The sequence below is a fragment of the Pseudoalteromonas sp. 120-MNA-CIBAN-0494 genome (genome assembly GCF_040308885.1).
GTDB lineage: Bacteria > Pseudomonadota > Gammaproteobacteria > Enterobacterales > Alteromonadaceae > Pseudoalteromonas > Pseudoalteromonas nigrifaciens.
Genome location: NZ_JBEOOE010000005.1, coordinates 1 through 161,503, shown reverse-complemented (window position 1 = coordinate 161,503; position 161,503 = coordinate 1). Strand labels below are relative to the sequence as shown.

General features: G+C 40.5%; 143 protein-coding genes, 4 tRNA genes and 1 pseudogene. 81 read left to right on the top strand and 67 right to left on the bottom strand.

Going from position 1 to position 161,503, the window contains the following annotated elements; all coding sequences use genetic code 11:
* The first annotated feature begins 592 nt into the window (after nucleotides 1-592).
* The 4 genes from AAEY55_RS06060 to cobU all read left to right on the top strand — a co-directional run bounded on the left by AAEY55_RS06060 (nucleotide 593) and on the right by cobU (nucleotide 3,715).
* Entirely contained in the window at nucleotides 593-1,213 is a 621-nt protein-coding gene (locus AAEY55_RS06060) for a histidine phosphatase family protein (RefSeq protein WP_225741021.1), read from the top strand.
* A gap of 90 nt (nucleotides 1,214-1,303) precedes the next feature.
* Nucleotides 1,304-2,365: a nicotinate-nucleotide--dimethylbenzimidazole phosphoribosyltransferase gene (cobT, locus tag AAEY55_RS06055; protein ID WP_011329622.1), complete on the top strand. Its 1,062-nt coding sequence runs from the start codon at nucleotides 1,304-1,306 to the stop codon at nucleotides 2,363-2,365.
* Nucleotide 2,366: 1 nt separating this feature from the next.
* Nucleotides 2,367-3,191, top strand: coding sequence for an adenosylcobinamide-GDP ribazoletransferase (locus AAEY55_RS06050; RefSeq protein WP_182684132.1), 825 nt, complete (start codon nucleotides 2,367-2,369; stop codon nucleotides 3,189-3,191).
* Nucleotides 3,188-3,715 (top strand): bifunctional adenosylcobinamide kinase/adenosylcobinamide-phosphate guanylyltransferase, encoded by a 528-nt coding sequence (cobU, locus tag AAEY55_RS06045; RefSeq protein ID WP_350550506.1) that lies wholly within the window; start codon nucleotides 3,188-3,190, stop codon nucleotides 3,713-3,715. The genes AAEY55_RS06050 and cobU overlap by 4 nt, the downstream gene beginning before the upstream one ends.
* An 87-nt stretch (nucleotides 3,716-3,802) precedes the next feature.
* On the opposite strand, the gene AAEY55_RS06040 is transcribed toward cobU, so the two are convergent.
* The gene (locus AAEY55_RS06040; protein WP_011329619.1) at nucleotides 3,803-4,330 is read right to left on the bottom strand and encodes a sugar O-acetyltransferase; all 528 of its coding nucleotides are present in this window, start codon (nucleotides 4,328-4,330) and stop codon (nucleotides 3,803-3,805) included.
* A 158-nt stretch (nucleotides 4,331-4,488) separates the two neighbouring features.
* Between AAEY55_RS06040 and AAEY55_RS06035 the strand changes: the two genes are divergently transcribed.
* The 3 genes from AAEY55_RS06035 to AAEY55_RS06025 all read left to right on the top strand — a co-directional run bounded on the left by AAEY55_RS06035 (nucleotide 4,489) and on the right by AAEY55_RS06025 (nucleotide 8,588).
* Nucleotides 4,489-5,253: a DeoR/GlpR family DNA-binding transcription regulator gene (locus AAEY55_RS06035; RefSeq protein WP_086993160.1), complete on the top strand. Its 765-nt coding sequence runs from the start codon at nucleotides 4,489-4,491 to the stop codon at nucleotides 5,251-5,253.
* 60 nt (nucleotides 5,254-5,313) lie between these two features.
* Complete coding sequence (gene glmS, locus AAEY55_RS06030; RefSeq protein ID WP_011329617.1) at nucleotides 5,314-7,134, top strand: glutamine--fructose-6-phosphate transaminase (isomerizing); 1,821 nt, start codon at nucleotides 5,314-5,316, stop codon at nucleotides 7,132-7,134.
* Between the two features lie 149 nt (nucleotides 7,135-7,283).
* Complete coding sequence (locus tag AAEY55_RS06025) at nucleotides 7,284-8,588, top strand: DEAD/DEAH box helicase (RefSeq protein ID WP_089368909.1); 1,305 nt, start codon at nucleotides 7,284-7,286, stop codon at nucleotides 8,586-8,588.
* A gap of 83 nt (nucleotides 8,589-8,671) precedes the next feature.
* Here AAEY55_RS06025 and AAEY55_RS06020 read toward each other — a convergent pair whose 3' ends face one another.
* The 5 genes from AAEY55_RS06020 to AAEY55_RS06000 form a co-directional block, all read right to left on the bottom strand.
* Complete coding sequence (locus AAEY55_RS06020; protein ID WP_172459242.1) at nucleotides 8,672-8,917, bottom strand: DUF3297 family protein; 246 nt, start codon at nucleotides 8,915-8,917, stop codon at nucleotides 8,672-8,674.
* Between the two features lie 157 nt (nucleotides 8,918-9,074).
* Entirely contained in the window at nucleotides 9,075-11,324 is a 2,250-nt protein-coding gene (gene rnr, locus AAEY55_RS06015) for a ribonuclease R (RefSeq protein ID WP_089368908.1), read from the bottom strand.
* A 271-nt stretch (nucleotides 11,325-11,595) separates the two neighbouring features.
* Nucleotides 11,596-11,805 carry a cold-shock protein gene (locus AAEY55_RS06010; protein WP_064664818.1) on the bottom strand — a complete coding sequence of 70 codons (210 nt, stop codon included), beginning with the start codon at nucleotides 11,803-11,805 and terminating at the stop codon, nucleotides 11,596-11,598.
* 187 nt (nucleotides 11,806-11,992) lie between these two features.
* Nucleotides 11,993-12,202: a cold-shock protein gene (locus AAEY55_RS06005; RefSeq protein WP_011329604.1), complete on the bottom strand. Its 210-nt coding sequence runs from the start codon at nucleotides 12,200-12,202 to the stop codon at nucleotides 11,993-11,995.
* A gap of 187 nt (nucleotides 12,203-12,389) precedes the next feature.
* On the bottom strand, nucleotides 12,390-12,599 hold the full coding sequence (locus AAEY55_RS06000; RefSeq protein WP_011329603.1) for a cold-shock protein: 210 nt from the start codon (nucleotides 12,597-12,599) through the stop codon (nucleotides 12,390-12,392).
* Between the two features lie 439 nt (nucleotides 12,600-13,038).
* Between AAEY55_RS06000 and AAEY55_RS05995 the strand changes: the two genes are divergently transcribed.
* The 3 genes from AAEY55_RS05995 (at nucleotide 13,039) to AAEY55_RS05985 (ending at nucleotide 17,281) form a co-directional block, all read left to right on the top strand.
* Nucleotides 13,039-14,628 (top strand): alkaline phosphatase, encoded by a 1,590-nt coding sequence (locus tag AAEY55_RS05995; protein WP_350550501.1) that lies wholly within the window; start codon nucleotides 13,039-13,041, stop codon nucleotides 14,626-14,628.
* A gap of 11 nt (nucleotides 14,629-14,639) precedes the next feature.
* Nucleotides 14,640-16,433, top strand: coding sequence for an alkaline phosphatase (locus AAEY55_RS05990; protein ID WP_350550498.1), 1,794 nt, complete (start codon nucleotides 14,640-14,642; stop codon nucleotides 16,431-16,433).
* Nucleotides 16,434-16,567: 134 nt separating this feature from the next.
* A complete protein-coding gene (locus AAEY55_RS05985) occupies nucleotides 16,568-17,281 on the top strand; it encodes a hypothetical protein (protein WP_350550495.1) in 714 nt (237 codons plus the stop codon).
* Here the strand turns inward: AAEY55_RS05985 and AAEY55_RS05980 are convergent.
* The 8 genes from AAEY55_RS05980 to AAEY55_RS05945 all read right to left on the bottom strand — a co-directional run bounded on the left by AAEY55_RS05980 (nucleotide 17,256) and on the right by AAEY55_RS05945 (nucleotide 27,053).
* The gene (locus tag AAEY55_RS05980; RefSeq protein WP_350550492.1) at nucleotides 17,256-19,148 is read right to left on the bottom strand and encodes a monovalent cation:proton antiporter-2 (CPA2) family protein; all 1,893 of its coding nucleotides are present in this window, start codon (nucleotides 19,146-19,148) and stop codon (nucleotides 17,256-17,258) included. The genes AAEY55_RS05985 and AAEY55_RS05980 overlap by 26 nt on opposite strands.
* Before the next feature lie 290 nt (nucleotides 19,149-19,438).
* Nucleotides 19,439-21,970, bottom strand: coding sequence for a TonB-dependent receptor (locus tag AAEY55_RS05975; RefSeq protein WP_350550489.1), 2,532 nt, complete (start codon nucleotides 21,968-21,970; stop codon nucleotides 19,439-19,441).
* A 291-nt stretch (nucleotides 21,971-22,261) separates the two neighbouring features.
* Nucleotides 22,262-23,104 carry a DUF4198 domain-containing protein gene (locus AAEY55_RS05970; protein WP_011329597.1) on the bottom strand — a complete coding sequence of 281 codons (843 nt, stop codon included), beginning with the start codon at nucleotides 23,102-23,104 and terminating at the stop codon, nucleotides 22,262-22,264.
* Between the two features lie 51 nt (nucleotides 23,105-23,155).
* Nucleotides 23,156-23,665 (bottom strand): DUF2271 domain-containing protein, encoded by a 510-nt coding sequence (locus tag AAEY55_RS05965; RefSeq protein WP_089368903.1) that lies wholly within the window; start codon nucleotides 23,663-23,665, stop codon nucleotides 23,156-23,158.
* Nucleotides 23,665-24,297, bottom strand: coding sequence for a PepSY-associated TM helix domain-containing protein (locus AAEY55_RS05960; protein ID WP_011329595.1), 633 nt, complete (start codon nucleotides 24,295-24,297; stop codon nucleotides 23,665-23,667). The genes AAEY55_RS05965 and AAEY55_RS05960 overlap by 1 nt, the downstream gene beginning before the upstream one ends.
* A 127-nt stretch (nucleotides 24,298-24,424) precedes the next feature.
* Nucleotides 24,425-24,820 carry a YbaN family protein gene (locus AAEY55_RS05955; protein ID WP_041454623.1) on the bottom strand — a complete coding sequence of 132 codons (396 nt, stop codon included), beginning with the start codon at nucleotides 24,818-24,820 and terminating at the stop codon, nucleotides 24,425-24,427.
* Nucleotides 24,821-25,191: 371 nt separating this feature from the next.
* Nucleotides 25,192-26,511 (bottom strand): porin, encoded by a 1,320-nt coding sequence (locus AAEY55_RS05950; protein WP_011329593.1) that lies wholly within the window; start codon nucleotides 26,509-26,511, stop codon nucleotides 25,192-25,194.
* A gap of 62 nt (nucleotides 26,512-26,573) precedes the next feature.
* Entirely contained in the window at nucleotides 26,574-27,053 is a 480-nt protein-coding gene (locus AAEY55_RS05945; protein ID WP_011329592.1) for a MarR family winged helix-turn-helix transcriptional regulator, read from the bottom strand.
* Between the two features lie 451 nt (nucleotides 27,054-27,504).
* On the opposite strand from AAEY55_RS05945, the gene AAEY55_RS05940 reads away from it, so the two are divergent.
* The 4 genes from AAEY55_RS05940 (at nucleotide 27,505) to AAEY55_RS05925 (ending at nucleotide 33,415) form a co-directional block, all read left to right on the top strand.
* Nucleotides 27,505-28,359 carry a D-hexose-6-phosphate mutarotase gene (locus AAEY55_RS05940; RefSeq protein WP_011329591.1) on the top strand — a complete coding sequence of 285 codons (855 nt, stop codon included), beginning with the start codon at nucleotides 27,505-27,507 and terminating at the stop codon, nucleotides 28,357-28,359.
* Nucleotides 28,360-28,403: 44 nt separating this feature from the next.
* Complete coding sequence (locus AAEY55_RS05935) at nucleotides 28,404-28,937, top strand: PH domain-containing protein (protein ID WP_086993164.1); 534 nt, start codon at nucleotides 28,404-28,406, stop codon at nucleotides 28,935-28,937.
* Nucleotides 28,930-30,465 (top strand): PH domain-containing protein, encoded by a 1,536-nt coding sequence (locus tag AAEY55_RS05930; RefSeq protein ID WP_089368901.1) that lies wholly within the window; start codon nucleotides 28,930-28,932, stop codon nucleotides 30,463-30,465. The genes AAEY55_RS05935 and AAEY55_RS05930 overlap by 8 nt, the downstream gene beginning before the upstream one ends.
* A gap of 118 nt (nucleotides 30,466-30,583) precedes the next feature.
* Nucleotides 30,584-33,415: a hypothetical protein gene (locus AAEY55_RS05925; protein ID WP_350550486.1), complete on the top strand. Its 2,832-nt coding sequence runs from the start codon at nucleotides 30,584-30,586 to the stop codon at nucleotides 33,413-33,415.
* 74 nt (nucleotides 33,416-33,489) lie between these two features.
* Here AAEY55_RS05925 and AAEY55_RS05920 read toward each other — a convergent pair whose 3' ends face one another.
* Nucleotides 33,490-34,665, bottom strand: coding sequence for a lipopolysaccharide assembly protein LapB (locus tag AAEY55_RS05920; RefSeq protein ID WP_011329587.1), 1,176 nt, complete (start codon nucleotides 34,663-34,665; stop codon nucleotides 33,490-33,492).
* Between the two features lie 86 nt (nucleotides 34,666-34,751).
* Nucleotides 34,752-35,885 (bottom strand): PepSY-associated TM helix domain-containing protein, encoded by a 1,134-nt coding sequence (locus AAEY55_RS05915; protein ID WP_350550483.1) that lies wholly within the window; start codon nucleotides 35,883-35,885, stop codon nucleotides 34,752-34,754.
* Between the two features lie 283 nt (nucleotides 35,886-36,168).
* Here AAEY55_RS05915 and AAEY55_RS05910 point away from each other — a divergent pair, with 283 nt between their 5' ends.
* The 6 genes from AAEY55_RS05910 to AAEY55_RS05885 all read left to right on the top strand — a co-directional run bounded on the left by AAEY55_RS05910 (nucleotide 36,169) and on the right by AAEY55_RS05885 (nucleotide 45,442).
* Nucleotides 36,169-36,783, top strand: a complete 615-nt coding sequence (locus AAEY55_RS05910) for a PQ-loop domain-containing transporter (protein ID WP_011329585.1) — start codon at nucleotides 36,169-36,171, stop codon at nucleotides 36,781-36,783.
* A 73-nt stretch (nucleotides 36,784-36,856) separates the two neighbouring features.
* Complete coding sequence (locus AAEY55_RS05905) at nucleotides 36,857-37,645, top strand: PhzF family phenazine biosynthesis protein (RefSeq protein ID WP_350550480.1); 789 nt, start codon at nucleotides 36,857-36,859, stop codon at nucleotides 37,643-37,645.
* Between the two features lie 346 nt (nucleotides 37,646-37,991).
* On the top strand, nucleotides 37,992-39,176 hold the full coding sequence (locus AAEY55_RS05900) for an efflux RND transporter periplasmic adaptor subunit (protein WP_350550477.1): 1,185 nt from the start codon (nucleotides 37,992-37,994) through the stop codon (nucleotides 39,174-39,176).
* Between the two features lie 11 nt (nucleotides 39,177-39,187).
* Nucleotides 39,188-42,313, top strand: coding sequence for an efflux RND transporter permease subunit (locus AAEY55_RS05895; RefSeq protein ID WP_011329582.1), 3,126 nt, complete (start codon nucleotides 39,188-39,190; stop codon nucleotides 42,311-42,313).
* A gap of 265 nt (nucleotides 42,314-42,578) precedes the next feature.
* Nucleotides 42,579-43,145: a chitin-binding protein gene (locus AAEY55_RS05890; protein ID WP_193038791.1), complete on the top strand. Its 567-nt coding sequence runs from the start codon at nucleotides 42,579-42,581 to the stop codon at nucleotides 43,143-43,145.
* Between the two features lie 218 nt (nucleotides 43,146-43,363).
* On the top strand, nucleotides 43,364-45,442 hold the full coding sequence (locus tag AAEY55_RS05885) for a S9 family peptidase (protein ID WP_350550473.1): 2,079 nt from the start codon (nucleotides 43,364-43,366) through the stop codon (nucleotides 45,440-45,442).
* A 104-nt stretch (nucleotides 45,443-45,546) separates the two neighbouring features.
* On the opposite strand, the gene AAEY55_RS05880 is transcribed toward AAEY55_RS05885, so the two are convergent.
* Entirely contained in the window at nucleotides 45,547-46,020 is a 474-nt protein-coding gene (locus AAEY55_RS05880) for a Dps family protein (protein WP_011329579.1), read from the bottom strand.
* 340 nt (nucleotides 46,021-46,360) lie between these two features.
* On the opposite strand from AAEY55_RS05880, the gene AAEY55_RS05875 reads away from it, so the two are divergent.
* Nucleotides 46,361-46,570, top strand: coding sequence for a hypothetical protein (locus AAEY55_RS05875; protein ID WP_011329578.1), 210 nt, complete (start codon nucleotides 46,361-46,363; stop codon nucleotides 46,568-46,570).
* On the opposite strand, the gene AAEY55_RS05870 is transcribed toward AAEY55_RS05875, so the two are convergent.
* Entirely contained in the window at nucleotides 46,567-47,172 is a 606-nt protein-coding gene (locus tag AAEY55_RS05870) for an alpha/beta hydrolase (protein ID WP_086993140.1), read from the bottom strand. The two genes, AAEY55_RS05875 and AAEY55_RS05870, sit on opposite strands and share 4 nt — an antisense overlap.
* A gap of 21 nt (nucleotides 47,173-47,193) precedes the next feature.
* Complete coding sequence (locus tag AAEY55_RS05865; RefSeq protein WP_058374423.1) at nucleotides 47,194-47,730, bottom strand: YaeQ family protein; 537 nt, start codon at nucleotides 47,728-47,730, stop codon at nucleotides 47,194-47,196.
* A 489-nt stretch (nucleotides 47,731-48,219) separates the two neighbouring features.
* On the opposite strand from AAEY55_RS05865, the gene ylqF reads away from it, so the two are divergent.
* Nucleotides 48,220-49,173: a ribosome biogenesis GTPase YlqF gene (gene ylqF / locus AAEY55_RS05860; RefSeq protein ID WP_011329575.1), complete on the top strand. Its 954-nt coding sequence runs from the start codon at nucleotides 48,220-48,222 to the stop codon at nucleotides 49,171-49,173.
* Nucleotides 49,174-49,622: 449 nt separating this feature from the next.
* Nucleotides 49,623-53,078, top strand: a complete 3,456-nt coding sequence (locus AAEY55_RS05855) for a PAS-domain containing protein (RefSeq protein ID WP_350550470.1) — start codon at nucleotides 49,623-49,625, stop codon at nucleotides 53,076-53,078.
* Nucleotides 53,079-53,100: 22 nt separating this feature from the next.
* Here AAEY55_RS05855 and AAEY55_RS05850 read toward each other — a convergent pair whose 3' ends face one another.
* On the bottom strand, nucleotides 53,101-53,763 hold the full coding sequence (locus tag AAEY55_RS05850) for a response regulator transcription factor (RefSeq protein WP_011329573.1): 663 nt from the start codon (nucleotides 53,761-53,763) through the stop codon (nucleotides 53,101-53,103).
* 101 nt (nucleotides 53,764-53,864) lie between these two features.
* The gene (locus AAEY55_RS05845) at nucleotides 53,865-56,156 is read right to left on the bottom strand and encodes a TonB-dependent receptor (RefSeq protein WP_350550467.1); all 2,292 of its coding nucleotides are present in this window, start codon (nucleotides 56,154-56,156) and stop codon (nucleotides 53,865-53,867) included.
* 358 nt (nucleotides 56,157-56,514) lie between these two features.
* Here AAEY55_RS05845 and AAEY55_RS05840 point away from each other — a divergent pair, with 358 nt between their 5' ends.
* From AAEY55_RS05840 to fusA, 12 genes are all read left to right on the top strand, one after another.
* Nucleotides 56,515-57,816, top strand: a complete 1,302-nt coding sequence (locus AAEY55_RS05840) for a GntP family permease (protein WP_350550464.1) — start codon at nucleotides 56,515-56,517, stop codon at nucleotides 57,814-57,816.
* Between the two features lie 9 nt (nucleotides 57,817-57,825).
* Nucleotides 57,826-59,010, top strand: a complete 1,185-nt coding sequence (locus tag AAEY55_RS05835; RefSeq protein ID WP_350550461.1) for a homoserine O-acetyltransferase — start codon at nucleotides 57,826-57,828, stop codon at nucleotides 59,008-59,010.
* A gap of 9 nt (nucleotides 59,011-59,019) precedes the next feature.
* Nucleotides 59,020-59,781, top strand: coding sequence for a 3-hydroxybutyrate dehydrogenase (locus AAEY55_RS05830; RefSeq protein WP_350550458.1), 762 nt, complete (start codon nucleotides 59,020-59,022; stop codon nucleotides 59,779-59,781).
* A gap of 9 nt (nucleotides 59,782-59,790) precedes the next feature.
* Complete coding sequence (locus AAEY55_RS05825; RefSeq protein WP_011329568.1) at nucleotides 59,791-60,498, top strand: CoA transferase subunit A; 708 nt, start codon at nucleotides 59,791-59,793, stop codon at nucleotides 60,496-60,498.
* 11 nt (nucleotides 60,499-60,509) lie between these two features.
* Complete coding sequence (locus tag AAEY55_RS05820) at nucleotides 60,510-61,166, top strand: 3-oxoacid CoA-transferase subunit B (RefSeq protein WP_024594936.1); 657 nt, start codon at nucleotides 60,510-60,512, stop codon at nucleotides 61,164-61,166.
* 303 nt (nucleotides 61,167-61,469) lie between these two features.
* On the top strand, nucleotides 61,470-62,711 hold the full coding sequence (locus tag AAEY55_RS05815; RefSeq protein WP_089368890.1) for an OprO/OprP family phosphate-selective porin: 1,242 nt from the start codon (nucleotides 61,470-61,472) through the stop codon (nucleotides 62,709-62,711).
* An 11-nt stretch (nucleotides 62,712-62,722) separates the two neighbouring features.
* Nucleotides 62,723-63,703 carry a tripartite tricarboxylate transporter substrate binding protein gene (locus tag AAEY55_RS05810; RefSeq protein WP_089368889.1) on the top strand — a complete coding sequence of 327 codons (981 nt, stop codon included), beginning with the start codon at nucleotides 62,723-62,725 and terminating at the stop codon, nucleotides 63,701-63,703.
* A 12-nt stretch (nucleotides 63,704-63,715) separates the two neighbouring features.
* Nucleotides 63,716-64,183 (top strand): tripartite tricarboxylate transporter TctB family protein, encoded by a 468-nt coding sequence (locus AAEY55_RS05805; RefSeq protein WP_089368888.1) that lies wholly within the window; start codon nucleotides 63,716-63,718, stop codon nucleotides 64,181-64,183.
* A 3-nt stretch (nucleotides 64,184-64,186) separates the two neighbouring features.
* Nucleotides 64,187-65,719: a tripartite tricarboxylate transporter permease gene (locus tag AAEY55_RS05800; RefSeq protein ID WP_089368887.1), complete on the top strand. Its 1,533-nt coding sequence runs from the start codon at nucleotides 64,187-64,189 to the stop codon at nucleotides 65,717-65,719.
* A gap of 12 nt (nucleotides 65,720-65,731) precedes the next feature.
* Complete coding sequence (locus AAEY55_RS05795) at nucleotides 65,732-67,357, top strand: sensor histidine kinase (protein ID WP_350550455.1); 1,626 nt, start codon at nucleotides 65,732-65,734, stop codon at nucleotides 67,355-67,357.
* A 15-nt stretch (nucleotides 67,358-67,372) separates the two neighbouring features.
* Entirely contained in the window at nucleotides 67,373-68,098 is a 726-nt protein-coding gene (locus tag AAEY55_RS05790) for a response regulator (RefSeq protein ID WP_182684150.1), read from the top strand.
* Nucleotides 68,099-68,297: 199 nt separating this feature from the next.
* On the top strand, nucleotides 68,298-70,382 hold the full coding sequence (gene fusA, locus AAEY55_RS05785) for an elongation factor G (RefSeq protein WP_011329565.1): 2,085 nt from the start codon (nucleotides 68,298-68,300) through the stop codon (nucleotides 70,380-70,382).
* 815 nt (nucleotides 70,383-71,197) lie between these two features.
* Here the strand turns inward: fusA and mdoH are convergent.
* The 14 genes from mdoH to AAEY55_RS05715 all read right to left on the bottom strand — a co-directional run bounded on the left by mdoH (nucleotide 71,198) and on the right by AAEY55_RS05715 (nucleotide 87,582).
* Nucleotides 71,198-73,159, bottom strand: coding sequence for a glucans biosynthesis glucosyltransferase MdoH (mdoH, locus tag AAEY55_RS05780; RefSeq protein WP_350550452.1), 1,962 nt, complete (start codon nucleotides 73,157-73,159; stop codon nucleotides 71,198-71,200).
* On the bottom strand, nucleotides 73,131-74,738 hold the full coding sequence (locus tag AAEY55_RS05775; protein ID WP_089368882.1) for a glucan biosynthesis protein G: 1,608 nt from the start codon (nucleotides 74,736-74,738) through the stop codon (nucleotides 73,131-73,133). The genes mdoH and AAEY55_RS05775 overlap by 29 nt, the downstream gene beginning before the upstream one ends.
* A 255-nt stretch (nucleotides 74,739-74,993) precedes the next feature.
* Nucleotides 74,994-77,714 (bottom strand): ExeM/NucH family extracellular endonuclease, encoded by a 2,721-nt coding sequence (locus AAEY55_RS05770; protein ID WP_089368881.1) that lies wholly within the window; start codon nucleotides 77,712-77,714, stop codon nucleotides 74,994-74,996.
* A 128-nt stretch (nucleotides 77,715-77,842) separates the two neighbouring features.
* Nucleotides 77,843-78,853, bottom strand: a complete 1,011-nt coding sequence (gene hemB / locus AAEY55_RS05765; protein WP_011329560.1) for a porphobilinogen synthase — start codon at nucleotides 78,851-78,853, stop codon at nucleotides 77,843-77,845.
* Nucleotides 78,854-78,855: 2 nt separating this feature from the next.
* On the bottom strand, nucleotides 78,856-80,721 hold the full coding sequence (locus tag AAEY55_RS05760; RefSeq protein ID WP_089368880.1) for a diguanylate cyclase: 1,866 nt from the start codon (nucleotides 80,719-80,721) through the stop codon (nucleotides 78,856-78,858).
* A complete protein-coding gene (locus AAEY55_RS05755; protein WP_089368879.1) occupies nucleotides 80,721-81,506 on the bottom strand; it encodes a TatD family hydrolase in 786 nt (261 codons plus the stop codon). Before AAEY55_RS05755 ends, AAEY55_RS05760 begins: the two co-directional genes overlap by 1 nt.
* Complete coding sequence (locus AAEY55_RS05750) at nucleotides 81,506-82,003, bottom strand: hypothetical protein (protein WP_011329557.1); 498 nt, start codon at nucleotides 82,001-82,003, stop codon at nucleotides 81,506-81,508. Before AAEY55_RS05750 ends, AAEY55_RS05755 begins: the two co-directional genes overlap by 1 nt.
* A 1-nt stretch (nucleotide 82,004) precedes the next feature.
* Complete coding sequence (gene tatC, locus AAEY55_RS05745) at nucleotides 82,005-82,745, bottom strand: twin-arginine translocase subunit TatC (protein WP_011329556.1); 741 nt, start codon at nucleotides 82,743-82,745, stop codon at nucleotides 82,005-82,007.
* 48 nt (nucleotides 82,746-82,793) lie between these two features.
* A complete protein-coding gene (tatB, locus tag AAEY55_RS05740; RefSeq protein ID WP_242376063.1) occupies nucleotides 82,794-83,120 on the bottom strand; it encodes a Sec-independent protein translocase protein TatB in 327 nt (108 codons plus the stop codon).
* 11 nt (nucleotides 83,121-83,131) lie between these two features.
* Nucleotides 83,132-83,380, bottom strand: coding sequence for a Sec-independent protein translocase subunit TatA (gene tatA, locus AAEY55_RS05735; protein ID WP_008467382.1), 249 nt, complete (start codon nucleotides 83,378-83,380; stop codon nucleotides 83,132-83,134).
* 80 nt (nucleotides 83,381-83,460) lie between these two features.
* On the bottom strand, nucleotides 83,461-85,062 hold the full coding sequence (ubiB, locus tag AAEY55_RS05730; RefSeq protein ID WP_011329555.1) for a ubiquinone biosynthesis regulatory protein kinase UbiB: 1,602 nt from the start codon (nucleotides 85,060-85,062) through the stop codon (nucleotides 83,461-83,463).
* A 9-nt stretch (nucleotides 85,063-85,071) separates the two neighbouring features.
* Complete coding sequence (locus AAEY55_RS05725; RefSeq protein WP_011329554.1) at nucleotides 85,072-85,749, bottom strand: SCP2 domain-containing protein; 678 nt, start codon at nucleotides 85,747-85,749, stop codon at nucleotides 85,072-85,074.
* 11 nt (nucleotides 85,750-85,760) lie between these two features.
* Nucleotides 85,761-86,516 (bottom strand): bifunctional demethylmenaquinone methyltransferase/2-methoxy-6-polyprenyl-1,4-benzoquinol methylase UbiE, encoded by a 756-nt coding sequence (ubiE, locus tag AAEY55_RS05720; RefSeq protein WP_011329553.1) that lies wholly within the window; start codon nucleotides 86,514-86,516, stop codon nucleotides 85,761-85,763.
* 82 nt (nucleotides 86,517-86,598) lie between these two features.
* The gene (locus tag AAEY55_RS05715; RefSeq protein ID WP_041454617.1) at nucleotides 86,599-87,582 is read right to left on the bottom strand and encodes a GGDEF domain-containing protein; all 984 of its coding nucleotides are present in this window, start codon (nucleotides 87,580-87,582) and stop codon (nucleotides 86,599-86,601) included.
* 354 nt (nucleotides 87,583-87,936) lie between these two features.
* Between AAEY55_RS05715 and AAEY55_RS05710 the strand changes: the two genes are divergently transcribed.
* Complete coding sequence (locus AAEY55_RS05710; protein ID WP_086994415.1) at nucleotides 87,937-89,718, top strand: DUF885 family protein; 1,782 nt, start codon at nucleotides 87,937-87,939, stop codon at nucleotides 89,716-89,718.
* Nucleotides 89,719-89,893: 175 nt separating this feature from the next.
* Entirely contained in the window at nucleotides 89,894-91,375 is a 1,482-nt protein-coding gene (locus AAEY55_RS05705; protein ID WP_182684156.1) for an FMN-binding glutamate synthase family protein, read from the top strand.
* 157 nt (nucleotides 91,376-91,532) lie between these two features.
* On the opposite strand, the gene AAEY55_RS05700 is transcribed toward AAEY55_RS05705, so the two are convergent.
* Complete coding sequence (locus tag AAEY55_RS05700; RefSeq protein WP_350550442.1) at nucleotides 91,533-92,171, bottom strand: methylthioribulose 1-phosphate dehydratase; 639 nt, start codon at nucleotides 92,169-92,171, stop codon at nucleotides 91,533-91,535.
* A gap of 412 nt (nucleotides 92,172-92,583) precedes the next feature.
* On the opposite strand from AAEY55_RS05700, the gene AAEY55_RS05695 reads away from it, so the two are divergent.
* On the top strand, nucleotides 92,584-93,357 hold the full coding sequence (locus AAEY55_RS05695) for an amidohydrolase (protein ID WP_086994424.1): 774 nt from the start codon (nucleotides 92,584-92,586) through the stop codon (nucleotides 93,355-93,357).
* A 69-nt stretch (nucleotides 93,358-93,426) separates the two neighbouring features.
* Nucleotides 93,427-94,854 (top strand): mannose-1-phosphate guanylyltransferase/mannose-6-phosphate isomerase, encoded by a 1,428-nt coding sequence (locus AAEY55_RS05690; RefSeq protein ID WP_086994427.1) that lies wholly within the window; start codon nucleotides 93,427-93,429, stop codon nucleotides 94,852-94,854.
* A 7-nt stretch (nucleotides 94,855-94,861) separates the two neighbouring features.
* On the opposite strand, the gene AAEY55_RS05685 is transcribed toward AAEY55_RS05690, so the two are convergent.
* The 3 genes from AAEY55_RS05685 to AAEY55_RS05675 form a co-directional block, all read right to left on the bottom strand.
* Complete coding sequence (locus AAEY55_RS05685) at nucleotides 94,862-97,018, bottom strand: ATP-binding protein (protein ID WP_011329546.1); 2,157 nt, start codon at nucleotides 97,016-97,018, stop codon at nucleotides 94,862-94,864.
* A gap of 225 nt (nucleotides 97,019-97,243) precedes the next feature.
* The gene (locus AAEY55_RS05680; protein ID WP_086994433.1) at nucleotides 97,244-97,900 is read right to left on the bottom strand and encodes a response regulator transcription factor; all 657 of its coding nucleotides are present in this window, start codon (nucleotides 97,898-97,900) and stop codon (nucleotides 97,244-97,246) included.
* A 213-nt stretch (nucleotides 97,901-98,113) separates the two neighbouring features.
* Nucleotides 98,114-98,485, bottom strand: coding sequence for a histidine triad nucleotide-binding protein (locus AAEY55_RS05675; RefSeq protein ID WP_350550437.1), 372 nt, complete (start codon nucleotides 98,483-98,485; stop codon nucleotides 98,114-98,116).
* Nucleotides 98,486-98,578: 93 nt separating this feature from the next.
* Here AAEY55_RS05675 and AAEY55_RS05670 point away from each other — a divergent pair, with 93 nt between their 5' ends.
* The gene (locus AAEY55_RS05670) at nucleotides 98,579-99,181 is read left to right on the top strand and encodes a DUF2057 family protein (protein WP_192531583.1); all 603 of its coding nucleotides are present in this window, start codon (nucleotides 98,579-98,581) and stop codon (nucleotides 99,179-99,181) included.
* A gap of 85 nt (nucleotides 99,182-99,266) precedes the next feature.
* Here the strand turns inward: AAEY55_RS05670 and AAEY55_RS05665 are convergent, their stop codons facing one another.
* Nucleotides 99,267-101,108, bottom strand: a complete 1,842-nt coding sequence (locus AAEY55_RS05665) for a M1 family metallopeptidase (protein WP_350550434.1) — start codon at nucleotides 101,106-101,108, stop codon at nucleotides 99,267-99,269.
* A gap of 143 nt (nucleotides 101,109-101,251) precedes the next feature.
* Here AAEY55_RS05665 and murB point away from each other — a divergent pair, with 143 nt between their 5' ends.
* From murB to tuf, 8 genes are all read left to right on the top strand, one after another.
* A complete protein-coding gene (gene murB / locus AAEY55_RS05660) occupies nucleotides 101,252-102,262 on the top strand; it encodes a UDP-N-acetylmuramate dehydrogenase (RefSeq protein WP_350550431.1) in 1,011 nt (336 codons plus the stop codon).
* A complete protein-coding gene (gene birA / locus AAEY55_RS05655) occupies nucleotides 102,259-103,251 on the top strand; it encodes a bifunctional biotin--[acetyl-CoA-carboxylase] ligase/biotin operon repressor BirA (protein ID WP_179807643.1) in 993 nt (330 codons plus the stop codon). The genes murB and birA overlap by 4 nt, the downstream gene beginning before the upstream one ends.
* Nucleotides 103,248-103,955: a pantothenate kinase gene (locus tag AAEY55_RS05650; protein WP_179807642.1), complete on the top strand. Its 708-nt coding sequence runs from the start codon at nucleotides 103,248-103,250 to the stop codon at nucleotides 103,953-103,955. The genes birA and AAEY55_RS05650 overlap by 4 nt, the downstream gene beginning before the upstream one ends.
* 117 nt (nucleotides 103,956-104,072) lie before the next feature.
* Nucleotides 104,073-104,148: transfer RNA gene (locus tag AAEY55_RS05645), tRNA-Thr, on the top strand.
* Between the two features lie 41 nt (nucleotides 104,149-104,189).
* A tRNA-Tyr gene (locus tag AAEY55_RS05640) sits at nucleotides 104,190-104,274 on the top strand.
* A 45-nt stretch (nucleotides 104,275-104,319) separates the two neighbouring features.
* A tRNA-Gly gene (locus AAEY55_RS05635) sits at nucleotides 104,320-104,394 on the top strand.
* A 12-nt stretch (nucleotides 104,395-104,406) separates the two neighbouring features.
* Nucleotides 104,407-104,482 (top strand) — tRNA-Thr (locus AAEY55_RS05630).
* Nucleotides 104,483-104,617: 135 nt separating this feature from the next.
* Nucleotides 104,618-105,802 carry an elongation factor Tu gene (gene tuf, locus AAEY55_RS05625; protein ID WP_350550427.1) on the top strand — a complete coding sequence of 395 codons (1,185 nt, stop codon included), beginning with the start codon at nucleotides 104,618-104,620 and terminating at the stop codon, nucleotides 105,800-105,802.
* Nucleotides 105,803-106,286: 484 nt separating this feature from the next.
* Here tuf and AAEY55_RS05620 read toward each other — a convergent pair whose 3' ends face one another.
* The 6 genes from AAEY55_RS05620 to AAEY55_RS05595 all read right to left on the bottom strand — a co-directional run bounded on the left by AAEY55_RS05620 (nucleotide 106,287) and on the right by AAEY55_RS05595 (nucleotide 112,838).
* On the bottom strand, nucleotides 106,287-107,195 hold the full coding sequence (locus AAEY55_RS05620; protein ID WP_350550424.1) for a hypothetical protein: 909 nt from the start codon (nucleotides 107,193-107,195) through the stop codon (nucleotides 106,287-106,289).
* Between the two features lie 174 nt (nucleotides 107,196-107,369).
* The gene (locus AAEY55_RS05615) at nucleotides 107,370-108,563 is read right to left on the bottom strand and encodes a dipeptidase (protein ID WP_350550421.1); all 1,194 of its coding nucleotides are present in this window, start codon (nucleotides 108,561-108,563) and stop codon (nucleotides 107,370-107,372) included.
* 75 nt (nucleotides 108,564-108,638) lie between these two features.
* Nucleotides 108,639-108,893: a YheU family protein gene (locus AAEY55_RS05610; protein WP_011329536.1), complete on the bottom strand. Its 255-nt coding sequence runs from the start codon at nucleotides 108,891-108,893 to the stop codon at nucleotides 108,639-108,641.
* Entirely contained in the window at nucleotides 108,890-109,882 is a 993-nt protein-coding gene (locus AAEY55_RS05605; protein ID WP_011329535.1) for a hydrolase, read from the bottom strand. The genes AAEY55_RS05610 and AAEY55_RS05605 overlap by 4 nt, the downstream gene beginning before the upstream one ends.
* 624 nt (nucleotides 109,883-110,506) lie before the next feature.
* Nucleotides 110,507-110,932, bottom strand: coding sequence for a TIGR02444 family protein (locus AAEY55_RS05600; protein ID WP_179807947.1), 426 nt, complete (start codon nucleotides 110,930-110,932; stop codon nucleotides 110,507-110,509).
* Nucleotides 110,916-112,838: an ATP-binding cassette domain-containing protein gene (locus AAEY55_RS05595; protein ID WP_089368872.1), complete on the bottom strand. Its 1,923-nt coding sequence runs from the start codon at nucleotides 112,836-112,838 to the stop codon at nucleotides 110,916-110,918. The genes AAEY55_RS05600 and AAEY55_RS05595 overlap by 17 nt, the downstream gene beginning before the upstream one ends.
* A 132-nt stretch (nucleotides 112,839-112,970) precedes the next feature.
* Between AAEY55_RS05595 and AAEY55_RS05590 the strand changes: the two genes are divergently transcribed.
* Nucleotides 112,971-113,174, top strand: a complete 204-nt coding sequence (locus AAEY55_RS05590; RefSeq protein WP_041454614.1) for a YheV family putative zinc ribbon protein — start codon at nucleotides 112,971-112,973, stop codon at nucleotides 113,172-113,174.
* A gap of 23 nt (nucleotides 113,175-113,197) precedes the next feature.
* Here the strand turns inward: AAEY55_RS05590 and AAEY55_RS05585 are convergent, their stop codons facing one another.
* Entirely contained in the window at nucleotides 113,198-113,413 is a 216-nt protein-coding gene (locus tag AAEY55_RS05585; RefSeq protein WP_011329530.1) for a SlyX family protein, read from the bottom strand.
* A complete protein-coding gene (locus tag AAEY55_RS05580) occupies nucleotides 113,400-114,398 on the bottom strand; it encodes a WD40 repeat domain-containing protein (RefSeq protein ID WP_011329529.1) in 999 nt (332 codons plus the stop codon). The genes AAEY55_RS05585 and AAEY55_RS05580 overlap by 14 nt, the downstream gene beginning before the upstream one ends.
* Before the next feature lie 214 nt (nucleotides 114,399-114,612).
* Here AAEY55_RS05580 and fkpA point away from each other — a divergent pair, with 214 nt between their 5' ends.
* The gene (gene fkpA / locus AAEY55_RS05575; protein WP_350550416.1) at nucleotides 114,613-115,365 is read left to right on the top strand and encodes an FKBP-type peptidyl-prolyl cis-trans isomerase; all 753 of its coding nucleotides are present in this window, start codon (nucleotides 114,613-114,615) and stop codon (nucleotides 115,363-115,365) included.
* A gap of 88 nt (nucleotides 115,366-115,453) precedes the next feature.
* Here fkpA and AAEY55_RS05570 read toward each other — a convergent pair whose 3' ends face one another.
* Nucleotides 115,454-115,924, bottom strand: a complete 471-nt coding sequence (locus tag AAEY55_RS05570) for an Rsd/AlgQ family anti-sigma factor (protein WP_011329527.1) — start codon at nucleotides 115,922-115,924, stop codon at nucleotides 115,454-115,456.
* A 526-nt stretch (nucleotides 115,925-116,450) separates the two neighbouring features.
* Here AAEY55_RS05570 and hemE point away from each other — a divergent pair.
* Nucleotides 116,451-117,515: a uroporphyrinogen decarboxylase gene (gene hemE, locus AAEY55_RS05565; RefSeq protein ID WP_058374381.1), complete on the top strand. Its 1,065-nt coding sequence runs from the start codon at nucleotides 116,451-116,453 to the stop codon at nucleotides 117,513-117,515.
* A 181-nt stretch (nucleotides 117,516-117,696) separates the two neighbouring features.
* Here the strand turns inward: hemE and sthA are convergent, their stop codons facing one another.
* Nucleotides 117,697-119,127: a Si-specific NAD(P)(+) transhydrogenase gene (gene sthA / locus AAEY55_RS05560; protein WP_172459241.1), complete on the bottom strand. Its 1,431-nt coding sequence runs from the start codon at nucleotides 119,125-119,127 to the stop codon at nucleotides 117,697-117,699.
* A 13-nt stretch (nucleotides 119,128-119,140) separates the two neighbouring features.
* Nucleotides 119,141-120,274: a fatty acid desaturase gene (locus AAEY55_RS05555; protein WP_011329524.1), complete on the bottom strand. Its 1,134-nt coding sequence runs from the start codon at nucleotides 120,272-120,274 to the stop codon at nucleotides 119,141-119,143.
* A 126-nt stretch (nucleotides 120,275-120,400) separates the two neighbouring features.
* Between AAEY55_RS05555 and fabR the strand changes: the two genes are divergently transcribed.
* The 5 genes from fabR to leuD all read left to right on the top strand — a co-directional run bounded on the left by fabR (nucleotide 120,401) and on the right by leuD (nucleotide 126,109).
* Nucleotides 120,401-121,021, top strand: coding sequence for an HTH-type transcriptional repressor FabR (gene fabR / locus AAEY55_RS05550; RefSeq protein ID WP_011329523.1), 621 nt, complete (start codon nucleotides 120,401-120,403; stop codon nucleotides 121,019-121,021).
* A gap of 394 nt (nucleotides 121,022-121,415) precedes the next feature.
* Nucleotides 121,416-122,969, top strand: a complete 1,554-nt coding sequence (gene leuA, locus AAEY55_RS05545; RefSeq protein ID WP_350550412.1) for a 2-isopropylmalate synthase — start codon at nucleotides 121,416-121,418, stop codon at nucleotides 122,967-122,969.
* Nucleotides 122,966-124,042, top strand: a complete 1,077-nt coding sequence (gene leuB / locus AAEY55_RS05540) for a 3-isopropylmalate dehydrogenase (RefSeq protein WP_350550409.1) — start codon at nucleotides 122,966-122,968, stop codon at nucleotides 124,040-124,042. The genes leuA and leuB overlap by 4 nt, the downstream gene beginning before the upstream one ends.
* 67 nt (nucleotides 124,043-124,109) lie before the next feature.
* Entirely contained in the window at nucleotides 124,110-125,510 is a 1,401-nt protein-coding gene (gene leuC / locus AAEY55_RS05535) for a 3-isopropylmalate dehydratase large subunit (protein WP_089368871.1), read from the top strand.
* A complete protein-coding gene (gene leuD / locus AAEY55_RS05530; protein ID WP_086997158.1) occupies nucleotides 125,510-126,109 on the top strand; it encodes a 3-isopropylmalate dehydratase small subunit in 600 nt (199 codons plus the stop codon). Before leuC ends, leuD begins: the two co-directional genes overlap by 1 nt.
* A 92-nt stretch (nucleotides 126,110-126,201) precedes the next feature.
* Here the strand turns inward: leuD and AAEY55_RS05525 are convergent, their stop codons facing one another.
* On the bottom strand, nucleotides 126,202-126,495 hold the full coding sequence (locus AAEY55_RS05525; RefSeq protein ID WP_011329518.1) for a hypothetical protein: 294 nt from the start codon (nucleotides 126,493-126,495) through the stop codon (nucleotides 126,202-126,204).
* A 209-nt stretch (nucleotides 126,496-126,704) separates the two neighbouring features.
* On the opposite strand from AAEY55_RS05525, the gene AAEY55_RS05520 reads away from it, so the two are divergent.
* Nucleotides 126,705-127,298 (top strand): hypothetical protein, encoded by a 594-nt coding sequence (locus tag AAEY55_RS05520; protein WP_011329517.1) that lies wholly within the window; start codon nucleotides 126,705-126,707, stop codon nucleotides 127,296-127,298.
* A 2-nt stretch (nucleotides 127,299-127,300) separates the two neighbouring features.
* On the opposite strand, the gene AAEY55_RS05515 is transcribed toward AAEY55_RS05520, so the two are convergent.
* Complete coding sequence (locus AAEY55_RS05515; RefSeq protein WP_182677780.1) at nucleotides 127,301-127,657, bottom strand: hypothetical protein; 357 nt, start codon at nucleotides 127,655-127,657, stop codon at nucleotides 127,301-127,303.
* A 100-nt stretch (nucleotides 127,658-127,757) separates the two neighbouring features.
* Between AAEY55_RS05515 and AAEY55_RS05510 the strand changes: the two genes are divergently transcribed.
* The gene (locus AAEY55_RS05510) at nucleotides 127,758-128,198 is read left to right on the top strand and encodes a TerB family tellurite resistance protein (RefSeq protein WP_011329515.1); all 441 of its coding nucleotides are present in this window, start codon (nucleotides 127,758-127,760) and stop codon (nucleotides 128,196-128,198) included.
* Nucleotides 128,199-128,210: 12 nt separating this feature from the next.
* Here AAEY55_RS05510 and AAEY55_RS05505 read toward each other — a convergent pair whose 3' ends face one another.
* Nucleotides 128,211-128,777, bottom strand: a complete 567-nt coding sequence (locus AAEY55_RS05505) for an NAD(P)H-dependent oxidoreductase (protein WP_350550404.1) — start codon at nucleotides 128,775-128,777, stop codon at nucleotides 128,211-128,213.
* Nucleotides 128,778-129,131: 354 nt separating this feature from the next.
* Here AAEY55_RS05505 and AAEY55_RS05500 point away from each other — a divergent pair, with 354 nt between their 5' ends.
* Both AAEY55_RS05500 and AAEY55_RS05495 read left to right on the top strand, forming a co-directional pair.
* Nucleotides 129,132-130,028: a LysR family transcriptional regulator gene (locus AAEY55_RS05500; RefSeq protein WP_350550401.1), complete on the top strand. Its 897-nt coding sequence runs from the start codon at nucleotides 129,132-129,134 to the stop codon at nucleotides 130,026-130,028.
* Nucleotides 130,028-130,234 carry a hypothetical protein gene (locus tag AAEY55_RS05495; RefSeq protein ID WP_350550398.1) on the top strand — a complete coding sequence of 69 codons (207 nt, stop codon included), beginning with the start codon at nucleotides 130,028-130,030 and terminating at the stop codon, nucleotides 130,232-130,234. Before AAEY55_RS05500 ends, AAEY55_RS05495 begins: the two co-directional genes overlap by 1 nt.
* 30 nt (nucleotides 130,235-130,264) lie before the next feature.
* Here the strand turns inward: AAEY55_RS05495 and norR are convergent, their stop codons facing one another.
* Entirely contained in the window at nucleotides 130,265-131,851 is a 1,587-nt protein-coding gene (norR, locus tag AAEY55_RS05490; RefSeq protein WP_089368866.1) for a nitric oxide reductase transcriptional regulator NorR, read from the bottom strand.
* A gap of 159 nt (nucleotides 131,852-132,010) precedes the next feature.
* Between norR and AAEY55_RS05485 the strand changes: the two genes are divergently transcribed.
* The 3 genes from AAEY55_RS05485 to hmpA are packed head-to-tail and all read left to right on the top strand — an operon-like array spanning nucleotide 132,011 to nucleotide 134,744.
* Nucleotides 132,011-132,280: a hypothetical protein gene (locus tag AAEY55_RS05485; protein WP_089368865.1), complete on the top strand. Its 270-nt coding sequence runs from the start codon at nucleotides 132,011-132,013 to the stop codon at nucleotides 132,278-132,280.
* Nucleotides 132,280-133,512, top strand: a complete 1,233-nt coding sequence (locus AAEY55_RS05480) for an NnrS family protein (protein WP_089368864.1) — start codon at nucleotides 132,280-132,282, stop codon at nucleotides 133,510-133,512. Before AAEY55_RS05485 ends, AAEY55_RS05480 begins: the two co-directional genes overlap by 1 nt.
* 50 nt (nucleotides 133,513-133,562) lie before the next feature.
* The gene (gene hmpA, locus AAEY55_RS05475; RefSeq protein ID WP_089368863.1) at nucleotides 133,563-134,744 is read left to right on the top strand and encodes an NO-inducible flavohemoprotein; all 1,182 of its coding nucleotides are present in this window, start codon (nucleotides 133,563-133,565) and stop codon (nucleotides 134,742-134,744) included.
* 305 nt (nucleotides 134,745-135,049) lie between these two features.
* Here hmpA and AAEY55_RS05470 read toward each other — a convergent pair whose 3' ends face one another.
* Nucleotides 135,050-135,703, bottom strand: coding sequence for an endonuclease (locus AAEY55_RS05470; RefSeq protein ID WP_011329507.1), 654 nt, complete (start codon nucleotides 135,701-135,703; stop codon nucleotides 135,050-135,052).
* 262 nt (nucleotides 135,704-135,965) lie between these two features.
* On the opposite strand from AAEY55_RS05470, the gene AAEY55_RS05465 reads away from it, so the two are divergent.
* The 3 genes from AAEY55_RS05465 to AAEY55_RS05455 all read left to right on the top strand — a co-directional run bounded on the left by AAEY55_RS05465 (nucleotide 135,966) and on the right by AAEY55_RS05455 (nucleotide 137,884).
* The gene (locus AAEY55_RS05465; RefSeq protein ID WP_089368862.1) at nucleotides 135,966-136,931 is read left to right on the top strand and encodes a DnaJ C-terminal domain-containing protein; all 966 of its coding nucleotides are present in this window, start codon (nucleotides 135,966-135,968) and stop codon (nucleotides 136,929-136,931) included.
* Nucleotides 136,931-137,251 carry a chaperone modulator CbpM gene (locus AAEY55_RS05460; RefSeq protein ID WP_011329505.1) on the top strand — a complete coding sequence of 107 codons (321 nt, stop codon included), beginning with the start codon at nucleotides 136,931-136,933 and terminating at the stop codon, nucleotides 137,249-137,251. The genes AAEY55_RS05465 and AAEY55_RS05460 overlap by 1 nt, the downstream gene beginning before the upstream one ends.
* 252 nt (nucleotides 137,252-137,503) lie before the next feature.
* Nucleotides 137,504-137,884 (top strand): hypothetical protein, encoded by a 381-nt coding sequence (locus tag AAEY55_RS05455; protein ID WP_011329504.1) that lies wholly within the window; start codon nucleotides 137,504-137,506, stop codon nucleotides 137,882-137,884.
* A 2-nt stretch (nucleotides 137,885-137,886) separates the two neighbouring features.
* Here the strand turns inward: AAEY55_RS05455 and AAEY55_RS05450 are convergent, their stop codons facing one another.
* Complete coding sequence (locus AAEY55_RS05450) at nucleotides 137,887-138,330, bottom strand: PaaI family thioesterase (protein WP_011329503.1); 444 nt, start codon at nucleotides 138,328-138,330, stop codon at nucleotides 137,887-137,889.
* A gap of 98 nt (nucleotides 138,331-138,428) precedes the next feature.
* Nucleotides 138,429-138,881: an SRPBCC family protein gene (locus tag AAEY55_RS05445; RefSeq protein WP_011329502.1), complete on the bottom strand. Its 453-nt coding sequence runs from the start codon at nucleotides 138,879-138,881 to the stop codon at nucleotides 138,429-138,431.
* A 279-nt stretch (nucleotides 138,882-139,160) separates the two neighbouring features.
* On the opposite strand from AAEY55_RS05445, the gene lexA reads away from it, so the two are divergent.
* The 5 genes from lexA to AAEY55_RS05420 all read left to right on the top strand — a co-directional run bounded on the left by lexA (nucleotide 139,161) and on the right by AAEY55_RS05420 (nucleotide 144,422).
* On the top strand, nucleotides 139,161-139,778 hold the full coding sequence (gene lexA / locus AAEY55_RS05440; protein ID WP_041454613.1) for a transcriptional repressor LexA: 618 nt from the start codon (nucleotides 139,161-139,163) through the stop codon (nucleotides 139,776-139,778).
* A gap of 473 nt (nucleotides 139,779-140,251) precedes the next feature.
* A complete protein-coding gene (gene coxB, locus AAEY55_RS05435) occupies nucleotides 140,252-141,394 on the top strand; it encodes a cytochrome c oxidase subunit II (protein ID WP_011329500.1) in 1,143 nt (380 codons plus the stop codon).
* Nucleotides 141,394-142,986: a cytochrome c oxidase subunit I gene (gene ctaD, locus AAEY55_RS05430; RefSeq protein WP_011329499.1), complete on the top strand. Its 1,593-nt coding sequence runs from the start codon at nucleotides 141,394-141,396 to the stop codon at nucleotides 142,984-142,986. The genes coxB and ctaD overlap by 1 nt, the downstream gene beginning before the upstream one ends.
* Nucleotides 142,986-143,516, top strand: a complete 531-nt coding sequence (locus AAEY55_RS05425; RefSeq protein ID WP_086997121.1) for a cytochrome c oxidase assembly protein — start codon at nucleotides 142,986-142,988, stop codon at nucleotides 143,514-143,516. The genes ctaD and AAEY55_RS05425 overlap by 1 nt, the downstream gene beginning before the upstream one ends.
* A 30-nt stretch (nucleotides 143,517-143,546) precedes the next feature.
* Nucleotides 143,547-144,422 carry a cytochrome c oxidase subunit 3 gene (locus AAEY55_RS05420; protein WP_011329497.1) on the top strand — a complete coding sequence of 292 codons (876 nt, stop codon included), beginning with the start codon at nucleotides 143,547-143,549 and terminating at the stop codon, nucleotides 144,420-144,422.
* Here AAEY55_RS05420 and AAEY55_RS05415 read toward each other — a convergent pair.
* Nucleotides 144,400-144,630: a DUF2909 family protein gene (locus AAEY55_RS05415; protein ID WP_050754475.1), complete on the bottom strand. Its 231-nt coding sequence runs from the start codon at nucleotides 144,628-144,630 to the stop codon at nucleotides 144,400-144,402. The two genes, AAEY55_RS05420 and AAEY55_RS05415, sit on opposite strands and share 23 nt — an antisense overlap.
* A 17-nt stretch (nucleotides 144,631-144,647) precedes the next feature.
* Between AAEY55_RS05415 and AAEY55_RS05410 the strand changes: the two genes are divergently transcribed.
* From AAEY55_RS05410 to AAEY55_RS05390, 5 genes are read left to right on the top strand one after another with little or no spacing between them, the layout of a single operon-like run.
* Entirely contained in the window at nucleotides 144,648-145,388 is a 741-nt protein-coding gene (locus AAEY55_RS05410; RefSeq protein ID WP_089368860.1) for an SURF1 family protein, read from the top strand.
* The gene (locus AAEY55_RS05405; protein WP_086997112.1) at nucleotides 145,378-145,872 is read left to right on the top strand and encodes a transmembrane cytochrome oxidase associated protein; all 495 of its coding nucleotides are present in this window, start codon (nucleotides 145,378-145,380) and stop codon (nucleotides 145,870-145,872) included. The genes AAEY55_RS05410 and AAEY55_RS05405 overlap by 11 nt, the downstream gene beginning before the upstream one ends.
* Before the next feature lie 13 nt (nucleotides 145,873-145,885).
* Nucleotides 145,886-146,875 carry a heme A synthase gene (locus AAEY55_RS05400; protein ID WP_089368859.1) on the top strand — a complete coding sequence of 330 codons (990 nt, stop codon included), beginning with the start codon at nucleotides 145,886-145,888 and terminating at the stop codon, nucleotides 146,873-146,875.
* A gap of 40 nt (nucleotides 146,876-146,915) precedes the next feature.
* Entirely contained in the window at nucleotides 146,916-147,845 is a 930-nt protein-coding gene (gene cyoE / locus AAEY55_RS05395; RefSeq protein WP_011329493.1) for a heme o synthase, read from the top strand.
* The gene (locus AAEY55_RS05390) at nucleotides 147,842-148,459 is read left to right on the top strand and encodes an SCO family protein (protein WP_089368858.1); all 618 of its coding nucleotides are present in this window, start codon (nucleotides 147,842-147,844) and stop codon (nucleotides 148,457-148,459) included. The genes cyoE and AAEY55_RS05390 overlap by 4 nt, the downstream gene beginning before the upstream one ends.
* 60 nt (nucleotides 148,460-148,519) lie before the next feature.
* Here the strand turns inward: AAEY55_RS05390 and AAEY55_RS05385 are convergent, their stop codons facing one another.
* On the bottom strand, nucleotides 148,520-149,545 hold the full coding sequence (locus tag AAEY55_RS05385) for a polysaccharide deacetylase family protein (RefSeq protein ID WP_011329491.1): 1,026 nt from the start codon (nucleotides 149,543-149,545) through the stop codon (nucleotides 148,520-148,522).
* 42 nt (nucleotides 149,546-149,587) lie between these two features.
* On the opposite strand from AAEY55_RS05385, the gene AAEY55_RS05380 reads away from it, so the two are divergent.
* Entirely contained in the window at nucleotides 149,588-150,859 is a 1,272-nt protein-coding gene (locus AAEY55_RS05380) for an MATE family efflux transporter (RefSeq protein WP_089368991.1), read from the top strand.
* Between the two features lie 14 nt (nucleotides 150,860-150,873).
* Here the strand turns inward: AAEY55_RS05380 and AAEY55_RS05375 are convergent, their stop codons facing one another.
* On the bottom strand, nucleotides 150,874-151,143 hold the full coding sequence (locus tag AAEY55_RS05375) for a hypothetical protein (RefSeq protein WP_011329489.1): 270 nt from the start codon (nucleotides 151,141-151,143) through the stop codon (nucleotides 150,874-150,876).
* Between the two features lie 12 nt (nucleotides 151,144-151,155).
* Nucleotides 151,156-151,731, bottom strand: a complete 576-nt coding sequence (nfuA, locus tag AAEY55_RS05370) for a Fe-S biogenesis protein NfuA (protein ID WP_011329488.1) — start codon at nucleotides 151,729-151,731, stop codon at nucleotides 151,156-151,158.
* A gap of 179 nt (nucleotides 151,732-151,910) precedes the next feature.
* On the opposite strand from nfuA, the gene AAEY55_RS05365 reads away from it, so the two are divergent.
* Nucleotides 151,911-154,442, top strand: coding sequence for a M14 metallopeptidase family protein (locus tag AAEY55_RS05365; protein ID WP_089368990.1), 2,532 nt, complete (start codon nucleotides 151,911-151,913; stop codon nucleotides 154,440-154,442).
* A gap of 11 nt (nucleotides 154,443-154,453) precedes the next feature.
* Here AAEY55_RS05365 and AAEY55_RS05360 read toward each other — a convergent pair whose 3' ends face one another.
* A complete protein-coding gene (locus AAEY55_RS05360; RefSeq protein ID WP_011329486.1) occupies nucleotides 154,454-155,131 on the bottom strand; it encodes a ComF family protein in 678 nt (225 codons plus the stop codon).
* 74 nt (nucleotides 155,132-155,205) lie between these two features.
* Here AAEY55_RS05360 and bioH point away from each other — a divergent pair, with 74 nt between their 5' ends.
* The 3 genes from bioH (at nucleotide 155,206) to AAEY55_RS05345 (ending at nucleotide 157,220) form a co-directional block, all read left to right on the top strand.
* Nucleotides 155,206-155,943: a pimeloyl-ACP methyl ester esterase BioH gene (gene bioH / locus AAEY55_RS05355; RefSeq protein ID WP_011329485.1), complete on the top strand. Its 738-nt coding sequence runs from the start codon at nucleotides 155,206-155,208 to the stop codon at nucleotides 155,941-155,943.
* 90 nt (nucleotides 155,944-156,033) lie between these two features.
* Nucleotides 156,034-156,342, top strand: coding sequence for a hypothetical protein (locus AAEY55_RS05350; protein ID WP_011329484.1), 309 nt, complete (start codon nucleotides 156,034-156,036; stop codon nucleotides 156,340-156,342).
* Between the two features lie 5 nt (nucleotides 156,343-156,347).
* Entirely contained in the window at nucleotides 156,348-157,220 is an 873-nt protein-coding gene (locus AAEY55_RS05345) for a putative metalloprotease CJM1_0395 family protein (RefSeq protein ID WP_089368857.1), read from the top strand.
* Nucleotides 157,221-157,532: 312 nt separating this feature from the next.
* On the opposite strand, the gene AAEY55_RS05340 is transcribed toward AAEY55_RS05345, so the two are convergent.
* From AAEY55_RS05340 to AAEY55_RS05325, 4 genes and pseudogenes are all read right to left on the bottom strand, one after another.
* Nucleotides 157,533-159,857, bottom strand: coding sequence for a Tex family protein (locus tag AAEY55_RS05340; RefSeq protein ID WP_089368856.1), 2,325 nt, complete (start codon nucleotides 159,855-159,857; stop codon nucleotides 157,533-157,535).
* A 169-nt stretch (nucleotides 159,858-160,026) separates the two neighbouring features.
* On the bottom strand, nucleotides 160,027-160,608 hold the full coding sequence (locus AAEY55_RS05335) for a CBS domain-containing protein (protein ID WP_086998923.1): 582 nt from the start codon (nucleotides 160,606-160,608) through the stop codon (nucleotides 160,027-160,029).
* A gap of 50 nt (nucleotides 160,609-160,658) precedes the next feature.
* On the bottom strand, nucleotides 160,659-160,970 hold the full coding sequence (locus AAEY55_RS05330; RefSeq protein WP_011329480.1) for a hypothetical protein: 312 nt from the start codon (nucleotides 160,968-160,970) through the stop codon (nucleotides 160,659-160,661).
* Between the two features lie 118 nt (nucleotides 160,971-161,088).
* Nucleotides 161,089-161,427, bottom strand: a pseudogene (locus AAEY55_RS05325) (GreA/GreB family elongation factor); the annotation flags it as partial.
* Nucleotides 161,428-161,503 lie beyond the last annotated feature (76 nt).

Below are 161,503 nucleotides of genomic sequence, written 5' to 3'. Positions count from 1 at the left end.
GTGCCAGCCTGAGCCCGATATCGACAGCTTGTTACCCTGGAATTTTAAAACATAGGTGTAGTTCGCTAGACGCTCACTAATAAATAGCCAAAAGCCCATGCGAATTCAGTAGTGGCCGCTCCTGCACATCCTGTGCTCTACGGCATTTGTATTCCTTTATATCAAACAAAACAGCTCGAAGGCGAACCACGCGGAAGGCCGCCCCGACACAAAGAGAGTGTGTCGCATTTGCTATGTGACTCTCTACCGCTGTGGGCACTACGACATTACCAGGCTCCAAATTGTAAAAAGTGAAGTGTGGGTGAATAATGTACACAAGTCTCCCGCGTAGGTTGGGCGAGCGTAGCGACACCCGACACTCAAATCATGAAAACATCACCACTAGCCAATGAATGTGGTGCATTTGCACTGTGATTTTCCACCGTTGTGGGCACCACGACATTGCCAGGCTCCAAATCGAGAAAGCCCGATTGAAAATATTCGGGCTTTTTTACGTCTGCAGAAAAGTAAAATTCAAGTCATTAATAAGTAAAACTCAAAGATAAAAAAATACTATGCTGATAAACTCAAAGTACATTTATTTTAGACTTGTATGAGCATGACAGCATTTTCTAGCCGAGTTTATTTACTGCGACATGGTGAGCTTACGACTAAAGATGTTTTAGCGGGGCATACCGATTTTATATTGAGTAAAAAAGGGTTTGAGCAGTTAAATATCGCCTGTGGCAGGTTAGCAAATATTGATTTAGTTACCTCATCGTCTTTAAAGCGCTGTAGTGAGTTTGCTCGGCAATTTTGTGATTTTAATAAAATACCACTGAATATAACCGACGATATTAAAGAGTTTAACTTTGGTGATTGGGATGGCCAAAGCTATGATGAACTGTGGCAGCATACTAAAACACCGACAATTGGTGACTTTTGGCAAAGCCCTTGGCTCGTGACGCCACCTAACGGTGAAAGCATGGCTCATTTTTATCAGCGCATAACAACGTGGTGGCAGCAATTATTAGTTAATACTATTTGCCAAGGTACTCGCTCACAACTTGTAATTACGCATGCAGGAGTAATAAAGCAATTACTCGCTATTATTTGTCAGGTGCCAAAACAGTTAAATTATCAAAATATATTTACTGTGGGTTATGGCAAGGTTATTTGTATCGATATATTTTTTGATGAAAATGGCCAAGCTTGGCCTAAAATTATTTTTTAAAAACGCCTGATCCTCTTTTATCACAACGATATCAGTTGTGGGATTTAGCAGTTATCTTTTTACTTTTTTGAAAACGTGAGTTGCTACACAATGTTTAAAATAGCCCCTTTGAATAATCAATTTGACCACCTTATTCACAATAAAATAAATAATAAAACCAAACCCCTAGGGGCACTAGGTCAGCTTGAACTGATTGCATTACAGTTAGTAAAAATACTATCTCAAACGATAAAGAGTGACGTTGAATTTACTGCATTTAAAGCTGAGATTTGTAACCCTACTTTAGTTGTTTTTGCTGGAGATCATGGGATTGCAGCGCAAGGAGTATCAATTGCACCGAGTGAAGTAACTGCACAAATGGTCGCTAACTTTGTCGCTGGCGGCGCTGCTATAAATATATTTTGTCAGCAACTTGGCTGGCAACTTGAGGTTGTTGATTGCGGTATATTAGAAAAAAGCCCTGCTAGCAAGGTACATGATTGCCGACTTGGTAATATAACCGCCCCGCTTAACTTACACATGGCCATGAGCACTGCGCAAGTAAAGCAAGGGTTTAGTAATGCTAAGTCACTGGTTTTACAGCTTAAACAACAAGGCTGTAATACATTGGCTATGGGGGAGATGGGAATTGGCAATACCACGAGTGCCGCAGCTATTATGGCAGCAATATTAAATTTACCTGTGACGCAATGTGTGGGTAGAGGCACTGGCGTGAGTGACGAATTAATTGCGCGTAAAATCAATGTTGTTGAGCAAGCATTACAACTGCATAAAGCACACTTGGCTGATCCAATAGCGCTGCTTGCTGCAGTGGGTGGCTTTGAAATTGTGCATATTACCGGTGCAATGCTAGCGGCGGCAGAGCAAGGTATGGCCGTTATTGTTGATGGCTTTATTTGTAGTGCTGCGGCTATGGTTGCGATTAAAATTAACCCTATAGTAAAAGAGTATTTAATTTTTGCTCATTGTTCTAATGAACAAGGCCATCAACAAATGTTAAGCAAGCTTGAAGTTAAACCCTTGCTACAATTAGATTTACGCTTAGGTGAAGGCACTGGCGCAGCATTGAGCTTACCTTTGCTACAAGCCGCTCTTGGCTTTTATAACCACATGGCAAGCTTTGCGGATGCCGGTGTTGAGCAGGTTGTATAATATGAGTGACAGTTCACTTTTAGATACCCCAAATAATAAATTACAAACCAAGGTCACGCAGTGGCAGTTAGTATTATTGGCGATTAGCTTTTTAACCCGCATTCCGGTTGCTTTGCGTTTTAATGTTACTAATACTCACCTTAATCAAGCCAGTCGCTATTTTGCATTAGTAGGTTTGTTACTTGGTGGGTTGTTGGCACTTAGTTACTGTGTTTTTCAGCTGTTGTTACCGCCGTCTTTAAGTGTGTTATTAATGATGGCTTTTGGCTTGCTATTAACTGGCGCGTTTCATGAAGATGGCTGGGCTGATGTGTGGGATGGCTTTGGCGGCGGTTGGCAGGTAGAGCAAAAATTAACTATCATGAAAGATAGCCGTTTGGGTACTTATGGAGCTGCGGCATTATTTATAATATTACTGATTAAGTTTCAGAGTCTAGTATTACTTAGTACTTCGCTCACAGCCATTATAACTGCGATATTGCTGGGTCAGTGTTTAAGTCGGGTAATAGCAACCAGTTTAATTGTGAGCATGGATTACGTGAGTGAGGATGCCACCTCAAAAGTTAAGCCTATAGCTATGTATTTGTCGTTTAACAGTTTAGCTATTTTAACGCTCACTGCAGTCATTTTATTACTGAGTTTAATTTTCTTACATATTATTGTATGGCAAACAGCGGTGATTATTATTGCCGTGTTGCTCATTTTACGCAGTGTATTAGTACGCTGGTTTAAGCACCAGCTAGGTGGTTATACTGGAGATTGTTTAGGCGCGGCGCAGCAGTTATCTGAGGTGATTATTTACTTAACCTTAGTGGGCTTATTATGAGCAACAACCATGCACTTATTTTAGGCGGTGCTCGCAGTGGTAAAAGTCGTTTTGCAGAACAGTTAGCGATTAAGAGTAATAAATCGGTGATTTATCTGGCCACTGCAGAGCCTAATGACGATGAAATGCAAGTACGTATTACGCGCCATCAAAAAGACCGCCCAGCAAACTGGCAATTAGTTGAAGAGCCCATAGCGCTTGCCAAACTACTTAAAGCCCATAGTAAAGCTGACAACTGTATATTGGTAGATTGTTTAACGCTATGGCTTACAAACTGTTTATGCCATAGCGACAAGCATTGCTGGCAAACGCAAAAAGCTGAGTTATTAGCTCAACTTAAAAGCTTACCAGGGCAAGTTATTTTTGTAAGTAACGAAGTGGGGCACGGTATAGTTCCGCTTGGCGAATTAAGCCGTACATTTGTAGACGAATCTGGCTGGTTACATCAAGCATTAGCTGCGCAGGTTTCCCAAGTTGAGTTTATTATGGCGGGTTTAGCGCTTACATTAAAAAATAAACAATAAACCCCTCCTTTAGAAACACACTGCTTAGTTATATATTGTACAACCTGCAGAGTAGGCTTTGTAGGTTGTTTTTAACGAATTACTGCTTCAAATATCTTTAACTTTAACCGCAGGATTTCCAACCACCACGGTGTTGGCTGCCACATTTTTTGTTACTATCGAGCCCGCTCCAATAACGGCGTTATCGCCAATAGTTATTCCAGCTAAAATGATTACGCCTGCACCAACCCATACATTATTACCTATACTAATTGGCTGGCTAAAGTTTTCTTTACTTAATCTTTGCTGCGGATCTAGCGCGTGAGATACAGCTAGCAATTGTACATTAGGGCCTATTAAACAGTCGTTACCAATACTAATGGCCGACTCAGGTAGCGGAGAATCTAAAATGGTGCAGTTAATATTTATAAAGGTACGATCACCAATAATAAGTGTACTACCATAATCGCAGTGAAACCCTGCTTCAATAATTACCTCTTCACCGCAATCAAAAAATAAGCTTTTAATACGCTTTAAATTGCCCTTACTGGGGCTTTTATTAAATAAACGGCAGATATCGCCGGCGAGCTTACGCTGAGTTAAATATTCTTTACTGATACTATTAAATAATTGCATATACTTTACTTTATTCGGCTATTACCCCTAGCTTACCGTATTTTAAGTTTTATTATAATTTGATTAAATTGCTTTATTTTTGCTCGTTCACTTGCCATTTAACTAGTTTCGTTTAAAATTACGCATCTTTCGAAACGAAACTTAATTGCATATCACTTATGACCAAACGAAACACCCAGCAACGACGTCACAATATATTGGCTCAGGTTAATGAGCTTGGTGAAGTGGTCGTGGAAAAATTAGCTGAGCAGTTTCAAACCTCAGAAGTGACCATTCGAAAAGATTTAACTGCGCTTGAAAAAAGTGGCCTGTTACTGCGCCGTTATGGTGGAGCTATTGCATTACCAAAAGAGATAGTAAGCGATGAGATTGATTCTAAGCGTAAAGTGGCTATAGCCAAGGCTGCAGCCGCACTGATCAAAGATCATAACCGCATTATTATTGATAGCGGGCGCACTACAGCAGCAATGATCCCAGAGCTTGCAAGTAAACAAGGCCTAGTTGTAATGACGAATGCTATTAAAGTTGCTAATCGCTTGCTAGCGCTCGAAAACGAGCCAACATTATTGATGACCGGTGGGACATGGGATCCGCATTCAGAATCGTTTCAGGGGCAAGTTGCAGAAAGCGTACTATGCTCTTACGACTTTGATCAGCTATTTATTGGTGCCGATGGCATAGACGTAAAGCGCGGTACTACTACCTTTAACGAACTAGTTGGCTTAAGCCAAGTAATGGCAAAAGCAGCACGTGAAGTTATAGTGATGGTTGAATCAGATAAAATTGGCCGAAAAATCCCAAATTTAGAATTACCGTGGCAAATAGTAACCACCTTAATAACCGACAATGGCTTAGCAGACGATAAACGCAAAGCAATTGAGGCATGTGGTGTAAAACTAATTTGTGCAGAGATTATGGAATAGCCCGTTAACTTGAATTCAGGTTATAAGCGGGCAAATATTTAAAAAATTAATGGAGACACTATGTGTGGAATAGTTGGGGCAGTTGCAGAACGTCCAGTAAATAAAATTTTAGTTGAAGGCCTTAAACGCCTTGAGTACCGTGGTTACGATTCAGCAGGCGTAGCACTGCTTGATGGCAACACCCTTAAAACTGTAAAAGCAGTTGGTAAAGTAGTAAACCTAGAATCGGCACTTGAGCAATCAGGTGTTAGCGGCCATACAGGTATTGCACACACTCGCTGGGCTACTCACGGTAGTGTAACTGAAGCCAATGCACATCCACATGTTTCAAGCGGCCAGCTAGCACTAGTACACAATGGCATCATCGAAAATCACGTAAGCTTGCGCGCCGCATTAAAAGGCGACGGTTACGAATTTTTATCAGACACCGACACCGAAGTTATGGTGCACTTAATTCACCAACTTCGTCAGCAACACAAAACCTTACTCGCATCAGTACAAGCTGCCGTTAAGCAATTTGAAGGTGCATTTGGTACAGTTGTATTTGATAAAGACAACAGCAACGAAATTATTGTAGCGCGCTCAGGCAGCCCACTTGTTATAGGTTTAGGGCTTGGCGAAAACTTTATTGCCTCTGATCAATTGGCACTACTACCGGTTACTCGCAGCTTTATATTTTTAGAAGAAGGCGACGTAGCACGTATTACACGTGACACAGTAGAAATTTTTGATGCCGATGGCAACGCTGTAGAGCGTGAAGTGGTTGAATCAAACATCACTCAAGATGCATCAGGCAAAGGCGATTACCGCCATTACATGCTAAAAGAAATTTACGAGCAGCCACTTGCTGTACGTAATACCCTTGAAGGGCGTTTAAACAACGACCGAGTAGCAATTGACGCTTTTGGCGACAGTGCACAACAAATATTTAAAGATGTAAAACACGTACAAATTATTGCCTGTGGTACGTCTTACCATTCGGGTATGGTTGCACGTTACTGGCTTGAGCAATTTGCAGGCGTAAGCTGTAATGTAGAAATTGCCTCAGAATTTCGCTACCGCCAGTCGTTTGTACACGAAAAAAGCCTACTAGTAACTATTTCACAATCAGGCGAAACAGCCGATACACTTGCTGCACTGCGTTTAGCAAAGCAACAAGGTTACATGGCGTCAATGACCATTTGTAACGTACCTGGCTCATCACTTGTACGCGAATCAGACCTTGCCTTTATGACCAAAGCCGGCGCCGAAATTGGCGTAGCATCTACTAAAGCGTTTACTACGCAATTAGTTGGTTTGTTAATGCTTACTGCGTCTATAGCGCAAGAAAAAGGCCTTGATCAAAGCGCAATTGTTAATGCAATTAAAGTACTACCTGCAAAATTAGAAGAAACTTTACAGCTTGCAGATAGCATTGCCGAGTTAGCAGAAGAGTTTGCCGACAAGCAACATTCACTATTTTTAGGTCGTGGTTCGCAATACCCAATTGCAATGGAAGGCGCGCTTAAGCTTAAAGAAATTTCGTACATTCACGCAGAAGCCTACGCTGCAGGCGAGCTTAAACATGGTCCACTAGCACTAATTGACGCCGACATGCCGATTATTGTTGTAGCACCTAATAACGAACTGCTAGAAAAACTTAAATCAAACGTAGAAGAAGTACGTGCTCGTGGTGGTATTATTTACGTATTCGCAGATAAAGATTCTCACTTTGAATCAGACAACACCATGCGTGTTATCAACGTAAATCACACTGACGATATTATTGCGCCAATTGTTTACACCTTACCATTACAGCTACTGTCGTACTACGTAGCGGTAATTAAAGGCACAGACGTTGACCAACCACGTAACTTAGCTAAATCTGTTACTGTTGAATAACAAGAAGTTAGTGTTATAAGATAAAAAAGACGCGAAAGCGTCTTTTTTTTGCCAGTAACTAAATGCGATTTAAATCACTAACCCCTACTTAATAAGCGTTAAATACGCTAAAATTGCAGGCTAATTTTTAGTAATGAGCCCACACCTTTATGACCTCAGCCACAAGCCCTAGCACTTTTAACGAACTTGGCCTTATTCCAGAGCTATTAGCTCGTTTAACCGACTTGGAATATACCCAACCTACTCCAATTCAAGCTAAGGCTATACCTAGTGTGCTTGCAGGCAGTGACTTAATTGCTGGGGCAAATACAGGCTCAGGTAAAACAGCAACGTTTGCGCTGCCAATGCTACAAAAAATGTTCCTTGAACAAGGTAGTAAAAGCGCAGCCAGCAAAGGTAACTTTGTAACGGGGCTTATTTTAGTACCTACTCGTGAGCTTGCTACTCAAGTAGCCGATAGCGTTAAATCGTATTCTGCTAACTTTAATGGCGCAATTAAAACGATTGCTGTGTTTGGTGGTGTATCGGTTAATACACAAATGCAGGCACTTCGTGGTGGCGCTGATATTATAGTGGCAACACCAGGGCGCTTACTCGATTTAATCTCAAGCAATGCTATTAAGCTCGATAAACTAAATACACTCGTGCTTGATGAAGCCGACCGTATGCTAAGCCTTGGCTTTACCGAAGAGCTTGCTGAGTTATTAGCGTTAATGCCTGCTAAAAAACAAACTATGTTATTTTCAGCAACTTTCCCAGAGCAAGTTAAGCTATTAACACAAGATTTATTAAACGACCCTGTTGAAATACAAGTTCAAAGCAAAGACGAAAGCACTTTAGTACAGCGTGTATTTAGCGTTAATAAAGGCGAGAAAACCACTGTTTTAGCGCATTTAATTAAAACCCATAAATGGCGCCAAGCACTGATTTTTGTTAATGCTAAAAAAGATTGTGAACACTTAGCGCAAAAGCTTGAAAAGCGCGGTGTTAATGCACAAGTTTTTCATGGCGATAAAGGCCAAAGTGAACGTACCCGCGTAATAGAAAAGTTTAAAGCAGGCGAAATTGAAGTGCTAATAGCAACTGATATTGCAGCACGTGGTTTAGATATTGAAAAGCTGCCAGTGGTTATTAACTTTAATCTACCACGCAGCCCTGCTGATTATATGCACCGTATTGGCCGCAGCGGCCGTGCAGGTGAAGTGGGTTTAGCGCTTTCATTAGTTGATTATGAAGATTTACATCACTTTAAAATAATTGAGAAGAAAAACAAACTACGTCTTGAGCGCGAGCAAGTGGCAGGCTTTGCAGTGAACCAAGCGAATGTTGATGCCGCACAGGCGCTTAAAAACGAAAAGCCAATGGCAAAACCCGAAGGCACGGGCAAGAAAAAGAACAAAAAAGCAGATCTTGAAGACGATGTTTGGGCTGGTTGGCGAGGTAAATCTAAGTAACCGGAGTTCAAGTTAAGTAATTAGAGTAAACATTGATCTAAAAAGCCGACGTTACGTCGGCTTCTTTGTGCTGCATCAGTATTTTATTTATAAAATACGTCTACAGTACCTTTTACTTTTATAAGTAATGGTTGGCCACGACGATCTAGCGCTTTAGGTGCGGCAACTTTGATCCAGCTTTCGCTGATGCAGTATTCTTCAACGTCAAAACGCTCTTTGCCGTTCAGAGTTACACCAATTTCATGTTCGAATACTTCTTCTACATAAAACTTGCTGCGTGGATTAATCGAAAGTTGGTCTGGTAACTCTGGTTTATTTGTATCAGTCATAATTGTGATCTGCATTGAATAGATAGTGCGCTATTGTAGGCAATACAGGTGTTATGCTCAAGCACGACAAGAATAAATGCTAATAAAGTTAGCTATTAAATTTCACAGTTAAGCGCGGCGGTTTAAATTAATAACTAACAGTGCAGCTTGTCTGCAATTAATGAAACGTTAAACTAGCCAGTGAAAAGCTCATTTTACGTTGGCGTAAGTCAATACTTTTTAAGGTCACATTCACACGCTCACCAATAGTAAATTTTTGTTTGCTGTTGCTCCACTGTTGTTTGGCAGCATTAAATACAAACTCACCTTGGCTGAAGCTACTCACCGCTACTAAACCCTCAACGCCTGTGCAGTCTAGCTCAACAAAAAAGCCAGCGCTTGATACACCACTAATAGTGGCGGTAAATGTATCGCCAAGGTATTTTTCCATATAGCTACATTTTAAGGCGCTTTCTACTTCACGGCTAATATCGTTGGCTTTGCGCGATTGTGCTGAGCAATGCAAGCTTAATGTTTCTATACTTTCAAGGTTATAAGGGTATGCCTTTTTAGCTAACTTGCTAACGCTAGACGCTTTATTAGCAAACACATTTAAGAAGCTTATCGCCCGCTGTAAACCATTTTGCTGCTTAGCCTGAATTTTGGCGCGAATTGCACGATGGGTTACTAAATCTGCATAGCGACGAATTGGCGAGGTAAAGTGAGCGTAAGCATTGTATGCTAGGCCAAAGTGACCTTGGTTATTAGCCGAGTATTCGGCTTGCGATTGTGAGCGCAGTAATAAAGTACGGATCACGCTGGCATCGCTGCGCTGACTAATGTTATTTAGTAGTTTATTGTAATCGGCTGGCGTTGGCTTATCACCGCCGCCAAGCTGCAGTCTTTTTTCGGCCAGTAGCGCCCGTAGCGTTTGTAGCTTTTTCTGTTGTGGCCCTGCATGTACTCTAAATAATCCGGGGATTTGGTGTTTATCTAAAAACTGTGCGGTACACACGTTAGCGCACAGCATAAATTCTTCAATCATGCGGTGTGCGTCATTGCGCTCTATTGGCTCAATACTGGTAATTTTTTGATTTTTATTCAGATTAAGCTTGAGCTCTTGCGTATCAAAGTCAATAGCGCCGCGAAGTTTGCGCGCTGCGCTTAAATCTAAATAAAGATAATGCAAATTTTTAATCAGTGGCGACACATCAGCATTCAATTCGGCTAATTGTTTAGCTGAGCTAGAATGGGGTTTAGCAATGACAGCATGTGCTTGTGTGTAGGTTAGCCTTGCATGTGAGTGGATCAGCCCCTCTGTAAAATTAGCTTGAGTCACTTGACCATCTTGGCTAATGGTCATATCACACACTAATACCAGGCGATCTTCATGTGGGTTTAACGAGCACAGGCCATTTGATAATGCTTCTGGCAGCATAGGAACAACTTGTCCCGGGCAATAAATAGAGGTGGCGCGTTGTTGCGCTTCTATATCTAACACATCATTGGGTTTTACATAATGCGACACATCGGCAATAGCGACCAGTAAACGCCAGTTTCCTTGCTCTGTTCTTTCGCAGTATACGGCGTCGTCAAAATCTTTTGCGTCTTCGCCATCAATAGTAACAAACGGAAACAAGCGGTAATCTACACGCGCTAATTTATCTTGCTCGGTTACTTCATTACCAAGTGAACTTGCTTGTGCTAGTAAATCCTTGCTCCAGCTATCTGCAACACCATGACGACGCAGCGCAAGCTTTGTTTCCATACCTGCAGAGTGAGGCAGACCAAGTACTTCGGTTATTTGCACTTGAGTTGCATGGCGAAAAGTAGGGTACTGGGTAATTTTAGTGTTTACATACTGGCCCACACTGGTGTTTGCTAATTGGCACTGCGCTACTTGCACTTTTTGTGGGCATTTTGTGTTATCGGCTACTAGCACGTAGTCTGTGCCTTGGCGCTTTAATATACCGGCTAAATGGGTGGTTTTATGCTCAATAATTTTTATTAATTTATTGTTTGAGCGTTTATGACTAGCGGCTTCTTGTAGTATTTGTACTATATCGCCTTCAAATACGTGAGCTAACTGGTTCTTAGCGATAAATAAATCTTTTTCGCTGGCGCTATAATTAACGAAACCAAAGCCATCTGCATGTAGGGTAATTACACCACTCACAAGTAAGGCTTGATCAATAACTTGGTAACCTTTGTGTTGGCTAAACATAAGTTGGCCATCGCGTTCCATGGCGCGTAAACGCCTTCTGAGGGCTTCTTTTTGCTCAGCATTTTTTAGCTCTAAGGCATGCGCGATTTGTTCACGGTTAAGGTTTTTTTTCATTTTGCCAAAAAGGCTTAAAATAAATTCACGACCCGGGATCGGGTTGTCATAAATTGGTGATGATAATGGTGCGGTTGGGTTCAAATTCATAAAACTCTCTTAAATTCGCCCAGCGCTTTTACTGTGTATCTACAAACTAGGAATATAAAAGACTTAAGATTGATAAAGATAAGGTGGAATAAAGCATAAGGCGAGACTGACTCGAACAGTGAGTCGAAAATAAATTAAGCTGCATAGTACATACTCAATTTTAAATGTTTAGTAATACCAATTACTTAATGTAAGTGGTAAAAAATTAGCTCACAGACAAATTAATTATATGTGAGCTGTTAATACACTAAAGCGTATTATTTAACAGTGTTTATATACAAACAATGTTTTCGGCTTGTGGGCCTTTTTGACCTTGAGTAACAGTAAACTGTACACGTTGGCCTTCAGCTAAAGTTTTGAAACCGTCGCCAGAGATTGCACTGAAATGTGCAAACACGTCTGCGCCAGATTCTTGCTCGATAAAGCCAAAACCTTTTGCTTCGTTAAACCATTTTACTGAACCAGTAGTTGTAGTAGACATAATATGTATCCTAAAAAATTAATATAAGTGTGCCTGAAAAGAGGCGATTGAGCCGGAAAAAATAGTTAACTTGAGGATAACGCGTAGGATTATTACTAAAACAACTCGGTACTAACAAATAAAACAGAACTTCTTTCAAACTAGTATTCTAAATGGGTTATTGCTAACCCATTAAATTGTTATGCAATTAGATGCAAACAATGTTTTCGGCTTGTGGGCCTTTTTGACCTTGAGTAACAGTAAACTGTACACGTTGGCCTTCAGCTAAAGTTTTGAAACCGTCGCTAACAATAGCACTGAAATGTGCAAACACGTCTGCGCCAGATTCTTGCTCGATAAAGCCAAAACCTTTTGCTTCGTTAAACCATTTTACTGAACCAGTAGTTGTATTAGACATAATGTGTATCCTAAAAAATTAATATAAGTGTGCCTGAAAAGAGGCGATTGAGCCGGAAAAAATAGTTAACTTGAGGATAACGCGTAGGATTATTACTAAAACAACTCGGTACTAACAAATAAAACAGAACTTCTTTCAAACTAGTATTCTAAATGGGTTATTGCTAACCCATTAAATTGTTACGCAATTAGATGCAAACAATGTTTTCGGCTTGTGGGCCTTTTTGACCTTGAGTAACAGTAAACTGTACACGTTGGCCTTCAGCTAAAGTTTTGAAACCGTCGCCTGAAATTGCACTGAAATGTGCAAACACGTCTGCGCCAGATTCTTGCTCGATAAAGCCAAAACCTTTTGCTTCGTTAAAAAATTTTACTGTACCAGTTGTAGTATTAGACATAATAGTATCCTAAGAATTAATAAAAGTGTGCCTTAAAATAGGCAATTTAACAGGGAGAAAACAAGCATATAACTGAGGATAACGCGCAGGATTATTACTAATAACAACGTGGTACTTACAAATAAGCTGGGTTTTCAATCAACCCGATGCAGGCATGTTAGAGTAAGTTAAAACATGTAGCAAGCTTTATATAATTAAAAGTTATATAAAACGGCATGATTATTTTATATCCTTTTGTAAATTAAGGGTTTTATTTTTTAACTTTGTTTTGCATTTTTGATGTGTTTTGATTTTATAGTAGTTACATTCATAAATTTAGTCATTTAACTTTCATAAAAATTACCTTTATTAGTCATATCTATTTTTTATAGTGCAGCGGTTGATCTTTTTGTGGTCACACATTTTTTAAAAAATAATCACTAAATAATGGGAATTATGGATGAAAATTAAAAAAGTTGCTGCGGCAATAGCGCTAACATTTGCGTTTAACGCAGCTAGTTATGCCAATGTATTACCGCAAAGCCAAAAAGACAGCAGTTGGTATAGTGCTGCGCAAACAAAATTAACAACAAAAACTACCCAAGCGCAGAGTGTTAAAGCCACCAAAGCTAAAAACGTAATTTTATTTGTTGGTGATGGTATGGGGGTATCAACGCTAACCGCCGCACGTATTTTACAAGGACAACGCAATAACCAATCGGGGGAGGAGGGTTACTTAAGCTTTGAGGCATTTCCGTATTCCGCACAAGTTAAAACCTATAACGTAGATGCACAAACTCCCGATTCTGCGGGCACTATGACCGCGATGATCTCGGGTGTAAAAACCGATGTTGGCGTAATCGGTGTTGACGAAAATATAGAGCGTGGGGTGTGTTCAACAGTTGCGGGCAACGAGTTACTAACAGCAACAGAGCTGGCAGAAATTAAAGGCCTAGCAACTGGGGTTATTTCAACAGCGCGAATTACCCATGCAACGCCTGCAGCAACGTATGCTAAATCGGCCGATCGTAACTGGGAAGATATTTCAGACATGCCAGAGGATGCAATTGCAGCTGGCTGTGAAGATATTGCCTCGCAACTAATTAACTTTGAAAAAAACCTAGAGGCGCGTTTTGTTGGTACTGATATAGATGGCCTTGATGTTGTTATGGGCGGCGGACGTCGGCACTTTTTACCCAAAAACGTAGCAGCTAATTCAACAGACGCAGTAAGCGCAATAGAAGGGGATCGTACCGATAATCGTAATTTGATTAGTGAATGGCAAGCGCAATACCCTACTGCAACGTATGTTATGGACCAAACCGGCTTTGATAATATTGCCGATGACGCTACTAAAGTATTTGGCTTATTTAACGAATCCCACATGCAATACGAAGCAGACCGCGCAAACGATATTGCTGGCGAGCCTTCACTTACCGATATGACTACTAAAGCAATTGAAGTGCTGGGCAAAAACGACAAAGGCTTTTTCTTAACCGTTGAATCGGGTCGTATTGATCACGCGCACCATGCGGGCAATGCCTATAATGCACTTAACGACACAATAGAGTTGGCCAAAGCGGTACAAGCTGCGGTTGATAACACCAATCCAGAAGAAACCCTCATTTTAGTCACTGCCGATCACAGTCATGTATTTACTATTGCGGGCTATCCCAAACGCGGCAACCCTATTTTAGGTCAAGTTGTGGCCGTGGGCGAAACAGCCCCCAGCCTAGCTGCCGATAACAAGCCCTATACCACAGTTGGTTACGCCAATGGTTTAGGGTTTAGAAACTTAGGCGATGAAACAGATGCCGATGCAAGCTATGCAAGTGCTGCTGTGGCAGGGCGCGTTGAATTACAAGGGATAGATACAACAACCCCTGGTTTTCATCAAGAAACAACAGTGCCATTGGCCTCGGAAACACACGCAGGTGAAGACATTTCATTGCATGCAACAGGCCCCGGTGCTCAGCTTGCACAAGGCGTAATTGAGCAAAATGTAGTGTTTCATATAATTAATCAAGCTCTTGAACTAACTCAGCAATAATGGCGGCTAACATGAAAAAATTAACGGTACTTTCTTTAGCAGTAACTCTTGCACTAACGGGTTGCTCAAGTGACAGCGATAAAAACCAAAATAGTATATTAACTGTCAATAACGTAATTGCTGTCGGGTCTGAGCAATGTGTTAACGGCGGAGTAACAACACAAACAGGCGAAGATACCAACGGTAATGGAATATTAGAAAGCAGTGAGGCTACATCAAGTAACTTAGTATGTAATGCACCAGCTACGTCGCTTAGCAGCGAGCAGTTAGCATCGCTTACTAGTAATGCTTGGTTTAGCGATGCACAAACCAAGTTAGCAACCACAAAAACAGCAAATGCGAGCATAGTGACTGAGTCAGGCAAGGCTAAAAATATTATTTTATTTGTTGGCGATGGTATGGGAATTTCGACAATAACTGCAGCGCGTATTTTAGCCGGGCAGTTAGAAGGTGAAATGGGTGAGGAGCATCAATTAAGCTTTGAAACTATGCCGTATTCAGGTTTTGTAAAAACCTATAACGTAGATGCACAAACGCCCGATTCGGCCGGCACTATGACCGCAATGGCCTCAGGGGTTAAAACCGATGTTGGTGTTATTGGTATTGATGAAGCGGTTGAGCGTGGTAATTGTGTGTCGGGCAAAGGACATGAGCTAGTTACCTCACTAGAGCTTGCTGAAATTGCGGGTAAAGCGACCGGTATTATTTCAACTGCCCGAATTACTCATGCAACACCTGCGGCTATGTACGCAAAATCGGCCGATCGTAACTGGGAAGATATTTCTGATATGCCCGCGAGCGAGTCAGCTAATTGTGAAGATATTGCATCGCAACTGGTTAACTTTGAAGCCAACCTAAAAGCGCGCTTTAATGGTGTTGATGTAGATGGCATTGATGTTGTTATGGGTGGCGGGCGTCGTCATTTTTTACCAAAAGATGCTGCGTTTAATTCAGCCGATGCAGTAAGTGCAGTTGAAGGGGATCGTACTGATAATCGTAATTTAATTAGTGAATGGAAAACGCAATATCCAAATGGTACTTACGTAATGGATCAAACCGGTTTTGATGCAATTAGCGATGATGCTACTAAAGTATTTGGGCTGTTTAACGAATCTCACATGCAGTACGAAGCAGACCGCGCAAATGATATTGCTGGCGAGCCTTCGCTTTCGCAAATGACCGAAAAAGCCATAAATGTACTGGGCAAAAACGACAAAGGGTTTTTCTTAACCGTTGAGTCGGGTCGTATTGATCACGCGCACCATGCGGGTAATGCATATAACGCTTTAAACGACACCATTGAATTGGCAAAAGCAGTACAAGCTGCGGTTGATAACACCAATCCAGAGGAAACGCTTATTGTTGTAACAGCCGATCACAGCCATGTATTTACCATTGCGGGTTACCCTAAACGCGGTAATCCTATTTTAGGTAAAGTGGTGGGCGTAGGCGAAACAACGCCAAGCCTAGCGGCCGATGATATGCCATATACAACGCTAGGTTATACCAATGGTGGTGGTTTTAGAAACCTCGGTAGCGAAACAGATGCTGACGTAGGTTATAACTTTGCACCAGTAACAGGGCGGGTTGATTTAACCAATGTTGATACTACTACCCCTGGTTTTCATCAAGAAGCGCTGGTACCAATGAGCTCAGAAACACACGCAGGTGAAGATGTTGGCGTATATGCTATAGGCCCTGGTGCGCACTTAGTGACAGGCACTAATGAGCAAAGCTTTTTATTTCATGTAATGGACTTTGCCGCAGATTTAGTTAAAACAGCAAACGACAAAGTGGCGCAGTAGTAAGTTTATAATTTGTGTGTGCAAAACAACTCGTACTCTGTGCGGGTTGTTTTTATATTATATTTTGTCATAAAACAGCCATTATTTTTAGCTATGTTAAAAGCATAAATTAGAGCATTTAAAAAGAGTACCCAATGAAAAAAGCATTATTAATGATGACCGTATTATTCAGTAGCAGCGCTTTTTCCCAGCAATGCAATGTTAACCCAGCGCTATTAAAAGCAACTTACACTGTAACCAACAATAAAAATAACGAGCCAACAACTCAAGCGCTAACCCTGTGGCGAAACCAGCAACAAGTAGCGCATCAAAACGAAATAACGACCGAACTGTGGCAGCATTTAACTAATAAGCAAATACGGCCAATTCGTTACTTTAATGCTCAGCAGCGAGGTATTGAATACCAACCGTCAGAAGTGCGCGGGGTACAAAGTTGGAGTGCTAAAAACCAGCTGGTGGATGCGCATTTAATAGCAAAAATGACGCTAGTAAACACCCAAGGCACAGGCTGTGAAGAAGTAAAAAATTATGTGTTAAACGAAGCCGAAACTGAGTATAAACTGGCTTTATTTACACAGTCAAAGTTAGTTAAAACGTTTAGAGTTAGCAATAAAAAAAGCCAAGTAAGCACCTTACTTAGCCTTAATAATGTAAACAGCAATAAAGTCGAAATAACCGCCCAGTTTGCTAAATGGGATAACTTTCAAACTACCGACTATGCCGATATAGGCGACAACGAAAACGATCCCTTTTTAGCTAAAATGATTAACCTTGGTTTTATTGAGCATAGCGCCACTGGCTTTTATAACCAGCAGGGGCAAGCTATCCAAGGTGAGCATTATCATTAGATTTTTTGGGCTTGGCAGCGTCCTCTGTTAAGCCCGCAATATAGTCGTTGTCGTCGCAGGTATTTAAATCTTCTTGTGCTTGTTTGTCTTGTTGTAGTACTTGTTTTAAATCTTCCATACGCTGGCGTACCGCTACACCGTAGCTAATATCGTCGCCCCATAATTTTGCTAACTGTAATACACTGGCGCGGTCGTGATCTCTAAATAGCCTACCAGCTCGCTCGGCATCGGGTTTATTGTTACCTAATAACTCGAGCGCTTTAACCGCAAGGCTAATGGCAGAATCAACAGTTTCACGATTAAAGGCATCTACTTTTAAACTAAGTAATTGATAAGCGTGACGACGGTCGATAGCACGTGCAACAATTTTTAACTGCGGGTAGTTTTTTTGCGCAAGCTTAATGATTTCTAATGTTTTATCGGGGTTATCTATAGCCACTACCAGCATTTGCGCTGTTTTTGCGCCTGCGGCTTCAAGTAACTCCTGACGCCCAGCATCACCATAAAATACCGTTTTACCAAAGCGGCGTAATAATTCAATTTGCGTAGGGCTATGATCAAGTACTGTTATTTCGTAGCCCTGGGCATGCAGTAAACGGCCCATTACTTGGCCAAAGCGACCGTAGCCCGCAATAATGACATGTTTAGCGCTGCTAATATGCTCGGGTTTATCAAATTCAGGCTTTACGCTGCTATCGCGTTTTTGCAGTTGCTCGTAAAACATTAATAATAAAGGGGCTATTAACATAGAAATAGCCACCACTAAGGTTGTTAATGCGGTTTGTTCGGGCGTTAAAATGCTTAGCGTACTAGTTACACTTAATAATACAAAAGCAAATTCGCCTCCTTGTGCCAAAGCCAGTGTAAATAATAGTTGCTGCTTTTTATTTATTTTAAAGGTAAAAGCCAGCGCAAATAAAATACAGGCTTTAATTACTATCAATAAAACAACTAAGCTAATCACAGTGCTAAATTGATTAAAAAACAGTTCAAAGTTAATCGACGCGCCCACAGTAATAAAAAATAGCCCTAATAGCAGACCTTTAAAAGGCTCTATGTCGGCCTCTAACTCGTGCCTAAATTCACTTTCGGCAAGTACTACGCCAGCTAAAAAGGTACCCAGCGCAGGTGATAAGCCAATACTTTGCATAACTAATGCAATAGCAACCACTAAAAAAAGCGCAAAAATGGTAAATATTTCACGTATATGTGTTTGCGCTATATATCTAAAAATGGGGGCCGATATATATTTACCGCAAACAATAATGGCGGCAATAACAGCAATCGATGCACCTACTTGTTGCCAAACCGGCCAGTTGGCAATAATTGAATCACTAATCTCGGCGTTGCCACTCAGTGGTGCAAATGCGAGTAAGGGTAATAACGCTAAAATAGGAATAATAGCGATATCTTGAAATAGCAGTACAGAAAAAGCATTTTGCCCAGCTTCTTGTTTTAGCCAGCCTTTTTCTTCTAGGCTTTGCAATACAATCGCGGTAGAAGAAAGTGCCAGCATTAAACCAATGGCCAATGCGGTTTGCCAATGCATGGCAAACAGCCAATAACAAGATGCAAAAATAACGGCTGCGGTTAACACTACTTGTAAACCACCTAACCCTAAAATTGAGTGGCGTAATGTCCATAAACGTGAAGGTTGCAGCTCTAAACCAACTAAAAATAGCATCATTACTACGCCAAATTCGGCAAAGTGCATTACATCGGTTTGATCGCCAACCATAGCTAAGGCATAAGGGCCAATAAGTATGCCTGCGATTAAATAACCCAGCACCGATCCGAGCCCTACTCGTTTGGCAATAGGCACAGCTACAATTGCTGCCGCTAAGTAAATTAAAGCTATTTCTAACACGTGTTTTTCCTAGGTGAGTTTTTAAACCCAAGTGGTTTGCGTATAAATAGAATGACTGACACGCTTATAAAATACAATAATTTAAGTGGCTAGAAATGCTGTTTTTTTTAAATTTTACAGCCTTCAAAGTATTATTAATGCTGACATACCCTAGCTCTGCTTTAATCATAATGAGATTTTTTTTCAGGATTAACGCGAATGTTACTTATATCAATCGTTAAGCAGCAAAAAAAGGATGCGTAATGCATCCTTTATAACTTATAACTTTCAACTTTTAGCTAGCACTTTTATTAAAAGCGGTAAGTAATATTACCGTATAAAAAGCGGCCATCTAAACTGTATGGCACGTAGGGGGTGTACGGGAATATTTGGCCAAAGTCAGAGTGGCCTATATTATCTACCGTTGCTTGAGGGTACTGATCAAACAGGTTGTTAGCGCCTACGGCAAATTTCCATTCATCGTTAGGGCTATAAGCCACTTCAAGATCGGTTATCCATTTTGCATCTAGGTATTCATCTCGGTCGCTGCTTGTAGAAATATCAGCAACTTCGCCATAGCGCGTGGCACGCAGTGTAGTTTGCCATTCGTTAAAGCTCCAAACAGCCGATAAGTTTAGTTTGCTATCTGGTGTGCCTTCTTCAAAACGGCCCACTTCACGCCGAGCAAATACAACATAGTCATCACCTAACGAATTGAGTTCTTCAGGGTTGTCGTCTATATGGGTGACTTTAGTGTCGTTAAAGTTAACCGCTGCGTTTAAGCGTACGTCGCCTAGGTTATCTAGTTCCAGTAAATAAGTTGCAACTATGTCTACACCTTGCGTACGTGAGTCTATTGCATTGGTAAAGTAGCGTACCCTTTCGGTGTTTAGCTCACCAGCGTTTGCTAAAATTTGCGCAACTGCTGCACCGGCTAGGTTTTCAGAGAGTACAATCCGGTCATCAATATCAATACGATATGCATCAACCGTTAGGCTAAAATTACCTTGAGTGTAGACAAAGCCAGCGGTTAAGTTTACAGATTCTTCTGCGTCAAGCGGCTGCGCACCAAGTGCTTGTGCTGCTGGAGAGTCACTTGGAAATAAACCTACTTCAAACGCTTGGTTGTTTTCAAGTATGGTTGATATTTGACGATACGAGCTTTGTGCTAGCGATGGCGCGCGAAAGCCGGTACTTGCTGCACCACGTAACGATAAGTTATCAGTAATACTGTAACGCGTTGCTATTTTTGAGGTGAATGTGTCGCCAAAGTCGCTGTAATCTTCATAACGGCTGGCTAAAACCACATTCCACTTTTCTGTTAAGTAGGTATCAAATTCAACAAAAAGTGCTACGTTGTGGCGGCTTTCGTCGGTAACACTTTGCGGACCAAAACCAGATAGTACCTGTGCACCACCTGCTGCAATTGGGTTGCCGTTACTATCAAGCGCGGTAATATAAGAAGCTTCTTCGCCTTGTTCTATTTTGTAGCTTTCGTGGCGGTATTCAGCACCTATAGTAAAAAATACGTCATCTGGTAAACCTAAATCAAATGCTGTGCTGGCATCTCCATTAACAATAAATTGGTCATAAACCAATGCGCCGTTATCAAATTCGGTTTGGCTGGTGGCACCTAAAGATGTATTTAAGCTATTTACTACGCCTAATGCAAAGTCGTTGCGGCCGTAGTTGGTACTTACATCCCATGTCCAGTCGCCTGTTTCACCTTGTAAACCAAGAGCGAGAGAGTAATCTTCTACGTCGGTTTCAATTTGCGGCAAAAAGCCATTAGGGTAAACGTCTAAAATGTTATTTTTATCTACAGCTCGGCGATAAAAACCACCTGAATTACCTTCGCGTTTTGAGTAACTACCAAACGAGTATAGGTTTAAGCCATTATCTAAATCGTAACCCATGTTGTAAAACAAAGCGTAGTCTTCAAGGTCGGCTTTACCAAAGCGGTGGTTGTAACGGTCGATAGTAAACTCGCGTGGGTCTAAGCTGCCGTCATCAAGGTGGCTATATTGATCGCGAGGGTCAAAACCAGAGCGCTGGGTAGAGTCGTTATCACGATATTCAATAGACACGTTTACAAAACCGTTATCAGCTAACGAAAAACCAGAATTAGCACTAATAGTACGCGTTGCGCCATCGCTCATTTTACGATCGTCGCCAGTATTAAATGCTAAGTTGCCGTTTGCATCTGCGTACACGCTTTCAAGCTGAGGTACTCCGGCCATTTGAGTATCATATTGTCCGTAAGTTACGCTTACACTGCCGCCCTGCGCTGCATCTTTAAGAATTATATTAATAACCCCTGCAATAGCATCTGAGCCGTATTGCGCTGCGGCACCGTCGCGTAATACTTCTACGCGCTTAATTGCCGATGTTGGGATCATATTTAAATCAACAGCTGTTGAACCACGCCCAACTACGCCAGCTAAGTTTAATAGCGCACCTGAATGACGACGCTTACCATTAATAAGCACTAGGGTGTGATCGGGGGCTAAACCACGCAAAACTGCAGGTTTAGCATGGTCTGTACCATCGCCCATTGTTGCGCTTGGGTAGTTAAAGCTTGGCACTTGGTTTGCAAGTACTTGGCTGATTTCAAGCTGGCCTGTACTGGCCATATCGCGACTGGTAATAATATCAACAGGTACTGAACTTTCAGCAATACTGCGTAAGCTGCGACGAGTACCCGTTACCGAAATTACTTCGATATTTTCTTGTGCTTGACTATCTGGCTCTGCGGCTACAGCTACTGAATAAGGCGTGCTCAATGCAGTAGTAACGGCCAAGCTAAGTGCTAATTTTTTCGCTGAAAAGCGCTGTATGGTCATGTGATCCCCCAAGGGCTGCTATTGTTGAGTCTAAAAGCGCCGCATCTTAAAGAAGCTAATAGGATAGTGCAAAGATCAAAACAAACTAAGTTATGCAAATAGCTAAGGCTGGTGTTTACTTTGCGCTGAACGTACTAATTTAAATAGGTGTGCTTGTGTTGAGTAGTTGCAACCACAGGGTGAATTGAGGTGTTTTTTAATACAATTAATTTAGTAAATGTAAATAAAAAAGGCCAAGTAAATTACTTGGCCTCTTTATTGTTTTTAATGTTTTAATTCAAGAGTTAAGTATTACTCTGGCGCAACGTCTAATGTAGTAAATAACGAGTAACGCACGTTATCTATGCCTTTTTCAGACGACTCTTCGCTCACGCTTGCTTCAATTAAGTATAAACCCGGGTGCTGCCACGTTGTGCTAAAAAAGCCGTTTTTGTCAGTGGTTACTTTAACTTCGCCACGTTCGTTACGGTAGCGTGTATCACCTTTTAATATTGCCAGCTCAACGTTTGCTGCCGGCTTACCAGCTTTGAGCAACTGAAAACGCGCTTGTTCACCAACAAATAAATCGTTAGGGTGAGTTGGGCCGCTAATCTCTAAACCTTTACCAAGTAGTGCAGGCTTAGATGTGCCGTTACGACTTACAAACGTATCAACGGTAGAAAATGCTTTGGTTGTTTTAATATCTGTAGCGTCTGCTGGAATATCTTTACTGTTTTTGCCACCAAAAACACGACGACGCTCACCTTTTGCATCTTTATAAAAGGTCATTAAACGTGGTTCACGTTTCATTGCAATATGGTAAGTCCCTTCGTTGGTTAATTTAACTGCCGCAGAGTTTTTACGCTGTAAAAAGTAAGCGCGAATATTATCGCTAATAGGTTTGCCGTCAGGGCCGATAGCCATCAGTAAATTGTCGTCGTATTGTGCGTCTTTCTCAGTTGGGCGGTATGCTTTGTCGGGAGCAAAAATTTCATTAGAAATACTCGCGTCAATCATTACATAATGCGCTTTATCGCCAGATAAAGAAGTATGCGATGGCACTAACCATTGTGCATGGGCGTTAGCATAGCTTGATGCAAGTGCAGTGACTGTAAGTGCGCCAATTAATGCACTTTTAAGTAAATTGATTTTCATAATCGTTCCTTTTTAAATGGTTTTAGCGGATGCTTTATTTGCTGCTATGTATTACTTGGCAATAATAGTGACGAAGCTTTGTGAAAATTCATTGGTACCATCAATCGTGATTTTACCCTCTTGTGTTAGGTCTATTTCGACACGGCTGTAATCTCGGCCGCCTTCTTCGCGTACCACTTCAATATTAAGTAAGTATTTACCCGGTTTTACTGGGTTACCGTCTAAATCATTGCCCTGCCAATTAATGGTGTAAGATCCAGCTCGTTTGGTTGCGCCGCTTATGCCGTCGAAGTTAAGGTTACTCTTACCGGCTTTACGCCACCATTGGCGTAAGTCTTTAAACCATTCGGCTTTTTGTACCCAAAGTGCCAGCGTAGTAACGTGTTTGCGCTCGCTTGTTTCTAGCCAAACTGCAACATAAGGGCGGTGATACGGTTGTACGTCTAATTCGGGTAGGTTTAATTCAATTTCTAATTGTGCAGTTTGTGCATGCGCAGTCGCTTGAAAAAACGTCGCAACTAGCAGTAATGCTGCGCTTATAAACACTTTAAATTTAATCATTAATACACTCCTTTTAATTGTGGAACCCAACATAAATAAATAACGACAGGCGTTGCTATGCCTAACACCGTTATCCATATTCCTGCTAAGCGTTTTTTTCTGTTTTGAAATAAAATAATCATGCCGGTAATGGCAAATAAGATCATTAATACAGCTGAGATATCTATTACCCAACTCCATGCTTCGCCACTATGTCGGCCTTTATGTAGATCGCCAATTAGGCTTAAAAAACCACCTGTTTGGTAATCAAGGTTTAGTGTGCCACTTATAAAGTCGAGCTCGGCGTAGGCAAACCCCGCGGGTAATGGGTAGTCGAGCATTACCAGTGCGTCCTCTTTTTCCCATTCAATGCTTTTTACGTTAGTGAGCGCATATTGCTTGGCTAAGTAAGCTTCTATTTCGGGGTAGAGTGTAGGTAAGGTACTTAACTGCGCATTTGCTTTGGCAGCCAATGCACTTGGAATTGGAGTTGATATTTGGCCATTATTTTTATCATTTTTAAGCCAGTCAACATGGTTAAGTACTATGCCGCTAACACAAAATAAAATAAGCAAAAAAAATAGCGCTGTAGAAATATAAATGTGTAAAGCCCGGCTGGTGCTATATAAAGCTCGTTTGTTAATAAACGCCATAATAACTGTAAACTAATTAATATTTACCACATGATAATGATTTGTATTAGCTATTACAAATATACTTACTAAACTTTACATTAAGTTTTTATAAACAGCGGGTATTTACGTTGTTAAAGCGGGATATTCAACTTTTTGGTATGGAAGAGGGTCTTAAAATTAAATAAATCATTACAGCCACTTCAATTATGGCAACTAAAAAAATAACCCAAACAGCAGGAGATGAAGCCAGTAAAAATATAAAACCAACCAGCATGCCCAAAGCGGCGCAATATTTGGCTTTAACAGGCACTACTTTATGTGCTTGCCACTGGTGCAGGGTAGTGCCGTATCGTGGATGATTTAAAAGCCAATGCTCAAGTGCAGGCGATGAGCGAGTAAAGCAGGCCAGAGCTAAAATAAAAAAGATGGTGGTGGGCATAACCGGTAGTACTATACCTATAATTCCAAGTACAACTAGCATTAAGCCAAGTACTTTAAACCATACCTTTTTGTAATATATATAGGTTGTTTTTATATTCACTTAGGTTAGTTTTATTAAATTATAGTTAGTTTGATTATAGAGTAATTAATGCCGAAATTTAAGCGCAATTGCAGTTACTTAATACGTGGACATAAAGGAATAAATAAAATTAGCGCAGCAAAAAGGGCAAACAAAGTTGCCCTTTATAACTAACCTGAGCTGCGGATAATAAACTTATCTCAAGCAGCTATTTTCAGCGCTAACTGCGTTGAATTTACTTGCAATAGGCCAGCTATTGACGCGTAAATTCGCCTTGTTTTCACTGAAAACCTCTGGCTAGAGAAAATAAAATCAAATATAACTATGATTCAATACGTTAGTAAATATCTTAACCAGAGTTCAGGTTAACTAGCTAATTAACCTTGCTTGGCTTAAAAGTAATAACCAAGGTTAATATTAAAGCGACGTTCTGTATCGCCTTCACCAATAATTGTTCCGCCAATAAATGGTTGATTACGTGCTTGGATAAAGTCGAAGTAACTAAAGAAACCACCTGCAGCAACACTCATACCCGTTACATTCATCCAAGTATTTGCGCTGTTATCAGACTTGTCGTAAATAATACCGTAATCGTTGTAAAACTGAATGTCGGTCACTGGGCCCCACTCAAGTGAGTAGTTATAAGCTACGTTGAAGTTAGTCATTGTTGCTTTGCTCGAAACAGTATCGTAATAAGCGTAAGCACCTACAGCAAAACGGTTGCTATTATCGTCTAGGTCGTAGTCGTACTCGCCATGTTGAAATTGTACGTTCCAGTTATTAATTTTGCTATCAAGATGCACAGCCCATGCACCGTAGCTTCCAGCACGGTCATTACCGTCATGTAGGCCGCCACTTAATAGCGATACACCCAGATCGGTAATTACGTTTTTACTATGCTCTACTTGATACGTTGCGCGACCTGCAAAGGTATTGTATTCACCAATTTTATTTACAGGTTCTGCGTATGTACCTTCATTTGGTGCACGACTACCTACAATATCGTACGAGTAACGCTTGCTTTTATCGGAACCACCGTCTACTCCGCCTAGTTCATCATTTTTGAAAAAACCAAGGTCTAGCTTCCAGTTGTCTTTAAGTTTACGTTTTACTACCACACCTAAATCAAAATCGTCTTCTAACCCTACGTAATAGTTAGTGCTAAAAAAATAACTGTGTGAGTTGTACGGGCCGTTACCAAAAGGAACAGATGTTATACCTGCTTGGCCTTCCCAACCATCCACAAACTCATAACCAAGGTAAGCGTATTTAATTACAGTCATGTAATCGTAAAAGCGAATTTCACCATTTAGAGAAATATCATTAATTTCACCAGATACATTTAAACGGAAAATATCAAAATCAAAGTCGCCGCCGCGATCTTTATTGTCATCATCGTATGAATTAATGCTGTAATTAGCGCGAATAGCACCGCCAATTTTAATGCCTTCGTCTTTTTTATCTGATTCAGACTCTGCAACAGCAACAATTTTTGTATCCGCTTTTTTACTTATTTGAGCAACTTGTTGTTCGTGTTGCTCATTAATTTGTTGTTGTTTGGTTTTTTCAGCTGCTAATTGCTGCTCTAGCATCTGCATTTGCTGTTTAAGTTGTTTAAGCTGAGTTTGAAGCGTGTCTAGATCTGCGGCGAATACATTGCTCGACGCACCAGCTAGCATGAGGGCAAGTGTTAATTTCGAAAGTTTAGTCATAAATTGCTGCTCAGATTTTGATTGAAAATTTAAGATGTAAAAGCACATCCTGTGTAAATTTATTATTTAGGAGCTTGAGTAAGCGCACCCACTTCTAACAGAGGCGATGCATCAAGTTTATCTGCATCCATCATTGCGGCAATGCGCTGCATTGACGACAGTAATAGGCTCTGCTCCCACTCTGCAAGTGCCGAAAACTTAGCAATAAAATGCTCTTGTAGTGGTTGCGGTGCTTTATCAAGTAACTCCTTTCCTTTATCGGTGAGGTATAAACTCACTCGACGCTTATCCATTTGGCTACGTACCCGAGTTACTAAGTCTCTACCTTCTATCCTATCAAGAATATTAGTAACGGTTGCCGGGCTTAAATTTACATTTTGAGCTATACGGCTTGCTGTTATCCCATCTGTATGGGAAACCTCTTGCATTATAAGCAGTTGTGGCCCAGTTAAGCCTGAAGTTTTATTCAGTTGCTTAGAGTGTAAATCGATCGCACGAATCACTTTACGTAAAGAAACCAATAACTCGTTATGTTTTTGCATTTAGCTAATCTCGTTAAAAGGGCGCAATGGTTTGCCATAATCGCGAAATGTTACACATCAAGTAAATTGAATTCAAATGATATATTGCATTTTAGCCTGCTTTTTGTGGTTTTTATTAGTTTGAGCAGTAATTAAAATTTGTGTTTTTTAATTTTTAATCTATGTCTGTAGTGTTTTATTCGCCAATGGCTGTAGTATACCTTTAAGCCTATAGAGTATAGATAATGAGTTTTTTTTATCAATTTATAAGTATTGCTAATTTACTGAGGGTGACATTTATAAATAAGTATTAGTACAAAGTAATTATTTATAAATACCTCGCAGGTATTACCGAGTGAAAATAAAGCGATCGATATTTAAATTATTTCGCTTATCATGTAGATGATTTATAAGCTTACTTGACTATTTAGGTGCACATTTAACACTACGTGCCAGCATTATAGGAAATAATATGAAGTTATCACCTTCCGTTAGTATTTGTCATACTGACACCGGTTTAGAATTTATTAATATAAATAGCAGCCATTGCGATGCAAAAATATTTTTGCAAGGCGGGCAAATTACCGAGTTTACCCCAAAAGGTAAGCAGCCATTGTTATGGGTATCTCAAGAAGAAACATTCCAAGAAAATGCCAGTATTCGCGGCGGTATCCCAATTTGTTGGCCTTGGTTTGGAGCGCACGATAACAGCGATTTTCCGGCGCATGGTTTTGCTCGAACGAGTTTGTGGCAGGCCGATGAAGTGCATGAAACCGAATACGAAGTTATTGTTAGCCTCAAATTACCCATGAAACTAGTTAATCTTGATTATTGGCCGCATCAATCAAGCTTACGAGTTGAGTTTGTACTAAACGAGCAGTTACAAGTGCGCTTAACAACCACAAATTTAAGCAATACACCGTTTAGCTTTTCGCAAGCGCTGCATACTTATTTTCCAACATCAGATATTAACAATACCAGCGTTGATGGTTTGCAAGGTGCGCAATATACTGAATTTGGCGAAGCTCCAGTAATGCAAAGTGATGTGGTTAGTTTTGCCCGCGAAACCGACATGGTTTATACCCAAGCAGCGCCAGTGCAAACCATTAATACTCCCGAGGGTATAATTAGTGTGGGCCGAGAAAATTCCAGCTCTTGCGTATTGTGGAATCCATGGATAGAAAAATCAAAGCGTTTATCTAACTTTGCTAATACTGAATATAACAACATGCTTTGCCTTGAAGCAGCCAACGTATTAAATGATGCCGTTACGCTCGCGCCAAAACAAAGCCATACCTTAATTACCATCATTAAATGGCTGAGTTGAGCCTTGTATTTATATAAGTAATAGTGAGTTTAAACAATAATATGGTGTTTAATAATCAACAAATAACCAACTTACCACAACATAGTAATATTGAGTTTAAGCCATTGGCGGCTAACGCTTTGCTGCATGTGCAACTTAATTGGCTGGCGTTTTATATCCCTTTAATAACCGGCTTAGTGGTGGCGTGTTACTTAAATGCTGCTTTTGCTAATCTAGCGCAAACGTATTTGTTGATTGGCATGCCAATAATTATCATATTATCAATGTTTTATAATGTAGTGAGTATAAAGCTGCAAGGGGTAGCAATGCGCACCCACGATATCGCGTTTAAAAAGGGAATTATTTGGCAGCAAATAGTTATTTTGCCGCTAGCGCGAGTACAGCATATTGAGGTGCACCGCGGACCAATTGAGCGCAAACTCGGCTTAGCGAGTTTAAAGCTATACAGCGCTGGTGGCATGAGCGCCGACCTGCAAATTAGCGGCTTAACTCACGACGATTGTAAAAATATGCGCCAGTTTGTACAAAACTACCGCAACGACGATAACATCGCACAAGTAACCCCTGCAGATGAGTAACGCTGGTAGCGCAAGTAGTTTACATTGGCAAGCAGTATCGCCTTGGGCGTTAGTGTATTTTGTTGTCCATTTTATGGTGCGAGTTATAAGAGATGGCATATTTAATTTGCTACCTATTACGATTGTGTTTGTAACTCAAGTTGAAAACAAACTATTTTGGGGACAAATTGCCGGAGCCGTCGCGCTTGTTGCTTTGCTTATTTACTCTTTTTTATATTATAAAAGCTTTCGTTTTTGTATTTCTGAAGAACACGAAATTTTACTCAAAAAAGGCGTATTTAAAAAAGAGCGTTTAACCCTTAAATTTGCTCGCGTACAAAACGTAAATATTGCTGAGCCGTTTTATTTTACCCCTATTAACTTAGTAAATTGTATTTTTGATGCCGCAGGTAGCGTAGCGCAAGAAGTGGTACTGCCGGGAATAACCAAAGAACACGCACAACAAATGCGTAAACAAATTTTTGCTTACAAAGCCCAGCAGCAAGATACTGTAACTGACAATGTAGATCACCAAGTAACAGCACAAAGCAGTCTATTTATTAGCAATAAAGAAATTGCTAAGTTTGGTTTAATATCAAATATGGCTATTTTAGCCTTTGCAGCTATTGCGCCATTTATAAATGTTGTTATCGATTTTTTAGAGCAAAAGCTGATTGCTAAAATGGAGGGCTTTTACCAGCAAGAGCTAGGTATAGTGGCCAATGCTGCCATGTTTGCGGTGATCACCTTAATTGTTTTGTTGGTTATTATTGCGGTGTTGTTATCGGTTGGCATGTCGTTGATTCGGTTTTATAACTACGAGCTGTATTTTAAAGGACAAAAGTTTAAACGCATTGCTGGCTTATTAGAGCGCCATCAGTTATCTATGAGCTTAGATAAGGTGCAATCAATTGTTATAAAACAAAACTTAGTTGCCCGACTATTAAAACGCTTTACCGTTGAATGCTTGCAAGCGAGCAGTGGTGGTATGGTAGCAGGCGTTGCTGCTAAAAATAATAAACAAACCTTGCTCTTACCGGTATTAAACGCGGCACAAGTAAACAGTGTTTGCCAATGGATTTATCCTTGGTTTAATAGCAAAAACCTCGCATTTACAGGCGCAGAGCGCGCACTACTATATAAAAACTTAGTTTTTTATGCGCTTTTACCGAGCATATTAGTATTTGTTTTTTGCTTAGTAGCTGAGTTTAATATGTGGCTTAGTTTAGGTGTATTTGTTGCATTTGCTGGTTTAGTTACCTTGTCGTATCAGCGTTATGGCTATTACTTACATGAAGAAAATGGCCGGTATTATATGGTGGTGCGCAAAGGCTTGATTGGCGTACATTATCGGGTGTTTGAACTGTATAAAACACAAAGTGCCCGTAGTATAAGTACCTACTTAATGCGTCGCTCAGGGTTAAAAAGTGTGTATATACAACTCGCCTCAGGTTACGCTTTTATGCCCTATATAAAGCAGCAAGATGCTGACTTTATAATTGATTTTACACTTATGCAGGTTGAATCTGATCCCCGTAGCTGGATGTAGCTCTACTAAAAGCATGTGTAGTTTATAGTTGCACATGTTTTATTACACTTTATTACTGCCAACTAAAAGTAATTAGTAATAACCTAGGTGCAGTTAAGGGATCATCTAAGGGACTATAATGAAAAAAACACTTATCGCAGCGGCTTTATTACTTACCGCGCCGAGCTATGGCAACGACTGGCAAACCATTCATACCGAGCACTTTAATGTGCATTACAGTATTGAGCATACCGACTTTGCCAAATCGACTGCTGTAGAGCTCGAAATAGTACGTACCAAAGTGCTTGAGCAACAAAACCGCGCACTCGATAAAACTGTAGATGTAGTGGTGTTTGATCCCTTAAATGCAGCGAATGGTTTTGCGCTACCTACCTCAAATAACCCGATAATGGCACTTTTTACCACGCCGCCACAATCAGATACTGTTATATCAAATACCTCAGGTTGGCAGCAGTTATTGGTATTGCACGAGTACATTCACTTAGTGCATTTAGCACAGCCAACACGTAATAACTGGCAGCAAAAAATACGCAGTCTATGGGATCTATACGATCTAACTTACAGCAATACCCCTCGTTGGGTTGCCGAAGGTTATGCCACGTTAATTGAATCTAAAATGACCGGTCGTGGGCGCTTATTTGATAACTACTCAGAAGCAATATTAGTAGAGTTTGCCCAGCAAGGAGCGTTGCCCAGCTACTCACAGTTAAATAGTACCGAAGGTGGCTTTATGGCCAGCTCCATGGCGTATTTAATTGGTAGCCGTTTTTTAAATTGGTTAGAGCAAAACTATTCAGAGCAAACGCTCGATAGCGTTTGGACACGCATGCAAGGCGTAAAAGTGCGTGATTTTGATCAAGCATTTAGCGGCGTGTTTGGGCAAAGTGCCGCTAAGCTGTACCGCCGTTTTGTAGCTGAATACACTTACAAAGCTATGGCCAAAGAGCAATTAGAACCTAAGCTTAATAGTGAGCTGTGGCTACAGCTTAGTTTATATGCAAGTAACCCTGCGCTTGCAAAAGATGGCAGTAAGCTGGCAATTGTAGAGCGTGATAAAAACGATAACACTAAGCTTATTGTGTACAGCACAGAGCAAAATACTAAAGCCGAAAATAGCTTTAATAAAGCACAAAAAAAGCTATTAGAAAATGATCCCCTAGATATTGCTGACACTGCACCTGGTGTATTTAAGCGTGAGCAAAAACAAGTGCTTAACCAAATTAACCGAGCAGGCATAGCTAACCCACAATGGATTAATAATACCACGCTTTACTTTAGTGCTTTTAGTACTGAGGAATCGGGGAGTTATAATCGTGTTTCTGATGTTTTTAGCTACAACACTGAAACCGGCAATATAGAGCAGCTTACCGAGCTTGCAGGTATTCGCCGTTTTAGCGTAACCAGCGATGGTGAAACCTTATATGCTGAGCAAGTAAGAGGTGGTTACTCAGAATTAGTGAAAGTAAATTTAACCACTAAAGTCGTCACTGAGTTATTTAATAAAAGTTTAAAAACGGCGTATGACTACCCAATATTAAACCCTGATGAAACTAAATTAGCTTACTTATCAGCATCTTTAAACGAAAATTGGCAATTATATATACAAAATACGGATGGTGAGCACCGTCAATCAGTGGCTATGCCAAACGGGTATCAATATTTAAGCCAACCAAGTTTTAGCCAAAATGGAGAGTCGCTTTACTTTATTGCTGGCTTAAATAGCGCTACCGATATTTATAGTTATCATATTGCAAGCAAAACACTCACTAAACTAACTCAAGGGCAAGAAGCGGTTGCACATCCCGTTGAAATGGCTGATGGCTCATTACTTTATTTCTCGATTAGCGCAGATGGCCCCAATGTAAAACAACTAGCGAAAACACACCAAGGGAATATGGTTAGTGATATTGCAACCACTAAACATGCGCCACTGCTTATGGTTAATCAACACACACTTCCAAAAGCTAACATTTACACTAACCAAGTAGGCACACAAAGTAGCTACAATGCACTTGAGCAACAAGCCACTTTTGCACTAGGCGCGCAGTATTATTCGGCTGCAACCAGTTTGTTGAATTTAGGGGTTAAAAGTAGCGATTTATTAAAACAGCTCGACTTACAGGCAGGGTATAGCGCCGACTTGCACAATGGTGCTTTGCATGGTGGTTTTGTGCAGGCAAAATACAGTGCATTACCAGTAAAATTCAAACTTAGCGTGTTTGATTATAATTTAAATACAGCACGCCAATATAAATCCTTAAATCAAACAAGCTTAAGCGCCGATATTACTGCGCGCGGTGGTTTTGCTGCAATAAGTTACCCTCTTAAATTTGGGCAGTTAAACTTAACGCCAGAGCTTGCTTATAATTACACTGACTACAAACAAAACCATAAAAGCTGGACGCGCTTAGGCGTTACTCAAAGTTGGCAATATGACCGCCAAGACTTTGTTATAGGCCAAAGTACTTATGCGAGCTGGTACGATGGCAGCAGCAAAAGTAATAATTGGCAAGGTTACGATTTAGCCGCCCAAATTTTTGGTAAAGCATTTGGTATTCCTCTTTATGCAAGCCTTGAGCAAAAGCAACGTGATGATGGCAGCCTTGCATTAGGTGGCTTTGGCTCAAACCTGATTAATCAGCAACAAAGTAGCGAATTTGTACTTTCATCTGAGCTGCCTTTTTACAGTGCAACTGCAAAGCGTTATCAAAGTTATGGTGCTGGGTTTAGCTTTAAAGAGGGGTTACCTTGGCTTTATTACAAGCAACACCAACTTGATAGCATGGTATATGCACAAAGTTACGGCTTAAAATATCAAGGTGATATTAGCTTTGGGATGGGGCCTGCAGGTATAAATGATTTAACGTTTAATTTGGGCTTATCGCGCGTAGAAGGCGATAGCTTTGCAGATGAAATGCGCGCGTGGTTAAGTTTTTATTATTCCCTTTAGCGTTTTTAAAAGCAAAGGTAAAAATAATTAATAACGGGGTTTGAGCGGCGATTTAAGTGCCGTAAAACCCACATTTACTTTGTCATACTTAACGACAGTAACTTAGCTTGATACACATTAAGCTTTTGTTTGTCGCGTTCAAGTTCGATGGCTTTTTCAAGTAGGCTTTGTGTTTGTTGAGTTTTACCTTGCTGAAAGCGTATTTTCGCCAGCTCTAAATACAGATCGGCTATATACGGTGCTTTTACTATTGCTTGCTCAACATGTTTGTTAGCGCTATAAATATTTCCTGTTTGTAACTCATTTTTAGCCAGTACTAATAACTCATAAGGATCTTTTTCTATATTTATTAGTTGTAAAGATAACTGCTGCGCAAGCTGAGTATCACCAAGCTTTTGAGCTAATAATTGATAGTTACTAATTAAATTTATGCTCGCATAATTGTTATTTAATGCTGCTTGATAAATATTTTTCGCGCTTTGTAAGTCGCCAGCATGGCGGTGTAATATGCCTGCTAAGTTAAATAGCTCAGGATCTTTAGGGGTGTAGTTATTAGCTTGCAAAATAAGAGAATATGCCATGTTTAATTGTTTGTTTGCTAATGCGCTAGCGGCTAAATTGCTATAAAACTTAGCGAGTAAGTCATTATGGTTAGCACTACCTGAGTAAATACTGTCTCGAGTTGGGAAGTAGTCGATTAACGTACCTGCGCGGGTTGTTATTGTGCTTATTGGATTTATGTTTTTAGCGGTACCTATTTCTTTAGGGGCATAAACCATAGTTCTAAAATGGTTAGCTACATACACTAAGTTACTTTCTTTTGCGTAAACAGGCTCGCTGGTCATTTCTTGAAAACTCGTATCTAAACCAAGAATGCGAGCATAGCTTTGGGTAAGCACCGCTAGGCTAATACAGTTTCCTTGCGCTCGATTAACTGTTTGTGTAGAAGTGAGTGTATCGCCGTGATATGTAAAGTTAGTTAGTTGGTTTTCAAGGTAATTATAAACAACTCTATCGGTACGAATCCCAGATAATAGCTGTTTTTTGGCATACGCTAAAAACTGCTCTGTCTCGACCTCAGACAGCTCAAAAATAGCTTGTTCAGATAAAGTGGGTTGCTGGCTAAATAAAGCATGATTAATTACTTGTGTAAGCGGTATAGTTTGCAGTATTTGCTTTTGATTGTTAGTACTGCTGCAGCCGGTTATTAATGAAAAAATAGTAATTATCACAAGCGTATAAAATTTCATAAACTCACTCCATTGATACAAAAGTAAGTAGCTTAAATAGAGTTAATTACTACTTTACCTAACATTATAATGAGTTTGTTTTTTAATCAAGGGTTTGCTGTGCGGCGTTTATTTAAACGGTTGTGTCGTGACTGCTTTTTGCGTGCACGTCGGGTAAGCCATAAATAAAAGCCAGTACCTGCAAGCCATACAGGGCTTAAGCCAATAACAGCCCACAGCACCTTACTTACAAGCCCTGCAAAGTAGCCAAAGTGGAGCTTTCTAAAGCTATCAATTACTTGCCAGCCAATTCCTACTTCGCGAATATCCCAGTTAGCCATGTGCTCGCCAGTTAGCTTATTGTAAGTAATTGTATTGGCGTATTCACTAGCCAGCGGATTGGTTGTGCTTACTTCACCAAATAAGGTAATGTTTTCGTCTGGCTCTAATGGCAAAACTAAAAAAGTACCGTTAAAAGTAGAGATTTGTTTTTTGCTGTCATCGAGTATTTGCTGCAACGAAATGTCGTGACTGTATAAGGGGTTGGTTAGTACATAATGCTCTTCTTGTGCGTGTTCTATCACTTCGTGATACCACACAGCCCAGTTAAAGTAGCCGCCAGTAATGGCTAAAATAATAGTAATGGGTGAGCCTAACACGCCGGTCATTTTATGAATGTCGCTAAGCACTATTTGTAGTGTTGCACGCCAGCGTACGCTAAATAAGCGTCGCCAAAATTTGCGATAAATAATCAGGCCGCTAATACCCAATACGAGTAAAAACACCGCAAAAAAGAACCCTAATACAGTGCCCGTTTGCCCTGGTAAATTTTTAAAATCGTTAAGTAAAAAGGTGTAATGCAGCTCTAAAAACCAATCGGTGAAATAATGGCTGGTACCCACAGGCTCTGACAAAATATCACCTGTGTATTGGTTTAAATGTAACTTAGCCCATTGCTCTGTACCGCGCTTTATTAAGTAAACCCGATCAGCAGTATCATCGTTAAATATTTCCCAACTAGCTACTATATAATTAGGGTAAGTACGCTCTGTTTTAGCGATTAACTTATCAATAGGTAGTCGCTCAGGTAATGCTTTTACCACAAAGTGGCTATTTGGCATTAGCAGGCCATCTATTTCGCTTTTAAATACTAAAACACTCCCTGTAATGCTAATAACAATAAGGGGGATGATAGCAATAAGGGCAACCCAGCTATGAATTTTAAACAGTGTTTTTCGCATATATAAAGCAAGAAAAGATGATAAGTATTGCGCATGATAACAATTATCAATTGCAATTCAAGTTTTGCAGATAGTTATGCTAAAAACAGCAAAAGCGTGAACTTAAGCTAACGATTTTTGTATAGCTAAGTTGCCAGCTGCTAAAAAAATATTTTCAATTTAGTTGAGTAAAATCTAGTCGCCACTACAATGCCGCTATAATATAAAACCCTTTAAAAACATATGTTTATTATATGTTTCCATTTTAATTCCTATTAACACTTACGTAACGAGCGAGGTTGCTTTGGCACATTTTCTGCCTGTATTGTCTTCATTTATTTTAGTCTTTAGTTTTTTACCACTGCTAAATAAAATTCGTAAAAATCGCAGCGTGTCGGGTTTATCGCTGTTGATGATGACCTTTGGTGTTGCACAAAGTACGTACTTTATTGCCTTTAATCTGTATTTTGAGCGCTTTTATATGGCGCTGCCATTTATAGTAACAGGTATATTAAGTGGTTCTATTTTATACTATTTTGCGCGTTATAATGCTGAACGAAAAGAGCGTGTTCAGTTACTGTGTATGTTGGCTTTTTCGCTTATTCCATTTACGTTATTAGCTAACCCAGTACTCGATACAGCTAAGGTACTAACGTGGTTAACCTTTGTTGGTTTGGTAATGAGCTCGGTGCGTGTAATGCCACAAACGTATAAAACTATTCGCAGTGGTGATATTAGTAATTTAAGTGCACGTTATTTTAGTTTGCAGTTTGTGGCGGGTATTTGTGGTTTATTTGCCGAGTTTGCTATGGCTACGCAAAGTATTGCGCATATTTTAACGTTTGTGATGATTTTACTCACCAACGCTGCGCAGCTTGGTTGCATTCAATATTATAAAATGCGCCCTAATACGGTATAACGTTTAAAATAGTAGTGATAATTTAATTTAACTGTGGCAGGTTTAAGCTATTCGTAATTATAAAGTTTAAACCATGCAATTAACTATTCATCAAATAGATGCGTTTACTAATGAATTATTTAAAGGCAATTATGCCGCAGTGATCCCCCTTGATACGTGGTTAAGCGACGATTTAATGCTAAAAATTGGCGCAGAAAACAACGTGTCCGAAACCGCTTTTACTTGCCAGCAAAGCGATGGCAGCTTTTCTATTCGCTGGTTCTCACCTTTGATGGAAATTGACTTTTGTGGCCATGCCACACTGGCAGCTGCTTATGTGCTTTGTGAGCAGCATAATTTAGCGCAAGTGCGTTTTTATGCTGCTGCCGTGGGCGAGTTAGTCGTTAATAAAAATAGCGATGGTAGCTTTGCCATGACCTTTCCAAAACAAGCACCGGTTGTTGTATTAAATGCCCCTTCTGCACTGCTAAATGGTTTATCAAAAGCACCCACAAAAGTGCTAAAAAACCGCCAAGCTTACTTTGCTATTTACGATAATGAGCAAGATGTAACTCAGCTTAAAACCGATTCGCAGTTACTAAAAACATTATTTCCGCTCGATGTGGTTGCCAGCGCACCTGGAGATGAATACGACTTTGTGTCTCGCTACTTTTGGCCTGCAAGCGGTGGCGATGAAGATTATGTAACAGGCTCTATTCATACCGGCCTTGCCCCTTATTGGGCTCAGCAATTGGGTAAAACTACGTTAAGCGCTTATCAGGCTTCGAGCCGCGGCGGGCAGTTACTATGCGATGTTGGTGATACATATGTAACGATCACAGGGCATGCGGTAAGGTATTTAACCGGCACTATTTTTATTTAGCAAAGCGCTGCATACTTTCTAAATTGTGTATAAATAAACCATGCTATTACTCTTGCGCTGCGAATAAAACGCTTTTATTTAAAAATATAATTTTTGAAAGTTAGCACAGGCGACGCAGCCGCCACTATATACTTATTACTCCAAACCGCGCCTCTATTATTTATTCTTGTTTAAAGTTATTGATTTATAAACTTAAAAATTACAGCTTTAATTTCTCTATAGTATTACTTGTTATTCTTTTTATTAATTGAGAGTTATTTTAGAAATAGTTACTTACAAATGCGTCGTTAATATTTGGTTAAGCTCTGTTATTATGTTGTTAGTGAGTTTTTGAGGTAATTAAGTTATGCAAACAAGAATACTTAAATGGGTTTTTCCTTTTGTTGCACTTGCCATTGGCATAGTGAGCTTTATGGGAATTAACGCTATTGCAGAAGAATCAGCAGAAAGAAAACCAGTAGATACACGCCCTACCGTTAAAGTGGAAAGTGCTTTGGCAAATAATCATCAGGTTATTATTAATAGTTACGGTGAAGTAAAGCCGCTTGAAAATACCCAATTGTCGGCGCAGGTGTCGGGTGAGGTATTAAGTTGGCATCCTAACTTTATTGCCGGTGGTGTAGTTGGCCGTGGCGAAACCCTATTTACTATTGAAAAAGATAATTACCAAGCAGCCGTTTTAATGGCTGAAGCTGAGCTTGCACGCGCACAAGCAGGCTTAATTGAAGAACAAGCACAAGCGCAAGTAGCAGCAGACGAAGCAACACGCTTTCCTGGTAAGGCCCGTACAGATTTATTTTTACGTAAACCACAAGTTTTGAGTGCACAAGCGTCGGTTAAATCGGCGCAAGCTGCCTTAAAACGTGCGCAACGTGACTTAGAAAATTGCGAAATAACTGCGCCATACGATGCGCTCGTTATTAGTCGTAATATTGGTGTGGGTCAGTTTGTATCTATGGGTTCGCAAGTGGCCGAAATTAATAACATAGAAACCGCAGAGGTGATCATTCCTATTGCCGGCTTTGATAGTATTTTTTTACCAGAGCGAATTAAAGGTATTACTGCAACAGTGATTCAAAAAGGACTAAATAGCTTTACTCGTGAAGCAGTAATAGACCGCGATTTAGGTATTGTAGATAGTGCTACCCGCATGAGTAGTTTAGTAGTGCGAATTGACGACCCTTACGGTTTAAAAAGCAAACAACCAGCAATTAAATTTGGCAGCTACGTACAGGTAAGGTTTGCAGGCGCTATGCTCAGTAACATTTACCGTTTACCGCAAGCATTAGTGAATAATCAAACGGTATGGATAGTAAATGAGCAGCAGCAACTTGAGCCGCGCAAAGTAACGGTTATTAGAGAAGAAGGTGAGTTTTTTTATATTAACAGCGGTTTAAATGCAGACGATAAACTCGTTGTTACCTTGCCAGAGTATCCGCAAAAGGGCATGGAAGTAAAAGTGGCTGGTACTAGTACTAACAGCGCAACTGAAAGCTCAGAGACAAGCAACTCTAATACTCAGCAGTTGTAAGGCAGCAAAATATGAATGAACCAATAGAGCAAAAACAAACGGGTATTATTGCCTACTTTGCAAAGAATTCGGTAGCTGCCAATTTAATGATGTTTTTTATCATTGTAATGGGGATTATTAGTTACTTTACTATTCAGCGCCAAATGTTTCCTAATGTAGAAATTAACTACATTAATATTGAAGCTAACTATCCAGGTGCATCGCCACAAGAAATAGAAGAAAGCATTCTCATAAAAATAGAAGAGTCGCTTAAGGATGTAACCGAAATTAAAAAAGGCGTGTATCGTGCGTTTCGTAATGGTGGCCGTGCGAGCTTAGAAATAAATACTGACGTTAAACTTACCGACGTGCTCGATAAAGTAAAACTTCGCGTAGATGGTATAGCCACGTTTCCTGGCGGTATGGAGCCGGTAACAATTAGCCAAGTAGAGTTTAGACAAGACGTAATAGGCATGACCTTAGTAGCCGACCTGCCACTGAGCGAGCTTAAGCCAATTGCAAACCAAATAGAGAGTGAGTTATTGCAGCTTTCTAATGTATCGCTAGTTGTTAACGATGTGCCACTTGATGAAATAGCCATTGAAATTGAACCCGATACGCTGCGCCAATATAACTTAACCTTAAGCGATGTAATGAATGCAGTACGCAGATATTCAGCTAACTTTTCGGCAGGGCAGCTAAAAACTGACTCGGGGGTTATTTCGGTACGCGTAGAAAATCAATTTTATAGCGGCGAAGAGTTTCGAAAAATACCGGTAAAAATTGGCGAGTACGGCGCAAAAGTATTATTGCAAGATATTGCCATAATTAAAGACCAATTTACTGAAGGTGAGCGCTACTTTAAGTTTAATGGGCAAAATGCGGTGTACCTTTCGGTTAAAGCAACCCAAGAGCAAAACATGATCCCGGTTGCCGAGTCGGTTAAAGCATTTATAGAACAAAAAAATAATCAGCTGCCGCCCAGTATACGGTTAGAGCCATTAATGGATATGACTTACTATCTAAATGCTCGCCTTGATATGATGAAAGCTAACTTGTTTCAGGGCGCTATTTTAGTGGCAATTATGTTGTCGTTATTTTTGCGTTTTAAACTGGCGTTGTGGGTAATGCTAGGGCTGCCAGTGTGCTTTTTAGGTGCAATGATGATGATGCCGGTATTTGGTATTAGCATTAATATTATTTCGTTATTTGCGTTTATTATGGTGCTGGGAATAGTGGTGGACGACGCCATAGTCATAGGAGAGAGCGCCTACACCGAAATAGAAAGAAGTGGTGGTGGTGTTGAAAGCGTAGTGCGCGGCGCTAATCGTGTTGCAACGCCTGCGACCTTTGGCGTATTAACCACAATTGCAGTGTTTGCACCATTTACCTTATCGAGCGGCCCAGAAAGCGCGTTTTTTTACGGTATAGCGGTAGTGGTAATGCTGTGCTTAGTATTTAGTTTGGTTGAATCAAAACTAATTTTACCGGCGCATATTGCTCATACGCACTTTGCACCTATTAAAAAAGGCAGTTGGCGCGATCGCTTTAATACTCGTTTTTTTGGCTTTGTAAATGGCCCGTATAAACGTTTTATAGTGCGCTGCGTAGAATGGCGCTGGACGGTGATGTTTGCATTTATAGCAATGCTTATTCTTAGCGTTGGGTTAATTACCTCAAACAAAGTACGTACTGTACCCACCCCTAAAGTACCGCACGACTTTCCACAAATACGCGTAGAAATGAATGATAATGTTTCAGACATACAAACCATTGCAGCTATTCGCGACATTGAAGCTATGGTGCTGCAAGTTGATGAAGCAACCGAGCGTGAATTTGGTAAAAAAATGATCCGCGATATCTTGGTATTTAACCAAGGTAGAACAGAGTCACAGTTATTAGCGCCATTAGTTGATGAAGACTTGCGTCCGTATAACGCCTTTGAGTTATCGCGTCGTTGGCGTGAGGCTATGCCAACCATAGCTGGCGTTAAGTCGTTAACTATTCAAGATGATGCTGGCGGCGGCGGTGCCAACGGTAATGGTGAGTTTGGCTATTTATTGTATGGCTCAGACATAGACACGCTAAATAATGCAGGGCGTCGTTTTATTCAATTACTGCAGCAACAAAAAGGTTTGTTTGATATTAGCTCGACCATTGATCCTGCTAGTAAAGAAGTGCAAATGAGCTTAAAACCGGTTGCTTACGACTTAGGTTTAGATCTTTCGAGTGTTGCCACCCAAGTAGGTGCTAGCTTTTATGGTGGTGAAGCGCAGCGCGTGATCAGAAACGGCGAAGAAGTACGTGTAATGGTTCGTTACCCTAAGCTTACTCGCGAAGCATTTTCATCACTTAAACATGCAGTGATCACCACACCACAAGGGCGTGAGGTATTACTCGGTGATGTAGTTGAGCTAACCGAAACACCAGGCATTAGTTATATTCGCCGTGAAGGAGGCTATCGTACAGTTTATGTATATGGCAGTATCGACGAAGAACAAATAGAGCCAGGTGAAGTAGTTAAACAAGTTAAAGAGAACTTATTACCGCAGCTTAAAGATGAGTTCCCTACAGTTAAATCTGAGCTTGGTGGCGCAATAGAGGAGCAACAAGCGCAAGCAAGTGAGCAAATGATGTTTTTTATTGGTGGCATGATCCTCGTTTATATTTTACTGGCTGTGCCATTAAAAAGTTACTCGCAACCGCTTATTGTTATGTCGGTTATTCCGTTTAGCTTAACGGGGGCTATTTGGGGGCATTATTGGTTTGGTTTAGATATTAGTTTAATGTCGGGCTTTGGTTTAATAGCCGCCGCAGGGGTAGTAATAAACGACTCCCTAGTTATGACCGATTATGTAAACCAAGTGCGCCGTAACGGCGTAAGTATTAAAGATGCCGTTATTGAGGCAGGCTGTGCGCGTTTTAGAGCTATATTACTCACCTCAATTACTACCTTTGCAGGGGTATTACCTATTATGTTTGAAACCAGCCTACAAGCTAAATTTGTTACCCCAATGGCAGTGGCGCTGGGCTTTGCTGTCATGTTTGCTACTTTAATAACACTGATTTTAGTACCGTGTTTATATATTATTTTAACGGATATAGGCGCGTTATTTAAACGCCCGTTTAGTAAAAAAACCACTAAAGCTACAATTTAAAATAGCATTGTTAGTCAGTAGCAAAGTAAAAAGCCAACCGAATTAGGTTGGCTTTTTTGTTTTATATAGAGCTTAAGTATTAGATTTAAATTCTGGTTACATTCTTTTGTTTGATTGTTGCAAGCTTGCGAATTATAATCTTCATCTTATTAATAAACTGAGCTAATATTTAGTTTACATTTGTTTGTTTATTACTCTAAATGTCTTGACTGTGTATTTGTGTATTACCAATGCAAGGTTTGGATTTTAAGGTGTTGCTGTGTTTATGCATACGTCATTGGTCTGTGGAAAATGGACACCAATAGGTTGCTTAAATCAGGATGTCCAATTATCTATTGGCGATTCTGTAGTAGTAACCTTTTATGACATGCAAGGAGAGCTAGTCGATTTATCATTTAGTTATGAAGTGACGGTATCTGAGCAGGGAGGGCCTAATGCGTGGCCGCGCCTAATAGCAGAATATATTAATGTGCATGTTCCCTTAGTTAGCGCAGGGCGCATGACCGATACAGGGCTAGTAGTTGCTTATCGTTATAATCAAATATTTGCACTAGAATCAAGCGGTATTTGTAAAGCGGATGTTAGTTTTAATTGTTTGACTAAACGCAATGTGTCGGTAATAGAAAATAGCGCAGAATACGATAGCGTTTATCCCGCTGGTGGCGATAACTATAATGCGGGCATAAAAGTATTGCAGCCCAAAACAGGGCATATTTATCAGTGTAAAGCATGGCCATTTAGTGAATATTGCCGTGTTAATGGTGAGCAAAGTGCCATGTTTGAACCCGGTGTGGGTAAAAGCTGGGCTATGGCTTGGCAGCAAGTAAAATAAATAGCTTGTATACAGTTTTGAATTGGAATTATTTCTCAAGGTGTTTTTCTTAAGATATTCTTATTGAGGTGCTCTCTTCCCAAGGTATAAAGACAACAATAAAAATTGCAGAAATTTTAGTAATTGTACTTATACCGTTTAGCCCGCTCAGCAATGAGTGGGCTTTTTTATTTTTATGGTAAACTGGCAAATATTGTTATTTTTTAATCGGTTTATTTGTGTCTACTTCTGATTTTTCTTTGGCCTTGCTGCCAAGCTCCCCTATTGCTGAAAAGCAAGCCTATACCCTTAACACACACGATAAAACACGTATCGATAATTACTATTGGATGCGTGATGACGAACGTCAAAATAAAGATGTATTAGCGCATTTACATGCTGAAAACAGCTATTGTGAAGCGCAATTAGCGCCAATGCAGCCATTGCAAAACACTCTTTTTGAAGAGCTAAAGGGCCGTATTGTAAAAGACGACAATACAGTACCGGTTAAAGATGGCAAATACTGGTATCACTCTGAAGTGCGTGGCGATGACGAATATTCTCGTCATTATCGCAGTAGTGATATGAGTACTAGCGATAAGCAAATTTTATTAGATGTAAATAAGCTAGCGGCCGGATTTGAATTTTTTGAGCTAGGCGAAGTAGCACTGAGCCCGTGTGAGCAATTAATGGCGTACTCAGAAGATACTGAAGGGCGTCGTATTTATACCGTGCACTTTAAAAATATAACCACTGACGAAATGCTCACCGATAAGTTAGAAAACACCGAAGGCCAAGTGGTTTGGGCTAACGACAATAAAACAGTTTTTTATGTTAAAAAAGATCTAAAAACATTATTAGGTTACCAAGTATTTAGGCACGTGCTGGGTACAGAGCAAAGCCAAGATGTAATGGTGTACGAAGAGCAAGACAGCAGCTTTTTTATGGGGCTGGGCAAAAGTCGCGACGAAAGCCTTATTATTATTGATTTAGCCAGCACCGAAACTAACGACACTTGGGTACTTGATGCTGACCAGCCAAACGGCGAGTTCAACGCATTAATGCCACGCGAAGAAGGCCATGAATTTGACGTTGATAAGCTTGGCGATACTTTTTACATAGTGACGAATTGGCAAGCCAAAAACTTTCGCTTAATGACCGCAACCAGTCAAACTATTGCCGATAAAACCCAGTGGCAGCAGCACACAGCTCATCGCGATGATGTACTGCTTGAAGGTGTTGAATTATTTAACGACTTTTTAGTATTAAGTGAGCGCGAGCAAGGGCAAGCCCGTTTTGTGGTTGTTAATAAACAAGGTGAACGCATGACATTAGCGTTTGAAGATCCTTGCTACTACGCCGCCATAGCAATGAATCCAGAGCCAGAATCACGCAGTGCCCGTATTTACTACTCAAGCTTAACTACGCCTGGCTCGCTATACGATGTTGATTTAACTACAGGCGAAAAAACCTTACTAAAACAACAGCAAATATTAGGAGACTTTAACGCCGATAATTATCAGTCAGAACGCCTAATGATAACTGCACGCGATGGCGTAAAAGTACCTGTATCTGTTGTTTACCGTAAAGAGAGCTTTAAAAAGGACGGTACTAATCCGTTGTTTCAATATGGCTATGGTGCTTATGGCTATACTATTGATCCTAGTTTTTCGAGTACATCATTAAGCTTACTCGATCGCGGCTTTGTGTACGTTATTGCGCATGTGCGTGGCTCAGAAATGTTAGGCAGGCAGTGGTACGAGCAAGGTAAAAAACAACATAAACAAAACAGCTTTAACGACTTTATAGACGTTACTAAAGCGCTGGTTGAGCAAGGTTACGGCGATAAAAATAAAGTATTTGCATCGGGTGGCAGTGCGGGTGGTTTATTAATGGGAGCCGTGGTAAACCAAGCACCTGAGCTTTATTGTGGCGTTGGTTGTCATGTGCCATTTTTAGATGTGCTAACCACTATGCTAGATGAAAGTATTCCGCTAACCACCAACGAATACGACGAGTGGGGTAACCCTAACGATGCGCAATTTTATGATGTAATTGCAGCCTATTCGCCGTACGATAATATTTGCGCGCAAGAGTATCCGCATATGCTAATAACCACAGGGCTGCACGACTCACAGGTACAATATTGGGAACCGATGAAGTGGGTAGCTAAAATGCGCGAGCTAAAAACCGATAATAATATTTTAGTATTTAAAACCGATATGGATGCCGGACACGGTGGCGCATCTGGGCGTTTTAAAAGCTTAGAAGAAAGAGCGCTCGAAATGGCCTTTTTTATCGCCTTACTAAATAATTAGGCAACAATTAAAAAGTGCACAAATAAAAACATCGCCACTGTAAAGTAGGCGATGTTTTTATTTTATAGCTGCTTAAATACAGCGGTTAATGCATTTAACTTTTATTAATCTAAGTAAGCTTTTAACATCCAAACAAGTTTTTCTTGCTCTGAAATATAATCACTCATTAGCGCGGCTGTACCTTCGTCGTTTGCATCGGCTGCTTGGCTTAAAATTTCGCGCTGCATTTTAATCAACACACTGTAACCTGCAAGTAAGTTCTCTACTGCAGCTACACCGTCGCTAATACCTTTAGCTTCTTTAATTTTACTTACTTCTAGGTAATCTGAAAACGCATGCAGTGGCGCACCATCTAGCGTTAAAATACGCTCAGCAACTTCATCTACTTTTAAAAGCAATAAGTTATAAATTTCTTCAAACTTAATGTGTAGTTCAAAAAAGTTACGGCCTTTAATATTCCAATGAAACCCACGTGCGTTCATGTACTGAATTTGATAGCTGCTCAGTAGCGAGTTTAATGACTTAATAATGTCTTCACTTTTTGCACTGTTTAAACCAATAGCATTTACCTGTGACATAGCTTGTTCCTTAAATAACCGTTAATAACGTTAACTGCTAATGAGTATTGCCTATCATCAGCCGTTAGTAAAATAATTTAAATAGATGGGATTAATAGCTTAAATAAATCGTGTACTTACATTACTTATAAAAATAATAAATAGATCATTAATAGTAATGGGTCGGATTAATTAAAATACCACCCCTGAAGGGAAAATATATCTTCAACACTACAAATCATGATCCAAAACAAGCTTTAAACAAGTTAAGTGCGCCGCTGTCGCATTAATTGATTTAGGTCAAAAATCATTCGACTTGATAACGCATAATAAGGAGGTAGCAATCATTAGGAGAAATAAAGTGAGCACAAAAACAGCTAAACAACATAAAGCTGAATTGATCGTAACGGGTATCGCCGTGGTAGTGTTTTTAATTGGCGTAATAGCGCATTTAGCCAGTGCCAGCTTTGCTAACTTTGATACTTTTGGTTATATAGCCGCACCTATACCACTAGTATTAGGTATTATATTTTTAATTAGTTATAAAATTGCAGCAGCGGCAGAAGATTAATCGTCTTCGTTTAAGCGCTCTAAAATATAATCGAGTACTTGGCGAGAGTAAATCATACTGGTATGGCTTAAATGAAACACTTTATGTTCGGCCATACCTTTGAGCTTGGTTTCATCAAGTAATACAGTGCCATCAGAGCAACTGCCTTTAACAATAAGCGGCATAAGCCCTATGGGTAAATCACCAGCAATACTGTAAAGTTTGGCTTTAAAAGGCCAATTACCGTTTTTAGAAAGTAAAAACTCTACGCTATTTTTTAAAAAAGATTCAAACCCTTTTTGCTGCATTTTTTGCGCAATATGGCTGCCTTTATGTGGGGTGCCTAAAGTAATTACTTTTTCAACATGTTGGCTTGCAGGCGAGTTCGCCTCAAGATACGCACGAGCAACAAGCCCGCCCATAGAATGGCAAACAAAAGCCGAAGGCTGATCGCCTATAAACTCATCTATTTGCGCAAAAATAGCATCGCGATTAGGAGTGAGCGTATTGTAAGTTAGGTTTAACACTTTTACGCCAGAACTTTTTAAGCGAGAGCACAACGGGCGCATCACAAAGCCAGACATATATAAGCCGTGTAAAACAATAACCTGCTTAACCTTCATACGCCCCTCACCTTGGTGTTATCACATTAACTGCTGTGGTTTTATTTCAATATTGGTCGTGTCGGTATTAACCCACATCTCGCCATCTTGAATAGTAATAGCAAGCTTTATATTACGATCAACCAAATTGGCCAAAGCTTGGGTAACACCATAATCTAAACTAAATATACTAAGGTTTTTAAAATCACGTAATTTAGGCTGCTGTTTTTGCCACCAAATAGCTTGGTTGTTTTCGCCATAAGTGTAAAGCACCACTTTTTTAGCTTTATTACAGGCTTTTTTAAGGCGCTTTTCGTCAGGTAAACCCAGCTCTATCCACAGCTCTATTTCTTCACTGTAGTTTTTATGCCACAGCTCGGGCTCATCGTCAGAACTTAACCCTTTGGTAAATTCTAAACCATCACAGCTATTGAGTGCAAAAGCGAGTAAGCGGATCATCAAACGTTGTTCGGTTTCTGAAGGATGCTGGGCCAAGGTTAAATTAAAATCTTGGTAAACGTGACGGTCCATATCGCTAAGCGACAACTGCACTTTCATAATGGTGGATTTAAGAGCCATAACTACTTATTTGAAAAAATTTGCGCCAGTATAGCGCAATTAAATGAATTGCCTGTGAAAATAGCAAGAAATTTACAATAGTGTTTAACTGCTGCCATATCAATTTACTGAGTAAGATTAATAATTGTTAGTTATGTTTTATAGCGGTTGATTGGGTTTTATTCATGGGATTGAATTTTTTGTTTTTAGTTTGTATTGGGCATGAGGTTATTTTATTAGTTGTATACCTTATAGGCTGAAAAATAAAGAAAATTTACTCAATGTAGCCATATACTTTTTATCCGAGCGTAAATAAGATATTTTTCTATCAAAGCTTAAGTGCGATAGCATGATTAAAATTTCAACGGCTAGTTTATTTTAAGAAGAATTAAATCCTCTTTGTGTAGTAAACTTAGCTTTATTACAAAAGTACAAAAGCATAGTTTTACTTTTAGTACCCACATTAGTACCCATAGGCTGCGGCCTTTAATTAAAGGTCATATAAATCAAATGAGTAGAGCAGGAATACAGTGGTTCCCTGGGCACATGAATAAAGCCCGCAACGAAATTAAAGAAATAATGCCGCAAATGGATGTGATTATTGAGGTGCTTGATGCGCGCATTCCTTATAGTAGCGAAAACCCTATGGTGGCGACGCTGCGTGAAGGTAAACCGGTAATTAAAATTTTGAATAAAGCCGATTTAGCTGATCCCAAAATGACTCAAATATGGAAAGATTACTTTGAGCAAGAAAACGGCGTAAAAGCAATTGCTTTTGGTAATGATAAAGCGGCTGAAGTACACCGTATTAATGAGCTGTGTAAAAAGTTAGTGCCTCACAAGGTGGGTGCCGATAAGCAAATTAAAGCCATGATTATGGGTATTCCTAACGTGGGTAAATCTACGTTAATTAATGTGTTAGCTGGGCGTATAGTTGCTAAAACAGGTAACGAGCCTGCGGTAACTAAAGCGCAGCAACGTATTAAGCTTGAAGACGGCATTATGCTTTACGATACGCCGGGTATGCTATGGCCAAAAGTTGAAAATGAAAACTCGGGTTACCGCTTAGGCGCAACTGGCGCAATACGCGATACAGCACTTGAGTATGAAGAAGTGGCGAGCTACACAGCTGAGTATTTAATAAAGGCGTACCCTGAGCTACTAAAAACACGCTACAAAATAGATGAACTACCAGAGAGTGACTGGGAGTTTGTTGAATTAGCGGGTAAAAAGCGTGGTTGTATTCGTGGTGGTAACCAAATAGACACTTACAAAATGTCGGAAATTTTAATTAACGAACTACGCGATGGAATTATTGGCCGCATTACTATGGAAACCCCACAAATGCGTGAGGAGGAAGAGATAATGGTTGCTGGTTTACGTGCGGCTGCGGCGGCTAAAAAGCAAGCCAAAGAAGACGAAAAGTTACAACGCCGAGCGCGAGCGCGTAAAAATCGTCGTTAATAATTAACCTGAATTTAGATAACTGAAAGTAATTTAATAGCTAAATTACAGACATAAAAAAAGCCCGTAAGGGCTTTTTTAGTTTCATATCTACCGTCACCGATATGAGCAATGTAGCAAGTAAAATAGTAGGGCGGTTACTCGTTATCAACATCAAGGGGCGTTGTGTTGAATTTACAAGTAACCATAGCAGTTAACGTGCGCTACACGTTGTTCCAGGGTCGAGAAACAAATCAGTTTATTTCGTAACAAGTTAGGATGTACTCCCTTCTTGTTGATAGTGATTATCAATTAGATTTAGGTGTGTGTCAACACTCAAATGCAAATAGTTCTTATTTATTTTTATCGAGTATGTTTTGAATTGTTAGCACTAAAGTGGGTGCTGCTTTTTTCTGCAAAAACACATATGCTAGTTAAATAATTATAAAAATAATTAAAAGAATAAAACTATGTTTTCTATTTGGTCGATTAGCTTAATTGCCGTGGTGTATTTAGGCATATTGTTTGCTGTTGCAGGGTGGGCCGATAAGCGTAAGGTTTTACCTTTTAAAGGCTTAACTTATGGTTTGTCGTTAGGGGTTTATTGTACCTCGTGGGCTTTTTTTGGCACTACCGCACAGGCTGCAAGTAATGGCTGGTGGCTCGCCCCTACTTATGCGGGCACTATTATATTATTTATTTTTGGTTGGCAGCTATATTGCCGCATTGCGCATATTTGTCGGCAACAAAAACTTACCTCAATGGCCGACTTTATAGCCACTCGGTATGGACAATCATCGAGTTTGTCGGGTTTGGTGTCGCTTATTTCGGTGATTGCAATTGTGCCGTATATTTCTTTGCAGCTCAGTGCTACGGCGCAAAGTATTAACTTGCTTACCGACCGAGCACCCACGCAAAGTAATGCGGTGTGGGCCGACAGTACTTTTTATATCACCTTGCTTTTAGCTTTATTTGCTATTTTATTTGGTGCTAGGCGGTTACGCCCAAGCGAGCATAACCCAGGGCTTATCGCCAGTATTGCGTTTGAGTCGGTGGTAAAGTTACTGGCATTTATTACAGTGGGTTTATATGTTTGCTTTGCACTATTTGATAACCCAGTCGCCTTATACGAAAAAGCCTATGAGCTTAAACTACCCACCCAAGTTACCGCTACGCAAAGCCCTGTTTATGTATATGTTGCGCACACCTTACTAGGGCTTTTAGCTACGTTATGTTTGCCGCGTCAGTTTCATATGAGCTTTATTGAAAACAATAACGACAATGAACTGGCCAAAGCGCGGTGGATATTTCCACTTTATTTACTACTAATAAATTTATTTATTTTACCAATTGCCTACGCTGGGCTGGTTTATTTTAATGGCAACGATATTGGTCACGATTCTTTTGTGTTGGCATTACCAATGGCGGCAAATAATGCCTTTGTAACCTTATTGGCATTTTTAGGTGGGTTTTCGGCTGCAACCAGTATGGTAATTGTATCGTCGATTGTATTATCGGTGATGATCACTAATGATTTTATTAATCAGTTTATTTTACGCCGCTCACAGTTAACCTCAAGTAGCCGCGGGCTAGATAAAAATAACTTATTGCATGCACGAAAAATTGTAATTGTACTGATTTTATTACTTAGTTACTTTACTCACCGAGTGCTTGGCGAAACCACCACTTTAGCCAATGTTGGTTTGATGTCGTTTACCTTAGTGGCGCAGTTTGCACCTGCAATGATTATAGGATTATGGTGGCGACATGCCTCTTGCAGAGGTGCGCAACTGGGGATTTTAACGGGCTTTGTTATTTGGGGTTATACCTTATTATTACCAAACTTGGCCAGCGGCCTGGGTAGCCAAAGTAGTTGGCTAACAGAGGGGCCATGGCAAATAGCTTGGCTGGCGCCTACTGATTTATTGTCGCTTGGTTTGGAGAGTATTAGCCAAGCGTTATTATTATCTTTAGGTGCAAATTGCTTAGTGTATTTATTAATGCCATTTTTTAGTCAAGCCACTCTTGCTGAGCGATTACAAAGTAATAAATTTATTGCACAACCCCATGATTCACGCCTAGACACTACATTGCATCCGTTGAGTTATCATGACTTAGGGGCATTATTACAGCGTTTTGCTGAAAAAGAGGCTAGCCAATCGTTAGTTAATCATTATTTTCCTGATGATAAAAGCCAATGGAAAAGCCCAGCTAAAGCCGAATTAGAGTTATTGGTAGAGCGTGAAATGTCGGCAGTAATAGGCGGGGCATCGGCACGGCTTATTTTAGATGTAGCTAAAAATGAGCAGCGCCAACCATTAGAACAAGTGGCCGAATTTGTAGATGAAGCCAGCCAAGTACTTAAGTTTAACCGCGATCTTTTACAATCTACAATTGAAAATATTCAACAGGGTATAAGTGTGGTCGATAGTGAATTGCGATTAGTGGCGTGGAATCAAGGTTATAAACGTATGTTTACTTACCCAGACGATGCTTTATATATTGGCCGGCCAGTAGCCGATATTATTCGCTTTAATGCCCTACGCGGTTTGTTTAATAGCGACAATATTGCCATTGAGATAGATAAGCGCTTAACATATTTAAAGCAAGGCAGTGCTTATAAGTTTCAGCGTTCGCACAGCGATGGCCGAGTATTCGAAATGCAAGGTAATCCACTGCCCGGTGGTGGCTTTGTAACTACTTATACCGATATTACCGAGTTTGTAAAACAACAAAAAGCACTAACGCAAGCCAATGTAAGCTTAGAGGAAAAAGTAGCAACTCGTACCGCAGCATTAACGCAAGCTAACCAAGAGTTATCGCAGGCAAAACAAGTAGCCGAGCAAGCTACTGTGAGCAAAACCCGCTTTTTTGCGGCGGCCAGCCATGACTTATTGCAGCCATTTAATGCCGCCAGCTTGTTTTGTTCTTTAATGAACGAAAAAGCACAAAGCTCTGAGCTAAAAGCGCTAGCACTCAATATTAAAAACTCATTAGGCAGTGCAGAAGAGCTGCTTAGCAGTATTTTAGAATTAACCAAGTTAGATTCTGGCTCATTTAAAGTGCAGGCCAGCGAGTTTGATGTTAGTAGTTTAATTGAGCCGCTACGCAACGATTATTCGGCATTAGCAGCAGAAAAAGGCCTTAAATTTATTGTAAAGCAATGCGATGTACGCATACATACAGATAAAGCACTGTTGCGGCGGGTATTACGTAATTTACTTAGTAATGCCATACGCTATACCGAGCGCGGCGAGGTGCGCTTAAAAGTGTTGCTTGAAGATGACAGCCATGTGTCGTTTGTTATTGAAGATACCGGTGTGGGGATTGCCGCAAGCGATCAGCAAAGTATTTATCAAGAGTTTAAGCAGCTGGGCGAAAAGCCCAATGCCGAAGGCCTAGGGTTAGGACTGTCGATCACTAAGCGTATTTGCGACTTACTGCAAATACCTTTGGTTATGGGTTCTGAGCTAGGTAAAGGAACGCAATTTACGCTCACGATGGCATGCACAGTAAGTAAAGCGGTACAACCTACTCAGCGGGTAATGCTTAACCCCGATACCGAACTAGGTCGCTTGCGTATTTGGCTGCTTGATAACGATAAAAATGTGCTTGATGCACTTAAGCAACTCCTGCAAAACTGGGGCTGCGAAATAGCCACGGCAACTAATTTAGCTGAGCTTGAGCAATTAAAAGCAAGCGCTGCATTACCACAACTACTTATTATTGATTATCAGCTCGATGATGGTGTAACCGGGCTTGAGGTGCTTAATAAGGCGCAGCTTACTAACTTGCCGGTAATTGTAAATACAGCAAATCATGATGAAAGCATACGTGAGCAAGTGCTTGATGCAGGTTATCCGCTATTGTATAAACCGCTAAAAGCACCGGCATTAAAGCGTATGATTAAGCGACTAACCAAGTAAGTTAACGTGTAGTGTTTGTGGGCTAGTTTACTTCTAACTTACCGACTTGCGATAGCTGGTTAAATAAAATGCCAGCTTGGGTGCGGTTATAAACGTTGAGTTTGCGTAAAATAGCAGAAACATGCTGCTTAATAGTGGTTTCTTGAATCGACATTTCAAAAGCTATTTGCTTATTCAGTAAACCGTCGGCAATCATGGCAAGTACGCGGTATTGTTGCGGGGTAAGCTTTTCGAGATTTAGGGCAAAGCTGCTTTGCTCGTCATTAACAACTACGTCGGTTAAATCAATATCTGCGGGCAGCCAAGTGTCGCCATTGAGTACATGGCCAATAGCTTCGCCTATTATATCGAGCGATGATGATTTAGGAATATAACCTGCGGCACCTAAGCTCATAGCTTGTTTTATAATGCTGGGAGTTTCGTTGGCAGAAACCATAATTACTAAAATGTCGGGGTAATGATTACGTAGTTGCGATAGCGCTTGTAGGCCATTAGCACCGGGAATGGTTAAATCTAAAAATATAAGTTCTATTTCTGGGTGTATTTTGAGTAAGGCAAACAGTCCGTCTATGTCGCTGGTTTCTTGTATATGTTCTTCAGGAACGCAGGTTGCGGCTGCTTGGCGTAATGCACTTCTAAACAACGGGTGGTCGTCGGCAATTATGGTATTCACAGCAAAAGACATTCCAAATATTCTCCAATACATTTAGTTATAAGTGATTTTGCACAGTGAAACAAGGTTTGTCTGTTGGGGATAACACAGGCAAACCTTGCACATAATAAAGACTAGAAGCGGTAGCCAACAGTTAACGACACAGTACGTGGGTCGCCAAAGTAGCCAATTAAGGTATTATCACCACCTAAACCTGGGGTATATTTACCTACATTAGTTGGATCACTCGGATCGGGTGCTACAAACTGGTAACCGCCAATCATGTATTCTTCATTGGTGAGGTTTTTACCATATACACCAGCGGTCCAATGGCCGTCGGCGCTGTACCAAGTAACACCTAGATTAAGCAGGCCGTATGCGTCTTGGGTTAGTAGGCTGTCTTCTTCAAATAAGGCGTAATCACCACGGTGGTAGTAATTACCATTAACTACAAAGTCGCCCATATCTGTGTACATGCGGTACGTAGCACCTAGGTTAACGGTTAAATCGGGCGTGTTTGATACGCTAAAGCGGTCCGATTTATCAAATGCCACGCCTGTTGCAGGGTCAAAATCAATCACGTTATCAAAGCTACTGTCTATATAACCGATTGAGGCATTAAAGCTTAGTGACTCAGTGGCAATGTAGTTAAGCTCTACTTCAATACCGTCTGATGTTGATTCGCCAATGTTACCTAAACGCTGATTTAAATCAGCACCACTATCGCCAGGCAGTACCGAGACGTATTGGCGGTCTTTATGATCAAGTGTAAATACCGTAATGTTTGCGCGTAAGTTGTTGTTCCACTCGCTCTTCATACCAATTTCAAGTGAGTCAACAACTTCGGGCTTAGCTGCTGCCTCGGCTGTTTCTGCCCGGGGGTTAAACGTACCCGACTTAAAGCCTTGGGCATAACTGGCAAAAAACATAATGTCGTTGTTATATTGATACTCAACACCGGCTCTTGGGGTAAAGCGTGACCAATCTTCGCTGTCATCTAGTACTGTAGGTACAAGTTGTCCTTCTGGGCGCACATAACCTGGGATCCAACCTGATTCAGGGTAAACAGTATCAAATATAAGGCCGTTATTTACCAGTGCTTCTTTGCTGTCTTTGGTGTAGCGTGCACCTAAGGTCATTGACCATTTATTATCAAAGTCGTAAGAGCCTTGAATATAAGCGGCTTTACTTTTTGAGTTACTACAACCACTCACTTCACGAGTTAAGCCAGGTGCGGCTAACGTTTTGCCAAACTCTTCTAAAATAGCTTGAAACTGGCCACAAGACTCGCCATCGTAATAATACAAGCCAGATACTAGTTTATAGTTATCGCCTTGATGATTTAGTTGTAATTCATGAGTGGTTTGATCGTCCTCATAAATAGCCGGTACATCAAAAATACGTTTAGAAGTATTATCAAAGTCGATATTCGTTGGCGAGTAACCATCTCGGCTGGCGCCAACATATTTAATGCTAGTACGGTCACTTATATCCCAGCGAGCAGTTAAACTATAGCCTTCAAGCTCTACTTCGTTCCAGGTAGGTAAACTGGTGTAAGAGTCGTATACGCTGTCGGGTACTGGAGCATTCGTTAATATACTAGGTAGTAAGCGATAGCCGCCTTTTGAGTTAGAGGTGTCTTTGGTTTTATCCCAAGCAAGTTTAAAAAATAAATCATCTGTTGGCGTGTACTCTAGAGTAACTCGCGCTGCGGTTACGTCTTTGTTGTAGTTTTCGCGATCTTGATTGCTTAAATCTGAGGTTAAAAACTCGCCAAAACCGTCACGGTTTAAAGTAGCAAAACCAAAGCCAACGTACAGCTGTTCGTCAATAAGTGGTAGTTGCCCGGTAATTTTTAAATCTTTTTGACCGTAACTACCCACTGTACCTTGTACGTTTAATGTTGCATCGCCATCCATTTCTTTGGTGACGTACTTAATGGCGCCACCAATGGTGTTTTTACCGTATAGCGTACCTTGTGGGCCACGTAATACTTCAATTTGTTGTACGTCGAGTAAATCAAGCACTGCGCCTTGTGGTCGGGCTATATATACATCATCAACATAAATACCTACACCCGGTTCATAGCCCCATAGCGGATCTTGTTGGCCTACACCGCGAATAAACGCAGTAATTGTAGAGTTAGTACCGCGGCTAGATTGCAGCGTAGTATTTGGCGAAAACTGTTGTACTTCTGTCATTACACTAATGCCGTTTTCAGCCAGCTCTTGTGCGCCAATAGAAGTGACGGTTACAGGAACCTCTTGTAAGTTTTCTACCGTTTTACGCGCTGTTACTTCAATGCGCTCCAATTCGCCTTTTTTAACTACATTGGTTTGTTGTTCTGCAGCATAACTATTTGCACCGATCAGCGCTAATGAAACAGCAAGCGTTACGGGTGCAACTTTTTTATTGAGCTTTATCATGTTGATTACCTTTTATTGTTGTGATTAATGCCAACGGAATAAAATGTGAGCCATTTATTATCTGCCTCTACTTAAATACCGTTGTATAAGCCTGAGCACCGCTAACTACTAAGATTGCTGCAGACCTTTACTCATTGCTCATGTCACCTGTTAACTACTTTAGAAGATTGTTACAAAAAATGAATTAGTACCATAGTGCTATACCTAGGTTAAACCTATATACAACAGTACCTGCAAGCCTAAATATAACAATGTAGTACCATAGTGCTATGTATTTAATTACAAATAAGCAACAATATAATTAACATTACTGCGATGTCACCTCATCTTTGTAATAACAATAACTTTAGGAAAGCTTATGCTGAGCATGATAGGGCTAGTAGGTGGTTTAATACTGCTGATTATTTTAACTTTGCGCGGGGTAAATTTATTTATAGCCGCACCGCTATGCGCGTTACTTGTAGCACTGAGTAGCGACATGGCAATTTTTCCTGTCACGGCCGATATTAATTTTATTAATGCTTATATGGATGGTTTTGCTAGCTTTTTAAGTGCATGGTTTTTTATGTTCTTGCTGGGATCACTATTTGGTAAGTTTATGGAAGACACCGGCGCTGCAGATAGTGTGGCCAGTTATATAGTTGGCAAATTAGGTATGAAGCATGCTGTTTTAGCAATAGTGATAGCGTGTGCGGTATTAACCTATGGTGGGGTTAGTTTATTTGTGGTGGCTTTTTCGGTATACCCGATGGCGCTTAGCTTATTTAAAGACGCAAACCTACCACGGCGCTTTATTCCGGCTACACTGGCTTTTGGCTCGGTTACTTTTACTATGACCTCGGCAGGTTCGCCCGAAATTCAAAATTGGATCCCAATAAAATATTTAGGCACCTCACCCTATGCCGCATGGGAGGTGAGCCTAGTGGTGGCTATTTTTATGGCGATATTTGGCTATTATTGGCTTAATAAAATGATAAAAAAAGCGCTTGCCAATGGTGAGTGTTTTGAAGAGCGCGATGACGATCCAAGCGTGGTTGATCGTAAAAGGCCACATCCTATTACTGGGCTTATTCCGCTATTAGTGGTGCTGGTATTATCATTTACCTTACATGATACATTACAACAAACTGCGCTTATTATTGCCTTACTAGGTGGCGTGCTGAGTATTATGGTAATTAACTTTAAGTACTTTCATGATCTAGCTGGTGCTGTAAATGTAGGAACAACCGGGGCCTTAGTGGCAATAGGAAATACAGCCGCGGTGGTTGGGTTTGGTGCTGTTGCCAAAGTGTCACCAGCATTTACTGCGGCGGTTGAAGTAATGACCCATATGCCAGGTAATGAACTTGTAGGCGCTGCTGTAGCGGTCAGTGTAATAGCGGGACTAACGGGTTCTGCCTCAGGAGGGCAAGTTATAGCATTACCACTGGTTGCTCCAGGATATATAGATATGGGCGTTAACCCAGAGCAACTACACCGTGTGGTGGCTATTAGTTCAGGTGCGCTAGATACCTTGCCGCACAATGGTTATGTAGTTACTTTGATCCGCGCTATTTGTAAAGAAACACATCAACGGGCTTATTGGTCTATGGCTGCGTTAACAACCGTAGTACCGCTAATTGGAGTTGCATTAGCAATTGGCTTATTTATTTTCTTTTAAGGAATAACGATGAAAACTAAATTTATAATGAGTGTACTGCTGTTAATAGTAAGCACTGTTGCTTATAGCAATGATAAAGCAGCGCCTATGTTGGTTGAAAAACAACATTTTACCACTAAAAATTTTACTACTGTGTCGGGAGTTACGCTTAGCCAAGTAGACGTAGGCTGGGAGAGCTACGGTACTTTAAATAAAGCTAAAGATAATGTGGTACTAATTACGCATTATTTTTCGGGCACGTCGCATGCGGCTGGTAAATATAAAGCCGACGATGCCTTAGCGGGTTATTGGGATGCGTTAATTGGTCCAGGTAAAGCCATCGACACTAATAAATACTTTGTAATTAGCTCAGACACTTTAGTTAATGCTAATTGGCACGATCCTAATGTAATTACTACTGGCCCTGCATCAACTAATCCGGCAACAGGTAAACCGTATGGCCTTGATTTTCCGGTAGTGACAATTACTGATTTTGTTGAAGTGCAAAAACGCTTACTCGATAGTTTAGGCATTAATAAGCTGCACGCCGTAATGGGTGCATCAATGGGATCGTTTCAGGCACTGGAGTGGGCGGTACGTTACCCTGAGCAAGTAGAGCGCTTAGTGCATGTAATTGGCGCAGCAACCATGGATGCATGGACTGTGTCGGCACTAGAAAAATGGGCTATGCCAATTCGTTTAGATAAAAACTGGCAGCAAGGTAATTACTATAATAAAGAACGCCCGCTTGCAGGGCTTACCGCTACGCTACTAAACATTACCCAAGATGCTATGCATCCGCTTATTTATAACGCCAGTTTCCCTAATTTTGAGGTGCTAGATGACGGTGCACTGCAAGATATTCGTACTCTACCAAAAGTAAATCAGATTTTAGAAGCTAGAGCATTAGCTAAAGCTAAGCTACAAGATGCAAATCATGTGTTGTATTTAGTGCGAGCATCGCAGTTATTTACCGCTGGTAGATCAGCCAATTTAACTGATGCCCTAAAAAAGGTGCAGGCAAAAACCTTATTGCTACCTGCCACTAATGATTTATTACTACGTCCCGAAAATGTCCGCAAAATGCACTCAATAATGGATGAGCTAGGTAAAGAGGTCACTATTTCTGAAATTGCGGGTGGTTGGGGCCATTTAGATGGGCTGTTTTCGATTGCGCCTAAAGCGCAGCAAATTAGTGAGTTTTTAGCCAACTAGGAGGCCTGCATGAGCAAAACAATTTTAATAACCGGCGCCGCCAGTGGTATTGGCTTATATATAGCACAGCAATTAGCAGCAGCGGGTCATCATATTATAGTAACCGACCTAAATGCAGCGCACGCAAAAGAAGCGGCGGAGGGTATTGTTACTAATGGCGGAAAAGCCCAAGGTTATGCATTAAATGTGGCCGACAGCGAGGCAATTACCGCTTTTTTTAAGCAGTTACCGCAAGCTGTTGATGTACTTATAAATAATGCTGGCATTCAGCACGTAGCAAAGCTTGAAGAATTTCCGGCTGATAAATGGCAATTTTTGCAGCAAGTAATGCTCGTTGGGCCCGCAATGATGACCCAAGCGGTATTGCCTAAAATGTGGGAACAAAATTTTGGCCGAATTATTAATATTGGCTCTATTCATGCCATGGTGGCCTCTAAATATAAGTCGGCCTATGTGGCCGCCAAACATGGCTTAATTGGCTTTAGTAAAACCATAGCACTTGAAACAGGAGATGCCAATATAACCATTAATACCGTGTGCCCCGCGTATGTGAAAACTCCGCTAGTAGAGCAGCAAATTGCCGCACAAGCCAAAGAGCATGGTTTATCTGAGCAACAAGTTATCGATACTATTATGCTAGCACCCATGCCAAAAAAAGCCTTTATTGGTTTAGATGAAATACATCATACGGTAACCTTTTTAATGGCTGATGCGGCGCGAAACATTACCGCACAAGCTATAGTAATAGATGGCGGCTGGACCGCACAATAGGAGCTAACAATGGCAGGATTCGATAAAGTAGTAAGCAGTTACAGCGAAGCAATGGCAGGGCTTGAGGATGGCATGACAGTGATTGCCGGTGGTTTTGGCTTGTGCGGTATACCGGAGGGACTTATTGGCCAAATTAAACGCCAAGGTATTCGTAACTTAACTGTGGTGTCTAATAACTGTGGCGTAGATGGTTTTGGTTTAGGCGTGTTACTAGAGGATAAACAAATACGCAAAATGGTGGCCTCGTATGTGGGCGAAAATGCCTTATTTGAGCAGCAACTACTTAGTGGTGAGCTAGATGTAGAGCTTACTCCACAAGGTACACTGGCTGAAAAAATGCGCGCTGGTGGTGCAGGTATTCCTGCTTTTTATACCGCCACTGGAGTAGGCACGCCAGTGGCTGAGGGCAAAGAAACGCGCAATATTAATGGTCGAGACTACTTGTTAGAACACAGTATTACCGGTGACTTTGCCATTGTAAAAGCCTGGAAAGCGGATCGCTTTGGTAATTGTATTTATCGCCATACCGCGATGAACTTTAATCCTATGGCCGCCACCGCAGGTAAGATAACTGTACTCGAAGTAGAAGAAATTGTAGAGCCTGGGGAGTTAGAGCCAAGCCAAATACACACTCCCGGTATTTATATCGATCGGGTTATAAAAGGGGTGTTTGAAAAACGCATCGAAAAAGTGACCACCCAAGCAGCAAAGCAATAAGGAGTAAGCTAATGGCATTAACACGTGAACAAATCGCCAAGCGAGTCGCGATGGAATTACAAGATGGCTATTACGTTAATTTAGGCATTGGTATTCCTACCTTAGTAGCTAACTATGTCCCCGATAATATTGCAGTAATGCTGCAATCAGAAAATGGCCTACTGGGTATGGGGCAGTATCCTACTGCCGATGCGCTCGATGCTGATATGATAAACGCCGGTAAAGAAACCGTTACTGCCGCCACTGGCGCAGCAATTTTTAACTCAGCCGAAAGCTTTGCGATGATCCGCGGCGGTCATGTTGACTTAACCGTATTGGGTGCCTTTGAGGTTGACCAAAACGGCAATATTGCTAGCTGGATGATCCCCAATAAGTTAATAAAAGGTATGGGCGGTGCGATGGATTTAGTGGCTGGTGCAAAAAACATTATTTGTACCATGACCCACGCTAATAAGCATGGTGAGTCAAAATTACTCAGTGAGTGCAGCTTACCGCTCACCGGTGTGGGGTGTATTAATAAAGTAATTACCGACTTGGCCTTACTGGAAATTAAAGATGGTGCATTTCATTTATTAGAGCGCGCCCCCGGAGTGAGCGTAGAAGAAATTCAAGCGAAAACACAGGGGCGTTTAATTATCCCTAAAAACACACCCGAAATGACATTTTAATAATAGCTTATTAATTAAGCCCGCATTGTTGCGGGTTTTTTTATAACTTAAAAAGCTACCAATTTATTTATTATAAAACCACTTTAAATATAAAGGCACTATAAATCAAAGAGTAATGCGCGGCTAGTTTTGTCCTTTTTGCGCATGGTTTTTATGCACAAAAAGCGCGTAAAGATCATCAATGCACCTTACCGTCTAAATATTTAGTTAATTTCACGTTAACAATAAGCTGCGCTTTAGATAGCAGTTTGTAGTCGCTTATCTACCTGACAATAAATACACCAACACAGCGTGGAGACAACAATGAAAGCAAGTAACACACAACTCGCTTTGGCAGTAGCTGCCGCATTAGCGAGCACATCAGTTTTAGCCGATAACGATACCGATAAATTACAACAGCAATTAGATGCATTACAAAAAGAAGTCAGTGCATTAAAAAAATCGAGTGGTTTTAATTTAGAGTTTGGTGGACGCGTACAGCTTGACTACAACTATTTTGATGGCGCTTACAATGCAGATAATGGCGGCTCTGGCGGCAGTGATTTTTTTCCGCGACGTATTCGTACTTACGTTGCTAGCGAGCATGGTAATTGGGATCACAAGTTATTACTCGAATTTGGCGAAGGCACAGCTGAAATTGTTATGGCACGTGTACGTTATGCGTTTGATAACGGGCTTAAAATTAAAGCAGGTAAAATTCGCGAAGATATATCGCTTAATGCATTAACCAGCTCAAAACATATCAACACTATTGAGCGTAGTAGTTTAGCAAATACCTTCTCGCCATTTTTTCGTTGGGGTGCATCGGCTTACCAATACTTTAAAGATTCGGGATTTCGCTACGCAGTGGGTGTTTATAAAAATGATGCCTTTGGCGCAACGGGTAATGATGAAAACGACAGGCTAACTTTGGCTGCAACAGGGCGCGTAACGTGGTCAAGTGCTGCACCGGGTGATGTGATTCATTTAGGGGCGTGGCATTCATATCGTGATATGGGCGGCAATGAATTAGGTGCGCGTTTTGCTCGTGGAGAAGTTCGCGAAGCTAATACTAGGCTTGTTGATTATGCCGCTGGTGGCGTAACCGCAGCACTTGATAGCTTATCGCAAAGCGGACTTGAATTTGCTTACCAAGCAGATTCTTTAACCCTTGAAGCTGAATATGCAAGCCGCTCGTTAAACGCAGTTAATAGCGCAGACTTGCTAGATGGCGAGCGCTTTGATGGTTTTCATGTATCGGCAAGTTACTTTTTAGGTGGCGAGCAGCGCCAATACAAAGCAAGTTCAGCATTATTTGTACAACCTAAAAACATTAAAAATGCATGGGAGTTAGTTGCGCGTGTTTCACAAATGGATGCAACTAGCAGCTTACAAGGGACGCAAGCAACTACTTATACATTAGGCACATCTTATTACATCAGTAGCGATATTAAGTTTATGGGCAACCTTATTTACAGTGATGTGACAGGCCCTGGTACTACAGCTTTGGTAGGCGATGAAGACTCTGGTATGGGCTTTAGTGCGCGTATGCAGTATTTATTTTAAGGAATCATACAATGAAATTATTTAAGTCACTTAAATCACTAAAAACCACAGTACTTGCAGCATCGCTGGTACTTAGCAGCCCATTTGTAATGGCCGACATTCACTTTTTAGTACCTGGCGGCCCTGGTGGCGGTTGGGATACAACAGCACGTGGTGTAGGCGAAGGTTTAGTTAAGTCAGGTATTGAAGATAATGCGTCTTTTCAAAATATGTCGGGTGGCGGCGGCGGTCGTGCTATTGCTTACTTAATTGAGTCGGGCACTAAAAAGGGCGATATTTTAATGGTTAACTCAACACCTATCGTATTGCGTGCATTAACTGGTCGCATTCCTTATAGCTACCGCGATTTAACTCCTGTTGCCAGCATGATTGCCGATTATGGCGCATTTGTGGTGCGTAACGATTCGCCATTTAAAACGTGGCAAGATGTTGTTAAATCAATCAAAGAAGATCCAAGCTCAGTAAAGGTAGCGGGCGGTTCTGCGCGTGGCAGTATGGATCATTTAGTTGCAGCGCAAGCAGTTAAAGCGGCGGGTATTGATGGTCGACGTTTACGTTATATTCCTTACGACGCCGGTGGTAAAGCAAAAGCTGGATTACTATCAGGCGAAGTTAACTTACTTTCTACCGGCTTAAGTGAAGCACTAGAAGTAGCTAATGGTGGTCAAGCACGCATTTTAGCGGTTACCTCAGGTGGGCCGTTACCGGATTACCCAGAAATACCTACCCTTAAATCTCTTGGTTACGATATGGAATTTGTAAACTGGCGTGGTTTTTTTGCAGCGCCGAACTTACCTGCTGAAAAATTGGCAGAGTACACCAAAAAACTGCGCAAATTACAAAGTACTCCTGAGTGGGAAGTTGTCCGTGCACGTAACGGTTGGTTAAATTTATTCCAAGAAAAAGAGCAGTTTATTAAGTCATTAGAAGCGCAAGAAGCGCAGCTTAAAGTAGTGATGGAAGAGCTTGGCTTTATCCGTACATTGCAATAATCGAGGTTTAAAATGATGAATCGCGAATTACTAGGGCCAAGTTTATTCTTGGCGCTATTTACCCTGTACGCCGTTGTTGCATGGCAAATTCCACTTTTACCGTTTGAAGAATACGAAACGGTTACTTCTGCAACTCTACCTAAAGTATATGCCGCGTTTGGTATTGTGGTGTGTTTACTTGCTATTGCTACAACATTACTTAAACCAAGCGAAAAAGAAGCTACCGATGAAAACCTCGAAAAATCACATGTACTGCGTACTATTAGCTTATTAGTGCTAATGGTGATTTATAGCGCCATGTTAGAGCCGGTTGGGTTTTTAATTTCGACCAGTACATTTTTGTTAGCAGGCTTTTTTGTAATGGGTGAAAGGCGCAAAGGTATTTTATTATTTGCATCGATTCCGGTTGCTGTGGTGTTTTGGTTTTTAATGACTCAAGTGCTAGGTATTTACTTAGTTCCGGGCGATTTGTGGAGTTAAATTATGTTTGATGGAATTATGCTTGGTTTGTCGACCGTGCTCGACTTTAATAATTTAATGTATGTGATTGCTGGCTGCCTAGTGGGCACTTTTATTGGTATGTTACCGGGGTTAGGGCCAATTACTGCGATTGCATTAATGATCCCGATTACTTATAGCATAGGTGCCGACTCAGGCATGATTTTAATGGCAGGTGTTTATTATGGTGCCATTTTTGGTGGTTCTACTTCATCTATTTTAATTAACGCACCAGGGGTTGCGGGTACGGTGGCATCCTCCTTTGATGGCTACCCACTGGCAAAACAAGGCCATGCAGGTAAAGCATTGGCAATTGCTGCCTACTCCTCCTTTATAGGGGGCACTATCGGCGCTATATTGTTAATGGTTGCCGCACCTTTATTAGCTAAAGTATCGCTGAGTTTTCAATCACCAGATTATGTAGTGCTGATGTTTTTAGGCTTAACCGCAATTGCAGCGTTTTCTAATAAAGGACAATTTTTAAAAGCGATGATGATGACGGTATTTGGGCTAATGCTTGCTACTGTTGGCATCGATCCTTCATCGGGCACCGACCGATTTACTTTTGGCCAAGCGGACTTACTTGATGGTATTAGCTTTTTATTAGTGGCTATGGCAACCTTTGCATTAGCAGAAGCGTTAGTTAACGTAGTAAAACCAGAGAAAAAAGACGCCAAAAATATTAACGATTCAGATACGCCGCAAATAGGTTCAACTAAGTTAACTAAAAGCGAGATTAAAGAAATAGCGCCAGTGATTGGTCGCTCGTCTATTTTGGGCTTTATTGTCGGTGTGTTACCGGGCGCAGGCGCAACTATTGCAAGTTTTATGGCTTATGCAACCGAGCGCAACTTAGCACCGAAAGGCTTAAAAGAAAAATTTGGTAAAGGCTCATTACGTGGTTTAGCTGCACCCGAATCGGCTAATAATGCGGCATGTACTGGCTCATTTGTACCTTTGTTAACGCTAGGTATTCCGGGCTCAGGTACTACGGCTATTATGCTAGGGGCATTAATTGCCTATGGTATACAACCAGGGCCAATGCTTATGCAAGAAAACCCCAGTGTTTTTTGGTCTGTTATTGTTAGTATGTACTTTGGTAATATAGTGCTGCTTATTTTAAACTTACCGCTTATTCCTTACTTTGCAAAAGTATTAGCTATGCCCAAATCGGTACTCACAGTAATGATTTTGTTCTTTAGCTTAATTGGTGTGTATTTGGTGTCTTTTAATACCTTTGACTTATTTATGATGGTGGGATTTGCCTTAGTGGCGTTGGTATTACGATTATTAGCTTTTCCTATGGCACCTTTATTACTCGGTTTTATTTTGGGTGATATGATAGAACGTAATTTCCGTCGCTCTATGATGATTTCTGATGGTTCATTGAGCTTTTTATGGGATCGCCCACTTACATTGAGTATATTTGTTATTTCAATTTTAGTGCTTTTATTTCCGTTAAAAGATTACTTAATGCAGCGCCGTGCAGATAAAGCTGCGCTTCAAGAGCAGGCTTAACAGAGTCATAAAATGAAAAACACCAACCCGCTAAGCCCATTGCAACATATGGTTAAAAAACCTAAACGCCTAGAAACTCGGCTAATTATTTGGGTAACCGGTTTATGTGTATTACAAGCATTGTTGTTTGGCGCGTTGGTGTATCAGCTTACGGCGCAAAGCTTACATAGTCACATTGGCGACAAAGCATTGGCCGTTGCCAGCAGTATAGCCTCACGCGTTGATGTTATAAAAGCACTGCAAAATCCAAAAGATTTATTGGCTATTAACGAGGAAGTAGAAGAAATAAGGCAACTCACTGGAGCCGACTTTATTGTTATTGGCGATGAAAATGCATTGCGTATTGTGCATCCTGATGAAAAGAAAATTGGCAAGCGTATGGTGGGTGGCGATAGCCAAGCTGCATTAAAGGGTGAGCGCTATATTTCGCTTGCCCGTGGCAGTTTAGGAGAGTCAATTCGCGGTAAGGTGCCTGTTTATTCGAATAATAACCAAATAATAGGCTTGGTATCGGTCGGGTTTTTAGTACAGTCAATTGACCCTCTTATACGTTCTCGCAGTATTGAGATTTTAATTTGGGGCTTAGTGGTGGTGGGCTTAAGTATTGTGGTGGCTATTTATATTGGTCAGCGGGTGCGAAATGCTATTTTTGGTTTACAGCCAGATGAGATTGCGCGGTTGTTTTCAGAACAAAATGCTATTTTAAATACGGTGCGTAACGGTATAATTGCGCTCGACCCCGAGGGGAATGTACGTAAGTTGAATCAACGTGCTTGCGAAATTTTAGATAAACCTCTTGCTTATACTCACCAACCCCTCACGCTTGCTGATTTACTTCCTGAGCATGCTGAATTTTTGCTGCGTAACCAGTCACGTGAAATAGTAGGGTTTGAACTATTTGCCGCCGATAAACGAATAATATTATCGCGCTTTGCTTTGCAGGTACAAGGCCAAGCTGATGGCATTTTACTTAGTATGCGCCCCTCTGATGAACTCGAATATTTAAGCCAACAACTTACTAAAGTGCAAGCGTTTGCGGAGCTGTTAAGAGTGCAAACTCATGACTATTCAAATAAGCTCAATTTAATTGGGGCGTTAGTGCAAATGGGCAAAAATGAGCAAGCGATTGAAATTATAGGTCAAGAAAGCCAAGGATCGCAGGCGCAAATACATAACTTGTTAGAGCGAATACAAGATCCTGTGCTTGCAGGTTTGTTAGTTGGTAAATACCATAAAGCAAGAGAGTTAAATGTGGTGTTAACGCTTAACCCTGATAGCTTGCTTGGTGATGAAATAACTCGCAAAGATATTTTAGAGCGGGTGGTATCTATTTTAGGTAACCTAATCGACAACGCGATTGATGCGGCCATTCGAGCATCAGATACTCGTGCTGCTAAAGTGCGGGTAACGGTTGATGAAACCAGCAAAACGCTACTTTTTGATGTAGAAGATAGCGGTTTTGGTTTAGGACCTGATCATAATGTGATATTTACCCCACAATACAGCTCTAAGTCGGGGGCGGAACATGGAATTGGTTTGTATTTAGTTAAAACTAATTTAGATTCGTGCGGTGGGAGTTTAGAAATAGGTGAATCAGATCTACTGGGTGCGCGCCTCAGTGTTTATATCCCCAAATAATAAGAGTAATAAAACATGACGTACTCAGTAGTGATAGTGGAAGATGAAGTAGAGGTTGCGCAGTTATTAGCACAATATTTACTGCTACCCAATGGTGTTGCAGGAAACAACACACCCAAGCAAAGTCTCAGGCAAGGGCAGTATCAGGTAGTGGGCATTGCCGGTAACTTAGCTACGGCAAAGGCTTTGTTGCAGGCAGTTAATCCAGATTTAGTGTTACTTGATATTCATTTGCCCGACGGTAACGGCTTAGACTTATTGAGTGATTTGCGCCGCTTAAACATAAAAAGCGAAGTGATGTTGCTCACAGCGGCAAAAGAAGTGGAAATACTCGAAAAAGCAATGCAGTTAGGCGCCAGTGACTTTTTAGTAAAACCACTCATGTTAAGTAGGTTAGATCAAGCTCTGGCACGTTTTGAAGCTCGCCAACAATGCTTTTCGGCTGCTGTTGAGGTGACGCAGTCTATGGTTGATACCCTATTTGGTTCAAAAGAGCGTGTTAGTACCACAACACGCTTACCCAAAGGAGTCGACTCGCTTACCTTAAAAAAAATAATAACTGCATTTAATGAACATAAAGAAACAGCATTTACAGCTCAGCAAATGGGGGATTTAGTGGGTGTAAGCCGATCTACTGCTCGCCGATATCTAGAATACATGCTTGAAGCGGGGCAGGTTAGAGCTGATCAAAGCTATGGTAGTATTGGTCGTCCAGAGCGTTGCTATAAAATATGCCAATAAAATAAAGAGTACTGAGTAAGGTAAGGCCTCATTAGGTAAATAGATCGCTCGCTCGCACTACAAAAAATAGCTATTTCAAAGGATGGATCATTTTTTTTATATAATTGGCTGCATTTTAAGCGACTTCTATGGTGATGTTCGCTTTAAGTGATGTTATACTCTGGCCGAATAATTTTTCGACTTTATTAAGAGTAAACTAATGGCAGATTTATCGAAGTACAGAAACATTGGTATTTTCGCGCACGTTGATGCGGGTAAAACTACCACCACTGAGCGTATACTAAAGCTTACTGGTCAAATCCACAAAAGTGGTGACACGCACGATGGCACATCAGTTACAGATTTCATGGATCAAGAGTCTGAGCGCGGTATTACTATTCAGTCTGCGGCTGTAAGCTGTTTCTGGAAAGATCACCGTTTTAACGTTATCGATACTCCTGGACACGTTGACTTCACTGTTGAAGTTTACCGTTCACTTAAAGTATTAGATGGCGGCATCGGTGTATTCTGTGGCTCTGGTGGTGTTGAACCACAATCAGAAACTAACTGGCGTTATGCGAATGAGTCAGGTGTAGCACGTGTTATTTTCGTAAACAAATTAGACCGTATGGGTGCTGATTTCTTCCGTGTAACTAATCAAGTACAAAAAGTACTTGGTGCAACTCCATTAATCATGACTTTACCAATCGGTAGAGAAGATGAGTTTGTTGGTGTTGTTGACGTTCTAACCAAGCAAGCATATGTTTGGGATGCGACTGGTCTTCCAGAGAACTACACTATTGAAGACGTTCCTGCAGACATGGTTGACCAAGTTGAGGAATACCATGAGTTACTTATCGAAACTGCTGTTGAGCAAGACGATGAGCTACTAGAAACGTACATGGAAGGTGTAATCCCTTCAATTGAAGATGTGAAGCGTTGTATTCGTAAAGGTACTCGTGACCTTGCTTTCTTCCCAACATACTGTGGCTCAGCATACAAAAACAAAGGTATGCAGCTTATTCTTGACGCAGTTGTTGATTACTTACCATCTCCTACAGAAGTTGATCCTCAACCTCTTATGGATGAAGAAGGTAATGAAAACGGCGAATTCGCTATCGTATCTACAGACCTACCATTTAAAGCGTTAGCATTCAAAATAATGGATGACCGTTTTGGTGCGTTAACATTCGTACGTATTTACTCAGGTAAACTAAACAAGGGTGACACTATCCTTAATGCGTTTACTGGTAAAACTGAGCGTGTTGGCCGTATGGTTGAGATGCAAGCAGATGACCGTAATGAATTAGCTAGCGCACAAGCTGGTGACATCATTGCTATCGTAGGCATGAAAAACGTGCAAACTGGTCACACATTATGTGATCCTAAGCACCCAGTAACACTTGAGCCAATGGTATTCCCAACTCCAGTAATCTCGATTGCTGTACAGCCTAAAGATAAAGGCGGTAATGAGAAAATGGGTGTTGCTATCGGTAAAATGGTTGCAGAAGATCCATCTTTCCAAGTTGAGACTGATGAAGATTCAGGCGAAACTATTCTTAAAGGAATGGGCGAGCTTCACTTAGATATCAAAGTAGATATCCTTAAGCGTACTTACGGTGTAGACCTTATTGTTGGTCAACCACAGGTTGCTTACCGTGAAACTATCACTAAAGAAATTGAAGATAGCTACACGCATAAGAAACAGTCTGGTGGTTCTGGTCAGTTCGGTAAAATTGATTACCGTATTAAGCCAGGCGAAGTTGCTTCTGGTTTCACGTTTAAATCATCTGTTGTTGGTGGTAACGTACCTAAAGAATTCTGGCCTGCAGTTGAGAAAGGCTTTAAGTCAATGATGGGCACTGGTGTTCTAGCTGGCTTCCCAGTACTTGACGTTGAAGTTGAGCTTTTTGATGGTGGCTTCCACGCAGTGGATTCATCAGCAATCGCGTTCGAAATCGCTGCTAAAGGTGCTTTCCGTCAATCTATCCCTAAAGCGGGTGCACAACTTCTTGAGCCAATCATGAAAGTTGACGTGTTCACGCCGGAAGATCATGTAGGTGACGTAATCGGTGACCTTAACCGTCGTCGTGGTATGATGAAAGACCAAGAGCCTGGTTTAACTGGCGTTCGCATTAAAGTAGACGTACCGTTATCAGAAATGTTCGGTTACATCGGTTCATTACGTACAATGACATCAGGTCGTGGTCAGTTCTCTATGGAGTTCTCACATTACGCACCATGTCCTAATAACGTTGCTGAAGCTGTAATCGCTGCAGAAAAAGAGAAAAAAGCTGCTAAGTAATTAGCACCTTAACTCTTTAAAAAAACCCGCACATGTTGCGGGTTTTTTATTGCCCATAATTTATTGCATAAAGCGCACTGTTAATTACCTAATGGTATAAAAGTTACAAATAATTAAAATAAAAAATTAGTAAAACATATTTATAAACAACTAGTTGACATTGTTTTTGTCATTACTAAATAAGTAGTAGTAACAATTGAAATAGGCTCAGTGCTGATGTAGGATTCGCGAGAGCAAGCCTCAACTGAGGATAGATTGCATATGTGGAAGTCTCCAAGTGGGATATTGATTATATTTATTTTTATATAAGACGTTTACGAACATGATTAAGTTAGTGCCTAATTGGTCTCTACAACTGTTTAAATATATTACTGTTATAGGCTTATTTCTTTTAATACCTATATTTTCCACCGTTACTTTTAGAGTGGCGATAATCGTGTTGATACCAACACTACTCACATTTTTTATTGTTAGTAAGATGAACTTACAGCTATTACATTGCTACAAGCCTGGCATATGTTATAAACGAATATTTGGTGAGCGTTATATTAGTAGAGAAGAGATAAAATCTATTTCCTTTAAGTCATTTTTTATTAATACTATTTTTAAAGTATCTCTATTAAATGGTAGAAGTATATATTTTTACAATTGGAGATTAGATGAGAAAACTCGTACTGCCATTTATAAATTATACAGTGATAAAGTAATTGGTTAATTATCTATAATTACGAGCTTGCTTTGTTTTGTAAATATAACCTAATCTAGTAATAAAAAAGGAGCTATTTGTAGCTCCTTTTTTATTTTAAAGTGTGGCGCTAGCTAAGCTTTTTAATTAGCTTTTCTTTTAGCGCTTTCATCTTTGGCGAGCGTGACTTATTAAAGCTTTGTATTGGCATGGTAACCAAGTGCTCTTTTGGCAATGCGGGTATAGTTAAAGGGTATTGCCCTGCGGTGGGTACCGAAACCTCTTTAAGGTGCACTTTAAGTGCCTCTAGCATGGTATCGTTATCTACTTCACTAGGGCAGATAAATATACCTAGCTTTCTGAGTTTAACCCCCAGTTTTATACTGCTTGAATAACGCACTATAGGTGCAGCTAGTACTAAACCTAGTAATATAGGTGATAGCCACCAAAAAAATACCGGCGTGAAGTAATACGCTGTGCTACCCCAAGCAATAGCGACCAAAGTAGAAAATAACGTATAACTAAACGCTTCTTTCCATGGCACCATACGGCCTTCTCGTGGTTGAGCATCCCACTTAACTTTTTTTCCTAAAAACACACAAACAACAAAATAAGCATGAAACACCATCATTAATGGAGCCATGACAATAGCAAAAACTGTTTCTATAATTGCGCCTAACGTAAGCTTAATAGCACCACCGAAGCGGTTTTTTCTGTGCACCAAGGTTACGATTATACCCATTAGTTTTGGTAGCAATAAAATAACAATAGTAAGATAGAGCAGAGCATCAATTAAATCGGTTTTAGCTATTTGCCAAGTAGGGAACAATTGATAAGCGCGGTTAAAATAAACGTCGCTATTTAAAGCACGTGTTACGGCATCAACCGTACTTAACGCGAGCATAAGTAACCATATTAATGACGAAATATAAGCGGTAGCGCCAAGTAAAAAGTGAAATTTGCTCATCAGCTTTAACTTTGGTGACGGGAGTAATCCAATGTGTTGAATATTACCCTGTACCCAACGTCTGTCGCGCACGGCATAATCTAAAATATTACTTGGGACTTCTTCATAGCTGCCTTCAATATCTGCAAGTAGTAATACTTCCCAATTTGCACTGTGTAGTAATGATGCTTCTACAAAGTCATGGCTGAGTATTTCACCACCAAAAGGAGCATTGCCTTTAAGTGTGGGTAAACCACAGCAGTCAATAAATGCGCTTACTCTAATTATGGCATTATGGCCCCAGTAGTTTGCTTTATCGGTTTGCCAAAATGCCGATCCTGTTGCCAGCATAGGGCTATAAAGTACCGAAGCAAACTGTAAAAAACGACCAAAAAAGGTATCTTGGCGTACCGGAATAGGAATGGTTTGAATAAGTCCTACTTGCGGGTTGTTAATCATGCTTGCCGTTAGCTCTAGCATGCATTTACCTGTCATAACGCTGTCGGCATCAAGCACAATCATATGATCGTACTGGCTTCCCCAGCGCTCACAAAAGTCGGTTAAATTACCTACTTTACGGTGTTTATTATCTTCGCGGCGACGATAAAACAACTGCTTTGATGTCTCGCCTAGGCGCTCACACAAAGCATGCCAAGCACTTAGTTCATTTTTAGCTATTGTTGGATCTTGTGTATCACTGAGTAAATAAAAATCAAAGTTGGCTAATTCCCCAGTCTCTTTTAATGACTGTAAGCTCACTTCAAAGCCTGCAATAACGCGGTGTGTATCTTCGTTATAAATAGGCATTACTATGGCAGTTTTTTGCTGAGAAAATGCCTGACTATCAAGCTTTATAGGTTTTATGCGCCTAAGGGTAAGCGGATCAATACGCAGTAACTGCAGTACAAACCCTATAGTACCACTACAAAATGCGGTAACAATCCATGCAAAGGTAATTGAAAATAATGCCAGCAAAGCATATTCAAGTGGTGTCATACCATTTGAGTTTAAAATTTCAAACATAATAGAGATGCCATACGCAGATATACCAATTGCGGCAATGGCAAATAACCAAATACGAAGTGCCTTAAAGGGCATAGATATTTTGGTGGTTTGTTTACTTGATGTCATTTGGATACCAAACATAACTCCATACCTCGCTAATTTCTTTATCATGCAGCTTTAACGATAAGCGCATGTCTACAGGTTTACCGTTTTGTGGAGCTATTTTAAAAGCAACTCGCCAGCCTAATGAATCAGGTAATTTTTGCACAGTTACATCTCTAACCTCACCCGTTGTTAATTGGATGTCGGCATTTAAATTTAACTTTTCTGAAAGCTTATTTATATCAGGCCCAGCAAAATCAACCGTAAATTGGCGATGGCTTTTAGGTGGCGGATTATCTTCACCCGGTAATGCCGCGCTACCAATGCGAGTGCGAACTGCGCGTGCCTTATCATGCTGAGTTAAGTAAGCATTAAAGGTGGTCATTTTATAGCTTAGCTTTAACGAATCGCCTGCTTTAAATGGTTTTTCAGGTACCCAGTAGCTCACTATGTTGTCGTTTGTTTCTGTATCTGTCGGTATTTCTACCAGCTCTACTCGACCATTTCCCCAGTCACCTTCAGGCTCTATCCACAGGCTAGGGCGGTTGTGATAATGCGCTTCAATATCAAAGTAATTATTAAATTCACGATCACGTTGCGCTAAGCCAAATCCCTTAGGGTTCTCGTATGAAAAAGAGGTTACGCTAAGTTGCGACGGATTATTAAGCGGACGCCAAATCCAGTTGTTATCCTGAGATTGGGTTAACAGTCCGTCTGAGTCATGCACTTCTGGGCGGTAATCGTCAAAAAACTTAGTGCTGTTTTCGCCGTGATAAAACATGCTTGTTAGTGGTGCTACGCCTAATTTTTTCACGTCTTTACGGGCAAAAATTTGCATATCTACTTTAACGCTGGTGTTGGTGGTAGGGTCAATACTAAACTTATAAGCGCCGGCAACCGATGGGCTATCAAGCAGTGCAAAAATGATAATGTTAGTTTGTTCTGGCTGTGGTTTTACTAGCCAAAACTCTTTAAACACAGGAAACTCCTCACCAGACGCTTCAGCAGTATCAATTGCTAACCCTCGCGCCGATAGGCCATACACTTGATTAGGCCCAACAACTCTAAAATAAGAAGCACCTTGAAACACCATTACTTCATCTTTGTACTCAGTGGTATTAATTGGGTAATGCAGCCTAAATCCAGCATGGCCTAATTGTTTATTGGCAACACTCTTGGCTATTTCATCTTTTAAAGGTGCTGCAGTACCATCGTACTGATAAAAGTCAGTACTAAACGGCAAACGGCTAAGTTTAGAATCGCTATCAACTGTATTAATTGTTACTGGTGTTTTATATAAAAAGCCGGGGTGAAACAACTGTAGCTCGTAAAGACCTTCACCTTTCCACATTGACTTGTCTTGTTTAAAACGAATAGAGCGATAATCTTGATACTCAATATTATTTAGCGCATCTAGCTCGATGTTTTTAGGGGCAATATACTCCTCACTCGCTAATTTTTGAGCGCGGGCGCTGATCACATCAAATAAACTGTCTTGCGGGATGGCAACGTCAAGCGTGGCGGAAAATGCTTGCTGAGCTGAAAAAACAAGAAACAAGCTAAGTAATGGTACTGAGGCTTTTTTCCATGTTGATATTAGGTGAATTGGTGCTTTCATTTTCGTTCCTTTATAAAAACATGACTTATTTTTACAGTTAAGATTAATATCGATTTATTAATTTGTTTCATTGGTACTTTTAATAATAAACGTATAAAAAGGCTCAAGTATGCTTTGTTGTTTACAGGCTAAATACGAGAGTGAGTAGATTTAGTACGGATAGTACACAAAGTTTACTGAAGCTTGTCTGAATTACATTTGTGTAAAAAGAGAAAAGCCGCAACAGCGGCTTTTTAACAATTATAGTGTTGGCTTTTAGCTTTTAAACCTGCGAAATAAAGTAAGAGGTACCAAAAAAATAGTTAACCAAAATAATGAGCCAGAGTCATCGTCATCATTTTGAGCCTCATCACTATTAACATTTATAGTAACTGTTTGCTCTAATGATATATTGTCAGCACTATCCTGGGCTTGCACAACTAAAGTAATAAGACTTTGTTGTTCATAATCAAGTTCAGCAGTCACCACGATCTGACCCTGGTTGTTAATAGTTACGCTATTGCTACCCGACACAATAAATTTAACAACGGGAGAGTCATTAGCATTTGGATCGCTAAACGCTAACTGGCCAATCACAGTACCAACAGGGCTATTTTCATTAACAATAAATGTCTGGTTAGCTGCTATAACTGGGGTTTGCTCCTCAGGTGTTAAAATAACCTCAGATTTTATATCAACAATTATTGGATCGTGATCTGATGCACGATATGGGCCTGCTGCGTATAAGCTTGATTGTTGAGCATCACTTTTAAACTCGACATTGTAATCGAGTAAAGTGGGCTCATCGGCATTAATATGCCAATCATTCGTTGCAACTATTTTGCTTAATAATGATGGGCTTACTAAGGCATAATCTAAGCTACCCGCACGTCCAGAAAAACTATAAGAGTAGCCAAGGGTATTACCATCAAGCTCTGCAACTGCATTTTTATAGCCATTGTCGGCAAATGCACGAATAGGATCTTCCATGGCATAGGCATTTAAATCACCAATAAGAATAATATCCTCATCATCAATACCGGTTGGCTTGCTATTAAGCCAGCTTGCGTATGCATTAGCGCCGGCAACGCGTGTTTCATTCCAACATGCTTGGCCATCACTTTTATCTTGGTTTGCTCCTGTTGCGCTACTGCAACCACCTTTTGATTTAAGGTGCGCTACTGCAGCGGTAAATACCTCATCTGTTGCTAATACTTTAAAGCTTTGTGCAATTGGTGGGCGGTTTCCAAAGTCAAACGGAGGTTGTGTGGTGATTGCTGCACTACCTACTTCTACTACTCTATTTACACGATAGATTAAGGCTGTGGTAATTGCATCACTACCAATTTTATCAAGGCCAAAATTAACAAATGCATACTGGTTAGCTGTGTCAAAGTCGTTAAGCGCATTTACTAAGCTAGCAATTGCACTAAACTCACCAAAGCCATCGTTTTCTATTTCCATTAAGCCAATAACATCGGCTTGTATTGCACTAATAGCACTAACAATTTTAGCTTCTTGACGAATAAACTCAGCTTCACTATCGGCACCACGACTAGTGGGGAATCCGGCCCCCTGACCATCGCCATTAAAATAATTAAGAACGTTAAAGCTAGCTACCCTTAGATCCGCATCTACGTGAAGTTCGGGAGCATTTTTACGTGCATTGGTAGTGATAAACTGCGGTGTTATGGTAGGGTGAATGCGATAAGTATCAAAGCTATATGCAAGCACCCCAGTTACAGTGTTAACGGTATCGCCAGTGCGTAGCGTATTTTCGGCAGATAAACCCGGTATAGGGTAAATTGGCTCAATATTTTGTAAAGTTGAGCCATCGTCTAAAAGAATTCTTTTAGTTAAGTTATTCGCTTCAAGTGTGTTGGCGGCATCACCGGGCAGGGCAACTTGTGTACCTTGATACAAACGCTCGGTTGCCAGCTCTATTTCACCATAGCGTCCTAAACCAAAGTTATTAGTCACTATTAATGGCTGCTCTAGTGTAATAAGCATGCCTTCAAATGCTTCTAAATCTGTTGTATTTGTAACTGGGAGTGAGATTTTAGTTGCTGATACAGTTAAACCCGAATTGCAAACGGCCACTTGGGTAACGCTACCAATTTGAGTGGCATTGAAATACTCTTCAACACTGCCTTGTACACGCACATGGTCGCCTACACTCACATTTGCTGCTGCAAAATAAACAAAGATGCCTTCAGAGGTTAGTGGGTTAGTATCGTCATCAACAGGTAAAGAGCTAATAAAAAAGCCTTTTAACTGATTGTCACCTTGGAAGTTGGCCGTTACAACCCCTTCTAACTCTACTGTAGTATTAACCAATGGGCTGGCAGCACCAGTACCTTGAATGGCGTTAATGGTTGTTTTATCGTTGCCACATATCAGTGGTTCAAGTGGCTCTGGTTCAGGTTCAGGTGTTGTGCCGATACCAAAAAAACCTAGCCCTGAAAAGTCGTTTTTATCAAATTGTAGCCATTCGTCACTTGGGTTAAAAGTGGAGTCAGGGGTTGCCCGACCAATAAGAATATTTTCCTTACGGCGTAGCGTTTTATCTTTTGTAGTTACGCCCCCGGCAGACCAAATTTCTTTTACCCCACGCTGCCCAAAACTGTCAATAACATTAGAGCCTTGCATTAGTACTAATGCGTCGTCACCATTAAAGTTAACTGCACCACTAAATAGCTGAGCTTTTAATTTAAGCTCATCATTTGCTCTAGAGTCTGAAGTGACAATAACATAGGTACTGTTTGCAGCAAGCAACCCCGTAAGCTCTTCAGTTACACTGGCTGATCCAGAGCCATTTGAATACAAGCTAAGTGAGTAGCCATTTAAAGAAACCTCTGCGGATGATGTGTTATAAATCTCAATAGCTTTATTAAAGCCACTTCCCTCAACATATTCAGAAATTATCAGTTCGGCAGAGGCTGATGCACTAATGCTTGCAATAATAAGCGCTAATGGGGTTATTTTTGTTTTAAACATTGGTCATTATTCCCGTTTATAATTCCAGATAGGATATTAGTTTAGAGAATAAATATTACAAAAATAATATTCAGTGTGAATGATTGTAAATGCAAAGTAAGGCGGGCTTGTTGCCCGCCTTGTAAGGCTTACTTTTTAGCTAAGTATTGTGCAGCTTGCTTAGCAAAATAGGTAAGAATGCCGTCGGCGCCAGCACGTTTAAACGCCAGTAACGACTCCATGATAGTGGCCTCTTCAGCTAACCAGCCGTTATCAATAGCAGCTTTGTGCATAGCGTATTCCCCACTTACTTGATAAGCGAAGGTTGGCACGCCAAACTCATCTTTAACTCGGCGTACAACATCCAAATATGGCATGCCAGGTTTAACCATTACCATGTCGGCGCCTTCTTGCAAATCAAGCGCTACCTCGCGAATGGCTTCGTCAGAATTAGCTGGATCCATTTGATAGGTTTTTTTATCAGCACCCTTTAAGTTACCGGCAGAGCCTACCGCGTCTCTAAATGGGCCATAATAGCTTGAGGCGTATTTAGCTGAGTAAGCCATAATGCGAGTGTGAATGTAGCCATCGGCTTCAAGTGCCTCGCGAATAGCGGCAATTCTGCCATCCATCATGTCCGAAGGGGCAATAACGTCAGCACCTGCTCGGGCGTGCGACAGTGCTTGCTTAACTAGTATGTCAGTTGTGATGTCGTTAATTACATAGCCACTTTCATCAATAATGCCGTCTTGTCCGTGGGTGGTAAACGGGTCTAGCGCGGCATCAGTAATTACACCTAACTCAGGGAATGCTTCTTTTAATGCACGTACTGTACGTTGTGCTAAACCATCATCGCTATACGCTTCTTCAGCATGTAATGACTTTTTGTCGGCCGGTGTTACCGGGAAAATAGCAATGGCGGGCACACCGAGCTCAACCAGTTCTTTGGCTTCTATAAGCAGTAAGTCAATTGATAAGCGCTCGATACCGGGCATTGATTCAATTGCTTCACGACGGTTTTTACCTTCGAGTACAAATACCGGATAAATAAGATCATTAACGCTAAGCTGGTTTTCAGCCATAAGACGGCGTGAAAAATCATCGCGGCGCATTCTGCGCATGCGAGTATATGGGAAAAGATCTAGACCAGATTGGGCCATATTTATACGCTCCTACTTTTGGATTGTGGGATTGGAAAATTAATCACTTGGTTACGACCATGCTGCTTGGCAAAATACAGTGCTTTGTCGGCACGTTCGGTAAAAATTTCAGGATTATTTATATCTTCAGCAACGCTAGTATACACTCCCGCGCTGATTGTAAATGAAATAGTAGTGCCAGCCACATGCACATTATTAGTAGCAATAGCGTGGCGAATTTTTTCAGCAATGGCTATCGCGCCATCATTTTGGGTATTGGGTAATAACACCACAAATTCTTCGCCGCCGTAACGTGCTACTTCATCAAGCGGGCGCTGTAATTGCTTTTTAATAGTATCAGCAGCAGTACGAATAACCTGATCGCCAGTTAGGTGGCCATAGGTATCGTTTATTACCTTAAATTTGTCTATATCAAGCATAATAACACTTAATGGTGTTTGTTCGCGACGCGAGCGGCGCAACTCCATCACTAATTTTTTATCAAAAAAGCGCCGGTTTTTAATACCAGTTAAGGGATCTTCCATGTTTAGCTGTTCAAGCTCACGGTTTTTTTCTTCTAGTTCTCTTAGTGTTACTTGTAACTCAAAAGTACGCTCATCTACTTGTGTTTCGAGCTCTTGACGCACGCTTTCTTGTAAAGATAGCCGCTCATGTAATAAGGCATCTTGGGCAGCACTTTTGGCTATTAAGGTTTGTTGAGTAGTTACTTGTTCATCGCGCTGTAAAATAAAGAGTTTCATCACCGCATATCCAAGGGAGAAAGCGCAGCTAAGAGAGCAAATAAACACAAAAGCCACTCTACTGTTTGTAAATATATAAAGCCCTGAAACAGTAATAATAAAATAAACAATTGCGGCTAAAAAGCTGCATAAAGCTAGCAAAAGTGCTTTTTGGGGTTCTGATGGGTTTTGGCGAATACAAAGTAAGGTTGTTACAACATAGTAGCCTAAAACAATGGGAGTGGTAATAAAGCAAAATAAGGTGACAACAAGTGTGGGAAAAAGCCAAACAAACGCAATAAGCAGTGCATATATAGCTATTATAATTTTTTGCACTTTAAACCATGTAACGGTTTTAGGCTGACATACCTGTTGCTGTAGAGGTAAGAAAAGTACCGTTATCAGCATCACCAACATGGGGATCATAAGTTGTACTGTGCCCGCAGAACGTGTGTGGATGAAACTAAAGCCACAAATAAAATATAATAAGATGCTGAGCATTAATGTTATAGCGCCCGTGTAAGCAAAGTATTGCTTACGCGAAAAAGCATACAAAATAAGACAGCTAATCGCTAAAGAAAAAACAAAGCCAATTAATAATCCGTAAAGCAAATTAAGCTTACTTTTATATGTAAAGAGCGCATCTGCCTGCCATAAGGTTAAAGGCACGCGTAACCCTGAGCTATTGCTCACTTTAACAATAACAGTGGTATTACTGTGGGCAGGAAGCGTTAATTTTACCAGCAAAGGTTCGTTTTTTATTTGTTGTTGTGGCAGTAAAGGAGGGGCATTAATATTTATTGAGGAGGATCGTCGCTTATCGAGTAAGTGATATACCTGTACTTCATTTAATAGCGGATTATCGATAGAGAGTATTGGCGTTACACGCGTATTGAGCGTATTTTTAATTGTAAATTGGATCCAAACAGGGCGTTGTTCAATCCCTAAATTAAGTGGTTTGTTGGTTAACGTTTGCCACTGTTTAAGATCGCTCTGCTGGGCGGTTGCTATGGATGTAGGCGCAAAAGAATAATAAACAGAGTTAATTTTTTCAGATGTAAACTGCTCATCGATCTCTATCGTATTAGCGGCTGCTAAACCAGCAAAAAGGATAGTTAATAAGCTTAATAACACCCCAATAACTTTCATTACTTAGCTTTTAAACCAAAAACATTATAAAAGTTTAGAGTAGTTTGCTGCGCTATTGCCTCAGGAGTAAGGTTGTATAATTGGGCAATTGTTTCGCACACATAAGTTAATAATGCAGGTTCATTACGGCGAGATTTAGGCTTTGGGCTAACGGTGCGCGGAATCAAAAAAGGCGCATCAGTTTCTATTAACAGTTTATTAAGAGGGATACTGGGGATTAATTGTTGTAGTTCTTTTCCACGGCGTTCATCGCAAACCCAGCCGGTAATGCCGATATAAAGCCCTAACGCTAAGTAGCTTTTTAATGCCTGAGCGTTACCTGTAAAGCAATGTAATACGCCGCGTACATTAAATTCTTTTAAAATACTGAGCATGTCTTCGCTGGCATCACGTTCATGCAAATATACAGGTAAGTTTAGCTGTTCAGCTAGGGCAAGCTGGCGTCTAAGTACACTTCGTTGTACATCGCGAGGCGAAAAATCACGGTTATAATCAAGGCCGCACTCCCCAATGGCTATAACTTGTTTATGGCTTGCAAGTTGAGTGAGTTGCGTCTCAAGCTCATCAGTAGCCGATTTAGCATCGTGAGGATGTACGCCTGCTGTAGAAAATTGCTGATGCTCTATAGCCAGCTCAAGCGACTGCTCACTGGCTGCTACATCGCAGCCTATAATCAGCATATGCTTTACTCCCGCAGCATTAGCGCGGGCAATAATATCTTGATGCTGTTTATCAAACTGATGGTTAGTTAAATTAACCCCAGCATCAATTAAGCTGTATGGCATTATTGAGTACGTTTAACGCGTATAGAGCGGTTTTGACCTTCTTTTTTTAATAAAAAAGAATTAAATACACCACGACTAATAACCACGTTGTCATCTTCTTTTAGCGTTATGCCGTCAGATCCAATTTGGCGCCATTGTTGGCCGTTTTCTAGAGTAATAATTAACTCACCATAAGCTGCTTCTTTAATGGCTGATACAGTTGAGCTAATAGAGCTGTCATTTTCTTTCGCAATATTTTTATGCTCTAAACCAAACTCTTCTGCTTGTGTTACCGCTACAGCAACAGGTGCGGTGGCTTCTGTATTTGTTGGTGAGAGTGTTTTATTTACAGTAGGCTTGCTCAGCGGTTTACCGGCAACCGTATTATCGTAACAAAGCAGGCGGTTAAAGTCGTTTTCAATAAAGCTACATGCTTGCAGTGCTTGCTCGTTAATAGCTGTGGCTGCAAAAGTCGGTGCGCTTAACAAAACTAATAGTGAGAGTAGTTTTTTGTTCATGTTATTCCTCAGATTCTTGTTGTGGTTTAGCGGTATAAAATTTAGCTAAAATTAGGCCTAGCTCAAACAAAATAAGCATAGGTAGCGCTAATAAAGTTTGTGACAATACATCGGGCGGTGTTAAAAACATCGCTACTACAAAAACACCCACTACAATATAGGGACGTTTTTCTTTTAAGCTTTGCGTTGTTGTAGCGCCGCTCCAGCACAGCAGCATAATGGCTACTGGAATTTCGAAAGCGACACCAAAGGCAAAAAATAGTTTTAGTACAAACCCTAAGTAGCTACTAATATCCGGTGCTAAGGTGAGCATTGCAGGACCCGCACTGGTAAAAAAGCCTAAAATAATTGGCAGTACTACAAAGTAGCAAAAGGCAATACCACCATAAAACAAAAAGATGCTTGAGGCGAGTATTGGCATTAACATGCGTTTTTCGTGCTTATACAATCCCGGAGCTATAAAACCCCAAACCTGGTGTAATATCCACGGAATAGAGGCAAATAATGCGACAAATAACGTTAGTTTAAAAGGGGCAAAAAATGGCGCTGTGACATCAGTTGCTATCATGGTTGCAGTGCTTGGCAAATGTGAAATTAATGGCGCTGCAACAAATGTATAAATGTCGTTTGCAAAATACACTATTGCAATAAAAATAACTAAAATGCTTAATAGTGATTTAATCAGCCGATCGCGTAATTCAATTAAATGCGCGACAAACCCCGATTTTACTTCCTCAGCCATTATTTTTTATACCATTTAGTAAGTTGACCACAAAGTGAGAAATTAATTTCACTTTGTATCATCAATATTTTGCTTATTAGAGGGATCGATTTGATTTTTTTTATAACTGTGGGTCACAGACTGAGCGGCCTGTTGAAGTTCAGTTAGTGAACTTTGTAGTTCAGGACTTAAATCGGTTAAGTTTTGTTGCTCCGCTTTTTTAAGGTTTTCGTGTAATTCGTGCACACGCAACTCTTCGCTCACTTCAGCTTTCACTGAGTTAGCAAGCGACTTTGCAGTTTTTATCCATCGGCTTACCGTTCTAATTGCTACAGGTAAACGCTCTGGACCAAGCACCACTAAACCAACAATTAAAACAACAATTAGCTCCCACATCCCCATGCTAATTAAACCTTGTTATTGTCTTTATTTTTTTCAGTATGGGCAGAATCAAGCGGTGCACTTTCTTCTGATTTTTGAATCTGCTCTGGCTTTTCTTTATCTGTATTTTTTTCGTCAGACATTGCTTTTTTAAAGCCTTTAACTGCTCCACCTAAATCACCACCAATACCGCGTAATTTTTTAGTGCCAAACAAAAGTACAATAATTGCTAATACAATCAATAACTGCCAAAGACTAATACCGCCAAATCCCATGTTTATCTCCCGTTTTCATAATTATAAAGTGTATATTTTAAATACTAATTATACGCCTAAAAACGTAAATAGCACTTAGTTTATGTGCTACGCCATGCTGCTATAAAACCAATAATAGCGCTACTTATAGCGATACTTGCAGCAATTAAATCGTGCTGTAAATAAAATAATGCAGCAATAACCATAGCCGCACTGCTAAACAAACCTAAAACCAAAGGTTTATGAGATCCCTTCGGAGCCTGTACTTGAATTTGTGGTGGGCGTTTTAAGCTTTGATAAATTAGATCGGGCAGCTCTGGCATTTTTTCGGCCCAAAAGGGTAATTGTGCATACATTTGCTTTATAACCGATAACGGACCAACTTGTTGCTTAACCCAGTCTTCTAAAAAGGGCTTAGCGGTTTTCCATAAATCTAATTGTGGATAAAGCTGGCGGCCTAAACCTTCAACATACAGTAAGGTTTTTTGCAGTAATACCAATTGTGGTTGTACCTGCATATTAAAGCGCCTTGCAGTATTAAATAAATTAACCAATACATGACCAAACGAAATTTCAGCTAAAGGCTTATTAAATATAGGCTCGCAGACAGTGCGAATAGCAAATTCAAACTCTTCAATACTGGTGTCGGGCGGTACCCAACCCGAGTCCACATGCAACTGCGCAACTTGGCGATAATCACGATTAAAAAAGGCTATAAAGTTTTCCGCTAAATAGCGTTTATCTTCTTTGTTTAAGGTGCCCACAATACCGCAATCTATACCAATATATTTAGGGTTTTCGGGGTGCTCACGAGAAACAAAAATATTACCTGGGTGCATGTCAGCATGAAAAAAGCTGTCTCTGAACACTTGGGTAAAAAACACTTCAACGCCACGCTCAGCCAGTAGTTTCATATTGGTGTTTTGCGCTAATAAAGCATCAGTATCTGATACCGCAATACCATAAATACGCTCCATTACTAATATATTATGGCGGCTGTAATCGCTATAAACGGTAGGGATGTAAAGCGAATCTGAGTCTTCAAAGTTACGTTTAAGTTGAATGCCGTTTGCACCTTCGCGCATTAAATCAAGTTCATCAAGTAGAGTCTTTTTGTACTCTTTTACTACTTCCACAGGACGCAGACGTTTTGACTCGTGGTGTACTTTTGCTAACACCTTAGCGAGCTTTTCCATTAAGGCTAAGTCGGCGTTAATTTGTTGATTAATGTTAGGGCGGATTACTTTAATAACTACATCTTGCTCTATACCATTTGTGTCAACTAACGTTGCGGTATGTACTTGTGCTATTGATGCCGACGCCAGTGGTGTTTGTGAAAACTCACTAAAACGCTCGCTTATGTCATTAATTTCGAGAGCTTTTTCTATTATTTTTTGTGCAAGTTCGCCGGGAAAAGGTTCAACCTGATCTTGCAAAAATGCCAGCTCTAATGCAATTTCGTGCGGCAGTAAGTCACGACGCGTAGAAAGCATTTGGCCAAACTTAACCCATACTGGGCCAAGCTGTTGTAGGGCTAAACGTAATCGCAGCCCTGCTGGCTTATCTTTATGCTGATTACGCAGCCAAAATAAACTACCTCGGGCTATTTTCGCAAACCAAGGGATTTTATGTTTTGGTACTAACTCATCTAATCCGTAGCTAAGCAGTGTTTTAGTGATGTAATACAGTCGTGCAGTTGACACAAAAAATCCTTAGCGGGTAGTCAAAGTGGTTAGTAAGGCATTAATGCGTTGTTCTATAGCAGCAACTTGGCCTTTAAGCTCACGGTTTTGTTGTTTAAATTGTTTAAGCTCTAACGGATGAATGGTAATTGCCAATTCATCTTGGCATAAGCTTGTTAGGGTGCGGCTTAACTGCGTTTTTGCTTTATTGCCGTGTTGCTGGAGCGTTTTGAAGTGTAAATATAATTGCTGTGCGGGAGCATCACCAAGGTGCGATGAAAGCTGCTCAGGCCAATCTATATCTAGTGTTGAAAATGCATTGCTATAGGTTTGAGCTATGTTTAAATCGCCTTGTAAATCAAGTTTGTCTTGGCGAATTAGCTGGGTAAGCATGGCTGGGTTTTTTAGCGCAAGCAGGGTGTTAAGGTCGGCGCTAATCATGCAATCTGCGTCTGTATCACTGGTTGCGCTATATAAATGAAGTTGCTTGTCGCTAAACACTAGCAGCAGCTTTAGCTGAGAGCCCCTAACATCAACGACTAAGCGCTGATGCTTAACTGCTGCCAACTTTCCCGATAGGCTTGTATCGAGTTTAAGTGCTTGATTAAGTATTCGCTCCACGAGCGAAAGTACTAAGTTGGGTAACATAAAAAAATCAGTTGAGGGAGCCTCAGTAGAATTTTTTTCGGTTGCTTGCTCAAGCGCCATAATTATTTACCTTAGTATTTAAAGCCGCGATGCAGCGCAACAATACCACCGGTTAAGTTTTGATAAGTGGTTTGCTCAAAGCCTGCATCAGACATCATGCTTTTAAGCGTGTCTTGATCTGGATGCATACGAATCGACTCAGCTAAATACTTGTACGATTCGCTGTCGTTTGCCACTAACTTACCCATAGTTGGTAATAAGTTAAATGAATAAAAGTCGTATGCCTTACTGAGTATTTCATGCTCTGGCTTTGAAAACTCTAATACCAGTAAGCGCCCGCCTGGTTTTAAAATGCGGTACATTGAACGTAATGCTTTGTCTTTGTCGGTTACATTACGTAAACCAAATGCAATAGTGATCAGATCAAAGCTATTATCTGGGAATGGTAAGGCTTCAGCGTTCATTTGCACGTAGTCAATATTGCCAACTAAGCCTAAATTATGGAGTTTTTCACGGCCCACTTTTAACATAGACGAGTTAATATCACCGAGTATAACCTGACCGGTTTCTCCGACTAGTTGGCTAAATTTTGCAGTTAAATCGCCCGTACCACCGGCTAAATCTAAAACATGGTGGCCTTTACGAACGCCAGAGCTGGCTATTGTTTGACGTTTCCATAAACGATGTACCCCAAAAGACATTAAGTCATTCATTACGTCATATTTTGCCGCAACTGAATGAAATACGTCTGCAACCATTGAGGCTTTATCGTTTTCGGCTACCGTTTTATAGCCAAAATGCGTGGTCTTTTGTGGTGTTTCGCTCATCATTAATCTCTATCGTGGTAATAAAGACTAGTGTACTTGATTGTGCCCTGAAGGTGCAATTTGAATATGATTTATCAGCTAATTAATGCTCCGCAGTAAAGCTATTTTGCCCTAAAGAGCGTGCTTTAAATGCCGCATTAGAAGCACTTTTAGTTAATTGCTCAAAGTCAGCTTGTTGTTGCTGTGCAATCCCCAAAGAGAGCTTAATTGCAGGTAATGCCAGCGCGTTTTTTGAGCTGATAAAGCGCAGCTTTGCAACACCAGCGCGTACTTTTTCTGCAATTAAATTGGTTGTTTCACAATCTACGTCGGTAAGTAGTACAGTAAATTGATCTTTTGCAGTACGCCCCGCTAGGCCGCTTTGAAACACATATTTTTGTACTTGTTTAGCCACTTTGCTTAAAATTGCTTCTGCGATTACATCGCCAAAGTTATCAATAAAGTGATCTAAATTGTCTATTTGAATAGCAATAGCACAAACCGGTTTATGTTGATTTGCCCATATTTGCACTTGCTTGGTTAAATAATGACGTTTATACAAGCCAGTTTGACTATCAATAATATGTTGTTTACGCAGGGTGTTAAGCTGCTTTTTAGTTTTTTCGTGGAGTTGTTTAGCATTACTTAATTGTTGTTTAAACTGTTTGTGTTGCGTTAACAGTGTTGCTGTTTGCTGATCTAGCCTTGTAAGTGCGATCCGGCTATTTTTAATGTTATTTTCATCAAGCGAATGCATACACTCGCTAATATGGCCGGCAAAATTAATAAATTGTTTTTCAGTGTGTTGTGCGCTTTTAGACAGCGAGTTAATTACCCCATTAACATTCTCTATCATCGACACTTCAGTGGCATGGCCTTGATTTAAATGCTCAAAATAGAGTTGCTCGGTAAATAAACTGTCAATAAGAGTGTTACTTGCAATAGCGCGCTCAATGGCGCTATTAAGGTCGTTGTTTACTTGGCTAATATAAGTATAAACAACCTGATAATTAAGTGGTGTAGGTGGCAAAACATGGCGCTCTAAAAATACACACACTTTTGTCATTTTATCTTGTGCTACAGCCATAGAGTCATGGAACATCATTTGCAAATACCAACTAAATACATATGCGTATTAATTTATAAACTCATCCAATGAAGCGTTTCGCATCCAAGCACTTGTACCATAATCATTATATCGGTTATTTAAAAGTAAAAACGACAGTTAGTTATCTAAATTGTAACTTTAGCAACATAATGGCTGCTTTTATCATCAATTACTTTTTGTTTTATTCAAAAGCATGTTTTATTACTGGTTATTAAATACCAACCTGCTTATATCAGTCGTATTAGTTTTTGCGTGCTTGGTCGTATTTATCTTGCTATTTATTTAGCCTGCGATAGGTTTACAAAATCTATTTAATTGTGAAGCTATATAATAATGAATCAACTTTTATCTCGACCATTACGCCACTCGCTACTGGGAATTACTTTTTTATGCACCTTAAGTGCATGCCAAACAACCTCACTTAATGCTGATAAGCAATTTACTCAAGTTGCCGAAAACATTGTGCAAAATAGACAAGATGCTAGCCCCTACAGTAATAATCCTCAGGGGGTAGATGGCTACTTACTACCTAACTTAACTGCCGAGTATTTAGCGCAAGAATATAAAAAAAATACCCAGCTACTTGCCGATTTAGATACGGTAAACATTGATAAGTTAAGTGATGAAAATCGGATTAACTTTAGTATTTTGCGTGCTCAAGTGCAAAATAGCGTGGATGAGTATGTATTTAATGCCCACTATATGCCGCTTACATCTGAATATGGGTTTCATTCAAGCTTGTCGTTTATGGTTAAAAGTTCACAATATAAAACGTTACAAGATTATAAAAATTATTTAGCGCGATTAGCTCAGGTACCACGCTTTTTTGAGCAAAATATTTATTGGATGAAACAAGGTTTAGCAATAGGGTTAACGCAGCCTAAAGCTGTACTTAAAGGTTATGAAGATTCAATTAGTGTTTATATTGTTGATGATGTAACACAATCTGAATTTTATCAGCCATTTTTAACGAATACTGCAGGCTTAAGTAGCAGCGAATTTTATGAGCTGCAACTCCAAGCTAAAACAATAATTAAAGAACAAGTAATAGCAGCATATAAAGATTATCTCACCTTTTTTACTGAAGAGTATCAAGCAGGTGCTCGAGACAGTATTGGTATTTCGGCAACGCCTAATGGGGCTGCTTTTTATGCTAATCGCGCCAAGCATTACACCACTACAGATATGACCCCAAAAGAAATTCATGAGTTGGGCCTAAAAGAAGTGGCACGTATTCGTAGCGAAATGGAAGAGGTAATAAAAGAAGTTGGTTTTAAAGGCACGTTCGCTGAATTTATCCACTTTTTACGTACTGATCCGCAGTTCTACGCAACTACTCCAGAGCAGTTACTAAAAGAAGCTGCTTATATTGCTAAAAAAATGGATGCGCAACTGCCTAGATTATTTCATACCTTGCCGCGCAAACCTTATGGCGTAGTGGCTGTTCCCGCCAATATTGCTCCTAAATATACTACAGGGCGTTACTCGGGTTCGAACCGCGACGATCAAGCTGGTTATTACTGGGTAAACACTTATGCGCTAGATAAGCGACCTCTTTACGCGCTAGAGGCGTTAACGCTGCATGAAGCTGTACCAGGGCACCATTTACAAATATCACTTAATGCTGAGCTAGAAAATTTGCCGAGTTATCGTCGTGATGCTTATTTATCAGCATTTGGCGAGGGGTGGGGGCTTTATTCTGAGTACTTAGGAATAGAAGCTGGGTTTTATCAAGACCCATATAGCCGTTTCGGACGTTTAACCTATGAAATGTGGCGCGCTGCACGTTTAGTTGTTGATACGGGAATGCATATGTATGGCTGGAGCCGTGAACGCGCGATGAACTTTATGGGCGATAACACTGCTTTGTCGTTGCACAACGTTAAAACTGAAACAGATCGTTATATTTCATGGCCTGCGCAGGCGTTATCGTATAAAATTGGAGAATTAACTATTAAGCGCTTACGTAAAGAAGCGGAGCAGGCCCTTGGCCAAAAATTTGATGTGCGAGAGTTCCATCATCAAGTGCTACGCCATGGTTCAGTACCGTTATCTGTACTTGAGCAGCAAATTCGTTTGTATATTAAAAACGAACTAGCTAAACAGGATATTTAATTAATCCGCATCAATCGTAATGGCTTATATGAGAGCGTGTTTACCTTTAAGGTTAATATGCTCTAAGGTTATAAATTAATAAAATGCGCATATCATCTATAATAAGTGATATGCGCATTTGTCTATTAAAGCCATTTTATTTTATTGGCGAAAAAGTACTGCAGAGGGGTTTTGAGTGAACAATTTTATAGTTCTAAGTATTAATGTATTTGCGAGCCTTTTTATTGTCGTATTAGGGTTTATAGTTTTATCGGTTATTATTTTTTATTTTAGAGATATAACCCAAACAAAGCATGCAATTAGGCGCAACTATCCGGTAATTGGTCGGTTTCGATATTTTTTTGAGCGCCAAGGCGAATTTTTCCGCCAGTACTTTTTCGCACTTGATAGAGAAGAAATGCCGTTTAATCGTGCTGAACGTAGTTGGGTATATCGCGCTGCAAAAGATGTTGATCATACTGCTGCGTTTGGCTCGACTCAAAGCCTTGAAGTAACCGGTACAGTGATGTTTATGAACTGTGCATTTCCTACTTTAGATGAAGAAGCGCTCGATCCTAGTAATGTGACTTTAGGCCCTTACTGTAAAACACCTTATACCACTAATTCAATATTTAATATTTCAGGTATGAGTTTTGGTGCTTTGTCAAAACCTGCAGTACGTGCTTTATCTAAAGGAGCTAAGCTTGCTGGCTGTTGGTATAATACCGGTGAAGGCGGTTTAAGCCCGTATCATTTAGAAGGCGGGGGAGATATTGTATTTCAAATTGGTACTGCTAAATACGGTGTGCGCGACGATAATGGCAATTTAAGCACTGCTAAATTAAAAGAAATAGCAGCTCACGAACAAGTAAAAATGTTTGAAATAAAGCTAAGCCAAGGCGCTAAACCAGGTAAAGGCGGTATGTTACCTGGGCGAAAAGTTAACGCTGAAATTGCAAAAATACGCGGTATTCCCGAAGGGCAAGATTCAATTAGCCCTAATGGCCATCTTGAAATTAAAAAACCGTCAGATATTCTTGATATGTTGGCAACCGTACGTAACGCAACCGGTAAACCAACCGGCTTTAAAGCGGTAATTGGTGAGTATACTTGGTTAGAAACTCTTTTCGCTGAAATAAATCATCGCGGTGTTGAGTCAGCGCCCGACTTTATTACTATTGATAGTGCAGACGGTGGCACAGGCGCCGCACCACAGTCATTATTAGATTCAGTGGGCTTACCACTGCGAGAAAGCTTGCCATTAGTAATTAACTTGTTAGAAAAACATGGGCTCAGAGAGCGAGTAAAGGTTATTGCCTCAGGTAAGTTAATCGTACCCTCTAAAGTTGCATGGGCATTAGCACTGGGGGCTGATTTTGTTGTATCTGCTCGCGGCCATATGTTTGCACTAGGGTGTATTCAAGCAATGCAATGTAATAAAGACACTTGCCCTACAGGGATCACCACGCACGACAAGCGCCTGCAACGTGGCTTAAATGTGGCAGACAAAGCACAGCGTGTGGCAAACTATAATAAGTATGTGCACTATGGAGCGGGCTTAATCGCGCACTCGTGCGGCGTATCTAGTGCGCGAGAGTTAAAACGTGAACATGTGCGTATAGTTCAAGAAAGTGGTCTTTCAGAGCCATTAGATAAAATTTACGAAAATTATAAATAACACAGTGAGCATTAAATATATGAGTGCTTAAGCGCACTAAACTAAGCTGCTTTTTTATGCACTCAATATTTATTAGGTCATTAATTAAGGCCCATTGTTACGTAATATAACAATGGGCCTTAATTTTATTTATTTATTTATTTATTTATTTATTTATTTATTTATTATTATTATTACTTGCTTGAATGCCGGTAATTTTTAAACGCTCTAATTCACAGCTAAATAAAAATTCCAGCACTTCTAAATGACGACGAACTTCATCAATATTTCGCCCTACAGCATATAAACCATGGCCACGTATAAGCACTCCGTGTTCAATAGGAGTGTGTAAATGATGGTCGCTTACCAATAAACTTAAATGGTCTATGTCTTGGTCGTTATTAAAAATAGGAATGCTTAGGGTTTCTAAATGCGAGGTAAAACCGGTTAAAGCTTTTTGCATTTCGTAGCCAGTTAAATCGAGTTTATGACTTTTTGTTATTTGCGAAAGCACGGTAGCCGCAACAGAATGCGTGTGCAGTACACATTGCGCTTCGGGAATTAGCTGATACAAGCTCAAGTGCAGTTGTGTTTCGGCTGAGCGTTTTTTTGTTCCTGCCAAAGGCTTGCCTTGTAGATCTAGCTGTAAAAAGTGCTCATTGGTCAACTTGCCTTTATCTTGGCCACTAGCTGTTATTACAAAGCCCGACTCAGTTCTTGCTGAAAAATTCCCACCGGTTGCGGGTATCCACTCTTTTTGGCTAACCCACTTCCCAGCTTCAATAAGTTGCGAAATAGCGGTATTGTTGTTTTGCATATATTCCTCACAAACGAGCATCAGTTAATTGTATTTAGACGGCTAAACTTCTATATTAAGTGATGGTAGCACCGCTTTGCGTGCAAAACCACAATTAAGGATATAGAGTGTTAATAACTAAGCTACCAGCATAAGGTATGTTTTATCAAACTCTAATAACAATTAAGTTGGTCATTTATACTTAACCTGATCTCCGGATAATAAACCTATCTCAAGCAGCTATTTTCAGCGCTAACTGCGTTGAATTTACTTGCAATAGGCCAGCTATTAACGCGTAAATTCGCCTTATTTTCACTGAAAATCTTTGGCTAGAGAAAATAAAGTTAAATATAAATATGATTCAATACGTTAGTAAATCTCTTAACCAGAGTTCAGGTTACACTAAAAACTTAAAAGAGGGCGGCACAAAGCTATGTCAACTTTAACACTTACATTATTGCAAAGCTCACTACACTGGCTCGATAAAGACGCTAATTTAGCTATGTTTAATAAGCAGTTAGATGCAGTGACTCAGCAGTCAGACTTGATTTTACTGCCCGAAACCTTTGCCACAGGCTTTGCAATAAACTTAGATTGCGCTGAGCCTGAAAACGGCAAAGTACTTACCTGGTTAAAGGCGCAAGCGCATAAACATAATGCAGTAATTGCAGGCTCAGTATTTGTTACGCAAGGCAGTAAAAAGGCCAACCGGTTTTATTGGGTGCAGCCCAATGGAGAAGTAGACTTTTACGATAAGCGTCATTTGTTTTGTTTAGGCAACGAAGGCGACTTTGTAGTAGCAGGACAAGCGCGCAAAGTGTTTACTATTAATGGCTTTAAGCTATTACCACAAGTGTGCTACGACCTACGCTTTCCGGTATTTCAGCGCAATAACAACGATTACGATGTAATGATTAATATTGCTAATTGGCCCGCAGTGCGACGCCATGTTTGGGATACATTATTAATGGCGCGAGCGATGGAAAATGTATGTTATGTGGTTGGGGTAAATCGCATTGGTGATGATGCCAATGGTGTTGCTCACAATGGTGGCACAGCGGTATATGACTTTAAAGGTGATGCTTTAGTAAAAGCTGCAGATAATAGCCAAGCGCTAATAACCATTACTTTGCACAAAGCACCATTAAATGACTTTAAGGCTAAATTTCCGGCGCATTTAGATGCGGATGCTTTTAACTTAGTATAAAGCAGCTTAAATTAGCCAGCGGCTAATTAAGTGTTAAAATAGCCGCTGATATTTATTGGCGGCAGCACTATGAACAACTCTTTAATCACTCCAGTTATTTTAGCGGGCGGCATTGGCTCTCGTTTGTGGCCGTTGTCGCGCCAAGCAATGCCAAAACAGTTTTTACCCTTACTCGATGCTGAACCTACTGGGCAGTCGTTATTACAAAATACCCTAACACGGGTAACCGGTAGGGTATTCAATCGAGCTATTTTAGTGTGTAACGAACAGCACCGATTTATTGCCGCTGAGCAAGCTGCTAGTGCAAATCCGCGCGCATTACTTTTAGAACCCACAGGTAAAAATACTGCCCCAGCAATTGCTTTAGCTGCGCATTATGCGCTACAAAATGGCATAACAGGGCCACTGTTAGTTATGCCAGCGGATCATCATATAAATAATTTTAACTTACTCACCGAGCAGTTACACGGCGCGACAATATTAGCTGAGCAAGGTAAATTAGTTACCTTTTCTATTACGCCTACCGAGCCACACACAGGTTACGGGTATATAAAACAAGGAAGCGCCATTACCGGTACTGACTGCTTTGAAGTAGCTGAATTTAAAGAAAAACCCAGCTTAACCACCGCAACAAGCTACCTGTTAGATGGAAGTTATAGTTGGAATAGCGGTATGTTTTTGTTTACTGCTGCAGCGTATTTACAAGAGTTGGCTCGCTTTGCACCTAAAATTGCCAATTGTGTGGCTAACGCCGCCAATTTTAGTCAGGACTTAGGCTTTACACGCCCCAGTGCAAAAACGCTCGAAGCTTGCCCGAGTGACTCCATAGATTATGCTATTTTAGAGCGCAGTGATAACGTAGTTGTCATGCCTGTTGCCTTAAACTGGAGTGACGTAGGTGGTTTTTCATCACTTGCTAAGTTGCTAAAAAAAGATCCGCAAGGCAACAATGTAAATGCTAATTATGTAGCGCAAAACAGTAAAAACAATCTAATAATAAGCGAAACCGATCATACTATTGCCACCTTAGGGGTAAGTAATTTAGCTGTTATTCATACCCACGATGCCACACTTATTGCGAATCAAAATGAGCTTGATGCACTGCCGTTATTACTCAAAAAAGTAGCGCTTACGCAAACAGACAAGTTAACCCACCACCAAGTTGTTTATCGGCCGTGGGGAAATTATCGTACCTTGGTAGAAAGCAGTGGATTTAAGGTTAAAAAAATAACCGTAAACAGCGGTGCTAAGCTCTCTACGCAGCGCCATCAATATCGTGCCGAGCATTGGGTAGTTGTATCTGGGGTTGCCGATGTATGCATTGATAAGCAAGCACTAACACTCAGTGCAGATCAGTCTTGTTATATTGCCGCTAAGCAAATTCATAGTTTGGCTAATAATAAAAATGCGCCGTTAATAGTAATTGAGGTACAAACAGGCACTATTTTAGATGAAAGCGACATTGAACGGTTTGATGATAAATATGGCAGAAACTAACAACGCTTTACTGCAGCCCTTTGCGTACACACCTTAAATACTCTTCTAAACTTTGCTGCCAAAGGTCGAGCGCTTCATTGATGGCGTTTTTTAGCGGCTTTTTATCAAGCATACGACGCTCTATTTTTTTCAGCGCTAAACCATAACGGTTAAAGCCCAGCTGTAGTGCGGTATTGGCTTGGCGATGTAATAATTTAATGCATTGCTCGGGCTGTTGTTCTACGAGCGCTTGGCAGTGATTTAGTTTACTGCGGGTAGAGAGCACAAACTCGTTATAAATAGACGACACTTCATCAATACTAAAAGAGCTGGTAAGCGTTTCGCTAGCGCTTGCGTCATATAAAGTATCAACCAAATCTACAGCTACAGTAGCCGTTTTAGTTGACTGTGAATCGCTTAGTGCTTGGCGCAATTTTTGGTGTTTAATAGGTTTACCTACAATGTCTTTTATACCCAGCGCTAAGTACTCTTTTACCTCACTAGGGCTTAAGCTTGCAGTAAAGGCTAGTACGGGAGTGCGCTGGTTTTTATGCTCAATTTTAGCCAATGTTTTAAGTACTTGTTGGCCGGTCAAATCAGGTAGGTTCATATCGAGCAGCACTACATCAAAATGATGCGCTTGCATTAACTCTATTGCAGTTTTACCGTCTTTTGCTAACTTAATTTTATGTTCGTCGTCGGCCATAAATTCTACGGCTATTTTTTGATTTAAATCTAAATCCTCTACTAACAACACCTTTAAACCGGTTAAATAATCTTTACTTTGATGACGTTGCGCTACTAGGCTGAGCTCGCCCAGCGCACACGTAATATCAAAGCTAAACACGCTGCCACTCCCTAGGCTACTGGCTATTTCTAACTTGCTATGCAGTTTTTCGAGTAAGCGGCTGGTTATTGCTAAACCAAGGCCTGTACCGCCTTTTTCTTTTCCGGCGCTACTTTGCACATAGGGTTCGGTTAGGTAGGCTATTTCGTCATTCTCGATGCCGGGGCCTGAGTCTTTTACGCTTATTTTAATAGTGTGTTCAAGTTGTTTTTCAGTGATTAGATCAATTTGAATTTTAACGCTACCTTGGTCGGTAAATTTAATTGCGTTACCCACAAGGTTAATAATAATTTGTCTGAGTTTTTGCTGATCGCAGTAGTAACAGGCTTGATCGGGTATATTGCAAAGTAGCTCAAACTTAAGTTGCTTTTGCTCTGCCAGAGGGCTTAGTAATAAGCATAAATTTTGTATCCAAGTTTTAAACTCAATATCTTCTTCGTAAAGAGCTTCGTCGCTTTGATCAAGGCTGGCGTAGTCGAGTACTTTATCAACCAGTAAATTAAGGGATTCGGCAGAGTTAATAATTGCCTCGCAATAGGCTTTATTGCGAGCATCACTTGTTTGGTTCATAACTAACTGAGCACTGCCTAAAATGCCGTTTAAAGGGGTGCGAATTTCGTGGCTGATAGTTGATAAAAACAACCCACGTATTTCTAGATCTTTACGGGCTTTTTTAGTGAGCTTATTAAGATGCTGCTCCCTGCGCTCATTACACAACAGTGCCATGCCAGCGGCATAAAACATAGGTGCTATAACCCCGTTTAAAAAAAGTAACGAGCTAAACCAAGGGCTTAATAGGGTGTCATGTTGCTCAATTTTTTGCATAAATATCGAGCGGGCAATAAAGCTTACGGCAACTAAAGTTAAAATTATAATATAAACAATGCTGCCGTTGGGATAGGGCTTACGTGCATACTTTATAAATATAAACAGTAAAAATGCAGCTTCAGCTATATGCTGTATATCAGATATAAACAGCCTATCTTGAATAGATGGCGACAAAAAGCTGTAATAACCCAGCATTACGCTGCTAAAAGCAGTAAATGCACAAACAAGTTTAAAGCCAATACCGCGATAATCTAAAAACTGGCTAATAGCAAGACAATGCACAATTGAGGCCGCAAACATCAATATATTGGCAATACTAATGGCGACAAGTTCAGGGACTCGCCCGATCAGAGTAAAGCCAATAATAACGCCGAGCAATAAAACAGGATAAAAAATATAAAGCAGAGTGCCTGGAGTGTGTTTATTGGTGCGCCAGGTTAAAAAATTTAGCAGGGTCATTACAACCATAACGGCGATACTGGCAAAATATAGGGTAAAAGAGTCGAGCATTGAGGCACCAATAGCGTGTTATTAGATTAAAAGTATAACAATAATTACTTAACCGAAAATAGCTCAATATATTGTTTAACACATTGAGCTGTATTGAAATTAAAACGTATACTTTATTCGCTGGGGAGCGACTTATTATTTAAAATTTGAGCTTGCTGATTAAGCTTGCCCAGATACAAAAACAGACACGTATGTGCCTGTTTTGTGTTTAAACTAAAGTTTAAATTAACGTATTTCGTCTGGAATATGCTGCTGTGCCCACGATAGTAGCTCAATACGGTTACGACATTTTGTTTTTCTAAATGCGCTGTATAAATGAGTTTTAACTGTGTGTGGGCTAATGCTTAGCTCTTCAGCAATTTCTTTATTTTTTGAGCCATTACTCATTAATGAAATTATGGCTTTTTCGCGCTTGGTAAGTTTAACTGGCTCAATATCGCCTTCGGTAAGCTTATGCAGTGCATCTTTATTAAACTGCAACATACGATTTAATGCATTACACATTATATCTCTGCGATACCAAAGTTGATCTTCAAGTAGTAAGCGAATACCTTTCATCAATACATCGGCGTTATCTGTGGTGTAAAATACACCACGAATTCCGCTAAGTAAGGCACGATTAGCAAGCTCTGGGTTTTCATCCAAATTAAATAATACGATATCGCATTTAATCCGTAAATTAACCAGTTGCTCTTTTAATTTTCCCCACGCATCTTTGCTCGATGTTTCGATAAACAAAAGTCGTGTTCCTACAGGCACATCTAAAATATTGGTGCCTGTGGTTACGCTAATACCTTGCGTTTTTAACAAAGGTTCTAAAACGTTAATACCAATAGTGTTAATGGGCTCTTCATCTAATAACAAAAAGGCTGAACTGCTCATATTATTTTTACTCTTTTATAAAGCTTATGATTAAGTTTACCACGACCTCCACACCTTTTGTATTAGAAAGTCGCGTTGTAACGCAAAAAGCAAGTACGATATTATGATTATTTAAACATAAAATGTTGCAAATAAGTAATTATTTATTGATTGCGATTACAAAATAAAACAACCTAAAAAGCTTATAACTAATTGTATAAAATAAATAGCTGTTTATAGTGCCACTTTTTTGGTGTTTTGATAAGGAGGCCAGCCCATCTCTTTACCTGCAAGTATATGTAAATGAATATGATATACGGTTTGGCCACCATGTTCATTGCAATTCATGACCACTCGGTAGCCATCGTCGGCAAAGTTTAGTTGCTTGGCTAATTTAGCCGCTACTACATATAAATTACCTACTAAATGCGAGTTTTCAGGCGTTACATCGTTAATAGTAGCAATTGCCTTTTTGGGGATAATAAGTGCGTGAAATGGCGCCTGAGGGTTTATATCTTTAAAGGCGAGAGTATGCTCATCTTCATAAATAATATCAGCTGGGATCTCACGATTAATTATTTTAGTAAAAATAGTCTCTTGGCTCATTATATGGCCCCTAATTAAGTATGATTAAAGTAAGCTCCACTAATGACAAACTTTACAAGCAGTGTCAAACTGAAATCAAATAAAGGAGAAAATATGCGTAAATCAATATTATTAGGTAGTGCCGCAGCGCTATTGTTTAGTGTGTCGAGCATGGCAGAAAATATTCACTTTCCAGAAGAGTTTGTGCCTCTGCAAGTTGGTGAGCGTGTTATTGAAAGCTCGATATTTAGCCGTGTTGATGACATAGAGCTAGCACCGGGTAGTTATAAATTAAAGCTTAAATACACTGACTTGTATGACCTAGGTTACGACGATCACGAAGTGGTAGAGTCTGAACCATTTTGGGTAAATGTAACTATTGAGGCGGGTAAAGATTATATTTTAGAGTTTAATCGTGCCAAAAATGCGGTTGCGGCTAAAGTATTTGCACAGTCGCCACAAGTAAGCTTAAAAGCAAAAGGAAGTGCACTGGCTGCGCCATTAAGTGTAATTTCTAATGCCCAGCTTACAAACACTGTGCCAGTACAGCAAGTTAGTAATACAACGGCAATGGCAACAAGCGCCAGCGAAGTAAGTAAACTCGTTGCACCTATTAATGGTAAGGGCATGCCCAGCGCAGCAGCAATGCTCGACTTTTGGTGGCAACAAGCAACCCCAGCTCAACAACAAGCCTTTTTAGAAAAAGTAACCAAGTAGCTTTTATGCAATTAAAAAGGGCCGAATGTCGGCCCTTTTTGTATTTTAAACACTCGCTTATTAAGCTCGTTATTATTTGAATAATTTATTCAAATAATGCGTCTATAGTGCCATGTGCTAGTGGGTGATAACCCGGGCGTGCTTTTAAGTACACGCTTTGTGCCCAGTCTTTTTTGCCGTTATCAATAAGTGACTTATAAAGCGGGACAATTAGCTTACGACGACCAATACTGGTTAAGTGCTTATCAAGCGCCGGATAAATTGGCTGGTAGCCATTACCTACCGCTAGCATAAACCAAGCAAATGCACTCTCAGCGTTAGTTGATTGCGTTAAGTTATACGCAGTATCAAGCTCGCTCATATGTGTTTGGCTTAAATCGCGCGGTAAGTTATTTAAAAAGTGCAACCATTCATGCACCGACCAATTAGCTGTAGGCAATTGCGCTGCTGTGATATCGCCATTTAACCAAGTAGCTGTTGCTGTATCTACTTTATCAAAAGCATCTGATGTTGGATTAGGTGTATCGCTTGGTAAACCTGGCGCAAAAATCCATTCATTTACTTTATCCATGCTCACAATACCAGGGTACTTATCAATTAAGTTAGCTTTTAGGTAAGTAACAAATTGTGCAGTGGTTAAAGATTTAAAGGCAAATTCGTTAAAGTAAGTTTTTACAAAGGCGTCAAACTTATCGCGGCCATATTTTTCTTCTAGGTAAATTAAGAATAACTGCCCTTTGGTATAAGGTACAGAGCTAAACGCATCATCAGGATCGCGGCCATTAAGCTTTAAGTTAAGGCGCGTGTCTGGTGCATCAAGCGTTTTAATTTGGGCGCGAATACCTGCTGCATCAAGGGCTTGTTCCATTACTGCGCGGTCGCGACCAAATACTTCTTCCATAATGCGGTTTTCAACGTACGAGGTAAAACCTTCGTTTAACCATAAATCTTCCCAGGTTGCATTGGTAACTAAGTTACCAGACCAAGAATGAGCAAGCTCATGTGCAATTAGATTTACTAAGCTTTTGTCGCCTGCAACCACGGTTGGGGTAATAAACGAAAGGCGTGGGTTTTCCATGCCACCAAACGGAAAACTTGGCGGTAGCATAAGTAAGTCGTAACGACCCCATGCATAATCGCCGTAAAGTGCGTTAGTTTTATCGATCATCGCTTGGGTGTCGTTAAATTCGGCAACTGAAGCATCTAAAATAGTTGGCTCAGCAAAAATACCGGTTTGATGCGACATTGCTTTAAATTCTAAATTACCTGCGCCAATAGCAATTAAGTAAGGCGAAATAGCTTGTGGCATATCAAAAATATAGTCGCCATCTTTATAAAGTGCGTCTTTATTGTCGGCACTCATTACCGCACGTATATCTTTAGGGGTATGAATGCGCGCTGAGTACGTTACTCGCATTGCTGGCGTGTCTTGTACTGGGATCCAGCTACGTGCATGAATTGCTTGCGATTGGCTGTACATAAACGGGTGTGTTTTGCTGGCTGTTTGCTCTGGTGTTAACCATTGTAGGCCAGACGCTTCAGGGCGGCTATTATAGTAAATACGTACTTTTGGCGCTTGGCTTTTAAAAGTAATAGTTAATTTTGAGCCTTTAACATCATCGCGTGTTGCTAAACTAAATTTAGCTTTATGCCATGTGCCGTTTTGCGTTTGATACATTACTTTATCAATATCTAAATCGCGAGTATCGAGCACTAGAGTTTTACTGTTGTTATTTTGCCATTCTAGGGTGTGCTCAACAAAACCTTCTAATTGCTTGTCGGCAAAGTCGACATCTAAATCAAGGTTTAAATGCGTAGTAATAACGTCATTAAGATTAGCATACGAGTTTTGATCTATAGCATTGGCCATTGCTTGTGAGCACATACCAGCCATAACTAGGCTTAAAAAAAGAGGTGTGATTTTCATAATTACCCTGAACACAAATAAATAAGTGTTGGTTTTATATCATGATTGGCGAGGCGGGTTGAGCAATTTTTACATTCAGATGCGCTATTTGCGACAATGCGTTAAACTAACGCGATTAGTTACCGGTATATTTAGAGAGCTTTGTGGCGCACTCATTACAAACGTTACATACATTTGCATTAACCAGCCAATGCCAACAATTTGTTAAAATTAATAACCTAGAGCAGCTTAAAACGCAAAGCTTTAAGCCCCCATTTTGCCTATTAGGCGAGGGCAGTAATACGGTATTTTTAAATGATTACACCGGTACTGTTATTAAAATGGCAACTCAAGGTGTACAAATAAAAGAGCGCGCAAACGATTACTTAATTAGCGTGGCCGCTGGCGAAAACTGGCATCAACTAGTCAGCGAGCTGTTGACTAAAAACATTCCCGGGCTTGAAAACCTAGCGCTTATTCCCGGTACTGTGGGTGCTGCGCCGGTGCAAAATATTGGTGCCTACGGAGTTGAATTGGCTAAATTTGTAGAGTCGGTTGAGTATTTTGATATAGCAAACAAAACCTTTAATACCTTAAATAATGCGCAATGTGAATTTGGCTATCGCGATTCTATTTTTAAACACGCGTTAAAAAATAAAGCGGTGATCACTACTGTGCATTTAGCCTTGCCTAAAAAGTGGCAGCCGGTATTGAGTTATGGACCGCTGCAGCAACTTGCAGCCGTTACGCCACAAGCGGTATTTGAGCAAGTAATAGCAACACGTAACAGCAAATTGCCCAATCCTTATACCTTACCTAATGCAGGTAGTTTTTTTAAAAACCCCATTATTACTAATCAATGTTTAGCTACCTTATTAACAACCTTTGCAGATTTACCGCATTATAAACACGGTGCAAAGCACCATAAAGTGGCTGCGGGTTGGCTAATAGAGCAAGCGGGTTTAAAAGGCTACCGCATTGCAGGTATTGAGGTACATAAACAACAAGCCCTAGTGCTAGTAAATTACGGCCAAAGCCAAGGAAGCGATTTAATTGCGATGATTAAACATATTCAACACAGCGTATTTTCTCGTTACAACATTATGTTAGAGCACGAAGTACGCTTAATTAATAACAATAGTGAATGCCATATTACAGCGGAGCCAACGCCATGAAAGCACCCGATGGAAATAAACTCGCCATTTTAAATGCCCTCAATCAAGGTGGTTTTATTTCAGGGCAGGTATTAGGCGAGCAACTGGGTATTAGCCGCGCAGCTATTAGTAAGCATATTAAAAGCTTACAAGAAATGGGCTTAGATATTTTTAAGGTAACTGGTAAAGGTTACAGCTTAAATAGCCAAGTCGGACTGTTAAACCAAGCGCAAATACAACAACACTATCAAGCGTTAGGTGCAACTACCGCCAAAGTAGAAGTACACCCCATAATAGACTCCACTAATAGTGAGCTAATGCGCCGCATACAAGCAAAAACTGAGCTTGAATCGGGTACTGTTATTGTGGCCGAAATGCAGCAGTTGGGGCGTGGGCGTCGGGGCCGGGTTTGGCAGTCGCCATTTGGAGCCAACTTATATTATAGTTACTTTTGGCGCTTAGATGATGGCATACAAGCCGCTATGGGCGTATCTATAGTGGTTGGCTTAGCTGTATATGATGCTATTAAAGCGCTATACAACATAGAAGTAGAGCTAAAATGGCCTAACGATATTTACCTCAATAAACAAAAGCTCGCTGGCGTATTAGTTGAGCTCGACGCGCAACCGCAAGGTCCTTGTCAGTTAGTTATAGGCATAGGTATTAACTTACAAATGCCAGAGAGCTTTAGTCAGCACATTGATCAAGCATGGACTGATTTAAGTCAACATACGCAGCAGCTTAATAAAAATCAGTTGGTTGCCTCGCTTACTTATTATTTAGAGCAGCGTTTAGAGCAGTATAGTGAAAGCGGTTTACAGAGCATGCATCAGCAATGGAATGCTTTAAATGCATTTGCTGGTGAATGTGTAGAGCTAAATACCGGACATCGTAGTTGGCGCGGAATATGTGAGGGAATAGACTCACAAGGCGGAATTCGTATTCGCCAAGATGGTGAAGTAAAAAGCTATTACGGCGGCGAAATTTCGCTCAGAAAGGCGCAACTATGAAATTACTCATAGATGTAGGCAATACTTCACTTAAAGCTAAGCTGTGGCAAAACGAGCAAGTTCAAGCATGTGATTTAAATAATTTACCTTGGCATGCAATTACACACGTTATTTATGCTTGCGTAGGGCGCAGTGAGCTACTTAATGCTATTTTAGCGCAAGCCGCCTTTAATAGTATTAGCTGCTTTGAAGCTAAAGTAACTAAAACGCTAGGCGGGCTCACCTGTGCTTACGAGCACTTTAATAATTTAGGCATAGATAGATGGCTGGCACTTATTGCAAGCTTTACCTTGTATCCAAATAAGGCCTGCATAGTTGTTGATGCCGGTACGGCTACCACAATTGATGTACTCAATAGTGACGGGCAGCACTTAGGTGGCTGGATTTTACCTGGCCTTGATTTAATGACCTGCTCGTTAACACAAAATACCCAGCGCGTTTTTGATGATGAAAATACGCCATTTACTAATCAGCTGGGAAAAAACACCCCAAACGGTTTAAAAAATGGTGCCTTGGTTGCCACCATAGGGGCAATTAACCAAGCTAAACCTTATTTAAATGATAAAAATACGCAAATTATTTTTGCCGGTGGTTATGGGGCGTTATTACAACAGCAATTCAAAGAGAGTATTTTTGATCCAATGTTGGTTATTAAAGGCTTAAATTATTGGTATGAATTAGATGAAAATAGCAATAAATTATAAAAAAGCCGGTTTTTGCCTGAATTGTGAGCATTTAGACAATAAATTCTCATTTATTTTAATTTTATAGTTGCATCCCAATAAAGCTTACTCTAATATCTCGCCCCGTACTAAAGCAGTGCCGACTTAGCTCAGCTGGTAGAGCAACTGACTTGTAATCAGTAGGTCAACCGTTCGACTCGGTTAGTCGGCACCACTTTCCTTTTTACCGAAAGTGCATTAGTAAAGAATTATCGTGGAGGGGTTCCCGAGCGGCCAAAGGGATCAGACTGTAAATCTGACGGCTCAGCCTTCGCTGGTTCGAATCCAGCTCCCTCCACCACTTTATTCTTGACGGTTAGAGGTATTTTAAGAACAGGTTCCTAACGCGGGCATCGTATAATGGCTATTACCTCAGCCTTCCAAGCTGATGATGCGGGTTCGATTCCCGCTGCCCGCTCCAGTTTATGGTGATGCTGATATAGCTCAGTTGGTAGAGCGCACCCTTGGTAAGGGTGAGGTCGGCAGTTCGACTCTGCCTATCAGCACCAGTTTTAAGAACCTCCTTAAGCGCTTCCTTTATCTGTCAGAAAAAACTATTTGAAATTTGAAAAAATCAACTTAATCTACCTATGGTGGATTATTTTCATATGTAATATAGATACACAAAACTGATAGGTTCCGTCATGGCAAAAGCAAAGTTTGAACGCGTAAAACCGCATGTTAACGTAGGTACAATTGGCCACGTTGACCACGGTAAAACTACATTAACTGCAGCAATCACTAACGTACTTGCAAAAGTATACGGCGGTGTTGCTAAAGATTTCGCATCAATCGACAACGCTCCAGAAGAGCGCGAGCGCGGTATCACAATTTCAACGTCTCACGTTGAATACGATACGCCTACTCGTCACTACGCACACGTAGATTGTCCTGGTCACGCCGATTATGTTAAAAACATGATCACTGGTGCTGCTCAAATGGACGGTGCTATTTTAGTAGTAGCTGCGACTGATGGTCCTATGCCACAAACACGTGAGCACATCCTACTTTCTCGCCAAGTTGGCGTTCCTTACATCATCGTGTTCATGAACAAATGTGACATGGTTGATGACGAAGAGCTACTTGAGCTAGTAGAAATGGAAGTTCGTGAACTTCTTTCAGAATACGATTTCCCAGGTGATGACTTACCACTAATTCAAGGTTCAGCACTTAAAGCGCTTGAAGGCGAGAAAGAGTGGGAAGATAAGATTGTTGAGCTTGCAAACGCACTTGATTCTTACATTCCAGAGCCAGAGCGTGACATCGATAAAGCATTCATCATGCCTATCGAAGACGTTTTCTCAATCCAAGGCCGTGGTACTGTTGTAACTGGTCGTGTTGAAGCAGGTATTATCCGCATCAACGACGAGATTGAAATTGTTGGTATCCGTGATACAACTAAGTCAATCTGTACTGGTGTTGAAATGTTCCGTAAACTGCTTGACGAAGGTCGTGCTGGTGAGAACATTGGTGCACTTTTACGTGGTACTAAGCGTGAAGACGTTGAACGTGGTCAAGTACTAGCTAAGCCTGGTTCAATCAAGCCACACACTACTTTTGAATCAGAAGTATACGTACTTTCAAAAGATGAAGGTGGTCGTCATACTCCATTCTTCAAAGGTTACCGTCCACAGTTCTACTTCCGTACAACAGACGTAACTGGTGACGTACAGTTACCAGAAGGCGTAGAAATGGTAATGCCTGGTGATAACGTTAAGATGACTGTAACGCTAATCGCGCCAATCGCGATGGACGAAGGTCTTCGTTTCGCTATCCGTGAAGGTGGCCGTACTGTAGGTGCTGGTGTTGTAGCAACTATCGTAGAGTAATAGTTAGCCTAGCTAATTAATACTAAAAAAACCCGAGCTTAGCCTCGGGTTTTTTAATGTCTGCAATTTACTTCATGTGAAGGTGGCGCTCTTACCTTAGGGGTAGGTGCTTTGTAGCAACGTTCAACGAGTAATAATTAGCCTAGCTAATTAATACGAAAAAAACCGAGCTTAGCGTCGGGCTTTTTAATGTCTCAAGAAAAATACAGGTTTCAGGTATTAGGTGCGAGGCTTCAGGCAGAGCAAAGCGGTATTAATTTGATCATCGTAGCATGGGTTGAGTTTTATCGAACTCAGAGGATAAAGCATGAAGGTAGCGCACTTACTTAGGCATCGGTGCTTTGTAGCAACTATCGTAGAGTAATCATTAGTTGTAATGCATTAAGCATTAATAAAACCCGAGCTCAGTCTCGGTTTTTTTATGCCTGAGGTAAAGTGTAATTATTAATGTTATCGCTGTAACAAAGTAGGAGTATGAACTTAGTTAGTAACCAGCATTCTTACGTAATTCATCAAGCATGTCTTGGTTACCCATCATTTCGTCAAGCGTTGCCCTGACTGCATTGTCAGAGGTATTGTCATAAACTGAAAGTAGATGTTGCGCCATTTGCTTTGTATAGCCATCTTGTTTATTTTGAGCTTGGTAGTATTGCGCCATCAACCCTTGTGCAGCTAAGCGACGGATATAATCATTCGTGTCTTGCTCTAACAAGTTTGTAAATTGCTCTGCAAGGCGGTAATCAAGTACCGGTGTTTGAGTTGATAGCTCAACAGCTTGAATTTTAAATTTTTCGTTACTACTGTTGTTCGCTAAATTTAAAATGTTACCTACTACTTCATAGTCATACTCGGGCATAGTAGATTTATTTAGAATATACATATTCATTTGCAGTTGGCTCAGTGCAGCTAACCTATTTAAATCAGAGATGCTTGGATCTAAAGTTTGCTCTCTTAATTGAGAGTTTATTTGTTTAGCATAATCAGGTTCTGATTTGATCCTTAAATCATAGTCTTCTGGTAAGTCTGCATAAAAGCTATAAAGAGGATTTTGCTCACGTCGTTTTTCATCTTCTTGCTGCTGTTTTTCCTCTAGTACGCCAAGAACAAGTTCCTTAAATTCGTCGGTATCTTGTTCTTGATAAGAGCCATTAGCGTGCAGTGTTAAGTTTGCTACTTTGCGTTGTAGCGAACTTACTTTCTTGCTTAGTTCGTCAATTAAGGCTTCATTTGATTGCTGATATTCTGCAGGAGTACTATTAGAAACTGTGGGGCTTAGCTGTTGCTTGGGTTTATTAAGTGAACTGGGCTGATCTTTAAAAAATGTTCCGTAGCATGAAATTACCAAGGCAAGTGTTGCTATAGTAATCGCAATAGTTCCTTTGTTTATAGTCATAAAATAATCTGCCTCTAAAATGGGTAATTCATCTGTTTTCGAAATATAAGTCTGTTAAAAAATGTGTTAAACGAGGATGAAATATACGGGTTAATTAAGAAGGCGGGGCGTGAGTGGCAAAATACGGTGTTTAAATTGGCTATAAGCGCTAGACCTAAGCCTAGCGCGTAAAGCTTAATGCGATTTTGCGTATTGCTCAGCTTGCTTCCACACTCTTAGTGTATTACCGCTTAAAATCTTTTTAATATCGGTGTCGCTGTAACCTCTGTCCATCAAACCTTGAACTAGGTTAGGGTAGCTAGACACATCTTTTAAGCCGATAGGCAGTGAGTCACCTACACCGTCGTAATCAGAGCCAATACCAACATGCTCGATACCAATTAACTTCACAACGTGATCAATATGATCAAGCACTTGCTCTAAGCTTGCAAATGGGTAGGGGTTTTTAGCGCGATATGCAGCATCAAAATCATTACTTAATTTGGTGCCTTCTTTTTTTGCAGACTCTTTTGTACTTTTTAGCTGCTTGCCCCAACTACCTGCTTTAGCAGTAACAAAGCTTGAGCCAAAGTTAATTTGAATAACCCCGCCATTCTTTTTCAGCACCAGTAGCATGTCGTCATTCATATTACGCTCAAAACCGGGTGTGTATTTGCGTAGCGATGAATGCGAAGCTATAACGGGTGTTTTAGAGAGTTCTATTACCTGATAAAACGCATCATCAGAAATGTGCGAAACGTCGATTAACATGCCAATGTTGTTCATTTCAGTAACTAGCTTTTTACCAAAAGGGCTTAAGCCTTTCCATTTACGGCGAATGTCGTATGACGAGTCAGAAATATGATTGCTTTGCGAATGAGCAAGGGTAATATAACGCACACCACGGTCGAAAAAGTGTTGTAGATTTTTCATATCACCTTCAATAGGTGAGCCATTTTCCATGCCCATAGCAATCGAAAGCTTACCTTGCTTAAACTGCTCTTCTATATCGGCAGTTGAGCTGGCAATTGCAAATTTGTCGGGTGCACGTTGTGCGATTGCTTCCATACTATCAATAAGTAAATTAGCAAGTTGATAGCTTTTACCTTTGCCTTCAAATTCTAAGTGAGCAGGAATGTAAATCGACATAAATGGGGCATTTAAACCGCCTTGTATAGCACGAGGGTAGTCAAAGTCACCATCGTCGGTGGCTTTGGTAACGTCGGCCCATTTGTCGTGTAGACGGTAAGGTACATCAATATGGGTATCAATTAAAATTGTGTCTTTTGCCAGCTTAATTGCTTTATCTGATGCGGTTATTGTTGTTGCATTGGCTTGACTACTTAATGCTAGTGATATGGCTACCACTAGAGTGCTGAGTTTTATCATTTTATGGCTCTTTGGGTAAAAAGCCATTGTGTACTTTCAATACAAAAGTTACAAGTGCTACAAAGTTAACTGTATCTAATCAAACGATTGTGCCTGATGCTCTTCACTTTGCAGCGCTTTAAATTCACCTTTGGAAATGATAGTTACCGACTCATGTAGTTCTGAGAAAAATACCATAGCTTCACCACTTTTAAGCTGCAGCTTTACTTGGTTTACTTTCGATTCAATACTGGCTTCTACTTCGCCATAATCAGTGCCTTCGCGCAGTACATAGCTTTCTATTAGGTTGTATAAGGTGTCTTTATCAAGTTGCTCGTAAGGAATGATCATACTGACTCTTTGTTGGTTTTATTTAATACATATTGGCCAAAATAACTTGGCACCGCTTGCTCTAACCAAAATACCGGCTTAAATGGATTTTTACCGCTAATAAAGCCCACATGCCCGCCTTTTTCAGAGATGCGCAGCGTAACATGCTCACTCACATCTTGCCTACTTGGTACGGCCTTTATAGAGAGCATAGGATCGTCTTTGGCATGAATAATTAATGTTGGCACCGCTATATGTTTTAAATATGGCATAGCACTGGCTTGGCGGTAATAATCATGTGCATTTTCAAAGCCGTGTAAAGGCGCGGTAAGTTGATTATCAAACTCTAACAAGTCGTCAATTTCCATTAATTGATCGGTAGTTATCGATATTTGCTGCTTAATTTGTGGCAATTTACGCTGCATTGATTTTTTCATGCGATCGAGTAAATATTTTTGATAAATTTTACCTAAACTTTTTCGAATAACATCCGATGATGCCGATAAATCATAAGGTGCAGATACCAGTGCTGCTGCACTTAGCGGGCATTGTTGCTGTTGCTCGCCTAAATACTTAGCTAATACATTACCACCTAGCGAAAAGCCTACCGCAACTAAAGGTCGGTTTGGATATAGCTGCTTTAAGTGGTTTATAAAAAAGCTTAAGTCGGCTGTATCACCACTGTGATAAGCACGTGGTAAGCGATTTACTTCGGTGGAGCAGTTTCTAAAATGCATAAGCACCACTGCAAAACCTTGCTTTTTTAAGGCTTTCATCATGCCTTTGGCATAAAAGCTATTTATATTGCCTTCAAGTCCATGTAGTACCACAGCAAGAGGAGCCGTTTCGTTATGCGGTAGCGACCAAGCAAGCTCGATAAAGTCACCATCGGGAGTATCAAGTTGCTCCAATTGGTAGCGAGTATGATGAAATGGGCGGAAAAAACGCGGCATTATGGTCTGAACGTGACGATTGGTCATCCACCATGCGGGTTTGAACTTATGGATCATGTTTGTACTACACACTTTGCAATAAACGAGGCGCTAGTGTAGCAAATTTTTCGGCTAGGAAAATAAAAAGCGCCTAATCAGTAAACTGATAGGCGCTTTGTGCGTCGTGCTTAATTTTGGTCAGGAATTTCTGCTTCTTGTACTTTCTTAATAAAGTAGTATACAAAGAAAAGGCACAAGCTAATAACGATCCCCAGAAAACCAAACGATAAGAACAGTACTGGGTCGGTAAAAAAATCTCTGAAGAATACGTCCATAACTTGCCTCCTAATGTCTATGGGTTAATCATAAGCTGGGTTTAGGGATACAGTTATGATCAAGATCAAGTTATTTACCTAAGTGAAATAATGAGCGATATGAAGTTGATTTGGATCATGTTTTGAGAAGAAGGTATTAGGTTTAACAGATGGGTAAAGGGAGCAGGTGAAAACAGCTTTGACCACTGAGAATATAAGGATTAAAGAGGTTTTAATTTTTCCCTATAAAAGCGCAGCGCCTTTTAACCTGTTTGTGTATAAGTCACTTAAAGATCTTTTGCACAAAGAGAAAAGAATGAGCAGTAAAAGAGGGTAGGACTCATAAGTATTGAAATATGCGCGAGCTGTTTTTTCTGGCGCTTTGTACCTAAAAGCTGGCCTTTAAATATAATTCAATATTATTTGGCTCGGTACACTTTACCAATTCACATTCATTTACTGCATTTATTAGCATTTGCTGTTGCTGCTTTTCAAGCTTGAGCTCAGCGCTAAGCAGCTCTTTGCGTATGTTTGCATAGTCAGTAATAGCTTGTTGGTGTACTTTTAAATAACTGCGTGCTGCGCGTAGTTGCTGCATCACGTTATTATCGAGCTCATTAACAACTTGTGTTAATACTCCAAGCTGCTGACTATTTACAACTAAGTTTAGTGAATCTAAATACAAGAGTAATAAACACAAATTAACGTTTTTACCTTGCTGGTTTTGTAACTCCAGCAAGGTTTGTTGTTGCACTGGCTTGGCGTACAAAGTGCAGGAAAATTGCCAAAAATGGTCGCTATTGAGCAAGTTCATCGGCGAACGCCTGCTCTTTTTGTTCCATTTCGTCTAGCGCCATAAGGAGCGCTTCTTCAATGTCGTTAAGCTTAGGTGTAAGTGTGGCTTGCTTGGCTAGTAACTCTTTTAGCTTGGCTTTATTGTCATCAGAATATAGCTCGTTATCACCTAATGCTACTTCAACCTCATTGAGCTCTGCAGCGTATTTGTCGAGTTGCTTTTCGAGCTTTTCAATTTGTTTTTTAAGCGGTTGCGTGGCTTTTCTAAATTCGGCCTCAAGGCGTTTTTGCTCTTTACGGTTAATACCTGAATTAGCTTTTACTTCGTCACTTTGCTCTGTTTTAGTCGCTTCTTTATTGGCGTTAAGCAGCCATTGGTAATACGCATCTAAGTCGTAACCAAATTGAGTTACTTTGCCGTCATCTACTAAGTAAAATTCATCGGCGGTGTTTTTAAGCATATGGCGGTCGTGCGATACAGTAACCATAGCGCCCTCAAAGCCTTGCAGTGCCATAACAAGTGCATGGCGCATTTCTAAATCAAGGTGGTTGGTTGGCTCATCGAGTAGTAATAAATTTGGCTTTTGATATACCAGCATGGCAAGTACTAAACGTGCTTTCTCGCCCCCCGAAAAGGGTGCTACTGGCTCAAGCGCTTTATCACCAATAAAGGCAAATCCGCCTAAAAAATCACGCAGTGATTGCTCAGTAGCCTTTGGGTTAAGTCGTTGTATATGTGTTATTGCATTGGCTTTTAAATCAAGAGATTCAAGTTGATGCTGCGCAAAATAACCAATATTTAGCCCATGGTGCTGAATAACTTCGCCAGCTTGAGGCTCTAAATCACCCGAAAGCAGTTTAATTAGCGTTGATTTACCCGCGCCATTTCGGCCAAGTAAAGCAATGCGGCTGCCTGGTACTAAGTTTAATTCTATATTATTTAAAATGGTGACATCACCATATCCCGCTTTGGCTTTATCTATTGTCATTAGTGGGTTTGGTAATGCTTTTGGCTCGGCAAACTCAAAGTTAAATGGCGAGTCGGCATGTGCTGGAGCTAATTTTTCCATACGCTCAAGTGCTTTCACGCGGCTTTGTGCTTGCTTAGCTTTACTGGCTTTTGCTTTAAAGCGAGTTATAAACTGTTCTAGATGAGCAATTTGCTCTTGTTGCTTATCAAACATGGCTTGCTGCTGTAGCATGCGCTCGGCCTTTTGACGCTCAAACTGCGAGTAGTTGCCTTTGTACACGTTGATAAGTTGTTTATCTATATGCCAAATTTGATCAACTACGGCATCTAAAAACTCACGGTCATGCGATATCAGCACTAAAGTTCCAGTATAAGCACGTAAAAAACGTTCAAGCCAATATACTGCGTCTAAATCAAGGTGGTTAGTGGGCTCATCAAGTAATAACAGGTCGGCATCGCGAATAAGCGCTTGGGCTAAATTTAAGCGCATACGCCAGCCACCCGAAAATGAACTTACCGGGTTTTCTATTAAGTTATTAGCAAAGCCTAAACCATGTAATAGCTCACCAGCGGTTGATTCAATGCTGTAGCCTTTAATGTTTTCAAGCTGAATATGTATTTTAGCTTGTGCGTCGCCATCGTTAGCTTGCTCGGCTTCACGCAGTGCAATACGCATGGCGTAATACTGCGGATGACCTTGTAGTACATAGTCTATTGCGCTTATTTCCAGTGCGGGAGTTTCTTGTTTTACTGACGCTATAGACCAGTCTTTAGGTATAGTAAAGTTACCGCCATCGAGCTGTAGCTCTGCTTTGAGGAGGCTAAATAGGGTTGATTTACCACAACCATTAGCGCCTACTAGGCCTACTTTATGCTCTGGAAATAACGTAGCAGATGCATTTTTTAATAAAGCTTTACCGCCACGAAGAAGTTCTATTTCTGAGATTTGGATCATAAATGCGTTACTTTACTGTGCCCTAATTGAATTGCCAATATGATAACACGGATCGTATTGGGCATATCAACCGTATCAACGCATCACGTAATACGATAAAATAACATTAGGTCAAACTGTGGGAAAAATCTCGTGAAACAAAAAAAGCGATTTATAGCTGGGGCAACATGTCCTGAATGTAAAGCCATGGATAGGTTAATGCTTTACAAAGAGCATGATGTAGAAAAAGTAGAATGTGTAGAGTGCGGCCATAAAATGGCACAGCCAGAACAGGCTGTGCAGGCGTCAACACGCCAGTTTGAACAAGTTATAGGCGTGTTTAAACCAGGAGATTAAATCCTTTGCTGCATAGCTGCATATTAATAATGTGGCGGTGGTGGCTCAGGTTCGTTTGACATCATCGATGATGATGACTGCGATTCTTTAATTTTTTCAGCCAGTAGCTCTGTTTGGCGTTTCATTTTTGCCAACAGCTGCTGGTGAACTTTTATTTCGTCATTTAAAATATCAATTGTTTCGTCTTGAAAAGCCACTTTGGCCTCAAGTTCCATTAAGCGATGTTCAATTGTGTTCATTATTCTCTCGTATAATAAATCGCTCTGCGATACCGCTGGAGCTTTCGGTTAATAACGACCTGCCGTTATCTGTAAATGTTACATCGAGCACCACGGCCGATTTAGGCTTACTGCCTTCGCGTGGTGTCACTTGCCAAGTTTGAATTTTTTCACCGCTCGATATTTGCCATAAATCAATGCGTTTATTAGGCGACCCAGTTGCTAGCAAATCACCTTGATCGTTAAAGCGTACCGCCGTAAAAATTTTCTGACGCGCAATATACTTCAGTTTACTTACAAGATCACCTGTAGTCAGCTTCCATACATTTGCTTGTGCCATACTGTCGGCCGTAAATGCATAGCGACCTTGTGGGTCAAGCGTAACTTGAGTAACACGAGTAGGGTGGTTAAAGCGATGAATCACTTGCCCTGTACGCGTATCCCAAAAGTAAGCAACGTAATCGTTTGAACCACTTAAAGCATAGCGCCCGTTAGGGGCAAGATCGACCGTGTTTACTTTTTCTTGGTGGCCTAAAAACTCAATACGGCGGCCAGTTTCAAGGTTAATAAACACCACTACGCCATCGCTGCGCCCGTATAGTACGCTACGGCCTTGGTTGCTTATAGCAATATCGCGAATACTGGATTTTTGTATTTTGTAGTAACCTTTATTTTCGCCGGTGGCAATATCCCATACCGCAAAGGTGGTTTTTTCGGCGGTAACAGCCACACTGTTGTCAAAAGCGATCGCAACGGCATAAACCAAGCTATCTTGGGCTTGTTGCTGAAACCATTGGTATTTAAGTGCTTGCTGTTGATTATCCCACAGCGCGACCCCATGGTTAATGGAGGAGACTAAGCTGTATTTACCATCATGCGATAGCGCCGATGAAAACGCGCCTTGTGCAGCATGTTCATAACTGGCAACAGCTTGTTGTTTTTCATCACTACAGGCGATGGCCGATAAACAGCAAAACACGATAAAAAAAGTACGAAATAACGGCATATTACAAGCATTTCCTCTTAACTCTTAGTGATTGAGAGGTTAGACTAGGTCTCGTTGAAGGCCTAGGTTGTTTGTCTAATCACTGGATATGTTTTTAGTTTAGCTAACAACGTAAATTTTAGTTATTAAACAAGCAGCCTATCATGTAGGTCGTTAATCTTTAACTAGTAATAATACAATAAATGGCAACTGCAAAGTGTGTCGGAGATTTAAAATGAAAAAGACGATTAAATTGTCATTGATTGCAGCGTCAGTTTTAGCGCTTACAGCATGTAATCAAGAAGCAAAAAAAGAGCAAGCTGAAGTTAAACTAGACACTGTAGCGCAGCAACAAGCATACGGTATTGGCGCATCGGTAGGTAACTTTTTAAATAAAGACTTAGCCGATAAAAAAGAAATTGGTATTGAACTAGACCAAGCGCTGTTAATTCGTGGTTTTGAAGATGCACTTGCTGGTAATGCAAAAATTGACGAAGAAAAAATTCGCGAAGTATTAACTGAGTTAGATACATCAGTGCGTACTAAGCAGGAAGCACAAGCAAAAGTAGAGTCTGAAAAAAGCAAAGAAGCGGGTGTAAAATACCTAGCTGATAACGCTAAAAAAGAAGGCGTTACTGTTACTGAGTCTGGCTTACAGTACGAAGTGATTACTCAAGGTGATGGCGAAAAACCAGCTGCAACTGATGTAGTTAAAGTACATTATAAAGGCACACTTTTAGATGGCACTGAATTTGATAGCTCATATTCACGTAACGAGCCAACAACTTTCCCTCTTAACCGTGTAATTACTGGTTGGACTGAAGGTTTACAACTTATGCCTGTTGGTTCTAAATATAAATTTACAATTCCTTCTGAGCTAGCTTATGGCGACCGTGATTTAGGTAAAATTCCTGCTAATTCAACACTTGTATTTGAAGTGGAATTATTAGAAATTCAAAACGATGCAGATGCTGCAGCAGCAGAGTAAATAAGAGATAAGCTAAAAATAATTTAGCCTACATATACAAAAAGGGACTTTAAGTCCCTTTTTTAATGCCTAAATAACGGTGCGCTTGTTAATCCGTATGATTAGCAAATAAGTTATCAATAAGCTCATCTTCTAGCGCAAAGCGCGCTTCAAGTGCTTCACCAAGAACAGATAAGTCATTGTCAAAGCCTACTAGTAAATCTTCTTTATCAACTTCAGCGTATTTATCGTTAAAATCTAGCGCAATGTCGGTGGTATCTGTTATTTTTGGGTAAATAGCATTTGCTAGCAATTGGCTTTCTGGGCCTTTACTTTCACAAGCCTTAGCAATGTCATCGTATATTTCAAAGTGACCGGCAGATAAGTAATCCATTAAAATTTGGCAAAACGTTTCAATTTGTTGTGGTTCAGGCAGGGCATGATCTTTTTTATCAGAAGGTGAAAACCCAGCTAGCTTACAATAAAGCACAATGAGGCGTTGTCGCTCGTTTAGCCATTTATCAATTACAGTATGGCTACCCCCCCACTTTTGTTGAGCATTTTCTACACGCGTCAGCATAATCGTTCTCCTAAGCTGGGTTGGTTTTTTAGTTAAAAGTAAAAATTGTTTATACTTCAAGATATAGTTAATTGATGTGTATATCAACTAGTAAAATAGATGATCTAGAAGCAGTTTATTTTATTTGTAGGGAATTGATAATTTATTGCAGGCAAGAAAAAACCACCTGTTACGGTGGCTTAATTTTTTTCTATGGCTTGTTATAACAAGCTTTCTTATTTTTATTAGAAGATTTTTGTTATTGTTATTTTAAAACTTTTATTTTTATTGTTTTAAGATTTTTATTATTGTTTTTGTTAACGCGGGATAAACAATACCAAGGATTTAAGTATGTTGCAAACATATTAATGAAAAGTTTTAATTGTTGCTACTGTTTGCTTGTTTAATAGTCAAAAACAGTTAAAAACTCAAAACATCTTGATCTACCTCCTGTTGCTGTCAATTTAATCGCTTAGCGATAGAGAGGTAATGAATATGGTGGTACAATCTTGCTCAATTTCTATAAGCATTAGGATTATTTTACGCTATGAGCGAATTAAAAAACGACCGTTATTTACGTGCACTTGCAAAACAACCTGTTGATGTAACTCCAGTATGGATGATGCGCCAAGCAGGACGCTATTTACCAGAATACCGTGCTACACGTGCACAAGCGGGCGATTTTATGAGCCTGTGTAGAAATGCTGAGCTTGCTTGCGAAGTAACACTACAACCATTACGCCGCTACCCGTTAGATGCCGCTATTTTATTTAGTGATATTTTAACCATTCCAGATGCTATGGGCTTAGGTCTGTACTTTGAAACGGGTGAAGGTCCAAAGTTCGAGCGTCCAATTTCATCGCTTGCCGATGTTAAAAAAATTCCTAAGCTAGATCCAAACGACGATCTTGGTTATGTAATGAATGCGGTTAGTACTATTCGTCGTGAACTAAAAGGCGAAGTACCATTAATTGGTTTTTCGGGTTCACCGTGGACGTTAGCGACTTATATGGTTGAAGGCGGCAGCAGCAAAGTATTTGGCAAAATTAAAAAAATGGCATTTGCAGAGCCGCAAACGCTACATTTATTACTCGATAAACTAGCTGATTCGGTTATCGATTACTTAAATGCGCAAATTAAAGCTGGTGCACAATCGTTAATGGTGTTTGACTCATGGGGCGGTGTATTAAGCCCGCGCGACTACAATGAGTTTTCATTGCAGTACATGCACAAAATTGTTGATGGTTTAATTCGTGAATACGATGGCCGTAGAGTACCAGTTACTTTGTTTACTAAAAATGGTGGCCAATGGATTGAAGCAATTGCAGCAACTGGTTGTGATGCTATCGGCCTTGATTGGACCATTAATATTAGCGATGCTAAGCGCCGTGTAGGCGACAAAGTAGCATTACAAGGTAACATGGACCCGTCAATGCTGCACGGTACGCCAGAGCGTATTCGTCAAGAAGTAGCGACTATTTTAGAAGACTTTGGCACAGGTAATGGCCACGTATTTAACCTTGGCCATGGTATTACACCAGATGTAGACCCTGAAAATGCGGGTGTGTTTATTAATGCCGTGCATGAGTTCAGTGCTAAATACCATAAGTAATTAATACCAAATAAAGTACTGAGTGTTTAGTGTGTTACTTTACTGCATGCTAAACAACAAAAAGCCCGCTTACTATTTTTAGTAAGCGGGCTTTTTAATAGGGCGTGTTTGGCACTTATGTGTCGTTATTGCCTATTTATCAAATAACCGCATTACATAGGTTATTCTTAGCTTAAAAGCTTTATTTAAATAAGCGATTTAATCCATTTAACGCTGCAACTCGGTAGGCTTCAGCCATAGTTGGGTAGTTAAAAGTGGTATTTACAAAGTATTCAATATTATTGCCGCCATTTTTTTGCTCCATTATGGCTTGGCCAATGTGGACAATTTCTGAGGCGCGCTCACCAAAGCAATGTACACCCAGTACTTCTTTGGTTTCTGTATGAAATAATATTTTTAAAGTACCCACTTCAGTACCCGCAATTTGCGCACGCGCAAGGTGTTTAAATTGCGCACGACCTACTTCATACGGAACTTTAGCAGCAGTAAGTTGCTGCTCGGTTTTACCTACTGAGCTCATTTCAGGAATAGTATAAATACCCGCTGGAATATCAATAATCAGTTTTTCATCACAGTTGCCACAGGAAATTGCATCAGCTGCAATACGGCCTTGGTCAAATGCGGCACTCGCTAGGCTTGGGTAACCAATCACATCGCCTACAGCGTATACGTTGTCAATTTCGGTTTGATAGGTTTCGTTTACTTTTAACTGGCCACGGCTATCAGGTTTTAAGCCAATTGCTTCAAGGTTAAGCTTGTCGGTATTACCGGTGCGGCCATTAGCAAACAAAATACAGTCAGCTTTTACGCGTTTACCCGATTTTAAATGCATAATTACACAGTCATCACGGGTTTCAATATGATCAAACTCTTCGTTATGACGAATTACAATACCGCTATTCCAAAAGTGATAACTCAGCGCGTCAGATATTTCTGTGTCCATAAAGGCAAGTAGGCGGTCGCGAGTGTTAACTAAATCAACTTTGGCACCTAAGCCTTTAAAAATAGAGGCATACTCACAACCAATTACACCCGCACCATAAATAAGTACGCGATGTGGGTCGTGGGTTAACCCTAAAATAGTATCGCTGTCGTAAATACGAGAATGGGTAAAGTCTACTTCTGGCGGACGGTATGGGCGCGAACCTGTAGCAATAACAATAGTCTTGGCCGTTAAACGCTCAGTTGAACCATCTTGGCGAGTTACTTCAACTGTATGTTTATCAATAAAACGCGCGTCACCTTGAAACATTTGAATACGGTTACGGTCGTAAAAACTGCTACGTAAATTAGACTGCTTAGAAATAACTGAGCTGGCATGGCGTAAAATGTCAGGAAAAGTGAGTCGAGCAAGTCGATCACCGGTATTAAATAAAGGGTTTGTTTTATATTCTATATAACGGCTAACCGAGTGACGTAGGGCTTTAGAGGGAATGGTTCCCCAATGTACACAGCCCCCACCTACGGCTTCGTGGCGTTCAATAACAGCCACTTTTTTGTTATTTTTTGAAAGGTTCATAGCGGTACCTTCACCGCCAGGACCCGTGCCAATAATTACTGCATCATATTGGTATGTCACGGGTGTTTTTTTCTTTTCTGGTTGTTTGGCCACAGCCACTCCTATATTAACTAAAAGAGGCTTTTAATAACCTCGCATTAAGTGCTAGCCATGCCTGTTTCTGATTTTCCCAGGCGGCTTCCAGCTCATGGTATTGTGCCATTAATGCTGAACGTTCACACTGCTTTGCCATGTTATTTTTTTTAACTTCTAACACTTGTTTTTGTAGTGAACAATAATTTTGCAGTTTTTTCAGCAATAAATCATATTCTTGTTGTAATAATGTAAGCTTATCTTGTGCTAAAGGCAATTTTGCAAGACGAACTTGTGTTTTGCTCATTAAAGTTTCGGCCTTGGCTTTTTCAATGCGTTCAACCGGTGTGCGCTTTAGTTTACTGGCTAAACCAAGGGCAGCTAACGAGCGAATAACCCATTTAGTGGGGTCATAATGAAACCACCTAATGCCGTTACGGTAATCACTGGCAAAAATATGATGAAAGTTATGATACCCCTCGCCATATGTAAATAGGGCTAAAAAGCCGTTGTCGCGGGCGGTATTTTTTTCGGTGTACGGACGAGAGCCCCAAATATGGGCTACCGAATTAATAAAAAAGGTAAAGTGCTGACTAAGTACTAAGCGCAGTAAACCGGCAAGTAATAACATGCCCCATACATCGCCAACTAGTAATCCTAGCGTAAGAGGTAGGCCTACATTCATTAAAAGAGCTAACTTTAAATAATGTTTGTGTTGCCACATTACAATTTTATTGCGTTGTAAATCGCGACAGTTACTGTAATCGCCGTAGCTATCAGCTTGATAGTCACGTAACATCCAGCCAATATGGCTATACCAAAAACCATTGGTTGCGGCATAAGGGTCTTTTATTGGGTCGTCAACTTGGCCGTGATGCACACGGTGGTCGCTGCTCCAATGTAGTGCACTGTTTTGCAGTGCAAATGCACCGCCTAAGGCAAACACAAACTCAACCGCCGGATGGGCGTTATAGGTTTTATGCGCCCACAATCTGTGGTAACCGGCAGTAATTGATAAGCCTGCATAAAACATGCAGCCGACAAAGGCAATCCAGTGGGCACTAGAAAATCCGTAGTTAATACCATACCAAGGCACAAGCGTTATCGCGGCCAAAAAAGTAAGGCTAAAAAATAGGACGTTGGTCCAAATAAGTGGTGGTTTGTTCATAATTCTCTATCTCAGCGTACAACTGTAAGCTAAAATAATATTTCAAACTCTTGGCGTCAAGTATTAGACTGAGTAATTAAACTATTTTAATCAAAATTTGCTATAAATTCATTCAGGGAGCTGTTGATGTCGGGTGTTAGAGCGCAACAGAAACAAAAAACACGACAAGCGTTAATTGAGGCGGCATTTAATCAGTTGAGTGCCGATCATAGCTTTTCAAACTTAAGTTTACGCGAAGTTGCGCGTGAAGCCGGTATTGCACCAACTTCTTTCTATCGACATTTTAAAGATATGAACGAACTGGGTTTAACCATGGTTGATGAAGCGGGTTTAACCCTGCGTCAACTTATGCGCCAAGCGCGCCGACGCATTGCCAGCGGTGGTAGCGTAATAAATACTTCGGTGGTGACCTTTATGGAGTTTATTGACAACTCGAGTAATCAATTTAGGTTATTACTGCGCGAACGATCTGGTACTTCAAAAGCGTTTAGAGCGGCGGTAGCACGCGAAGTTAAGCACTTTATTTTAGAGTTGGCGCACTACCTAGAAAGCGAAACAAAATGCGATGCCACCCATGCGTATATTCAATCTGAAGCCATGGTAACACTGGTATTTAATGCTGGAGCAGAAGCGCTTGATTTAGAGGGCTTACAACGCGATGAGTTAGTAGAGCGTGTTATTTGGCAATTGCGCTACATTACTCGTGGTGCAACGCATTATGTGCGAGAAACAAATAAAGAGATTTAAACAGAGTAAAAAGTTAATCTAAGCACTGTGCTTTACAGTGCTTAGTAATTTAAGCACTTTGCGGTGCTTTATTGTTAAAAAACCTCACCAAACCTTTCTTTAGTGCATAATTATTTCCGTTTAAAGCGATGTTAAATACAAAAATTAGAATTTTTATGCTTGCACCTTGTGCATGGTAATGTTAAAAATAAGCCTCACTCGACACAAATAAGAAAGCAAGATGCATATTATTCGTTTAATTACACTAAAACTGAACCTCTTACTGCTATGGCAAGTGAGCGGGGATTAGTGTGTTTGCATTGAGCTAAACATAAAAAACCCCGCACTTGCGGGGTTTTTTTTATCTCGCGGTAGGATAAGTTAACAATAAATAGCATTGGAATGAGAGGCTGTTATGCAAGACCAAGATAAAGTATGGATTTTTGATACCACATTACGTGATGGTGAGCAGGCGCTTAAAGCAAGCCTTACCGAAGATGATAAAATTCAGCTAGCGCACACCATTAGTCGCTTAAATGTAGATGTAATGGAAGTGGGTTTTCCGGTATCGAGCCCAGCAGATTTTCGCTCCGTGCAGCGTATTGCTACCGAGGTTAAAGGGCCAATTATTTGTGGCCTAGCGCGCTCAGTTGCTAAAGACATTGAAGCATGTGGCGAAGCACTTCGTAACGCGCAGCAAAGTCGAATTCATACTTTTATTGCTACCAGTCCTTTGCACCTTGAGCACAAGTTACGCATGAGCTTAGACGATGCCACTGCTATGGCAGTTAAATCAATTAAATTAGCACGTAACTATACCGATGATGTGGAGTTTTCGTGTGAGGACGCCGGACGTACACCGCATTGGGATTTATGCCGCATTGTAGAGCAGGCAATTAAAGCCGGTGCTTCTACTATTAATTTACCCGATACAGTTGGCTTTGTAACGCCGGGCGAATACGCAGGCATGATCCGTCATTTAATGAACAATGTGCCAAATATTGATAAAGCACGCTTAAGTGTGCATTGCCATAACGATTTAGGCTTAGCTGTTGCCAACTCTATTGCTGCTGTGCAAGCGGGTGCTCGCCAAATTGAGTGTACTATTAACGGCATTGGTGAACGTGCGGGTAACTGCTCACTTGAAGAAGTGGCAATGATCATGAAAATGCGCAAAGACCACTTAAACGTGTATACCGATATTAAAAGTGAAGAAATTTATCGCGCATCTCGCCAAGTGGCTAAAATTTGTAATATGCCAGTACAGCCTAATAAAGCCATTGTGGGCGAGAACGCCTTTGCACACAGCTCAGGTATACATCAAGACGGTGTATTAAAAGCGCAAAATACCTACGAAATCATGTCGCCAGAAAGTGTGGGTGTACCGAGCAACCAATTAAATATGACTTCACGCTCTGGACGCCATGTTATTGAACATCGCTTAGAAGAATTAGGCTATCAAAAGTCTGATTATGATATGGATAGTCTATACGAAAGTTTTATAGCCTTGGCTGATCAAAAAGGTACTGTATACGATTACGACCTTGAAGCGATGATTTACTTTAATCAAATTAACGACAAAGACGAAAAGTACCAATTAGAGTTTGTTAACTCGGTATCTAACTCACAATCGGTAGCCAGCTCTACTATTGGCATGTTGATAGATGGCGAAGCTAAACAAGAAGCAGCAACGGGGAATGGCCCAGTTGAAGCCTCTTTTGCTGCTATTGAGCGCTTAACCGGAATGAGCGTAGAAATGATTGAGTATAACTTAGAAGCCACAGGCCAAGGTGCAAGTTCACTTGGGCAGGTAAACATTATTGCTAAATTTAACGGCCGCCCTTATCACGGTGCGGGCATAGCAGCAGATGTGGTAGAAGCGTCGGTACGCGCTATGGTTCGTGTTTATAATTTAATTTATCGCGCACAAAAAGTGTCTGATTTAAAACAACAAAGGAAAGCAGGATGAGTAAAACAAACTACAGTGTAGCCGTATTAGCGGGTGATGGTATTGGCCCAGAAATAATGGCAGCAGCAGAGCAAGTACTGGATGCAGTGAGCAATAAGTTTGGTTTTACTCTAAACCGCGAACACCATGCAATTGGTGGGGCAGCCATCGATAAGCATGGAAAAGCCTTACCACAAAGTACAGTTACAGCCTGTGAAAATGCCGATGCTATTTTATTTGGTGCTGTTGGTGGTCCAAAGTGGGAACATTTACCGCCCGATGAGCAACCTGAGCGTGGATCACTGTTACCACTGCGTAAACACTTTGGCTTGTTTTGTAATTTACGCCCAGCGCAATTATTGCCAGCACTAAGCACCGCATCGCCACTACGCGCTGATATTAGCGAGCAAGGCTTTGACATTTTGTGTGTACGTGAGCTAACCGGTGGCATTTATTTTGGTGAAAAAGGGCGCAGCGGCGAAGGCGAAAATGAATCAGCATTCGATACGCAAAGATACTCACGTAAAGAAATAGAACTTATTGCACGTTTTGCCTTTGAAGCCGCAAAACTGCGTAGTAGCCATGTTACTTCGGTTGATAAAGCCAACGTTTTAGCATCAAGCGTACTATGGCGCGAAGTTGTTACCGAAGTAAGTAAAGACTACCCAGAAGTAAAACTTGATTATATTTACGTAGATAACGCAGCAATGCAGCTTGTAAAACAACCAAGCCAGTTTGATGTATTACTGTGCGATAACTTATTTGGCGATATTTTGTCTGATGAGTGCGCGATGATCACCGGCTCTATGGGGTTATTACCATCGGCTAGTTTGAACCAGTCGGGCTTTGGTTTATACGAGCCAGCCGGTGGCTCAGCCCCCGATATTGCAGGTAAAGGCGTGGCAAATCCGATTGCACAAATTTTAAGTGCCGCACTAATGCTGCGTTACTCATTGGGCCAAGACGAAGCTGCACGCACCATTGAAAAAGCAGTAGCTGAAGCCGTTGCAGCGGGCGTAGGTACGCCAGATATATTTCCAAACGCTGGCTATACCACCAATGATGTTGCTGCAGCGATTGTTGCGCGCATTTAACTAAAAACACATTTTAATGCCGCAGTTCCGTTAGGCTGCGGCTCAAAACAGATTAGGGGATTAGCAAGTGGCCCAAACGTTATACGACAAAATTTGGCAAGCACATACAATTGCCAGCATCAACGAGCAAACCGACTTACTTTATATTGATCGTCATTTAGTACACGAAGTTACGTCACCACAAGCCTTTGCTGGTTTGCGTGAAAAAAACCGCACTGTACGCTGCCCAGAAAAAACCTTCGCTACTATGGATCATAATGTATCGACCAAAAGTCGCTCATTGGATGCTGCTAGCGAAGTGTCGAAAAATCAATTAATGGCGCTAGATGCAAACTGTAAAGAGTTTGGCATTGTGCTTTACGATTTAAACTCAATTAACCAAGGCATAGTGCATGTTATGGGGCCAGAGCAGGGTATAACTTTGCCTGGCACTACCATAGTATGTGGTGACAGCCATACGTCGACTCATGGTGCATTTGGTGCGCTTGCTCACGGTATTGGCACCTCAGAGGTTGAACACGTATTAGCAACGCAAACATTGCAACAAAAAAAGGCTAAGTCGTTAAAAATTCAAATAAATGGCCGTTTGCGTCCCACCGTTACTGCAAAAGACTTAATTATGGCGGTTATTGGTAAGTTAGGTACAGCGGGTGGCACGGGCTACGTTGCAGAATTTTGCGGTGAAGGAATTGAAGCGTTGTCGATGGAAGCACGTATGACGTTGTGTAATATGAGTATAGAAATGGGTGCCAAAGCAGGTTTAATTGCTTCTGACCAAATCACTTATGATTACCTAAAAGGTCGCCCATTTGCTCCTAAAGGCGCTGATTTTGACGCAGCTGTTAAGTATTGGGAAACATTAAAAACAGATGACGGTGCGCAGTTTGATCATGTTGTTGAGCTAGAGGCCAGCTGCATTCAGCCACAAATTACTTGGGGCACTAGCCCAGAGCAAGTGATTGGCGTAGACGAGTGTATTCCTGATCCTGATAAAGAACCTGACCTAATTAAAGCTGATGCGATCCGCAGTGCATTAAAGTACATGGGCCTAAAAGCGGGCGAAAAGTTATCAAGTGCAAAAGTAGATACCGTGTTTATTGGCTCGTGCACCAATAGTCGTATTGAAGATTTACGTGCAGCAGCAAAAATAGTCGAAGGTAAAAAAGTAGTTGCCGGTATTGAAGCGTTAATTGTACCGGGTTCTGGTTTAGTTAAAAAACAAGCCGAAGACGAAGGCTTAGCAGATATTTTTAAAGCAGCTGGCTTTGAGTGGCGTGAACCGGGTTGTTCAATGTGTTTAGCAATGAACGACGACCGCTTAGGTGCAGGTAAACGCTGTGCATCCACCTCAAATCGTAACTTTGAAGGACGTCAAGGCCGTGGCGGGCGCACCCATTTGGTTAGCCCTGCAATGGCCGCTGCGGCAGCTATACATGGTCACTTTGTTGATATTAGAGGAGAAGCCTAATGAGCATTTATTTTAGTGGCTTAATGGCCCCATTGGATAAAAACAACGTGGACACGGATCAAATTATTCCAAAGCAGTTTTTAACCTCAACCAGCCGCGAAGGCTTTGATGCCGCATTATTTTATGATTGGCGCTATTTAGAAAATGACGAGCCAAACCCTGATTTTATTTTAAATCGTCCTTGCTACCAAGGCGCGCAAATATTACTAACGCGCGACAACTTTGGTTGTGGGTCATCACGCGAACACGCGCCATGGGCACTAAAGCAATATGGTTTTGAAGTGATTTTGGCTGAAAGCTTTGCCGATATTTTCTTCAATAACTGTGGCAATAATCAAATGTTAGCCATTGCACTGCCTGGCGATACGCTAGAGCAATTATTTGTGTTAAGTGAGCAACATGACGATATTCATATCGATATCGATCTTGAAAATCAAACACTGACTAGCACTAAATTTGCCCCCATTAGTTTTGATATTCGCAAAGATGTAAAAGAGCGTCTATTAAGCGGCCTAGACTTTATTGGCGTAACCGAAACGCTAAACCCACAAATAGACGCGTTTGAGCAGCAACTTGCTGCAGAGCGTTCTTGGCAGTAAGTTGTTAAAATAAATTAAAAGACGTATTTAGCGCAGCATAAGCTGCGCTTTTTTATTTTAGCGGCAACACATTAATTGTTTTATCAATTTGTTCAAAATAAAAATGCAGTAGCTAAACTAGCGGCAGAAATGGCTGCTATTATTAATAAATTTATCCTTTTAAAGGTTTGAAAACGGGTTACTTTCGAGTCATCTATGGTCGCAAAAAAGCCATTTTTAAATGATTCAGCAAGGTTGGCATGTGCTGTTCCATCTAAAGAGTTTTGGGTAAGCTTTTGCCATTCATTTGGGTGTTGCTGAGCAAGGTATTTACATAGGGAAAGGTAATAACGATTTTGTAAAATCAATAATAATATGACTATTATTAAGCCTATATAATTTGTCATTTGGTTCTGCGCTCCATGCTAGTTATTAATTTTACAGTTGGCAGTATTTAATTATTATATTTTTTTTGCAACAATTTATATTTTAAAATTATCAGCGAGTTGCAAGTATCATTTGTTGGTTACTCCTGCACTTTGGTGGTTCATCGTGATTACTTCCTTTAAGTGAGTTAAAGGGCTATGGTACTAAAAACTATTATAAGGAATATGTGATGAAATTATTAACTGCAGCCACTTTATTATTGGCTTCATCAACTGTTGTAGCAAGCCCTGCGCCTTTGGTGTCTATTGCTAGCCACGATGCGTTTTTTAGTAATATTGCTGCACATTGCGGTAAAGCTTATGAAGGCAAGGTAAGTGTTGATAACGCCGCGGGACCAAGCTCATTTGCGGGCAAAAAATTAGTAATGCATGTACGTAAATGTACCGACAGTGAGCTGCAAGTGCCATTTCATGTGGGTGATGATGCATCGCGCACTTGGATTATTACTAAAACGGGCAGTGGCTTAAGCTTAAAGCACGACCATCGCCATAAAAATGGTTCTAACGACATCTCAACTATGTATGGCGGGCATACAAATGATGCTGGCTTTGCACAAATGCAGTCGTTTCCTGCCGATCAATATTCAAAAGAATTATTTGTTGCACAAGGGATAGCACAGTCGGTAGGTAATACTTGGCAAATGTATATTTATCCTGAGGTATTTACTTATCGTTTAATTCGTCAAGGCCGCGAATTTAAAGTGGATTTTGATTTAACTAAACCCATCACTCCGCCAGCAGCCCCTTGGGGATATACAGACTAAAATTATTCATCTTCGCACTGTAGTAAAACACTTAATGCTGGTTGGTAAGCTCTAGGGTTAGTAGGCATACTTTCGTACTCTTGCACGCCATCCAGCACTTTAAGCATAAATGTTTTATTAAGGCACAAGCGATTAGCATGGCGTAGTAAAAATACACTCTGATTTGCAAAGTGTTTGTAATCGTCTGACTGGATCTCTATTTTATAGTTATCATCGTCGAGTTTTGTTTGGTAATAATGTACTTTATTATCAAAGTCGTAGAGTTTTTCTGTTTTTGCTTGTTCGGCAAAAGCTGTGCCTACGCTTGAACAAGCTAGCAAAGTACTGCCAATAACTAAGCTAATGTTTAATCCTTGCATAAATAATTCCTTTAATTTGCGAACTTTATACCCATTAATACTATCAGTATTAAGCGCTATTTATTTATATTAAGTTTAACACCCAATAAGGGAAAGTGTGATGTTCAAACAAATAAAACAACTTTTTTCTGTATTCGATGAGCAACAGCCAAGTATGCAAGAGCATGATTTAAAAACAGCGGTTGCTGCATTATTAATTGAGGTAATGCGCGCCGATGCTAAGTTAGATGATGATGAACAACATACTTTAACGACTACCCTAAAACGCTATTTTGCATTAAACGATGCAGACGTAAACGAGCTGCTAAATAATGCAAACAGTAGCGTGGATAGCGCGACAGATTATTTTCAGTTTTCAAAACAAATTAACCAACATTGTAGTGCTGCGCAGCGCATTGAAATAATAGAGTTATTATGGCGCTTAGCCTATGCCGATGGTGAGATTGATCCGCAAGAAGAGTACGTAATACGTAAAGTGGCAGGCTTGTTATATGTAACTCATGTAGATTTTATCGCCGCTAAAATTGCGGCGACAAAATAGAGCTTTAGCAGGTTAGCTAAGCTTGCTGGCAACGGTTACTAATTGTTGCGCTAATGCCGACACTTGTTCTGCTGTATTTGGGTTATTAATTTGGCCGTTTTCATCGAGTACAGTATGCACAGCTGGAACCGTTAGCTGATCGGCAAGTACTAATGAGCCAATACCACTTAAAATATCACGTACGTGGTTTAAGCCACGTAGACCACCTAATCCACCAGGCGATGCAGCAAATAACGCCACTACTTTATTGCGAAAAGCAGGTACCGCACCTTGCTCTGTGCGAGAAGCCCAGTCGATTGCATTTTTAAGCGCGGCAGTAATAGAGCCATTGTACTCAGGGCTGGCTAATAAAATACCATCTGCAGCACGTAACTTCTCTTTTAACAGCTGCACATCGGCAGGAGTACCTTGCGCTTCAATATCTTGATTAAAAAGTGGGATATTTAAATCGGCAAGTTTAATTATTTCTACTTCTGCACCACTTTCTAATGCAAAGCGTGCTGCTTCATTGATCAGTTGTTGATTAAAGCTGTCTTTACGTAAACTACCTGCTAAAGCAATAATTTTTGGTGCTGTCATGGTTTATCCTGCTAATGTGTTAGTAAATCACTTAACCAAAGTTCGGGCTAATGTAACCTGAGCTCCGGATAATAAACTTATCTCAAGCAGCTGTTTTCAGCGCTAACTGCGTTGAATTTACTTGCAATAGGCCAGCTATTGACGCGTAAATTCGCCTTGTTTTCACTGAAAACCTCTGGCTAGAGAAAATAAAATTAAATATAACGATGATTCAATATGTTAGTAAATCTCTTAACCAGAGTTCAGGTTAATGTAGATAATATGGGGCTACTTTACCAAAAAATGACTTGAAGAAAACCCGAATAAACGCAACACTTATGTGCGTATATGCACATAAGTTTAAGGTGGCACAGTATGGCGGTTAAGTTTGAAGATTGGCAAGATGTTAAAGTGGCTTTTGAGGTTGCACGTTTAGGTACCTTAACTGCGGCGGCAGAGGCGCTTAATGTGCACCATAGTACAGTGCTTAGGCGAATTAATAATCTTGAAAAAAACTTAAACACACGTTTGTTTCATCGCCATGCTCGTGGCTATAAAGCAACAGAAACAGGCGCTAAGCTGTTTAGTACCGCACAAGTGATCGATAATTCTCTTGAGCAGTTACATAATGATATTGCTGCGGCTGATAGCACACTGCGCGGCAGTTTACTGTTAACCACGGTTAGTGGCTTTATGGATGTGCTTGGCGATGTGTGCGAGCAATTTCAGGCGCTACATCCACAAGTGCAGCTTGAGATGATTTTAGAGCAAAAGCGTTTACGGCTCGATCACGGTCAGGCGCACATTGCCGTACGGGCAGGGCCAAGGCCCGATGAAGGCGACTATATTGCACAGCATTTGGCTCAGCTTAACTCGGGTTTATATGCTAATCAGCGATATATTAATAAATATGGTATGCCTAAATCGCTGAGTGATTTACAGCAACATAACTTTATTTCTGGCGTGGCGGGCTTTAATGCGCGGGTGCCGTATTTTGAATGGGTAGATCAGCATATTGCAGCGCCGCAAATAAAACTGCGTGTGTCAGAAACCTCAGAAGCTACGCGTGCTGTAATTAAAGGCTTAGGAATTGGTGGGTTACAGCACAATGTTGCGGCTCAATACGCTAATTTAGTACCCATTTTATCTAATGAATTAATCTGGTGTACTGATATATGGCTAGTAACGCATCATTTGGTGCATCGTACCGCAAAGGTACAGGCGTTTAGCCAATTGTTAAAAACCTATTTTCAAACCAATAAAGCAAGCTAATGTGGCATTATAAAAACTTAGGTGATGCTATGTTTGCAGATGCAGAGCTGGCTAAAATAAAACAGCTAGCAATGGCTACCAACGCACCACTTTACGTTAAATATTACGCAAAAAGTGGACTGCATTGTGAAGTGTTACTGTATTTTTCGCCGCACTATCAATCGCTTGCTGCTCTGCTGGGGGCTACTTGCTGTAAAGCCCCCTAACTTAGGTGAACTGACGGTTTTATAGCTATTTTATAGCGACTTTTTGACTGAAATACCTAAGCGTTTAGCCAAGCGAACTAAGTTTGCACGGTCTACTTTTAAGGTGCGTGCTGCACTTGCCCAGTTATAATTATGTTGCTCAAGCTGCTGACTAATTAAATGATGGGTAAAGGTATCGGTTGCTTGCTTAAGTGATAAATTTTGCTCTGCTATGTTAGTGCTACTGCCAGTGGTGGTGTTTGTGGTACTAGCAGGTAATGATAACTGTGTTGTATTACTCGCACTAAGGTTTAGCTCACAGTGCTCGGGCTTTATGGTAATAATGGCTTGTTGCCATTGGCTTTGTTTGGCCTTTAGTGCTGCGCGGCTAATTACATGCTCTAGCTCCCGTACGTTACCCGGCCACTGATATTGGGTTAACAATAATTGTGCATCGACACTTAACTTAAGTTGTTTTATTGCTAATTTTCGTGCGGTTTGCTCAACAAAAAAACCAGCTAATAAAACCACATCGTTTTCACGCTGGCGTAACGGCGCTACCGTTAGCGGGTAGACACTTAATCTATGGTATAAATCGGCTCTAAAGCGTCCTTCGGCTACTTCTTTTTTTAAATTACGATTAGTAGCAGCAATAACCCGCACATCAACATATTTCACTTCGTCTTCGCCTACTGTTTGTATTTCGCCACTTTGTAATACCCGTAGCAATTTACTTTGTAGTACCAGTGGTAGCTCGCCTATTTCGTCTAAAAATAAAGTACCACCGTGCGCTAGCTGAAACTTACCTTGGCGCGCATGATCCGCCCCAGTAAAAGCGCCTTTAGCATGGCCAAAAAACTCACTTTCGGCGAGATTTTCAGCAAGCGAAGCACAGTTTAAATGAATAAGTGGCTGCTCACTGCGTTTCGAGTGTAAATGAATATTACGTGCAACCAGCTCTTTGCCTACGCCGGTTTCGCCTAAAATTAACACACTAAAATTAGAGGCGGCGACAAGTTTTATATCATTTTTAAGTGCTTGTATTGCTGAGCTTTGACCAATAATTTCGCCGCCATCACGGGTGAGTGCTTCGCGGTTAAGCTCTTGCACTAAGGCGCTAGAATGCTGTGCATGTAATTTGTAATGAGCCAGCTGTAATGCCGTTTTAAAATGTGCGCTGCATAGCGTTTGTAAGGTGCTAAGCGTTTGCGCACTAATAGCGTTAAAGGCATTGGCATTTAGGCTGTCAAACGTAATCACACCTAATAACTGTTGTTGATAAAATAGGGGTAAACCTAAGCAAGCATGTACCGGAATGTCGCCAGTTTTTGCTAGTAGTAAGCCGTCGTACGGATCGGGCAATGGACAGTCATGGGCAAATTGCAGTGGTTGCTGAGTATTACAAATAGCTTCTAAGCGCGGATGCTCACTAAGCTTAAAACGCCGCCCCAGGCTATCTGGCATTAAGCCTTTAATTGCAAGTGGCTTGAGCTGCTCACCTTGTAGCTCAAGCAGTGCGCTGGCATCACTGGCAATCACTGTTTCAAGGACAGTAAGTAATTGCTCAAAACAGTTTTTATCTAATGTGCTTTGAGCCAGCTTTACCGCTACGGCAGTGAAGTTAATTGCGCTGCTCATGTCAAAATGACTCTTATGTGTTTTTTAGTTTGATTTATGGTAGGTCATAAAGACATAAAAAGCAAAGGTGGATAAGTTAGTTCATTGAAATATATATGTTTATTTTATTGGCACGATAAGTGTAATAGGTAGTTAAGTGCATTAGTTGTTGAGGCCGTTATGAACACCTTGGTTATACATAATCCAAGCTACAAAATTGAGACAGCTTGTTTACTGAAAAAACTACTGCTAGTGGCAAACTCATTATTAGCAGCTAGTTGTGCATTACTAATAACCAGTATTTTAATTAGCTACCCTTTTGCCGGTTACTTTTCTATACCGGTGCAAATTTCGGCACATATTAGCACTATTGTTATTGCTGCTATTTTAAAAATTAGCTATGTGCTGCGTTGTATCGCACTGCATGGCATGGGGAAGGAAGTTCGTTAATGCGACCTATTAATTTATCTCAGCCGGTACCGGCTAATATTCGCTTTTACCAAATAACGCAGTGGCCAGTATGGATGCTGCCATTTAGACCCTATTTTTTAGCCGCAGGCTTGTTGGCTTTTAGTTCAATAGGCTACTGGTTATTAATTTTAACGGGTAGTGCAACTTGGCAGTTAACAATCCCCGCTACATTATGGCATGCCCATGAAATGTTATTTGGTTTTGCAGGTGTTGTTGCAGTGGGTTTTTTACTTACCGCCGCGCAAACTTGGACTGGAGTACCTAGCATTAGTGGCAAAAAGTTAATGCTATTAACGCTGCTATGGCTTGGGGCGCGAGGCGCATTTTTTGTGTCTTTGCCTGCTTTTGCACAATTTAATTTATATGCGGTGTTAGTGTTACAGCTTGCATGGTGGCTAGGTGTTATTGCAGCATTAGCTAATATGTTATTAACCGCTAAAAGCAAAAATAACTATCAATTTTTAGTGCTATTAGCGGCGCTGTGTACGTTAAATATTGTTTACTTGGCCATGCTGATTGAACAAAACATGCAGTTTGCGCTCGCCATTGTTGATACAGCAGTATTACTGATGACCTTATTAATTGGCATAGTAGCAGGGCGTGTATTGCCATTTTTTACCAGTAAAGGCCTTGGTTTAACAGCGCAGGTACGTACAGCTAACGTTGACTCAGTATTACTGTATATGAGCGTTTTTAGTATTGCGGTGTTTTTTCTTAGTCAGTTATTTTTTAATCAGCTAAACCCAGGCTGGGCACTTGCTGTTGTTGCTGTGCTGCATTTAATCCGTAGTTTTTATTGGTGGGATAAAAACGTACTTAAAGTTCCTTTGTTATGGTCTTTGCATTTTTCGTACTTGGCACTAGGTGTAGGTTTAATGCTGGTAGCCATGAGTTTTTACAGCAGTGTTATTTTATTTAAAGATGCATTACACCTCATTACCATAAGTACCATAGGGATGATGATTTTAGCCATGATGACACGCGTATCTCATGGGCATACCGGGCGCTCTTTGACTATTCCACATTATATGGCGGTTGCTTTTGCTTTAGTGTTAGTGGCTGGGATTACTCGTTCTTTACTGCCTTTTGTTATTGGGCCACACCTAGCTTGGCAGCTAAGTGCTGGGCTGTGGCTAATTGCCTTTTTATTATTTTTAATTCACTGCACACCTATTTTAACACAGCGTCGTGTTGATGGGCGTCGTGGTTAACCTATACCTATTTTATTAATTGGGTATTATTCACACGTAGGAAAACCTAGATGTTATCGGATAAAACTATTGAAATTGTTAAAAGTACTGTTCCTTTATTAGCAGAGGCAGGTACGGTTGTTACTGATCATTTTTACAAGCGTTTATTTAGTCATAATCCTGAGCTTAAAAATATTTTTAATATGAGCAACCAAGATACCGGCCGTCAACAATTTGCATTATTTAACGCATTGGCTGCTTATGCACAAAACATTGATAATTTAGAGGTGTTAAAAGCGGCACTTGGGCGTATTAACCATAAACATACTAGTTTAAATATTTTGCCGGAGCACTACCCAATTGTTGGTGCACATTTAATTGGCACGCTGAAAGAGCTTATTCCTGAGCAGTTCACGCCAGATGTTGAATATGCTTGGCGTGAAGCGTATGGCGTACTTGCTGATATTTGTATAACTGAGGAAGCTGCTTTATACGAGCACAGCAAAAATAACTTAGGCGGTTGGGCAGGCACACGTCAGTTTGCAATAACTAATAAGCAGGCTGAGTCAGAGCTGGTAACTAGCTTTACGCTTACGCCAGTTGATGGCGAGGCAGTAATTGCCCATAAACCGGGTCAATATTTAGGTATTAAAGTTAAGCCAGAGGCTAGTGAATATGAAGAGATCCGCCAGTATTCTATTTCGCAAAAAAGTAATGGTAAAAACTACCGTATTAGCGTTAAAAAAGAGTTATTACCAAACCCTGGCATGGTGTCTAACCATTTACACTCACTAGAGCAAGGCGCAATAGTAGAGCTATATCCGCCAGCAGGGGATTTCTTTTTACGAAATAACACCAGCCCTGCTGTGCTTATTTCAGCGGGTGTTGGGCAAACGCCAATGGTAGCAATGTTAGAGACGCTATTAAGCGATACTGCTAATCAAAATATTATGTATTTGCATGCTTGCGAAAATGCTCAGCAGCACTCATTTGCTAATTATTTAAATGAACTAAGCACTGTTTACCCGCGCTTACAAACCATGACTTGGTTTAATCAAGGCGATGCAGGAGCTGATTTTACCGGTTTTATGGATTTACACGCAGTACAAGCGCAATTGCCACTGAGCAACGGCGACTTTTACTTGTGTGGACCCGCTAATTTTATGGCCTTTGTGAAAAAACAACTGCTAGAATTAGGCGTTAATAACGGACACATTCATTACGAAATTTTTGGCCCGCATCAAGATCTATAATATTTATAGAATAAAACTCAATTAAAAAAGCGCGCTATTGGGCATTACTTCAATAGCGCGCTTTTTTGTGCCGTTAAATAACCTGAACTCCGGATAATAAACCTATCTCAAGCAGCTATTTTCAGCGCTAACTGCGTTGAATTCACTTGCAATAGGCCAGCTATTGACGCGTAAATTCGCCTTGTTTTCACTGGAAATCTCTGGCTAGAGAAAATAAAGCTAAATATAACTATGATTCAATACGTTAGTAAATCTCTTAACCAGAGTTCAGGTTAAATATTAAACTGGCTCCTAATACCTTTAAATTAAAGCTTTTTGGTATTGGTTTGCGCGGCATACGCTTGTTGTTGCCAAGCATTAAATAACTGCTGTTGTTTATTTGATATTTTTAAGCCGTAAGTTTTTTGCATATAGGCATAGGCGTCGGCTATTTGTTTACGGGCATAAAAAGGAGGCTCTATTACTCGTTGTTTAAAGTTAACTTTAACTTCACAGCGACCGTATTGGGTGGCGCTTTCACTAAGCATTCCAAATCGATAATTAGAACGATCTGCGTTAATTTCACCAATAGCAGGAGCTAAGTTGTTTATATCGGCTTCCATCTTTCTAAACTTAGCACTTACTTTACGGCAGTTTTTACGCCCGCCATCTTGCCAGCATTGTAATTGGTGGCCAAACTCCCAGGCAGGCACAATATGCTCCCATTCTATGCGTAAAGCGCGTGCATTTACGTTACCTGAGCGGGTATGTGTATTGCGTGGCACATAGCCACAGTTAGTGGGGTCGGGAACTAGTTTTTTACCCTGTTTTTTTATATCGCAGCCACAGTAAATACTTTTAGCATTACTAGGGAGGGTTTTAATTAGGTGTCTTTTAGCGGTTGAAAACCGAGTGAATTCTTCAGCCGATAGCGAAAAGCATACAAAAAAAGCCAACAAGGCTAAAATAAATCGAGTCATATCCATCACATACGTGAACTACAGGAGCGGCTAGTTTAATGACTTGAAGCTAAAAGATAAAGTTTACTTAAGCCATATTTACCGTTCTTTAGTATTTAACCTTAGCTCTGGTTAAGAGATTTACTAACGTATTGAATCATAGTTATATTTAGTTTTATTATCCGGAGCTCAGGTTATCTACTTTAAATTGTTGTTTAAATAAACAAAAGTTGTTACTTAAAGAGTATGATGAAAGCTCATAAGTTTGTGATTTGGATTGCGAATGAAATTTATAGATTATTATGCCGTGCTTGGAGTATCGCCCGATGCAGACGATAAAGCGGTTAAAGTAGCTTATAAAAAGCTAGCTAGAAAATATCATCCAGATGTAAGTAAAGAACCTCAAGCCGAGGAAAAGTTTAAAGAGATAGGTGAAGCTTACGAAGTTATTCACAACAAAGAAGAGCGCGCTAAATACGATGTGTTACGTCGTAATCAACAAAACCGTGCTCAGCAGCAAGCAAATTATGGCGGTAGCTATGGCTCGTCACAAAACCATTATCAGCAAGGTGATCCCCAAGCCGATCAGGAGTTTTCTGATTTTGTAAATTCAATGTTTGGCGGCGCAGGTGGGTTTAACCATGGCGGGCAGGGCAGAACTGGTGGCGCTCGTGCGCAAAAAGGACAAGATGTGGAAATTGAATTCCCGGTATTTCTTGAAGAAACGTTAGTCGATACCGTTAAACCAATTGAGTTTATGCTGCCGCAGCGAGACAGTAGTGGCCGTGTATCTGAAGTTAAAAAATCGCTTAAAGTTAAAATTCCTGCCGGCTCGGTTAATGGCGAACGCATTCGCTTAAAAGGCCAAGGTGGATTAGGTTCGGCAAATGGCCCTAATGGCGATTTGTATTTGCAAATTCGCTTAGTGCCTCATCCATTATTTGACGTTGAGGGGCATGACCTAAATATAGTGGTACCTCTTGCACCATGGGAAGCTGCTTTGGGCACTAAAATAAATTTACCTACATTAGCCGGAAAAATCCAACTAACTATTCCAGCTAATAGTCAATCGGGTCAACGTTTACGCATTAAAGGTAAAGGGTTAATTAGTAAAAAAGCCAAAGGTGACTTATTTGCTGTGATTAAAATTGTTAATCCAGCATTGAGTGATGATGTTAGCAAAAAGCTTTGGCAAGAGCTGGCCGAAAAAGCCCATTTTGACCCCCGTAGCAATTGGAGCAAGTCATAATGAAAATTATCGAGGCACCACAAGGCAATTTACTCACTAGCCAAGAATTGTGTGTGAGTAGTGATATTAGCGAAGCCATATTATATGAATTGGTTGAGCACAGCATTGCTATTCCTATTGAGGGCGAGCGCGTTACAGAATGGCAATTTACGGTATCAACAGTGATCTTAGTTAAAAAGGCTGCGCGTATTCAGCATGACTTATCGTTAGATTGGTCTGCTATTGCTTTGGTTTTACAATTATTGGATGAACGGGATGAGTTGATTGCTGAAAACCAAATGTTAAAGCAGCACTTAAGTCGATTTAAACATTTAGAATAAAAAATAGTGGTTAAATTTTAAATGCGAGTAGCTAGCTATTTTTATGGAGCTAGCTCAGCACTTTTATAATAGTGAGCTTTTGGTGCTTAAATATTTTTTATTCGTGAAATAAGAGTAAGTAAAGCGTCAATAAATGCGTAAAAATAGCCGACTATTCAGATAAAAAAGGTGAATATTGCAGAGTTGATTTGGTATAAGCGTAAAACTGCGTTAAAGTTTACAGCGAACTAATTAGAGGATAAACAGCAGACAATGTCGGAAATTCAATTTTTAAATGTAGACCTAGAGCTTGAGTCAAAGCAAGATATTAGCGTGCTTGTAGCTGACCTAAAAAAAATCGCCACTATTTTACATTATGATAAAGACGAATACCGTCAGTTAGCGCGTATAGAAGTAACAGGCGAAATATCTTCACCGGATAAAGCAATTAACCACTTATGTGAGTTAGTAGAGTCATGCTCGCGGGCTGCACTTAAGCAATGGTTGAGTTGTTCGCGCCGTACCTTTGATATTGGTTTTGAATCGGGCACTTCGCCAAAGTGTTTTAACCAAGCGCTGCACGCCGATACATTATTACGTATATCGGCAATTGGTGCAGGCATGGAAATTACTATTTACCCGCTAGAAAAATAGCGTTAGCCTTTGCGCTCTACAACAGCTGCGGTCATTTTTGATACGCAGCAAAGCTCGCCGCGACTATTCGTTATTTTTATTTCCCATACTGAGCTACGTTTGCCAATATGAAACGCTTTTGCGGTGGCGGTTAAGGTGCCATTACGCGAGGCTTTTAAATGGCTGGCACTGATCTCTTGCCCTACACAATAAAATTTAGTGAAGTCGACCACAAAATTAGCCGCGTAGCTGGCAACACTTTCGGCTAAAACCACGTTTGCTCCGCCATGCACCATGCCTATAGGGTTATGGTGCGCAGGAATTGCTGGCATAGTGGCAACTAAGTAATCATCACCAATTTCAGTTATTTCAATCCCCATGGTTTTCATCAGTGTACCTTGGCCATTTATGCCTTGGTCTAACTGCTTACAAAACGCTAAAGTAATAGGTTGATGCCAAATACTCATTGTTACTCCTTTAAAGGTTGAAAACGATAACCGATAATACGATTTTTCATGGCGATATGATAGCCAAATTAGTGCAGCTACTGCATGGTAATACAGTGCTACTTTTTGCTTTCTACATAGTGCTTAATTTCATCGAGATCTTTTTTTAGCATTTTACGCATCGAACTTTTAAGAAAAAACCCTATCACTGCAGAGATCATTTTTACCCAAATAGACTCAGAGCTATCAGAAAAAGTCATGGTTAAACAGGTGCTAGGTTCGGCGGCGGTAAGTGACAGCTTAGTGGTATAAACTGCCCCGCCATTTTCTGCGCGAGTGCAATAGTATTCATTAGTAACAGCTTCGGTGATCCACATGGTTTCTGAGGCTGCTTTGCCAAAAATTTTTCGTGTTTCTAACCATTTTAGGCCCACTAGCCCTTGTGGTGGCTTCTCGATTATTTTTACATCAATAATGCCAGACAGCATATTGGCACTGTTTTCGATGTCAGTTATTGCCGCCCATACTTTACGTTTAGGACCGTTAATTATTACCGCTACAGTGATATTCATAACACTCTCCGTTAATTCACATTGATGAAGTTAAGGCCCATTACAAAAACGATAGTTAACTAATTTTTAATAACAGCAACAACTTAGTAGTTATGTAATTAATGTAACGTAAAACTAACACTATCGTGATCTGCGTAATTTTATCTGTAATTTACTTGGTAATTTTAAGCTTAGACCAATGCCACCTTTGGCAGCAAAGGCGAGGAGTAATTTAAATTTGCGATTTTCAGATAACTGTATATACTCACAGTTAAATGTACTGTATGGAAAACCAGTTGTATGCGACCATTAACTAACCGCCAAGCGCAAATACTCGAACTTATTAAAGTGTTTATTAAAGACACTGGTATGCCTCCTACACGCGCAGAAATTGCACAAACATTAGGCTTTAAAAGTGCTAATGCAGCAGAAGAGCATTTAAAAGCGCTGGCTAAAAAAGGCGCTATTAAAATGAAACCAGGCGCTAGCCGTGGTATTCAACTTATTGAAGAAGATGAACCAGAACAACTTGGTTTACCGTTAATAGGCCGTGTAGCTGCCGGCGAACCTATTTTGGCGCAACAACATGTTGAGAGCCATTGTAAAATTGACCCGTTAATGTTTAAACCCGCTGCCGATTTTTTATTGCGTGTAAATGGTATGAGCATGCGAGATATTGGTATTATGGATGGTGATTTACTGGCTGTTCATCGCACTCAAGTTGCCGAAAATGGCCAAGTTATTGTTGCCCGCGTTGATGACGATGTAACGGTAAAACGCTTAGAAAAAGCAGGCAAAAAAGTATTATTGCATGCTGAAAATAAAGAATTTTCGTCGATAGAAGTGGATCTTGAAAACGAATCTTTTAATATTGAAGGCTTAGCTGTTGGGGTTATTCGTAATGCTGACTGGATGTGACAATTAAGCTGTTATAGCTATGTAAAATATCGGCATAATTTAATAGCTCAGATAATTAATGCGCACTTTTTAGTGCGCTTTTTTTTGCCTTTTTTTTGTGAAAATTCCGCTGCAATGAAAAAATTATATTAAGTTTATGTTTTTTATCATTTAAGTATTTAATACTCGTTATCGCTGTCTTTTTATTTGTAACCCTTGCTGTTGCTCACTTCCTGCTTAGAACAAAATTAAATAAATCCCATATTTACGCTAATCCCCTAATATTATTTGATTATTTTTCAAACTAAAACTTGCTAGTTGTTCAATTATTAACTAATTGTTAATGGGCTGGACTAACAATAACTCACAGCTTTAGTTTTGAGAAAATATATTTATATATCCGGCAGCAATACAAAAATAAAAAATAACAAATTGGCATTTAAAGCTTATGTCTTTTTGTTTTGCACTCGCAACAGTATTAAAGGAGCTGTCACATGGGTAAATTGAGCTCTACCTTGTGGCTTATATTGTTTGTTTTTCCGCAGTTAGCATTGGCAAATAGCCAATATAATATGCGCAAAGGCGTAACCGATATAAGTAATAATGTTTATCAACTACACATGACCATATTTTTAATATGCTGTGTAATAGGCGTGATTGTATTTGCCGTTATGTTTTGGGCACTTATTCATCATCGTAAATCTAAAGGAGCAGTTGCTGCTCAATTTCACGAAAGTACCAAAGTAGAAATACTCTGGACAGCAATTCCATTTGTTATTTTAATAGCAATGGCAGTCCCCGCAACTAAAACATTAATAGCGATGGAAGATGCCAGTAAAGCGGATATCACTATTAAAGTAACTGGTTCACAATGGAAATGGCATTACGAATATATGGGGGAAGATGTTGAGTTTTACTCAATACTTGCCACACCGCAAAATGAAATTGCTAACCTAGCCGATAAAAACCCCAACTATTTACTTGAGGTAGATAAGCCTCTGGTATTACCGATCAATAAAAAAGTACGCTTTTTAATGACCTCCGACGATGTTATTCATTCTTGGTGGGTGCCCGATTTTGCTATTAAAAAAGATGCAAACCCGGGGTTTATTAACGAAACGTGGACCAACATAAACGAAGTCGGTATTTATCGCGGTCAGTGTGCTGAGCTATGCGGTAAAGATCATGGCTTTATGCCAGTGGTAGTAGAGGCTAAGTCAGAGGCCGATTTTAAAGTTTGGCTAGCAGATGCTAAACAAGCAAAGCAAAAAGCAGCAGCAGCAGATGCTGCATTACTTGACCAAACACTCCCTAAAGAAGAATTAATGACTTTGGGTGAGCAAGTGTATATGGCCAATTGTGCTGCATGTCATCAGCCCACAGGGTTAGGTTTGCCAGGCGTTTTTCCTGCACTTAAAGGCAGCCCGATAGTGCTTGGCGATATAAAAGACCACATTGATATTGTTATTCACGGAAGCCCCGGCACAGCCATGCAAGCCTTTGCTAAACAGCTCTCTATAAAGCAATTAGCAGCGGTAATTACTTATAAGCGTAATGCATGGGGTAATGATACCGGTGATGTAATTCAACCAAGTGAAATACAGGCAGCACTTGATGCCGATGGGGAGGCGAACTAATGAGTAGCATAGTAGAACAACCTGACATTAATGAAGCTCACCACGCTCATCATCCTGCTAAAGGCTTTAAGCGCTGGTTATATACCACAAATCATAAAGATATAGGTAGCTTGTACTTAATTTTTTCGCTAACTATGTTTTTTATTGGTGGTGCTATGGCTATGGTGATCCGCGCTGAGTTATTTCAGCCAGGATTGCAATTAGTCGATCCTCACTTTTTTAATCAAATGACCACGGTTCATGGGTTGATTATGGTATTTGGTGCCGTTATGCCGGCCTTTACTGGCTTAGCTAACTGGATGGTGCCATTAATGATTGGCGCGCCTGATATGGCCTTACCCCGAATGAATAACTGGAGTTTTTGGATTTTACCATTCGCGTTTTTAATTTTATTATCATCGCTATTAATGCCCGGTGGCGGTCCTGCGTTTGGTTGGACTTTTTATGCGCCGCTGTCCACAACCTACAGTAATGACAATACCGCCATGTTTGTATTTGCTGTGCATATTATGGGTATTAGCTCCATTATGGGGGCAATTAATGTAATTGTAACCATAGTTAACTTGCGTGCCCCAGGCATGACTTGGATGAAGGTCCCTATGTTTGTATGGACTTGGCTGATAACGGCATTTTTATTAATTGCGGTTATGCCGGTACTCGCAGGTGCAGTGACCATGGTGCTCACCGATAAATACTTTGCAACCAGCTTTTTTGATGCAGCTGGTGGCGGTGATCCGGTGATGTTTCAGCACATATTTTGGTTTTTTGGCCACCCCGAAGTATACATAATGATTTTGCCGGCTTTTGGCATTATTTCTACTATAGTTCCTACCTTTTCGCGTAAAAAACTTTTTGGTTATTCCTCCATGGTATATGCCACGGCGTCAATTGCGTTGTTGAGTTTTACAGTGTGGGCGCATCATATGTTTACTACCGGTATGCCGGTGGCTGGCGAGCTATTTTTTATGTACGCGACTATGCTGATATCGGTGCCCACTGGAGTAAAAATATTTAATTGGGTAGCCACTATGTGGCGCGGTTCAATTACGTTTGAAGTCCCCATGCTGTTTAGTATTGCTTTTATTGTGTTGTTTACCTTAGGTGGTTTTTCGGGATTGATGCTGGCCATTACACCGGCTGATTTTCAGTACCATGATACCTACTTTGTAGTGGCACATTTTCATTATGTACTGGTAACGGGAGCGGTGTTTTCTATTATGGCAGGCGCGTATTATTGGCTGCCTAAATGGACTGGCAATATGTATAACATAGCGCTGGCTAAATGGCATTTTTGGTTATCGCTGGTAAGCGTAAATGTATTGTTTTTTCCTATGCACTTTGTAGGGCTTGCAGGCATGCCACGCCGTATACCCGACTATGCGCTACAGTTTGCTGACTTTAACGCCATTATTAGTATTGGCGGCTTTGCCTTTGGATTATCGCAGTTGTTGTTTGTAGCTGTAGTGATTAAATGCGCACGCGGCGGCGACAAGGTTCCTGCAAAAGTGTGGGAAGGCGCAGAAGGACTGGAGTGGGAGGTAGATTCACCTGCTCCGTACCATACATTTTCAACACCACCGGAAATTAAATAATGATACACGCACCGCTACTTAAGCGCTTAGTTGTTATTTGCTTAGCCATGTTCGCATTTGCATTTGCGTTAGTGCCTTTGTATGACGTGTTTTGTGATATTACCGGCATTAACGGTAAGCCATCATTAGAGCAAGCAAAGCAAAGCACGCAAGTAATACAAAATCGCGAAATAAGTGTGAGCTTTACCACGCATGCACAAAGCGGTGCACCCTTTGCTGTGAAGTCTAAAGAGTACAGTGTTGCGGTAAAGCCCGGTGCTATGCGTGAGGTAATGTTTAGCGCCAAAAATAATAGTGACCAAGATAAAGTAATGCAGGCAGTGCCTTCGGTATCACCCGGTAGAGCAGCAAAATACTTACATAAAATAGCGTGTTTTTGTTTTGATCAACAGCCATTAAAAGCAGGTGAAGAACTAGAGTTTACGTTGCTTTTTTATGTTGATACCGCACTACCAAGTGACATTGAAGAGTTAACTTTATCTTATACGGTATTTGATATTAGTGAGCGGCTAGCAGCCAATAACAACTAGCCTAACTAGTGACAACCAGGAGCAAATAAAATGAAGCAAGAATATGAGCATTATTATGTACCAGATCAAAGCCCATGGCCGATTGTTGGCGCAGTAGCATTATTTTTTATTGCAGTAGGTGCAGCTCTAACCGTAATGAGTGCCGGTAAAGAAGGTGACAGTGGCATTTATATTTTGTACGCAGGTATAGCAGTACTGCTGTATATGTTGTTTAGCTGGTTTAAAAACGTGATTGATGAGGCCGGGAAAGGCTTATATTCAGCGCAAATGGACCGCTCTTTTCGACAAGGAATGAGTTGGTTTATTTTTTCTGAAGTAATGTTTTTTATGGCATTTTTTGGCGCACTTTTTTACGCCCGTATGCTTTCTGTGCCTTGGCTTGGTGGTGCCGATAACAATGCCATGACTAACGAAGTGCTTTGGCCTACATTTGAAGCTGTGTGGCCATTAATTACCACGCCAGGGGGCGACACTACCCAAGCTATGGGATGGCAAGGTCTACCGCTGATTAACACCTTAATTTTATTGACCTCATCAGTTACTTTGCATTTTGCCCATGTGGCAATAGAAAGTGATAAACGCGGCCAGTTAAAAGTGTTTTTAGGACTGACTATTTTATTGGGTGCAGTTTTTTTAGGCCTACAAGTAGAAGAATATATTCATGCGTATAACGATTTAAACTTAACATTAGATGCCGGTATTTATGGCAGCACGTTCTTTTTACTTACGGGTTTTCATGGCATGCATGTGACCTTAGGAACTATTATTTTATTGGTAGTATTTTTACGAATTTTAAAAGGACACTTTACTAAAGATAAGCACTTTGCTTTTCAAGCGGCGGCTTGGTACTGGCATTTTGTTGATGTAGTTTGGTTATGCTTATTTATATTTGTGTATGTGCTGTAGTTATTAAAGGGGCGTTATTGCCGCTAATAAAGCCAAGTTTTAGTGCGGCAATAACAACTATTAATACCACCACAGAAAATAATACGCGACGACCTAAAAAGTGAGACATAGGTCGTCCTTGGGTTTTTCCAGAGACCATAATAAATAAAGCGCGAAACAAGTTAAAAAGTATAAATAATAACAACAATACAATAAAAATTTTAATCATCACTAGGTTGACCCTTTATGCAGTTAATTAGATGGCGTGAACAAAAGTTTAGCTCAATAATCACCATTTGTATGGTGGTGATTGTAGTTTTGGTGTGTGTGCGTTTAGGTTTTTGGCAGTTAGAACGTGCGACACACAAACAACAGCAGTTAGCTTCTATTGCAACGCTGCAAACGCGCGGTGTAATGAGCTGGCAGCAAATGCTTAAACTACCTAGTAACTGGAATAAAACAGGATTGTTAGTTGAGTTAACAGGGCATTTTATTAACGATGAATATTGGCTTTTAGACAACCAAGTTTATAACGGGCAGGTGGGTTATGACTTACTGGCACTGTTAAAGCCAAATAACGAAACACATGCCATTTTGGTTAATTTAGGCTGGATAAAAGCTCCCCTATCGCGCGATACATTACCTAAAGTAACCCTACCTAAACACGCTTTTACGCTTACTGCTCAAATAAAAGAAAATAACCTCACTGCTTTTAGCCTCGAGAGTAAAACCAATAACATTGATTTACCAAAGCGAGTGCAAACAATTGAATTAAATAAGTTGAGCGAACAAAGCCAGCAATTATTAGTTAATTTTATGGCGTATCGCCAAGGTAGCGGCGATGCAATAGGTATACCTCACTATACCGCGGTTGTTATGAGCCCACAAAAACACCACGCTTATGCGGTGCAATGGTTTTTAATTGCGCTGGCGTGCGTTTTAGTGGCTATTTTTGCAAGTAAAAAAAGGACACATAATGAAAAATAACCCCCTTTTACTGTTTGTCATTTGCTGCGCTATTCCGCTAATTTTAGCGTACAGCGCGCTTAAATTAGATTGGTTACCTACCGCCATTACTAACAATGGTGAGTTTTTACAGCAACAGGTTAAATATGAAAATTGGCCGCAAAACAATCATAAGCAATGGACTATTGCCCTAAATTACTCCAATGGATGTACTACGCCTTGTAGTGAGCAATTAGCCGCACTAAATAATTTATACATAGCGCTAGGCAAAAACCAGAATAAAGTAGATGTCGCCGTGATAGGCGAAGTAAAAGCTGCCAACTCCCCGTGGAAAAGTATAGATGCGCAACCAAACTTACAACCGGCTAGTTTGTATTTAATCGACCATATGGGGCTTGTAGTGCTTGAGTATCCATTTAAAACACAGCCACAGGAAAATAGATTAGTACAAAAAGGACTATTAAAAGATCTAAAAAAATTACTGAGTTATTCTCGTTCGAGCTAAGTAGGAAGATGCCATGTATAAAAATTATAAAAACTGGGTATTAATAACGGGCTTATTGGCTTTGATAGTAGTGGCGTTGGGTGCTTATACTCGCTTAAGTGATGCCGGGTTGGGTTGCCCAGATTGGCCAGGATGTTATGGTTTTTTAACTGTACCCAAACATGAAGCCGATATAGCGCAAGCAGCACAAAGTTATCCCGATATGATGTTTGAAACCGCTAAAGCATGGAAAGAAATGATTCATCGCTACTTTGCCGGTACGCTAGGCTTGCTCATATTAGCCTTATTTGTATATGCTTTTTTAAAACGTCAATCGCCAACAACGCCAGTTAAATTACCATTACTACTGTTATTGTTAGTGATATTTCAGGCTGCATTAGGTATGTGGACGGTTACGATGAATTTACAGCCGTTAATAGTGATGGGCCACTTACTTGGTGGCTTTAGTATTTTAGCGCTGCTCACTTTATTATATTTACGATTAAACGCCAAGCCAATAATGGGGGGAGATGCAGGTGCAAGACGCTACTTTGGTTTAAGCCTAGTGGCGCTTAGCGTACTAATTATACAAATAGCATTAGGAGGTTGGTTGGCTGCAAATTACGCTGCTCCGCATTGTAATGGCTTGCCTTTATGTAGTAATGCCCAGCCATTTTCGCTTAGTAGTGTGTTTCAGCTCCCGCTTGAGCATGGTAACTACGAGTTTGGCGTCCTGTCGCAGCAAGCACGTATGTCGATTCATTTATTACACCGTATTTGGGCATTAGTTACTTGCATAGTATTGGCATTAATTATGTGGCGAATATACAGCCGTGCCTACTCGCAAAAAATAAAAAGCTGCGCCGTTAGCGTGTTAGTTGTCTTATTTTGCCAAATTGCTTTAGGCCTCGCAGTGGTGCATTGGCATATTCCGTTAAGTATGGCACTGGCACATAACTTAATGGCTGCCATACTGTTATTAACTTTAATTAGATTATGCTATTACCTCAAAGCACGAACTTAAAAGCACGAACCTAAAATTACAAATAGAAAGGAGCGTTGTTATGGCACTTACAATAGATAAAAAAGCAATACAACCTATAAATACACTACCGCTAATTACACGTAGTTATAATTTACTACAGGATTATTTAGCCATTAGTAAATTTAAAGTAGTCGCTATGTTGGTACTGACCGCGTGGGTTGGTTTGGCGCTAGCACCCGATGTAGGCAGAGGCATGGGTGTACAGTTTATAAGCTTACTTGGCATAGGATTGCTTTCAGCAGCAGCAGCGGTAATTAACCATGTTGTTGATAGCGAAATAGACAGCAAAATGGCGCGTACTCGTCATCGCCCTGTAGCTAAAGGCCGCTTAAGTAAGGCACATGCACTGAGTTTTGCAGCAATAATAGGTGTGGCAGGTTTTATTATGCTAATGCTATGGGCAAATACCCTTACCGCCATATTAACCTTATTTGCGCTGGTGGGTTATGCCTTTGTATACACCTCTTTTTTAAAGCGCGCTACACCACAAAATATTGTTATTGGTGGCCTTGCTGGCGCTATGCCACCCTTATTGGGTTGGGTGTCTGAAACAGGGCAAATGGCAGCTGCACCTTGGCTACTAGTGATGATTATTTTTACGTGGACCCCTCCACACTTTTGGGCCTTAGCTATAGCTCGTAAGAGCGATTACGCACGGGCTAAAATTCCTATGTTACCGGTTACGCATGGTATCGATTTTTCTAAAACCTGTGTGGTTGCTTACTCTGTGTTACTGGCAATTGTGTGTATATTTCCTTATTTGATAGGAATGTCGGGGTTAATTTATTTAATCGGCGCATCTGGATTAAATGCAGTCTTTATTTATAAAGCGATTAAATTAAAACTAGCCGCTAACGACGACACTGCTATGGATTTATTTCGCTTTTCAATTATTCATTTAATGGTACTCTTTATCATATTATTTATAGATAAATGGCTACTATTATGAAGCAATTATGGCTAGGGTTAGTTATTGTTTTAACACTGTTTTTATCGGCGTGCTCAGATGATAATGCACCGCCAGACGTTAATGCTTTAGTGTACGAGAATGCTAAACCTTTAGCCGACTTTAGTTTAGATGATCAACATGGCGAATTGGTTACTAAGCAGCAATTTTTAGGGCAATGGAATTTAGTGTTTTTAGGCTACACCAGCTGCCCCGATATTTGCCCGTTAACACTGGCTAAACTAAATGCGGTGTATAAAAATTTACGTAGTGATTACCCAGTGCAAATTTGGTTTGTATCGGTAGATCCCAAACGAGATACCCCAGCAAAACGCAAAGACTATATTGATTACTTTAATCCCGATTTTTTAGCGGTTTCGGGGGAGCACAAACACCTTTTTCCTATGGTGAGAGGGTTAGGCTTAATTTACGCTATTAGTGATAGTAGCGAGTCAGAGTATGCAGTTGATCATAGTGCTTCAGTGGCTATGGTCGATGGCAATGGGGCGGTAAGAGCAATATTTAAACCTGAATTTAAACAAGGTAGCGTGCCGTTAATAAACTCCAAAGAGTTAACTCAAGAATTTAAAAAAATAGCTGATTATTATAAAAACTAGTTATTTAAACAGTAAATTAAAAAGGAGCCCTAGGCTCCTTTTTTACTACTGTAATTAAAACTATTCAATAACCCAAGGCTGCGAAAACCAAAAATAGCTACCAGCATTGTTAATTGCAGGGGCGGTACAATTAAAGCGCGAACGACCTTTATTGAGCGCTTTAGGTGAGGTGACTTCTACTGTGTTTTTATTTATCCAGGTTAAATTAGCCTGGCCAACACTCGATACATAACAAGCAAACTGACTTTTATGAAAATCCCCCATAGTAAACTCAATAGTGAGTTTGGGTGGGTTTTGCGCCGTTACACTGTCTTCATAAGTGAGCGCGGTTATATTAAATGCGCGAGAATTCAATTTAGTGATCAGCGTATCTAATTTACTATAAAAGCCCGAAGCCGGAAAACGCGGTAAGCGACTAAAGTTAGAATCTTTATTTACAGCGCCAGAATGCTGACCTATACCAATAAAACCAAGCTCGGTTACTAGGGCTTGTAACTTATTGTTAAACTCGCCATACGGATAAGCTAAATATTTATAATCATGGCCAATTTCTGTTTTTATACGCTGCTGTGAATGTAGGATGTCTTGTTTAATGCGGGCTTGCCATTGTGCATCGCTTTCGTTTGCAAGCATATGGTGTAAGTAATCGTGTTGGCCACTATGATTGGCAATAAGTGCGCCTTTTTTTGCTAGCTCTTGGAGTTTATCCCAGCCCATTACATAGCCTTTACCTTCGTCTATTAGCTTAGGATTGACAAAAATTGTGTACGGATAGCCAAACTTTTCTAAAATTGGCGCTGCTTGCTCGTAATTATTGTTGTAACCATCATCGAAAGTAATAGCGACGGTTTTATCTGGTAAAGTGTGTTTTTGCTGCAACGCAGTTATCAGCTCATCTAAAGGAATAACATTAAAGTTATGCTCTTTTAAATAACTTAAGTGCTCAGTAAAAGTGCTCGCGCTAACACTGGTTACCGCCGGAAGGGTTTCACTAACGTGATGATACTGTAAAATAACGGCTGCTTGAGCGCGCAGTGAAATACTAATAAGGATAAATAATACTAAATGAAACAATTTCTTATACATAATAAAGCACACCATAAAAGCTTGTTGTTGTTAGCGGGTCCGATGATATTATCAAATATTACCGTCCCACTGTTAGGAATTGTTGATACTGCAGTAATTGGCCACTTAGGGAGCGCTCATTATTTAGCCGGTATTGCGCTGGGATCTGCGGTTATATCAATATTATTTTGGCTCGCAGGCTTTTTAAGAATGAGCACCACAGGGTTAGTGGCACAAGCTTATGGGCAAAACGATTTAACCCAATTGGCGGCGTTATTAAAACGCAGCTTAGTGCTTTCTTGCTTTGTTGCCGTATTGCTTATCGCCTTATCGCCTTTAATAAAACACGCCATTGCATTTTTATCGGCGGCCAATAGCGACGTGCTTACGCAAGCGTATCAGTATTTTAGTATTCGTATTTTTAGTGCGCCTGCGGCCTTATGTAATTTAGTACTATTAGGTTGGATGCTAGGTATGCATTATGGCCGTGGGCCGTTTTATTTATTATTAGTGACTAATATTACCAATATAGTGCTCGACATATATTTTGTTGTATACCTAGATTGGGCAGTAGCAGGCGCTGCATGGGCGTCACTTATTGCCGATTACACCGCGTTAGTTTTTGCCGTGGTGTTAGTTATTAAATTAGCTAAAAAACGCGGCATAAAACTAAGCGTACCAGGTTGGTTTAGCATTACAAAAATGACAAACCTACTAAGCTTAAACCGTGATATTTTTATTCGCTCATTTATTTTACAGCTCTGCTTTAGCTTTATGACCTTTTACGGCGCACGAATTGGCGAAACCACGCTAGCAGCAAATGCAGTATTACTTAACTTTTTAATGTTGGTAAGCTTTGCACTCGACGGTATTGCTTATGCCAGTGAGGCAAAAGTAGGGCATGCTAAAGGTCAACAAAGTGTAAAAAATATTGAGCTTTGGGTAAGAATAAGTGTGTTTTGGGGCGCGCTATTTGCCTTAGCATACAGTTTGTTTTTTGCTATATTTGGCCGCTATATTATTACGCTATTAACTAATGTGCCGGAAGTGATCACCACGGCTACGCTGTACTTGCCTTGGATTATAGCCTTGCCATTATTGGCAATGAGTTGCTTTTTATTTGATGGTGTATTTGTTGGACTTACCCGGGCAAAGGCAATGCGAAATAGTATGTTGCTCTCAGCAAGTGTTGGTTTTTTTGGTGTATTTGCAGTGTTTCATCAGTGGGAGAATAATGGTTTATGGTTAGCAATGAGCTGCTTTATGCTAATGCGAGGAGTAACATTAATAGTGAAATACCAAAAGTTAAAGGCAAATAATCAGTTATTAGATTAAGGTAATTTGGTGGCTTATTTCCATAGGTCGGGGTCGTGGTTTTTAGGCTCAATATTTTTAAGTACTTGTGAAAAGCGATTAGCAAAAATACCGCTGTAGCCCCAAGCAGCAAAAAACAAAGCTGGCACTAAAATAACAACGCCAATAATTTGCAAGCTGTAGTGACTGTAATAGCCTAAAAAAATAAATATCACGGCTAGCACAAACAGTGCTACGCCGCGAAAAAAACGCTTTAAGCTAAGCTTAGGGTTGCTCCCTAAGCTATATATAAGCGACTTTAGCATTAAAAATGCTTATTAATAGTAAGAATGATCGCCCGCTTGGTGCTCAGTAATATCGGCAACACCAGTGATCTCTTCAAACTTTTCGATCATCTCTTTTTCAATGCCTTCTTTTAACGTGACATCGATCATAGAACAACCATTACAACCACCGCCAAACTGTAATACAGCAATACCTGCAGCGGTAATTTCCACTAAGCTTACTTGGCCACCGTGGTTAGCAAGTTGTGGATTTACTTCGGTTTCTAGCATGTGTTGTACGCGTTCGTTTAACGATGCATCACCGCTAATTTTACGCGCTTTAGCATTAGGTGCTTTTAGTGTTAACTGAGTACCCATTTTGTCGGTAACAAAATCAATTTCAGCGTCTTCTAAAAAGGGTGCACTTTCTGCATCTACAACGCCGTCAAAACCATTAAAGTTTAGGCGAATATCGCTGTCTTCTACAGCGTCTTCTGGACAATAAGAAACACCACATTCCGCTTGTGATGTACCAGGGTTTACAACAAAAACACGAATGTTGGTTTGTTGTGCTTGATCTGCTAATAGTTTAGCAAAATGCGCTTGTGCTGTTTCGGAAATTGAAATCATAAGACCGTCTATACTTGACTAAATTACTCGGATACTGCATATCATACCCCGCTCATCGTGTTGCGGCTAGTGTTGAGCGTAAAAAGTTGGCATCTATTTTAAGCAATGCTAGCGTGCAAACAACAAACATTTTATGAGTAAATTATATGCGTATAATAATAAAAATAACATTAATGATAATGGTGGCAATACTGAGTTTTTCAACTCAAGCTAAACCATTGTCTTACTACTTTGCAGAGGATGTTGAGTTTGATCCAAGTATACCCACTCCAGAGCAAGTGCTTGGTTATCAAGTAGGTGAGTGGCATGTAAGGCACGATCAGTTGGTGCGTTATATGGAAATACTAGCACAAAAAAGTGATCGAATTAATTTTGAAGTAATAGGGCGCACGCACGAACAGCGACCATTAGTGATGCTGACTATTACCGCCGCCAATAAATTAAAAAATATAGAGCAAATTCGCCAAGCCCATTTAGCGCGTTTAACGCCTAGCAACACGCAATCACCAGAGCAGCCTGGTGTTGTATGGATGGGTTACAGCGTACATGGTAATGAGTCGTCGGGCAGTAATTCTGCATTGCTGGTGGCGTATTACTTAGCCGCAGCGCAAGGTAATGAAATAAATGAGTTATTAAATAATACCGTTATTTTACTCGACCCTTCACTTAATCCCGATGGTTTAGCTCGTTTTGCTAATTGGGCTAATAGTAATCGTGGTATGAACTTATCGTCAGACCCCGTTACCCGAGAACACGTGGAAAGCTGGCCAAGTAGCCGTACTAATCATTACTGGTTTGACTTAAACCGCGACTGGTTATTACTACAACACCCAGAATCGCGTGCGCGTATTGCAAAGTTTCATCAGTGGAAACCAAATATTTTAACCGACTTTCATGAAATGGGGCCAAACAGCAGTTACTTTTTTCAGCCCGGTATTCCATCGCGTAAACACCCGATTACGCCTGATGAAAATGTCAGCTTAACTAAAGCAATTGCAAATTATCATGCTAAAACATTAGACGAAAATAATGCGCTATACTTCACCGAAGAAAGCTTTGATGACTTTTATTACGGTAAAGGCTCAACTTACCCAGACGTAAATGGTGGCGTAGGTATTTTATTTGAACAAGCCAGTTCGCGCGGGCATATTCAAGAAACCGTAAATGGGCCTCTCAGCTTTGCTTTTACTATTAAAAACCAGCTGCTTACTAGTTTATCAACATTTAAAGCCGCGATAGACAACCGCCAAGCCTTACTCGATTACCAAGCTAAGTTTTATAACCAGGCGATAGATTTAGCAGCCGATGAAAGCTTTCAAGGTTATGTAGTTGCAGGTGCAGCCGATAACACCCGAGTTAACGACTTTTTAAGCATACTGCAACAGCACCAAATTAACGCTTACCCTTTAACAAAAGAGCTAAAAGCAGGTGGTGAAACTTATTCTAGCAATAGCTATTTTGTGCCTTTAGCACAGCCACAATACCGTTTAGTTAAAGCTATTTTTAGCGAACAAAAAAACTTTGCCGATAACACTTTTTACGATGTATCTGGCTGGACACTAGCGCATGCATTTAATTTACCCTTTGCTAAAGTAACCAGTAGCTGGGGATTAAAAGTTGCTGATAACGCATGGCAACAAGCCGCTACACCGCGCTTTGCACAACTTAATGAAGGGTATGCATTTGGCTTTTCGTGGGATGATACCTTGGCGCCAAAAATGCTCAATAGTTTACTGCAGCAAGGGGTAAAAGCCCGTGTTGCATTAAATTCATTAACGGCTAAGTCAGTAAACAGCGAAGAAGTAAATTTTGCAGCGGGGAGTATTATTATTCCTGCAGGGTTACAAACAAATAGTGATTGGATAGCACAACTTAATCAGGCGCAAAATGAGTTTGGCATTGCTATTAAGCCAATAACGTCAGGATTAACCAGTAAAGGTGCCGATTTAGGGTCACGCTCAATGGCGGTGCTTAGCGCTCCCAAAGTGCTGCTGTTAGGCGGTAAAGGGGTAAGCCAATATGAAGCTGGAGAAGTGTGGTACTACCTAGACCGTTTTGTGGGTGTTGCTCCAACCATTGTTGAGCTAGAGCGTTTGGGCTCAATTGAGCTAAGTAATTACAGCCATATTGTGCTGGCTCATGGTAACTACAGTGGTTTATCTGACGCTGATAAAGTGGCCATAAAAGGTTGGGTTAGAAAAGGCGGTGTTATTTGGGGTCACAAAGGCGGTGCTAAATTTTTAGCGGATCAGCAACTATTAAAAGCCAGCTACTTGTCTCGCAAAGAAGTAGCCAGTGCGTTTAAAACCGACGGTTTAAACTATGCTGATAAAGAGCATTTAGCTGGGCGTCAGCGTATTGCAGGCGCTATTTTTAATGCCCATGTAGATTTAACTCACCCACTTACCTTTTCATTACCACGTAATACGCTACCTGTATTTAAAAATAGCACTTGGTTGCTGGAGACCTCAGAGGCACCGTTTGTTAATGTGCTTACCTATACTGAGCAGCCATTACTTGCGGGCTTTACCGATGCTGTAAATGTTACTCAAGTTGCCGGCGCAGCAGGCTTAATTGCGCACTCTTACGGGCGTGGAGCAGTAATTGGTATGACCGACGATCCGGTGTTTAGAGGTTATTGGTACGGTACGAGTAGGTTACTTAGTAACGCATTGTTTTTTGGCCACACGTTTCGGGTAAGTGGCGACTAACTATTAAAATTTTAAATAGGCGTTAAGCAAGTGGTAAAAGCCCACACTTGTTTAGCGCCTGCCTGTTTTAAAGCCTGGGTGGCTGCATTAAGTGTAGCGCCTGTGGTCATAATATCATCAACAATTGCCACCGTTTTACCACTCATATCTGCAGTACATATAAATGCGTCTTTTAAATTTTTAACCCGCTTAGCTTTAGTTAGCTTAGATTGTGCGTGCGTTTTTTTATTACGTAACAGCGAATCACTAAGTAAATTAAAAGATGATAAACACGGTTGCCATACTTGTGTTACTTGATTAAAACCGCGCTGAAAAAATCGACTTTTATGCAGTGGTAATATAATAAAGGTATCGGGCAGCGGGTAATCAGGAGTAAAAAAAGTACTCAATTGTTTAGTAATAACTTGTTGTAATGCATTTTTATAATGTATTTGATTATTAAACTTAAGTTGCTTCAGCCATTGCTCAAAAGGGGGCTGGTAAAACGCACAGGAAAATAACTTATCAAATTCGCAGTTAGGAAACATTTCAATAATATCAGGGCGATATAGCAAGTTTTTTTGCTCGCTTAAATCAAATAATGGTAAATCTTCTAAGCAATACTCACACAAGCCCAGCGCGGCTGGGACTGGGCCTTGGCAAAGTACGCAATGCGACTCAAACAGCCAATTTATAAATGCGTGCTTCATCGGATAAATATACTCATTACAATCGCCTAGTTAAACGCTATTATAAACTTCAGTTTGGTTAAGGTTTGGCAAATATGCAAAATGAATTAGTGTTACTACATGGTTGGGGTATGAACAAAGGTGTATGGCAATTAGTGCAGCCAGAGCTAGCATTTATTCATAATAACAACGTACGCAGTATTGATTTACCTGGCTACGGTAGTAGTAAAACATGCCCAAACCCTTATACCTTACACAGCGCTGCAGCACTTTTAAGTGAGCAGTTAAAACCACACTCTATTTTAATGGGTTGGTCTTTAGGTGGGTTATTTGCACTATATATTGCTAAACATTGGCCCGAAAAAGTAGCTAAAGTGATACTTGTTGCTGCTAGCCCCTTTTTTGCAGAGCAAGCGCCGTGGCCGGGTATAAAAGCACAGGTTTTAACGCAATTTAAAGAGCAGCTTGTTAATCATGGTGAAAAAACCATAGAGCGATTTTTAGCTATTCAGGCAATGGGCAGCGAATCGGCTCGTGATGACGTAAAACAACTTAAACAATTGCTAAATCAATATAAAGCCCCTGAAAATGAGGCTTTGACTGCGGGTTTAGATATTTTACAAAATGAAGATTTACGAGCGCTATTTACTCATTGCCCTGTGCCTATAAGCGCTATATTTGGTCGTTTAGATGCACTTGTTCCTTATAGAGCAATTGCCCAAATGGCAGCACTTAATACTGAGTTTGAGTATGAAGTATTAGATAAAGCGTCACATGCTCCTTTTATTTCTCATAAAAATGAATTTATATCTGCCGTTAAATCAATGCTTTAAAATAGAGCGACGAATAGCGCTGGTTAAAGCTTTATTTTGCGCATTAGTTGAGCGATAATTAAACAATATTTATTTTAATGGAGATTTAATATGCCAATAGGATCTGCATTTAATAGTGGCCTAGAAGGGTTTAACCGAGCTAGCCAAGGAATTGAAAGAGCCAGCGCAGAAATTAACCGTGCCAGTATTGAACAACAAGACGATGCGCAACTAGCACAGCAGCGCCAACTTACGGCTGCTCGCTCAGAAGAAGCGGTTACTGCGCCAGTAGCAAAACCTGCCCGTATTGATGAAGCTTTGGTAAACTTAAAAGTTGAAGAGTTTAACGCTAAAGCGAATACGCAATCGATTCAAACTGCCGATGATGTGCTCGGCACATTAATTGATATAAACGTTTAAATATTATGAATATTGTCACGCCATTCCCGTCTATTAATATAAACACCGCAAATGTTTATACCGAAACTGCACGGCGTGATAATCAGTTGCGAGAAGTTATTCCCCCGCCAGCATCAAGTACGGCTAGTAGCACCGAAAATAAAGCCCAAAGTGATGCCGAAAAAGCTAAATTACCGGGTAACAGTGACCCAGCTACTTACGACGCGAAAGGAAAACTGGCCGGTGAAAAGTCTGTTGAGGCACGTGACGAAAGTTCAGGCAATTCAGATAATGCTGAGCAAGAAAACGAGCAAGAAAAAAACCAAACAACAGAACAAGAAGCAGCAAAAGAAGAGCAGCAGTTAGCGCAACAAGAACTACAAATTAAAGAGCTTAAAGCGCGTGATACCGAAGTGCGTGTGCACGAACAAGCGCATGCAGCAGTGGGTGGGCAACATGCGGGCTCGCCTAGTTATGAGTATCAGCGTGGCCCAGATGGCACTAATTACGCTTACGCTGTGGGTGGCGAAGTGCAAATAGATGTGGGGGCTATAAGTGGCGATCCACAAGCAACCATAGAAAAAATGCAAACAGTACGTGCAGCAGCACTTGCCCCAGCTCAACCATCGGGTGCAGATAGAGCAATTGCTGCCGATGCCACGCAAAAAATAGCCACCGCACAGGCTGAACTTGCAAGCCCAAAAAGTAATGAAGACGAAAAAACAACAAGTAAAGCAGCCGCTTCACTTTCAAGTAATGATAGCAGTGAAGAAAAAACAGCAAAAAGTGCAGAGCAAACGCGCGATACACAAGTTGAAGCACGCGCTGGGCGCATTGCTAATTTTTATCAAATGGCGACATCGCCCGCAAGCAACAGCGGTTTTTCAGCGCAAATATAGTTAACCTGAACTCTGGTTAAGAGATTTACTAACGTATTGAATTTATAATTATATTTAACTTTATTTTCTCTAGCCAGAGATTTTCAGTGAAAATAAGGCGAGTTTACGCGTCAATAGCTGGCCTATTGCAAGTAAATTCAACGCAGTTAGCGCTGAAAATAACTGCTTGAGATAGGTTTATTATCCGGAGATCAGGTTAGTTATGTAGCTTAAGCAATACTGAGCTTAAAGCTTTTATCAAAATACCCAAATAAAAAAACCGCTAACGCGGTTTTTTATTTTTAGCTAGATTTATTCGGAGCTATATAAGTATTACTTTTTCAGTTTAGCGTTAGCAAATGCATCAGCAAACGCATTGCCCATTAGCGCATTACCATTATCACGCTTTGGCTTAGCAGCTCTTGGCTGTGAGTTGTTGTTAGTGCGTGGCTTTTGCGCAGCAGGAGCTGCTGGCTTATTACTGGTATCAATGTCGTCATCTAGGCGCATGGTAAAGCTAATGCGTTTACGTGCGGCATCAACTTCAACTACTTTAACTTTTACAATGTCACCGGCTTTAACAACTTCACGCGGATCAGAGATAAACTTATTAGTAATTGATGAAATATGTACTAAACCATCTTGATGTACACCTACATCAACAAAAGCACCAAAATTAGCAACGTTAGATACAACACCTTCTAAAATCATTCCTGGTTTTAGATCGCTTATTTTTTCTACGCCGGCTTTAAATTCAGCAGTTTTAAACTCAGGGCGAGGATCGCGCCCTGGCTTATCAAGCTCGCTAATAATATCGGTAACGGTAGGTAAACCAAATTTATCGTCAATGTAGTCGTTAGCGGCTAACTTATTTAAAAAGTCGCTGTTACCCATTAAGCTATTTACATCAATGCTATTGTGCTCACAAATACGCTTAACAACAGGGTAAGCCTCAGGGTGAACAGATGAGTTATCTAGCGGATCGCTGCCGTTGTTAATACGTAAAAACCCTGCGGCTTGTTCAAACGCTTTTGGCCCTAAACGCTCTACTTTTTTAAGCTCACTGCGTTTTGCAAACGAACCATTAGCATCGCGGTAGTTAACAATATTTTGCGCTAAGGTTTTGTTTAAACCAGAAACGCGGGTTAGTAATGGCACCGAGGCCATATTTAAATCTACGCCTACAGAGTTTACACAGTCTTCTACTACTGAGATCAGGCTTTGCCCTAATTGGCTTTGCGATACATCGTGCTGATATTGACCTACACCTATGGCTTTAGGCTCAATTTTAACCAGCTCAGCTAGAGGGTCTTGTAAACGACGGGCAATAGAAACCGCGCCTCTTAGAGAAACGTCTAAATTAGGAAATTCATTAGCAGCAAGTTCTGAGGCAGAATAGACCGATGCACCCGCTTCGCTAACCATAATTTTATTAAGTTTAAGCTCGGCATTAGCTTTCATTAGTTCAGCAATTAACTTATCAGACTCGCGAGACGCGGTGCCATTACCAATCGCAATAAGCTCAACCTTATGTTGACGACAAAGTAGTTCTAAGGTGCGTACAGATTTTTCCCAGTGATTTTGTGGCGCATGTGGGAAAATAGTTTGTGTGGTTAAAAGTTTGCCAGTGCTATCTACAATCGCAATTTTACAACCGGTACGTAGACCAGGATCGAGCCCTAGAGTAGTACGCGGGCCAGCTGGTGCGGCCATGAGTAGGTCTTTTAAGTTTTTAGCAAATACATCAATTGCACCGGTTTCGGCTTTTTCGCGCATAGCCGCTAAAAATTCATTTTCTAAGTGTAAGCCTAGTTTAATTTTCCACGTCCACTGCACCACAGTTAATAGCCAGCTGCTAGCTGCTTGGTTTTTAATATCTAAGCGATAATGATCAGCTATCATTTGAGCACAAAGTTGCGCTGAATTTTCTGAGCTTGGTTCAGGATTAATATTAAGCTGTAAAATGCCTTCATTACGGGCTCTAAGCATAGCAAGCGCACGGTGCGAAGGTACTTTTTTAAGAGCCTCTTGATGCTCAAAGTAGTCACGATATTTAGCGCCAGCTTGTTCTTGGCCTTTAATTAAGCTGCTTTCAATAACCCCATTTTGACTAATGTAGCTTCTGAACTTCGCGAGTAACTTGGCGTCTTCGGCAAAACGCTCCATTAAAATAAACTTAGCACCTTCAAGGGCTGATTTTGTATCTGCTATGCCTTTATCGGCACTTACAAACTGCTCAGCTTGCTGCTCTGGATCTAGGTTGGCATCATTAAATAGTGCATTGGCAAGCGGCTCTAATCCCGCCTCTATTGCTATTTGCCCTTTGGTACGACGCTTTGCTTTATAAGGCAGGTATAAATCTTCAAGCTCAGTTTTACTTTGTGCAGCATTAATATCGGCGCTTAGCGCTGCAGTTAGTTTTTTTTGTGACTCTATAGTTGATAAAATAAAGCTACGGCGCTCTTCAAGCTCTCGTAAATACGACAACCTTTGCTCTAACAACCGCAGTTGCGTGTCGTCTAGTCCGCCGGTTACTTCTTTTCTGTAACGGGCAATAAAAGGAACCGTTGCGCCTTCATCAAGTAACTTTGTTGCTGCAACAACTTGTTGCTGTTGTGCGTTTAACTCACTGGCTAAACGTGCAGAGATATCGCTCATGCAAAAACCTTATAAAACAAAAATAAGACCAGTTAAATTAACTTAACTGGCGGGTCAATTGCTTGAATAATATCACAGGGGGGGGTAATAAAAAGGTCTTAAAGCAAGCTATTTTGCTTGCTTTAAGATGTAACAATCAAAGCGATAACTTTAATTGTTGTAAAGCGCTTTAATGGGGGTGATCTACGCTCTCTAGTACTTCACTAAATGAGTTAGCAATAGGGGTTATGTGCACAGGTATTTGCAGTGTTTTGGCAATTTCGCGAGCTGAAATTAAGCCACATATTTCATTATTAGCAGTAGTCACTAATAAAAACATAGCGCCACGGTGCTCCATTGTTTGTAGTGCATCGCCAATACATGCGTAGCTTAAGCTTTGCATGCTTACACCGAGTAAATTAGTTAACGGGGTCATTAAGTGGTGTAAGTTAACTTCGCTGCGCGGCAAGCCTATACGCTGGGCTATTATCATTGTTTTTGAGCTTTGTAAGTCTGCACTCGAAACAATGCCTATTAGCTTATGCTGCTCGTCGGTGACTAAAATAAAGTTTGAAGGTTGCACACTAAGTTGTTTTAGCGCTTGCTCAATGGTTGTATCGAATGATGCACGCACTGGTATTTTATTCGTAAAGTTATTAATCATTTTAATAGCAGGAGAGGTTAAATCAATAAGCGGTTGTTCAACAGCAAACGTGTTAGCAATAACGCCATGAGAAATATCTTGAATACGAAGTTCTTTAAAGTTAGACATATTAGTCACCTTATTTAGTTATAAAATTTAATAGTTTGAAAAGTAAGTTATTAAATTAAATAGCTAGGTGGGCCTCGCTGATGCGCGCAGCTAAAAGGTTTGTCTAAAATAGTACTCTGGTAATAAGAGTAGGGTGCTTTAGGGAGTGGTTGCAGTACCCTAAGGCTAATAACATAGGCATGAGAATCAAAGTCTATGTCGGGATTTGTTTGATCAGGAGTGTCACAAGCAATAAAGTGGGGAGTAACTATACTTGAGTCTAGTTGGGTGTTTTTAGGGCTAGCATGCAAAGTCAAACTTACACTCATGAAGAGTGCAAACAATACGGCATTACTTAATATGCGCGATACTATGTTTGACATAAATACGACCTTAATTAACGAGTCTCAAATTAAAATTGTGTAACTTGAGTTAAATCAGTTATAGCTCATTGCATTAAGTTACACAATAAAAAGTTAATATGATCTGAATCAAAGCAGCTTAACTATTTTTTTGATAGCTAATGCTATTTACGTACCACTGTTTTTTGCCTTGAGGGGTGATAACGTCAAACTCGTCATCTACTTGTTTTTTTAACAACGCTCGCGCCATTGGTGAATCAATCGAAATATAGTCTTTACGCTCGTAAATTTCATCGGGACCGACAATTTTAAACTTTTTAGTCTCGCCTTGCTCATTTTCAATTTCAACCCAAGCACCAAAAAACACTTTGCCATCTTGCACAGGCGAATAATCAATAATTTTTAAGTCGGGTATGCGCTTACGTAAGTAGCGCACACGGCGGTCTATTTGCCGTAGAAGCCGTTTATTATATTGATATTAGTACTACTGTGTTTCGCATACTAATTATCATTAAGTAAGTAATATAATTTGCTAAATCAATATAAATACTCTA

Excerpts from the sequence above, each read along its gene's own strand:
- AAEY55_RS06060 (WP_225741021.1), top strand. The coding sequence starts at position 593 with ATGAGCATGACAGCATTTTCTAGCCGAGTTTATTTACTGCGACATGGT.
- cobT (WP_011329622.1), top strand. The coding sequence starts at position 1,304 with ATGTTTAAAATAGCCCCTTTGAATAATCAATTTGACCACCTTATTCAC.
- AAEY55_RS06050 (WP_182684132.1), top strand. The coding sequence starts at position 2,367 with ATGAGTGACAGTTCACTTTTAGATACCCCAAATAATAAATTACAAACC.
- cobU (WP_350550506.1), top strand. The coding sequence starts at position 3,188 with ATGAGCAACAACCATGCACTTATTTTAGGCGGTGCTCGCAGTGGTAAA.
- AAEY55_RS06040 (WP_011329619.1), bottom strand. The coding sequence starts at position 4,330 with ATGCAATTATTTAATAGTATCAGTAAAGAATATTTAACTCAGCGTAAG.
- AAEY55_RS06035 (WP_086993160.1), top strand. The coding sequence starts at position 4,489 with ATGACCAAACGAAACACCCAGCAACGACGTCACAATATATTGGCTCAG.
- glmS (WP_011329617.1), top strand. The coding sequence starts at position 5,314 with ATGTGTGGAATAGTTGGGGCAGTTGCAGAACGTCCAGTAAATAAAATT.
- AAEY55_RS06025 (WP_089368909.1), top strand. The coding sequence starts at position 7,284 with ATGACCTCAGCCACAAGCCCTAGCACTTTTAACGAACTTGGCCTTATT.
- AAEY55_RS06020 (WP_172459242.1), bottom strand. The coding sequence starts at position 8,917 with ATGACTGATACAAATAAACCAGAGTTACCAGACCAACTTTCGATTAAT.
- rnr (WP_089368908.1), bottom strand. The coding sequence starts at position 11,324 with ATGAATTTGAACCCAACCGCACCATTATCATCACCAATTTATGACAAC.
- AAEY55_RS06010 (WP_064664818.1), bottom strand. The coding sequence starts at position 11,805 with ATGTCTACTACAACTACTGGTTCAGTAAAATGGTTTAACGAAGCAAAA.
- AAEY55_RS06005 (WP_011329604.1), bottom strand. The coding sequence starts at position 12,202 with ATGTCTAATACAACTACTGGTTCAGTAAAATGGTTTAACGAAGCAAAA.
- AAEY55_RS06000 (WP_011329603.1), bottom strand. The coding sequence starts at position 12,599 with ATGTCTAATACTACAACTGGTACAGTAAAATTTTTTAACGAAGCAAAA.
- AAEY55_RS05995 (WP_350550501.1), top strand. The coding sequence starts at position 13,039 with ATGAAAATTAAAAAAGTTGCTGCGGCAATAGCGCTAACATTTGCGTTT.
- AAEY55_RS05990 (WP_350550498.1), top strand. The coding sequence starts at position 14,640 with ATGAAAAAATTAACGGTACTTTCTTTAGCAGTAACTCTTGCACTAACG.
- AAEY55_RS05985 (WP_350550495.1), top strand. The coding sequence starts at position 16,568 with ATGAAAAAAGCATTATTAATGATGACCGTATTATTCAGTAGCAGCGCT.
- AAEY55_RS05975 (WP_350550489.1), bottom strand. The coding sequence starts at position 21,970 with ATGACCATACAGCGCTTTTCAGCGAAAAAATTAGCACTTAGCTTGGCC.
- AAEY55_RS05970 (WP_011329597.1), bottom strand. The coding sequence starts at position 23,104 with ATGAAAATCAATTTACTTAAAAGTGCATTAATTGGCGCACTTACAGTC.
- AAEY55_RS05965 (WP_089368903.1), bottom strand. The coding sequence starts at position 23,665 with ATGATTAAATTTAAAGTGTTTATAAGCGCAGCATTACTGCTAGTTGCG.
- AAEY55_RS05960 (WP_011329595.1), bottom strand. The coding sequence starts at position 24,297 with ATGGCGTTTATTAACAAACGAGCTTTATATAGCACCAGCCGGGCTTTA.
- AAEY55_RS05950 (WP_011329593.1), bottom strand. The coding sequence starts at position 26,511 with ATGACTAAACTTTCGAAATTAACACTTGCCCTCATGCTAGCTGGTGCG.
- AAEY55_RS05945 (WP_011329592.1), bottom strand. The coding sequence starts at position 27,053 with ATGCAAAAACATAACGAGTTATTGGTTTCTTTACGTAAAGTGATTCGT.
- AAEY55_RS05940 (WP_011329591.1), top strand. The coding sequence starts at position 27,505 with ATGAAGTTATCACCTTCCGTTAGTATTTGTCATACTGACACCGGTTTA.
- AAEY55_RS05930 (WP_089368901.1), top strand. The coding sequence starts at position 28,930 with ATGAGTAACGCTGGTAGCGCAAGTAGTTTACATTGGCAAGCAGTATCG.
- AAEY55_RS05925 (WP_350550486.1), top strand. The coding sequence starts at position 30,584 with ATGAAAAAAACACTTATCGCAGCGGCTTTATTACTTACCGCGCCGAGC.
- AAEY55_RS05920 (WP_011329587.1), bottom strand. The coding sequence starts at position 34,665 with ATGAAATTTTATACGCTTGTGATAATTACTATTTTTTCATTAATAACC.
- AAEY55_RS05915 (WP_350550483.1), bottom strand. The coding sequence starts at position 35,885 with ATGCGAAAAACACTGTTTAAAATTCATAGCTGGGTTGCCCTTATTGCT.
- AAEY55_RS05905 (WP_350550480.1), top strand. The coding sequence starts at position 36,857 with ATGCAATTAACTATTCATCAAATAGATGCGTTTACTAATGAATTATTT.
- AAEY55_RS05900 (WP_350550477.1), top strand. The coding sequence starts at position 37,992 with ATGCAAACAAGAATACTTAAATGGGTTTTTCCTTTTGTTGCACTTGCC.
- AAEY55_RS05895 (WP_011329582.1), top strand. The coding sequence starts at position 39,188 with ATGAATGAACCAATAGAGCAAAAACAAACGGGTATTATTGCCTACTTT.
- AAEY55_RS05890 (WP_193038791.1), top strand. The coding sequence starts at position 42,579 with ATGCATACGTCATTGGTCTGTGGAAAATGGACACCAATAGGTTGCTTA.
- AAEY55_RS05880 (WP_011329579.1), bottom strand. The coding sequence starts at position 46,020 with ATGTCACAGGTAAATGCTATTGGTTTAAACAGTGCAAAAAGTGAAGAC.
- AAEY55_RS05870 (WP_086993140.1), bottom strand. The coding sequence starts at position 47,172 with ATGAAGGTTAAGCAGGTTATTGTTTTACACGGCTTATATATGTCTGGC.
- AAEY55_RS05865 (WP_058374423.1), bottom strand. The coding sequence starts at position 47,730 with ATGGCTCTTAAATCCACCATTATGAAAGTGCAGTTGTCGCTTAGCGAT.
- ylqF (WP_011329575.1), top strand. The coding sequence starts at position 48,220 with ATGAGTAGAGCAGGAATACAGTGGTTCCCTGGGCACATGAATAAAGCC.
- AAEY55_RS05855 (WP_350550470.1), top strand. The coding sequence starts at position 49,623 with ATGTTTTCTATTTGGTCGATTAGCTTAATTGCCGTGGTGTATTTAGGC.
- AAEY55_RS05850 (WP_011329573.1), bottom strand. The coding sequence starts at position 53,763 with ATGTCTTTTGCTGTGAATACCATAATTGCCGACGACCACCCGTTGTTT.
- AAEY55_RS05845 (WP_350550467.1), bottom strand. The coding sequence starts at position 56,156 with ATGATAAAGCTCAATAAAAAAGTTGCACCCGTAACGCTTGCTGTTTCA.
- AAEY55_RS05840 (WP_350550464.1), top strand. The coding sequence starts at position 56,515 with ATGCTGAGCATGATAGGGCTAGTAGGTGGTTTAATACTGCTGATTATT.
- AAEY55_RS05835 (WP_350550461.1), top strand. The coding sequence starts at position 57,826 with ATGAAAACTAAATTTATAATGAGTGTACTGCTGTTAATAGTAAGCACT.
- AAEY55_RS05830 (WP_350550458.1), top strand. The coding sequence starts at position 59,020 with ATGAGCAAAACAATTTTAATAACCGGCGCCGCCAGTGGTATTGGCTTA.
- AAEY55_RS05825 (WP_011329568.1), top strand. The coding sequence starts at position 59,791 with ATGGCAGGATTCGATAAAGTAGTAAGCAGTTACAGCGAAGCAATGGCA.
- AAEY55_RS05820 (WP_024594936.1), top strand. The coding sequence starts at position 60,510 with ATGGCATTAACACGTGAACAAATCGCCAAGCGAGTCGCGATGGAATTA.
- AAEY55_RS05815 (WP_089368890.1), top strand. The coding sequence starts at position 61,470 with ATGAAAGCAAGTAACACACAACTCGCTTTGGCAGTAGCTGCCGCATTA.
- AAEY55_RS05810 (WP_089368889.1), top strand. The coding sequence starts at position 62,723 with ATGAAATTATTTAAGTCACTTAAATCACTAAAAACCACAGTACTTGCA.
- AAEY55_RS05805 (WP_089368888.1), top strand. The coding sequence starts at position 63,716 with ATGATGAATCGCGAATTACTAGGGCCAAGTTTATTCTTGGCGCTATTT.
- AAEY55_RS05800 (WP_089368887.1), top strand. The coding sequence starts at position 64,187 with ATGTTTGATGGAATTATGCTTGGTTTGTCGACCGTGCTCGACTTTAAT.
- AAEY55_RS05795 (WP_350550455.1), top strand. The coding sequence starts at position 65,732 with ATGAAAAACACCAACCCGCTAAGCCCATTGCAACATATGGTTAAAAAA.
- AAEY55_RS05790 (WP_182684150.1), top strand. The coding sequence starts at position 67,373 with ATGACGTACTCAGTAGTGATAGTGGAAGATGAAGTAGAGGTTGCGCAG.
- fusA (WP_011329565.1), top strand. The coding sequence starts at position 68,298 with ATGGCAGATTTATCGAAGTACAGAAACATTGGTATTTTCGCGCACGTT.
- mdoH (WP_350550452.1), bottom strand. The coding sequence starts at position 73,159 with ATGTTTGGTATCCAAATGACATCAAGTAAACAAACCACCAAAATATCT.
- AAEY55_RS05775 (WP_089368882.1), bottom strand. The coding sequence starts at position 74,738 with ATGAAAGCACCAATTCACCTAATATCAACATGGAAAAAAGCCTCAGTA.
- AAEY55_RS05770 (WP_089368881.1), bottom strand. The coding sequence starts at position 77,714 with ATGTTTAAAACAAAAATAACCCCATTAGCGCTTATTATTGCAAGCATT.
- hemB (WP_011329560.1), bottom strand. The coding sequence starts at position 78,853 with ATGGCCCAATCTGGTCTAGATCTTTTCCCATATACTCGCATGCGCAGA.
- AAEY55_RS05760 (WP_089368880.1), bottom strand. The coding sequence starts at position 80,721 with ATGAAAGTTATTGGGGTGTTATTAAGCTTATTAACTATCCTTTTTGCT.
- AAEY55_RS05755 (WP_089368879.1), bottom strand. The coding sequence starts at position 81,506 with ATGCCATACAGCTTAATTGATGCTGGGGTTAATTTAACTAACCATCAG.
- AAEY55_RS05750 (WP_011329557.1), bottom strand. The coding sequence starts at position 82,003 with ATGAACAAAAAACTACTCTCACTATTAGTTTTGTTAAGCGCACCGACT.
- tatC (WP_011329556.1), bottom strand. The coding sequence starts at position 82,745 with ATGGCTGAGGAAGTAAAATCGGGGTTTGTCGCGCATTTAATTGAATTA.
- tatB (WP_242376063.1), bottom strand. The coding sequence starts at position 83,120 with ATGTGGGAGCTAATTGTTGTTTTAATTGTTGGTTTAGTGGTGCTTGGT.
- tatA (WP_008467382.1), bottom strand. The coding sequence starts at position 83,380 with ATGGGATTTGGCGGTATTAGTCTTTGGCAGTTATTGATTGTATTAGCA.
- AAEY55_RS05725 (WP_011329554.1), bottom strand. The coding sequence starts at position 85,749 with ATGGCGCTTGAGCAAGCAACCGAAAAAAATTCTACTGAGGCTCCCTCA.
- ubiE (WP_011329553.1), bottom strand. The coding sequence starts at position 86,516 with ATGAGCGAAACACCACAAAAGACCACGCATTTTGGCTATAAAACGGTA.
- AAEY55_RS05715 (WP_041454617.1), bottom strand. The coding sequence starts at position 87,582 with ATGGCTGTAGCACAAGATAAAATGACAAAAGTGTGTGTATTTTTAGAG.
- AAEY55_RS05710 (WP_086994415.1), top strand. The coding sequence starts at position 87,937 with ATGAATCAACTTTTATCTCGACCATTACGCCACTCGCTACTGGGAATT.
- AAEY55_RS05700 (WP_350550442.1), bottom strand. The coding sequence starts at position 92,171 with ATGCAAAACAACAATACCGCTATTTCGCAACTTATTGAAGCTGGGAAG.
- AAEY55_RS05695 (WP_086994424.1), top strand. The coding sequence starts at position 92,584 with ATGTCAACTTTAACACTTACATTATTGCAAAGCTCACTACACTGGCTC.
- AAEY55_RS05690 (WP_086994427.1), top strand. The coding sequence starts at position 93,427 with ATGAACAACTCTTTAATCACTCCAGTTATTTTAGCGGGCGGCATTGGC.
- AAEY55_RS05685 (WP_011329546.1), bottom strand. The coding sequence starts at position 97,018 with ATGCTCGACTCTTTTACCCTATATTTTGCCAGTATCGCCGTTATGGTT.
- AAEY55_RS05680 (WP_086994433.1), bottom strand. The coding sequence starts at position 97,900 with ATGAGCAGTTCAGCCTTTTTGTTATTAGATGAAGAGCCCATTAACACT.
- AAEY55_RS05675 (WP_350550437.1), bottom strand. The coding sequence starts at position 98,485 with ATGAGCCAAGAGACTATTTTTACTAAAATAATTAATCGTGAGATCCCA.
- AAEY55_RS05670 (WP_192531583.1), top strand. The coding sequence starts at position 98,579 with ATGCGTAAATCAATATTATTAGGTAGTGCCGCAGCGCTATTGTTTAGT.
- AAEY55_RS05665 (WP_350550434.1), bottom strand. The coding sequence starts at position 101,108 with ATGAAAATCACACCTCTTTTTTTAAGCCTAGTTATGGCTGGTATGTGC.
- birA (WP_179807643.1), top strand. The coding sequence starts at position 102,259 with ATGAAAGCACCCGATGGAAATAAACTCGCCATTTTAAATGCCCTCAAT.
- AAEY55_RS05650 (WP_179807642.1), top strand. The coding sequence starts at position 103,248 with ATGAAATTACTCATAGATGTAGGCAATACTTCACTTAAAGCTAAGCTG.
- tuf (WP_350550427.1), top strand. The coding sequence starts at position 104,618 with ATGGCAAAAGCAAAGTTTGAACGCGTAAAACCGCATGTTAACGTAGGT.
- AAEY55_RS05620 (WP_350550424.1), bottom strand. The coding sequence starts at position 107,195 with ATGACTATAAACAAAGGAACTATTGCGATTACTATAGCAACACTTGCC.
- AAEY55_RS05615 (WP_350550421.1), bottom strand. The coding sequence starts at position 108,563 with ATGATAAAACTCAGCACTCTAGTGGTAGCCATATCACTAGCATTAAGT.
- AAEY55_RS05610 (WP_011329536.1), bottom strand. The coding sequence starts at position 108,893 with ATGATCATTCCTTACGAGCAACTTGATAAAGACACCTTATACAACCTA.
- AAEY55_RS05605 (WP_011329535.1), bottom strand. The coding sequence starts at position 109,882 with ATGATCCATAAGTTCAAACCCGCATGGTGGATGACCAATCGTCACGTT.
- AAEY55_RS05600 (WP_179807947.1), bottom strand. The coding sequence starts at position 110,932 with ATGAACTTGCTCAATAGCGACCATTTTTGGCAATTTTCCTGCACTTTG.
- AAEY55_RS05595 (WP_089368872.1), bottom strand. The coding sequence starts at position 112,838 with ATGATCCAAATCTCAGAAATAGAACTTCTTCGTGGCGGTAAAGCTTTA.
- AAEY55_RS05585 (WP_011329530.1), bottom strand. The coding sequence starts at position 113,413 with ATGAACACAATTGAACATCGCTTAATGGAACTTGAGGCCAAAGTGGCT.
- AAEY55_RS05580 (WP_011329529.1), bottom strand. The coding sequence starts at position 114,398 with ATGCCGTTATTTCGTACTTTTTTTATCGTGTTTTGCTGTTTATCGGCC.
- fkpA (WP_350550416.1), top strand. The coding sequence starts at position 114,613 with ATGAAAAAGACGATTAAATTGTCATTGATTGCAGCGTCAGTTTTAGCG.
- AAEY55_RS05570 (WP_011329527.1), bottom strand. The coding sequence starts at position 115,924 with ATGCTGACGCGTGTAGAAAATGCTCAACAAAAGTGGGGGGGTAGCCAT.
- hemE (WP_058374381.1), top strand. The coding sequence starts at position 116,451 with ATGAGCGAATTAAAAAACGACCGTTATTTACGTGCACTTGCAAAACAA.
- AAEY55_RS05555 (WP_011329524.1), bottom strand. The coding sequence starts at position 120,274 with ATGAACAAACCACCACTTATTTGGACCAACGTCCTATTTTTTAGCCTT.
- fabR (WP_011329523.1), top strand. The coding sequence starts at position 120,401 with ATGTCGGGTGTTAGAGCGCAACAGAAACAAAAAACACGACAAGCGTTA.
- leuA (WP_350550412.1), top strand. The coding sequence starts at position 121,416 with ATGCAAGACCAAGATAAAGTATGGATTTTTGATACCACATTACGTGAT.
- leuB (WP_350550409.1), top strand. The coding sequence starts at position 122,966 with ATGAGTAAAACAAACTACAGTGTAGCCGTATTAGCGGGTGATGGTATT.
- leuD (WP_086997158.1), top strand. The coding sequence starts at position 125,510 with ATGAGCATTTATTTTAGTGGCTTAATGGCCCCATTGGATAAAAACAAC.
- AAEY55_RS05525 (WP_011329518.1), bottom strand. The coding sequence starts at position 126,495 with ATGACAAATTATATAGGCTTAATAATAGTCATATTATTATTGATTTTA.
- AAEY55_RS05520 (WP_011329517.1), top strand. The coding sequence starts at position 126,705 with ATGAAATTATTAACTGCAGCCACTTTATTATTGGCTTCATCAACTGTT.
- AAEY55_RS05515 (WP_182677780.1), bottom strand. The coding sequence starts at position 127,657 with ATGCAAGGATTAAACATTAGCTTAGTTATTGGCAGTACTTTGCTAGCT.
- AAEY55_RS05510 (WP_011329515.1), top strand. The coding sequence starts at position 127,758 with ATGTTCAAACAAATAAAACAACTTTTTTCTGTATTCGATGAGCAACAG.
- AAEY55_RS05505 (WP_350550404.1), bottom strand. The coding sequence starts at position 128,777 with ATGACAGCACCAAAAATTATTGCTTTAGCAGGTAGTTTACGTAAAGAC.
- AAEY55_RS05500 (WP_350550401.1), top strand. The coding sequence starts at position 129,132 with ATGGCGGTTAAGTTTGAAGATTGGCAAGATGTTAAAGTGGCTTTTGAG.
- AAEY55_RS05495 (WP_350550398.1), top strand. The coding sequence starts at position 130,028 with ATGTGGCATTATAAAAACTTAGGTGATGCTATGTTTGCAGATGCAGAG.
- norR (WP_089368866.1), bottom strand. The coding sequence starts at position 131,851 with ATGAGCAGCGCAATTAACTTCACTGCCGTAGCGGTAAAGCTGGCTCAA.
- AAEY55_RS05485 (WP_089368865.1), top strand. The coding sequence starts at position 132,011 with ATGAACACCTTGGTTATACATAATCCAAGCTACAAAATTGAGACAGCT.
- AAEY55_RS05480 (WP_089368864.1), top strand. The coding sequence starts at position 132,280 with ATGCGACCTATTAATTTATCTCAGCCGGTACCGGCTAATATTCGCTTT.
- hmpA (WP_089368863.1), top strand. The coding sequence starts at position 133,563 with ATGTTATCGGATAAAACTATTGAAATTGTTAAAAGTACTGTTCCTTTA.
- AAEY55_RS05470 (WP_011329507.1), bottom strand. The coding sequence starts at position 135,703 with ATGACTCGATTTATTTTAGCCTTGTTGGCTTTTTTTGTATGCTTTTCG.
- AAEY55_RS05465 (WP_089368862.1), top strand. The coding sequence starts at position 135,966 with ATGAAATTTATAGATTATTATGCCGTGCTTGGAGTATCGCCCGATGCA.
- AAEY55_RS05460 (WP_011329505.1), top strand. The coding sequence starts at position 136,931 with ATGAAAATTATCGAGGCACCACAAGGCAATTTACTCACTAGCCAAGAA.
- AAEY55_RS05455 (WP_011329504.1), top strand. The coding sequence starts at position 137,504 with ATGTCGGAAATTCAATTTTTAAATGTAGACCTAGAGCTTGAGTCAAAG.
- AAEY55_RS05450 (WP_011329503.1), bottom strand. The coding sequence starts at position 138,330 with ATGAGTATTTGGCATCAACCTATTACTTTAGCGTTTTGTAAGCAGTTA.
- AAEY55_RS05445 (WP_011329502.1), bottom strand. The coding sequence starts at position 138,881 with ATGAATATCACTGTAGCGGTAATAATTAACGGTCCTAAACGTAAAGTA.
- lexA (WP_041454613.1), top strand. The coding sequence starts at position 139,161 with ATGCGACCATTAACTAACCGCCAAGCGCAAATACTCGAACTTATTAAA.
- coxB (WP_011329500.1), top strand. The coding sequence starts at position 140,252 with ATGGGTAAATTGAGCTCTACCTTGTGGCTTATATTGTTTGTTTTTCCG.
- ctaD (WP_011329499.1), top strand. The coding sequence starts at position 141,394 with ATGAGTAGCATAGTAGAACAACCTGACATTAATGAAGCTCACCACGCT.
- AAEY55_RS05425 (WP_086997121.1), top strand. The coding sequence starts at position 142,986 with ATGATACACGCACCGCTACTTAAGCGCTTAGTTGTTATTTGCTTAGCC.
- AAEY55_RS05420 (WP_011329497.1), top strand. The coding sequence starts at position 143,547 with ATGAAGCAAGAATATGAGCATTATTATGTACCAGATCAAAGCCCATGG.
- AAEY55_RS05415 (WP_050754475.1), bottom strand. The coding sequence starts at position 144,630 with ATGATTAAAATTTTTATTGTATTGTTGTTATTATTTATACTTTTTAAC.
- AAEY55_RS05410 (WP_089368860.1), top strand. The coding sequence starts at position 144,648 with ATGCAGTTAATTAGATGGCGTGAACAAAAGTTTAGCTCAATAATCACC.
- AAEY55_RS05405 (WP_086997112.1), top strand. The coding sequence starts at position 145,378 with ATGAAAAATAACCCCCTTTTACTGTTTGTCATTTGCTGCGCTATTCCG.
- AAEY55_RS05400 (WP_089368859.1), top strand. The coding sequence starts at position 145,886 with ATGTATAAAAATTATAAAAACTGGGTATTAATAACGGGCTTATTGGCT.
- cyoE (WP_011329493.1), top strand. The coding sequence starts at position 146,916 with ATGGCACTTACAATAGATAAAAAAGCAATACAACCTATAAATACACTA.
- AAEY55_RS05390 (WP_089368858.1), top strand. The coding sequence starts at position 147,842 with ATGAAGCAATTATGGCTAGGGTTAGTTATTGTTTTAACACTGTTTTTA.
- AAEY55_RS05385 (WP_011329491.1), bottom strand. The coding sequence starts at position 149,545 with ATGTATAAGAAATTGTTTCATTTAGTATTATTTATCCTTATTAGTATT.
- AAEY55_RS05380 (WP_089368991.1), top strand. The coding sequence starts at position 149,588 with ATGATATTATCAAATATTACCGTCCCACTGTTAGGAATTGTTGATACT.
- AAEY55_RS05375 (WP_011329489.1), bottom strand. The coding sequence starts at position 151,143 with ATGCTAAAGTCGCTTATATATAGCTTAGGGAGCAACCCTAAGCTTAGC.
- nfuA (WP_011329488.1), bottom strand. The coding sequence starts at position 151,731 with ATGATTTCAATTTCCGAAACAGCACAAGCGCATTTTGCTAAACTATTA.
- AAEY55_RS05365 (WP_089368990.1), top strand. The coding sequence starts at position 151,911 with ATGGTGGCAATACTGAGTTTTTCAACTCAAGCTAAACCATTGTCTTAC.
- AAEY55_RS05360 (WP_011329486.1), bottom strand. The coding sequence starts at position 155,131 with ATGAAGCACGCATTTATAAATTGGCTGTTTGAGTCGCATTGCGTACTT.
- bioH (WP_011329485.1), top strand. The coding sequence starts at position 155,206 with ATGCAAAATGAATTAGTGTTACTACATGGTTGGGGTATGAACAAAGGT.
- AAEY55_RS05350 (WP_011329484.1), top strand. The coding sequence starts at position 156,034 with ATGCCAATAGGATCTGCATTTAATAGTGGCCTAGAAGGGTTTAACCGA.
- AAEY55_RS05345 (WP_089368857.1), top strand. The coding sequence starts at position 156,348 with ATGAATATTGTCACGCCATTCCCGTCTATTAATATAAACACCGCAAAT.
- AAEY55_RS05340 (WP_089368856.1), bottom strand. The coding sequence starts at position 159,857 with ATGAGCGATATCTCTGCACGTTTAGCCAGTGAGTTAAACGCACAACAG.
- AAEY55_RS05335 (WP_086998923.1), bottom strand. The coding sequence starts at position 160,608 with ATGTCTAACTTTAAAGAACTTCGTATTCAAGATATTTCTCATGGCGTT.
- AAEY55_RS05330 (WP_011329480.1), bottom strand. The coding sequence starts at position 160,970 with ATGTCAAACATAGTATCGCGCATATTAAGTAATGCCGTATTGTTTGCA.